Annotated in this window: 172 protein-coding genes, 3 tRNA genes and 3 pseudogenes (2 of these 178 running past the window's edge); 97 read left to right on the forward strand and 81 right to left on the reverse strand. The window is 53.6% G+C overall.

The features are described 5' to 3' along the window. Positions 1-1,089: the 5' portion of a 3-phosphoshikimate 1-carboxyvinyltransferase gene (locus C8275_RS04100; protein ID WP_106484200.1), read on the reverse strand. 144 nt of this gene lie to the left of the window's left edge; the window shows 1,089 of its 1,233 coding nt (coding positions 1-1,089); the start codon lies at positions 1,087-1,089; the stop codon falls past the left edge of the window. Positions 1,090-1,338: 249 nt separating this feature from the next. Between C8275_RS04100 and C8275_RS04105 the strand changes: the two genes are divergently transcribed. Next, positions 1,339-1,413, forward strand: a tRNA-Pro gene (locus C8275_RS04105). 24 nt (positions 1,414-1,437) lie between these two features. Further along, positions 1,438-1,647, forward strand: coding sequence for an SEL1-like repeat protein (locus tag C8275_RS14605; RefSeq protein WP_157948161.1), 210 nt, complete (start codon positions 1,438-1,440; stop codon positions 1,645-1,647). A gap of 9 nt (positions 1,648-1,656) precedes the next feature. Here C8275_RS14605 and C8275_RS04110 read toward each other — a convergent pair whose 3' ends face one another. Together C8275_RS04110 and C8275_RS04115 are read right to left on the reverse strand one after the other, a co-directional pair. Next, positions 1,657-2,904 carry an RNA-binding domain-containing protein gene (locus C8275_RS04110; RefSeq protein WP_106484201.1) on the reverse strand — a complete coding sequence of 416 codons (1,248 nt, stop codon included), beginning with the start codon at positions 2,902-2,904 and terminating at the stop codon, positions 1,657-1,659. A gap of 140 nt (positions 2,905-3,044) precedes the next feature. Further along, positions 3,045-3,458: a hypothetical protein gene (locus tag C8275_RS04115; protein WP_106484202.1), complete on the reverse strand. Its 414-nt coding sequence runs from the start codon at positions 3,456-3,458 to the stop codon at positions 3,045-3,047. On the opposite strand from C8275_RS04115, the gene C8275_RS04120 reads away from it, so the two are divergent. Beyond that, entirely contained in the window at positions 3,457-6,753 is a 3,297-nt protein-coding gene (locus tag C8275_RS04120; protein WP_106484203.1) for a UvrD-helicase domain-containing protein, read from the forward strand. The two genes, C8275_RS04115 and C8275_RS04120, sit on opposite strands and share 2 nt — an antisense overlap. 128 nt (positions 6,754-6,881) lie before the next feature. Here C8275_RS04120 and C8275_RS04125 read toward each other — a convergent pair whose 3' ends face one another. Beyond that, the gene (locus C8275_RS04125; protein ID WP_106484204.1) at positions 6,882-7,694 is read right to left on the reverse strand and encodes a glycosyltransferase family 2 protein; all 813 of its coding nucleotides are present in this window, start codon (positions 7,692-7,694) and stop codon (positions 6,882-6,884) included. 1,050 nt (positions 7,695-8,744) lie between these two features. On the opposite strand from C8275_RS04125, the gene C8275_RS04130 reads away from it, so the two are divergent. From C8275_RS04130 to C8275_RS04140, 3 genes are read left to right on the forward strand one after another with little or no spacing between them, the layout of a single operon-like run. Beyond that, complete coding sequence (locus C8275_RS04130) at positions 8,745-9,686, forward strand: CsgG/HfaB family protein (RefSeq protein ID WP_106484205.1); 942 nt, start codon at positions 8,745-8,747, stop codon at positions 9,684-9,686. After that, on the forward strand, positions 9,683-10,033 hold the full coding sequence (locus C8275_RS04135) for a DUF4810 domain-containing protein (RefSeq protein WP_022385602.1): 351 nt from the start codon (positions 9,683-9,685) through the stop codon (positions 10,031-10,033). Before C8275_RS04130 ends, C8275_RS04135 begins: the two co-directional genes overlap by 4 nt. Beyond that, the gene (locus C8275_RS04140) at positions 10,030-10,731 is read left to right on the forward strand and encodes a GNA1162 family protein (RefSeq protein WP_106484206.1); all 702 of its coding nucleotides are present in this window, start codon (positions 10,030-10,032) and stop codon (positions 10,729-10,731) included. Before C8275_RS04135 ends, C8275_RS04140 begins: the two co-directional genes overlap by 4 nt. A gap of 103 nt (positions 10,732-10,834) precedes the next feature. Here C8275_RS04140 and C8275_RS04145 read toward each other — a convergent pair whose 3' ends face one another. Next, the gene (locus tag C8275_RS04145) at positions 10,835-12,376 is read right to left on the reverse strand and encodes an alpha-N-arabinofuranosidase (protein ID WP_106484207.1); all 1,542 of its coding nucleotides are present in this window, start codon (positions 12,374-12,376) and stop codon (positions 10,835-10,837) included. Between the two features lie 314 nt (positions 12,377-12,690). On the opposite strand from C8275_RS04145, the gene C8275_RS04150 reads away from it, so the two are divergent. Both C8275_RS04150 and C8275_RS04155 read left to right on the forward strand, forming a co-directional pair. After that, positions 12,691-15,912, forward strand: a complete 3,222-nt coding sequence (locus C8275_RS04150) for a TonB-dependent receptor (RefSeq protein WP_199881858.1) — start codon at positions 12,691-12,693, stop codon at positions 15,910-15,912. A 45-nt stretch (positions 15,913-15,957) separates the two neighbouring features. Continuing rightward, complete coding sequence (locus C8275_RS04155; protein WP_106484208.1) at positions 15,958-17,376, forward strand: RagB/SusD family nutrient uptake outer membrane protein; 1,419 nt, start codon at positions 15,958-15,960, stop codon at positions 17,374-17,376. Between the two features lie 183 nt (positions 17,377-17,559). On the opposite strand, the gene C8275_RS04160 is transcribed toward C8275_RS04155, so the two are convergent. Beyond that, on the reverse strand, positions 17,560-18,885 hold the full coding sequence (locus C8275_RS04160; RefSeq protein WP_106484209.1) for an ATP-binding protein: 1,326 nt from the start codon (positions 18,883-18,885) through the stop codon (positions 17,560-17,562). A 622-nt stretch (positions 18,886-19,507) separates the two neighbouring features. Between C8275_RS04160 and C8275_RS04165 the strand changes: the two genes are divergently transcribed. The 7 genes from C8275_RS04165 (at position 19,508) to C8275_RS04190 (ending at position 28,354) form a co-directional block, all read left to right on the forward strand. Further along, on the forward strand, positions 19,508-20,791 hold the full coding sequence (locus C8275_RS04165) for a carboxypeptidase-like regulatory domain-containing protein (protein WP_255413982.1): 1,284 nt from the start codon (positions 19,508-19,510) through the stop codon (positions 20,789-20,791). Positions 20,792-20,886: 95 nt separating this feature from the next. Then, positions 20,887-22,407 (forward strand): IS1634 family transposase, encoded by a 1,521-nt coding sequence (locus tag C8275_RS04170; RefSeq protein ID WP_106484211.1) that lies wholly within the window; start codon positions 20,887-20,889, stop codon positions 22,405-22,407. After that, complete coding sequence (locus C8275_RS14610) at positions 22,404-22,574, forward strand: hypothetical protein (protein ID WP_157948128.1); 171 nt, start codon at positions 22,404-22,406, stop codon at positions 22,572-22,574. Before C8275_RS04170 ends, C8275_RS14610 begins: the two co-directional genes overlap by 4 nt. A gap of 39 nt (positions 22,575-22,613) precedes the next feature. Beyond that, on the forward strand, positions 22,614-24,350 hold the full coding sequence (locus tag C8275_RS04175) for a TonB-dependent receptor (RefSeq protein ID WP_234395703.1): 1,737 nt from the start codon (positions 22,614-22,616) through the stop codon (positions 24,348-24,350). A gap of 12 nt (positions 24,351-24,362) precedes the next feature. Continuing rightward, entirely contained in the window at positions 24,363-25,862 is a 1,500-nt protein-coding gene (locus tag C8275_RS04180) for a RagB/SusD family nutrient uptake outer membrane protein (protein ID WP_106484213.1), read from the forward strand. 13 nt (positions 25,863-25,875) lie between these two features. Next, on the forward strand, positions 25,876-26,718 hold the full coding sequence (locus tag C8275_RS04185) for a DUF4843 domain-containing protein (RefSeq protein ID WP_106484214.1): 843 nt from the start codon (positions 25,876-25,878) through the stop codon (positions 26,716-26,718). Positions 26,719-26,752: 34 nt separating this feature from the next. Continuing rightward, positions 26,753-28,354 carry a PKD-like family lipoprotein gene (locus C8275_RS04190; RefSeq protein WP_106484215.1) on the forward strand — a complete coding sequence of 534 codons (1,602 nt, stop codon included), beginning with the start codon at positions 26,753-26,755 and terminating at the stop codon, positions 28,352-28,354. Between the two features lie 351 nt (positions 28,355-28,705). On the opposite strand, the gene C8275_RS04195 is transcribed toward C8275_RS04190, so the two are convergent. After that, positions 28,706-32,731 carry a two-component regulator propeller domain-containing protein gene (locus C8275_RS04195; RefSeq protein ID WP_369861206.1) on the reverse strand — a complete coding sequence of 1,342 codons (4,026 nt, stop codon included), beginning with the start codon at positions 32,729-32,731 and terminating at the stop codon, positions 28,706-28,708. A 206-nt stretch (positions 32,732-32,937) separates the two neighbouring features. Between C8275_RS04195 and C8275_RS04200 the strand changes: the two genes are divergently transcribed. The 4 genes from C8275_RS04200 to C8275_RS04215 all read left to right on the forward strand — a co-directional run bounded on the left by C8275_RS04200 (position 32,938) and on the right by C8275_RS04215 (position 41,316). Further along, positions 32,938-34,098 (forward strand): glycoside hydrolase family 43 protein, encoded by a 1,161-nt coding sequence (locus C8275_RS04200; protein WP_106484217.1) that lies wholly within the window; start codon positions 32,938-32,940, stop codon positions 34,096-34,098. Positions 34,099-34,481: 383 nt separating this feature from the next. Next, positions 34,482-36,407, forward strand: a complete 1,926-nt coding sequence (locus C8275_RS04205; RefSeq protein ID WP_106484218.1) for a family 43 glycosylhydrolase — start codon at positions 34,482-34,484, stop codon at positions 36,405-36,407. 46 nt (positions 36,408-36,453) lie between these two features. Next, positions 36,454-38,934 carry an alpha-L-arabinofuranosidase C-terminal domain-containing protein gene (locus tag C8275_RS04210; RefSeq protein WP_106484219.1) on the forward strand — a complete coding sequence of 827 codons (2,481 nt, stop codon included), beginning with the start codon at positions 36,454-36,456 and terminating at the stop codon, positions 38,932-38,934. A gap of 51 nt (positions 38,935-38,985) precedes the next feature. Next, positions 38,986-41,316 (forward strand): beta-galactosidase, encoded by a 2,331-nt coding sequence (locus C8275_RS04215; protein ID WP_106484220.1) that lies wholly within the window; start codon positions 38,986-38,988, stop codon positions 41,314-41,316. A 121-nt stretch (positions 41,317-41,437) separates the two neighbouring features. On the opposite strand, the gene C8275_RS04220 is transcribed toward C8275_RS04215, so the two are convergent. From C8275_RS04220 to C8275_RS04230, 3 genes are all read right to left on the reverse strand, one after another. After that, positions 41,438-43,387: a glycoside hydrolase family 97 protein gene (locus C8275_RS04220; RefSeq protein ID WP_106484221.1), complete on the reverse strand. Its 1,950-nt coding sequence runs from the start codon at positions 43,385-43,387 to the stop codon at positions 41,438-41,440. Positions 43,388-43,598: 211 nt separating this feature from the next. After that, on the reverse strand, positions 43,599-45,659 hold the full coding sequence (locus tag C8275_RS04225) for a RagB/SusD family nutrient uptake outer membrane protein (RefSeq protein WP_106484222.1): 2,061 nt from the start codon (positions 45,657-45,659) through the stop codon (positions 43,599-43,601). A gap of 21 nt (positions 45,660-45,680) precedes the next feature. Beyond that, a complete protein-coding gene (locus tag C8275_RS04230) occupies positions 45,681-48,983 on the reverse strand; it encodes a SusC/RagA family TonB-linked outer membrane protein (protein ID WP_106484223.1) in 3,303 nt (1,100 codons plus the stop codon). Between the two features lie 449 nt (positions 48,984-49,432). Here C8275_RS04230 and C8275_RS04235 point away from each other — a divergent pair, with 449 nt between their 5' ends. After that, positions 49,433-50,104, forward strand: a complete 672-nt coding sequence (locus C8275_RS04235) for a hypothetical protein (protein WP_106484224.1) — start codon at positions 49,433-49,435, stop codon at positions 50,102-50,104. A gap of 82 nt (positions 50,105-50,186) precedes the next feature. Here C8275_RS04235 and C8275_RS04240 read toward each other — a convergent pair whose 3' ends face one another. From C8275_RS04240 to C8275_RS04265, 5 genes are all read right to left on the reverse strand, one after another. Then, positions 50,187-52,502 (reverse strand): DUF2264 domain-containing protein, encoded by a 2,316-nt coding sequence (locus C8275_RS04240; protein ID WP_106484225.1) that lies wholly within the window; start codon positions 52,500-52,502, stop codon positions 50,187-50,189. A gap of 66 nt (positions 52,503-52,568) precedes the next feature. Further along, positions 52,569-53,819: a DUF4861 domain-containing protein gene (locus C8275_RS04245; RefSeq protein WP_106484226.1), complete on the reverse strand. Its 1,251-nt coding sequence runs from the start codon at positions 53,817-53,819 to the stop codon at positions 52,569-52,571. Positions 53,820-55,601: 1,782 nt separating this feature from the next. Further along, positions 55,602-59,219 carry a hypothetical protein gene (locus tag C8275_RS04255; RefSeq protein ID WP_106484227.1) on the reverse strand — a complete coding sequence of 1,206 codons (3,618 nt, stop codon included), beginning with the start codon at positions 59,217-59,219 and terminating at the stop codon, positions 55,602-55,604. Positions 59,220-59,278: 59 nt separating this feature from the next. After that, positions 59,279-59,533 (reverse strand): AraC family transcriptional regulator, encoded by a 255-nt coding sequence (locus C8275_RS14800; RefSeq protein ID WP_234395704.1) that lies wholly within the window; start codon positions 59,531-59,533, stop codon positions 59,279-59,281. A 237-nt stretch (positions 59,534-59,770) separates the two neighbouring features. Further along, positions 59,771-60,136 (reverse strand): hypothetical protein, encoded by a 366-nt coding sequence (locus tag C8275_RS04265; RefSeq protein ID WP_106484229.1) that lies wholly within the window; start codon positions 60,134-60,136, stop codon positions 59,771-59,773. 155 nt (positions 60,137-60,291) lie between these two features. On the opposite strand from C8275_RS04265, the gene C8275_RS04270 reads away from it, so the two are divergent. After that, positions 60,292-60,924, forward strand: coding sequence for an outer membrane beta-barrel protein (locus C8275_RS04270; RefSeq protein WP_157948162.1), 633 nt, complete (start codon positions 60,292-60,294; stop codon positions 60,922-60,924). A 106-nt stretch (positions 60,925-61,030) separates the two neighbouring features. On the opposite strand, the gene pyrH is transcribed toward C8275_RS04270, so the two are convergent. The 3 genes and pseudogenes from pyrH to msrA all read right to left on the reverse strand — a co-directional run. Beyond that, positions 61,031-61,741, reverse strand: coding sequence for a UMP kinase (gene pyrH, locus C8275_RS04275; RefSeq protein ID WP_106484231.1), 711 nt, complete (start codon positions 61,739-61,741; stop codon positions 61,031-61,033). A gap of 124 nt (positions 61,742-61,865) precedes the next feature. Continuing rightward, entirely contained in the window at positions 61,866-63,164 is a 1,299-nt protein-coding gene (locus C8275_RS04280) for an MATE family efflux transporter (RefSeq protein WP_106484232.1), read from the reverse strand. A 40-nt stretch (positions 63,165-63,204) separates the two neighbouring features. Then, positions 63,205-63,681 (reverse strand): annotated as a pseudogene (gene msrA / locus C8275_RS04285) (peptide-methionine (S)-S-oxide reductase MsrA); the annotation flags it as partial. 196 nt (positions 63,682-63,877) lie between these two features. Here msrA and C8275_RS04290 point away from each other — a divergent pair. From C8275_RS04290 to C8275_RS04300, 4 genes are all read left to right on the forward strand, one after another. Further along, complete coding sequence (locus C8275_RS04290; protein ID WP_022385530.1) at positions 63,878-64,234, forward strand: GntR family transcriptional regulator; 357 nt, start codon at positions 63,878-63,880, stop codon at positions 64,232-64,234. 73 nt (positions 64,235-64,307) lie between these two features. After that, a complete protein-coding gene (dnaG, locus tag C8275_RS04295; RefSeq protein WP_106484234.1) occupies positions 64,308-66,386 on the forward strand; it encodes a DNA primase in 2,079 nt (692 codons plus the stop codon). Positions 66,387-66,630: 244 nt separating this feature from the next. Then, entirely contained in the window at positions 66,631-66,783 is a 153-nt protein-coding gene (locus C8275_RS14615; RefSeq protein ID WP_157948163.1) for a hypothetical protein, read from the forward strand. Between the two features lie 177 nt (positions 66,784-66,960). Next, positions 66,961-68,616 (forward strand): lipopolysaccharide assembly protein LapB, encoded by a 1,656-nt coding sequence (locus tag C8275_RS04300; RefSeq protein WP_157948164.1) that lies wholly within the window; start codon positions 66,961-66,963, stop codon positions 68,614-68,616. Between the two features lie 418 nt (positions 68,617-69,034). On the opposite strand, the gene trpS is transcribed toward C8275_RS04300, so the two are convergent. From trpS to C8275_RS04350, 10 genes are all read right to left on the reverse strand, one after another. Next, positions 69,035-70,123 carry a tryptophan--tRNA ligase gene (trpS, locus tag C8275_RS04305; protein WP_022385527.1) on the reverse strand — a complete coding sequence of 363 codons (1,089 nt, stop codon included), beginning with the start codon at positions 70,121-70,123 and terminating at the stop codon, positions 69,035-69,037. A 225-nt stretch (positions 70,124-70,348) separates the two neighbouring features. After that, positions 70,349-71,518, reverse strand: a complete 1,170-nt coding sequence (locus tag C8275_RS04310; RefSeq protein WP_106484236.1) for an OmpA family protein — start codon at positions 71,516-71,518, stop codon at positions 70,349-70,351. A gap of 399 nt (positions 71,519-71,917) precedes the next feature. After that, positions 71,918-73,837 (reverse strand): DNA mismatch repair endonuclease MutL, encoded by a 1,920-nt coding sequence (gene mutL / locus C8275_RS04315; protein WP_106484237.1) that lies wholly within the window; start codon positions 73,835-73,837, stop codon positions 71,918-71,920. Positions 73,838-73,846: 9 nt separating this feature from the next. Next, on the reverse strand, positions 73,847-74,089 hold the full coding sequence (locus tag C8275_RS14620; protein ID WP_157948165.1) for a hypothetical protein: 243 nt from the start codon (positions 74,087-74,089) through the stop codon (positions 73,847-73,849). A gap of 10 nt (positions 74,090-74,099) precedes the next feature. Next, on the reverse strand, positions 74,100-75,767 hold the full coding sequence (locus C8275_RS04320) for an OstA-like protein (protein ID WP_106484238.1): 1,668 nt from the start codon (positions 75,765-75,767) through the stop codon (positions 74,100-74,102). Positions 75,768-75,794: 27 nt separating this feature from the next. Beyond that, the gene (locus C8275_RS04325; protein WP_106484239.1) at positions 75,795-77,156 is read right to left on the reverse strand and encodes a peptidylprolyl isomerase; all 1,362 of its coding nucleotides are present in this window, start codon (positions 77,154-77,156) and stop codon (positions 75,795-75,797) included. Further along, complete coding sequence (locus C8275_RS04330) at positions 77,153-78,013, reverse strand: peptidyl-prolyl cis-trans isomerase (protein WP_106484240.1); 861 nt, start codon at positions 78,011-78,013, stop codon at positions 77,153-77,155. The genes C8275_RS04325 and C8275_RS04330 overlap by 4 nt, the downstream gene beginning before the upstream one ends. A gap of 46 nt (positions 78,014-78,059) precedes the next feature. Beyond that, positions 78,060-79,295, reverse strand: coding sequence for a hypothetical protein (locus C8275_RS04335; protein WP_157948166.1), 1,236 nt, complete (start codon positions 79,293-79,295; stop codon positions 78,060-78,062). Positions 79,296-79,302: 7 nt separating this feature from the next. Beyond that, positions 79,303-79,572 carry a helix-turn-helix transcriptional regulator gene (locus C8275_RS04340; RefSeq protein WP_106484242.1) on the reverse strand — a complete coding sequence of 90 codons (270 nt, stop codon included), beginning with the start codon at positions 79,570-79,572 and terminating at the stop codon, positions 79,303-79,305. A gap of 875 nt (positions 79,573-80,447) precedes the next feature. Beyond that, the gene (locus tag C8275_RS04350) at positions 80,448-81,839 is read right to left on the reverse strand and encodes an ATP-binding protein (protein WP_106484244.1); all 1,392 of its coding nucleotides are present in this window, start codon (positions 81,837-81,839) and stop codon (positions 80,448-80,450) included. A gap of 279 nt (positions 81,840-82,118) precedes the next feature. Here C8275_RS04350 and C8275_RS04355 point away from each other — a divergent pair, with 279 nt between their 5' ends. The 8 genes from C8275_RS04355 to C8275_RS04390 all read left to right on the forward strand — a co-directional run bounded on the left by C8275_RS04355 (position 82,119) and on the right by C8275_RS04390 (position 92,979). Continuing rightward, positions 82,119-82,694: a sigma-70 family RNA polymerase sigma factor gene (locus C8275_RS04355; RefSeq protein ID WP_157948167.1), complete on the forward strand. Its 576-nt coding sequence runs from the start codon at positions 82,119-82,121 to the stop codon at positions 82,692-82,694. A 58-nt stretch (positions 82,695-82,752) separates the two neighbouring features. After that, complete coding sequence (locus C8275_RS04360) at positions 82,753-83,178, forward strand: acetyltransferase (RefSeq protein ID WP_106484246.1); 426 nt, start codon at positions 82,753-82,755, stop codon at positions 83,176-83,178. Between the two features lie 484 nt (positions 83,179-83,662). After that, the gene (locus C8275_RS04365; protein ID WP_199881860.1) at positions 83,663-84,814 is read left to right on the forward strand and encodes a FecR family protein; all 1,152 of its coding nucleotides are present in this window, start codon (positions 83,663-83,665) and stop codon (positions 84,812-84,814) included. Between the two features lie 12 nt (positions 84,815-84,826). Next, positions 84,827-88,408 carry a SusC/RagA family TonB-linked outer membrane protein gene (locus tag C8275_RS04370; RefSeq protein ID WP_106484248.1) on the forward strand — a complete coding sequence of 1,194 codons (3,582 nt, stop codon included), beginning with the start codon at positions 84,827-84,829 and terminating at the stop codon, positions 88,406-88,408. Positions 88,409-88,420: 12 nt separating this feature from the next. Further along, the gene (locus tag C8275_RS04375) at positions 88,421-89,986 is read left to right on the forward strand and encodes a RagB/SusD family nutrient uptake outer membrane protein (RefSeq protein WP_106484249.1); all 1,566 of its coding nucleotides are present in this window, start codon (positions 88,421-88,423) and stop codon (positions 89,984-89,986) included. Positions 89,987-90,014: 28 nt separating this feature from the next. Beyond that, a complete protein-coding gene (locus C8275_RS04380) occupies positions 90,015-90,938 on the forward strand; it encodes a hypothetical protein (RefSeq protein ID WP_157948168.1) in 924 nt (307 codons plus the stop codon). Positions 90,939-90,961: 23 nt separating this feature from the next. After that, the gene (locus C8275_RS04385) at positions 90,962-91,663 is read left to right on the forward strand and encodes a fibrobacter succinogenes major paralogous domain-containing protein (protein WP_106484251.1); all 702 of its coding nucleotides are present in this window, start codon (positions 90,962-90,964) and stop codon (positions 91,661-91,663) included. Between the two features lie 86 nt (positions 91,664-91,749). Beyond that, on the forward strand, positions 91,750-92,979 hold the full coding sequence (locus C8275_RS04390; protein WP_106484252.1) for a TlpA disulfide reductase family protein: 1,230 nt from the start codon (positions 91,750-91,752) through the stop codon (positions 92,977-92,979). Positions 92,980-93,007: 28 nt separating this feature from the next. On the opposite strand, the gene C8275_RS04395 is transcribed toward C8275_RS04390, so the two are convergent. Both C8275_RS04395 and C8275_RS04400 read right to left on the reverse strand, forming a co-directional pair. Further along, positions 93,008-93,754, reverse strand: coding sequence for a biotin--[acetyl-CoA-carboxylase] ligase (locus C8275_RS04395; RefSeq protein WP_022385511.1), 747 nt, complete (start codon positions 93,752-93,754; stop codon positions 93,008-93,010). Between the two features lie 58 nt (positions 93,755-93,812). Then, complete coding sequence (locus C8275_RS04400; protein ID WP_022385510.1) at positions 93,813-94,178, reverse strand: YraN family protein; 366 nt, start codon at positions 94,176-94,178, stop codon at positions 93,813-93,815. 75 nt (positions 94,179-94,253) lie between these two features. Between C8275_RS04400 and C8275_RS04405 the strand changes: the two genes are divergently transcribed. Both C8275_RS04405 and C8275_RS04410 read left to right on the forward strand, forming a co-directional pair. Beyond that, positions 94,254-94,487, forward strand: coding sequence for a hypothetical protein (locus C8275_RS04405; RefSeq protein ID WP_022385509.1), 234 nt, complete (start codon positions 94,254-94,256; stop codon positions 94,485-94,487). Between the two features lie 2 nt (positions 94,488-94,489). Next, the gene (locus tag C8275_RS04410) at positions 94,490-94,924 is read left to right on the forward strand and encodes a nucleoside deaminase (RefSeq protein WP_106484253.1); all 435 of its coding nucleotides are present in this window, start codon (positions 94,490-94,492) and stop codon (positions 94,922-94,924) included. A 104-nt stretch (positions 94,925-95,028) separates the two neighbouring features. Here the strand turns inward: C8275_RS04410 and C8275_RS04415 are convergent, their stop codons facing one another. The 3 genes from C8275_RS04415 to dnaE form a co-directional block, all read right to left on the reverse strand. Further along, complete coding sequence (locus C8275_RS04415) at positions 95,029-95,361, reverse strand: hypothetical protein (protein ID WP_022385507.1); 333 nt, start codon at positions 95,359-95,361, stop codon at positions 95,029-95,031. 86 nt (positions 95,362-95,447) lie between these two features. Next, positions 95,448-95,762: a thioredoxin gene (gene trxA, locus C8275_RS04420; RefSeq protein WP_022385506.1), complete on the reverse strand. Its 315-nt coding sequence runs from the start codon at positions 95,760-95,762 to the stop codon at positions 95,448-95,450. 35 nt (positions 95,763-95,797) lie between these two features. Next, positions 95,798-99,595, reverse strand: coding sequence for a DNA polymerase III subunit alpha (gene dnaE, locus C8275_RS04425; protein WP_106484254.1), 3,798 nt, complete (start codon positions 99,593-99,595; stop codon positions 95,798-95,800). Between the two features lie 296 nt (positions 99,596-99,891). Between dnaE and C8275_RS04430 the strand changes: the two genes are divergently transcribed. The 3 genes from C8275_RS04430 (at position 99,892) to C8275_RS04440 (ending at position 101,702) form a co-directional block, all read left to right on the forward strand. Continuing rightward, complete coding sequence (locus C8275_RS04430; protein ID WP_106484255.1) at positions 99,892-100,578, forward strand: phosphatidylserine decarboxylase family protein; 687 nt, start codon at positions 99,892-99,894, stop codon at positions 100,576-100,578. A 50-nt stretch (positions 100,579-100,628) separates the two neighbouring features. Further along, positions 100,629-101,336 (forward strand): CDP-diacylglycerol--serine O-phosphatidyltransferase, encoded by a 708-nt coding sequence (pssA, locus tag C8275_RS04435; protein ID WP_106484256.1) that lies wholly within the window; start codon positions 100,629-100,631, stop codon positions 101,334-101,336. Positions 101,337-101,414: 78 nt separating this feature from the next. Further along, the gene (locus tag C8275_RS04440; RefSeq protein ID WP_106484257.1) at positions 101,415-101,702 is read left to right on the forward strand and encodes a DUF4834 family protein; all 288 of its coding nucleotides are present in this window, start codon (positions 101,415-101,417) and stop codon (positions 101,700-101,702) included. Positions 101,703-102,122: 420 nt separating this feature from the next. Here the strand turns inward: C8275_RS04440 and C8275_RS04445 are convergent, their stop codons facing one another. From C8275_RS04445 to C8275_RS04455, 3 genes are all read right to left on the reverse strand, one after another. Next, positions 102,123-103,685, reverse strand: a complete 1,563-nt coding sequence (locus C8275_RS04445) for a RagB/SusD family nutrient uptake outer membrane protein (RefSeq protein WP_106484258.1) — start codon at positions 103,683-103,685, stop codon at positions 102,123-102,125. Between the two features lie 15 nt (positions 103,686-103,700). Beyond that, positions 103,701-106,802 carry a TonB-dependent receptor gene (locus C8275_RS04450; protein WP_106484259.1) on the reverse strand — a complete coding sequence of 1,034 codons (3,102 nt, stop codon included), beginning with the start codon at positions 106,800-106,802 and terminating at the stop codon, positions 103,701-103,703. A gap of 628 nt (positions 106,803-107,430) precedes the next feature. Beyond that, positions 107,431-108,102 (reverse strand): outer membrane beta-barrel protein, encoded by a 672-nt coding sequence (locus tag C8275_RS04455; RefSeq protein WP_106484260.1) that lies wholly within the window; start codon positions 108,100-108,102, stop codon positions 107,431-107,433. Between the two features lie 171 nt (positions 108,103-108,273). Between C8275_RS04455 and C8275_RS14950 the strand changes: the two genes are divergently transcribed. After that, positions 108,274-108,564: a sigma factor gene (locus C8275_RS14950; protein ID WP_022385498.1), complete on the forward strand. Its 291-nt coding sequence runs from the start codon at positions 108,274-108,276 to the stop codon at positions 108,562-108,564. A 986-nt stretch (positions 108,565-109,550) separates the two neighbouring features. Next, positions 109,551-110,666 carry a peroxiredoxin gene (locus C8275_RS04465; protein ID WP_106484261.1) on the forward strand — a complete coding sequence of 372 codons (1,116 nt, stop codon included), beginning with the start codon at positions 109,551-109,553 and terminating at the stop codon, positions 110,664-110,666. Between the two features lie 90 nt (positions 110,667-110,756). On the opposite strand, the gene C8275_RS04470 is transcribed toward C8275_RS04465, so the two are convergent. The 16 genes from C8275_RS04470 to C8275_RS04545 all read right to left on the reverse strand — a co-directional run bounded on the left by C8275_RS04470 (position 110,757) and on the right by C8275_RS04545 (position 130,881). Further along, positions 110,757-112,076 (reverse strand): TolC family protein, encoded by a 1,320-nt coding sequence (locus C8275_RS04470; RefSeq protein WP_106484262.1) that lies wholly within the window; start codon positions 112,074-112,076, stop codon positions 110,757-110,759. After that, positions 112,073-115,108, reverse strand: a complete 3,036-nt coding sequence (locus C8275_RS04475; RefSeq protein WP_106484263.1) for an efflux RND transporter permease subunit — start codon at positions 115,106-115,108, stop codon at positions 112,073-112,075. The genes C8275_RS04470 and C8275_RS04475 overlap by 4 nt, the downstream gene beginning before the upstream one ends. A 12-nt stretch (positions 115,109-115,120) precedes the next feature. Beyond that, entirely contained in the window at positions 115,121-116,206 is a 1,086-nt protein-coding gene (locus tag C8275_RS04480; protein ID WP_106484264.1) for an efflux RND transporter periplasmic adaptor subunit, read from the reverse strand. A 273-nt stretch (positions 116,207-116,479) separates the two neighbouring features. Beyond that, complete coding sequence (gene rsgA, locus C8275_RS04485) at positions 116,480-117,412, reverse strand: ribosome small subunit-dependent GTPase A (protein WP_022385492.1); 933 nt, start codon at positions 117,410-117,412, stop codon at positions 116,480-116,482. A gap of 151 nt (positions 117,413-117,563) precedes the next feature. Beyond that, positions 117,564-118,124 carry a ribosome recycling factor gene (gene frr, locus C8275_RS04490; RefSeq protein WP_022385491.1) on the reverse strand — a complete coding sequence of 187 codons (561 nt, stop codon included), beginning with the start codon at positions 118,122-118,124 and terminating at the stop codon, positions 117,564-117,566. 92 nt (positions 118,125-118,216) lie between these two features. After that, a complete protein-coding gene (locus C8275_RS04495) occupies positions 118,217-118,990 on the reverse strand; it encodes a glycosyltransferase family 2 protein (protein ID WP_022385490.1) in 774 nt (257 codons plus the stop codon). A gap of 1 nt (position 118,991) precedes the next feature. After that, positions 118,992-120,248 (reverse strand): glycosyltransferase family 4 protein, encoded by a 1,257-nt coding sequence (locus C8275_RS04500; protein ID WP_106625722.1) that lies wholly within the window; start codon positions 120,246-120,248, stop codon positions 118,992-118,994. 176 nt (positions 120,249-120,424) lie between these two features. After that, a complete protein-coding gene (locus C8275_RS04505) occupies positions 120,425-121,339 on the reverse strand; it encodes a glycosyltransferase (RefSeq protein ID WP_022385488.1) in 915 nt (304 codons plus the stop codon). Between the two features lie 30 nt (positions 121,340-121,369). Further along, positions 121,370-122,494, reverse strand: coding sequence for a hypothetical protein (locus C8275_RS04510; RefSeq protein ID WP_106484265.1), 1,125 nt, complete (start codon positions 122,492-122,494; stop codon positions 121,370-121,372). A gap of 763 nt (positions 122,495-123,257) precedes the next feature. Then, positions 123,258-124,280, reverse strand: coding sequence for an AMP-binding protein (locus C8275_RS04515; RefSeq protein ID WP_106484266.1), 1,023 nt, complete (start codon positions 124,278-124,280; stop codon positions 123,258-123,260). Then, positions 124,265-125,347, reverse strand: coding sequence for an o-succinylbenzoate synthase (locus C8275_RS04520; protein WP_106484267.1), 1,083 nt, complete (start codon positions 125,345-125,347; stop codon positions 124,265-124,267). Before C8275_RS04520 ends, C8275_RS04515 begins: the two co-directional genes overlap by 16 nt. A gap of 4 nt (positions 125,348-125,351) precedes the next feature. Next, positions 125,352-126,173: a 1,4-dihydroxy-2-naphthoyl-CoA synthase gene (menB, locus tag C8275_RS04525; RefSeq protein WP_022385484.1), complete on the reverse strand. Its 822-nt coding sequence runs from the start codon at positions 126,171-126,173 to the stop codon at positions 125,352-125,354. Positions 126,174-126,207: 34 nt separating this feature from the next. After that, the gene (gene menD / locus C8275_RS04530; RefSeq protein ID WP_106484268.1) at positions 126,208-127,884 is read right to left on the reverse strand and encodes a 2-succinyl-5-enolpyruvyl-6-hydroxy-3-cyclohexene-1-carboxylic-acid synthase; all 1,677 of its coding nucleotides are present in this window, start codon (positions 127,882-127,884) and stop codon (positions 126,208-126,210) included. Positions 127,885-127,950: 66 nt separating this feature from the next. Continuing rightward, positions 127,951-129,051: an isochorismate synthase gene (locus C8275_RS04535; RefSeq protein ID WP_106484269.1), complete on the reverse strand. Its 1,101-nt coding sequence runs from the start codon at positions 129,049-129,051 to the stop codon at positions 127,951-127,953. Next, a complete protein-coding gene (locus tag C8275_RS04540) occupies positions 129,048-129,470 on the reverse strand; it encodes a PaaI family thioesterase (RefSeq protein ID WP_106484270.1) in 423 nt (140 codons plus the stop codon). Before C8275_RS04540 ends, C8275_RS04535 begins: the two co-directional genes overlap by 4 nt. An 88-nt stretch (positions 129,471-129,558) precedes the next feature. Beyond that, the gene (locus tag C8275_RS04545) at positions 129,559-130,881 is read right to left on the reverse strand and encodes a threonine/serine exporter ThrE family protein (protein ID WP_106484271.1); all 1,323 of its coding nucleotides are present in this window, start codon (positions 130,879-130,881) and stop codon (positions 129,559-129,561) included. Between the two features lie 264 nt (positions 130,882-131,145). Here C8275_RS04545 and C8275_RS04550 point away from each other — a divergent pair, with 264 nt between their 5' ends. The 6 genes and pseudogenes from C8275_RS04550 (at position 131,146) to C8275_RS04575 (ending at position 136,794) form a co-directional block, all read left to right on the forward strand. After that, positions 131,146-132,195 (forward strand): DUF4369 domain-containing protein, encoded by a 1,050-nt coding sequence (locus C8275_RS04550; RefSeq protein ID WP_106484272.1) that lies wholly within the window; start codon positions 131,146-131,148, stop codon positions 132,193-132,195. A gap of 85 nt (positions 132,196-132,280) precedes the next feature. Beyond that, a pseudogene (locus tag C8275_RS04555) lies at positions 132,281-132,940 on the forward strand (magnesium chelatase domain-containing protein); the annotation flags it as partial. Between the two features lie 62 nt (positions 132,941-133,002). Beyond that, a complete protein-coding gene (locus C8275_RS04560) occupies positions 133,003-134,943 on the forward strand; it encodes a recombinase family protein (protein ID WP_106484274.1) in 1,941 nt (646 codons plus the stop codon). Between the two features lie 242 nt (positions 134,944-135,185). Further along, a complete protein-coding gene (locus C8275_RS04565) occupies positions 135,186-135,938 on the forward strand; it encodes a hypothetical protein (protein ID WP_106484275.1) in 753 nt (250 codons plus the stop codon). 102 nt (positions 135,939-136,040) lie between these two features. Further along, the gene (locus C8275_RS04570) at positions 136,041-136,475 is read left to right on the forward strand and encodes a hypothetical protein (protein ID WP_106484276.1); all 435 of its coding nucleotides are present in this window, start codon (positions 136,041-136,043) and stop codon (positions 136,473-136,475) included. Further along, positions 136,462-136,794 carry an NUMOD3 domain-containing DNA-binding protein gene (locus C8275_RS04575; RefSeq protein WP_157948169.1) on the forward strand — a complete coding sequence of 111 codons (333 nt, stop codon included), beginning with the start codon at positions 136,462-136,464 and terminating at the stop codon, positions 136,792-136,794. The genes C8275_RS04570 and C8275_RS04575 overlap by 14 nt, the downstream gene beginning before the upstream one ends. A 74-nt stretch (positions 136,795-136,868) precedes the next feature. On the opposite strand, the gene C8275_RS04580 is transcribed toward C8275_RS04575, so the two are convergent. After that, positions 136,869-137,120 carry a hypothetical protein gene (locus C8275_RS04580; protein WP_106625723.1) on the reverse strand — a complete coding sequence of 84 codons (252 nt, stop codon included), beginning with the start codon at positions 137,118-137,120 and terminating at the stop codon, positions 136,869-136,871. Between the two features lie 158 nt (positions 137,121-137,278). Between C8275_RS04580 and C8275_RS04585 the strand changes: the two genes are divergently transcribed. From C8275_RS04585 to dcm, 5 genes are all read left to right on the forward strand, one after another. Further along, positions 137,279-137,614, forward strand: a complete 336-nt coding sequence (locus C8275_RS04585; RefSeq protein WP_106484278.1) for an SH3 beta-barrel fold-containing protein — start codon at positions 137,279-137,281, stop codon at positions 137,612-137,614. Between the two features lie 143 nt (positions 137,615-137,757). Next, complete coding sequence (locus C8275_RS04590) at positions 137,758-138,078, forward strand: hypothetical protein (RefSeq protein ID WP_106484279.1); 321 nt, start codon at positions 137,758-137,760, stop codon at positions 138,076-138,078. 110 nt (positions 138,079-138,188) lie between these two features. Further along, the gene (locus C8275_RS04595) at positions 138,189-138,779 is read left to right on the forward strand and encodes a tyrosine-type recombinase/integrase (RefSeq protein WP_106625724.1); all 591 of its coding nucleotides are present in this window, start codon (positions 138,189-138,191) and stop codon (positions 138,777-138,779) included. Positions 138,780-138,812: 33 nt separating this feature from the next. After that, positions 138,813-139,178 (forward strand): hypothetical protein, encoded by a 366-nt coding sequence (locus tag C8275_RS04600; protein ID WP_157948170.1) that lies wholly within the window; start codon positions 138,813-138,815, stop codon positions 139,176-139,178. Further along, the gene (gene dcm, locus C8275_RS04605; RefSeq protein WP_106484281.1) at positions 139,178-140,440 is read left to right on the forward strand and encodes a DNA (cytosine-5-)-methyltransferase; all 1,263 of its coding nucleotides are present in this window, start codon (positions 139,178-139,180) and stop codon (positions 140,438-140,440) included. Before C8275_RS04600 ends, dcm begins: the two co-directional genes overlap by 1 nt. A gap of 31 nt (positions 140,441-140,471) precedes the next feature. On the opposite strand, the gene C8275_RS04610 is transcribed toward dcm, so the two are convergent. Together C8275_RS04610 and C8275_RS04615 are read right to left on the reverse strand one after the other, a co-directional pair. Next, the gene (locus tag C8275_RS04610) at positions 140,472-141,107 is read right to left on the reverse strand and encodes a hypothetical protein (protein ID WP_106484282.1); all 636 of its coding nucleotides are present in this window, start codon (positions 141,105-141,107) and stop codon (positions 140,472-140,474) included. 3 nt (positions 141,108-141,110) lie between these two features. Beyond that, the gene (locus C8275_RS04615; RefSeq protein WP_106484283.1) at positions 141,111-141,869 is read right to left on the reverse strand and encodes a hypothetical protein; all 759 of its coding nucleotides are present in this window, start codon (positions 141,867-141,869) and stop codon (positions 141,111-141,113) included. Positions 141,870-142,119: 250 nt separating this feature from the next. Between C8275_RS04615 and C8275_RS04620 the strand changes: the two genes are divergently transcribed. The 3 genes and pseudogenes from C8275_RS04620 to C8275_RS04630 all read left to right on the forward strand — a co-directional run bounded on the left by C8275_RS04620 (position 142,120) and on the right by C8275_RS04630 (position 145,625). Next, on the forward strand, positions 142,120-143,280 hold the full coding sequence (locus tag C8275_RS04620) for a helix-turn-helix domain-containing protein (RefSeq protein WP_157948171.1): 1,161 nt from the start codon (positions 142,120-142,122) through the stop codon (positions 143,278-143,280). Positions 143,281-143,308: 28 nt separating this feature from the next. Further along, positions 143,309-144,202 (forward strand): annotated as a pseudogene (locus tag C8275_RS04625) (YifB family Mg chelatase-like AAA ATPase); the annotation flags it as partial. A 34-nt stretch (positions 144,203-144,236) separates the two neighbouring features. Then, entirely contained in the window at positions 144,237-145,625 is a 1,389-nt protein-coding gene (locus C8275_RS04630; RefSeq protein WP_106484286.1) for a glycoside hydrolase family 28 protein, read from the forward strand. A gap of 668 nt (positions 145,626-146,293) precedes the next feature. Here C8275_RS04630 and murI read toward each other — a convergent pair. The 8 genes from murI to ribD all read right to left on the reverse strand — a co-directional run bounded on the left by murI (position 146,294) and on the right by ribD (position 155,127). Then, positions 146,294-147,136, reverse strand: a complete 843-nt coding sequence (murI, locus tag C8275_RS04635) for a glutamate racemase (protein ID WP_106625725.1) — start codon at positions 147,134-147,136, stop codon at positions 146,294-146,296. A 22-nt stretch (positions 147,137-147,158) separates the two neighbouring features. Then, positions 147,159-147,713: an OmpH family outer membrane protein gene (locus C8275_RS04640; RefSeq protein ID WP_022385475.1), complete on the reverse strand. Its 555-nt coding sequence runs from the start codon at positions 147,711-147,713 to the stop codon at positions 147,159-147,161. A gap of 210 nt (positions 147,714-147,923) precedes the next feature. Then, a complete protein-coding gene (locus C8275_RS04645) occupies positions 147,924-148,424 on the reverse strand; it encodes an OmpH family outer membrane protein (RefSeq protein ID WP_022385474.1) in 501 nt (166 codons plus the stop codon). Between the two features lie 65 nt (positions 148,425-148,489). Next, the gene (locus C8275_RS04650; protein WP_022385473.1) at positions 148,490-149,005 is read right to left on the reverse strand and encodes an OmpH family outer membrane protein; all 516 of its coding nucleotides are present in this window, start codon (positions 149,003-149,005) and stop codon (positions 148,490-148,492) included. An 88-nt stretch (positions 149,006-149,093) separates the two neighbouring features. Beyond that, on the reverse strand, positions 149,094-151,673 hold the full coding sequence (locus C8275_RS04655) for an outer membrane protein assembly factor (RefSeq protein ID WP_106625727.1): 2,580 nt from the start codon (positions 151,671-151,673) through the stop codon (positions 149,094-149,096). An 87-nt stretch (positions 151,674-151,760) separates the two neighbouring features. Then, complete coding sequence (locus tag C8275_RS04660; protein ID WP_255413999.1) at positions 151,761-152,540, reverse strand: isoprenyl transferase; 780 nt, start codon at positions 152,538-152,540, stop codon at positions 151,761-151,763. 4 nt (positions 152,541-152,544) lie between these two features. Then, on the reverse strand, positions 152,545-153,948 hold the full coding sequence (locus C8275_RS04665; protein WP_157948172.1) for a DUF6242 domain-containing protein: 1,404 nt from the start codon (positions 153,946-153,948) through the stop codon (positions 152,545-152,547). A 114-nt stretch (positions 153,949-154,062) separates the two neighbouring features. Beyond that, a complete protein-coding gene (ribD, locus tag C8275_RS04670) occupies positions 154,063-155,127 on the reverse strand; it encodes a bifunctional diaminohydroxyphosphoribosylaminopyrimidine deaminase/5-amino-6-(5-phosphoribosylamino)uracil reductase RibD (RefSeq protein WP_106484288.1) in 1,065 nt (354 codons plus the stop codon). A 177-nt stretch (positions 155,128-155,304) separates the two neighbouring features. Here ribD and prmC point away from each other — a divergent pair, with 177 nt between their 5' ends. The 9 genes from prmC (at position 155,305) to C8275_RS04715 (ending at position 162,571) form a co-directional block, all read left to right on the forward strand. Then, positions 155,305-156,144, forward strand: a complete 840-nt coding sequence (gene prmC, locus C8275_RS04675; protein ID WP_106484289.1) for a peptide chain release factor N(5)-glutamine methyltransferase — start codon at positions 155,305-155,307, stop codon at positions 156,142-156,144. Then, positions 156,141-156,620, forward strand: a complete 480-nt coding sequence (locus C8275_RS04680; RefSeq protein ID WP_106484290.1) for a regulatory protein RecX — start codon at positions 156,141-156,143, stop codon at positions 156,618-156,620. The genes prmC and C8275_RS04680 overlap by 4 nt, the downstream gene beginning before the upstream one ends. Beyond that, a complete protein-coding gene (locus tag C8275_RS04685; protein WP_106484291.1) occupies positions 156,601-157,293 on the forward strand; it encodes a ComF family protein in 693 nt (230 codons plus the stop codon). Before C8275_RS04680 ends, C8275_RS04685 begins: the two co-directional genes overlap by 20 nt. A gap of 186 nt (positions 157,294-157,479) precedes the next feature. After that, positions 157,480-158,115, forward strand: coding sequence for an orotate phosphoribosyltransferase (gene pyrE / locus C8275_RS04690; protein ID WP_022385465.1), 636 nt, complete (start codon positions 157,480-157,482; stop codon positions 158,113-158,115). Positions 158,116-158,258: 143 nt separating this feature from the next. After that, on the forward strand, positions 158,259-158,675 hold the full coding sequence (locus tag C8275_RS04695; RefSeq protein WP_106484292.1) for an SRPBCC family protein: 417 nt from the start codon (positions 158,259-158,261) through the stop codon (positions 158,673-158,675). Between the two features lie 65 nt (positions 158,676-158,740). After that, positions 158,741-160,081, forward strand: a complete 1,341-nt coding sequence (gene argH / locus C8275_RS04700; RefSeq protein WP_106484293.1) for an argininosuccinate lyase — start codon at positions 158,741-158,743, stop codon at positions 160,079-160,081. Positions 160,082-160,816: 735 nt separating this feature from the next. After that, positions 160,817-160,889, forward strand: a tRNA-Gly gene (locus C8275_RS04705). Positions 160,890-160,898: 9 nt separating this feature from the next. Next, positions 160,899-160,983, forward strand: a tRNA-Leu gene (locus C8275_RS04710). A 625-nt stretch (positions 160,984-161,608) separates the two neighbouring features. After that, a complete protein-coding gene (locus tag C8275_RS04715; RefSeq protein WP_106484294.1) occupies positions 161,609-162,571 on the forward strand; it encodes a hypothetical protein in 963 nt (320 codons plus the stop codon). A gap of 101 nt (positions 162,572-162,672) precedes the next feature. Here the strand turns inward: C8275_RS04715 and hcp are convergent, their stop codons facing one another. Then, positions 162,673-164,331: a hydroxylamine reductase gene (gene hcp, locus C8275_RS04720; RefSeq protein WP_106484295.1), complete on the reverse strand. Its 1,659-nt coding sequence runs from the start codon at positions 164,329-164,331 to the stop codon at positions 162,673-162,675. A gap of 121 nt (positions 164,332-164,452) precedes the next feature. On the opposite strand from hcp, the gene C8275_RS04725 reads away from it, so the two are divergent. Beyond that, complete coding sequence (locus tag C8275_RS04725) at positions 164,453-165,082, forward strand: Crp/Fnr family transcriptional regulator (protein WP_106484296.1); 630 nt, start codon at positions 164,453-164,455, stop codon at positions 165,080-165,082. A 104-nt stretch (positions 165,083-165,186) separates the two neighbouring features. Here C8275_RS04725 and C8275_RS04730 read toward each other — a convergent pair whose 3' ends face one another. Beyond that, positions 165,187-166,017 carry an SGNH/GDSL hydrolase family protein gene (locus C8275_RS04730; protein ID WP_106484297.1) on the reverse strand — a complete coding sequence of 277 codons (831 nt, stop codon included), beginning with the start codon at positions 166,015-166,017 and terminating at the stop codon, positions 165,187-165,189. Between the two features lie 369 nt (positions 166,018-166,386). Here C8275_RS04730 and rplM point away from each other — a divergent pair, with 369 nt between their 5' ends. From rplM to C8275_RS04840, 21 genes are all read left to right on the forward strand, one after another. Then, the gene (rplM, locus tag C8275_RS04735; protein ID WP_022385710.1) at positions 166,387-166,848 is read left to right on the forward strand and encodes a 50S ribosomal protein L13; all 462 of its coding nucleotides are present in this window, start codon (positions 166,387-166,389) and stop codon (positions 166,846-166,848) included. 6 nt (positions 166,849-166,854) lie between these two features. Beyond that, complete coding sequence (gene rpsI / locus C8275_RS04740) at positions 166,855-167,241, forward strand: 30S ribosomal protein S9 (RefSeq protein WP_022385709.1); 387 nt, start codon at positions 166,855-166,857, stop codon at positions 167,239-167,241. A gap of 206 nt (positions 167,242-167,447) precedes the next feature. Further along, positions 167,448-168,278 (forward strand): 30S ribosomal protein S2, encoded by an 831-nt coding sequence (rpsB, locus tag C8275_RS04745; RefSeq protein WP_022385708.1) that lies wholly within the window; start codon positions 167,448-167,450, stop codon positions 168,276-168,278. Between the two features lie 161 nt (positions 168,279-168,439). Next, complete coding sequence (tsf, locus tag C8275_RS04750) at positions 168,440-169,270, forward strand: translation elongation factor Ts (protein WP_106484298.1); 831 nt, start codon at positions 168,440-168,442, stop codon at positions 169,268-169,270. A 496-nt stretch (positions 169,271-169,766) separates the two neighbouring features. After that, a complete protein-coding gene (gene ltrA / locus C8275_RS04755) occupies positions 169,767-171,173 on the forward strand; it encodes a group II intron reverse transcriptase/maturase (RefSeq protein WP_106484112.1) in 1,407 nt (468 codons plus the stop codon). A 479-nt stretch (positions 171,174-171,652) separates the two neighbouring features. After that, positions 171,653-172,912 (forward strand): DUF3575 domain-containing protein, encoded by a 1,260-nt coding sequence (locus C8275_RS04765; RefSeq protein ID WP_106484300.1) that lies wholly within the window; start codon positions 171,653-171,655, stop codon positions 172,910-172,912. Beyond that, entirely contained in the window at positions 172,909-173,823 is a 915-nt protein-coding gene (locus C8275_RS04770) for a DUF5119 domain-containing protein (RefSeq protein WP_106484301.1), read from the forward strand. The genes C8275_RS04765 and C8275_RS04770 overlap by 4 nt, the downstream gene beginning before the upstream one ends. 87 nt (positions 173,824-173,910) lie before the next feature. Further along, complete coding sequence (locus C8275_RS04775; RefSeq protein WP_106484302.1) at positions 173,911-175,035, forward strand: fimbrillin family protein; 1,125 nt, start codon at positions 173,911-173,913, stop codon at positions 175,033-175,035. 167 nt (positions 175,036-175,202) lie between these two features. After that, positions 175,203-178,007, forward strand: a complete 2,805-nt coding sequence (locus C8275_RS04780; protein ID WP_106484303.1) for a fimbrillin family protein — start codon at positions 175,203-175,205, stop codon at positions 178,005-178,007. Positions 178,008-178,873: 866 nt separating this feature from the next. Then, positions 178,874-179,815, forward strand: a complete 942-nt coding sequence (locus C8275_RS04785; RefSeq protein ID WP_234395705.1) for a glycoside hydrolase family 43 protein — start codon at positions 178,874-178,876, stop codon at positions 179,813-179,815. A gap of 49 nt (positions 179,816-179,864) precedes the next feature. After that, positions 179,865-183,221 carry a glycosyl hydrolase family 65 protein gene (locus tag C8275_RS04790; RefSeq protein ID WP_106484304.1) on the forward strand — a complete coding sequence of 1,119 codons (3,357 nt, stop codon included), beginning with the start codon at positions 179,865-179,867 and terminating at the stop codon, positions 183,219-183,221. 29 nt (positions 183,222-183,250) lie between these two features. Beyond that, positions 183,251-186,016, forward strand: a complete 2,766-nt coding sequence (locus C8275_RS04795) for an alpha-L-rhamnosidase (protein WP_106484305.1) — start codon at positions 183,251-183,253, stop codon at positions 186,014-186,016. 27 nt (positions 186,017-186,043) lie between these two features. Further along, a complete protein-coding gene (locus C8275_RS04800) occupies positions 186,044-187,999 on the forward strand; it encodes a DUF3826 domain-containing protein (RefSeq protein ID WP_106625729.1) in 1,956 nt (651 codons plus the stop codon). 60 nt (positions 188,000-188,059) lie between these two features. Continuing rightward, entirely contained in the window at positions 188,060-190,483 is a 2,424-nt protein-coding gene (locus C8275_RS04805; RefSeq protein WP_234395797.1) for a glycoside hydrolase N-terminal domain-containing protein, read from the forward strand. Between the two features lie 85 nt (positions 190,484-190,568). Beyond that, positions 190,569-191,987, forward strand: a complete 1,419-nt coding sequence (locus C8275_RS04810; RefSeq protein WP_369861207.1) for a glycoside hydrolase family 140 protein — start codon at positions 190,569-190,571, stop codon at positions 191,985-191,987. Positions 191,988-191,990: 3 nt separating this feature from the next. After that, a complete protein-coding gene (locus tag C8275_RS04815) occupies positions 191,991-195,842 on the forward strand; it encodes a family 78 glycoside hydrolase catalytic domain (RefSeq protein ID WP_106484308.1) in 3,852 nt (1,283 codons plus the stop codon). Between the two features lie 507 nt (positions 195,843-196,349). Next, positions 196,350-197,585 (forward strand): efflux RND transporter periplasmic adaptor subunit, encoded by a 1,236-nt coding sequence (locus C8275_RS04820; RefSeq protein WP_106484309.1) that lies wholly within the window; start codon positions 196,350-196,352, stop codon positions 197,583-197,585. 12 nt (positions 197,586-197,597) lie between these two features. Further along, positions 197,598-200,744 (forward strand): efflux RND transporter permease subunit, encoded by a 3,147-nt coding sequence (locus C8275_RS04825; protein WP_106484310.1) that lies wholly within the window; start codon positions 197,598-197,600, stop codon positions 200,742-200,744. 5 nt (positions 200,745-200,749) lie between these two features. Further along, on the forward strand, positions 200,750-202,129 hold the full coding sequence (locus tag C8275_RS04830) for an efflux transporter outer membrane subunit (RefSeq protein ID WP_106484311.1): 1,380 nt from the start codon (positions 200,750-200,752) through the stop codon (positions 202,127-202,129). Positions 202,130-202,212: 83 nt separating this feature from the next. Next, positions 202,213-203,022 carry a UDP-2,3-diacylglucosamine diphosphatase gene (locus C8275_RS04835; protein WP_106484312.1) on the forward strand — a complete coding sequence of 270 codons (810 nt, stop codon included), beginning with the start codon at positions 202,213-202,215 and terminating at the stop codon, positions 203,020-203,022. Continuing rightward, the gene (locus C8275_RS04840; RefSeq protein ID WP_106484313.1) at positions 203,019-204,140 is read left to right on the forward strand and encodes a glycosyltransferase family protein; all 1,122 of its coding nucleotides are present in this window, start codon (positions 203,019-203,021) and stop codon (positions 204,138-204,140) included. The genes C8275_RS04835 and C8275_RS04840 overlap by 4 nt, the downstream gene beginning before the upstream one ends. A 162-nt stretch (positions 204,141-204,302) precedes the next feature. On the opposite strand, the gene C8275_RS04845 is transcribed toward C8275_RS04840, so the two are convergent. From C8275_RS04845 to C8275_RS04885, 9 genes are all read right to left on the reverse strand, one after another. Continuing rightward, a complete protein-coding gene (locus C8275_RS04845) occupies positions 204,303-205,067 on the reverse strand; it encodes a UDP-2,3-diacylglucosamine diphosphatase (protein WP_106484314.1) in 765 nt (254 codons plus the stop codon). Positions 205,068-205,113: 46 nt separating this feature from the next. Further along, complete coding sequence (locus C8275_RS04850; protein WP_022385687.1) at positions 205,114-205,434, reverse strand: metal-sulfur cluster assembly factor; 321 nt, start codon at positions 205,432-205,434, stop codon at positions 205,114-205,116. A gap of 192 nt (positions 205,435-205,626) precedes the next feature. Next, on the reverse strand, positions 205,627-206,775 hold the full coding sequence (locus C8275_RS04855; RefSeq protein WP_106484315.1) for a hypothetical protein: 1,149 nt from the start codon (positions 206,773-206,775) through the stop codon (positions 205,627-205,629). 149 nt (positions 206,776-206,924) lie between these two features. After that, positions 206,925-207,377: a hypothetical protein gene (locus tag C8275_RS04860; protein WP_157948173.1), complete on the reverse strand. Its 453-nt coding sequence runs from the start codon at positions 207,375-207,377 to the stop codon at positions 206,925-206,927. 13 nt (positions 207,378-207,390) lie between these two features. Then, positions 207,391-207,624 carry a hypothetical protein gene (locus C8275_RS04865; RefSeq protein ID WP_106484317.1) on the reverse strand — a complete coding sequence of 78 codons (234 nt, stop codon included), beginning with the start codon at positions 207,622-207,624 and terminating at the stop codon, positions 207,391-207,393. Between the two features lie 170 nt (positions 207,625-207,794). Next, a complete protein-coding gene (locus C8275_RS04870) occupies positions 207,795-208,637 on the reverse strand; it encodes a S1 RNA-binding domain-containing protein (RefSeq protein ID WP_106484318.1) in 843 nt (280 codons plus the stop codon). 55 nt (positions 208,638-208,692) lie between these two features. Continuing rightward, positions 208,693-209,346 (reverse strand): ABC transporter ATP-binding protein, encoded by a 654-nt coding sequence (locus tag C8275_RS04875; RefSeq protein ID WP_022385682.1) that lies wholly within the window; start codon positions 209,344-209,346, stop codon positions 208,693-208,695. Then, positions 209,343-210,068, reverse strand: a complete 726-nt coding sequence (locus C8275_RS04880; RefSeq protein WP_106484319.1) for a ThiF family adenylyltransferase — start codon at positions 210,066-210,068, stop codon at positions 209,343-209,345. Before C8275_RS04880 ends, C8275_RS04875 begins: the two co-directional genes overlap by 4 nt. 2 nt (positions 210,069-210,070) lie before the next feature. Then, on the reverse strand, positions 210,071-212,203 hold the full coding sequence (locus tag C8275_RS04885; protein ID WP_022385680.1) for a cation:proton antiporter: 2,133 nt from the start codon (positions 212,201-212,203) through the stop codon (positions 210,071-210,073). Between the two features lie 205 nt (positions 212,204-212,408). Here C8275_RS04885 and C8275_RS04890 point away from each other — a divergent pair, with 205 nt between their 5' ends. Continuing rightward, positions 212,409-213,419: an aspartate-semialdehyde dehydrogenase gene (locus C8275_RS04890; protein WP_022385678.1), complete on the forward strand. Its 1,011-nt coding sequence runs from the start codon at positions 212,409-212,411 to the stop codon at positions 213,417-213,419. A 171-nt stretch (positions 213,420-213,590) separates the two neighbouring features. Here C8275_RS04890 and C8275_RS04895 read toward each other — a convergent pair whose 3' ends face one another. From C8275_RS04895 to xerD, 5 genes are all read right to left on the reverse strand, one after another. After that, a complete protein-coding gene (locus C8275_RS04895; protein ID WP_022385660.1) occupies positions 213,591-213,812 on the reverse strand; it encodes a DUF2795 domain-containing protein in 222 nt (73 codons plus the stop codon). 54 nt (positions 213,813-213,866) lie between these two features. Then, complete coding sequence (locus C8275_RS04900; protein WP_106484320.1) at positions 213,867-214,433, reverse strand: cob(I)yrinic acid a,c-diamide adenosyltransferase; 567 nt, start codon at positions 214,431-214,433, stop codon at positions 213,867-213,869. Between the two features lie 92 nt (positions 214,434-214,525). After that, positions 214,526-215,146 (reverse strand): hypothetical protein, encoded by a 621-nt coding sequence (locus C8275_RS04905; RefSeq protein ID WP_106484321.1) that lies wholly within the window; start codon positions 215,144-215,146, stop codon positions 214,526-214,528. 125 nt (positions 215,147-215,271) lie between these two features. Then, a complete protein-coding gene (locus C8275_RS04910) occupies positions 215,272-216,975 on the reverse strand; it encodes a lipopolysaccharide assembly protein LapB (RefSeq protein ID WP_022385657.1) in 1,704 nt (567 codons plus the stop codon). 400 nt (positions 216,976-217,375) lie between these two features. Beyond that, positions 217,376-218,335, reverse strand: coding sequence for a site-specific tyrosine recombinase XerD (xerD, locus tag C8275_RS04915; RefSeq protein ID WP_022385656.1), 960 nt, complete (start codon positions 218,333-218,335; stop codon positions 217,376-217,378). Positions 218,336-218,405: 70 nt separating this feature from the next. Between xerD and aroQ the strand changes: the two genes are divergently transcribed. The 5 genes from aroQ to C8275_RS04940 all read left to right on the forward strand — a co-directional run bounded on the left by aroQ (position 218,406) and on the right by C8275_RS04940 (position 222,658). Beyond that, positions 218,406-218,837, forward strand: a complete 432-nt coding sequence (aroQ, locus tag C8275_RS04920) for a type II 3-dehydroquinate dehydratase (RefSeq protein ID WP_106484322.1) — start codon at positions 218,406-218,408, stop codon at positions 218,835-218,837. 30 nt (positions 218,838-218,867) lie between these two features. Further along, entirely contained in the window at positions 218,868-220,340 is a 1,473-nt protein-coding gene (gene pyk, locus C8275_RS04925) for a pyruvate kinase (RefSeq protein WP_106484323.1), read from the forward strand. 17 nt (positions 220,341-220,357) lie between these two features. Next, complete coding sequence (locus C8275_RS04930; protein WP_106484324.1) at positions 220,358-220,990, forward strand: O-methyltransferase; 633 nt, start codon at positions 220,358-220,360, stop codon at positions 220,988-220,990. A 109-nt stretch (positions 220,991-221,099) separates the two neighbouring features. Beyond that, a complete protein-coding gene (gene rbfA, locus C8275_RS04935; RefSeq protein ID WP_022385652.1) occupies positions 221,100-221,435 on the forward strand; it encodes a 30S ribosome-binding factor RbfA in 336 nt (111 codons plus the stop codon). Continuing rightward, positions 221,432-222,658 (forward strand): FtsX-like permease family protein, encoded by a 1,227-nt coding sequence (locus tag C8275_RS04940; RefSeq protein WP_106484325.1) that lies wholly within the window; start codon positions 221,432-221,434, stop codon positions 222,656-222,658. Before rbfA ends, C8275_RS04940 begins: the two co-directional genes overlap by 4 nt. Before the next feature lie 22 nt (positions 222,659-222,680). Here C8275_RS04940 and C8275_RS04945 read toward each other — a convergent pair whose 3' ends face one another. Continuing rightward, positions 222,681-223,541 carry an esterase family protein gene (locus tag C8275_RS04945; RefSeq protein WP_106484326.1) on the reverse strand — a complete coding sequence of 287 codons (861 nt, stop codon included), beginning with the start codon at positions 223,539-223,541 and terminating at the stop codon, positions 222,681-222,683. Between the two features lie 329 nt (positions 223,542-223,870). Here C8275_RS04945 and C8275_RS04950 point away from each other — a divergent pair, with 329 nt between their 5' ends. From C8275_RS04950 to C8275_RS04975, 6 genes are all read left to right on the forward strand, one after another. After that, on the forward strand, positions 223,871-224,467 hold the full coding sequence (locus C8275_RS04950) for a porin family protein (protein ID WP_106484327.1): 597 nt from the start codon (positions 223,871-223,873) through the stop codon (positions 224,465-224,467). Between the two features lie 317 nt (positions 224,468-224,784). Further along, positions 224,785-225,588, forward strand: a complete 804-nt coding sequence (locus C8275_RS04955) for a glycosyltransferase family 2 protein (RefSeq protein WP_022385648.1) — start codon at positions 224,785-224,787, stop codon at positions 225,586-225,588. 34 nt (positions 225,589-225,622) lie between these two features. After that, a complete protein-coding gene (locus tag C8275_RS04960) occupies positions 225,623-226,417 on the forward strand; it encodes a glycosyltransferase family 2 protein (protein ID WP_234395706.1) in 795 nt (264 codons plus the stop codon). A gap of 50 nt (positions 226,418-226,467) precedes the next feature. Beyond that, positions 226,468-227,475 carry a glycosyltransferase family 2 protein gene (locus tag C8275_RS04965; RefSeq protein WP_106484329.1) on the forward strand — a complete coding sequence of 336 codons (1,008 nt, stop codon included), beginning with the start codon at positions 226,468-226,470 and terminating at the stop codon, positions 227,473-227,475. A gap of 8 nt (positions 227,476-227,483) precedes the next feature. Next, on the forward strand, positions 227,484-228,659 hold the full coding sequence (locus tag C8275_RS04970) for a glycosyltransferase (RefSeq protein ID WP_106484330.1): 1,176 nt from the start codon (positions 227,484-227,486) through the stop codon (positions 228,657-228,659). Between the two features lie 41 nt (positions 228,660-228,700). After that, positions 228,701-229,846 carry a glycosyltransferase family 1 protein gene (locus tag C8275_RS04975; protein WP_106484331.1) on the forward strand — a complete coding sequence of 382 codons (1,146 nt, stop codon included), beginning with the start codon at positions 228,701-228,703 and terminating at the stop codon, positions 229,844-229,846. Between the two features lie 101 nt (positions 229,847-229,947). Here C8275_RS04975 and C8275_RS04980 read toward each other — a convergent pair whose 3' ends face one another. Beyond that, positions 229,948-230,686, reverse strand: partial view of a glycosyltransferase family 2 protein gene (locus C8275_RS04980; protein ID WP_106484332.1) — the 3' portion only. Its footprint extends 98 nt past the window's final position; 739 of the gene's 837 nt are visible here — the last part of the coding sequence; the start codon falls outside the window, past its right edge; the stop codon is at positions 229,948-229,950.

Below are 230,686 nucleotides of genomic sequence, written 5' to 3' on the forward strand. Positions count from 1 at the left end.
TTCATACGTGTCGATGACGGGGCAGGGGTCAGCCGGCACCCGTTCTCCGTCCCAGGCGAGGACGGAGCCTTCTTCCTCTCGGACGGCATAGCCCAACTTACGCAGCTCGATGCGCAGGGCCTCCATGCGGTCGGTCTCCTTGATTTTCAAGCTTTGCAGTCCGCTGAAGCGGAAGGGCATCCCGAGCAGGGCACAAGTCACGACGAATGTCTGCGCCAGGTCGGGTTGGTTGGTGAAGTCATAGTCCATCCTTTCCAGCGCGCGGGGCATGCGACCGAGCACGGCACCTGCTCCGTTGAAGTCCGTCTTCACGCCCAAGGCTCCGAAGAGCTGCGCCACGGCACTGTCTCCCTGCGGACTGTCGGGCAGCAGTCCCGGCAGTTCCACCTGTGCCTCCCGGCTCAATGCCGCCATTTCGTACCAGTAGGAAGCTGCGCTCCAGTCGCTCTCCACGGTGTAGGGGCGTGTGCTGTAGGCATGTGCTTCCACACGGACGCTACGTCCGTCGGGCATCCATCGCACCTGTCCGCCGAAGTCGGTCATCAGACGGAGCGTCAGGTCGATGTAGGGACGCGAGATGATGTCGCCCGTCAGGTGGAGCGTCAGTCCTTCCGGAAGCGTGGCGCCAATCATCAGAAGGGCGGAGATGTATTGTGAGCTGACGTCTCCCGGCAGTGAGACCTCCGATGCCGTGAGCCTTCTTCCGTGTATCAATAAAGGTGGAAATCCTTCCGTCTGCGTATATTCAATGTCTGCCCCCAGGCTGCGCAAGGCATCAACCAGGATGCGGATGGGGCGTTGCTGCATGCGGGCAGTTCCCGTCAGGAGATGCTGTTCGTCCGGTTGTACTGCAAAGAAAGCCGTAAGGAAGCGCATGGCTGTCCCCGCTGCCCCGATGTCGACCACATCTCCGCGTGAACGCAGTCCGTCGACCATCACCCGTGTATCATCGCAGTCGGATAGATTGCCGATGTCCGCCTTTCCGCCAGCCAAAGCATCGAGGACAAGTGCCCGGTTGCAGATACTTTTCGAGGCAGGCAGGCTGATGCGGCAATTGATTTGTGAAGGAGCTGTAATTCTTAGTTGCATTTTAAATGAGTGGTTTACTAACTACATCTTTGCAAAAGTACGCATAAAAACCTTAGTTGCGTCAGCTTTCGGCGAAAAACCTCATTCTGTCATCGGAATCGCCCTTTCGGGTGACACTTGTACTTGCTTCCATCGCCTTTCCGGCCGTCTTCCTCTGTTGCCGTGTCAGAAAAAATGCCCTTCCCGATAAAAAAAGTCATGGAAAAGTTTGCATAACCAAAAAGAAGGCGTACCTTTGCATCCGCAATTCGGGGTGTAGCTCAGCCCGGTTAGAGTACGCGTCTGGGGGGCGTGTGGTCGCTGGTTCGAATCCAGTCACCCCGACTGGTAAAATGAAGGAGTTAAGTGATGAACTTAGCTCCTTTTTATTTTTATATACTGACGGATTACGGCTCAGTTTGTTTTTGGCTCAGTTTGGGCTCAGTTTGTTTTCCTGAAAAGGCATTTCATTATTATGAAGAAGCGGAAGATTATTACAATATGGGGCGAATGTATGAGCAAGGTGTCGGTACAAAGCAGGATTTGCAAAAGGCATTTGAATGTTATTCAAGTCTCTGATTTTGAATGTTAATTGCTTGCGTCTTGGCATAATAGTAATGATTTTCCTTTTTCGGTGGTATAATATTTCTGTAAACGACTGTTAGGCTTGTCAGGAACGGTCATTGCCAACAATCCTTCCTCAACCATAGGCTTTATGAATTTCTTCATAAATGTAGCTCTGTCTTTAAATCCAGCACAAACAATAATCTCACTGTTTGCCCGACCTTCTGTTGCGCAAAAAGACAGAATTGAATTAAGTATATTCCATTCTATACCTAATTTATCTTTAACTTGTTCCCGACTTATCGGTGACTTATCGGTGACTTGTCGGTGACTTGTTGGTATATTCTCCGCAAACTCAAACTCTTTAGGGTCACGATAGGTAATAGAAAAGATAAACTCCTCTCCACTATGTATCTCTATTTCAGAGTTTTCAAAATATAACGGAGCATATTTTCGAATATTTTTCTGTCCAGAACCAAGTTCTTCAGCCCATTTCATTTCACGGAACACCTTTGTTATTAGCGGATTCTTTGTACGGGTGCGCCAATCATTTATATCTATATCCCCTGTTTGGAAAGGTTTCGTACGATGCCACGGACAACAGTTCAGAATAGTCTGTTCCTTGCCAAATAAGAGAATAGCAGCCAACTTATATCCTTCTTTGTTTGTTCCCCGTTGTTTACCCCAAAACAGACTTTTCAGGAATTCTTCATTTGTCATGCTCAGCCACGGATGATTGGAGTTATGGATGGAAATGTGGCTACGCATAATTTTGAACGATTCTTCGTCCATATCTTCCAAGGTCACATCGGGAAACACCTCGTTTTCGGAAGATTCCTTTTCTTTTCGCATGAACATATTCTTAATCAGATAGGTATGCTTTGACACATCATTGTCCGCATCACCCCAACGGTCGAAGAAACGATTTTTGTATCTATGTACCTGTTCACTCTCTGGTACATTCAGATACAAGATAATCTTACCGTCTACCTCAGCCTGTTCCGGTGTGATTGGCATTGGAGGAAGAAATTGTTCAGGATTATTCAGCGTATTGATAATGCTTTTGGTCATATCTGTTACACATTTAGGGTTAATTCCCAATATTGCGCCATCATCATCTACTCCCAAAAAGATATACCCTCCCTCTGCATTCAAGAAAGAGCATACGGTTTCATACACAGATGCTGAAACCTGATCCGTACATTTCTTAAATTCTACTTGCTTATTCTCGCCATGCGAAAGTAAGTCCTTTATTTTATCTGTTGATAACATGCTATTTCGTTTATAATACTTTTATCGCTTCGTCTATTACACTACTGGCAAAACTATCCAAGTAAATGTTGGTCGTTTCTTCTTCCAATGATGAAATGCTAAAACCGCCCTTGCCAAATGGGTAAGTTGTTTCTGAGGTTTCACCATCTTGATTCCTTTACATTTCCTTTGTTTGAGTAGTGAAAGAATTCTTGTTCGAATTGATTTAGTGTCCAATCAACTTTATTAGCATCAAAATCTGCTATAATGCGAAGTATCTCTGATTTCTTTTGCGTTAACCATTCGTTGAGGTATATTCGGTCTGGATGTAATTTGGGGATACGTTTATCTGTGACAAACATTTCAAGTTTGTCATTCCATTGATGTGCCCCTGCATAAATGCTTAACGCCATCACCTTCCGTTTATTATTTTCCGGTAAATAATTTGTATAGTTGTATATTGTTTTTAATACCTGTTTTATTAGCTTTGCAACGATAAAGTAGATTGTATCATAGATATACAGTCCTTTTATTGCAACAGGTTTAAAAATCAAGACGGATAAATAATCGAGCATGAGTATATGGAATGTTTTACGGCGGATGATTACAGGCGGAAAGAGAAACTCTACCGCCAGGGAGGAGGTGCCGGAACATATACCACAGGAATACAAGGAGGTCTTGGCTTTCAATCGGACTTTTGATGCATTGATGACAGAAGAGCGTTTTATAGCTCGGAGCGATTATAAGGAGTTGGTTGAAGGGGCAGCCCACTTGTATCAGTTCTATGAGACATTGTCGTCTTCCAATGTACTGGATGATTTTATTCGTAAAAGTAAACTTGATTCATCGCAAATAGACCGTTTTCGTGAGACATATGCCGGGCTATATGATTTGACTAAGGAATCTCCTTTTGTGCAACAACACAATGAAGAATATGTCAAACGTCACCTGGTGTTGGAGAAAGACTATCTGGATACTATCCTGAAGGAATGCGATCCTGCAATTTTGCTGGATGAGGAACAGCGCAGGGTGCTTCTTTCTGAGGAAGATCACACGTTGGTGATTGCAGGAGCCGGGGCGGGCAAGACAACCACTGTAGCTGCCAAGGTAAAATATCTGGTAGACAAACGTGGAATAGAACCTTCCAAAATCCTGGTGATTTCATTCACCAATAAAGCTGTTGGAGAACTGCGTGAACGGATTAACGGCTGTTTGCACATCAATTGCCCCATTACTACATTCCATTCGGCCGGATATGCCATTTTGCGGAAGGGAGATTCTGAAGGCAAGCGTATTGTCGATGGAGGCTACATGTATGCTGTTATAAACAAGTATCTGAAGTCTGCCGTGATGAGCCGGGAAGATCTGGTGAAGAAACTGATTCTTTTTTTCGGGTCTTATTTTACTGCACCTTATGAGGGAGATGATTTGAACCGTTATTTTCGCTTTGTTTCCAAGGCTGATTTTTCGACGTTGAAAAGTAACTTGCATGAGTATGTGAGACAGATTGTGGACCGTAAGACTGAAAAAGTACAGACTCTTAACAATGAAATACTCCGTTCCATTGAAGAGGTTCGTATCGCTAACTGGCTCTATCTTCATCAGATTGACTATGAGTATGAACCGGTCTATCGCTATCGTGTCTTGGATGCCAGCAAGCCTTATACGCCGGATTTTCGGATAAAACAGGGTGACAAAGAATCTTATATTGAGCACTTTGGAATTACGGAGGATGGACGGAACAGCCGTTATACACCGGCGGAACTGGAGCGTTATAAAGCCCGGGTGAATGATAAAATCCGTTTGCACCGGAAACATAAGACCGATTTGATCTATACATTTTCTGCTTATCGGGATGGACGTTCTTTTCTGGAACACCTGGAGGAGCAATTGTTGGAACGGGGGTATGTCATAAATGAACGTCCGTTGAATGAGGTCTATAAGAAACTGGTAGACGCGGAAGAAAATAAGTATATTACCAAGTTTACTCTTTTGATTTGCCATTTTATCAGTAATTTCAAGACGCAAGGTTACAAGGCTGAGAAATTCGAAGCGTTCAAATCTTCCGTGAAGAATGTGCGTACAAGGCTGTTCCTGGATATTTGTAGCGTTTGTTTCCTGGAATATCAGAAGGCATTGAAAGAAAGCTGTAGTATTGATTTTGAAGATATGATCAATGAGTCGGCTGAACTGATTCGTAAGAAACAGGTGAATCAGGAACATTTGGACTTCAAATATATCATCGTTGATGAGTATCAGGATATCTCCAGACAACGTTACAACCTGATACGTGAGCTGTCAGCTTTGTGTAGTGCCAAGATTGTGGCAGTGGGAGATGACTGGCAGTCTATCTATGCCTTTAGCGGTTCTATTTTGCCGTTATTTACTCGGTTCTGCCAGGAAGTGGGTTATGGACAGGAATTGAAGATTACACGCACGTATCGAAATGCGCAAGAAGTGATAGACATTGCAGGTGCCTTTATCCAGCGGAATGAGAATCAGATAAAGAAAGCATTGATTTCTCCGAAACGTATTACGAATCCGGTAGTCATCCGTACATACAGTGAGAAATACTCCAGGCAGCAGGACGGAGGACGTTATTACAATCTGGGAATAGCCGTGAATGAGGCTATCAGTGATGTGATTGAGTATAATAAGGTTGAGGGAAAGTCACGTGTTGTTTCTATTCTGTTGATCGGACGTTATGGCTTTGATGCCGTCCATCTCTGTCGTTCAAAAGAGTTTAACTATGATGAGAAGTCCGGACGTGTGTATTCCTCACGTTATGGTTCACAGGTAAAGCTGCAATTCCTGACTGCGCATAGCTCTAAAGGATTGAGCGCGGACAATGTTATTATAATCAATGCAAAAGATGATGTTTACGGATTCCCCTCTAAGGTGGATGATGATCCGGTATTGAGCCTGGTAGTCGTCAATGACAATTCGTACACTTATGCGGAAGAGCGTCGCCTGTTCTATGTGGCACTGACCCGTACAAAAAATCGTGTCTTTATTGTGACACCTTCACAGCGTCCCTCGGAATTCATCAAAGAGCTGTTGAGCGATACGGCGCGTTATCCGAATGTCACCTTGAAAGGTGAATTGGCGTCTGCTGTGAATGACCCGTTGCCTATAGGAAACCGTTGCCCGATTTGTGGATATCCGATGCAGCTGCGTTGGAACAAGAACTATGGATTGAAACTGTGGATTTGTACCAACGAACAGGAACTGTGTGGCTTTATGACGAATGACATGAGAGGGGGAGAACTGGGCATTCAGAAATGTGATTGGTGTGAAGATGGGTATTTGGTTGTGAAACCAGCCAAACAGCATTTTATTCTGGGCTGTACGAACTATAAGGATGATAAGTCCGGATGCGGCCGGATGTTGGGATTGTCGCATTACAGGGCTTGGCTGCGGCATGATTTCGGCATTGAAGACCGTTCTGTCAATTGTCCTTCTTATTTCAAAAAGAAGCCCGTGGAGGATATGGACGAGGTGACTCCTCCGGAGATGATTCCGGTTAAGGCAAAGAAGACTGTTTCTTCCGGTTCTTTTGCCGGAGTGAATATGGTGGAATATACGCCAGGCAAGATCGATACTGTTGAATTCCGGGTCTTAACCAATGCGGAAGGTCAAATCATTACAGACATGGAACTCCTTAGACTTCTGTATGAGCTACGTATGCAGCTTGCACAAAAAGAAGGGATTGCAGCATCGAAGATTTTGCAGGATGCTGTGCTTGTACGCCTGGCGACGGACAAGCCGACTGACAGAGAGGAGTTCCTTCGCATTTATGGCATAGGTGATCGGAAGTATGAAGCGTACGGCGATGTTTTTTTAAGTGAAATCAAGTCCTATGTACATTAGTGCTTTCTATTCCTTTTTGACTTGGTGCCGTGGTATATCTTCTGTAAGTTCAAACTCTTTAGGCCCAAGATAGGTAATTCCCTGAATGTTTCCTGTCTCGAACTAAGCTCTTCGGTTCATTTCATTTTTTATAAATACTGCTCCACTCCCTGTGCACAGCGTATCGCATGCCGGGCGTTCAGCTCTTCCATGTGGCGGAAATTCTTCTCCCGGTTATACATGTACTTGTCCTCGTGCCAGAGGTGGTAGACGATGCCCGAGAACTTGAGGTACCGTTTCTGGCATCCGCTGTTCTGAAGACGGTTGCCCAAGTCAATATCCTCTCCGCCCCAGCCCTCGTAGAACTCGTCGTAGCCGTTGATGCGGATGAAATCTTCGCGGAAGAACGACATGTTGCAACCCAGTGCTGCCGACCTGTTCCTGCGGTATCGCGGAGCCAGGAAATGAGCCAGGAGAGGGCAGTGGATGGCATTCTCTGCCTTGCTCTCGATGCCCCGCGTCCAATAGTGGATGGACGGCACTACCCCGGAACGGCAGATGCGTTCCGTCAGCTCCCTGCCCAGGTTCACCCTTCCGCCTTTCACGTAGACTCCGTGAGCTGCTTCGCGGAGGTGGTCGGCGATAAACTCCGGATGCAGGAAAACATCCCCGTCCAGCTCGATGATGTAGTTGCCCGTGCTGCGTGCCACACACTTGTTGCGCATCATCGCCAGCCGGAAGCCCTTGTCTTCATGCCAGACATGAATCAGCGGGAAGGGAGCTTGCTGTTGCAATGCCTGAATCAGCTGTGCGGTCTCTTCCGTCGAGCCGTCATCGCCCACAAGGACCTCGTCGGGTAATACAGTCTGGCGGAACAGGCTCTGCAGACATACCTGCAGTGCATCACAGCGGTTGTAGGTGGAAACGATTACGGAAATTCTTCCCAAGTCTTTTTTCTCCATTGTCAGTTAAGGTTCGGTTATTAAATCGGTTCAAGTGTATGCAGCCGGTAGTCACGGGACGGATACGGGTCTCCTTCATCTTTTCATGATTCTTGACAAACTGAAGCTCTGAAAGCGGAATGTCCGAGCTATCCGGGCGATATACAGGACTAAATAACAAATTTTATCGGGCATATACAAGTGTGAAAACAAAAATATCTTCCGGCGGGTGCGCTTTTCTCCGACATCCCCTCAAGCAGGCGTTTCCGCATCCGGTGGAGAAGCCTGACGGAAAACTCCGGTGCGAACATCCGGTTTCTCTACCCTTGCTCTGAGAGTGACAAAATGTCAAACGAAGCCTTCCACACGGCCCTTCCTTGCATCCAAATACGGTTTGATGGATTTCCTGGCATTCTCAGGCGATTCGCAAAATGCATCTTGTTGCCGTATGGCTTATATTTGTCCCGTTGTGTCGGGCAAAATGTCCGCATTGTATCCTTTGTCTGTTTGGAGCTAGGTTTGATTACTCCTTTTATTACCTTCCGATTTGTTGACGCTGCTCACCTTCTGGAGAGCAAAACTCCAAAGTTTTGACTTCCATTTTCCAAAGATTTGACTTCCGGGCACGAAACAAACGTGTTTGGCAGGTGAAACTATATTGTTTGAGGCGTCAAACTATATTGTTTGGCTCGCGAAACAATATAGTTTCGGGCACGTTTTGCCTGTTTTTCGGAAATGGAATGTATAGTTTTCTAAAATCAAGGTCTTTATAGAGCTGTTTTGTTAGCGTTTGTTTGCATTCGCTCGCTAGATTATGCGAAGATTCAAAAGTATGCGTTAGCGGGAAGGAGTGTTTTTGCTGAATTTGTCAAGTGAAAAGGATATAAGTGCTGTCTTTTTGATAAAGGTAGTGCGTGCGGAGGATTTCTCTTCCCAGAAGGACGTTCGATGCCTGCCTGGCGTCCGTTAGAAATCCATGAAAGAAAAAACAGGTCCGCATTGAAAAATTTATAACTTTGTGGGACCATAGAGAGCTGAATCAACCAAGAATCAAACCAACGAAATGTGCGTATGAAAAGAAACATTCGACGGATGTGGGTGGCTGTGTTGGCACTGTTGTGCTGCACCGCGTATGCCCAACAAGAGGTAGAGGTGACTGGAGCGGACGGCGCTGCGGTCAGGACCGAGGGAAAGACCATCAAGAGGAAAGTGGCAATCGGGCGTTTTTCCAATGAGACGCAGTACGGAAAAGGCATCTTCTATGACAAGGAGAACGATCCCATGGGCAAGCAGGCACTCGACATCCTGTCTGCCAAGCTCGCCGCGTCGGGTAAATTCATCCTGCTGGAACGCAACGACCTCGATGTCCTGATGGCGGAGGCGGAGAAGGGAGGTGCCGAGCTGTCGACCATCGGAGCGGATTACCTCATCATCGGTTCCATCACGGAGTTCGGACGGAAGAACGTCGGCAAGGCGGGCGTCTTCACGCGCAGCAAGACACAGCGGGTGGAGGCAGCCGTCGCCATCCGTCTGGTGGAAGTGTCGACGGGACTGATTGTTTACTCCGATGAGGCGAAGGGGGAAGCGGAACTGACCACCAAGACGACCCTCGGTGTGGGTGGACGGGCAGACTATGACGCCACGTTGAGCGACAAGGCCATCTCCGAAGCCATCGGTCAGCTGGTGGAGAACATCATCGACAAGTGTACCGACAAGCCGTGGCGCACGTACTTCCTGAGCTATGACACGGACGCTGTCCTCATCGGCGGAGGGGCGAGCCAGGGCATCGCTGTCGGCGACACCTTTGCCGTCAAGCTGAAGGGCAAGCAGGTGAAGAACCCGCAGACGGGTATGCTCATCGAACTGCCCGGCAAGCAGGTGGGCACTGTGACGGTCACTGCTACGGCCGGCGACACGCCCGAGACGGAATATTCCTCCGTGGAAGTTCCTGCCGGGACGCCCATTGACCCGGCGCATCTGTCGGACTATTACATCGAGGAAGTGCAGCCATGAGAACGTTGCTCGCCCTTGTGTCGGGCATCATCCTGCTGTGCGGATGCTCCACCACGGAGACCTCGCTCTACTCGTGGTATGACTACGAGGGGGCGACCTACCGTTACAGCAAGAAGGCAACGCCCGAACTCCGCGACAAGCTGTTGCAGGAGTACCGTCGCATCATCGACCGTCAGCACGGTGTCCGTCGGACGGTGCCTCCCGGCATGTATGCCGAGTACGGGTTCCTGCTTTACCGGATGGGCTATCCCGAGGAGGGCATCCCCTACCTGAAAGAAGAAATCCGTCTCTATCCCGAGTCGGAGACTTACCTGTCACGTATCATCAAACAGTTGGAGAAGAAATGAGACTACATCTGTCCATCCTGCTGAGTGCAGGACTCATCCTGGCGGCGGTCACCTCCTGCGGCACCGTAGCGGAGACGGTCGTCACCCGCGGACAGCAATACCCGAAGCTGTATGCGGAGGCACCCGGTTCCATCGTCATCATGCCGCCCGTCAACCGGACGAATGCCGTGGAGGCGAAGGAGTATTTTTACACCACGCTCTACCGTCCGTTGTGCGAGAAGGGGTACTACGTCTTTTCCCCTTACCTGACGATGGAGCTGTTCCGTTCCGAGAGCGCCTATGATAGCGAGCTGTTTCTGGAGGGCAGCCTGAAGCGCTTCCGCGAAATCATCGGGGCAGACGCGGCGATGTTCACCGTCATCAAGGCGTGGGAGCGCGACAACCTGGGTGGTAAGCTGACGGCACGTGTGGAGTTCATCCTGCGTTCCACCACGAGTGGCGAGGTGCTCTACCGACGGGAAGGTAATCTGACGGTCGACACGGAGCTGTCAGCCGATGAGGACGACAGTCCGCTCGAAGTCCTGTTGGGCATGGCGGCAACGATGCTCACCACATCGCTGACTGACCAGGTCGTGGCAGGCAGACGTTGCACGGACGCCGTCCTGAGCGACATGCCGTTGGGCAAGTATTCCCCGGCATACGGTACCGACCGCGAGGTGAAGGCGGGAAAAAGCTATTTTGAGGCGACGGTGAAGTAATGTCCGTCGGCAGAAAGACTGACGCGGGTAACACAGCCTTCGGTGGAGGGTCGTGTTACCCGCGTCTGTTCACAGGGGCAGGAAGCTGTCGTGCGTCGGTGTCTTATTGCAGCTCCAGTGTCACGATGCTCTTGGCAGGCATGGTGAGCGTCAGGACACCCTTGCGGATTCGGGCATCCTTGAAGGGCCGGGGAACGACCGTTTCGGGCTTGTCGAACGAGTTGTAGTCGTTGATGTGGGTGGCGGTGAGTATTTCGCCGGTCACACCTTTCGCCTGTGCACCGTTGAGGCGGATGGTCAGTTCGCGGGCATTCTCGGTGTCGATGTTGGAGATGGAGAGATGGATTTTCCCGTTCTTGTCTTTCGAGGCGGTGGCACTGACGAGCGGCAGCGTGCGGTTGTCGCGCACCTGCATGGTGTCGCACTGGATGTCAACAGGGAGGTAGGTGGCGTCCTGGTGTACCTTGTACATCCGGAAGACATGGTAGGTCGGGGTGAGCACCATGCGTGGTCCGTCGGTGAGAATCATCGACTGGAGGACGTTGACCACCTGGGCGATGTTGCACATCTTCAGTCGTCGGGTATACTTGTGGAAGATGTCCAGCGAGAGCGAAGCCACGAAGGCGTCGCGCAGGGTGTTCTGCTGGAACAGGTGCCCCGGGATGGTGTTCGGCTCCACGTCCCACCAGGTGCCCCACTCGTCGAGCAGGAGGGCGACGTTGTTCTTCGGGTCCAGCTCGTCCATGATGGCGATGTGCTTCTTCAGCACGTCCTCAATCTCGCGGCATTTGCCCATCGTCCAGTAGTAGTCGTCGGGGGTGAACTGCGTGGCAGAGCCTTTGCTGCCCACCCATCCGGTGACGGTGTAGTAGTGCAGGGAGATGCCGTTCATCATCGAGCCGGCACGCTCCATGAGGACACGCGTCCACTTGTAGTCATAGTCGCTGGCTCCGCTGGCGACCTTGAAGAGCTGGTTCCCGTCGTAGTTGCGGCAGTACGTCGCATAGCGGCGGTAGAGGTCGGAGTAATATTCGGGATACATCGAGCCGCCGCATCCCCAGCTTTCGTTTCCCACACCGAGGTACTTCACCTTCCACGCCTTGTCGCGTCCGTTCTTGCGGCGCAGGTTCGCCATCGGCGAGTCTCCTTCGCTGGTCATGTATTCCACCCATTTGGCAAGTTCCTCGACGGTTCCGCTGCCGACGTTTCCGCTGACGTAAGGCTCGCAGCCGAGCATCTCGCAGAGGTTGAGGAACTCATGCGTACCGAAGGAGTTGTCTTCCACGGTGCCACCCCAATTGTTGTTCACCATCTTGGGGCGTTGGTCTCTGGGGCCGATGCCGTCCATCCAGTGATATTCGTCGGCGAAGCATCCTCCGGGCCAGCGCATGACAGGCACCTGCAACGCCTTCAGTGCATTGAACACGTCGGTGCGGTAGCCCTTGATGTTGGGGATGTCCGAGTTCTCGCCGACCCAGATACCTCCGTAGATGCAACTGCCGAGATGTTCGGCGAACTGTCCGTAAATCTCTTTGGGGATGATGTCCGTGCCCTTGTCAGCCTGCACGGTGAGGGTCGCTTCCTTCTGTGCCGACAGCGACAGGGTGGCTCCCAGCATCAGTGTTCCAAGTAGTAGTCTTTTCATAGGTAGTGTGGTTTATTGTAACATACAGCTACAAATGTACGCCAAAAAAGGCTAAACGGAGTACATCTGCCGGCTGTATATGTATGTTTACTTGCTTTTCTTGCCCCAGTAGGTCTTGCCGGTGTTGGCGTAGGCTGATGTTATCTGCATGTGAGGTGCAGGAAATCAGAAGAATAGTTTAAGTACTAAAAGTTAAAACAATACATTAACATTCTTATTTAACATTTAAGAAATGGGAATTTATAGCTTCTTTCTACCTTTGTGCATGAAATCATTTCCTTTTTACTAAACCTATTTATTAACAACCTGACCTTATGATGAAAAACAAGGCAAACAGTGAACGCTTCTTCAGCGTCACGAAAACTTCTTTTATCTGGGGAATTTCCAGTCTGTTGATAGCAGCTCCTCTTTCTGCCAAAGTGGCGTGGGGGGGGGTGAAAACGACTAATCCTCAGGAGGTTTTACAATCCAAGACCGTATCCGGTCAAGTGCTCGATGAGAAAGGCGAACCCATGATTGGCGTTTCCGTTTTGGTGAAGGGAACGAAAGTGGGCGTCATCACAGACATCGAGGGAAACTTCAAGCTCACAGCTCCGTCCGGAGCAACCGTCCTCCAATTAACTTATATGGGTTATAAACCCCAGAACGTGCGCATAGAGGCCGCACCGCTCATCATCCATATGCAACCGGAGGAACAGCAGCTTGATGAAGTTGTTGTGGTGGGCTACGGCAGCGTACGCAAACGCGACCTGACAGGCTCTGTAGCTTCTGTTGGGGCGGACAAGCTGAAAGAGCGTTCTTATGGCAATGCGCTGCAATCGATGGCTGGACAAGTGTCTGGTGTACAGATTACACAGACTCAGGGAGCACCGGGTATGGCTCCTACCATCAAGGTACGTGGTGCTTCTTCCATCAATGCCGGGACAGCTCCGCTTTATGTCATCGATGGTATCCCATTGGAGGACAATACCTCCTCTACAGGGAGCAACGGTACGTCTAAGAATATGACGTTCAATCGTAATCCTTTGAATAATATTAATCCCAACGATATAGAGTCTATAGAGATTCTGAAAGATGCTTCCTCTGCTGCCATTTATGGTTCCCGTGGAGCGAATGGCGTAGTCTTGATAACGACCAAGCAGGGTAAGGCGGGCAAAACAAGAGTAGAAGGTAACTATGAGTTTGGTATTACCAGAGTGAACCGCCGGGTAGATGTCATGGATGCCAAGCAGTGGATTGAGTTTGAAATAGCTGCCCGCAATAATACTTGGGCTACTATATTGAAGAAGAATCCGAATGCCAAGCGAGGCAATGATACGGCCATACCTGTTGAGTTCTCCGATCCGGAATGGCTGGAGCGCATAGGAAACGGTACTGACTGGGAGGATGTGCTGCTGCGAACCGCATTGACACACAATGCACAGATTTCGGCTTCAGGTGGTTCTGAAAAAACACAGTTTATGCTGTCGGCCGGCTATTTGAATCAAGAAGGAGTTGTGATTGAGAACGATTACAACCGTCTGTCATTACGCAGTAATGTGAATCATCAGTTTAATGAGCGGCTGAATGCGAGTGTCAAGATCGCTTTGACTCGTTCCAATGACTCTTCTTATGGAACCGCTGGAAAGTCGGATGCGGTCAGTCTGGCCTTGCAGAGCGACCCGATTTTTCCTTTGCGGGTAGAAACGGGTTCCCTTGGATTTAAAGACCCTCAGTCCATGTGGAACACTTTCGATAAATATGGCTTTCAACTATGGCATCCCTATTCCTTGACGCGCGAAATGTCTAAAAAGAAGACTACTGATATCGTTTTGCTCAACACGGCTATTGACTATAAGATTTTGGACGGGTTGAATTTTAAAACAGCTTTTAATGCGAATGTGGAGGACTCTCACTATAGTTCCTACTGGAATGATGGGCAGGATTATGGATATTCCATGTGGGTGGATGCTACAGCGGATTTCGTCACAATGCGTTCTACAAACTGGGTTTGGGAAAACACGCTCAATTACAATCAGACGATTCGTGCTGACCATAATCTGACTGGACTTTTGGGTTATACGATGCAAGAGCAGTCTATGGAATTCGGCAATATGACAGCTGGCTCTTTCCCCAATGACTTGGTGCATACATTGAATGCCGGAAAGGTGAAGAACGGCTCCACTTCGGCTACGGAGTGGGCATTGATCTCTTTCCTCGCACGTGCAACCTATTCCTACAAGGGGAAATACATGGCATCGGCAGCGTTGCGTGCTGACGGATGCTCGCGTTTCGGAGTCAATAATCGCTGGGGGTATTTCCCTTCCGTATCATTGGCTTGGCGTGTTTCGGAAGAGGAATTTATGCGTTCGCTGCCATGGTTGGACAATCTGAAACTGCGTGTCAGCTATGGAGAGACTGGAAATAACCAGATTCCTGATTACGGAGCCATCGGACTGCTCAGTTATAACTCGTATGTGGAGAATGGGGCTGTAAAGCAGGGTATCTATACCGGTACATTCCCTGACCCGGACCTGAAATGGGAAAAGACGGGGCAGGTGAATCTTGGTCTGGATGCCTCTCTGCTCAACAGCCGGATTAATTTGTCTCTTGACGTGTATTATTCCAAGACGCGTGACTTGTTGCTGGATGTCCCCATTCCGGTATTGACGGGCTTCCAGTCTCGTCTTACGAATATCGGAGAGTTGGAGAACCGTGGTGTGGAGTTCTCTCTCTCGACACACAATGTGGAGGGTGCTTTTACTTGGACTACGGACTTCAATATCTCAGCCAATCGCAATAAGGTTCTGAAGTTAGGAGCCAACGATGCTCCAATCCTGGTCAATACGAACGATGCTATCTCCAAAACGGAAGTCGGGCAACCCATCGGCAACTACTATGGTTATGTCTTCGACGGTGTATTGAGCTCTGCCAACATTGCCTCCGGACTGCCTGTATATCCCGGGAGTGAAGCTGGAGATCCCAAAGTGCGCGATGTGGATGAGAATGGTATCATTAATGCGGATGACCGCACCATTTTAGGTAACTATCAGCCTGACTTCACATGGGGACTCACAAACAACTTCAGTTATAAAGGAATTGAATTGTCAATCATGCTTACAGGATCGCAAGGTGGTGAAATAATGAACCAACAGTCGCGTTTCCTGAAGGAGTTTAACGGAAACCGGAATGCCTATGCCTATGTGAGCAACTTCTGGCGTTCGGATGAGGAACCGGGTGACGGACATATCTTCAAGCCCCGTGTGACGCAGAATACAGTACAGGCACAGAGCTCCAGCTATTGGGTGGAAGACGGTTCTTTTGTACGGATCAAGAACGTACGTTTGGGATACAACTTCCCCAAGGCTTGGCTCTCAAAGCTGAAAATCAACAACCTGAAGGCGTATCTGAATTTTGAGAATGTCTACGTCTTTTCAGACTACTCCAACTATGACCCTGAGGGCAGTACATTCCAGTCTGGGTATCGTGTGGGTTATGATTATGGTGCCTATCCGAATCCTTTTGCGGCAACGTTGGGAATTAGCTTAGGTTTCTGATATACACCAGTTTCTTCTCTTTTGAACCAATCTAGATATAGAATCATGAAAACAATAAATATTCTTTTGGCATCCTTCTCATTCGTGCTCATGAGCGGATGCGACAGTTTCCTGGACCGTCAACCCATCTCCAATGCATATGCAGATCAATTCTACCAGACGGAAAGTGACTTTCAAACAGCACTCACAGCTGCTTATCACACGCTGTATACTATCTACTCACCGGAGGGACTATCCTCTTTCTTCGGAGAGCTGATGTCGGATAATGCATGCAATGAGAGCACAGCTGGCAATGTGAAGGATTTTGAGGCCTTTGATACGCATGTGGGTATGGATGCAAATAGCACATTGGTATTGAACTATTGGAATCAGTACTATGAATCACTCTATGTCATCAACAATGTGTTGGAACGTAGTGAGGAGGCCTCTTTCTCGCATAAGGAGGCTTTGCAGGCGGAAGCGCGATTCCTTCGGGCACTCTATTATTTCAACATGACACGTGCCTGGGGAGACATTCCTTTAGTCTTGCACCCGGTCAGTGTGAAAGAGGCACTCAGGCAGGGACGTACCCCACAGGCACAGGTCTATGAGACCATTATCCAAGACCTGCAGTTCGGCATTGACAACTTGCCAGACAAGCAGCACGAGCGTTTTGCTGGTGCTGCAACTTCAGATGCAGCCTGTGCATTGTTGGGAAAAGTCTATCTGACGTTGAACAGGAAGGCGGAAGCAGCAGCTGTGTTGAACAAGCTGTATGGCAAATTTACGCTCTTACCTCATTATGAGGATCTTTGGGATTTGAACCATAAAAATAGTGCAGAGTCAATATTTGAGATTCAATATAAGGGGGGTGCAGGAAATCCCTATAGCTTGTATTGGTCCATGTTCACTCCTGTGGATAACCATGTCTTGACGGCGTGGGGTGGAGGTTTGAATCAGGTTACTGACGACCTTTGGAATGCCTATGAACAGGGGGACCCACGACGGGATATTACGATTCAGGATGGTTATTACAAGAAGAATGGTGACAAGGTGAATACACGTTTCACCATCAAGTGGAGGGATGCAGATGCAGAGAAGAACGGCTCTCGGGAAGCGGCAGATAACAATTTTATCGTCCTTCGTTATGCGGATGTACTTCTGATGCTCACGGAGGCTACCGGTGATGCTACATACTTGAATGAGGTACGGCAGAGAGTTGGTATGCCACTGTATGGGACTCCCGGATACCCGGCTGATCGCTATCCAACCGTTGCGTTGGCTTGTGAACATGAGAGGCAGGTAGAACTGGCAATGGAGTTTCATCGCTGGTTTGATCTGATACGGACGGGTAGAGCCATCGAGGTGCTCAAAAATAGTTCGAAACATGTCACGCTCACGCCGGGGCAACTTTTGTTGCCAATTCCTCTTGATGTCATTTCTCAGAATCCGGACGTGATGACTCAAAATGAAGCTTATCGTTAGATTTTCTGACAACCTGCAAGGAGAGCGCATGAGAGCTGTCTCCTTGCAGCTTCTCTTTTTCCGGACTTTGTCATTCAAAAGTCGATTTAATACGCGACATTTACTGAATGTCCTTGCTGCAGGCTGCATAGATAAGGATGTTTGCGACCCGCATTATGATTTATCTATCAATTTCTTACAGCCCTACATGTCTTCCATTGACAAAAGCCGGCTCTCTATCTCATACTTGAACAAGACTTTCTTCCGTAGTTCCTCTACTTTGTGTGCAAACAAATCCGGCTTGAAATTTTTGGATTGTCTTTTCACTTCTGCTACCAAAGCTTTTTTCTCTTCCGCATAGAGTCCGACAATATCTATTTCATCCTGGTCTTTGTTGTTCTTGCCTTGCCACCAGGAACCGATGTCTGCAAATTCCTTGCTCTCCATCATCTGTTGGCGGAAATACATTTCCAAAGCCAAGCCGGAGAATGTCGGGTAATCCTTTTTTATAATATCAGCCAAGCGCTCAAAATTCTGTATCTCTATGTAATTCTGATACTTGATGAAATACCGGAACCAGAAGCGTAAAAACAAATCTGATACTTCGTAGCGGACGGTTTGAGAACCCTCCTTTGAGAGTATGGGCCGTTTCTTCTTTACCAGATTATAATCCTCTTCCAACCTCTTCAATTGTCCGCCCAGGTTCATACCGCCCATCGCATTTTCCATTTCCGGCAGGGTATTCTTACCGTTGGAGATTGCGGACAAGATAGAAAAGTAATTGCCGTATTTTTTTCCGAGCTCTTGTATCAGCAAAGCCTGCCCTTCAGTGAGAAAGGATGAATCGGGTTGCAGCATGAAATCGACCATGCTTTCCATGTTGGTGCATCCATTGTCCATGAACTGCTCAATATATTTGGGAACACCGCCGGTAAAGGTATAGAGTGCCAACAAATCATCTTTCGTATAGTCAGCCTTGTGATCTGAGATGATTTCTTTTAATACGGAAGTCGTAAAAGGAGTTAACTTCATGATACTGTCAGCACGACCATACAGCGGCTCTTTCGAATCCCTGAAGATTTTATTCATAAGGGTATGGACCGAACCACTCACGATAAGATTGACGTGGCTCTGTTTCCTCAGTCGATCCCAAGTATCCTGCATCAAGCTGTAAATTTCTTGATTGATGTAGTAGAACTCCTGAAATTCATCAATAACCAGATTGTATTTCAGCCGTGTACCCAAATCCATTAAGAAGCGGAATATTTCTGCAAAGTTGATAAGTTCCGGTACATAAATATCCAGTGCCTGCCGGATTTCGGAAGTAAAGCGTAAACAGAGATCTGCCTCGTTGCTTCGGCTGACAAACAGATATACCGTAGGAGTACCCTCGCAGCTTTTGAATATAAGACTGGTCTTGCCGATACGCCGCCTACCGGTAAGTACAGTCATTTGGGAATGCACGGAAAAAGATACTTGGCGGACCTTGTCTAATGATTCCAATTCCTTTTCTCTATTGTAGAATTTCATATTCTTGCTTTTTTATATCCGTTGTATTGTGCAAAGTTTACCGTCGTAAAATTTACGGTGGTAAACTTTCAGCCGACAGCAAAGTTACTAATAAATCAGGAAATACAATATAATTCAGGCATTGCTCATCTGCAAACTTCATTGCCACCCCACTTTCCCACCCTAATATCCCACTCATGATAAATAAGTTTACATCTCCCTTCTCCTTGCTTCCAGGTAATCCTTGTCCCTATCGTTCGGTTTGAATCACTCTTCCGGATAGTATTGTTTGATTATTTATTTTTACTATATGTGTGGTATATGTCATTAAAATAACAACTTTTTTACTTATTTGATACAAATATTTTCATACATTTGCAAGGTGAAACGCTTCCGTTGTTCATTGCTGTGAGGGTAGGGAGACGGAGGCAGTGTACAAGTTCCCAAATATCCATAAATTTAAACCAACTCATTATGAGAGAGGACAGACACCTATGGAGGGCAATGAAGCGACCTTTGCTCTTTGCCTGCTATCTGTTTGCAGCACAGATGGTTGTTGCAAATTCCGTGGGAGGGGGGGGGTAATTTTGAAGGAGTAGAGACTCAGCAAAGTCCCCAACCTGGTAAACGAACCATTACCGGCGTGGTGCTTGACACACAAGGAGAACCGCTCCCCGGTGCCAGCATTTACGTGAAAGGAGACACTCGAAACGGTGTCACAGCCGACGCCAATGGACGATTTACGCTTGCCGTCCCGGCGAAAACCAAAGCCATCATTGTGTCGTTCGTCGGCATGGAGCAGCAGGAAGTGGTCCTGCTTGACCGGACGGATGAATACAGCGTCCGCCTGCAAAGCAGCACAACAATCGACGAGGTAGTCGTTACCGGTATCGTGACCAAGCGGAAAGATACCTTCACCGGTTCATCGGCTAGCTTCAGTGGCGAAGAACTGAAAGCCGTGGGCGTGCAGAATCCTCTGGCTAGCCTTCGCAGCCTCGACCCCTCCTTCAACCTGATGGAAAGTGACCTCTTCGGTTCAGACCCGAACCGTCTGCCGGACATCGAGATTCGCGGCAAGTCCAGCATCATGGGTATGCGCGACGAAGTGTCCGAGGACCCCAACCAACCGCTTTTTATCCTCGACGGTTTCGAGAGTACGCTGGAAACCATCTACAACCTTGACATCAACCGCATCGCTTCGATGACTATCTTGAAGGATGCCGCCTCCACCGCCATCTACGGTTCGAAGGCAGCCAACGGCGTAGTGGTTGTAGAGACCGTGCAGCCTCAACCCGGACAACTCCGCCTGAGCTACAACGGCTCCATGGACATCTCCTGGCCTGACCTGACGAGCTACAACCTGATGAATTCAAGGGAGAAACTGGAGTTTGAACGACTGGCGGGGAAATATGACGGTGGAACGGCTGATGAGTTGATTGAGAAGGATAATCTTTACCAAAAGCACCTGGCTGATATAGCGAGTGGGGTTGATACCTATTGGTTGTCGGAACCTTTGCGTACGGGTATTAACCATCGTCACCAATTATATGCAGATGGTGGAGCCGGTGGATTCATGTTTGGTATTGGTTTGAACTATAACGGGGTGACCGGTGTGATGAAAGGTTCGGACCGTGATGTGCTGGGAGCTAACATTGACTTGATTTACCGGGTAGGCAAATTGCAGTTTACCAATAAGTTTACTGCCCAACAGACTAAATATACCAATCCGATCGTTCCCTTTAGCGACTATGCTGAAGCCAGTCCCTATTACAAAAAATACAATGAGGATGGTGAAGTGGAGCGTTGGTTGTCCAATAATGATTATGAGCCGAATGTGGGCAATCCATTGTACAATGCTTCATTGAATAGTCGGGATGAGACGAAGGATTTCCAACTTTCTGATTATTTCCTGACTTTGACAGCTTGATATTTCAACAATTGTAACATTTTTAAAATCAGCCATTCCAGAAAATCTTCATGGTGACGCGGGTGACGCAAACCTAAAATGAGTACCTTTATGGCATGTTTGTACGCAAGAAAAAGAACCGTAGCGGCACTGTGAGCGTGGTTATCGCAGACAAGAGCAGTGGCAAGTTCAAGGAGCTTAAGACAATTGGAGTATCGTCTGCCCCCGACGAGATTGTTCGCCTTGAGGTCAAAGCGCGTCAATGGATAGACGAATATTCCGGTCAGATGACACTTGACTTTGACGAGAGCGCTCAGGCGCTCCAAGAAGCGAGAAATACCATTGCGCGCATCGAGAGGACGCTCCAGAACACGCCACAAGTTATCCTCGGCCACATATATGACAGAATTGGCTTTGGAGTAATCGGGGACAGCATTTTGCGCCATCTCGTCATCGCAAGGGTCTGTCATCCGCAGAGCAAGGTTGCCACAGCGTCGTATCTGAAGTCCTACTTCGACGAAGACGTTCGGTTACATAACATCTACCGCTATATGGACAAGCTGTATAATACGCAGCGCGAGAAGGTCCAGCGGATAAGCGTAGAGCACACGATGAGGATTCTCGGCGGACGGATTGGGGTCGTTTTCTACGATGTGACCACACTTTACTTCGAGTCCGCACCACAGCCGGACGATGTTCTTCGTCAGGCAGGCTTCTCAAAGGACGGCAAGATGGCAGAATCGCAGATAGTCCTCGGACTGCTGGTGAGCGAGGACGGCTACCCGATGTCCTACTCTATCTTCAACGGCAGCCAGTACGAGGGGCGCACAATGATTCCCGTAATCGATGACTTTGTCCAGCGCTTCAAGCTGACAGACTTCATCGTTGTGGCCGACTCGGGCCTTATGAACACAAAGAATGTGGAGCTGCTGGAATCCGCCGGCTACCGGTATATTATCGGGGCGAGAATCCGAAACGAGTCTCCAAAGATTAAAGACTGGATTCTTGCAATTGACAGGACGGACGGGAACATTATTGAATGTTGCAAGAATGATTGCCAGAGGCTGGTTGTGAGCTATTCAGATGCACGGGCAAAGAAAAACGCATGGAACCGCAACAAAGGCGTCGATAGACTCCGCAAGGCCTATGCGAAAGGTACTCTGACCAAGGACAACGTCAATAAGCGAGGCTACAACAAATTTCTCGATATCAGCAAGGACATAACCGTAAGTATCAATGAGGAAAAGATAGCAGAAGACAGTCTTTGGGATGGACTGAAGGGGTATATAACGAATACGACCCTGTCCGGGAAAGAGGTCATATCACAATACCATGGCCTTTGGATGGTTGAGAGGGCTTTCCGTATTGGCAAAGGGACGCTCGAGATGCGTCCAATGTTCCATTTTACGGAGAAACGTATCGAGGCCCATATCTGCATCTGCTTTGTAGCCTACAAGGTGTATAAGGAACTTGAACGGGTCATCAGAGAAGTCGGCATGAAGATGAGCGTTGACAAGGTTCTTGAAATCGCCAAGACAATAACGACGCTCAGAATAAGGCTGCCCAACGGCTCGGTATATACTGAGACTNNNNGGTGTATAAGGAACTTGAACGGGTCATCAGAGAAGTCGGCATGAAGATGAGCGTTGACAAGGTTCTTGAAATCGCCAAGACAATAACGACGCTCAGAATAAGGCTGCCCAACGGCTCGGTATATACTGAGACTCTATTCACAACACCACAGCAGGAGACCATCAAACCATTGTTGGAGGCATTAGATCAAGACAAAAATAAAGCAGGGTGACGCATTGTCAAAGTCAGGAATAATGATTATGAGCCGAATGTGGGCAATCCATTGTACAATGCTTCATTGAATAGTCGGGATGAGACGAAGGATTTCCAACTTTCTGATTATTTCATCGCCGAATATAATCCGGTGAAAGAGCTGAAATTGCGTGCTCGTTTCGGGCTGACCCAGCTTACTTCAGAAAACGAACTGTTTTACTCACCGGATGACACGCGTTTTGACGGCTATGATATCTTGCAAAAAGGTTCGTATGACTATACAGATACGAAAACCACGAAATATGAAGGAGAGTTTACAGCGATTTATGCCACGGTGTTAAGTGATAAACATCGCATCAATCTGGCTGTCGGTGGAAACATTTCTGAACAGAAATCAACGGTACAAGGCTATTCGGCACAAGGCTTCCCTTCCGGTGATTTTACTTATCCGTCATTTTCCAATGGTTATCCGGAAGGTGGAAGACCTACTTATACGGAATCGGTTAGCCGGGCTGTGAGCACTTATTTGACTGGAGGTTATGCGTATGATGACCGTTATCTGATGGATGTCAGTTATCGTCTTAACGGCTCTTCAGTATTCGGTTCTACGAAACAATTCATCAATACATGGTCTCTTGGTTTGGGATGGAATATTCACAACGAACATTTTATCAAGGACAATGTCTCTTGGATTAATTACCTGAAAATCCGTGGTTCTATCGGTAACCCTGGAAATCAGAACTTCGATTCGGCACTCTCTCTGACAACATTCCGCTACCTTTATACGTCCTATAACTATTTTGGCATGAGTTCGGTGCTTGAAACGTTGGGTAATCGGAATCTGGAATGGCAGACTACCTTGGACCGTAATATCGGTTTGGATATGACCCTCTTCAATGAACGCTTTAACTTGACGCTGGATTATTATTACAAGACCACTGACCCCTTGTTGATTGCCATAGGCTTGCCTAGCTCTTCGGGCGTGACCAGTTATAATACGAACTTCGGCAAACAGATTTCCAAGGGATTCACTGGAACTGCACAATACTATATCCTGCGCGACTTTGATAAACGTCTGACATGGTCATTGCGTGCCACAGTCCGTATGGAGTCGAGCAAGCTGGATGGAATCGGGAACACACTTGCCAGCATGAATGAATACAATCAGAGCCGTTCTACCGAGCGTTATTATGACGGTGCTGACCCCGATGATATCTGGGCAGTACGTTCTGCCGGTATAGACCCGGCTACCGGACGGGAGATTTTCATTACCAAGGACGGCAAGTACACGTACGATTTCTCGTATGATGATGAAGTGGTAGTCGGTAACACCCGTCCGAAAGCGGAAGGTACATTTGGCTCCAGCTTTGCTTACAAGGGCTTTACGGCAGGCTTGACTTTCCGCTATCGCGTTGGAGGAGACTCTTTCAATTCGGCTGTCTATGAGAAGGTGGAAAACATATCTTCCGATGATTTGATATACAATCAGGACAAGCGTGCGCTTTATGACCGCTGGCAGCAACCCGGAGATATTGCACCCTTCAAGAATATTGCCGATGCAGGTTCGACACCCATGTCTTCGCGTTTCGTACAAAAGGAGAACACATTGACACTGGAGTCGTTCCAGGTAGGTTATGAATTTGATCCGGATTTTGCTCGTAAATTGGGCATCAGTGGCTTGCGCCTGAATGCCTACATGAACGACATCTTCCGCATCAGCAGTATCAAGGAGGAACGTGGTACATCCTATCCGTTTGCACGCAGTGTGTCGTTTGCTTTATCATTCACCTTATAATAAACACGCGTTATGAAATATTACAAATATATCTTCCTGTCCCTTTTGATTTGTGTGGCAGGACTTTTTACGGCATGTTCCGACTGGCTTGACTACAGTCCCAAAGACAAGGAGACTGAAGAGCAGACGTTCGGCACGCGTCAGGGATTTTATACGGCTGTCAATGGTGTTTACAATCGTCTGATCAGTGATGTCATGTATGGCAAGAATCTGACGTGGGGTATGCTGGACATCCTGGCATTGCATTATCAGACTCCGGCTTCATTGGTTTATGAGGGCTTTTCTGCATCCGAATTGGCGAACTATAACTATTCCAACACCAATGTGGCAGACTTGATGGAAAGTATCTGGGATGAAGCTTATGCCACCATCTTGAATATAAATGTTATTCTGGATAATGCCGAGACCCATCGGGGCACCGTGTTGTCGGAGGAAGATTATAATCTGATTCGTGGTGACATGCTCGCTCTCCGGGCTTTCTTGCATTTTGATATGTTGCGCATGTTCGGTCCAGTTTATAGCCGGGACCCTGAACAGTTATGCATCCCCTATGCTGACAGTCGGGAGGCAAAGGTCTATGAACAATTGTCTGCGCGTAGCATCATCTACGACCACCTCTTGCCTGATTTGGAGGCAGCTGAAAATTGTTTGCATGAGTATGACCCCATTATTACCCAAGGACCGTTATCCACGACGGAAGAAGGGGCAGACAACTATACCCGTTATCGTCAGTTACGTCTGAACTATTATGCGACAATCCTGTTGAAAGCCCGTGTCTATCTGTGGGCAGGCGACCGTGCTGCTGCATTGGTAGAAGCTCGTAAACTGACGGACGACCCGCAAGTGCGTACTTATTTCCCCGCTGTCGATTCCGATGAATTGCTTAGCGGAAGCAACAGTACACCTGACCGCACGTTCTCTACGGAAATCCTTTTTGGGTTTTATGACAGCGGACGGGATAACATCTATACATCCTACTTTGAATCATCGTTGACAACCTCCAGCTTGTTGACACCTCGTTCGAATTTTGTACAGGAGAGCTTGTTTGGTACTACCTCGCTCTATGATTATCGTGCCCGTTCACAGTGGACCATGAGCGGAGAGTTGGCTTACTTGATTAAGTATAAAGGACTGGAGTTGACAGCGACTCAATTGGAAGACGGTACTTATCCGTTCTGGACCTACTTTATGCCGCTGATGCATCTGAGTGAGGCTTATTATATCGCTGCTGAATGTCTGCAGGAGACTGACCCGGATGCGGCGTTGGATTATATGAATGAAATTCTCGCAACGCGTGGTCGCCAGCAACTGGCATCAGGAAGCAACCTGCTCACTGAGATACAGAAAGAGTACATGCGCGAAACGTGGGGAGAAGGGCAGGCATTCTTCCTTTTCAAACGTCTTTACATGAACATCACAAGGGACTTTAATGGCAATTCCACTTCTTCGAAGACGGCTTCAGACAATAACTTTGTGATACCTCTGCCTGAAAGCGAATTAATCAACCGTTAACTCCGTATGCATTATGAAACATATTATTAGTTGTATAGCAAGCCTGTTGTTGCTTATGCTGTTGATCCCGGCATGTTCCGAGGAAGAAATCATGACCTTTGATGGACGGGTTGCAGGAATCTATCTGCAGCGTAACTCGTCATACACCATGGATGGGCAGGGAAACATTTCGTCTCAGAAATATGCTGACTCCACCAGTCTTTCGTTTGCTGACAGTACGGAAGAAGCAACGCGCATCATTACTCAGCTTACGGTGAAAATCATGGGTAATGTGGTAGATTATGACCGTCCGTTTACGCTGAAGGTCGATGAGCAGGCCAGTACGGCAGTGCGAGGTACAAACTTTGATTTCAATGAGAGCGACTGTGTCATTCCTGCCGGGGCTGCACAGACCTACGTTCCCATTACGATTTATCGTACGCCGGATTTGGCAGAAGACGAAAAGAAGCATTACATCGAGTTCTACTTGGAAGATAATGATTTCTTTACCGTTGAACTGGAACAGTATAAGGACATTGATGACTGGGCGGCTACAGGAGATACGTTGTGTGGTTCTCGCTATACGATTATCTTCAGCGAGATTTATACTGTTCCCTTCTATTACGAAATCTTTGGTCCCGATTACTTTGGTGATTGGTCTGTATCTAAGGAAAAGCTTATCAACTCTTTGATGGGATGGACGCATCAGGATTGGGATAACGGCACTGTCCAGCTCGGTGCTTTGGGGTACGCAGCTCAGCTGACACATAACCACTTGCAGGAAGCTGCAGACAGTGGCAATCCAATTTTGGACGATGACGGAAGTTACATGCAGCTGACTGGAAGCTATGAGGTGGATTATTCAGCTTATGAATGACGATAGTTATCAATGCATTAAAAAAGAATGAATTATGAAATACATAAATTTAGGTTTTATTTCATTGCTGCTCTTGTTTATCGCAGCGTCCTGCTCGGAAGACAAAGGCAACTACACCTACGAGGATGTGCCGGAAATCACCATAACCGGTGTGCAGGAGAGCTATGACCTGATGCGTGGCGTCGATTCGCTGGTCTTTACCCCGACCGTCACGTCGAGCACCGAGGGAGAAATCGCAGCGGATAATCCTAACTACGAATACGGTTGTCTGCTTCGTCCCACAAACGGAACATCCTTTGGAGAGAACGACGATTCCTATACGCATGACATGAATCCTGACAAGACGCAGGCCTTTACGTATGGGTTCTCAGAGATGGTGGGCAGCTATCAAGGTATTTACACCGTGACTGACAAACGCACCAATGTGACAGCTTATCATACGTTTAATATCAGCCTCCGTTCCAGTGTCTATGAAGGTTGGATGGTGCTTTGCAACGAAGGGGACGACAACCGGGTACGGTTGGACATGGTGTCGGTCATTTCCAGTGACCGCATCACTCCGGTGTATGATGTGTTGAATGAGTCCTTCCCCGAGCAACACAATGCGACTCAAATCATGTTTGACCACAACATGTATGCTACAACGGGAGATTACATCTACCTGATGACAGAGACAGGTTCTTATAAACTGGAGAAGACGGAATTGACAGCTGAGACGGCAGACAATGTGGAAGGTGGATTCCTGTGTGACCTGAATGGGGATGTTCCCATCCGGTTTGCGGCATGTGGATGCTGTCCTCCCGGTTCCAGTGGGCATTTCATGACAACCAAGAACGGAAATGTGTACATCAATACGTTGTCCGGTTCCGGTGCTGCCTATGAATACCTTGGAAATACCTCTACTGAGCTTGGTGATGCCGAATACCGCGTATCCCCCTATATCGGGGTAGGCATGGAACGTAACGGACTGACTTTCCAGCCGAATTCGACTGCTGCTCTGTTCTATGACATTGACAACAAGCGTTTCATGACATGGAACACGTCTGCCAATGACCAACTGTTGTCTGAGGTTCCGGAGGGAGGAGCGACCTTCATCCCGTTCAAGACCGGTCAGGACCTTGTCTACATGGAAGGTACCAGTTACAACCAGAATGTTGTGTTTGCCATCCTGGAAGATGAGGGAGGTGCCCGCTCTGTATTAGCTACCAATCTGACGGACAACCAGTATGTGCAGGAGAACTACTATGAGGATATTCAGGCTGAGAATTTCAACGTGGCTGAACATTTTGCCTTCCATTCCCAATATCCCTACATGTTCTATGCTTATGGTAATAAGGTCTATACTTACCAGCTTGGTACAGGGATAACTACGGATATTTCTCTGCCTGCAGGGGAGGAAATCACCATGTTGAAGATAGACTTGTGGAAGTGGTTGACGCCTTCATCCATTCCGGAAGACAAGGTTGCCGAACAGCACTATGTGCTCGTAGGCTCTTACAATCCGGCTACAGGAGGTGATAATGGAGGTATTCTCCGACGTTACCGTCTGAATAACTCGACCAACAGTCTGGAACTTGTTAACGAGTGGAGCGGATTTGCCAAGATTGTGGATGTCTGCTACCGCGAACGCTTCTGATAATCTGATTAAGCTCTCTTATGCAGGGGATGTGGCACCGTGTTCGGGTGCTGCATCCCCTGTTTCTCTTCCGTTGTCCGGACTTTCTCCCGGCAAACACTGTTGTCCCACGGATGGAACACGTGAGTTTGACTCACACAACACAAGAGTTTGACCTGACAAACTAATTAGTTTGACATACCTAAGTATTATACTTAGACCACCAAAGTATCATACTTAGGCTGCCTAAGTATAATACTTTGGTCCATCAAACTACTATGTTTGTCAGGTCAAACTCTTGTGTTTGTCCGGTCGAAGACTTGTGTTTGACCGAACAAACACAAATGATACGACAGGCTCTCCTCTTTTTTTTTACTTCTTCTTCATAAACTCACTCGGACTCATGCCATACTTCTCCTTGAACCGTTGGCGGAAGTAGGGGACACTGCTGAAGCCTGTCATGTCGGACACCTCGGTCACGGTGTATTCGCCGGACTCCAGGAGGGTAGCGGCATGCCTCATCTTGGCATCGCGCACCAGCTCGTTGACGGAGATGTTCATCAGTGCCTTCACCTTGCGATAGAGGGTGGAGTGGCTCATGCACATCTTGTCGGCAATGAACGCGATGTCCATGCGTTCCAGGCTCATGTTCTCCTCGATGACCCGGTTCACCTTTTCCAGGAAGTTGCGGTCGAGCTTGCTGAGTTTCCGCAGGGCATCCGTCTCTTCCTGTCCGGGTTCTTCCGTCTGTTGGCTGCCGATGAGGCGTGCCAGTCGGCGTCGGTTGTCGAGCAGGTTGTCAATGCGGCTGATGAGCAGTCCGGCGCTGAACGGCTTGCTCAGGTACGAGTCTGCCCCGGCGGCATAGCCTTCCTCCTTGTCGCGGGTACTGTCCTTTGCCGTGAGCAGGATGACGGGGATGTGGCTCGTCTGTACGTCCTCCTTCACGAGACGGCAGAGCGTCACGCCATCCATGACCGGCATCATGATGTCGCTCACGATGAGGTCGGGGATTTGCTGTTGCGCCGCGTCGAGTCCCTCTTGTCCGTCGGCTGCCGTCACGACGTTGTAGCGGTCGGCGAGGGAGCTGCGGATGTATTCACGGATGTCCGCGTTGTCTTCCACCACGAGCACGATGGGGCGGTTGTCGTCCGTCGTTTCCGGCTGTTCACCGGAAGCAGCTTCCGGGAGTACGGCGTCCGTCCGTGACTCCTTGTGCAGTGCGTCGGGATAGAAGTTGTCGGTGAGCAGGCTGACGGTGAAGGTGCTGCCTTCTCCCGGTGTGCTCTTCGCGTCGATGGTGCCCTGATGGAGGCTGACGAGCGACTTCACCAGCGCCAGTCCGATTCCCGTCCCCGAGGCGCGATGGGGACTGTCCTCCTGGTAGTAGCGTTCGAAGATGTGCGGCAGTGCTTCCGCGCTGATGCCGTGTCCCGTGTCGCTGATGCGGATGACGGTGTGGCGTGTGCCGTCCGTCGTCTCAGTGGCGATGCTCAGGCTGATGCTCCCCTGCGGTGTGTACTTGATGGCGTTGGAGAGGAGGTTGTCGAGGATGATGGTCATCACGTCGGGGTCGAAATAGAGGGTGGTGTCCGTCGGAGCGATGGAGAGGCGGAAGTCCACCCGGGCGTTGGAGTTCAGTTCCTTGTAGCGCAGCCCGATTTCCTGCACCAGCTTGCCCAGGTCGGCACGCTCCACGCAGAGTCGGCGGTTCTCCGTCTCGGTCTTGCGGAACTCCAGCAGCTGGTTGATGAGGTTGAGCAGGCGGACGGAACTGTCGCGTATGGCGCTGAGCTTATTCGCATGACCGGGCGAGAGCGTCTTGTCCTGGAGCAGGTCCTCCAGCGGACCGAGGATGAGTGTCAGCGGCGTACGCAGCTCGTGGGTCATGTTGGTGTAGAAGCGGAGGCGTTCATCGTTGAGCTTCCGGTCGTTCTCGTGCTGGTGACGTTCCAGCTTCAGCCGGTTCTCCAGTTCCAGCCGGTGCTTGTAGAAGCGCAGTGCCAGGTAGAGCAGCAGGCATCCCATTGCCAGATAGAACAGCTTCGCATATCCTGTGAGCCACAGCGGGGGCAGGATGCGGATGGATACGGATGTCTCGTCGGTGCTCCACGGCTGGTTGCGCAGCCGTGCCTTGACACGGAAGGTATAGGTCCCCGGAGGCAGGTTGCGGAACATGACGCGGTGGTCGTTCCCGTTCTCGAACCAGGCGGTGTGCAGTCCTTCCATGAGGTAGGCATACTCCACCTGCCGGCTGCGGGTGTAGTCCATCACGTTGAAGGCGATGTGGAACGTGTTCTCGTCGTGGGCGAGGCGGATGGTCTGTCCGTCGGCAAGCGGCAGGATGCGCTCCAGGTTCTTCATGTCGCCGGTGCTGCTGAAGCTCCTGACTTCCGTGATGACCACGGGGCTGAGCCGACGTGGACGGTCGATGTCCGTGGGGGAGAAGCTGCACACACCCCGTTGCGAGCCGAAGCAGAGTTGCCCGTTGCGGTCGGTGCAGACGGCGCCGTCCATGAAGTCACCCTTGGGCACACCTTCATCGGACGTGTAGTTCTCGAACTGTTGTTCCTTCCGGTTCCAACGGGAGATACCCCCGTTGGTGCTGAGCCAGATTTCCCCGTCACGGTCTTCGGCGAGGGCACGCACATGCACGTTCACCAGTCCCTGCTTGCCGCTGTACAGCCGGCAGTCTTTCGGACGGGAAGGGTCGGGCAGGCAGGAGATGCCGTTGCGTGTGGCTATCCAGATACCTCCCTGCCGGTCGACGAGACAGTCGTTGACGGCGTTTGAGCCCAGTCCGTTGGTCTCGTCGAGGGCACAAATGAGCTTGTATGCGGGGTTGAAGGCGACGATGCCCTTGCCGAAGGTACCGACCCAGAGGTTGCCTTTGCGGTCGCGCAGGATGCGGTTGACCATGCGGTCGGGCAGCTGGCGGGTGATGTCGTCGCGTCTTTCCAGCCTGCCGTTCCGGCAGATGTAGAGTCCGTTGAGGGTGGCGACCCAGATGGTCCCGTCAGCGTCCTCGTGGAAGTCGCGTACGTCGAGTGCCGGGTCGGGAGACGCGATGCGGGTGAGGCGTCGGGTCGCCGGGTCACAGGTGAGCACGCCGTCGTTGTAGAGTCCCAGCCAGAGCAGTCCCTTACGGTCCTTGTAGAGTGCGTTGACGTGGGTGTTGGGGCTGGCAAGTCCCGTCAGTTCCAGGGTGAAGGCTTCCCGTTCGCCGTCGAAGGCGACGAGCCGGTTCTCACAGCCTGCCCACAGCAGCGAGCGGTTGTCGACGGCGAGGCTCCACACCTGGTTGGCGCCGGATGCGTCGGTGGAGGAGCCCGTGGGGAGGAGGGTCCGGAAGATGGGACGTTCGTAGCTCAGGAAGTCGATGCCCTGACGGTAGTTGCCAATCCAGATGTTGCCGAACGAATCCTGGAAGAAGCAGCGCGCATTGGCGGAGGAGATGCCGTCCCGTTGTCCCGCTCCGATGTTGTCGAAGCGGACGTCTCCGGACGACAGGGCCTGTGGGTCGAGGATGCTGACGCCGCCCATCTGTGTACAGACCCACAGACGTCCGTCGTCCGCCTGTCCGATGTCATAGACATAGTTGGAAAGGAGGGAGTGGGGGTTGCCTTCCTCGTGTCGGAAGGTGGTGAAGGTGCCCTGCTCCGGGTGGAAGAGGGCGAGTCCGTTGTTGGTGCCGACCCATACCCGGTGGTCTCTGTCGATGAAGATGCAGTGGACGATGTTGCCCGGCAGGCTGTGCGGGTCGTCCTGGTGGGTGAAGCTCCGGCAGGTGCGTTGCTTCAGGTCGATGAGGCTCATGCCCTGTCCGTCGTGCCCCACATAGAGGTGTCCGTTGCCGTCATCCCGGCTGCACCAGGAAGTCCCTTCGAAGTGCGCGATGTCGCTCATCCGCCAGGGAGTGAACGTGTGGCTTTTCGGGTCGAAGTGTTCCACTCCGAGGTGGTAGTGGGTGACCCAGATGCCCCCGTCGGCAGCCCGTGAGAGGTCGGTCACATCGCTCGACAGGAGTCCGTTCTGCGAGTTGTAACGGGCGGTGAACTGTTGGCTGACACAGTCGTAGACACAGAGGCCGTGGCGCTGGGTACCGATATATACAGTACGCGTGGAGGGGTCGCAGTATACGGTGTTGAGCTCGTTGCTGCTCAGGGCGGAGTTCTGTGTGTTGTAGACCGTTACCTCCGTTCCGTCGAACTTGTTCAGTCCCGATTCGGTGGCTATCCAGATGAAACCCTGGTAGTCCTGGGCGATGTCTACCACATAGTTGCTCGACAAGCCATTGTCCACGTTGAGATGCCTGAACGGATGGGAACCTTGTCCCCGGAGGGGGCCCGTCAGGAAGGAGAGACACAGTGCGATAAAAGTGACAGTGAAGTGAGAGATTCGCATAGCGTTCCAGTTAGGTTACAAAAGATTGACTGTGCGCAAAGGTAGTCCAAAATCTTAAATTGCTCGCACGTAAGCACTGCAATTCTTGCACCGTGGGCACATTTGACCGATAACTGACACCTTTTTGCCGAAATAGTTGCGCCGTGCTTTGTCGGCTCCTTCCTAGTTTTGCATCCGGAAAACCCATCACTGGACCGAACATGAAACACTTCTTCTTCTACTACCTGTGTCTGGCATTCCTCCTGCAAGCCTGTGGCGTGCGGGGCGGGAACCACGAACCGATACGTCCCGGAAAGCTGTGGCTGGACGACCGGGGAGTACACATCAATGCACATGGCGGAGGGGTCCTCTACCATAAGGGGACTTATTACTGGTACGGAGAGTATAAGTCCGACTCGACGAGCAAGGCGCTGGTGGGCATCACCTGCTACTCCTCGTCGAACCTCACCGACTGGAAGAACGAAGGAATCGCCCTGTCTGTGGCAGACAACGACACGACAAGCGACATTGCCAAGGGGTGCATCATGGAACGCCCGAAGGTAATCTACAACGAGCGGACCGGGAAGTTTGTCATGTGGTTCCACCTGGAGCTGCGTGGACGGGGCTATGCGGCTGCACGTTCAGCGGTAGCCGTCAGTGACTCCCCAACAGGCCCCTTCCGCCACCTGCGCTCGATGCGTCCCGATGCCGGGCAGCTGCCTTTCGACATGACGGCGGAAGAACGTGCCGTGCTCGACACGCTCGATGCCGCCAAGTATGCCCGATGGTGGACGCCCGAGTGGCGCGAAGCCATCCGCAAGGGGCTCTTCGTGAAGCGCGACCTGGAAGGCGGACAGATGGCACGGGACATGCAGCTCTTTGTCGATGACGACGGCAAGGCCTATCACATCTTCTCGTCGGAAGACAACCTGACGCTCCACATCGCCGAGCTGAGCGACGACTACCTGAGTCATACCGGGAAATACGTCCGGGTAGCTCCCGGCGGACACAACGAGGCACCGGCACTGTTCAAGAAGGACGGTGTGTACTGGATGATCACGTCCGGCTGTACGGGGTGGGACCCCAACGAGGCACGTCTGTTCTCCGCTCCCTCCATCTGGGGACCGTGGACGCAGCTGCCCAATCCCTGTGTCGGTCCGAAGTCCGAAATCACCTTTGGCGGACAGAGCACCTTTGTCCTCCGGTTACCCGGAGCGGACGACCGCTTCATCTTCATGGCGGACATCTGGCGTCCGAAGCATCCGAGCGATGCCCGTTACATCTGGTTGCCCGTCCGTTTCAAGGAGGGAGTACCTTATGTGGAGTGGATGGACCAGTGGGATCTGGGCTTTTTCGACCGTCCGATTGTCGAACAGGAATAACGGATGCTCCCTGCGGGCAGACATGTGGGGAGCCCTCATATAATAATAGGTGAACGTTCGCCGCTTCCGTCGCTGTTGCCCGTGAACCGGTAAACCGACGACGGGTCCACTGACAAGTGGAGTGCAGGCGAAATGAGTAATAGGTAAAAGGAAATGATTGTTTAAAGGAGGTCAATGTACCGAGATGACTTTCTTGTTGAGAGAAGCTTCGCCGTGATGGCGAGGCTTTCCTTTTATCCGTACGGCGGCAGGAGGACGTTGAAAAGGGTCGTTTTGCCTGAATACCGTGGGACATTTGCCCGAATACCGTCGGTGTTATTCGCTGCGGATGCTGTATATTTGCACAAATCATCACTTATAAACGCAGTATAGAACGAATCGCTATGAAAAAAACACTTCTGACTGCCCTGCTGCTCGCCTGGCTGGTGCCGGGCATGATACGGGGCGGAAACAACCTCCAGGAGAAAGACTACGTCGCTTACCTGTTCACCTACTTCACGGGCAACCGTATGGCAGAAGAGTCCATCCACTTTGCCGTCAGCCTCGACGGCTACACCTACCGTGCGCTCAACGGCAACAAGCCCGTGCTTGACTCCCGCCTCATCAGTTCTACCGGCGGTGTGCGTGACCCGCACATCCTGCGTGCTGAAGACGGACGGACGTTCTACATGGTCGTCACCGACATGGTGTCGGGCAACGGCTGGTCGTCCAACCGCGCCATGGTCCTGCTGAAGTCCACTGACCTGGTGAACTGGACACACTCCGTCATCAACATCCAGAAGCGCTACAAGGGACAGGGCAACCTGCGCCGTGTGTGGGCGCCACAGACCATCTTCGACCGCGAAGCCGGCAAGTACATGGTCTACTGGTCCATGCTCCATGAAGGTGGACCGGACATCATCTACTACGCTTACGCCAACGACGACTTTACCGACCTTGTGGGCGACCCCAAGCCTCTCTTCCTCCCGAAGGACAAGAAACCGTGTATCGACGGTGACATCGTGTTCAAGGACGGAGTCTACCACCTGTTCTACAAGACCGAAGGACACGGCGACGGCATCAAGGTGGCGACGACCCGCTCGCTCACTTCAGGGCAGTGGACGGAGTCGCCCGACTACAAGCAGCAGACGCCTGAGGCAGTCGAGGGCGCCGGGACGTTCAAGCTCATCGGTCAGGACAAGTATATCCTGATGTACGACGTCTACAAGAAGGGAGCGTACCAGTTCACCGAAACCACGGACCTGCAACACTTCAAGGTCGTCGACCATGCCGTGGACATGGACTTCCATCCGCGTCACGGCACGGTGATTCCCATCACACGCGATGAGCTGATTCGTCTGACCGACAAGTGGGGCAAGCCCGAGGGGCTGGGTGAGATTCCCAACAACCCCGTACTCCCCGGTTTCCATGCCGACCCGGAAGTGCTCTATTCCCGCCAGACAGGCAAGTACTATATCTACTCCACGAGCGACGGCTATGCCGGATGGGGCGGCTGGTATTTTACCGCCTACTCGTCCGATGACCTCCGGACCTGGCAGCCCGAAGGGACGGTGCTCGACCTGCGCTCGCCGCAAGTGTCGTGGGCTAACGGCAACGCCTGGGCTCCCGCCATGGAGGAGAAGCTGATTGACGGCAAATACAAATACTTCTTCTATTACAGCGGCAACCCGACCGACAACTCAGGCAAGCAGATTGGTGTGGCTGTCGGCGACTCGCCCGTCGGTCCGTTCAAGGACCTGGGACATCCCATCGTCACGGAGTCACCTGCCGGACACGGGCAGCAGATTGACGTCGATGTCTTCACCGACCCGGCGTCGGGCAAGAGCTACCTGTACTGGGGCAACGGCTATATGGCAGGTGCCGAGCTGAACGACGACATGGTGTCTGTCAAGACGGAGACCATCACCGAGCTGACCCCTCGAGGAGGCACGCTGAAGACCTACGCCTACCGCGAAGCCCCTTACGTGTTCTTCTACCGCGGACGCTACTACTTCATGTGGTCGGTCGATGACACCGGTTCGCCCAACTACCACGTCGTCTACGGCACGTCGGACTCGCCCCTCGGTCCCATCCAGGTCGCCAAGGACCCCATCGTGACCATTCAGGACCCGGCACAGGAGATTTACGGTCCGGCTCACAATTCGGTAGTCCGCAACCCGCAGACCGGTGAGTGGTTCATCGTCTACCACCGCATCAATAAGGATTACCTTCCGAAGGAGAAGGGACCGGGCTTTCACCGCGAAGTCTGCATCGACCGGCTGGAGTTCAACGACGACGGTACCATCCGGCGTGTGAAACTGACGAAGTAGGAGAATTGTCAACTTGTCCCCTTGTTAACTCATAAACCACTCATCCATGAAAAAGCTAAAATGTGCGGCTGCCCTGGCAGCTTGCTGGTGTCTGTCTCCGCTGCAGGCACATGTCACGGAGACGACGAACGTCCCCGACTCGGTATCTTTGTTTTCCTATGCGACTCCCGGCGATGAAGGGCGTAGCGGACTGAAGTTCGCCTGGAGTCCCGACGGCAACCGCTGGTTCACGGTGGGCGACGGCTATGCCTTTGTCCGTAGCGACTACGGTGCCTGGGGTGCGGAGAAGCGGATGGTCCGCCCGCAGCTCTATCAGGAGCCCGGAGGCGGTGCATGGCACTGCGTGTGGCAGCTTAACGGAAGCGGCAAGGAGCTTGCCCATGCGGCTTCTCCCGACCTGCTGAGCTGGAAACGTCAGACTTACTTTACGCCCCAGCAACGCAAGGACCTCCCTGCTGCCAGCTGGAGAAGCGGACGACCGGAGCGTGTCACCCTCGACGGGGTGCAGCTGGAGGGCAGCGTGATGCGGGTAGCTTGGGCGGACGTGGAACGCCTGAACCGCCATGCTGCCTACCGTGCGTACATCGGACAACTGCACGATGAGCGTACCGAGCAGGACCCGCAACGCTTTGCCGGACTGAAGCCCGTCCATGTGAACCTGACGGTGGACGGCGGCAAGGCAAAGCACATCAGTGACAAGCTCATCGGGGTCTTCTTTGAGGACATCAACTACGGAGCCGACGGAGGACTCTATGCCGAACTGATTCAGAACCGTGACTTCGAGTACAGCGCGGCGGACCGCGGCGAGTGGAACGCTACCACGGCATGGAGCCTCGAAGGCAAGGGCACGGAATTGCGGATAGCTACCGATTCGCCCATCCATCCCAATAATCCCCACTACGCCGTGCTCGACGTGAAGCAGCCGGGTGCTTCGCTGTCAAACGGAGGATACGACGGCATCGTGCTGCGCAAGGGAGAGAAGTATGACTTCTCGTGGAGGACGCGCATGCTCGGCGGACGTCCGGGCAAAGTGAACGTCAGCCTGTGCACACCCGACGGACAGGTGCTGGCTGCCAAGTCCTTCCGCCTGAACGGCAAGGACTGGAAGAAGCTGGATGCCGTGTTCACACCGACAGCGGATGCCGATGCCGCCCGGCTGGTCATCACACCCGCCGAAGCCGGCACCTACGCCTTCGACATGGTGTCGCTCTTCCCGCGCAACACCTTCCGCGGACATAAGAACGGGTTGCGTGCCGACCTGGCACAGGCGATAGCCGACCTTCATCCGCGCTTCGTCCGCTTCCCCGGCGGATGCGTCGCACACGGCAACGGCATCGACAACATCTACCGCTGGAAGAACACCATCGGTCCGCTCGAAGCCCGCAAGCCAATGCGCAACCTCTGGGGCTACCACCAGACGATGGGACTGGGATACTACGAATACTTCCGCTTCTGCGAAGACATGGGAGCAGAGCCTTTGCCGGTGCTTGCTGCCGGAGTTCCCTGCCAGAACTCGGCGTGTCCGGAAGGGCATCTCCTGGGAGGCGGACAGCAGGGAGGCATCCCGATGGAAGAGATGGACGCATACGTGCAGGACATCCTGGACCTCATCGACTACGCCAATGCGGACCCGAAGCAGAACAAGTGGGCGAAGATGCGTGCCGAAGCCGGTCACCCTGCGCCCTTTAACCTGAAGTACATCGGTATTGGCAACGAAGACCTCATCACCGACGTGTTCGAGGAGCGTTTCACGATGATTTACGAAGCCATCCGGAAGCATCATCCTGAAATCACCGTCGTCGGGACCGTCGGACCTTTCTGGGAAGGAACGGACTATGAGGAGGGCTGGGACCTTGCCACCCGCCTGCAAGTCCCCATTGTCGACGAGCACTACTACAACACCCCGGGCTGGTTCATCAACAACCAGGACTTCTATGACCGTTACGACCGTTCGAAGTCGAAAGTATACCTGGGCGAATATGCCGCCCACCTGCCGGGACGTCCCAACAACATCGAGACCGCCCTGGCGGAGGCCCTCTACCTCACGTCGGTGGAACGCAACGGCGACGTGGTGACCATGACGTCCTATGCCCCTCTGCTGGCAAAGGAAGGACATACCCAGTGGAATCCCGACCTGATTTACTTCAACAACCGCGAGGTACACCCCACCGTGGGCTACTATGTGCAGCAGCTCTACGGACAGAACGCCGGAGATGCTTATCTGCCCGTCAGCATCCGGACCGACAGTCGGCGCAGCGATGTGAACAGACGCATTGCCGTCTCCGTGGTGAAGGACAGCCGCAGCGGTGACCTCATCGTGAAGCTGGTGAACCTCCTGCCCGTGGAAGTGCGGACGGACGTGAACCTCCAGGGAATTGAACAGGTGAAGCCGACTGCCACCAAGACCGTACTCACTGGTACGCCGACAGACCGGAAGGCACGTCCCGTGACCACTACGTTCGAGCCGGGCGGTACATCGTTCCCCTGCACGCTTCCTGCCTATTCCTTCACGGTCATCAGACTGTGACATCCCGGTCCCGACCCCTATTGATAACCCTAAAAAGAATATCCAAATCCAATGAAAAGACTGTTAGCTTTCGGACTTTCGCTCCTTCTCGCCTTCGGTGCTGCCAACGGCATCTTGGCGCAGGAACACGACAAGTTTGAAGTGGGGCAGGGCACCTTCCTGCTGAACGGCAAGCCGTTTGTAATCAAGGCGGCCGAGGTGCACTATCCCCGTATTCCTGAACCTTACTGGGAACACCGTATCGAAATGTGCAAGGCGTTGGGCATGAACACGCTCTGCCTCTATGTATTCTGGAATCTGCACGAGCCCAGCCCCGGGCAGTTCGACTTCTCGGGGAACAACGACATCGCCCGGTTCTGCCGGCTAGCGCAGAAGCACGGGATGTACGTCATCGTGCGTCCGGGACCCTACGTCTGTGCCGAATGGGAAATGGGCGGACTGCCCTGGTGGCTACTGAAGAAGGACGACGTACGCCTCCGCACCCTCGACCCCTACTACATGGAACGTGTGGGCATCTTCATGAAGGAGGTGGGCAGGCAGCTCGCTGACTTGCAGGTGAGCCGCGGCGGAAACATCATCATGGTACAAGTGGAGAACGAGTACGGGTCCTACGGGACGGACAAGCCCTATGTATCTGCCATCCGTGACCTGGTGCGTGCCTCCGGATTCACCGACGTCCCTCTCTTCCAGTGCGACTGGAGTTCCAACTTCACCAACAATGCGCTCGACGACCTGCTCTGGACCGTGAACTTCGGTACGGGTGCGAACATCGACGAACAGTTCCGCAAGCTGAAGTCGCTCCGTCCCGACACACCGCTCATGTGCAGCGAGTTCTGGAGCGGATGGTTTGACCACTGGGGACGCAAGCACGAGACGCGCGATGCTGCCACCATGGTCAGTGGCATCAAGGACATGCTCGACCGCGGCATCTCCTTCAGCCTCTACATGACACACGGAGGAACGACCTTCGGCTGGTGGGGTGGCGCAAACAACCCCGCCTATTCGGCGATGTGCAGCTCGTATGACTACGACGCGCCCATCAGCGAAGCCGGATGGACTACACGCAAGTACTTCAAGCTCCGTGACCTCTTGCAGTCCTACCTGCCTGCCGGTGAGACACTGTCCGAGCCTCCTGCACCCATCCCCGTCATAGAGGTGCCCGCCATCACCCGTTGGCAGGTTGCACCCCTCTTTGACAACCTGCCCGCTCCCAAGCAGACAGAGGACATCCGTCCGATGGAGCAGTTCGACCAGGGATGGGGCACCATCCTCTACCGCACGACGCTGAAGGACGACATCTCCGGCACGCTTCACATCGACGAGGTGCATGACTGGGCACAAGTCTTTGCCGACGGACGTCTGCTGGGACGGCTTGACCGTCGGCAGGGAGAGTTCACCCTTCCGCTGAAAGGTACCTTGAAGAAGGGCACCCGGCTGGACATCCTTGTCGAAGCGATGGGGCGTGTCAACTTCGACAAGTCCATCCATGACCGCAAGGGCATCACCCGGCGGGTGGAGGTGCTCAGCGGAGACACTGCCCGCGAGCTGAAGGGGTGGACCGTCTACAACTTGCCACCCTTTCATGACTTCGTCAGTCACAGGAACTACCGCCCCGGCAAGGCGGACGGGATGCCTGCCTATTACCGCGCCACGTTCAAGCTCGACCGTCCGGGAGATACCTTCCTCGACATGCGTACGTGGGGCAAGGGCATGGTCTGGGTCAACGGACACGCCTTGGGACGGTTCTGGGAAATCGGTCCGCAGCAGACGCTCTACATGCCCGGCTGCTGGCTGAAGAAGGGGGAGAATGAAATCATTGTCCTCGACCTCAAGGGACCTGCCGAGACCTGCGTTGCCGGACTGGCTACCCCCATCCTTGACCAGCTCCGTGTGAAGGCGCCCGAGACACACCGCAAGGACGGGCAGAACCTGAAGCTCGACGGCGAGACACCGGTACACACCGGGACGTTCGCTTCGGGCAACGGCTGGCAGGAGGTGAAGTTCGACCACCCTGTGGAGGGACGCTTCTTCTGCCTCGACGCCACGAGCAATTATGACGGAAGCAACATAGCCGCCATTGCCGAGCTGGATGTGCTGGGAGCCGACGGCAAGCCGCTCTCGCGCGAACACTGGACGGTGGTCTATGCCGACAGCGAGGAGACGCGCAGTGGCAACCGTACGGCTGACAAGGTGTACGACCTGCAGGAGAGTACCTTCTGGCAGACGGTGGACAACACCGCCTATCCTCATCAGCTGGTGATTGACCTGGGGCGCAACTGCCGGGTGACGGGCTTCCGCATGTTGCCCCGTGCCGAGGCAGGTGCTCCGGGACAAGTGAAGGACTACAGGATTTACGTGAAGGCAAAGGACTTCGCGTATTGAATTGACTATTAAATAACAGAGCCACGGAGGCGCGGAGGAATCAGCCGGATGCTGTTCCTTCTCTGCGACCTCCGTGGCTCTGTTGTTGTCTGTATCAGGTTGTCGGCGGATGCCGTTGTCCTTATTCGCCCGTCAGCACCATGCCGCCGTTGGGCTGGAGCGTTACACGGACGGCTTCGGGGTTCTTCACCGTCAGCTGTCCTTCCTCCAGGGCGAGAGACTTCCGGTTGTCGGTGTAGCTGTGCAGCTTCGTCCCCTTGTCGAACATCGGCAGACGGAGCTTCAGTTCGAGCGGTTCCTTTCCGGCATTGACGCCGGCGATGTACCAGCGGTCGCCGTGGCGACGTGCCAGCACACAGTAGCGTCCCGGGTAGCCGTCGATGAAGCGTGTCTCGTCCCACGTCGTGGGTACCTCCTTCATGTACTCGATGGCGGCAGCCGGTGCATCCGTCAGGTTGTTGGGTGCCAGGGCGAAGTTCTGGATGGGGTTCTGGAAGAGGACCGACGTGGCTAGTTGGAAGGCATCCGTGGTACGGCGTGTGCAGCCTCCGTCGTTCGTGCGGTTCAGTCGTCGGTTGAGCACCACACCGCCGAACTCCATGCAGCCCACGGTGTTGCGGATGAACGGGTGCAGGCAGGCGTTGAACGCCTCGTTGTCGTCGGAGCTTTGGTTGAAGACGAGGTTCTCCGAGGCAAGGACGGCTTCGCTGCCCACGTAGTTGGGGTACATCCGTTCCCAGCCGCGCGGCAGGGTACAACCGTGGAAGATGACCATCAGCCCGTAGTCGTCGGTATCGCTGAGGATGTCCTCATACAGCCGCATGGTCTCCTGCTTGTCGCCGCCGAAGAAGTCCACCTTGATGCCCTTCACACCCAGTGAGGCGAGCCACTTCATCTCCCGTTTGCGGACAATGGGGTCGTCCATGCAGTTCACCGGTCCCTGTTCGATGTCGTTCCAGTAGCCGCTGGAGCTGTACCACAGGAAGAGGCTGACCCCCTTGGTGCGTGCATAGGCTGCCAGGTCGGCGATGCGCTCGCGTCCGATGCGTGTGTCCCACCAGTTGTCCACCAGTGTGTACTCATAGCCCATGGCGGCGGCAAGGTCGATGTAGCGCACCTGGTCGTCATAGTTGATGCTGCCGTCCTGCCACAGTATCCAGCTCCACGTGCCGCGTCCGTAGCGGTAGGTATGTTCCGACGCATAGCGGGGTTCCACCACGTCCCAGGGGACAGTCGTCTCGACGATGGGTGCCAGGTCGTCGCCGACGGTCAGCGTCCGCCACGGTGTGTGTCCGGGGAGTGCCATGCCGGCAGTGGCAGTACCGTTGCCATTGTTCTCCTCGGGCATGGGGAACGCCACGGTGTAGAGTCCGTCGGGCGTGGCGTCGCTCAGGTGCGAGGCGCAGTAGCGACGGTCCACACCGGTCTCGCTGACGAGTGCCCAGTGGCTTCCGCTGACGTGGAAGAGCCCGGGGAAGGTGTAGCCGTGTCCGTATTGCGAGCGTTCGCTCATCGGGGCATCCGGCTTGTAGACCTCTTCGTAGCTGGGCTTCGTACGTTTCCAGCCTATCATGGCGTCGCTCTGCGGAGTCAGGAAGGTCGTGGTGCCCTCGGGAAAGTCAAAGCCGGTGGCTTCCCGTTCGATGACGATGCTTCCCGTCTCGCCGAAGCGCGGCAGTTCGTAGCGGAATGCCACGTCGTTGTTGCTCACGCGGAAGACCACGTCGAACGTACGTCCCGCTGCATCCTTCAGGCTGACGGCTAGTTCGTTTGCCCGATAGTGCACCTCGGACTGCTTGATGCGGTCCAGCCGGTAGGTCTCGTCGAGCGTCTTCCGTTCAGCTCCGGCAAAGGTCAGTCCCCGGGTAAAGTCGCCCACGTTAGCTACGAAGCCCAGTGGGGAGTCTTCCAGGATGGTTGCCGACTGATAGGTCACGCCGTAGACCGGCTTTCCTTCTTTCACTGCCACATCGACGCGCAGCCTGTTGTCGGGGCTGCTCACGGTAGCATCCTGTGCCCATGCTGCCAGTGGCAGGCACAGACCGATGAGGATAGATAGTGTTCTGTTCATGTATAAGGTTTTTAGTTTATGAGTCTGTTGATAGGGGGACGCACGTCCCCAGGCAGGTCTGCCTGTAGGTTTTCAGTTTAGGTTGCCCGAAGGTACGCACTTCCGTTGGAACGTCCAACTTGCCGTCTGATAATTTGTGGATAAAAGAGGAGGGTATACATTCCTCTTCGGGAACATATACCCTCAACACGTTTCTTGTATCACTTGTTCTTTACTTCGTGCTGTTCTCGTCGGCTACGGCTTCTTGCCAGGAAGTCCACATGGGAGCATTGGCATCATAGCCGTCGTAACCATAGTTTTGTGCCAATTCTCCTTTATTGTTCCCGACAATAGACCCGTTAGGGATGGGCCAGTACAGGTTGTGTTTATCCATCCGGTAGTTGAGAGCCGTGGCCTGACCGGAGGAGATGGTGTAGCCTCTGTTGTAGTAGGAGTAATGAATAACTCGCTGGTACCAGTAACTTCCTCCTTTGTCGTCGGTACCGCTCTGTTTATCCCAATTGCTAAGGTTGTAGGTGTTTCCCCATTCGTCGGCAATTCCGCTCAGGGCAAGGCAGTAGGACACGCGGACGAGTTCTGTGTGACGCCACTCTTCGAGGTAGAGTTCACGGGCACGTTCGTTCATGATGTCGCCGATGTTTACTTTCGTATAATATTGCGAGCATTGTGCGCGGTGACGCACGGTGTTGACATCCTCTGTTGCACCTGCCACATTGCCTTGATAAAGGCGTGCTTCGGCACGGAGCAGGTAGGTCTCAGCTGAACGGTAGAGATACCAATTGGCGTTGCTTCCTTTGGTTGCTCCATTGAACTGGTTCGCGCCCATGTTCTGTTCCGCACTCTCATCTTTGAGATAGACTTTGTAGAGTGGAAAGTCGAACCAGTCGCGGATGGTGTCATTACAAAGCAGGTCGCCTTGTTTTACGGTGTATTTGGGTGTGCCGTCGGCGTTGTACAGCAGATTCCCTTGTGCATCGCGTGCGGCGATGGTGGTGTCTGAGTAGAGCATTACGTTACGTCCGTTGTAGAGTCGGGAGGCTGTATTGTAGTATTTCAGGTCTTCCATGTTGACCCAGTTGCCCACTTCGGAGTTGTGACGCAGGTCTGCCCGGTCTTCCACTCCGTTGACCTTCCACAGTCCATGCTGTGCAAAATGGGTGAGTCGTATGGTAGCGATGCCTCTACCTAGCGCTCGTGTCCAGTCATACTGTTGATTATAACTTTTGTTGTTACGGGCGTAGTTGATCATGGCCTGGTTGCCGTCAGGCATCTTGAGGTTCTTGTCATTCCAGAATGGAACAAAAATGCGCATGGTGAGGAAGTCGGTGTGTGACTCATTCGAGTTGTTGGGCATCATCATGATGGTTTCAGTATTGGAGGCAAGCGCTTTGTTTTCCGGACGGTGCAAGTCCCAGATGACGTTGCGCGTGATGTGCCAGGTGTCCGGTTCCCCACTATTGGCAAATGAACCAAAGCTGTTGGTCATGAGCGGATATTGTCTGATGAGTGTGTCTGCCTGTGCTTCCGCCTTGGCCCACTGCCCTGTGGCTAGATAGCATTTGATGAGGAGCTGGCGGCAGGCGCCTTTATTCACCATACCGTAGTACTTCGTGTCTGCCTGTTCCGGTACCCATTGTACAGCCTTTTCCATATCCTGAGTAATCATTTGGAGTATGGCTTCCTTCTTGGTGGTGCGGTAGTTCTGTTTGGGTATCTCCAACAGTTTTGTGACCAAAGGCACGTTGCCGAACTGAAACACGAGGTTCAGGTAGCGGTAGGAGCGATGGAAGTAGGCGCGTCCCATATAGGCGTGCCGAGTGGTTTCGTCAAGTCCTTGAATGTTGTCCAAGTATGCAAGTACAGTGTTGGCATACTTGATGCCGTTGTAGCTCTGTCCCCAAAAGTAGGATATCTGGTTGTCGTCACCATTGCTGATACCGTTGGTAGGCGTTAATTTGTCGGCAAAGTTGTCGTAGCATCCCCAGCTCCCCGCGTCGGTTTTTCCGTAGAGGGCAAGATCGGAGAAGAGGTATTCCGTAGAGATGGGTACATTGATGTTGTTGGTCTCGAAGTCGGTCCAGTACAGGCGCAAGTGGCGGTCACACATTGCGAGAGCAGCTTGCAGTCCTGATTCGGAGGTAAAGGTTTTCTCCGGTTCATAGAACGACAGCGGGTCAGGTTCGAGGAAGCTGTCAGTACATCCAGCAGAAAGACATGCTCCGCTCAGCAGGAGCAATCCTTTCGAAAGTGTATGTTGAATAGATTGTTTCATTGTGTTTCGTGCGTTAAGGAGTTAGAAGGTAAGATTCAGTCCGAAAGTATATGTACGTGTAGCCAGTCCTCCGGTTTCGGGGTCTCCATATTCCCATGAGCCCCAGCACCCCAGGTTACGTACAGTGGCATAGAATTTTACACGTTCCATTTGCCAGGGGCGGGTGAGCCGTTGCGGCAGGGTATAGGCCAGTGAGAGATTGTCGAAACGTACAAACGAACGGTCGTAGAGTTTGGCGGGACTTCCGGCGCCGCTCGGTCCGGCAGCGTTGAGACGGGCATACTTGTTGGTTGGGTTCTCGGGCGTCCAGTATTCCTTCTTGAAAGTATTGAAGGTGTAGGTGACCAGTGAACCGTCATTGTCTCCGTTCAGATAGTTACCCGAAAGGCTTTTGTGCCCGAGGTGTGAGTAGAGGCTGAAGGAGAGGTCGAAGTTTTTCCATAGTGTGAAGTCATTGCGTAGCGAGAGGCGTACTTTTGGTGTGGTCTGTCCGAGGAATTGTTTGTCGTAATCGTTGAAGACGGGTGTACGGGTTCCATCGGAATTAACTTTGTCATCGAGCGTATAGGAGTTCTCCACTTTCGGATCGCCGGGACGTTGACCATACTTGGCGGCTTCTTCTACTTCGTCAGTTTGCCAGATACCCGTTACCTTGTACGCCCAGATGACGCCGATGGGCTGGTTGATGAACCATCCGTTTCCCTTGTCGTCCATTTCACGTTGTCCGATGACGTTACCTTCGTTGTCAGTGATGTTCTCCATTTCATAGTACAAGTGTTTGATGCGGTTCTTGTTCCAGGAGAGACTGAAGGAGGTGTTCCACTTGAAGTCTTCCCGATCGAAGTTGACGGAGCTGAGAGTGAGTTCCAAACCGCGGTTTTCCACTTCACCAAGATTGGTCGTGATGTTGCTGAATCCCGAGAAGTCGGGCAGACGCTGTTGCATGATCATGTCATGCGTAGTCATCAGGTAGCCTTCAATGCTTCCGGTGAGACGGTCGTCGAAGAAGCCGAAGTCGAATCCGATGTTATAAGCTTCTGTCTTTTCCCATTGCAGGTTCGGGTTGGCGAGTCGGTCTGCGCTCAGGTATTTCATGTCTTTCACATCTCCGTTTGCCGTAATGTATCCCATGGACGCTCCGGTCCCTGCTCCCAGGTTGGAGAGGGCAATGTATGGGTCAGCGAGTGAACGGTTGCCGTTCTTACCCCAGGATAGACGGAGTTTCCCGGTGCTCATGGGCGCCCAGTTGAAGAACTTCTCATTGGCGAAGTTCCATGCTACTGAGACAGAGGGGAAAGTTGCCCACGGATTGTTGGCACCAAATGCACAGTATCCGTCACGTCGGATGGTTGCAGTAATCATATACCGCTCGTCGTAGGAATAAAAGAGACGCCCCATATAGGCGGCTGCGGTCTCGTGGGTATCATTGGAAGAGAAGTTGCTCAGGTCCTTGGTCCCGTTGACAGTGTTGTGGAAACCCAATGCATCTGATGGCTGGATGCCTCTAGCCTCGATACGGTCCTGCCAGAAGCGGCGTTCCTCAGCTTCCTGCACGAGGGTGAGGATGACGTGATGCTTATCAGCAAAGGTATGGTCCCAAGTGAGTGTGTTGTTGAGCGACCAGTCGAAGCGTTTGCTTTGCTCGCGGTTGGCACCTTCAGTATCCGGGTTACTGTCCGGACGTTCTGCGGACGTGAAGTAGCGGTCGTAGAAGAACTGGTAACGTGGGGCTACGTTGAACTCATACTTGAGTCCGAAAGGAAGTGTAACTTTTGCATTGAAGATGGTGTTGAACACTGTGTACCCCTTCTCAAGGTCAATGTATTGACGTTCGAAGTAGTAGTTATAGCCACGCTTCACCTGGTCACCCATGGGGTATTGTGCATAAGAGCCGTCTTCATTGTAGCAGTTGGCATAGGGACTGTTGCGCAGCATGTTGTTGTCCCAGTAGTTGGTCCCGACGTTGACAGCGATGTCTCCGTCCGTACGGTCTTGAAAGTTGACGTTCGCACCGATTTCCAGCCAGTCGGTCACTTTGCCTGACACTTTCAGGTTGGCGCGCATGGCACTGTAGTCGTTGCCTACAATGGCTCCCTCGTTTTTCAGATAGCCGAAGGACATGTAGTAGTTCATCTTGTCACTTGCTCCAGAAATGCTGGCGTTATAGTCCTGATTGATGCCCGTACGGAAGGTCTTATCGTACCAGTCAAACGTCTTGCCATCTATGAAGTTCTGCAATACGGCGTCCTCCATGCCCAGGCGGCGTCCCCAGATGCTTCTGAGACTTTCACCTTCGGTATTGTTGGAATAGGCAGCCCACTGGTCTTGGGTGATGCCATAGGGAGCAAGCTTGTTGGGGTTATCGTAGTATCCCGGCTGTTTGGCATGGCTACCGGTCTGATAAGCTTCATAACGTCCTGTTTCAGGATTCACACCGTAGGTTGTGGTCTTGTGCCAGTCGGTGAGGTATTGTACGTAATCATCAGGGTTGAACACATCGCGATAATCACTCCGCGTGTTGATGCCTAGGGTGGCAGTCACATTAATGGTCGGTTTGCCTAATTTGCCTTTTTTCGTGGTGATGACGATGACACCGTTTGCACCTTTTGCACCATAAACGGCGGCTGCGGAGGCATCTTTCAGTACGTCAATTTGTCCGATATCCTGCGGGTTAATTTCAGACAGTTCACCATAGAACTGCATGCCGTCGAGGATGATGAGTGGGTCATTGTGTCCTCCGCTGGTGTAGATGGAACGTTGTCCACGCACCTGGAGCGAGCCTCCACCTTTAGCAGATGCATCATAGCCAACATTCAATCCCGGTGTACCGCGCATAACGTCCTGTACGGTCTTCGGTGCTTCGTTCGCCAACGCATCGGGACGTATCTGGATGACAGAACCTGTCAGGTCTTTCTTACGCATGGTGCCATAGCCGACTACTACAACTTCTTCCAAAGACTGACTGTCTTCTTGAAGCTGGACAATAACTTCCTTGCCGGGAACAGTCTCAATCTCCTGTGTTACATAGCCGATATAAGAGATTTCAAGGGTGACTTTACCCTCTCCCGGTACGCTGATTTTGAATCGTCCGTCGAGGTCCGTGATAGAGCCAGTGTTACTCCCTTTAACTCTGACACTGGCGCCAATGACAGGTTCTCCCTTGGCATCTTTTACAAGCCCTAGGACAGTATGTGTCTGTTGTTGGATTGTGTAGCTTTCGGTCGTGGATGCCTGTATCCCGAGTGGGAAGCTGCCCACGAATCCTGCGCAACACAGCAAGGCGAACAGATACCTTTTGTTGTTTGTTGATGGATTAGATTTCATTGTTGCTCGTATGTTTTAGATTCTAGCTCGTTTTATTCCGCTTTGTAACTTGAAGAGGAGGTATATTGGCTTACCTTCTGCTTGCAAACCTAGAGGCTTTTCTTTTAGAGAAGAGTGAAGAATCATGCAACAATGATGCAGAAATCATGCATTAACAGCGTTGCTGAAAAATTGAATGGAACATGCACAAAGAGTAACAGATGCTGATCGTAATGAACTGGTGCAGAAGTAGTCGGTACGGGGAACAAACTACTTTCAAAACCCTGTTGTAAAACATACGTTCTTATGAACCTATTTCCTGGAAAATCCTGATTTTGCGTACGTAAAAAACGATGTCTCTGCAAGGAGTGAATACCGTATGTGGCTTCTCGAAGGGAGAGGATTTACACATAGAACGGGACCAGGCGTCCGGTCAATTCAAAGAATCATCACTTATAAAATAGCACACGATGAAAAAACTTCAGTTGTTTCTGTTGGGATTGGTGGCTTGTTGCATGACGGCGGCTGCGCAATCCGGTTTTCCGCTTATTCCGGACTCGATGCGAATCAATTCGAGTGAAGTGGCGGGTAAGATTGGCGACTTTATCAATGTACGGACGCCGGAGCTGAAAGCTTACTTCCGTAGTCTGCGTCCCGTGGAAAAGGTTTATTGGGAATATATCTGTATCTATGACAGTATATTGACTGCCTGGAAGGATAGGCCGGAGAAGACCCGGCAAAGGGAAGAGGTCGAACCGTATCTCGTCAGCATTCAGAGCGAATATGGCATGCTCTCATACGGTGCCATGCTTTCCTATACCGACGAAATCCTGGCCAATCCGACCATACAAAGGCTGATTGAAGAGGCTCGTGAGTCTATCCGCAATGGGGCAAGTTCGAGCGCTGCCCTATGCGCCATGTTGGACAAGCTTCCCCGTTACAGGGACTGTTGGAAGGAAGGACCGCTTAGCAGGCAACAGCGCAGGCTGCTTGCTGAAAACAGTGCCCTGCACAACGCGCTGAATGCATTGACCGCCCGCGATTTTGACAGCTTGTTTCTTGAACGGGAAGGGTGGGCGAATGTGCGCGACACGACGACCTGTGTAATCAAAGTGCATAAAACATCGAAACGGAGACATTGAGCCTGTGTGTCCTGCAAGAGCGGGATGCAGACTCGGTGTCTCCGTTTCAGTGCATGTATGTCAGGGCTGAAAGAGCCGGACGTCAGAACAAGTCCGACGTGCGGATGTCATCGTGCCAGACGTGGTCTTTCGGGAAAGGCTTTCCACCCCAGGCACGGCGGGAAGTCCATTCCTGCGGAGCGTCCGTCCAGAACGGATGGGCGGCGGGAAGTCCCAGGGGAAGGAACGACAGCGAGGTCATGTAGAGGCTGCCGTTGTTCGTGTACCAGTCGGCAACGTCCGGCTGACGTCCGTTGAAGCCGATGGTGAGGAAACCGCCCTCGTTGAAGTTCTGTTTCCCGTCGAACATGCGGTGCATCACGGCGGTGAGCGCACAACGCACCTGCGACGGAGTCACCCCGGCAGGCAGTTCGTCATACCATGCCATGAGTGCCAGGGGCTGCATGGCTGCCATGCGGTAGGGGATGGAACGTCCGAAGACGGGGAAGGTCCCTTCCGGAGAGATGAAACGTTCGAGGATGAGGCTGTACTTCTGTGCCCGTTTCAGGGCGCGGTCGTAGTACTTGTCATAGGCGATACGTGTGTGGCTGCGGGCATCCTTCATCGCCTGGAGCGTTTCAAGGTACATGGGGTGGAACACGTAGCTGCTGTAATAGTCGAACACGAACGAGGGACCGTCGGAGTACCAGCCGTCGCCGGTGTACCACTCCTCCACCTTGCGGATGGCGGAGTTGACGCGGTAGGCATCATAGGGGGCGCCTGCCTTGGCTAGGAAGCTCTCGATGGTCGAGGAGAAGAGCAGCCAGTTGGTGTACGGCGGGTCGATGCGGCGCATCTGGGTGAACTCCGTGATGTAGCGCTGTTTGGTCGTCTCGTCGAGCGGCACCCACAAGGCGTCGTAGGCACGCAGGAAGCTCTCGGCAACGTAGGCGGCATCCACCAGCGGCTGGCCTTCGTTGCGCCACAGGAGGTAGTCGGGGCTGTCTGGGTCCACGGCTTGGGCATAGCTCTTCAGGGCAAGCTCGCGCAGCTCACGGCGCATCTTCCCCTCGTCGGTGTTGTCGTCGGGGAGGGAGAGCCAGGGGGCAATGCCTGCCATGAGCCGTCCGAAGCACTCCATGTAGGTGACGCGCTTGTCCCGTCCGTCCCACGTGGGGCTGACTTCCACCAGCATGTTCTTTTGCAGTTCACCTTTTGCCAGGTTGCTCAGCACGGGATACGCCATGTCGTAGGCGAGCTTGCACCAGTAGGCGCGGTCAGTCTGACGCGGCGCCTCAAGGTAGCGCACATATTCGCAGGCTGCCAGGAGGAAGGCACCTGTGCCGAAGTTTGCCGTCGAGTGGGCGTCGACCACCTGTCCCGGGATTGCCTTCTCGCCGATGGGCTGTACGTAACCCACCGAACCGTCCTTCTGGAGGGCTGTCTCAGAGAGGTACTTCCATGCCTTCCCGATGACGGGGCGGAAGGTCGCTTCGTCGAGGTAACCGTTGTTGACGCCCCAGAGCATGCCGTAGGTGAAGAATGCCGTTCCGCTGGTCTCCGGTCCGGGGGCATGTGCGGGGTCCATCATGCTGCGTGTCCAGTAGCCTTCCGGTTGCTGGAGACGGGCGACGGCGGCAGCCATGTCACGGAACTTCTGTACGAAGAAGTCGCGGTGGCGGTAGTCCGTGGGGAGGTCCTGCAGCACCTTGGCAAGTCCGGCGAGCACCCATCCGTCGCCACGTGCCCAGAAGTCCTTCTTGCCGTTCGTGCTCTTGTGACGGGGGTAGACATACTTCGCATCGCGGTAGTACAGGTGCTCGTCCGCATCGAACATGATGCTGTCGGAGTAGGTCAGGTACTCATGGAGCTTGTCGAGGTAGCGCCTGTTGTGCGTCACCTTGTAGAGCTTCGTCATGACGGGCATCACCATGTAGAGTCCGTCGCTCCACCACCAGTAGTCGCGGCGCGGCGTGCTCATCTCATACTCCATCACTTCGCGTGCCCGGCGTATCTTGCGGTCGTCGGGGGCGAGGTTGTAGAGGTCAACGTACGTCTGGAAGCACACCTGCCAGTCGCCGAAGAGCACATGGTCGTCGGTCTCCCCGTAGGTGAGCTTCCACCGGGAGCGGTCGTTGCTGCGTGCCCCCATCCAGCGGTTGTGGGCTGCCCAGGCTTCGGAGTACACACGGAAGTCCTCGTTGCCGGTCAGGAAGTAGGCTTCCATGTTGCCGGTGTGGTAGGCAGCGTTGTCCCAGAAGGCATTTGTCTCGGGCTTGTGTTCCGCCTGCCAGTGCCGGTTGACCCGTTCGATGAGCTGCCGCACCTTGGCAGCTTCATCGGGTTTGGCGGAAAGGGTGGCAGCCGGAAGCAGGAACAGCAGGCAGGCTGCAAGGGTCTTGAAAAGGGTCTTGTTCATATCAATGGTTCGGTTGGTGTTTCCGTGGACGGACAGACAGGTCCTCCTCTCCGGTCTGCGGAAGGCTCAGTTTACTTTCACTATCAGCGGACTGCGCAGGCGTTGTGCGAAGCTCTTCAGGTAAGCTTCCCACGTCGGCATGTCAGGCACGTCCGCCTTGCTCCATCCGCTGCCCCAATAATAAAGGTAAGGCGTACCCGGATGGTAGGTACTGATGCCCAGGACATGTCCCAGCGCACCGGAGTGCTCCTGCCGTTCGTCGGCGTTGAAGAGCCGTACGTCTGCATCGTTCATGGGTTGCGGAGTGACGGCGCCGATGAAGAGGATGCCGTTGTCGCCCGCAGCATTGTCCGTGAAGTCGGCATAGGCGATGTAGCCCTGTTCCGCATCGGCGGAATAGCCCTCGGGGTTCTCGGCATGGAGCACGATGCCGGCAGCCACAGGCGTGTCAGCGGACAGGTTCTCGTAGGTCACCTCCGTGCGGTTGAGGTAGGACCCTGCATCGAGCGAGATGAGGCGTGTCTCGACCACATTGCCGTCCGCGTTGACCGTCAGCGGATGGAAGACGAGGCGGGCGGTGAAGCGCAACGGACCGTTGTCGAGCACCTCACACTCCTTGTAGCAGGAGGGGTAGACAATCCCCGAGTCTGTCAGCAGGGCTGCCGTTCCACCGCCGAGGGTGGCACCGACGCCGTAGCAGTCCATGCCGTTGCCGTGGTCCACATGGTAGGAGATGGAGTCGCGCAGGCGGTCTGCCTTCGCCTTCTGTCCAGCCTTGTCGAGCGCATGGACCTCGTCCCATGCAGCCTGGTCGGTCTCCAGGGCATAGCGTTGTTCCAGCACCGGTGTGGCAACCGACTTGGTGAAGATGTCGTAGCCGAAAGCCTTCTCGCCCCGGGCTTGCAGAGCAGGACCGTAGGCACGGTAACCCGCCTTGTCGTTTTCCCAGGCAAGGTCGTCGAGGCGTTCGGGATATTTCCTGCCGACGCTTGTGGCGGGCACATTGTCGGCGATGCCCGTGCGGATGATGTAGACTTTTGACGACTTGCCGTCGACGCTTGCAGGGAAGATGAGCTTCCCGTCGTAGGTCACTTGCGAGGGAACCGGTTCTCCGGTGCCTTCGCTGACGAGGTAGCTCTCACCGTCTGCCGGATGGAGCTTGTGGAGTTCCTCCAGAGGTATTTCGACCATTTCGCCCTGCCGTCCGTCAGGCAGGGTGTTGGTGATGGTTACAAACGAACGGGGCGTGATGGAACAGCCCGACAGGCATGCAGCGGCGATGAGAGCCGTCAGTGTGTGAGTAAAAGGTTTGGTCATGGTTATGTTTGTTTATAAGTGGACGGATGGACCGCACGGACGGGTGGACAAGGACCGCCTGCTTGCCGGGAAGGTCCGGTTCACAAGGGGAGGCTCGTCGGCAACCCATACGGGAGCAAACCCATCAACACGGCGACAAGTTGGCGGGCGGCAAGCGTGCAGGTATTAACCCCAATGAATTTCTTTCCATAGTCTGCTGGCTTGTCGGCTCGTCAACCTGTCGGCTGAGTGTTGATGCATATCATTTGCTGGTGAGGCAAATTTAGGCTAAATATCGGATTTTCGGGCATTGTAAATCGTGCAAAAGGGGTTGCTATCTCTTCATTTTCGCTTTCCGGGGCTGAAAAAAGGCAGTGCGGGGCTGTAGGCTCTGCCGAAGCGATGGGGCGCGGGTGTCGCCCTTCCCTGTTTCCTGTGGCGGAAGTCAAAAAGATGCCGTTCGGACCCGTTTGCTTGACAGATTTGCGTCAGATGCCCTTTCCGGCTAACTCGTATTTTGCGCATTTCCGTCAAATCAGCAAGCAAGTGTGAAGACGTGTGAATGAAAACGTCCGAAAATGCCTCTGAATTTAGAAAACTATACGTTTGATTTTCGAAATCCTTACATTTTAACGCTCAAACAATGTTGTTTCACGCATCAAACACTTGTGTTTGGCAAGTCAAACAATATTGTTTCACCTCCCAAACAATATTGTTTCATCCGCGGAAGTCAAATCTTTGGAGAGTGAAAGGCAAAAATCTGAAGTTTCACTCTCTGGAAGGAAGGGACGTCAACTAATCAGAAGGTAATAAATGGAACGGTAAAACAGAGTCATGAACAGAAGAAGGATGCAATCGGACGACTTTCATCCGTCACGGTGGGATGAAAATCTCCCGTCAGGCGACAATGTGTATTTTGCGAATCGCCCGAGAAGGGCCTCGGAATCCACGAAACTGTATTTTGGTGCGAGGAAGGGGCGTGTGGAGAGCTTCGTTTGACATTTTGTCAATAGGCAGCCACAGAATGCAGGATGCGGAACCGTTCGTTCCGGGAATTATAAGAAAAAAGATTACTTATGCAGGATGCGTTGAGAGCCTCCTGTTACAGCTGGTCGCGCGTATAGATTGTTTAGATATTTATAATGTATATATATTGTCATAGCTACCCCTATGAAATTCCAATAGTTTAAAAATATGATGATTAACGGTTCTGTTTTTTGAAAAAAGTGTTGCTTGGTGTGAAGCGGTTGTTTACTTTTGCCTCGTAAATCACATTTGCGATAAAAGAGTGTAATATGGATGCTATAGTACAAGGTAGAGAAGGAAAAAGTTTTCCTTTTACTCCTACCAAGCTGTCAGGAAACCCACGGACGGAGCTTTATCAGAAGGTCCTTAAGTATCTGGATGTCCACAAGGTATATCTGGATCGCGAACTTTCGTTGTCGAAGTTCAGTTCAATAGTGGGCACGTCTATGAACCTTGTTTAGTCACCTGTTTCCGCACATTTGAATAGAATTTACATACGTCAATGGCTGCACTGCTGATGTTTAGCGTGCAGCCATTGACATATAAGGCATTTACCTCCGTCGCTTCATCCCATTTCCCCGGTCCGGATTTTTGTGCAATTTTATGTTTTAGGACAGCTATTTCGTCGTAAAAGCAGTTCATTCTTCTTCAAAGTTGGTCACCGGCTGGTCACCGGGTTTGTGGCTGGAGGACAAGAAGGATAAAAAGAAGGGCACATTCTCGTTTGTGAGATGTGCCCTCCAACAGATTGCCTAATTACTTAGAATTTAAAGTGAATTAGTTTGCTTGAGTTCTACCTACTGTACCGTTTACCCAAACAACAAACTCTTCTTGGCTCCATTTGTGTTTGATCTTTACCGGTATCTTGATATCGAAGTTCACCACAGTTGCAGTGTTGTTGGTGTACGTCAACTTGTCGAAGTGTTTCTCAGCAATATCTCTCATGGTAGAGCCTATAGCGGGAACACCAGCAGCAGTATTAACAACATAACCATCGTCTACTCGCGCATAGTCTCCAAGTGTATCATTCCAACGATAAACTTTGAATTCTACGTCGTTAGTAACTTCTTTCAAGGGTCTCCATTGACCATCGGCACTGTTCATATTAGTCAAGATCTCTTGCGGATCAACTGAAATGTCAGATACCTCATAGTAATGATAGTAATCCAAGTAGTCAGCGAAGTGACGGACTCTGAAATCATAGAAGTCAATCAGGTCAGCCAGGTATACCTCAGTCTCAGGTTCACCGCCATCGTATGCATCTACGAAGTGAACTTCGTCTTTAGGTTGTGCATAAACAGGCTTCAAGAACTCTACATCAAATGTATTATCAGCGGTAGGTAAGAAGGCACCACACTCTCTGTTAAATGCAGCTACACCAATATTGACATCCAATGTATTCTTCAACAGAGTTTCAGCTTTGCTAAGATCGCCATCCCAAGATTCAGGAACGTTCAAGAGATCTTTGGCTACAGCGTTGTTCATCAGCTCCAACCATACACCGTGATCTCTTACATGAGAATTGTGAGGATTATAGTTCAGCTTAGCAATAGGAGTACCATTGGCAGTCAGAATTTGGTTCTTGAATTCGTAAGGTTCTGCATCCGTAAACAACATTACATCGTTATTGGCAGTTGTGTTGGCAACGCCCAAAGTGTAAGATGTATTGCTTACGCCTTTGACTGTTCTGTTGTTGTTGGCAAGTGAGAAGTAGTAGTAATAAACCAGACTGTCATTCTGGAAAGAAGTAAAGTTGCTTTCCTTGTTCCAGTCGTAAACTACATTCCATGTATCTTCCGGTTGGATGATAAACTTCGGTGCATTTTCATTGACTGCAAAGCATACATCACCGGGACCGTTAGAGATATTCCAGCTACTGCCCATAGTACCGTTGCCAGAGTGTCCGATTGTGTTCTTTTCGAAACGGCTGTCCAAAGCTACATAGAAGTCACAGCTGGCTGCTTTCATGTCAGTGATTGTAGCAGGTACATCTACATTGGCGTGGATAGCACGCATGTTCTTATAGTCACCGGCAGAAGTTTCTGACATGCTATTGTCTGCATACCAGTAAGTTGAGAGTTTATTTCTCAAGACAGCCTTCGGATACTTCAATGTGATTTCGATCGGTAAATAGATAGGCTTCTTGGCCGTACCCGTGTTACCCAGACCCTTGTTAGGTTCATACTTCACATATCTTGTGATAGTAACAACAGGATAACCTTCATTTTTAGCCAATGCCACAAAGTCTGCACGGTCGATAGTCCATGAGAGAACATCAGTTGTTTCAGCACCGTAGTTGGCAATTTCGTGGATTGTACCAATAGCAGGAACTTGCGTATAGGTCGGATAGCCATACATATCTTCGCCGCCAGGAACAAATTGTATTACTTCATGGTTTTCATCAGCAACGATGTGGTAGTTCGCATCAAAGGTCTCTTTTGAAGATTCAGCAGTAGCTTCCAGCAACTTGGTTTCGATAGCATGCCATGTAATCTTCTTGGTTTGGTCTCCACAACGATAGAAGAAGTCGCCCAAGTTGAATTTCTCAGCAGCAACTGGTGTTTCAGGAGCGATAATTTTGAACTTGATGAAGCCGGCTTCTACAACCTCTCCATTTTCTGTATTCTTGATAGAAACACGAATCAACGGAGTACGTCCTACAGAAGCAATCGCTTTTCCAATCTTGGTTGAGTCAATCTTGCAGTCGAGCAGGTCAGTATCACTGTTGCTATCTACACCGCATGCAGCGATAGATGTGTAAGCTTCACCGGCTTCATTGGTCTTTGTTACCAATACACAGTGGTTCTGTGACTGTTCGGTCGCGTTAGAACCAATAGTGAAAGGAACTTTTTCGAACGCAAATTCCATGCCATGAGCTTTCAGAGAATCTTCATTCCAAGTATAGATGCTTTTTGCGGCATTCCATGAACGTCTTGAGTTTGCTGTTACGTGTATACGAACCAATTCATTCAAATTGATACCGTTGGCATCACTGTAAGCTAATTCAACTGTTGCAGATTGCTCGGCTGCGTCTTTAGCTTTATCATATAAGTGGGCGCCACCACCAATGGGATTGGAGTGGGTACTTGCCGAACCTACCGGATGATCAGTATCAAACTCCTTTTCTGTAATGATGTGATTGCTGGAAGTGTTGTAAGCCAAAGCTTCGATAGCAATCTGTGAAGCATATACAGAAGAATAAGTGGAGGTGATAACTTCAGTTCTTTGTTCATCCAAAGGAACTTGGATGGCGAGGTCTGTAATCTTGGAGTCATCCTTCCGTGCAGGATAGAAATAGGACTCGTTAGTACGGTCTTCTTCTTGTGTCTTTACTAACTGACCTTCCATCTTGATGCCGACTTGCATCTTTCCGTCTCTTACATCTTTGAACCAAACAGCCATCGGATTGGATGCGGCAGCTCTGGTTTGGATAAAGTCACGGTCATCAGAAGTTACACCTAAGTTCTCCTGTGAAAATTCGCTGATGATAGCAGTAGTCGGGTTCATGTGATACTCCTTGCAGTAAGTCGGATTCACAAATCCCCAATTCTCGCTTACGACAGCTTCATCTTTAATGGTGTAAGGTTGAGCCAGTTCTGCATAGCCTTCACCGGTGACAACTTGATGTACAGTCATCATACCGGTCTTTTCAGAACCATCAAACGTTACAGGATGATAAGGAATATATGCATATTCCATTGCATTTTGTCCATCCAGAACCAATTCAGGCTGGAATACCAATGCTTTCAAATCACCTCTTAACGAGATAACCAAATCGCCTTCATAGCCTTCTACGTTGCGCAATGTCAGGACATCGTTATCCCAAATAGCAATTACGCCTTCAGTCTTGATAGAGGCAGTCCATTGGATGTTGGTGTTTTCTTTTGTTTCTGAACCGTCAGCTGCAACATTGACTTTGATCCAATATCCGTTTTCATCCCCTTCTGTTCCAGGATAGTAATAAACAGAAGAGGTTGATTGCCCGGGAGTACCTGGTTCTCCAGGTTCACCTTGTTCACCCTTTTCTCCGGGATCACCTTTATCTCCCTTTTCGCCGCGCGAAGGCTTTTGAGTGTCTACGCCATCAATAAACCAATTACCATTTGGTCCGATTTCAACGACGCTGCCGTCTTCGCCGTCAACGCCATTGGTCAGTTCAAAGGTATTGCCGTTGCTCAATGTGAGACGAACTCCATTGGAAGTGGCGGTCACATCGGTCAGGATGGCACCTTTTTGAATTTGTGACTGAAGTTCAGACGCGAGACTCTCAACGGCTTCGAGACCTGCGCGAAGCTCGTCAATGTCGTCATCGTAGTCTTTACATGACGTCACCACTCCTGCTGAGAGCAAGGCTGCACTGAACAGGAGCGTACTCATTAACTTTTTGTTCATCATACTAAAACTTTAAATTTAAAGATTAATAATAACTTTAATTGTTTTATTCTCTTTTCTTTCTATTGTTCTTCACAACCCTTCCGACAGATGTTCATGAAGCGGTTGGGGGTGATGCCCTCACAGCGTTTAAAGGAAGCGTAGAAGGTGCTCTTGGAGGCGAACCCGCACACGAAGGGGATGTCTTTCAGCCGACAGATGCCGCGACGCAACACCTCTTTGGCGTATTGCACACGGTACCAGTTGATTAACGACTTCAAATTGCAGCCAAACATCTCGTTCACGGTGTTCGACAGATAGGTAGTATTCGTGCCCACTATTGAACATGCCTGGATAAGCGGAAGTAAATCAGAAAATAAACGGAAGATGATGAAAAGGAGGTGACCGGACAGTGACGGCGTCGGTTGAAAAAACAGGACGAGTGTCTGAAGGGGAAGGGTGAAGGGGAAAGGAGTGAGGCAGGAAGGCGGAGGCAAACCGATAAAAAACTCCCCTCCGCAAAGTCGTCGTGCTTTGCGGAGGGGAGCGGTTGCCTCAGAGCGAGGGTGAGTTTCCTATTCCTTGTCCAGGATGAGCTGCTCGTCGCCGATGCGGAGCGTCATGTAGGCATTGTTGATGGTGCCGCTCATCTCGAAGCTGCCCGACCAGGCACGGAAGGTACCGTCGGACTCGTTGTAGGTGTATTGCATCGTTTCGCGCGAGGACTCTTCGCCGTTCTCGGCACGGACAATGTAAGTCAGGTTGGTACGGCTGACGATGATAATCTGGTTGTACATGCTCCCGGAATCCTTGCCGGTCCAGGTGGTGTTTACCAGCGCGTCGGCTGTCGGGGTGGAATAATCCTCTTCGCCGCAGGAGGCGAGGTGCAGGCACACCAGCAGGGTGAGCAGGGTGCCGGCAATCAGTTTCCATGTTTTCATACGTGTTGTTGGTTGGTCTATGATGGCGCAAAGGTAATGCTTTTGTGGAAATGCAGTCTTTCTGACGCGGAAATAGTCGGCGCGTCCGATTATTTATCTCTGGGAATATGGTTATATTTGTGGCAAATTGGTACGATGACAAACAGTACAGACCTATGAAGAAATTGATTGGCTTCCTCGTTGCCTTAGTCTGCATGACCGCTTCCGTGGCACAGGAAGGAAACTGGCGCATCAGTGTCCTGGGCGGTTATGAGAACTTCCCCGGCAATCCCTATACCGAGAACGGTTACCGCCTGGGTGGAGAGGTGCGCTACTACCCTTCGAACCGGATTTATATCCTGGCGGATTTTCATGCAGGTTTTAACCAGGGGCATGGAATGGGGACTTATCCTTCTTCGATGGAGAAACCGGGTGAGGGACGGCTCGACTGGAAAATACGGGAACTGAGCGGTGACTACGGCGTCGGGTGGGAGTTCGTACAGACACGCCGTTCGGCACTGTTCCTGCAAGGGACGTTGGGCGTGAACGTACGCAAGACTTACCTGCCGCAGACCTATTGGGAGGAAGGCTACGTCCCCGACACCCGTGAGAAGGACAGGACAGTCCGTACGGCATTGGGCTTTGCATTGGGCTATGATTACCACCTGAGTCCGCACTGGGTGGTCGGTGTGGACTATAGCGGCTACTTCCACTGGAAAATACTGGACCGGATTGCCAGCCTGTGGCTCATCTCCGAACCCTCGTGTCTCCAGCATTCGGTGAATGTCCGTCTCGGATGGGAGTTCTGAGAGCCCCTGATAGCGGCAGAGGCACAAAGGCACAACCGGTATGAGGGAGAATCCCCCGTACGTTGTGTCTTTGTGCCTCTGTATCTCTGTGTGCGGCGTGCAGGCGTCAGTTGTGCACCAGGGTGCCGATAGCCTCGCCGGCAATGACCTTCTTCAGGTTGCCCACGGTGTCCATGTCGAAGACGATGATGGGGAGGTTGTTCTCCTTGCACATGCAGGTGGCGGTGAGGTCCATCACGCGCAGGTTGCGCTTCAGCACTTCGTCATAGGTGATGTCGGCAAACTTCGTGGCTGTCGGGTCTTTCTCCGGGTCGGCGGTATAGATGCCGTCAACGCGCGTACCCTTGAGCATGACATCCGCTTCAATCTCGATGCCGCGCAATGACGAACCTGTGTCGGTGGTGAAGAAGGGGTTGCCCGTCCCGGCAGACATGATGACCACTTCGCCCTGTTCCATGCACTCGATGGCCTTCCACTTGCTGTAGAACTCGCCGATGGGTTCCATGCGGACGGCAGTCAGCACGCGTGCCTTGACGCCTACGGCTCCCAGTGCCGAGCTGAGTCCCAGACTGTTGATGACCGTGGCGAGCATGCCCATCTGGTCGCCCTTCACGCGGTCGAAGCCTTTCGAGGCACCACTCAGTCCGCGGAAGATGTTTCCGCCACCGATGACGATGCCGATTTGTACGCCCATGTCGTGTATTTCCTTAATCTGTGCGGCATATTCGCCCAACCGTTTCTCGTCGATGCCGTATTGTTTTTCGCCCATGAGGCTTTCCCCGCTCAGCTTGAGCAGGATGCGTTTATATTTTGCCATATTCAAGTAAGGTGTTTATGATGTTTCCGGCAAAGGTAAAGATAATATGAGTATCCGCAAAGGTCCGTCCTTACATTCCTCCCCGTCAACCTGTTCCCCGTTCTCTTGTGCTTTTGACGGACGCTTATCCGCCTCGTCCGAACACCAGCTTCCGCCCCAGCCATGCCTGCATCACGCCGCGCATGCCCAGGTAGACCAGGAAGGCAAGCCACAGGGCGTGGTTGCCCCAGCGGTCGGCTCCGAGCCAGTAGATGAGGAAGAAACAGGCCGACGCCACGAAGATGGATTGCAGCATCCAGCGGGTCGAGGTGGTACCGATGAAGAGTCCGTCGAGCAGGAAGGCGGAGAAGCTGACGAAGGGGATGGCAAGCGTCCAATAGTGATAGTCCGCCGAGGCAGTGATGACCTCAGTCTCGTCGGTAAGCAGACCCAGGAACGACTGTCCGCCTGCCACGTAGAGCAGGGTGAACAGGGCTGCCACGCCCGTGCCCCAGGCAAACAGCCGACGCACCGTCTGCCGGAATGCCGGGTGGTTGCCTGCGCCGTAGTACCGTCCGCCCAACGCCTCGCCGGCATAGGCGAAACCGTCCATCACATAGGAGAAGAGGGTGAAGAGCTGCATCAGCAGGGTGTTGACGGCCAGGATGATGTCTCCCTGACGTGCCCCGGTGGAGGTGAAGAACACCGTGGTCGCCACGAGGCAGAGCGTACGCAGGAAGATGTCACGGTTCACACCGAAGAAGCGCATCATGGCACGTCGGTTGGCAAAGTCGCGCCAGTGCCAGCGTCGGCGTAACGAGCCGTAGTAGCGCAGCCACAGCCACACAGCCATGCCGGTCCCGGCATACTGGGCGATGAGGGTTCCAAGTGCCACGCCGTCGACCTTCATGCCGAAGAGGAAGACGAAGCTCAGGCTGGCGGCAATGTTGACCAGGTTCTGTGTGATGGCGATGTACATGGGGAAGCGGGAGTTCTGCATCCCGATGAACCAGCCCGAGAAGCTGTAGAGTGCCAGGACGGCGGGTGCTCCCCAGATGCAGATGTTGAAGTAGAGGGTGGCGCTCTCCTGTACGGCAGGCGATGCATCGATGAACTGGAACGCCATCCAGCGGAGGGGGGCTTGCAGCAGGAGCAGGGCAAAGGCAATGAGCAGTCCCACACCGGTGGAGCGGAGCAGGAGACGGGTCACCTCGTTGAGGTCGCGGCTGCCGAATGCCTGCGAGGTCATTCCGCTCGTCCCCATGCGCAGGAAGCCGAATATCCAGTAAATCATGTTGAACAGCATGCCTCCCACGGCAATGGCACCGATGTAGACCGGGGAGCCCAGGTGTCCGACGATGGTCACGTCGACCAGCCCGAGCAGCGGGACGGTGATGTTCGAGATGATGGAGGGGATGGCAATGTCGAGTATCTTCTTGTTCATAAGCAATGCGGTTGTCGGGGGAAGGCAGTCCGCTTCCCGTTCAGAATCGTTTCACATAGCGGTGGCAGTCCGGCAGTTCGCCGTTCTTCTCGAAATAGTCCTGGTGGTAGTCTTCCGCCGGCCAGAAGATGGTTGCGGGCGTCAGACGGGTGACGACGGTCAGTCCCTTGTCGCGCAGGCAGGCGATGAGGCGCTCGGCAATGGCTTTCTGACGTTCGTCGGCATAGAAGATTTCCGAGCGGTATTGCGGACCGATGTCATAGCCCTGTCCGTCCGTCTGGCACGGGTCGTGAATCTCGAAGAAGCGTTTGGCAAGCGTCTCATAGTCCACCTTCGACGGGTCGAAGACGATGCGCACCGCCTCGGCATGCCCCGTGGTGTGCGACTTCACTTCCCCGTAGGTGGGGAAATCCACATGTCCGCCCGTATAGCCGGACTCGATGGAAAGGATGCCGGGCAGCTGTTTCATATAGTATTCCACGCCCCAAAAACATCCGCCTGCGAAGATGGCGGTCTCGGTCATTGTTGTGTCTGGTTTCATAAGCTGTAGGTTTTAGTCGGATGATACACACAAAAATTCGTCGGGCAAAATTAGTGCTTTTATGCATGCCCCGGTGTCATTCTGTCCCTGAAAAGCGAGGCTGATTTGTCCTTTTGTCCGGAAATGTGTAATTTCGCGAGCTTAATCAAAACAAACCCGCCTAAACCCAGTCATGGTATTTAAGGAAAACAAACCCATATACAAGCAAATCGCCGACCGCATTTGCGATGAGATTCTCACGATGGAATATCGGGACGAGAGCCGTATTCCTTCCGTACGCGAACATGCTGCCACGCTCGATGTCAATGTGAACACCATTGTGCGTGCCTACGACTATTTGCTGGAGCTGGATATCCTCTACACGCGTCCCGGACTCGGCTTTTTCGTCAAGCCGGGTGCCAAGCACAAGGTGCTTGCCTTGCGCAAGGCGCAGTTCCTGGGCGATGAGCTGCCCGAGTTCCTCGCCCGCCTCACCCAGCTGGACATCCCCATCGAAGAGATTGTGGAAATCTACCGGAGCATGAAATAGCCGAAGAATGCGGCGTGAAGGGTGACCACTTTCTCCATTTAATTCGTAAATTCGCGCAACGAATCAAGTTCACATGATAGACCAAGCAACCATAGACAGAATCATGGACGCCGCACAGATTGTCGACGTGGTGTCGGAATTTGTCACCCTGCGCAAGCGGGGCGTGAACTACGTCGGGCTGTGTCCGTTCCATAGCGAGAAGACACCTTCCTTCAGCGTGTCTCCCTCGAAAGGCGTGTGCAAGTGCTTCAGTTGCGGAAAGGGAGGCAACGTGGTGCACTTCATCATGGAGCACGAACAGCTCTCCTACTACGAAGCGCTGAAGTGGCTGGCACACAAGTACAACATCGAGGTGAAGGAGCGCGAGCTGACCGATGAGGAGAAACACGCGCAAAGCATCCGCGAGAGCATGTTCGTGGTCAACGAATATGCCCGCGACTATTTCCAGAACATCCTCCGCAGCCATGTGGAGGGGCAGACGGTCGGAATGACCTATTTCCGCCAACGCGGCTTCCGCGACGACATCATCACCAAGTTCCAGCTGGGCTATTGCCTGAACCAGCACGATGCATTTGCCCGGGAAGCTACCCTGAAGGGCTACCGTCCGGAGTACCTCGTGAAGACGGGACTGTGCTATGCCCGCGACGACGGTTCCCTGCGCGACCGCTTCTGGGGACGGGTCATCTTCCCGGTCCACACCCTGTCGGGGAAGGTCGTGGCCTTCGGCGGACGTGTCCTCAAGACCGATGCCAAGACGGCGAAGTATGTCAATTCGCCCGAGTCGGAAATCTATCACAAGAGCAATGAGCTCTACGGCATCTACTTTGCCAAGCAGTCCATCGTCAAGCAGGACCGTTGCTTCCTGGTGGAGGGATACACCGATGTCATCTCGATGCACCAGTCGGGCATCGAGAATGTGGTTGCTTCCTCGGGTACGTCCCTCACTCCGGGACAGATACGCCTCATCCACCGCTTCACGAACAACATCACCGTGCTCTATGACGGCGACATGGCAGGCATCAAGGCTTCCTTGCGCGGCATCGACATGCTGCTGGAGGAGGGAATGAACATCAAGGTGGTGCTGTTGCCTGACGGGGACGACCCCGACAGCTTTGCCCGCAAGCACAATGCCACGGACTATCAGGCATACATCAATGCCCACGAGGTGGACTTCATCCGTTTCAAGGCCAATCTGCTGCTCGACGATGCCGGCAATGACCCCATCAAGCGTGCCGGACTCATCACCGATATCGTACGCAGCATCTCGGTCATCCCCGATGCCATCGTGCGCTCCGTATATATCAAGGAATGCAGCCAGCTGCTGCAGGTGGAGGAGAAGCTGCTCATTGCTGAAGTGGGCAAACTGAAGGAAGCGCAGCTGGAGAAGGAATACAAGGCGCAACGCAACGCACAGATACAGGCACAACGTGCTGCCGGCGAACAGGGGGCGTCGCCTTCCGCTGAAGGAACTGCTGCCCCTGAAGGTGAACCGGGTGAGGCGGCTCCGGCAATCCCTGCACCGGGTGAACCCGTTGTCCCCTCTCCGGTGCCCGACACGTATGAATCTTACATCCCGCAGGACAATCCCGAAAGCCGGAAGTTCTATCCGTTGGAGAAACTCATCATGGAGCTGCTGGTTCGCTATGGAGAGCGGGTGATGTGTGTGACCACCGACGAGGAGGGGAACGAAGCCCCCCTGACGGTCACCGAGTTCATTGCCGGGAATCTGCAGATTGACGATTTGCAGTTCCATAATCCGTTGCACCGGCAGATGCTTGCCGAGGCTGTCAGTCATATCCATGACGAAGGCTTCCGTGCCGAACACTATTTCGGGACACATCCCAACCCCGACATCAGCCGCTATGCGGTGAACCTTGCCAATGAACGTTACACGCTGAGCAAGTATCATACGAAAAGCCAGAAAATCGTCACGGACGAGGAACGGCTTTACGAACTGGTTCCCCATGTGATGACCGACTTCAAGCATGCCATCGTGGAGGAGGAACTGAAGCATACCCAACAAGCTCTGCTCGACCCGGAGAACATGCACGACGAGAGCCGGTACCTGTCCATCATGAAGCACTACAAGGATCTGTCCGAGGTACAGCGTATCATGGCAAAGCGACTCGGTGACCGGGTGCTGAACGTCTGATTTGTACATCTGTCCGTGCCGGTCAGCCTGCTCAAATTCCGTGAGTTCAGCACTCCTTTGTCAGCTAAATCCCTTGTGAACAGAGCCGTTGAACGGGCACGATGTGAAAGTTAAGGGGTTATAAAGAATATCATAAGAACCAAATGTACATCGAAAAAGGACGGATTGTCTTCTTTTATTCCCTAGCTTTGCAATAGACAACAAACAGCGGTCTGTTAGACAACTGCTGTACAACCTGGGAAACATGACTCAACGCTTTCTGTACATCTCTTCAGAGCCTGCGAACCGTGACAGCGTCGTCGGTTTTACCTGTCAGATGCTCCTGAACATACGCAATGCGCTCTCGCCCAATGGCAGCAGCCCTTGCCGATGTGAGGTCCGGAAGCGTATGGCGTGAAGCCAGGTCAGGATTCCCTGTCCCCCGACTGTCTTTCTAGGACTTTCAAGTCTCACCATATAGCCAATGCACATTGGCCCCCTCCATCGCTCCCCGGACTGTGTCCGGCATCTGACTGTGAACCGTTCCTTTCAACAGAGGGAGCACTACACCCGCTTAACATTTTAACGAGAAGACATGAATTTGAAGAAACAATTCTTATTGATAAGTCTCATCCTGCTGACCTGGGCATGTGACTCAGGAAATTCCATACACTACCAACCCGCTTTGCTGCAACTGGAAGATTCGCTGGAGCAGACACCCCAGAAGACCCTGCATGCACTCTGGCTGATGGATACGACCGCCTTCCGTCCGGAAGACCGGCAGCTCTATCACTACATCGCTTACAAGGGCGCCATGCTTCTGCCCGATGAGAAGAACCCGAAGCCTGAGGAGCTGAAGGCGTCCATCGGCTATTTCAGGGAGAAGGGGGACTCTGCCCGGCTTTATCAGCTCTACTACTACCTGGGACAGGTCTATACCGGGCGTTTTGCCTGGTTGCGTGCGAGCAACAGTTTTGCAGAAGCACGCAAGTATGCCGGACAGAATCCTCGTCGCGTGTTCCAGGCAAAGTTGGGAGAGGCTTACGTCTACCGCTTCAAGATGATGTATAAGGAAGAGGAGACCTGTCTGGAGCAGGCCCTGCAGATTGCCCGTTCCTTGTCAGACCGGAACCTGAAGGACCGTGCCCGATACGAACTGTCGGTTCTTTATCTGCGTCAGAAGAGGTATGCAGATGCGAACCGTGTACTCTCGCAGGTGGTCAGCCGTCCGGAAGGGGAGCAACCGGCCTTGTTCCGTGCCTCGTGCTTCCGCGAGTTGGGAAGGAGCTTTCTCCGGATGGGGCAACCCGATTCGGCGCTGGTCTGCCTGGGAGAAGCCCTGTGTCTGGACAACAGTCGGGGGCAACGTCAGGAGTGCAGTGTGCTTAGAGGCGAGTCGTTCCTCCGTCTGCATCGCTTTGATGAGGCGGAAGAGACCCTGATGGACAGCATCAATCTTCAGGACCATAAGCATAAGGCGGCTGTCTACCGTACCATGTCTCAGCTGATGCAGGAGAAGGGGGACTTCAAGAGGGCATCCTACTACCTGGAGCAGAGCCTCCTTTACCGTGATTCTCTGGACTATGACAACCACGAGGAGTATATGGGCAACCTGAATGCGTTCCAGGAGCACGACCACCAGCAACGTCAGCTGGCACAGGCGGAGGAGGCATACACCCGGCGTACGTCTCGTTTTTATCAGGCCATCAATGTCTTTGGGCTGTTTGTCCTTGTGTCTTTGCTGCTGTTTATACGGACCTACCGGAAGAAAAAGAAGATTCAGGAACAGCTGTACGAGGAACATAACAGCCGTCTGGACCTCATGGCACGCCAGCAGGCTGCCGAACTGAAGCTGTTGCAGGAAAAGAAGGAAAAGGAGGCGATGGAGATTGAGAAGCTGAACCAGAGCATCAATTTCTACAAGCGTCTGAACACGCTCACCATCCCGATTCTGATGAAGACGCAGAATGCCCAGGGTGCCATCCATCTGGAGGAAGAGGAGTGGGACATCATCGTGAAGAACACGGATGCCTGTTTCGATGGCTTTACCACACGGCTGAAGAAACGCTTCCCGGATCTGACGCTTGACGAGATAAGGTTTGCCTGCCTGCTGAAGATGGAATTTTCCATCCACATGCTCTCCAATATCTACCACATTGCCAAGCCCAGTATCTCGCGGAAAAAGATGCGCCTGAAGGAAAAGATGGGCATTGAGGATATGAATCTCGATGACTTTATCCAACAGTTCTGATGGACGAAAATTGGGGATTGAAACCTCTACAAAAGAGAAATCAGCCGTATTTGTACATCATGGTAATTTGATAAATAACTGTTAATCATAGGAATGATGTGTTTCACTTGTACATCATAAATTTATCCGTCGCATGTATATTCCATGTATTTTTGCTGTCGAGAGAAAGGGAAGATGATTGCCCGGACACGAAACATCCGTACAATCTCCTTCCTGTGACATACTAGAGGAGAGAGAGGAGTTGGGCCGATATTGTTCCCCACAGATATCGGAAGGAGGAGAGCCGGGAAACTCTCCTCCATTACTCCTCTTTAAAATAAGAAGCCATCCGCGCTTTGCCGTTCCCTTTGCAAGGGCAGGACAAAGCCGGATGGCTTTTCGTTTTCAGGACTTCAGGTATTGGGATTCGTCCGGACCCTTATTCGCCTTTGAAGCGGCGTGCCTGTTCGTTGATGAAGTCGATGTCGTTGAAGTAGTCTATCTTCATGGCGCGACGTACCTCGCTCAATGTCTGTGCAGCCACTTCGCGTGCACGCAGGCTTCCTTCTTTCAGGATGCGGTAGACTTCGGGAATGTCCTGTTCAAATTCCTTGCGGCGGGCACAAATCGGATTCAGCAGTTCATCCAGGATGGCATTCAGGAATTTCTTGACCTTCACGTCGCCCAGTCCGCCACGCTGGTAGTGGGCTTTCAGTTCGTCGAGATTGGGATATTCAGGCAGATAACGCTCGAAGTGTTCAGGACGACAGAAGGCATCGAGGTAAGTGAACACGGTGTTTCCCTCCACCTTGCCCGGGTCACTCACCTTGAGGTGTGTGGGGTCCGTGTACATGCTGCGTACCTTTTCCTGGAGCACTTTCCCGGAGTCGGACAGATAGATGCAGTTGCCCAGGGATTTGCTCATCTTGGCTTTTCCATCCGTGCCCGGCAGGCGCATGCACACCTGATTCTCCGGCAGCAGAATCTGCGGTTCCACCAAAGTCTCACCATACACATAGTTGAAACGCTTTACAATCTCACGGGTCTGTTCCAACATCGGTTCCTGGTCTTCGCCAGCCGGTACGGTTGTAGCCTTGAAGGCGGCGATGTCGGCAGCCTGGCTGATGGGATAGCAGAAGAAGCCTACCGGTATGCTGGTTTCAAAGTTGCGCATTTGTATCTCAGTCTTCACTGTCGGGTTACGTTGCAGGCGTGATACGGTAACCAGGTTCATGAAGTAGGTGGTCAGTTCTGCCAGCTCGGGTATCTGCGACTGGATGAACAGAGTCACCTTGTTGGGGTCTAATCCGCAAGCCAGGTAGTCAAGAGCCACTTCAATGATGTTCTGACGTACCTTCTCAGGATTGTCTGCATTGTCGGTCAAAGCCTGTGCATCGGCAATGAATACAAACATCTTCTCATAGTCGCCACATTCCTGCAATTCAACACGGCGTTTCAATGAGCCGACGTAGTGTCCCAAGTGCAGTCTTCCGGTCGGGCGGTCACCGGTCAGTATGATTTTTCCCATAATACTATAATGTGATTCAGTTGTATTAATTCAATGATGCTGTTCGCCACGGTATACACGGCGAGCAAAGATACAGAAAAAGCGGACATTATCCGCTCCCCCTTTCTCCTTTTCTTTATTCCTTGTCCGTGCCGTACGCGGCGTTCGGACAGGTGCAAAATAAAAAAAGCCTCTCGCCCGAGAGCAAGAGGCTTTTATCAATTAGTAAGTCTTAATCTTCAGCGATTATTTCACAACGTCAACAATTACACGACGGTTGTAAGAGTTGGGTTTCAAGGTAGCTACACCACCCAAGCCTTCAACAACGAGGTTGTCGCGGCTTACGCCCAATTTAACCAACTCGTCAGCAACGCGGTTTGCACGCTTCTCACTCAACTTCTGGTTGAATGCGGCGCTACCTGTTGCGCTGTCGGCATAACCGGTAACTTTCAGCTTGATGTTGCTGTCAGCTTTCACTGCATCAGCCAATACCTGCAAGTTCACGATTTCTTTTCTGGAAGCGATTTGAGAAGAACCGATGTTGAAGAAGATAGAGCGCGGAGCACCTACGTATTCCTTACGATAGTCGGTCTTGATTACTTCCTTCGGCTTCTTGGCCAATTCTTCTTTCAGACGAGCGTTTTCGTTCTGTTGAGCTGCCAATGCAGAGTTCAATGCATCGAGCTGGCTTGCGTTCAATGCCATCAAGGCATCTACGTCAACAGCCTTGCGGAAGCCTGTGGTCTTGCCCAAGTTCACGGTCAAACCAACCGAAGCGGTGAATACCTTGTCGGCACCTCTCCAGATCTTGTTGCCGCTGGCTTTGTAACCGATGCCGTCGAAGCTCTTCGGTGCTGCCAATGCAGAGAGTTCGAAGTTCACGCTGAGGCGCTTGTTCAAACGGAAGGTGTTCAGGATACCTACGTTGGCACCCATCATGTAGTTGTTCTGAGAGCAGTTACGGATTACTCCAGCACCCAGGTAGGGGATGAAGTTCCATACGCGGTTCTCGTTGTAGCCGAAAATCATGTTGCTCAGGTTGAACAATACATCGCCGTGCAGGTTCCAATAGTCAAAGTCGATGTTGTCGGGTGACCATACACCACCGTTTACCTGGACACCTTTCACGCCGTCGAATTTGGCGCGGATACCCAAGCCCGGAGTAAACCACTTACCAACAGCTACATTGAAACCAAACTTGCCACGATCATTGAAGGGATTCTTGGAGATACCTTCTTCCTGGCTTGAATAGAACGCATTGTAATTCACACCAGCGCTGATAAACCAGTTGCTCCAGAAGGAGTTGGTTTCTACGCTTTTCTCTTTCACAGGGACATCAGTCACTGTGTAAGTCTCCTGTGCTATCGCTGCAGAAGACAAACTGGCTACTGCCAGTGCAAGCATCAACTTTTTCATAATTATGTTATTTATGAATTACTATTATTTGTCTTAAATATTAAATTTCGTACCGTTCAAACTCTTCTATTAGAACTGGCTACTACATGCAAAGATACACAAATTATACTTAACATTAGTCTATGAAGGCAATTATTTTATGCCTCCGATGGCAAGTTATTACTTAATAGGCTCATTTTCTAGCAATTTATAGGAAAGGCTTTTTTGAGGGAAGTGCCTTTTTGCTTAGGCTTCAACGGGTTGAAGCTGTATATTGGCCAGGACGTGCTTTCCTATTGTTCGTTTTATCCTTTCCTGGCGGGTTTGAAGTGTCAGTTTCTATGTTCAAATGCATGCGCTTAACTTGTAAAATATATTTTATGCACCTCATGCCTTTGTCCGGAGAGATTCCGGTCTGTCTCAGAACAAGGCATCAATGTCATCGCCCGGAATGACGGACAGGATGGTTTTCCCGTCCGGAGTATAGTTGGGTGTCTGACAGGAGAACAGGGCGTCTACCAGTCCGTCCATCTCCTCGTTGCTCAGCACTTGTCCCGGCACGATGGCGGCGGCTTTTGCCATGACGAGGGCGAGGGCATGATGGACTTCCTCCTTGACGCCACATCCTTTCTCCATGGCTGTATGGACCAGGTCGTGCAGGAGGGTTGCGGGGACAATGCCTTCAATGTCGGCAGGTACTCCGTTGATGGCATAGCTTCCTCCACCCAGGTTGGAAAGGTCGAAGCCGATGGCGGAGAGATCGTCGAGGATGCTTTCCAGGATGACTGCTTCGGACGCGGGGAATTGCACCACTTCCGGGAAAAGGATACCTTGTGAGGTCCCTTGGTGTTTGACTATCTGGGCAAGGTAACGGTCGTAGAGCACCCGGATGTGGGCACGGGTCTGCTCGATGAGCATCAGTCCGGATTTGACCGAGGTGAGGATGTAGCGTCCCTTGAACTGGTAGTGCTGGGCGGCACGTTCTGCACCGGCTCCGGCAGCGGAGGATTCTCCGGCTGTGGCGAGCAGATGGGTGGCAGGTTCCGTCGGTGTGGCTTCCGGAGTCTCGGAAGGTACCGATTCGGGGAGGTCGGGTTTCAGTGCTCCCTGGTAGAGACTTTCCCAATTGTCGGGCACGGACGGTTCGTCAAAGTTGGGTACATAGGTGGACGCCGACCTGCCGCCGGAGCTGCTGTTTCCTGTTCCCGGAACATACGAAGTTTCTTCGCTCGTTTCAAACGGGTTGTAGCTGGGGTTATAGGTCATGCGGGGTGCTTCGGCATAGCCGGACGTATCGAAGACCGGGATGTCCGGCATGTCTTCCGTGTCGAAGTCGATGGTCGGGATGGCATTGAACTTGCCCAATGACTCCTTGACGGCGGCAGCGAGTATCTGCCAGATGGCCTGCTCGTTCTCGAACTTGATTTCGGTCTTCGTCGGGTGGATGTTCACGTCGATGTTTGCCGGGTCAATCTCGAAATAGATGAAGTAGGATATCTGTTCGCCGGCAGGGATGAGGTTCTCGTAGGCATCCATCACGGCTTTATGGAAGTAGGGATGGCGCATGTAGCGTCCGTTGACGAAGAAGTATTGGTGTGAGCCTTTCTTTCGCGAAGATTCCGGTTTGCCTACATAGCCGCTGATTTTGACCATGGATGTCTCGACGTTCAGGTTGAGCAACTGCTGGTTGAGCTTCTTCCCGAACACCTCGATCAGCCGTTGGCGGAGGGGGGAGACGGGCAGGTTGAACAGCTCAGACTCGTTGTGATGGAGGGTGAACGCCACGTCGGGATGTACCAGGACGATACGTTCGAACTCGTTCAGGATGTTGCTCAGCTCTGTCTGGTTGGACTTGAGAAACTTGCGGCGTGCGGGCACGTTGAAGAACAGGTTGTTCACCGTGAAGTTGCATCCCCGGGCACACGACACCGGTTCCTGGTTCTGGAGCTTCGAACCGGCTATGGCTATCAGCGTCCCCAGTTCGTCGGTTTCTCTGCGCGTTTTCAGTTCGACTTGCGCCACCGCAGCGATGGAGGCAAGCGCTTCTCCACGGAAGCCCATGGTGTGCAAGGCGAACAGGTCGGCTGCCTCGCGTATCTTGGAGGTGGCGTGGCGTTCAAAGGAGAGGCGGGCGTCCGTCTCTGACATGCCTTTCCCGTCGTCGATGACCTGGATGGCGGTTTTCCCGGCGTCGGTTATCAACACATGGATGTTCTTGGCTTCGGCATCGATGGCATTTTCCACGAGTTCCTTCACCACCGAAGCGGGGCGTTGGATTACTTCGCCGGCGGCTATCTGGTTGGCAACGGAATCGGGTAATACACGAATTATATCACTCATAGATGTAGCTTATAGAATAGTCTGACTTCCATTTAACAGGTAATAGAGCAGTCCTGCCAGCAATGCCAGCAGGACGAGTCGCACGAGCAGCGGGTTGCGGCGGGATGGGGTGCGCCGGTGCCAGCGTTTCCGGAACAGCCGTTCCTTGTCGCCTGCTTCCCTTCCCGGAGTTGCGCGGCGGGAGGAAGACCTACCATAATATATATAGGTATGGTGGAATCCCCGGGGGCGGCGTGTCTGAAAGAGTCCCATCGTGAACCGGCTATTTCTTCAGCAACCCTTTCAGCGTGGGCAGAGGCGGTTTGCGTTGGACGCTCTTCTTCAGCTCCTGTCCGGCTTTCTTGCCGCGCCAGCGGAACACATCGTCTTTGTTGAGCGGACGGATGTAGTCAAACCAGGCGAACGAGGGCAGGTAGAGCTTGTCTTCAGGAATCTGAAGCATCGGGTACATCACGCCGTCCGTCTGTGTGGTCATCTTGATTTTCTGTACCTTGCGTTGCAGCAGGTAGACATTCATCAGGCTGGATTCGGCAGTGATGTAGCCGATGAGCGTACTGTCTTTTCCGTCGACAGGGAAGTAGCCCAGGCGCACATTGCCGATGACATCGACCTGACGAAGGTCTCCGCCGGTAAAGTAGGCCTTGATTTCCTTTCCGCTCACCTGGTTGTAGTGTACCGAGTCCATCTGTTCGATGGACATGGCCTGATTGATGATGTGTGCCCAGTCGATGGTACTGTCATTCATGTAGGCACGGATTTCCTCTCCGAAGAGTTGTTGTTTGCCGTTCCACACAATGGGGTCGTGGTACATCGTCATGCAGGAGTCCTGTGAGTTGAAGACCAGCGAGTCGCAGACGCCCTGCAGGTCGCTCTTGTAGATGCGCACCTTGTGGTAGACGAATGTCTTCCGGTAGACGGAGTCGGTGTTCATGTTGTAGGTGATGAGCCGCAGCGTGTCGCCGTGCATGTAGAGGCTGTCGTTGTTCTGCGAATAGTTGATGGCAAGTGCGCTGTCGGTCACCAGGGCATTCCCCTTCAGCTCGTCGTAGAAGCCGTATTCACCGGTCAGGAGGTTCTTGTTCTCGGTGTCGGTCATGACCACGTTGCGGAATGCCTCGCCATACCCCTTGTTCCGGTTGTAGAACAGGCTGTCGCCCACCAGCTGACGTTGCTGGTTGGTGAGTACCGACCGTTGCAGCAGGATGGCCTCACCGCTTGTGGTGTTGTAGAAGCCCAGCTCGGAATAGATGTGGTTCTGGTCACTTACGATGTCCGAGGGGCCTACGATGTTGGCTATCTTGGTCTGTGAGTTGTAGCGCAGGGTGTCCGAGGTGAGGGTGAACTTCGGGTTGACGAGCTTGACGTCATAGTTGAACACGGCATTCTTCGTGGCGGGGCTGTACTCGCCCCAGTCGGACGTCAGGATGTTCTCTTCGTCGGTGAGCGTACCGCCTTCGAAGAAATAGCCCAGGTTGAACACCCGGTCGTAGTTCAGGCTGTCGGTTGTCAGGATGGTGTTCCGGTTCTGCATCTTCACGTTCTCACGGAGCATGGCTATCTGCGAATTGCCGTCATAGTAGAGCCAGTCACCATAGATGAACAGCGTGTCGCCCTGCTGCATCTTGATGTTTCCGAACGCTTCAAAGGAGTTGCGGGCTTCATAGAAGTAGGCCGAGTCGCAGTCCATGTAGGCACTGTCGTGGCGGAAACGTACGTTGCCGACCAGGATTTGTGCGTCGGGGTTCTGCTCCTTGTTGAACCGGAGGATGTCGGAGTGCAGCAGGTAGACCTTGGTCTTCTGTGGCTCCTTTTTCTGCTTGCCGTTCGTCGGGCGCACCTGCGCCGCACAAATGCCAAACAGGCACAGAATACCAAACAGTAATATTCTGTGCCCGCCTAGAATGTTTCTACGCTTTTCAGTATCAAACATATAATGTCAGTTCCTTTTCCTGTTGTTTTAGTGAATCCATCCGGGGTACTGGAAGTCGCAGTTCTTCCACCGGTCGTTGATGCGGACGTACGTGGTCCGTTGTTTCTCGGCAATCCACTTCTGGAGCTTCTCGTTCTGGAGCTTTTCCAGTACGACGGACTTGAGTCGCTGGTAGTCCTCGGTGATGGTTGCCTTGTGCCCGGGGATGCGTGTCTTCAGCTTGACGATGGCACACTTCTCCTTGCCGTTCTTGGCATCAATCATGGTGAAGGCGTTCGAGATTTCGCCGATGTTCATCTTGTCCACCACGACGGCAATCTCCTGCGGGAGTTGTCCCATCTCAAACCGGGAAGTTCCCAGCTGTGAGTTCGGCATCAGACCGTTGTTGTTCTTCGAGTCCTTGTCGTCCGAGAGATAGAGGGCGGCACTCTCGAAGGTGAACTTCTCGCTGCGGATGTCGTTGGCGATGGAGTCGAGGTGGGCGAGCGAGGCGGTGAGGTCCTTTTCTGACACCTGCGGCTTGAGCAGGATGTGGCGTACCTTGATGCGGTCGCCGCGCTTCTCGACAAGCTGGATGATGTGGAAGCCGTATTCCGTCTCCACGACCTTCGACACCTTCTTGGGGTCGGTCAGGTTGAAGGCGACGGCTGCAAACTCCGGCACGAGCTGTCCGCGTCCCATGAAGTCCATCTCTCCTCCCTGACGGGCCGAGCCCGGGTCTTCGGAGTACAGACGGGCCAAGGTGGAGAACTGTGTCTCGCCGGAGTTTACCCGTTCGGTGAAGTCACGCAGACGGGCTTTCACACGGTCAATCTCTTCCTGGGGAATCTTCGGCTGCTGGGTGATGATCTGCACCTCTACCTGAGTCGGGATATAGGGGATGCTGTCTTGCGGAAGCTGGCTGAAGTAGCGGCGTACCTGTGCGGGAGTCACCTTGATGTCGCCCACGATCTGGCGTTTCATCTTGTCGGCAATCATCTCGTTGCGCACGTCCTCGCGCCATTTTTCACGGATTTGGGTGGAGGTCATGTTCATGTACTCCTCGAACTTCTCCTTCGAGCCCACTTGCTGGATGTAGTAGTTCATGCGTTGGTCGACCATGGACAACACTTCGGTGTCGGACACTTCCACACTGTCGAGGACCGCCTGATGGAGGAACAGCTTCTGCACCGCCATCTGTTCGGGGATGACACAGTAGGGGTCCTTGTCAAACTTGATGCCTTGGTATTGTGCTTGCAGGCGGGCTTGCTCGACGTCGGACTTCAGGATGGCCTCATCGCCGACAACCCACACCACTTCGTCAATGATATTGTCCTGTGCATAAGTGGCGGTGCCCAGCGTCCAGGCACACAAGAGCAACAGGAGCTTGCTAGTAAACAGTCTTCTCATTGGTCTTTGTTATAATAATACTTAATTTCATCGTTATCAACAGCCCGTTGGTAGAGGTCGGTCCTTACCTTGCGCATGAAGTCGGCTTGCCGGAGGGTGCCCAAGGCGCTTTTCACCTCGTCGCGTGCAGCTTCGAAGGGTTTCACTTCTCCCCGTTGCAGCAGCTCGTCCACGTGCAGGAAGTAGTAGTATGCCGTGTCCTTCAGCTCCACGTCGCGGTTGCGCCGCAAGTAGCTCTCGGCATCCTTGAACTTCTGCGGAAGTTTGCCGAGTATGGCGGATGCCGGCATCCAGCGGTCGTAGAAGTACTGATAGTCGGCGGCATGTCCCAGGCTGTATTTCTCCAGGTGGTCGATGGACTTTTCGTCCTTCTGCCGGTACCAGCGGCGGATGCGGCTGAGGTCCTTTGCCGTCAGGGGAACCTTGATGAAAAGCCCCTTCAGCAGGGTTTCGTCCGTCTTGAACAGCGTCCGGTTCTTCTCGTAGAAGTCGCGCAGGTCTGCTTCCGACAGTTCGTCCGTCAGTTCCTGTGCCACCAGGTTCTGCTGGTAGCTGTGCATGATGAGCGAACGGCGGTAGCTCTGCACCAGTTCCTCGATGCGCTCCATGTCGGGGACGTTGCTTTCAGCCTTTTCATAGAGCAGCCGGTCTTCCACCCAGTTGCGCAAGTAGTTGTCCATGAACGTGGTGCTGTCCTTTTTCGACAGTCCTACGGGCATGAGCGGCTTCACATCCTCGGCGTACAGGAAGTTCCCGTCGACTTCCACCAGCGGTGTCTTGCCGCGGTGGTCGGTCGGACTGCCACAGGCTGCCAGCACAACCGCCAGGCCGAGAAGCGGGTATCCTCTTTTTTTCATACTGCCACGAAGATGCAAAAACAGTGAACGAAGATACAGCTTTAATCTATATAGCATCGTGACTCTTAACTGTTTTTAAAACCTCTTGGTTTATTTCAACCTTAAACTTCTTTGCCCACTTTTCTTCTTCTTTGGCGAGCATGCCCGCCTTGTAGTCACGTTCCAGGAGTGCGTAGACGTCCTTGTAGGATTCCGGCTTCCGCTTGAGCACCTTGCCCAGCACCTGCACGTAGGGATAGTCGGGCGAAGGGGTGAACTCCCCCTGTCCGAAGAAGAGCTTGTCGACCGATGCGTTGGTCCCGATCTGGAATAGTCCTTCTTCCACCTTCAGCCATTGCGAGCCGCCCACCTCGTCGAACCGACGGATGGCGTCGGTCCACTCCTCTTCGGGAAAGCCGTCGAGGTAGGTCAGGAGTCGTTCCAGACGTTCCTTGTCATTGGCTTGCAGGATGATGCCCTTGAAGTGGGGCAACTTCCAGCGGTAGTGTTTCTTGTGTTTCTTGTAGTAGTGTTTCAGCCGCTCGTCGTCGGTTTGCAGCAGTTCGTCTTCCACCATGCCGGCAAGCAGTCCGTCGTGGTATTCGCGGAGGAGGTATTGCTTGTCGGTCTCCCGGACCCTCGGCGCAGCCTCTTCTTCCGGAATCTCTTCTTCCGTCAGCCGTCCGATGAGATGCACGCCGGCAGCCGAGAGGAAGGGGCGGGAGGTCTCGTCGGGCTTCAGCAGACGCAGCCGTGTCAGCAGCTCGTTGGGCAGCTGGTAAGGCTTGACGCAGACGATTTCCGCCTGCCATCCGGTGGGGAGATGTCCGGCGTTCTGTTCAATCCAGCTTGCCAGTTCCCCTGCCGACGGCATGGCAGCCGACACCGAGTCGAGCTTTGCCACCCATGCTCTGGTGCCACTGTAGGAGACCGACTGGGGGATGCGCAGGCAGACGTGTGCAATCCATCGTCCGTCCGTGTCCGGTGCTTCGGGAGAGACGGAAGCCTGTTGCTGACGGTTGAGTTTCTGCAACCGCAGCTTGCAGTTCTCGAACTGCTGACGGAAGAGTCGTGTCGTGTCCAGTCCTTCCGTCTGTGCCTGGCAGACTCTCCACTTCAGGCGGACGAAGCGCCGCAGGAAATCCGACGGAGGCAGGGCGCCGGCATTCTTGCGATAAGCATACAGGAACTCGCTCCGCGACACCGGCAGGTGTCCTACTCTCATCAGCAGTGTGTCGCTCTGTGCCGATGCGCAGAGGCTTGCCAGCATCAGCCCTCCCCAAAGGAATATTCGTTTTATCATGTTGTAATCATTTATTAACGCTTATCAAAGTCTCTCCGAAGAAAGAAGAAAGCAATGAAAGGGTCTTTATCGTGAAATTATGTTGGCCGCTTAACCATTTGGTCACTTCACTTGGCCGTTTGCCTAATGCCTGTGCAAACTCTACTTTGGATAAGCCACGTTCTGTCATCAGTTCATAAATACGATTGGATATGGCAAACTCCAAGGACACCTCTTGCTGAATAGTCGGGGAGGTGCTTGCCAACATTTCATCGAAAGAAGTCTTTATCGTTTTCATAGGTCAAAAGTATTTGCAGTTTCTATTGTATGGAATAGATGGTGCAGTTTTCGGTGGCCTTTACCCGTCTTGATTCAGCGTTACCCATCTTCTTGGTTTTTCGGCACAAAGATATTGTTAGTATTTTCCTTATAAATGAAATAGGGTGCCTTTTTATGCTAATTTAGCTTTCGCAAGCTCAAGTTGCAATGCCCGAAATCTGACATCCGTTTTTGGACTTCGGTGTAAGGATGGCAGACGCGGAACGCAAGTCATCACCGTTTTTTTGCGAAACTTCGTCCACATGAATGGATGTTTCCTGCAAATGTAGTACCTTTACCGCCGACGCACGAAAAGGCGATTCAACCCTTCAAACATCCTCGGAGAACTACATTCATGAACCTGTCCGGAAACCATGCAGACCCTGACAAGGAAGTCGACCTGACCGACATCCGTATCTTCAAGCAGCAGTATGAAGCGAACTTCCGCCGCTTGAAGTANCATCACCGTTTTTTTGCGAAACTTCGTCCACATGAATGGATGTTTCCTGCAAATGTAGTACCTTTACCGCCGACGCACGAAAAGGCGATTCAACCCTTCAAACATCCTCGGAGAACTACATTCATGAACCTGTCCGGAAACCATGCAGACCCTGACAAGGAAGTCGACCTGACCGACATCCGTATCTTCAAGCAGCAGTATGAAGCGAACTTCCGCCGCTTGAAGTATTTCGGCATGCAATACATTCCGGACGAGGAGGTCGTGGCGGACCTCATCCAGGATGTATGGCTCCGCATCTATCCTGTTGTGGGTGTTTAAAATGCTTATCATAAGCCTGCCGGAGACGTTGACGGGAGCTGTCTTGCCACCTCAAATGCGGCAAACGGATGTGGAGGTTAAATGGTAGTCAACAAACTCAAATCTATGTCAGGAATAATCACGTCCGCAAGCTTATCCTCAACAAGGAATCCCATATAAAGCGGAATGGTGAGTATATCCCCCTCACGACTTACATTATATTGCCCCAACTTGATTGCATGCTTGATATGATACACGTTCTTGTTCTTCAAAACCGTAGTCATGCTTTTAGCCTTTCCCGACTTTGCCTTGACTTCAAGGATAACGCATTCACCCTTGAATCTCACCAGAAAATCCAGTTCAAGCCCACTATTCTTATGGAAGTAATATAGCTTCTGCCCGGACTTGCATAGGAAATCAGCCATCAGATTCTCAAAGATAGCACCTTTGTATCCAAGAAGATTACCTTTCAAAATGTCTGCTTGGGTACCATAGTCTAGCATTGCCGTAAGAATGCCAATGTCAGTGGTATATACCTTGAAGCACTCTTTGATGGAATTACCCTCTAACGGGAGTTCCGTAATCTGTGTATTATAACATCTACGAACTATCCCGGCATCCTCTAACCATTGAATGCTTCCGATATATTGCGAAGACCTTCCGCCTTTCCTGACGATGGAATACTGGAATTTCTTGTTCTCTTTAGCCAATTGAGTAGGAATAGATTCAAAACATTCACGGATATGAGGCTTGTCAGCATCGTCCGCATATTTAACCATGTCCTCTTCGTATTCGGCAATAAGATTACGCTGCGTCTTATATATAAGTTCAATATTCTTTGTTTCAAGAAAGCAGTTCACCACCTCCGGCAGACCTCCGACAATGGTATATCTATACAGCAACTCCATCATTGCCTTGTGAATCCCGGTGGGAACAACCGTTTCATTCTCAAAGCATGATTTGACTGTATCAATGACTGCCTCATTGATACCATTTGCCCATAGGAATTCCTCAAAGTCCAACGGATACATGTCGATCATGGTTTCATATCCGACAGGAACAGAATCCGAACCCTCCTCTTCGTTCTTATTCTTGCTTTTGCCGTAGCCTTTCACTCCCAACAGAGAACCGGTAGCAATAACATCGAAACGACCGTCTATATGAAATGACTTTAAGGCTGTCCTTGCTTCCTTGCACTCTTGAATCTCATCAAGGATAATGCAGGTTTTCCCTTCAATGAAACGACTGCCTTGAATCAAAGCGGAGAGATTGAGAATAATGGTGTTGACATCTATATTGCCCGTAAAGGCAGACTTCTTGTCTGGCTCAAGTATGAAGTTCATATAGACTACACTCTCATAATTCTCTTTTGCGAATTTCTGGACAATGTATGTTTTTCCACATTGGCGGATACCTTTTATTACAAGAGGCTTTCTGTTCTCAGACTCTTTCCACTGAGCTAAATATGTTTCTATTTTCCTTTTGAGCATGGCGTAATCATATCCTTATCCATAGCAAAGCTACACTTTTTCCAGCGAATAACGTTCCATGCAACACACTTTTTTGAACGAATAAATCATTGCGCCTACATTTTTTCAAGCCAATCATGCACTTTCGTGCAAGTTATCCAAATCACAAAGCCAAGGCATCACCGTTTTTTTGCGAAACTTCGTCCACATGAATGGATGTTTCCTGCAAATGTAGTACCTTTACCGCCGACGCACGAAAAGGCGATTCAACCCTTCAAACATCCTCGGAGAACTACATTCATGAACCTGTCCGGAAACCATGCAGACCCTGACAAGGAAGTCGACCTGACCGACATCCGTATCTTCAAGCAGCAGTATGAAGCGAACTTCCGTCGCTTGAAGTATTTCGGCATGCAATACATTCCGGACGAGGAGGTTGTGGCGGACCTCATCCAGGATGTATGGCTCCGCATCTGGGAACGTCAGGAGGTCTTTCCCAACCTCGTCGCTTTCCGTGCCTACTTGTCCCAGTCGCTCTATCATGCCATCTTGAACCACCTGAAGCATGCCCGTGTCGAGACCGAATATGCAGGACAAGCCGTTTCCCGGGAGCCGCAGGAAGAGGAGGTCACCATCCGGATGATTAAGGCGGAAGTCTATCAGATGGTCAATGCCGCCTTCGATGACCTGCCGACGGCATGCCGCCAGGTCTATGCCGCCAGCCTGTCCGGCAAGACGCAGCGGGAGATTGCCGAAGAGTTTCACATCACCATCAACACCGTAAAGAAGCACATCAACAATGCCAACCACCAGTTGCGACGCAGGCTCAAGGACGCCTTGCTGGCGGTCTGCCACCTGTTGGCGCGTCCGGCATGACGGATGCCTTTGGAAATGTCCCGCCTGATGCTTATTTTTGTATCCCCAAAAAGAACTTATGATTCGCCGTATTGAGCCTACAGACTATCCCCGCTTGCTGGAAATATGGGAGAGCGCGGTGCGCTCCACGCACGAGTTCCTTCGCGAAGAGGACTTCCGCTACTACAAGGAGCAGGTCCCTGCCTATTTCCCACAGGTCACGCTGGTCGGCTTCGAACAGGACGCCCGACTGACGGGGTTTATCGGCACAGCCGACGGGAACATCGAGATGCTGTTTGTCGAGAATGCTTCCCGTGGACAGGGAATCGGCCGTCAGCTGGTACGTCACGCCATCGAGGTGTTGCAGGCGACGCGGGTCGACGTGAACGAAGCCAACACTGCCGCCCTCGGATTCTATGAGCGCATGGGATTCCGCGTCGTGTCCCGTTCTGAACGGGACGGGGAGGGGAAACCCTATCCACTCCTGCACATGCAGCTGGGCTAGGAAGTTCCGGACTTTTCCCCATGCCCGTTCGTTCCCTCAGCTCGTTTTTTCTCCCTTTTCGGGCTGTCAAGGTCCGCTTTTCCGCCCTCTCATTCCGCCCTTATGCGCAAGACGGCACGACCCTCTTGCGCATCTCCTTCGTGCCTTTTCCCGCAACTGGTTGTCACACCCTGCGTAACGCCTCTTTTCCTCTAGCTCATCTCACTCCTGTCCCTTTGAGCATGACGTCACCGGTGAGATGAGCATCTCGGCAAAACGAGAAGCGCATCTCACGACGGTGGGATGCGCAAGCCGTCGGTGCCGTCTTGCGGAAGCTTCTCCGGGGGGACGGGCAAGCCGGTAGGTCGGGCTTGCGGAAGGGAAAACCAGCCCTTCGCTTCATCCGGACTTGCAAAAAAAAATCACATCAGGTATTACACCAAGCAGGAGTTGGGTTGTTTCTTAGGGTATAAATTCAAAGATTATGGTTAAAACAGCATACCCTATGGACACAAACAAACTCGAACGGGTGAAACAGCTCGTCATGAAACAGCTGACGGGGACCCTCACCGAACCGGAACAGGAGGAGTTGAGGAGGCTGACGGACAGTGATGCGGACTGCCGACGGTTGGCGGACGAATTGCTCGCGCCCGACTTCCTGGCCGCAGCGGTGCTCGACGAGAACACGGCGTGGCAGGAACGGACGTGGCAGGGACTCTATCGCCGTATGGGCGTCCGAGGCGGTGTGTTGTCCCGCCTCTACCGGCGCAGATACCGGCTCGCAGCGGCTGCCGCCATCCTGATATTGGTCTTCGGTGCGTGGGCAGGCTGGTATCTCCGGACGGGCGAGGAGAGTCCCATCGGTCCGGGCACAACGCTGGCTGAAATCTCCTGGCCCGACGGACAGAAGTCTGTCCGTACCGACGACTTGCTGAGCGGGACGTTCGCTTCCGCCGACCTCACCGGAGCTCCGTCAGGAGACAAAGAGCTGTCGCCCGACCTCTATACGCGTGTCGTCGTTCCACAAGGCAGTGAGTACAAGGTGCGCCTGGACGACGGGACGGACATCCATCTCGATGCCGAATCCTCCCTGGCCGTGCCGACCGGTTTCTCGGCACACAACCGTCACATCAACCTTTCGGGCGAAGCCTATCTGGAGGTCAGCAAGGATTCGCTCCACCCCTTCACCATCCATACGGAAAAGGCGGACCTCCTGGTACGGGGAACGAAACTGAACATCCGTTGCCGGGAGGACGAGCCTTGTCTGGAGGTTGTCCTCGAAAGCGGACGGCTGGATGTACGTTCCCCGCGGGAGGAGGTGTCACTGCCCGTCGGGCACAAGGCGGTTGTCGATGCGGCGGGAGGCATACGCATCCTGCCCGCGGATGTCTATGCGGCTACGGCATGGCATCACGGACGCTTCGTGTTCGACAACCGTCCGTTGGACTACATCATGAGAGAGATGGAGCGCTGGTATGATGTGCATGCCTCGTTCAGCAGCGACAAGGTCAGACAGATGCGCTTTACGCTGGACCTTGACCGTTACGACACGTTCAACCGCTTTGTCGAGGTGGTCAGCCTGATTGGGGAGGCAGACATCACGCTGAAGAAGAATCAGGTACTCATTTCTGAAAAAAGACATACATTGAAACACTAACCACAATACATTATGAGAGAAAAACGCAAACTAGCACGGTTGCTGTTTGCCTCCATCCTGCTGTCGGGTTCGTCGGTGGTGATGGCACAGACAGACAAACCGGTGACCGTCCGGCTGAAACAGGCTTCCATCCGGGAACTGTTCGTGGAAATCAAGAAGCAGGTGCAGGTGAACTTCATGTACAGCAACAATGCCGTGGAAGGACTGCAGAAGAAGGACTACAACTTTACCGATGCTTCGCTGGACAAGATTCTCAGCCATTGCCTTGCGGGGAGCGGACTGACTTACGAGATTGCCGATGACAACCGTACGGTGGTCATCCGGCGCAAGCAGGATGAGGGAAAGACGGCTACTGGAAAGGTGGTCGACCGTGAAGGAGAGCCGCTGGCAGGTGTCTCTGTCAAGCAGGAAGGGGCTTCCCAGGCAACCGTCACGGGCATTGACGGTTCGTTCAGACTTCCGCTGGCCGAGACCCGGGACGGGAAGCAGCCCCGGCTCACCGTGTCATTCATTGGCATGAAGACACAGCATCTCACCTGGAAGGGACGTCCGCTGAACATCTACCTGGAGGATGACTCGCAGAACCTCGACGAGGTGGTCGTGACCGGCTACCAGGTCATCAACAAGCGGGCATTGACGAGTGCCGTGACCACGGTCAAGGCGGAAGACATCATCCGTCCCGACTACACCTCCATCGACCAGATGCTCGAAGGGCAGGTCACTGACCTGATGTTCATGAGCAACTCCGGCGAGGCAGGGGTGGCGCCGAAGATACGTATCCGCGGAACCTCGTCCATCATCGGTAACCGTGAACCGCTGTGGGTGGTCGATGGCATCGTGGTGCAGGATGCCGTGCAGATAGCCCCTGAAGAGCTCAATGACCCCGACTTTGTCAACCGCATCGGTAATGCCATTGCCGGACTGAACCCGCAGGATATCGAACGGCTGGACGTGCTGAAGGACGCTTCCGCTACCGCCCTGTATGGCTCGAAGGCTGCCAATGGTGTCATCGTCATCACCACCAAGCGCGGACGGGTGGGCAAGCCGGAGATACGCTATACCAACTCGCTCAACTACAAGCTGCGTCCGCGTTACTCGGACCGCTCGGTGGATGTGATGAACTCGAAGGAGCGCATCCAGTTCTCCCGGGAACTGTATAACTCGGGCTATGTCTACAGCACCAACATCTCCCCGGTGGGGTATGAAGGGCAGCTCATGCAGCTCTACAAGCACCAGATAAGTTACGACGAGTTCGCGAGCAATGTCTCACGGCTGGAGACGCTGAACACCGACTGGTTTGACCTGCTGACGCATGACAGCTTCTCCCAGCAGCACACGATGAGCGTCAACGGAGGCTCGGATGCCGGGCGCTACTATGCCTCCATCGGTTATGCGGACACCGACGATGTGGTGAAGAACACATCGGACAAGCGTTACACCGCCGCGCTGAATCTCGATGCGAACCTGACGTCGTGGCTCGACGCCTCGTTCAACATGAAGGGGAACATCACCCGGCGTTCCTATCCGCAGAGCTCCCTGTCTCCGGTGGAGCATGCCTACACGGCGAGCCGTGCCATCCCGGCTTTCGATGCGGACGGGGAGTATGCCTACTACAAGAAGATGGTGACCTCGTCAGAGGGGTACGACTACAATATCCTGAATGAGCTGGAGAACAGCGGAGTCGGGCAGGAGGGAAGCTCCTTCCAGCTGGATGCCAACTTCCGCTTCAAGTTCAATGACTGGCTGTCGGCGAATGCCATCGCTTCCTATTCGGCACAGAACACCACCATCGAGAGTTACTGGGGCGACCGGACGAATCATGTGGCGGAGTTGCGTGGAAGTGAGTACGGCACGGTGGCTCCCTCCACGAGTACCCTGCCGCAGGGAGGCGAGCTGAACACTCAGAACTCCCGCCAGAAAAGCTGGACCGTGCGTCTGCAGCTGGACTGGAACAAGTACTTCGGTGACGGGGAGAAGCATAACTTCAACGGAGTGGTGGGCTACGAAGCCAGTTCCACACGTTATAAGATGAACGATTATACGGCGAGGGGCTACTATCCGGACCGCGGGCTGTCGTTCGTCAACAACATCAACCTGAGCGAGTATCCGTCCTATGGCAGCTGGTTGGCGTCGAACGTTCCTCACCTGACGGATAACCTGAACAACATCATCTCGGCCTATGCCTCCTTCACCTACAGCTGGAATCAGATGGTCTATCTGAACCTCAACGGACGCATCGACGGCTCGAACCAGTTCGGCGACCAGAGCAACGACAAGCTTCTGCCCATCTGGTCGGTGTCCGCCTCCTTCAACTTCGGGCAGCTGGACTTCATGCGCGACCTCGACTGGATAGACTACCTCACGGTGAAGAGCTCCTACGGTTTCCAGGGAAACATGCTCACCTCCGAGTCGCCCGTGCTGACCATCACGAAGAATCCGCTTCATCCTTACTATAATGAGTTCACGGCGTCGGCAAACGGGAATCCCAATCCGAACCTGAAGTGGGAGAAGACCAACTCCTACAACATCGGTCTGGAGGCTTCCTTCTTCGACAGCCGGCTGCAGATGGAGGCGTCGGTCTATTTCAAGCGGACCAAGGATGCCTTCATGAGCAAGACAATCTCTACGGTCAACGGCTACGGCTCGTATACGGTAAACCGGGGCAACATCTCCAATGACGGATACAGTGTCGACCTCACCGTCAGCCCCATCATGAACCGGGACTGGCGATGGTCGGTGACGACCTCGTTTTCGCGTACGTTCAATGAGATCACCTCTTCACCCGATGGCGAATCTTATGAGCTGAGCGACTTCCTGAACGGCACGGCAGTGGTCAAGGGGGAGTCCATCGGGACGTTCTACTCGTACCGTTACCTGGGACTGAGCCCGGTCGACGGCGGCCCGATGTTCGATGACTGGGAAGACCACTATGAGGACCTCATCGGCTTGAGCAAGTATGACACCTATACCCGTGTACTCAAGGCGACCGGTTCACGCGAGCCGACCATGCAGGGCGGACTGAGCACGACCCTGCGCTGGAAGAACCTGCGGTTCTCGGCCATGTTCTCCTACAGCCTGGGTGCCAGTACCCGTCTGTTCGGGATGTACGGTTCGGCATCGGGCAATGCATACGACGCCGCTGAAATCCGTCCGGAGAACAACATGAGCCGCGATTATCTCGACCGCTGGCAGCATCCCGGTGACGAACGGCATACGGACATCCCCGCCATCATCGGGGAGGCCGACGGCAACTATTTCAAGTACAGCGGGCACTGGTCGGGACGGTTGGAATATGATGGTCAGGCGGTGCAGCCCATAGCCGACAGCTACTGGGACATGTATGACTACAGCGACCTGCGTGTGGTGAGCGCCAACTACCTGAAGTGTGGCAACATCAGCCTTTCCTATGTCTTCCCGGACGAGTGGATGCAGCCTTACGGCATCAGCCGTCTGGAGCTGACGGCCTCGGGCAGCAATCTCTTTACCATTGCCGACAAGGACCTGAAGGGGCAGACCCCGACGCAAGGTGGCTTCACGACCATCCAACTTTCAGACCGTCCGAGCTTCTCGCTCGGTTTAAGTGTAACCTTCTAAAATGACCGATGTATGAAAACAATGATAAGAACCTCGCTCCTTCTGCTGGCAGGCATGTTCGCCGGCTCGTCCTGCTCGGATTTCCTGGAGGAGTATTCACAAGACAAGGCACAAGTGGAGAGCTGGGAGGACCTCAACGAACTTCTTCTGGGGGATGGTTACCTGCAACCCTGCCGCTTCGTGTCGGATGACGACGGCAGCTTTACTGTCAGCGAAATACACAGTAATCTTGACATCCTGCACTTCATGAGCGATGAACTGAAGGAGAATCCTGACAACGAAAACGACCTTTTGAGTTACCGCTCCGACAAGTTTGCCTTCTACACCTGGCAGCAGGATACGGGCGTAGACCAGGACCTGCGCTATGTGGGCGGTGACGAAGCCTACTGGAACATGCTCTATGAGAAAATCAACACCTGCAACATGGTGTTGGCGCTCATCGACGAGCAGCCGGCTTCCCGGGAAGATGATGTGGCAGGCAGGGAACGGGTAAAGGGAGAGGCGTACTTCCTGCGTGCTGCCTACTACTTCCTGCTTGCCAACCTGTATGCACAGCCCTACCATCCGCAGACGGCTGCCTCCACGCCGGGAGTCCCCATCAAACTCTCCGAATACGTGGAGGACCGCGAGTTCACACGCGAACCGCTGACTACCGTTTACCGACAGATACTGGCAGACCTCGAACAGGCGGAAGCCTGCCTGCAGGGCAAAGAGCGTGTGTCGGTCTATCATGCCGACCTGACCGCCACCCTCCTGTTGCGCAGCCGTGTGTACCTGTACATGCAGGACTGGGAAGCCGCAGCCCGCGAGGCACGGCGGGTGCTCGAACTGCAGGACGGCCTGCTCGACCTCCACTCCCTGACTCCGGGCACGGATGTCGTTTACCGTGATTCGCCCGAGACCATCTTCTCCATGGGCGGCTACATGATTTCCGTCGCCTTTGCCGACTGGCGCGGGATGTTCGACAACTACATGCCTGCCTACTTCATTTCCGATGAGATGATGGAGCTGTTCCAGCGGGGAGACCTGCGTACCAACCTCTTCATTGGTGCCAGCGAGAACTTCCGTCAGTCTCCCGTCTTCCTGAAGGTCAATGGACAGCAACGTGCGTGGGGCAACTACAGCGAGGTGTCCGACTGCTTCCTGCTGCGTACCCCCGAGGCTTACCTGACCTTGGCGGAGGCTTCGGCCTGTGCCGGCGATGAGGCTGAGGCACGGCGCGTCCTGGAGACTTTCCTTGAAACCCGTATGGAGACTGCTCCGAGCATCACCCAGACCGGAAGCGAACTGGTCGGACTCATCCGCGACGAGCGTGCCCGTGAGTTTCTGCTGGAGGGCCATCGCTGGTTTGACTTGCGGCGTTACACCGTGTGCCAACCCTACCCGTGGAGCAAGACCATCGAGCACGGACATGTGTATTATGACTCTTACTACCCGTTGCGCTGCGACTACTACCGGCTTGAAACCAATGACCCTGCCTATACGTTGCCCATCCCGCGGAAGGTGCTGGAGTTCCAGGTGTCGCTGGGAGACAACGAGCGTCCGGCACGCAAGCCTGCACGCAGCGAGAATTATTAAGTCCAAGTTATTCATTCATCTGTAGACTATGAAACATTTGACACATTATTATATAGGTATGTTGCTTGCCGGAGCTCTCGGGTTCCTGGCAGCCTGCTCTTCCGACGAGGAGCTGCTGACGCCCAGCGGCGAGGACACCAACTTCTTCCTTCCGAAGGAGGATGACCACAGCGCCGAGGCGGAATTGCGCCGTGACTTCTTTGACGAGACCGGAGTCTATCTCTTCTTCAACGACACGCTTCGTCATGACCTCAATGGTACGGATGTCAACGGGGCCCCTGTCTATGCCACTGAAGTGCTGAACTTCCGTTACAGCCTGACGGGCTACAACAACGCAGCCTATGCCTTCGGCTATTATCAGACGCAGGAGGAAAAGGCGGCAGCGGCTGAGATGATTAAAGCCGACTTCCTCCCTCACCTCTCGCAGAACCTGCTGCCTTACTCAATCCTGCTGGTCAATGGCATCCGGGAGAACTCTTACGGTTCTACGTGGGAGGACCTGAGTTACAAATCGAACATCTATTGCATGGCTATCGACACAAAGGACGTGCTGCACCTGGATGAGGAGGAACGTCGGGAGATGGCTCTGGCGGTGCTGACCAATCTGGTTGATGATGGCATCAGTGACTTGAACTGGGATGATTACCAGGGTCCCTTCTACGACCTGATTCCGGCGGAGGTCTCCGACAGTTACCTGGGCGACCTCATTCTCGGATGGGACCGTACGCAGATGGAAGCCCTCTACGAGCTGGGATTCATCAGTTATTCGGAAGACTGGTATGACGAGTTCTACTATGATACTCCTCCGTATTCTGATTGGGATGACTTCTTTGAACTGGTGATGAACACTCCTTGGGAAGAGATTGAAGCGCAGTATGGAGCCTACAGCCTCCTCATGCAGCGGATGGAGTTGGTCAGACAGGCGATTCTGGCTACGGGATATAAGTTCTAACTTTTACAATTCACGAGTACACTATGAAACAATGGCTGATAAGTCTGCTTGCCGCACTGGTCCTGGTGGCTTGCAGCGATGATGACAACAGACTGACGGTTGAGCCGACAGCACATGGGACTGTGACCGACAACCAGGGGAACACCTATGGATGGGTACGTATCGGAGATCAGGAATGGACGACGGAAAATGCCCGGAATGGTTCCCGGGTGTGGAACGTGGAATACTATGTGCCTGACTACGGCTGGTATGAAACCATTTCCTTCGACGCTGACACCACTGACTATTTCAATGAGTACGGCAACCTCCTGAGCTATGAGGAAGCACTGGCATCCGCCCCCGAGGGTTGGCGTCTGCCTACCGATGACGACTGGAAGAAGCTGGAACGTGCGATGGGCATGGGAGGAGAGGTTGACCGGACGGGATGGCGGGGGAGCATCGCCTCCCTGCTGACGCGCTCCGACCAGGGCGCAGAACTGGGACTGAAACTCGGAGGCTCGGTGCTCTACAGCAGCGAGACATACGGAGTGGGATGCCTGTTGAAGTACGATGGGGAGGCAGGATACTACTGGACCTCTACCGTGGATGAGAGCAAGCCGGGAGGCGACGGCTACCGGATGGTGTTCTTCCGCAAACTGGTCAGCGGACAGGAAGGGGTGGAACGTCAGAGTGGCAACAACTCCAACAAGTACATGTCCGTCCGCTGGGTACGTGATGTCCGATAAACATTGAATTAGAAATGGTTTTAACTATCAGAACTCCATGAAACAACTAGTCTTGTTTTCGAATACCTGCAAAACCACATGAAGCCATGAACAGAAATAGATTTGTGTCTGTCCTCTCCGGTTGTCTGCTGACGATGGGAAGTGCACTGGGACAGGGAACTCCGGGATTTGTGCTTGACGGGCATGTCCCCGGACTGGAAGACGGTACGACCGTCCGTCTGGTAAACTTGGAGAAAGACGGCAGCAGGGGAGAACCACTGGGAGAGACAACAGCACGTGACGGACGTTTCACCTTCCGTGGCAGTGTCGTATCTCCCACACTCTGCCGGGTAGAGATTCTGCGGACGGAGACTTACGAGGACGGCTCCTCGTATGAGACGGAGACGGACACCCGTCTGATGCTGGAGAATGTCCACGTTGCAATGGAAGCCGTTCATCTCGACAGCCTCCCGCTGACGTATGAGTTCGGGCATTCTCCGTTGGAGAAGGAGCGTAATGCGACGGTCAGCGGTGGACGTGCCCAACAGGAATACCTCGCTTACCGGAAGGCTCTGCACGCTGCCGAGCTGGTCGCCTGGCAGATGGAACGCCGGTATGCGGACCTTCAGTTCTCCCGTCAGGAGAGGAGGAATGCAGACTCCCTTTCATACTACAAGCAGCGTTCCCAAGAGGCTGCCGGCAAGGTGAAAGAGCTGACCGATGCGTTTATCCGCAGCCATCCCGAGGCGTCCATCTCGGTGTATCTGGTCGGGCGGAAGCTGACGGAACCTTTCAGTCTGACGGCTGACGAACTGGACCGTTGGCTCGATTGTGTGAAGGGTACTTGCGACACGGTGCGTCTGGCACACGTCCGTCAGCAGGCAGAGGCATACCGGGAATACGTTGCCGGACAGCCGTTGAAGGACTTTGCGCTTCTCGATACCGGGAGGCAGCCGACAACTCTTGCTGCCGTCCGTAAACCGGGTGTCTATACATTGGTCGACTTCTGGGCGTCGTGGTGCGGTCCGTGTCGTGCGTCGATTCCGCATCTGAAACAGCTCCATGCAGCACAACCTGTTGCACTCGACATCATCAGTGTGTCCGTTGACCGCAAGGAGGCGGACTGGCAACGTGCCATGAAGGAGGAGCAGATGCCCTGGCGTCAGTTTACCGTCACGCCTGAGGTGTCGAAACAACTGTCCGAGCTGTATCAGCTGACGGGGATTCCTTTCCTGCTTTTGCTTGACCCGGACGGGAACATCCGGGTCGGTACGCACAGTCCCGATGTCGTGGAGCGTATGCTGATGCAGGAGGCAAGTGAGGAGACTGCCTTGTAATCGAGAAACCGCCGTATTGCAGGTCTTCTTACAACACAAACTCCACTTCTTTGAAGGCATAGGGGCGCAGACGGCCTTCCGTGTCTTCAAGGATGATGAGACCACTGTCCTCCACATGATGGAGGCGGGCATTGAATACTCCGTCGGCATCCCGGTAAGGATGGAAGTCGCGCCGGCGGAACAACGCCTTGCGGTAGTGTTCGCGGATGGTTTCCACCTCGCCACGCTCCAGCATGCGGTAGTAGGATTCGAAATGTTTCAGGATGCGTTCCAGCACATGCTTGCGCTTGCAGTGTATTCCGCAGACCTGGAGCAGTGATACTGGATTGGGTGCGCCGCCTTTGAACTCCGTTTGATTGATGTTCAAACCGACCCCGATGATGCTGCGGGCAATGTGTGTGCCCGAGAGGTCGTTCTCGATGAGGATGCCGCCAATCTTCTTGTCGCGCCAGTAGATGTCGTTGGGCCACTTGATGCTGAAGCGACGGATGTAGTGCCGGAAGACATCGAGCACGCTGAGTGAGATGATTTGCGACAGCAGGAATTGCTGTTGGGCGTGCAGGAACGTCGGATGGCACGACAGGCTGAAGAGCAGGTTCTTCCCCCGCGCCGATTCCCAGGAGTTGCCGCGTTGTCCCTTGCCGCCGGTCTGATATTCGGCGGAGATTACGAGGAACTCTTTGCCTGGACTGTGTTCATGGTTGCGGATGGCGTTGTTGGTCGAGTCGGTCTCGTCGACACGTATGATTTCGAAGTGGTCAAGGTAGTGTTTCATATGCGGTTCTCATTTTGCGTGTGAGTTTCTGGGGGGATGGAATAGCCGACGGACGGGCTTATTCCAAGGGAGGATAGAAGGCATCCTCGATGTGCTCAATGCTGTGGCTGGCAGCATTGCCGGTGACGGCAATCACATCGAAACGTACCGGCATGTCCAGGTTGAACCGCCTCAGGTAGGCGTCCGTAGCCCATACGATGCTGCGTACCTTCCGTTCGTCGATGGCTTCATAGGGGTCGCCGAAGCTGCCGTTCCGTCGGGTCTTTACCTCGACGACGACCAGCGTCCCGTCCTGCACGGCGATGATGTCGAGCTCGTGACGTCCGGCACGCCAGTTGCGGTGGCGGATGTAGTATCCTTTTGACAGGAGGAAATCTGCTGCAAGGTCTTCTCCGGCTTGTCCCAGCAGGTTGTGTTCAGCCATAGTTGTTGTCTTTTTTGCAAATTTACTCTTTTTATCTTTCGTTATTTACTCAGAGCAACTAAATTTGCAGGTAGTATGAGCAAAGAAGTCAAAAAACGGGTAAAAGTAGCTCCGACCGAACCGAAACGTACGCGCCGCCTGGTGTGTCTGGTGAGCGAGGATGAGGCAGCCATCGTCGACCGTTACTTGCATAGATACAAGATAACGAACAAGGGACGCTGGATGCGCGAGACCATGCTTGCCTTCATCTGCCGTGCGATGGAGGATGACTACCCGACTTTGTTCAACGAACATGATATGCGACGCTGACTATGCCCGATGATTCCTATTACATGAGACAGGCGCTGGCGGAAGCCCGTCTGGCGGCAGACTGTGGCGAGGTGCCGGTGGGTGCCGTCGTGGTGTGCCGCGACCGCATCATTGCCCGTGCACATAACCTCACCGAGACACTGACCGATGTCACGGCTCATGCCGAGATGCAGGCCATCACTGCAGCCGCTCATACCTTGGGTGGCAAATACCTCAACGATTGTACGCTTTATGTCACCGTGGAGCCCTGTCCCATGTGTGCCGGGGCCTTGGGCTGGTCGCAGCTGGGGCGTCTGGTCTATGGCGCAGCCGACGACAAACGGGGCTATCACCTGTATGCTCCTGCCGTGCTCCATCCCAAGACGGTGGTGGTGAGCGGCGTGCTTGCCGATGAGGCGCGGACGCTGATGCAGGAGTTCTTCCGGAAAAGAAGATAGGAAAACAAACAGGACAGAAGCAGAAGAGGTCATCGGACCTTCCTTCTGCTTCTGTCCTGTTTGTCGTATTTCGTCTTGCTGCCTTGTGTCGGAAAGGCTTTTCCTCAGTCCACTTGTCCGAGTGAATTGCCGAACTCCATCTCGCCTTGCACGACGAAGAGGATGTCCTCGGGGTCATATTCACCCATCTGGTCCTTCTTGGCCTCCTTCACGATGTAGTCTACGATGGCATCCTGGTCGATTTCGATGTAGCCGTCGCTGTCGGGCTCCACATCCAGGCATCCGCTGGAAGCATAGTAATCCACGATGAGGTCCAGGAAATAGTAGAGTTCGTCGTCGGTGAACTTCTCTTTCAGGTCCTGCGGCAGGTAGTTCTTAATGAACTCCACGGTCTTTTCATCGTCCAGGTCTTCCTGCAAAAATTCATCTGTTGCCATATCGGTGCTCTTTATCGGTTAAAAAATATCCGCTTTCCTCCCCTTGTGCGGAAGGGGACGAAAGCGGATCATATTCCATCTTTCAATCAGAGAATAGCCTTGAGCTTATCCTCGAATACGGACTTCGGAGCGGCGCCAACCTGCTTGTCCACTACTTCACCGTTCTTAAAGAACAGTACCGTCGGGATGTTGCGCACACCGAACTTTCCTGTCAGAGCGTCGTTGGAGTCAACGTCGCACTTACCAATGATTGCCTGTCCTTCATATTCTTGAGCCAAAGCTTCAATCTCCGGAGCAATCTTCTTACAGGGACCACACCATGTAGCCCAAAAATCTACTACGAGCGGCTTGCCTGAGGCCAGCAGTTCGTCAAAGTTCGCGTCAGTAATTTGAAGTGCCATAATTTTCTGTATTTAATGAATTCGTCGCAAAGGTATTAATTAATTTTGAATTCCAACTCCGGACGGCTCTTTATGTAAGTGATGAGGTCACGCTTAACAGATATTTTAACTTTATTGGCTTTCATCGTGACATGCATCTTGTTGTCCCTGTCGACCACGCGGAAGTGCAGCTCGGCGTTGCCGGGATTCTTCTGCACGAGCGTGGAGATGTCGGTTATCAGCTCTTTGTCAAGAGACGAGAGCGGAGTTGTGATGGTGATTTTGTCTATCAGGTTCTCCTTCACATCGGGCAACAGCTCGATGGAGCCTATCTTCAGGTCCAGTTCGTTGGGGTTCCACTGACGGGGAAGGCACTTCGCCCGTATATAGAGGAAATAGCCTTCGCGCAGGTAGTTGCACCACGTGAGCCAGTCGTTGCCGAAGAAGGGGATTTCGCCGGAGCCGGAGTAGTCCTCCAGCTTCACGATGCCGAAGGGCTTGTCGTTCCGCGTACGCCCTTCCCGGACGTTGGTCACGATGCCGCCCATCGTCAGTTCCCGGTTGACCAGGGCCGACTTGTCGGCAAGGTCGGACATGTGGGTGTTGCAGACGTTCTCCAGGATGATGGCGTAGTCGTCCAGCGGGTGGGCGGAGAGGTAGATGCCCACCAGTTCCCGTTCACGGTTCAGACGGTCGAGCGAGTTCCACGGTTCGAAAGGCGGAATTTCGGGCTTGGCAATCTCCACCTGGTTCTCGCCGCCGAAGAGGGAGTTGATGGCTGCGGCTTTGTCTACCTGATATTTTGCCCCGTAGCGGATGAGCAGTTCGGTGAACGTTTCGCCTTTGGCATTGGCGGCAAAGAACATCTCCCGCTTCACGCCGGGCAGGGAGTCAAAGCCGCCCGCCAGTGCCAGGTTCTCGACGTTCTTACGGTTGCACGCCAGGAGGTTGACCCGCTGCACGAAGTCGAAGATGCTCGTGAAAGGACCGTTCTTCGTGCGTTCGTCGATGATTGCCTGCACGGCATTCTCGCCGACTCCCTTCACGGCTCCCAGTCCGAAACGGATGTCTCCCCGTCGGTTGACAGAGAACTTCATGATACTCTCGTTCACGTCCGGTCCCAGCACCTGTACGCCCATCACCTTGCACTCGTCCATCAGCTTGGTGATTTCATCGATGCGCGAGATGTTGCGGCTCAAGTTGGCAGCCATGTACTGGGGAGGATAGTGCGCCTTGAGGTAAGCCGTCTGGTAAGCCACCCAGGAGTAGCAGGTCGCGTGTGACTTGTTGAACGCATACGAAGCGAACTTCTCCCAGTCGCCCCAGATTTTCTCCAGAATCTTCGGGTCGTGTCCGTTCTTCTTTCCACCCTCGATGAACTTGGGCTTCATGTGGTCCAGCTTGTCGCGCAGCTTCTTTCCCATCGCCTTACGCAGGGCGTCACTCTCACCACGGGTGAAGTCCGCCAGCAGACGGGAGAGCAGCATGACCTGCTCCTGATAGACCGTGATGCCGTAGGTGTCCTTCAGATACTTCTCCATGACGGGGATGTCGTATTCGATGGGCTTGCGTCCGTGTTTGCGGTCGATGAAGTCGGGGATGTAGTCCATCGGTCCCGGACGGTAAAGGGCGTTCATGGCGATGAGGTCCTCGAACGTGGACGGCTGGAGCTCGCGCAGGTACTTCTGCATGCCCGGCGACTCGAACTGGAACGTACCGATGGTGCGTCCTTCGCTGTACAGTTTATAGGTGGCGGCATCGTTGATGTCGATGGAGTCGATGTCTATCTCCAGTCCCAGACTCAGGCGGATGTTCTCGATGGCCTCCTTGATGATGGAGAGTGTCTTCAGTCCGAGGAAGTCCATCTTGATCAGTCCGGTGTCTTCGATGACCGAGCCTTCGTACTGTGTCACCAGGATTTTCTCTCCGGTGTCCTTGTCGTCGGCCGTACTCACGGGCACCCAGTCGGTGATGTCGTCACGGCAGATGATGGTGCCGCAGGCATGTACGCCGGTATTGCGGACGTTGCCTTCCAGCATCCGGGCATACTTGATGGTGTCGCGCAGGACGGGGTCGGTCGATGCCTCCGCCTCCTGCAGCTCCGGGACATATTCGATGGCATTCGCCAGGTTGACCTTCTTGTCGGGTATCTTGTCGGGGACGAGCTTGCAGAGGTAGTTCGAGGTGGCTAGCGGAAGCTTCTGCACCCGTGCCACATCCTTGATGGCAAGTTTGGTTGCCATGGTGCCGTAGGTGATGATGTGTGCCACCTTCTCCTGTCCGTACTTCTCGGTGACCCAGCGGAGCACGTCGCCCCGTCCGTCGTCATCGAAGTCCACGTCGATATCCGGGAGGGAGATACGGTCGGGGTTGAGGAAACGCTCGAACAGCAGGTCGTACTGGATGGGGTCAATCTTCGTAATCCCCAGGCAGTAGGCAACCGCCGAACCGGCAGCCGAACCACGTCCCGGACCGACCGAGACGCCCAGCTTCTCACGCGCAGCGGCAATGAAGTCCTGCACGATGAGGAAGTAGCCCGGGAAACCCATCGTCTTCATGATGTGAAGTTCGAAGAGCAGTCGCTCGCGCACCTCGTCGGACAACGGGTCGCCGTACCGCTTCTTGGCTCCGTCGAAGGTCAGCTTCGTCAGGTAGTCGGCTTCCAGCTTGATGCGGTAGAGCTTGTCGTATCCGCCCAGCTTCTCTATTTTCGCCCGGGCATCGTCCTCACTCATCACGACTTCCCCGTGTTCGTTGCGGGTGAACTCGTTGAAGAGGTCTTCCTCGGTGTATTTCCTGCGGTATTCCTCCTCCGTCCCGAAGTCCTCGGGAATGGCAAAGGTCGGCATGATGGGCGCATGGTCGATGGAGTAGAACTCCACCTGGTCGCAGATGCTGACCGTGTTCTCCATGGCTTCGGGCACGTCGGCAAAGATGGCGTTCATCTCCGCCTTGGTCTTGAACCACTCCTGCTTGGAGTACATCATGCGGTTCGGGTCGTCGAGGTCCTTGCCCGTGCTCAGGCAGATGAGCCGGTCGTGCGCCTCGGCATTCTCCTCGTCGACAAAGTGGACATCGTTGGTGCAGACGAGCTTCACCCCGTACTTCTTGCTGTATTCCTTCAGGTGCTTGTTCACTTCGAGCTGAAGCGGATAGGCTTCGTGGTTGGCACGGGGGACGGTTGCCTTGTGCAGCTGCAGCTCCAGGTAATAGTCATCCCCGAAGACACGCTTGTACCACTGCACGGTCTCTTCCGCCTCCGCAAACTGTCCGGCGCGTATCTTGCGGGGCACCTCGCCACCCAGGCAGGCGGTGCAGACAATCAGTCCTTCGTGGTATTTCTCCAGTTCGACCCGGTCGGTACGCGGACGCATGTAGTAGCCCTCGGTCCAGGCTTTGGAGACGAGCTTGATGAGGTTGTGGTATCCCTTGTTGTTCTTTGCCAGCACCACGAGGTGATAGCCGCTCTGGTCGGGCTTCCCTTCCTTGTCGAAGAGCCGGCGGCGTGCCACATACATTTCGCAGCCGATGATGGGCTTGAAGAGCTTGCCTTCCAGCTCGGTCACCTTTGCCTTGCAGGCAGCCACTTCTTCCGCCGGATTGTCTGCGGTCTCCTTGCCGCTCTCCAAGGCAGCGATGCGCTTCTTGAGTCCCTTGATTTCGTCTTTGACTTTTCCGTTCTTCTTGTTGACGTAGTTGTAGAACTCCTTCACGCCGAACATATTGCCGTGGTCGGTCAGTGCCATTCCCTTCATGCCGTCCGCCATCGCCTTGTCTACCAGACGCTGGATGCTCGCCTGACCGTCGAGGATGGAGTATTGACTGTGCACGTGCAAATGAACAAAATCATGCATGTTGATGTGAGTTTATTGAGGTTTCTTGTATGTTTATCGGGTTATGAATCGCTTCCGAGGGGATAAAGGTAGCGCTGTTTCGGGGAATCCCCAAGCATCGTTTGCCAACTTTAGCGGATTATAACAGATGGACCGGCACATGCCCCGGTTATCAACTCGTCACAAGAATGAGAAATAGCGGACATTCTTCAACAATATATGGTCCTTTTGCTTGCAGTATTCTCAAAATAGCTCTACTTTTGCAGAATAACCGCTAGCTATGTGGAAAATAAGAACCAAGCTACCTTTTTGGAATCATGAATAAATTAAAGAAGCTAAAGAAAATAAGACTTCATAGAGAAGGGACGCACATTCTCGTCCTCAGTTTCATCCTATTGGCGGGCATCAATGCTTTGCTGTTCTTCTTGGTCGACTCCAAAGCTCCCTTCAGTATCGTGGCGTTCCTCAGTCTCTGCCTTTATCTCTCCATGGTGAATTTCTTCCGTTGTCCCATCCGGCTCTTCGGACAAGAGACCGAAAAGATAGTTGTGGCGCCTGCCGACGGACGCATCGTCGTCGCGGAGGAGGTGGACGAACACGAATACTTCCATGACCGCCGTCTGATGATTTCCATCTTCATGGGCATCACCAACGTACACGCCAACTGGTATCCGGTGGACGGCGTGGTGAAGAGGGTGAGCCACCAGAGCGGCAATTTCCACAAGGCTTTCCTCCCCAAGGCAAGTACGGAAAACGAACGTTCGACAGTGGTCATCGAGACCCCAGAGGGCATCGAGGTCATGGCACGTCAGATTGCCGGAGCCGTGGCGCGACGCATCGTGACCTACGCCAGCGAAGGCGAAGAGTGCTACATCGACGAGCACATGGGCTTCATCAAGTTCGGCTCGCGTGTCGACGTCTACCTGCCCGTAGGCTCCGAGGTCTGTGTCAAGATGGGTCAGAAGACCGTGGGCAACCAGACCGTCCTTGCCCGACTCAAATGAGGACCGGCAACCCCTTGCCGCCCCACCAACCGCTTAGTTACTGAAAGCTTATGCCAAACTGCATTACCCGTTCCATTCCCAATCTGGTGACCTGCTGCAACCTGTTCTCGGGTTGTATTGCCACCGTCATGGCATATGAGATGCGCTATGAGCTGGCGCTCCTGTTCATCGTCATGGCTGCCGTCTTCGATTTCTTCGACGGCATGCTCGCCCGGCTGCTCAATGCCCGTTCCCCCATCGGGAAGGACATCGATTCACTGGCCGACGACATCAGCTTCGGTCTGGCCCCTGCCATGATAGCCTTTTCACTCTTCAAGGAAGTCCCTTACCCCGCTTTCCTCGAAGGTGTCGCCGAGTGGATGCCCTACACCGCCTTCCTCATCGCCGTCTTCTCGGCGCTGCGCCTGGCGAAGTTCAATGTCGACACCCGTCAGACGACCTCCTTCATCGGCATGCCGACCCCTGCCAACGCGCTCTTTTGGGCATCGCTCGCCGCCGGGGCACATCCGTTCCTGATTTCCGACATGTTCAATGCCCTGTGGCTTTTTGTCCTGGTGTGTCTGTTCTCCGGACTGCTGGTTGCCGAACTGCCGATGTTCTCACTGAAGTTCAAGAACCTGTCATGGGCTGACAATCAAACACAATATATCTTTCTCGGGGTGTGCATCCCGCTGATTGCTTTCCTGGGTATCAGCAGCTTTGCAGCCATCATCGTGTGGTACGTGTTCCTCTCGCTGGTCACCCGACGCAAGGCGTGAGTCCGCGTGGCACGGAAGTTGTAGTCTGTTTGATATACAAACCCGTCGCTCAACCCCGACCGAACAAACTTATCATCTATGGGATGTCTACTTTCTATACCTATTATATTACTGTTCCTTGTAATATTCTTCAGTTCCGCCCTCCTGCGCATCGTGCAGGCACTCCTTGGCGGCTCTTCCCGTACCAACCGACAGACGCGTGCGCAGTCGCAGACGGCTTCCGCTCATGAAGCGGAAGAAGAGACCTACTACGACAGCGACAGCGGCACTGCCTATCGCCGCCGGCACACCAACGGTCCGCGCCGCAAGATTTTTGCCCCCGACGAGGGCGAATACGTCGACTTCGAGGAAATCCGGGAAGACTGACCCCTTGCATTCCCTTCGCCATCCGTTATGGATGTTGCCCTTCTTTTGCCCGACAATGACTCTTGTTGCCGGGCTCTTTTGTATCCCTTCCGCTTCCCCTTTTCTGCTGCATTTGATTCGCTTTGGATTCCCACGGCGTGAGACTGTTATTCCCACGGCGTGGAACTGTGATTCCCACGGCGTGGAACCGTGAGTCCCAGGCCGTGGAACTGCGAGTCCCAGGCCGTGGAACTGTGAGTCCCAAGCCGTGGAACTGCGAGTCCCAAGCTGAAGGATATTTTCCGGGACGCTCATCAGGGAAGATGGATGCAGCGCAGAAGGTTGATTACCGGTGCGTTAGCATACAGAAAGCCCTCTTCCCGACTGTCGCAGCCGGAAAGAGGGCAATGGGTATAATCGAAGTTATAGAGAGTGCTCAGGTCATCGGTAAAGCTCCGACTTGGGATACTTGGAATACAAGTCCGGGTTCTGAAGTTCCTCCTTCTCGGGAATGCGGAAGAGGTAGTAGATGCTGTTCTTCACGAACGCGGTCCCGTCGGGCAGGTTCAGGCGCGAGTGACCGGCATTGGTCATGATGGGCTCCTGCTTGTCGTCATACATCGGATTACCGTTGGCGTCGTGCTGCTGCACCATGCATTGCTCACGTTCCACCGATTGCTGGTTGCGGATGATGTCCGTCAGTGAGAAACCCTCACCCCACAGCTCGCGGCGACGCTCCAGCCAGATTTCCTTCAGCAAGTCTTCTCCCGTGGCGGTCACTGCCGCAGCGGTATAGCCGTCTTTCATGCGGTGCTGACGGAAGGACTGCAGGAGTTGCTGCGCCTCGGACTCTTTTCCGGCGAGGTGGGCAGCCGCCTCCATCTTGATGAGATGGATTTCAGACGTACGCATCAGCAGGATGTCTGCCAGCATGTTGTCGAGGTCCTTGAAGCGGAACTTCGTGCACAGCATCTTGTACTCCTGACCCTGCTGCGTGTAGCCCAGGTAGTACATGTCCTTCCGGTAATCGCCCTCGGCGAACTGGTTGTTCACGAAATTCGGGTCGGCACACAGGCTGGTGTAGTAGGCACCTTCCGTTGTCGTATCCTTGAAGTAGAACGTGTACGCGGGGTCATTGTCGTCCAGCGTACAGGAGAGGCTCCAGATCCACTCCTTGTTGGTATAGTTGTTGAAGCCCTCGTTGAACTCGTCCTCGGTCATGATGTAGTCGTTGATGGCAAGCGCCTTGGAGGCATAGTCGTAAGCGTCCTGCCAACGGGCTGCATAGAGGCTTGTGCGTGCCAGCAGACCCAGGGTCGTCAGATGGTCAATCTTGTATTGGTCGGTTGCCACGCTGCCATGCGAATAGTTCTCGGGAATCAAGTCCAGCGCGTCTTTCAGGTCTGTCAGTGCACGGTCATAGACTTCGGACACGCTGGATGCCGGGATACCTTTCAGGGCAGAGTCGTAGGTGCTGGGCTCCAGCCAGATGGGCACGCACACCGCGTCCGGGTCTTTCTCGATGGAGAAGGAGTAGTGCGACGCCAGCATCATGTACATGTAGCCCCGGGTGGCGAGTGCCTGTCCCTTGATGAGGCTTTTCTCGGACGCATCGCCTTCGATGTCGTCGATGTGGGCAATGACGTTGTTGCAGTTGTTGATGGCGGTGTACATCAGGTCCCACATCACGCCGTTGTACTCACCGCGCGAATAGCCGTTCGTCAGGCTGTAGCTGGCGGAGAAACCGTAGCTTGCCGCACGCACCACGTCGGAGCCTCCGAAGTCATCGTTGATGAGGATGGAGTTCAAGCCCAGGGAGGCGTAGGTGGAACCGGAGGTGAACACGTAGTTCCACGTTCCTGCCAGCACGGCTTTGGCATTGTCGAGATTCTTGAATACCGCGTTGGTCTCCAACGAGGTGGTGGGGGTGGTGTCCAGGTCGCAAGCCACCAGGGAGCAGGACGCAAGGACCCCCATGCATATGTTTTTCAAACTTACTCTCATAGTCTTCTTCTTCTTTTAGAGTTTCACATTAATACCGAACGAAAGGGTCTTCATGGCAGGATAGCGCCAGTAGGTCACGCCGCCCAATGCCTGTTCCGGGTCGAGCCCCTGCTGCTTGGAGAAGGTCAGGAGGTTCTCTCCCTGCACATAGATGCTCACATCCTTCAGCATCGCGGGCTGAATCCACTTCTTCGGCAGGTTGTAGTTCAGCGTGACGGTCTTCAGGCGCAGGTAGCTTCCGTCGACCAGCCAACGGGTACTTGCCGAGGTGAAGTAGCTCGTCTGGTCATACTCCAGACGGGGTACGTCGGTCTGTGTATTCTCGGGAGTCCAGCGGTTGAGCAGGTCCTTGCTCATGGTGCTGCCGTTGGCACCGCTCACGCCCATCAGGCTTGCCTTGTCGCGGTTGTAGATTTTGTTGCCGATGGAGTAGGCAAACGCCATCGAGAGCGACAGGTCGCGCCACGTGAGGTCGGACTGGAAACCGCCGCTCACCTTCGGCAGGGCATTGCCCACCTTCACCTTGTCCTGCGACGTCAGCGAACCGTAGTTGGTCGTCTTCACCCGTTCGCCGGTCTCGGTGTCGGTCATGTACCACTGTGCATCGCCCGTCTCAGGGTCTACGCCTGCCCACTCGTACATCCAGAAGTCGTAGAGCGAGCCTCCCTTGACCCACTTCTTCGTGCCGCTCCACATCACGTCGGTGGGGATGCTGACAATCTCGTTCTTATAGGTCGTCGCGTTGACCGACAGACGCCAGGTCCAGTCGCGTGTCAGGATGGGGGTGCCTCCGAGGGTGAACTCCCAACCATAGTTTCTCACCTTGCCGATGTTGTCGTCGATGCTGGAGAAGCCTGACGAGGGCACCAGGTCACGGGCGAACAGAAGGTCCTTCGACGTCCGCTGGAACCACTCGACGGTACCGAAGAGGCGGTTGCTCCAGAGGCTGAAGTCCAGACCGATGTTGGCGTTCAGGTTCGTCTCCCACGACAGTTCGGGGGTGTCAAGCCGCGAGGTCGTCAGTGCCGTCTCTCCCAGGAAGCTGCCGATGCTGTAGAGCGCCTGGTAGGCATAGTAACCCACGTTGTCGTTGCCCTGTGCACCGTAGCTGGCACGGAGGGTCAGGTCTGAGAGCCACGAGCCGGCAGCCTCTTCCACGAACGCCTCGCGTCCGATTTTCCACGAACCGCCGAACGACCAGAAGGCTCCCCAGCGGTTGTCCGGATGGAAGCGCGACGAACCGTCGGCACGCATCGACACCGAAGCGAAGTATTTCTGTGCGTAGTTGTATTCTGCCTGTCCGAAGTAGCTCAACAGCTTGTACTGGTCGCTGTTGCCCGAGAATCCCGTCAGTGTGGACGCCACGTCAGGCTCGAAATACCCGTCGGTGATGACGTTCGAGCGGCTTCCGCCGAAGTTCGACGTGTTGTACTCATAGTATTCCTGACCAGCCATCAGGCGGACGTTGTGCACCTCGCCGAACGTATGTTCCCAGTTGACCACGTTGTTGAAGGTCATGCCTGTCGTGCGGGTGTTGCGCTTGCTGACCGAACCGGTCACAGGCTCCTTGCCGTAAGTCGGGTTGGCATAGTCGTGTGTGAAGCGGCTGTTGTAGTCGATGTTGAGCGACATCTTGTAGGTCAGTCCCTCGATGGGTGTCACCTGGAGGTAGCCGCGCACCGAGGCGGCATCGCGCTTGATTTCGTTTTTGTCATAGAGCATCGACTGCGCCTGGTTGTATCCGGCATACGAGCCGTGACGGTACTTGCCGTAGTCATAGACGCGCTGTCCGTTCTCGTCGAGCACATAGGCACCGGTCTCCGGGTCGCGCTCATAGACGGGGTAGAACGAGGGAATGCTGCGTGCGGCGAGTACGACGTTGCCCAGCGAGGAGTCATCGGACTTCGGGAAGTCCTGTATGGAGTGTGTCAGACCGACGTTCACGCCCACCTGCAACCATTTCGTCAGGTCCGAGGTGATGTTGGCGCGCAGCGTGTAACGCTTGAAGCCTGAACCGATGTAGGCTCCCTGGTTGTCCATGTATCCCAGGGAGAAGTAATATTGTGAGTTCTCGCTACCTCCCGACACCCGGGCACTCAGGTCTGTATAGTGGGCATCCTGCGAAAGCGCATCCTCCCAGCTGTCGTTCCACAACAGACGTGCCCCCTCGACGAGCTTGCCGTCCGTGCCGATGGGTTGCGGGTAGGCTGTTCCGTAAGGATTGATTCCGATATAGTTGAGTATCAGGTTCTGGGTGGCATAAGTGGCAGCCGCCTCAGCCGTGTCGGGATTCTTCAGACTCATACGCATGTTGCGGATGGCCTCCCACTCGAGCATGAAGTATTGTTCGGTGCTCACCTGTTCGTAGTCTTTTACGGCGCGGTCGGAGAAACCATATTTGGCTGAAATCTCGATGCTGGGAGCCGACTTCTTCGAACCCTGCTTCGTGGTAATCATCACCACACCGTTGGCGGCGCGGGAACCGTAAAGCGAAGCCGCAGCGGCATCCTTCAGCACCGTGATGGAGGCGATATCCTGATTGGAGATGGACGAGAGGGCGCCGTCATAGGGCACACCGTCGACCACATAGAGGGGTGTCGTGGAGGCATTCACCGAACCCACGCCACGAATCAGGATGGTGGCGTCCTCGCCCGGCTGTCCGCTGGCAGAGAACGACTGCAGACCTGCCACCGAGCCTTGCAATGCCTGTGACACGCTTGCTACCTGTGAATTGGCAATGATTTTCTTGTCGACAACACCAGCCGACCCCGTAAAGGTCGATTTCTTCGCCGTACCATAAGGGACGGCAATGACCACTTCGTCCAAGTCGGTTGTTTTCTCTCTCAGTTCCACGTTGATGGGGCCGTTTCCCTTGACGGGCACTTCCACGGTCTCATAACCGATGAATGAGAATACCAGTACACTTCCGGCATCCGCCTTGATGGTAAAATCACCGTCGAGCGATGTGATCGTACCTCCTGCGGTCCCCTTCACGGAAACTGTCACGCCAGGCATTTCCAGGCCGTTCGCCGTGACCTTTCCTTTCACCGTCATGTTCTGTGCATACGCTGCTCCTCCGAGCAACAGCGCACACGCCAATAAAGAAAGTTTTCTCATGCGATTAATACATTAAATGATACAAATCTTTTTACCTTAAGAGTTCTTCAAGTTCATCCTAAAGTCTCGTCAAATTTAGTTTCCGTCTGCAAAGGAAATGAAACAAACGTATACTTACAACAAGAAATCGGAATTTCCTCGTACTTTAACATTTGCATCCATAAGTTTTAACCCGCAAAAATGGATTAATTTACAATCAATATACAATCTGTACTATCATTTTGAAAGATATGTTCCTAATGACAGATAGGCAAGTGAATCGGGTTATTTGGTGTTCAACGGGCATGTGAACGTTTCTTAATGGTATCTTGGAGCGTTTCTTCGTTTAAACTCCTGTATTTAATAAAGTTTATGCTTTGCAAGAATATGTTTTACGTTATGGTTTTAGGATGTTGAGATTTTGTGGTGAGAGCCAGGGAAGGGAAGAGGGTTATTAGAATGGCGTTTGAATGGGATTTGAACAAAGAAAATCCTCCTTGCAGGAGGGGACACTCGTCTGCAAGGAGGATATTCTTTTTAGAAGGAAACAAGCAGTTTACCGCTCGCGATAAAGCACGTCGCGAATCTTGCCGAATCCTGTATATTCGCTGAGCAATGTCAGTGTGCCGGTAGTCTGGTTGAACTTGTTTTACCAAACATACCCCACAGACAGGCTGAAGGCGCTGCTTTTCAGGTTATATTGGGGTTGCAGACTCTTCAAGCCATGCGTGTAGCTTGCAGATACCGAATAATGTCGGGCAAAACGGAAGTCAATCCCGCATTCTGCACCATAGTCCCAACGTTTGAAAGCGTCTATATGATGGTAATCCTGGTCATAATCCGTTGTCGAATGCCATTTTTGGGACAAACCGTCAGCAGATACGACATCTCCCTTGAGTGATGCGACTGCATATCTTCCGAACAGGCCGATGGAGGGTATGATTGAGAAGTTATGCCCCATGTTGAGTTCATATCCGACCTTAATGGGGAGTTCAAAAGAAAGTGTTTGGGTATTCACTTCCTTGAACTCCGTAATTTGTGCCGATGTCGCTCCCACGTACGGACTCATTACGGAGAATTTTCCACCATATTGCGAGAGGTTGAGTCCGGAAAGGAGCAGCAGATGTGAAGTCAGACGGTAGAATATGTCACCTCCTATCTCTGCTCCCGCTTTTGCCGACTCATCATAGATGCGGTAAGCATCTCCACCCTGATAGCCGGAAACATTCATACCCACATGAACTCCATAGTTGAATCGCTGACCGAATGTTGCAACTACGGAAGTAAGTAGTAAAACGAACAACAGAATACGCTTTTTCATACTTGATACTATTTTTGTTTAAATCACTGTCCTTAAGACGCCGTCTCCCCCGGAAACCCTTACTCAAGAAGGAGGAAAAATGAGCTGAAGAAGAATTTTCTACTTTTTCCTGATAAGGAGTAGGAGTTTTTGGGCTCTTTTTCGTCATACTAATAAAACCTGGAAGCGCAAATGTTTAAAACATCCGAATTAGAGGAGTTGTTCAAGGAGAATTACGATGCGTTGTGTATGTTTTCAATGCATTATGTGGAAGGCTTTGAGGCTGCGGAGGACATTGTCATGGACAGCTTTTCGAAGTTGTATGAGAAGGTGTCTGCCGGAGAAAAGATAGTATCCCCCAAGCTGTATCTTTATCAGATGACCAAGAATGCCAGTATAGACTACGTCCGCAAAAAGTTGAATTTGAGTCCTATAGTTTGGAGAGTGCCGTCCGGATGCTTGAAGCCACGTTGGATGTCATAATAAGCAAGGAATGAAAAAGGGGATGTTCGCTGTTCTGTTTTTATGCATGGCATTGGCGGCATCGGCTCAGAAGTCTACCATCCATGATGTGTTGTTGCAGATTCAGAGAGCGTACAAGGTACATTTCGCTAGTCCTCACGACGCAAACAGGCAAACGGTCCTTGACGTGCAGTAATATCAAAACAGAGTTTTCGCTGTCCGTGGAGGTTGGGGATGTGTGGCGGGATATCATTTGGCTGTCAGGTGAAGCTTGGAGTCTTTGGGATTTTGACATTCTGTCATTCCTCGACAAAGTGTCAAACGAAGCCTCTCTATTTTGCCTTCAAACGGAGCGGAGGACGAGTCGGTGGATTTTTTTGCATTCTCAGGCGATTCGCAAAATACATCTTGCTGCCGTATGTACTCATGCCATCTCATAACGGAAGGAAATGCGTCTGGATGAAACCATAAAGCAACAGAACCGGGGAGCACGCTGTGCATTCTCATACCTTCCGTTTTTACGCCTCCGGGAACAAACCAGGAGTGAATGACTCTGAATTTGTGTTTCGAAAGTGTAAAACAAGTGTTTTGTCTTCCGAAGATTTGACATCGACGGATGAAACAATATTGTTTGACGCACCAAACACAAGTGTTTCACTTCCCAAACAATATTGTTTGACGAGTGAAACAATATTGTTTCACAGTATAATTATTCGTTTTTGCCCCGGATTTGGAATAAGTATGCACACACTTCCGTATGAATATTCCTAAAATAATCTACTTTGCGCGATTTCTTCAAAGTATGCGTTAGCCGGGAACGGTGTTTTGCCTTGTTTTGTCAAGTAGAACCCTTGTTTTGCTGGCATTGTGTCATTCCGTGCGGTCTTTCCGGTGAGTGGAATCTGTGGACGGAAGATATGAAAGAATCTGACAGAAGAATGGGAAGGAATGTTGGTTTTCTGCGGAATATTTTGTTACTTGCGTGCCAAAGATAATCAGGAAACAGCATGAAAAACGTACTTTGCTTTTTACTTGCCGGGGCAGGGCTGATGGCCTGTCAGTCGGCGGATGAGTTTATTGTGTCGGGAGAGTTCCCGGAGCCCTTTTCCGGGTCGGTTTATCTGACGTATGTGCAGCCGGACAGCGGATTAGTGAAGCTGGATTCGGTGGCACTGGAGGGGGATACGGAGTTCCGTTTCAAGCGTCGGCTGGACAACCCCGACACGTACCGGATTGTGACTGCTCCCGGGAAATATGACGGGGAGTTCATAGCCGAAGGCGGAAGCCAGTTCCGATTGAGCTTTGGCAATGAGCTGCATGAAGTGTCGGTGGAGGTGCAGAAAGGGGGCAAGGAGCAGCAGCTCTATGCTGACTATGCCATGAGCCTTGGAGACTTGTGTGAGCGGGAGCTCCAGCTCAACCGGGCGTACAGCGAGGCTTCGGAACAGGGTCCGAAGGGCATCTCGAAGCTCGACTCGCTGCAACAGCTGTTGAGCGCCGTGTTCACGGAGCGTGAGCAGGCGACGCGGGAGTTCATCCTGCAGCACCCGACGACGTATGTGGCTTGCCGACTTGCCGGCGAGCTGCTGATATACACCTATCCCGAACTGGAGGAAATCTACAGCCGGATAGACACGGTCACATTTGCCCGGACGCGCAGCTTCCGGGACTTCTACGGGAAATATGCGGACGCCCGCTCGCGTTGGTTGGTCGGACGCCCGGCTCCTGAGTTTGTGACCCGTACGCTTGACGGACGGGAGGTGAAGCTCTCCGATATGCGGGGCAAGTATGTGCTGCTGGACTTCTGGGCAAGCTGGTGCCGTCCGTGTCGCAAGCGTGCGGCTGAGCTAAAGGCGGTCTACGACCAGTTGCAGGCACGCGGCATCACCGTCTGTGGTGTGAGCATGGACCAGGACCGCACGCAGTGGAAGACTGCCACGCAGGAGGATGGCATCGTGTGGACCAACACGGGCGAGGGGCTTCCCTTCCGCGATAATGCCATTGCTGCCGCCTACAAGGTGGAACAGCTGCCGACGATGTTCCTTGTCGACCCGGAGGGTGTCATCGTGAAGCAGAACCCGGAAGTTGCTGAACTGCTGGCCATGCCTGTGGTGAAGGAATAAGGGGAGAACCTGCAAAGACGCCGGGACACGGGGGAGTAGTTCCCTTCCGTGTCCCGGCGTCTTTGTGTCTGTATGGGTGTGCTGCGTGCCTTACTTCAGGTATTCGAGAATCTTCCCGCTAATCTGGAGCAGGGAGATTTCGCACACCTTGATGTCGTACTGTACGGAGAGGATGCGCTCCTCGGCATCGAGCAGACTCTGCTGGGCTTCGCGCACCTCAATGCCCGAGAGGTCACCTTCCATGTAACGGGTGATGGCGATGTCGTGGTTGTCGCGGGCGGTGATGAGGTTCTGACGTTCTAGGTTGAGCAGGTTGAGGTTGTTCTGGTACGCCTGCCACATGTTCATCAGGTCGGCACGGAGGCTCTGCTCCAGTTGCTGGCGTGCCAGTTGGGAGTTCTCGATTTCCAGGCGTGCATTGCGGAACTCACGTCGCCGGTTGCCGTCGAAGAGGTTGAACCCGAGAGTCAGTCCGGCGTTGAAGCCCAGGTTGCCGCTCTTGCGTGTGGGCGACGAGGAGTCGTACTTGTTGAACGTATAGCCGTAGCCGGTGTTCAGGCGCAGGTACGGATAGTCGCGCGAGCGCACCTTCTTGTAGTCCAGCTGGGCGATGTTGACGTTCTGGTTGGCCTGGAGCAGGGAGGCGTTGGTTGCCAGCGTCGCTTCCCACAGCTCGTCGAAGTGGAGGTTGGCGTTGATGTCGATGAGCGAGTCGCGGATGATGAAGAACTCGTCGACGTCCGGCACCGCCATCAGTTCGTTGAGGCGGATGCGCGAGGTGTGCAGGGTCTCCTGTTGCTTGATGTACTGGGCGCTGTCGGCGTTGAAGTCGACGAGTGCCTGCTGGTAGTCGAGTCGGGAGCCGCTGCCCACTATGTGGCGTGTCTCGGCGACACGTACACGCTCCTTGGAGAGCGACACGGCATAGAGGAAGTTCTTCAGGCGGATTTTCTGCTGGATGAAGTTGTAGTACTCCGACGCGATGTTCGCCACCATGTCTTCGATGGCGATGCGCGTGTTCGTTTCACCCTGACGCTTGAGTTCACGCAGACGCTTGTAGTCGGCAGTCATGCTGAAGCCGTCGAAGAGGGTCCAGTTGAGGTTCAGCCCCACGTCGGCGCTCTGGTTGAACGTCGAGGGGTCCTTGGTCGTGGTGCCTGTGGCACGGTCGGTGGTGCTGCTCTTGTCGGCATTGCCCACGTATCCGGCCGAGAAGTCGAGTGTAGGCAGCAGTCCGGCGTTCGCCCAGGTGGCGTTGTTGTCGCTTATTTGTTCGTTGTTGTGGGCGATGCGCAGGTCATAGTTGTTTTGCAGTCCCAGTTCCAGGCAGTAGCGCAGGTTGTAGAACTTCTGCGCCTGTACGCCGGTGAGCAGGCACAGTGCTAGGAGGAAAAGGCAGGTACGTTTCATGCTTTCAGTTGTTGTTTGATGCGGTTGGTTGACACATAGCTATACACGGCAGGCACGATGTACATGGTCAGGAAGGTCGACACGAGCATGCCTCCCACCACGGTGATACCCATGGCGATGCGCTGGTTGCAGCCTTCACCCGATGCAAAAGCCATCGGAATCAGACCCAGGATGGTTGCCGCGCTGGTCATGAGGATGGGACGCAGACGCTGGAGCGAGGCGTCGTGGATGGCCTGCATCTTGTCTTCTCCCGCTGCCTGCTTCTGGTTGGCGAACTCCACGATGAGGATACCGTTCTTCGCCACCAGTCCGATGAGCATGATGATGCCGATTTGGCTGAACACGTTCATCGTGATGTCGTTGAAGTACATGAAGATGAGTGCTCCCGTGATGGCGAGCGGCACGGTAATCATGATGACGAGCGGGTCCTTGAAGCTCTCGAACTGTGCTGCCAGGATGAGGTAGATGAGCACGATGGCGAGCAGGAAGGCGAACATCAGGCTCGATGCACTCTCGCTGTATTCCTTCGATTCTCCCGAGAGGGCCGTGCGGAAGGTGTCGTCGAGCGTCTCTTTGGCAATCTTGTCCATCTCTTCCAGTCCTTCGCCGATGGTCTTCCCTTCAGCCAGTCCGGCAGAGATGGTGGCGGACACGAAGCGGTTGTAGCGGTAGAGCTTCGGCGGGGCGATGCCGTTCTCCAGCTCGATGATGTTGTCGAGCTGCACCATGTCTCCGTTGTCGCTGCGGACGTAGATGGCTTTCAGGTCGGCGGGCTTGTTGCGTTGCTGACGGTTGATTTCGCCAAGGATTTCATACTGCTTCCCGTTCATGTAGAAGTATCCCATGCGCTGGCCGCTGAGTCCGTATTGCAGTGTCTGAGCAATGTTGCGGGTGCTCACGCCCATGATGCTCGCCTTGTCGCGGTTGATGTTGACGCGCGCCTCGGGCTTGCTGAACTTCAGGTCGACGTCCGCCATCTGGAAGGTTGGGTTGCTGTAGACTTTCGCCATGAATTCGGGCAGTACCTTTTCCAGCTTCTCCAGGTTGGTCGCCTGCAGGACGTACTGGATGGGCATGCCGCCTCGCCGTCCACCGAACGAGGAGTTCTGCTGTACGAAGGAGCGTCCCATGGTCTTCTTGCTGACGGCACGGGAGAGCTTCTCTGCCATCTCCATCTGGGTATAGTCACGCTCCTGCATGTCCTTCAGGGTGATTTGCACGCTGCCGCTTCCGCTCGATACACGTGCCGTCACGTACTCGGCATCGGGGACGAGCGAGTCGACGAGCTGGTTGATGTCCTCCGTGTAGTCGCGGATGAACTCATAGGTGATGCCCTCGGCACCGCGTGTGTTGATGTTGATTTGCGAACGGTCTTCCAGCGGAGCCATCTCGGCAGGGATGGTGTTCCACAGGACATAGATGATGCCCAGGGCTGCCGCGATGATGGGGAAGGCAATCCACCGCCGGCGGAGCAGTGCCTTCAGCGAACGGCTGTAGAGGTTGTTCATGCCCGTGAAGAAAGGCTCGGTCTTGCGGTAGAACCAGTTCTTCTTCTCCTGACGCTTGAGCAACTTGGTCGACAGCATCGGCGTGACGGTCAGTGCCGCAAAGGCAGAGATGAGCACGCTGCCCGACACCACGAAGCTGAACTCCCGGAAGAGTCGTCCGGTGGTTCCCTCCATGAAGACGATGGGGAAGAACACGGCGACCAGTGTGATGGTGGTCGAGATGACCGCAAAGAAGATTTCCTTGGAACCCTCGATACCCGCCTCCAGCGGGGCCATGCCCTGTTCGATGCGGATGTAGATGTTCTCCGTCATTACGATGGCATCGTCGACCACCAGACCGACGGCAAGCACGATGGCAAGCATCGAGAGCACGTTGATGGAGAAGCCCGCGACGTACATCACGAAGAAGGCGCCCACGAGCGAGACGGGAATCACGATGCAGGGAATCAGCGTCACGCGCCAGTCGCGCAGGAAGAGGAAGATGATGACAATCACGAGTACGAAGGCCTCATAGACCGTGCTCTTCACCTCGTTAATGGAGGCGCGGATGAAGCGCGTGTTGTCGAAACCGTAGTTGTACTTGATGTCTTCGGGCAGGTCCTTCTGCATGGTCTGCATGCGCTGGTAGACGGCGTCGGCGATGTCGATGTGGTTGGCACCCGGTTGCGGGATGACGACCACGCCGACCATGGGTACGCCGTTCATCTTCATGTAGCTCTTCTGGTCGGCAGGACCCAGCTCGGCACGTCCGATGTCGCTGAAGCGGACAATCTGGTTGTTCTCTTCTTTCAGGATCAGGTTGTTGAACTCATCGGCGGTGTGCATGAGTCCCATGGTCCGGATGGTCAGCTCGGTCGTGTTTCCCTCGATACTTCCGGAGGGCAGCTCGACGTTCTCCTGGTCGACGGCAGCCTTTACGTCGGAAGGGGTGATGCCGTAGCCTGCCATCTTCACCGGGTCGAGCCAGAGGCGCATGGAGTAGCGTTTCTCACCCCAGATGCTCACGCTGCTGACGTCGGGGATGGTCTGCAACTGCTCCTTCACTGTCAGGTCGGCAATCTCGCTCAGCTCCAGCAACGACCGCTTGTCACTCTGGAGGGCGACCATCAGGATGGGCTGTGCGTCGGCGTCCGCCTTCGACACCGTCGGAGGGTCACAGTCGTCGGGCAGGTAACGTTGGGCACGAGAAACCTTGTCGCGCACGTCGTTGGCAGCCGTCTCCAGGTCAACGGACAATTCAAATTCGATGGTGATGCGGCTCTGTCCCTGCTGGCTCACGCTCGACAATGAGCGGATGCCGGGGATACCGTTGATGTTCTGCTCCAGCGGTTCGGTGATCTGGTTCTCGATGACGTCGGCGTTTGCACCGGCATAAGAACAGCTCACGGAGATGATGGGGTTGTCCACCGACGGATATTCACGCACGCCCAGGTAGGTGTAGCCGATCAGACCAAACAGGATGATGATGATGGTGAGCACCGTCGCCAGCACCGGACGGCGGATACTTAGTTCGGATATGTTCATAGGCGCGGTGTGTTAATCGATGTGGTCCAGTGTGACAGGCAGTCCGGTGCGCAGCTGGAGTGTTCCTGAGGTGATGATGGTGTCGCCCATCTGCAGTCCGCGTACCACTTGCACTTCGGCGTCGGTGCGCAGTCCGGTGGTGATTTCCACGGGTTGGGCCAGTCCGCTCTTGTAGAGGTAGACCTTGTCCTTGCCCATTTCCGGCACGATGGCTTCGGTCGGGATGGCGATGGCATCCTTGATTTCAGCCTTGTGCAGGTGGATGCTGGCATAGCGTCCCGGCAGCAGACTGCCGTCATGGTTGGGGTAGATGGCGCGTACGGTGAGCTGGTGCATCTCCTTGTCGAGCGACGATTCCACGGCGTAGACCTTTGCCTTATAGGACTGGATATCGTTCTGACCGAAGTTGAAGTTCAGGTTCAGTCCCTTCTTCATGTCACTGGCATAAGCTTCGGGCACGGCAAACTCGACCTTCAGCGGAGAGGTCTTGGTCAGTTTTGCCACGATGGTGGTGGGGGATGCATACGTTCCCACGCTCACTTGGCGCAGACCGATGATGCCGTCGAACGGGGCACGCAGCTCCGTCAGGGCGATTTCCTCTTTGACGATGTTGATTTCGGCATTCAGGGTAGCAAGGTCGGTACGTACCTGTTCGTAGGCTTCCTGGCTGACGGCGTCACGCTTGAGTAGTGCCTGCTGGCGGTACACCCGGTCCTCGGCGAGCTTCACCTGTGCCTGGAGGCGTTGGAGTTCGGCTTGCAGCTGCCGGTCGTTTACCTTGGCAAGGATTTGTCCCTTCTTGACGGCGGAGCCTTCCATGAAGTTGATTTCGACAATCTTTCCCGACGTCTCGAAGGAGAGGTCCACCTCTTCATCGGGGAGGAGCGTACCGATGACGGTGATTTCGTCGGTCATGGACTCCGGCTTGATAATCTTGCCGTTGACGTTGAGTATCTTTTTGTTGCTAGCTTGTTGCGCCGGTGAGTTGTCGGCGGCTTCCAGTTCTTCATTGAGCTTCGGACGCTGGGAATAAATGCCCCAGCCGATGAGTCCCAAGCCGATGAATGTGACAAGTCCCCACTTTATCTTTTTATTCATGGCATAATAGTTTGTGTTTGTAATATTCTCAGTTTCGTTCTAAGGGTTGAGTGGCGCGTGGAACGGATTCTCCGGGTAGAGTCCTTCCCCGTCGGGCGTGTAACCACTCAACATACAGGCGATTGTGTCTCTCTGTTTACATGCGGTCCGTCTCCGGTATCTTCCCGGTTTCGTCCGCATACGCCCTTGCATGGTTAGACTTTTTCAACGTGTCAGGGTTTAATGCTTCGTGTACTAAAGGTGTGTGTCCTCTCTCTTGCCGGCCGAACGGGACTAGTAGGCGGCGCGGTACTTGCCCTCGTGTTCGTCTTCGAGTATGTTCAGGTAGGACAGGTAGCGCGACTCGCTGATGAGGTGCTCCTCCACCGCTTTCCTCACGGCGCAGCCCGGTTCGTGCACATGGGTACAGTTGCCATACTTGCACTGTGCGGAGTATTGGAAGATTTCCTTGAAGTAGTGTCCCACTTCCTCCTGGCTCATGTCGAACGTGCCGAAGCCCTTGATGCCCGGGGTGTCGATGAGGTATCCTTCTTCGCCAATCTCGAACATCTCGGAGAAGGTCGTCGTGTGCATGCCCTTGTTGTGGTATTCCGATATTTCCCCCGTCCGCGCCTGGAAGTCGGGGTGGATGGCATTGATGAGTGTCGACTTGCCGACGCCCGAGTTCCCCGAGAAGAGCGTGACGCGGTGGTCGAGCAGGGAACGGATTTCGTCGATGCCTTCGCCACGGACGGCGGACACCTTGTAACAGGGATAGCCGATGTACTCATAGAGGTTCACCAGTCCGTCGAGGTAGCGCAACTCGTCGTCGTTGTAGCGGTCCACCTTGTTGAAGATGAGGCTGACGGGGACGCGGTAGGCTTCCGCCGTGGCAAGGAAGCGGTCGATGAAGATGGTTGATGTCTCGGGGTAGTTCACCGTGACCACCAGGAAACACTGGTCGAGGTTCGCGGCGATGATGTGCGATTGCTTGGAGAGGTTGGAGGAGCGGCGGACGATGTAGTTCTTCCGGTCGTCGATGGAGGTGATGAAGGCAGTGCCCTCGTTGTTGAGCACGATGTCCACGCGGTCGCCCACGGCGACGGGGTTGGTGCTCCGGATGCCTTTCAGCCGGAAGTTCCCTTTGATTTTGCAGTCTATCAGCCGGCCGTCGTCCGTCTTGACCTGGTACCAGCTGCCTGTGTTTCTAATAACGAGTCCGTGCACGTGTTCTAGCGGAATAGGAGGAGGAGAGCGTCGGCAGAAAACGACGCAGACCGCCGCAGATGTCTCTCACCTTACGGGTCGTAGGGACCCGTAGGGAACGTCTGCGCCGGTCTGCGTGTTCGTTTTCAAAAGCGGACAGCTTTCGGGATGGTTATACAGTCATGATTTCTTTGTCCTTGGCAGCGAGCATCTCGTCGATCTGCTTGATGTACTTGTCGTGCACCTTCTGCAGCTTGGCCTCGGAGTTCTTCTGCTCGTCTTCAGGCATACCGTCCTTCACGGCCTTCTTCAACGCGTCGATGGCATCGCGGCGGGCGTTGCGCACGCTGACCTTTGCGGTCTCACCTTCGCCCTTGCACTGCTTGGCGAGCTGCTTGCGGCGTTCCTCGGTCAGAGGCGGAATGCCGATGCGGATGATTTCGCCGTTGTTTTCGGGCATGATGCCGAGCTCGGAGTCGATGATGGCTTTCTCGATGACGCGGAACATGCTCTTGTCCCACGGTTTGATGGCTATGCTGCGTGCATCGGGAGTCGTCACTGCAGCCACGTTGTTGATGGGGACCATGCTTCCGTAGGAGTCCACGCGGATGCCGTCGAGCAGGCGGACGTCGGCCCTGCCGGCACGGATGTGTACAAGCGCGTCCTCGAGGTACATGACAGCCATGTCCATTTTCTCCTGTGCTTGTTCCAGGATTGCTTTCGAATCAGTCATAGAAGTCTATACGATTAATGTTTTGTCAATTGAGTTCGTGCAACAAAAGTAGTACAAAAGAATTTAACATGCAACGCTTGCTGCAGATTTTCCTACGCCTGCACTCTTTTCGGATGCGTCAGCGTGCGGAGTGCGAACCACAGGTGGCGCATCACGGTCGGGACGGTGCCGTAGTGGCGGCACATGATGTGGAAGCGTTCGATGAGCGAGGCGCGGTGGTTGCGCGTGGTGAGTCCCTCGTCGAGGTAGTCCACCAGTGTCAGGTGGGTGTTATGCAGGTACCGGGCTTGCTTCATGACGCGGATGCACCAGTCGAAGTCCGCCGAGAAGCGGTAGCGCAGGTCATAATGCGGGGCGATGGCACGGCGGGCGAAGAAGGCCTGGTGGCACACGAGCATGCCGTGCCGGAAGCTCTTCCACGTGAGGTGCTCGGGAGGGGTCAGGCGGCGCATCCGCAGGAAATGGCCCTCACTGTCGACCAGCGCCGTGTCGCCGTAGAGGACGTCGGGGGGACACGGTGCCTCATGGCTGGCAGCCACCGAGTGGACCATGCCCAGCAGGGTGTCGTCCTCGTGGAGGCAGTCGCCTGCGTTCAGGAAACACACGTAGTCGCCCGTGGCAAGGGACAGCCCTTTGTTCATGGCATCATAGAGCCCCTGGTCCGGTTCGCTCACCACGGTGTGTATGTGGTCACGGTAACGCTCGATGATGCGCATCGTGTTGTCCGTCGAGGCGCCGTCGATGAGGATATACTCCACATTCTTGTACGTCTGTGTGATGATGCTCTGGATGGTGTCCTCCAACACCGCTCCGGCATTGTAGGTAACGGTGATGAGGGAGAACTTTGGATGAAAGTGGGTGTGCATGTCAGTGTTCGAGGGCTTGGTTGTAGATGTTGATATACTGGCGGGCGACAGCCTGCTCGGAGTAGCTCGAAACCGCCTTCCGCCGTGCCTCCTCGCTCAGCTCATTGCCCGGTTCGGAGAGCACCCAGTGGATGCCGTTTGCCAGGTCGGAGGCGGAGCGGTATTCCGCCACATAGCCGTTGTGCAGGTGGTCGATCATCTGCGGGATGCCGCCCACGTTGAAGCCCACGCAGGGGATGCCGCATGCCATCGCCTCGACGATGGTGTTGGGCAGGTTGTCCTGCAGCGAGGGGGTGACGTAGAGGTCGACGGCGTTGTAGATGTCCACCAGGCGGTGCTCGTCGGTGACGTAGTCCATGTTGTAGCACGTGAAGGGGAGGAGGGCGGCGCTCTCTTCCGCCTGTTTGCCCATGAGGACCACGCCGGCACGGCTTTCCAGCTCCGGATGGTCGCGGAGGAGGAGGTGGCACGCCTCGATGAGGTAGTCCACACCCTTGCGCTTGTCGGTGGTCTTCATCGAGCCGAAGAGGATGAGCTTGCGGTCGGCGGGCAACCCCAGCTTCCGGCGCACCGCCTGCTTGTCCTGCGGATGGTAGAGCTGGGTGTTGATGGCGTTGGGGATGTTCGTGACGTGCTTGCCTTGCAGCAGGAGGCTCTTCCGCGCCAGTCCTTCCAGCCAGCGGCTGCATGCCACAAAGCGGATGTTGCTCTCCGCCATCCACTGCGCCTTCTGCCGGAACACCTTCCAGGCAAGGTCGTGGGCACGCCCCTTCCCGTAGAGCTTGGGACAGTGGGAGCAGCCGGTCTCATAGCGTGCGCAGTCGTCGGCATAGTGGCAGATGCCCGTGAAGGGCCACATGTCGTGCATTGTCCACACGACGGGTTTGCCCGAAGCGGTTATCTTGCGGAGTTGCTTGAGCGAGAGCATGCCCTGGTTCACCCAGTGCAGGTGGATGATGTCCGCCTGCTTGAATTCCGGCAGTTCCGTGACGTCGATGCCCGTGTTGGCGATGTCCACCTCGAACAGGTTGTGCCGCTTGAAGCGGTTGGCTTTCCAGATGACGAGGCGTTCCCAGATGAAGCGCCACATGTTGAGCCACGAGGGGGGCAGCTCCACGACATCCGCGGCGTCGGTCTGCCTGTCGCGCACGAGCATCTGTACCTGTACGCCGCTGTTCTTCAATGCTTCCATCAGGCGACGTGCCGCAATCGCCGCACCGCCCGTCTTTTCCGAGGTGTTGATGATAAGTACTCTCATAGGAATCCGCAACCTTATTGTCGTGCAAAGGTAGGTAATATTTTTGAGTTCTTCCGCCGCGGGGACGGGTTAGTTGACGGAGGGCAGGCGTCGTCCGCCGGTCTGTCGTCCGGGTTGTGGGACGCCTCGTGGGGCAGGCACACCGACGGGAGGTGCCGCGGGACGGGTGCGTCCGTTCACGCTCCGAAGTCTCCGCGCAGGGTGCGCTTGATGCGTCGCAGAGCTTTGGCGAAGAAGGAGTTGGTGCGGGCGTAATAGCGGACGTACGCCCGGCGGGCAGCCGCGTTCTCCTCGATGGGGCTGATGCGGACTACGGGCAAGCGGTCCGGATAGAGCGTGGTAGCATAGAGTCCGCCCCCGCCGCAATGGGTCCCGCTGCCGTCGAAGCCCTCGTTCTGCACGAGGGAGCGTCCGACGTTGAGCGAGAGGATGCCCTTGAGGAAGAGGCTGGCGTTCCAGCGGATGGCCCATGAGTTGTTCTTCCCCTCAATCTGCCGGCGGAGCATCCGCGTGTAGCCGTACTTGCCGTCGAAGTCGAACGTACGGTCGAGCTTGCGGTCGAGCAGCTCGTCGAGCAGGGCGCGGCCGTCGGGGTTGAAATGTTTCCACGCGCGTGCCCACGTTGCCCAGCCCCAGCTGCCTGTCCAGCGGATGAGGAAGGTGTCGGGGAGCGACGGGTCGCGGGTGAAGTCGCACGCCTGGATGTGCCCCACACGGGGTTCGTCGGCATACATCTCCAGGGCGTCGTTCATGAACGTGAGGAAGTAGGGGGCGGTCACCAGGTCGTCCTCCAGCACGATGACCCGTCCGAAGCGGTTCACCTGGGTCGTCACGCCGTCGATGATGTTGCGTGCCAGTCCCCAGTTCTCGTCGCGCTCGATGAGGGTCACGCTGCGGAAGCCCCCGATGTGCCGGATGTAGGCGCGTACCTCGTCCACGGCAGGGCGGGCGTCGGCGTCCCGGGCGGCGTCGGCGTAGATGAAGAGGTCGCTTTCGCCTGCCAGCACGTTGGCTTGCAGGGCTTCCACCGTGCGGCGCAGATGCGTCGGGCGGTTGTAGACAAAGAGCAGGATGGGGGCGTACATGGGCATGGTCTTGTTTTTCGGGTGATGGGTTGCGTGTCAGAAGTGCAGTCCCTTGATGAAGGCAAGGTGGTCGAGCACCCGGCTCACGGCGTTGTAGGGAGCGGGGCGGTTCCGTCGGCGTTTGTCCTTCAGGCAGTTTGCCAGCGACTTCAGCGGAAGGTGGAAGAAGAGGCGCGTCAGGTTCTGCCGTTGCTCGTCCAGCAGACGGGCGTATTCCGCCGGGTCAGTCTCCAGCCGGCGCACCAGGGCGACGGCCTCGTCCATCGTCTTGACGTTGCAGGCGTCGGTAATCAGTTCCTTGTGAATCACCTCGTCGCGGTTCATGATGGCGAGCGTACCCAGCGAGATGGCCTCGGCGACGGAATTACCGCGGATGGTGCGTCCACCCATCTTGATGAAGTACTTGGCGTCGTAGATGCTCTCCAGGTTCTCGGCGATGAGCTGGCGGTGGAGGAGGACCTCCTGTCCCGCCTCTTCGACGAGCGGACGGAAGTGTTCGGGGACGCGCGTCACGGGACGTTCCCGGGTGGAGTTGATTTCCATGAACACACCCCGGCTCTTCGAGGGGCGTCCCAGCTTGGCGGCGAGGAGTCGCTCCAGGGTGTCTCCGCTGACGAAGGTGTAGGGGAAGTCCACCGCGCCGCACCGTTCCGCCACGATGCCACGTGCCAGCTGGTTGAGGGTGACGTCGTAGCCGAAGCGTGCCGTCCGTGTCGCCATGTTCGCCTCGCCTATCATGTAGGCGAAGAGCGTGTGCGGATACTGCCGGATGAGGCGTGTGGGCAGGCTGACGTTGATGGAGATGACGATGTCATACGCTCCCCAGTCGACGGCGTAGCAGCTCACGGCAAAGTCGCCGTTGGCATGCGGACTGCCCGGGCGCTTGAACTCCTGTCCGGGGAGCTTGTCGAGCGTCTGTGTCTTGAGCAGGTAAAGGTGCTTGGCAAGGTGCGGGATGACCTTGCGATAGATTTGTGTCTCCCACTGCGGTTCTTCGTGGACGATGTAGAAGTCGGCATCCAGTTCCGCCATCAGTCCGATGGGGCCGACCCGTCCCTGCGAGGAGAAGAGTATGTTGCCCGCGTCCTTTTCCGAGGTGGGACAGACGTAGAGGTCCTGGTACACCTCTTGCTTCACGAGCGCGATTTTTGGAGTAGTCATGGGATGTCTTTGTTTTGCCGCTGCAAAGATAAGGATTCGATTGACAATGGACAACGTATTAATTGACAATTGACAATTGACAATTGACAATTGCCCTGCGGTGTGGGGACGTGTCCGTCAGGCGATGAATGTCCATTATCAATTGTCAATTGTCAATTGATTCTGTTCATTTTGTCACAATGACGCCGTTTCCCCGGTTTTAACATCACAATTTCCCGATTTGCCGTTTTCGACTAACGCACAAATCCGCAAATTTGTCCCAATTAGAAAAATGCGCGTTAAATATTTTAAGATACGTCCGTCGGAACGCATCAAAATAAACAGCTCTTCACACAATTATACTCTTTCTAACGCGAAAAAAGCATCTTCCGCACCCATTTTTACGCTCGAAAGCACCTGTGACTGCTTTCGTACGGACGCGTCCGCACCACCGTACCGACGTGTCCGCACCGTCGTAGTCGTTCGTCCGTACGAAAACAGGGACCTGTCTGCATTTTTTAGCGCACAAGGGAGTATGATTCCGCAGGTGTGAAATTGCGCCCGTCCGTGTGAAAAGACCGACGGAAGGGAATGAAGGGAGGGGAGATGATGGCAGAAGGAAAGGAAACAGAGGAAAAGACTGACATGTTGAAAAATGCAAATCGCCCGAGAAGGGCCTTCCCGGTCACCAATCCGTATTTTGGCGCAAGGAAGCCTCTTCTCAGGCGATTCGTTTGACATTTTGACAAATTGATACCGCGCTCCCGGACGACGGAGGGGAGGGTTACCCCTTGGCAAGCCGACGCGCCAGCTCCTTCACTTCCGCCCGGCTGACCTTGCCGCTGCCCGTCTGCGGAATGGAGGCGACGCGGTAGCAGTGCTTCGGGCACCAGTACGGAGGGAGCACGTCGCGGCAGCCTTGCAGGAGGTCCGGCTGTTCGGAGGGCGCCGCGTAGAGCAGGGTGACGGCTTCGCCCAGTCGGGCGTCAGGGACGGCAGTGACGGCAAAGGGGAAGGGCAGGATGGGGGCAAGCCGGGCTTCCGCCTGTTCGATTTGCACCTTCACGCCGCCCGTGTTGATGGTGTTGTCGGCACGGCCGAGGATGCGGAACTGTCCCCGCTCGTTCAGCTCGGCGATGTCGTTGGTCTCCAGCGTCTGCGGGTTGACGGCTGGAGCGTCGATGACCAGGGTGCCGCGTTCCGACAGGCGGATGCGGACGGAGTCGAACGGCGTGTACCACTCCGAGGCTTCCTCCCCGTTGAGGCGGCGCAGGGCGATGTGCGAGAGCGTCTCCGTCATGCCGTAGGTGCTCCACACGGCGTGGGGGAAGTCCCTCAGGGCACGTGCCAGGGAGTCGTCCACCGCGCCGCCACCGATGATGAGGTGCTTCACCCGGCGCAGCAGTTCCCGTTCGCGCGGCACCTGCAGGGAGTTGTAGACCTGCATGGGAATCATGGCGGCAAACACGGGGGCTTCGTCCACATCGGCGAGCGGATGCCCGGACGGCTGGACGGTCACGAGCCGGAGTCCCCACACGAGGGAGCGGACCACGACCATCTTCCCGGCAATGTATTGCAGGGGCATGCACAGCAGGGCGGTGTCGCCCCGTTGCAGTCCGAGGAACGAGCAGGTCAACCGGGCGCTTGCTTCCATGCGGCACTTCTCGACCTGCATGTGCTTGGGCGTCCCCGTGGAGCCGGAAGTCTGCACGCCGACGGTCGGACGGCGGTCGTGCCACTCGTCGAGGAAGGCTTGCAGGGCGGCGTGGATGTCGGGACGGGCGGAAGGGGTCACCGGTTGAACCATAGCTTCTCTCCTTTCATCGTGAGCGGACTGTCGATGTTGTCCGTGAAGAGCAGCCCCGTGCCCAGTCCCTGCGGCATGGTGGGGTGCTGTGTGGCGCACCATTGGGCAATGGCGTTGAGCCCGACGTTCGACTCCAGTGCGGAGGTTACCCAGTAGCGGATGCCGCGTTCGGCAGCGAGGCGCATCCACTCTTCCGCTCCTGCCAGTCCGCCGTGGAGCGAGGGCTTGAGGATGAGGTACGCGGGGCGGATGCGGTCGAGCAGTTCCGCCTTGCGGCGGGGGGCGTTCACACCGATGAGCTCCTCATCGAGCGCAATGGGCAGGGGAGACGTGCGGCAGAGGCGTGCCATCTCGTCCCACTGTCCGGCGCGTATGGGCTGCTCGATGGAGTGCAGCGTGAAGGCGGCGAGACGCTCCAGCTTCTCCGGGGCGTCGGCAGGCGTGAAGGCTCCGTTGGCATCCACGCGCAGCTCGATTTCGTCGGGGGAGAAGTGGCGTCGGATGAAGTCGAGCAACGCCAGTTCGCGCTCGAAGTCGATGGCGCCTATCTTCAGCTTGATGCAGCGGAAGCCCGTCCGCATCTTCTCCTCGATGCGTGCATACATCTCGTCGAACGTGCCCATCCAGATGAGTCCGTTGGTGACGATGCCCTCCTCCCCGCGGGCAAAGGGGCTGTCCCACAGACGCCATCCCCCTCCGGCACGGAGGTTGCGCAGGGCAGTCTCCAGTCCGAAGCGGATGGAGGGATAGTCGCGCAGGAGGTCGTCGGGCAGCTGTCCGTCGGCTTCCGTCAGCCGGCAGGCGCGTCGCAGGGTCTCCTCATAGTCCGGGACGTCGTCGCAGCTCAGTCCCGGGAGCGGTGCACACTCGCCCCAGCCACAGTCCGCCTGTCCGTGCGGCGAGCGCAGCAGGTCGAGCAGTTCCGCCTCGCCGGGGCGTGCGTTCCCGTCCGGACGGGTGGCACGGACGTACCACACCTTCCGCGTGGTGAGCACACCGCGCGAGGTCCCTGCCGGCTGCTTGAAGTGGAGCCGGTAGGGAAGGATATCCAGTTGCAGGTCCGTCATCGCGTCAGGGGAGTTTGGGATACTTGCTCCAGTCCGGTTTGCGTTTCTCCAGGAAGGCTTTGCCACCCTCCTGTGCCTCGTCGGTCATGTAGTAGAGCATGGTGGCATCTCCGGCGAGCTCCTGTATGCCCGCCTGTCCGTCCAGTTCGGCATTGAGTCCCGCTTTTATCATGCGCAAGGCGAGCGGGCTGTGCTGCATCATGGTCTCCGCCCACTCCACGACCTCGTCTTCGAGCCGGTCGAAGGGTACGACCTTGTTGACCAGTCCCATGTCGAGTGCCTCCTGCGCGGAGTACTGGCGGCAGAGGAACCATATCTCCCTGGCCTTCTTCTGCCCGACGATGCGTGCCAGGTAGGACGAGCCGAACCCGGCGTCAAAGCTTCCCACGCGCGGTCCGGTCTGTCCGAAGATGGCGTTCTCGGAAGCGATGGTGAGGTCGCAGACGACGTGCAGGACGTGACCGCCCCCGATGGCGTAGCCGTTGACCATGGCGATGACGGGCTTCGGCAGCGAGCGTATCTGCTTCTGCACGTCGAGCACGTTCAGGCGGGGCACACCGTCAGGTCCCACGTAGCCTCCGTGTCCCTTGACGTGCATGTCGCCGCCGCTGCAGAAGGCCTTGTCGCCGGCGCCGGTGAGCACGACGACGTTGATGTCCCGGCACTCGCGGCAGTAGAGCAGCGCGTCGCTGATTTCCGACGTGGTGACGGGGGTGAAGGCGTTGCGGTAACGCGGACGGTTGATGGTGATTTTGGCAATGCCGTTGTAGAAGTCGAACAGGATGTCGTTATACTCCTTGATCGTAATCCATTCTCTTTTTTCCATGCTAGGTATGTTTTGATGTGTTCTTGTCAGGTTGTCAGTCGCGTCTCAGCGAATGATAGTATGCTTTCAGCTGGCGGATGTCCTCCTCCCTGTCGGTGAAGACCTCGAGCAGGCGGGGGCAGTCGCTTTCGGGAGCGGTGAAGTCTGCCCATGCCCGGTCCAGCTCGTGTGCGTTGCGGACGGGTTGGTAGGCGAAGCCGCGTTCCTCCGCCCATCCGCGTGCCGTGGTACGGTGCGAGGCGGTCACCAGGTTGTGCGCCTGGGTGGAGAGCGACAGTCCGGGGAGTGACTGGAAGATTTCGCCGCCGCCGTTGTTGAGCAGCAGGATGCGCACGTTGGGACGGATGTGGCGGTTCCACAGGGCGTTCATGTCGTAGAAGAAGCTGAGGTCCCCGATCAGGATGTAGTTGAGGTCCTCCGAGGCGGCTGCATAGCCGATGGCGGTGGAGAGCGACCCCTCGATGCCGTTCACGCCCCGGTTGCAGCGCACGGTGATCCGCTGTCCGACGGGGAACAGCTGGGCGTAGCGCACGGTGGAGCTGTTGGCAAGGTGGACGGTGACGTGTCCTTCGGTGTGCCGGGCGAGCCGTTCGAGCAGTCCGGTGACGGCGCCCATCTCGGAGTAGCCGAATGCCGGCAACGGGTGTGTCAGGCTGCGTCGCCTCCATTCCTCCACGTAGGCGGACCCGGTCACACCGGGCTGTGGCAGCAGGGGGACCAGCTGACGGAAGAAGTCGGCAGGTTCCATCTCAAACACCGCACTCAGCCGGCAGAAGACGTCGGGCGTATCCCCGTCGGGGGAGATGTGCCAGTGTATCACTTCCGGCAGTCGGCGAATCCACTGTTTCAACCGTTTTGAGACAATGTGCCCACCGTAGGTGATGACCAGCTGGGGCGCGAGCACCTCCCGTTCCTCCGCCGTGGCGGCATAGAGCAGGGCGTCGGCGTGCGGGGTGGCAAAGGTCTTCAGCGAGCCGTTGCAGAGGTTTTCCGTCACGCCGACGAAGCCTTCGGCACAGGCTTCAGGCAGCACGAAGTCCGCTTCCGGGGCAGACTGCCCGCCGATGAGCATCCGTCGGGGGCAGGCAGCGAGGGTGGCTGCGAGGTGGTCGCGGAGGTTCGGGTCCTCCATGCCGGTGTAGCGGCGGATGACCCGTTCGGTCGGCAGTTCCGTGACGGAGAAGTCGAAGAAAGGTTCGGAGATGGGGATGTTGATGTGTACGGGCCCCTTCACGTGGTGGTCGAGTGCGAGCAGGGCCTCGTTGATGAGTCGGTTGCAGTGCCATGCCTCCTCCTGGCTCCGCACTTCGGGCAGGTTCACCGAACGGCGCACCAGTGACCCGAAGACATTGGGCTGGGGTAGTGTCTGTCCGTCCATCTGCCCGATCCAGGCAGCCGGACGGTCGGCAGAGAGCACGAGCAGCGGCACTTGCTGGTAGTAAGCCTCGGACACGGCAGGGTGCAGGTTGAGCAGTGCCGAGCCGGATGTACAGCATACGGCAGCCGGCTGTCCGTTTTCCAGGGCAAGTCCCAAGGCAAAGAATCCCGCACTGCGCTCGTCGGTCACGGCGTAGCAGTCGAAGTCGGTGCAGGAGGTGAAGGTCTGTGTCAGGGGGATGTTGCGGCTCCCCGGCGCAATGACGATGCGTCGGATGCCGTGTGCACGCAGGAGTGCTGCCAGTTGCAGCACGCTTTTCTTATCGCTATACATTATTATATGATTAGGTGACGAGGTTTGGGTTGACGTGTGGACGGGGAGGGCGTCCTTCTCTCCCGGTCAGTTGAAGACCGTCCGTCCGATGGTGGCGAGCTTGTGCTCGGTCTCTTTCCACTCGGAGTCCACGTCCGACGAGGCGAGGATGCCCCCTCCGGCATACAGGACGACCGTGCGCCCCTGTATCTCCATGCAGCGCAGGTTGACGTAGAGCTGCGTGTCGCCCTTCGGGTCCAGCCAGCCCACGAAGCCGGCATAGTAACGTCGGTCGACGCCTTCCTGTCCGGCAATGAAGCGGTACGCCTCTTCCTTGGGCAGCCCACAGACGGCAGGGGTGGGGTGCAGGTCGGCGAGCAGGTTCCCGATGGCACGCGGTTCCGGCAGGGGGAAGCGGAAGTCGGTCTTCAGGTGGACCAGCTCTCCCGCCCTGGCGGTATAGGGCCCTTCTTCTCGGGCTTCCAGGCCGTGGGCGGACAGGCACGTGCGGATGTACTCGCTCACGTACTCCTGTTCACGGCGGTTCTTCTCGTCCCAGTCGGTAGGCTCCACGCCGTCGGTCACAGGCATCGTGCCGGCGAGGGAGACGGTGTGCCCTTCACCCTTCTGCACGGACAGGAGTATCTCCGGGGTGCAACCCATCCACAGACCGCTGACCGGCGTGTAGCAGACGTAGTTCATCACCCGCGGATAGCGTTGGCAGGCGTCCATGAACGTCCGTCCGATGGAGAAGCCCTCCGGGAGCTCCCGCGTCTGCTGACGGGAGAGGACGAGCTTGCGCAACGTCCCGCCGTGCAGTGCGTCATGGAACTGACGGAACGCCCGTTCGTAGCGTGCCCGGCTGTCGGACGGGAGGTCCGCCGGTCTGCCTCCGGGATGTGAAGGCAGCTCGTCGGTCCGGATACGCTGTATCTTCTCCGCACCGTGCACGACGTGTTCGGGGCGGATGAGCAGCAACGGGCAGTCGTCGCCCGGATGGAAAGGGGCGAGGACAAACCCTTGCAGGTCGTTCAGGTCTTCGATGTGGGGAATGATGTAGGGTACGGCGTCCTCCTGCCACACCAGGTGCAGCTCCTCCTGCCAGGGCAGGCGGTAGAGGGCGAAACACACGCCGCGTCCGGTGAGTGTGTCGATCAGGGATGTGAGGAGCGGTTCGTCAGTGTTCATACGCGGACGTTTGCAATGAAATTGACGACCCGGATGCTGGATACCAGCTTGCCGGTGGTTTCCGACGTGATTGCCACGTCCCAGATATGCGTGGAGCGGCCGATGTGCAGCGGGGTGGCGACCCCGACGACGCGTTCTCCCATACGGGCGACAGCGATGTGGTTGGCGCTGACCTGTATGCCGAAGGCAGCGGTGTGCGTTCCCAGGATTCCGTAGGAACCGTAGCCCGCCAGGGTCTCGGCGAGTGCGAGGGAGGCTCCCCCGTTGAGTATGCCGGGCGGACGGCTGGTGTTCCGGTCCACGGGCATGGTGGCGCGTACGGTGTTGTCGTCAGTGGGGCAAAGGGTGATGCCCATCATGCCTGCCATGGAGTTCTCCAGCTCCTCTTGCAGGTGCTTGATATCTTCTTGTGTAAACATAGGCTTGAGGTTTGATGCGCAAAGTTAGTCTTTTCCCCCGACAAGCGGATGGTTTTCCACCCCGAATCTGCGTACGCACCGCTGCGACTCACCACTCGATGAACTTCCCGCGTTTCCGGCGTTCCGCAAGGATGACAGCCAGACGCTGGCTCTTCGACTTGGCGATGTACTTGCGCAGGAAGATGTTCGGGATGGCCACACCCAGGGAGATGCACAGGATGATGAGTGCGGAGTTGATGCCGTTCGCCATCGCATGGGTCACCTCGCCGATGACGCCGTGCATGTTGATGAGTCCCAGCAGACCGCGGTACATCAGCACGCCCGGCACCATGGGGATGACCGACGGGATGGTCAGCACGTGGTTGGGCACGTGGAACCAGTGGACGGCCTTGAGCGCGATGAGGCTCACCACAAGCGCACCCGTGAACGAGCCGATGACCGGTCCGTAACCCAGCTCGAAGTTGACGAAGTTGCGCGTGCAGACAGCGATGATGCCTCCGATGGCAACCACCCAGAGCAGGCGGCGCTGTACGTTGAAGATGGTGGAGAAGCCCATGGCGGCTATCGCTGCCGCGATGGCATAGACGTAGTAGGGGTCATGGGGCGTCATGCTCAGCTCGCTGAACTTGTCGCTGATGGTGATGTCCTTCATGACCAGCAGACGCATGGCGAACACGATGCCGAAGGCCATGGCACCCATCATCATGGCGGTGTTGGCAGCGCGGGTGATGCCCACGAGCAGGTAGTTGTCAATCATGTCGTCCACGAAGTTGATGAGGGGGACGCCCGGCACGATGAACAGCGCACAGGCAAGCAGCGGATGGTAAGGGGTCGACGACAGGTCGGTGAACGAGGTGGCATAAGCCAGGCACGTGGAGACGAACGCCGCGATGCCGATGCTCATGTACACGTTCACGCCGAAGTCAATGCACCGCGCCCGGACGCGGAATCCGATGAAGGCGCACAGCGACGCAAAGAGGAACGCAATCCAGTCGCAGCCGAAGAGCTTGCAGAAGCCGCCGCAGGCAAATCCCGCGCAGATGGCGACCAGGTAAGGCTTGTAGTTCCGCGGCTTCCGGCGTATCTGTTCCAGCTCCTGCTCGTAACGGTCGAGCGTGTAGTCCTCTTCGATGGCACGCCACGAGAGCTTGCTGACCTCCGAGATGGCAGACATGTTGATGCCGTGCTTCTCGCACTTCTGGAACTTGGTGTACGAGTATTGGTCATCGCTCACATTCACCTGGAGCATGGTGTAGCTCACGTCGATGTGGAGCTTCTCTTCCGGGATGCCCAGATAGGCAGCCACGCGTTTCATGTTGCGTACGATGCGGTTGGTGTCGGCGGCGCTCTCTACGAGCAGTTGGCCGGTGCGCAGCAGGAGGTCGACTCGCCGCCCTATGGTAGCGCTCATACTCTCCCGAGAATCTTCGTTTGTCGTCATACCGATATTGCTTTATTACTATAAGGGGTTATAGGTTATCCTGTGACCATGTCTTTCACTAAAGGCGTGCAAAAGTAATAAAAAACGGGGTACCACGGGAGCCGGATTGTCCCTTTTTTGTCGCACGGAGGTTTCCCCGACGCCTTCCGTCCGCCCCTTTGGGTGAAGAAAGTGGACGCAGCATGGTGCTCGTCCGTGTTAAAAGCCTTACCTTTGTCCTGAAAAGCTTACACTATGATGAGAACTTCCTGCATAATCCTGACACTCCTGCTGGCGCTGGCTGCCTGCAGGGACAACAGCCGCACGTTCACCCTGAAGGGGACGCTCAAGGGCATCCCGGAGGGAAAGGCGCTGGTTATCCTCCCCGACACGGCGCACAGCCGCATCGACACCATTGTCATCAAGGACGGACAATTCACCTACGAGCTGCAGACCGACACGACGGCACAGCTCACCCTGGTCTTCCCCGGAGGACGCTTCTGCACGGTCTTCGCCGACCGCGGGACGGAGACGGAGCTGACCGCCGACACCGCCTGCTGGGACTCGCTCTCCCTGCGCGGAGGAGTGGAGAATGACGCCCTCCAGCACTTCACCGACTCCCTGCGTGCCTGTCCGCCGGACAGTATCCGGCACGCCGTGAAGGAGTACGTCCGCAAGCATCCCTTTTCGCCCGTAGGCGCCCATCTGCTTAATGTCTACTACGCACAGACCGATACGCCCGACTATGCCGGCATCGAGGAGGTCATCAAGCTCATGAGCGGCAAGTTGCAGGACAACCCCATCGTACAGGACCTGCGGCTGCACCTGGACGACGTCATCCAGGCAGACACGGGCAAGTACATCGCAAGCTTCCGCATCAAGGACAAGTATGACAAGTTCGTCAACGCCTATCAGTACGGAGGCGACTTCCTGGTCGTCACCTTCTGGGCAGGCTGGCAGCCGGGGGGACTGGAACTCCAGAAGGAAATCCTCGCCCTGAAGAAAGCCAAGGACAAGAAGAAGGAGAAGGTGACCTTCATCAACGTCTCGCTCGAGACCGACAAACGGCGCTGGAAGGACCTGCAGGAGAACGACTCCCTGCCCGACGTGCAGGCATGCGACTTCGAAGGGTGGGAAGGCGACATGGTGAAACGCTTCGGTGTGACCGACCTGCCGCAGATGATCCTGCTCACCCCGCAACGGCGCGTCGCCCTGCGCTCGGCACGGCTCGACGAGGTGAAGGCGGAGCTCGACACTCTGCTCGTCCGTGAAAAAGAGCGGGAAAAGAAGAACAGGCAGCGCTGACCCTGCCGGTGCCCCGCCCGCTCCACGGACGGATGGCGCCCCTGCCTGTCCCTATGGTTGTGTGTATCCTTAAAAACGAAATATCATGTTAGTGAAACTCTTCGCGGCGGCTGTCCAGGGCATCGATGCCATCCCGGTGACCATCGAGGTGAACAGCTCCCGCGGCATCAGGTTCTTCCTGGTGGGCTTGCCTGACTCGGCGGTGAAGGAAAGCCACGAACGCATCATGTCCGCCCTCCAGGTCAACGGTTATCATTTTCCCGCCCATCAGATAGTCATCAACATGGCACCCGCCGACATCCGTAAGGAAGGGTCGGCATACGACCTCCCCATGGCGCTGGGTATCCTGGCGTCGGTAGGCCTCGTCCGGGAAGAACGCCTCCCGAACTTCCTGATTATGGGCGAGCTGAGTCTCGACGGCAGCCTGCAACCCATCAAGGGAGCCCTCCCCATCGCCATCAAGGCGCGTGAGCTGGGTTATGAGGGTATCATCGTGCCCCGGCAGAACGCCCGCGAGGCGGCAGTGGTCAACAAACTCAAGGTCTACGGCGTGGAGAACCTGCACGAGGTGGTGGACTTCTTCAACGGACGGCAGGACCTGGTACCCACCGAAGTCAATACGAGGGAGGAGTTCTACCGCGAGCAGACCGAGTTCGAACTGGACTTTGCCGACGTCAAGGGGCAGGAGAGCGTCAAGCGCGCCTTCGAGGTGGCGGCAGCCGGTGGGCACAACCTCATAATATTATAGTACAGAAATACAACCATAAGAAAAAGATTCAGTATATTTGCCAAAAAGCAAATAATAATATGGAATCTGAGTTATATAACTTTGGTACAGACGCAATAATCATTACAAGAGTGTCTACACCCCAACAAGTTTTGAATCCCGAATGTTCACCCCAATTGAGCGACCTTCAAAAATACGCAGAATTATATGGCTTTACAAGGCTAAAAACTTTTGGAACAACAGAAAGTGGTTTTTTACGTGAAGATTCTAAGGTCGGCTGGAATCTAGTAACTGATTTTATATCTAAAAATCCAACATTTCGAACAATCATTGTGACAGAGATAAGTCGTCTAGGCCGCAATGATGAGATTCTCATGCACATTAAAAATTATTTGATTGAGAATAAAATTCAACTAATCATTAAAGACATAAATTTTGAATTGTTCAATAGATTTGGAACAATAGACCAGGGTAAAGATATTATATTTGGACTATATGCTTCAATGGCTGCTGCCGAAATGCGTACAAAATTAGAGAGGTTTAAGCGAGCTAGAAAAGAGTATAGAAAATTAGGTTATTCAATTGGAGGAAAGAGATTATTTGGTTATGAACGCATTTGTGATGGTAAACTAGGGAAAAAAAATACATATATACCAAACCCAAAAGAGACTGATGAAATTAATACTATATATAATTGGTATCTGAATGGAATAGATGGAGATTTAACAATAACATCTATAGCGAGAATAGCCTATGAATCCAAGGCAAGAGGATTCAGCAAGTATTTGCACTCAAGAAGAAATGTAAACAAATGCTTGAAGGAAAGTGCATATATAGGATATAAAGTAACACATAATCGAATTAAAAATCCCCAATATTGGAATTATAAGGATGAAACAGCTCCTAAATACATTCTTGCTAATTCGTATGAATGTAGTTATCCTCAAATTATTAGTGATACTTTATTTAATGATGTACAAAAGAAGTTATCTACTGAAAGCACTCATTTTAAAGTATCGAATAATATACTTGTAGACAAATCCAGAAAGCACACAACAATACTAGCTAAAATCTTACGATGCCCAGTATGTGGTAACTTTTTTATTGCAGATTATAGGATTAAAGATAATTACATTAAACATACATATCGATGTAGTAGCGCAAAAGGTAAACTGTTTAGGAAATGTAATAATACTCAGACTATATCAATGGTAATGTTGGATTCTGCAACATGGGCATTTATTAAAGAAAAGGTGGAAGTTATTACTTCACACATGAATCATGCCAAACAACAGATAGATATAGAAAGTATTGAGTCCGAGATTGAAAGGCTGAACGCTGATATTAAAACATTTGATGAAAGAATTGATGCTGAAAATATTATATTCAGAACAACAATTAAATCTTCAAAGAACAAGGATAAAGTAATCACTGAATATGAAAGGAATATTCGTAAGATTGAAAACGAACGTAAGAACCTTGAAAGGGTAATACAAGGAAAAGAACACTCATTACAGATTGCACTAGAAGCAAGTCAATCTAAAACGAATATAGATGAAATAGTTAGAGCCAATTTAGATAAAATAGAGAACGACAAAAAAGAAATGTATAAATACGTGCATCTCCTTATCAAATCTGTATATCCCATACATTCCGACAAAAGATACACAGTCCTTTCAATAACATCTTTCAATAACATTGATGAGGTATTTGACTATCAATATGATAAAACAGATATTCCTTTAATAAAAGGCAAAAAGCACGATAATACTTATTATATATGTTTAGACAAAAAAGATAGTAATAGAATAAAAGGGAGATTGATAACAGATAATCTTATTATTTTTAACATTGAGACTAAGGATTTTATTTTAGGTGAATCTCATTATTCTATAGAAGATATATTTAATATTGATTTAAATGAAGGTGACCCAACGAAATTCCATGAACTACAAAGAAGTGTTGAGGCTCTTCAATATAAAAAGCTAACTTTTTATGATGAAGATAATACTGTTATTTAGGTAACTTCTATCAACAAATAATGAAGTAGCTCCTTATACTTCATAGAACGGTTCAGCATGAAAAATTCTGGAAAAATTTTCTCCTACATTATTACACAATTTGGTTTTCTGATATTTTTTAGGTATATTTGAACTACAAGATAGATAATAAGAATTAAAAAAAACGGAAAGATAGTACGTTTATCCTCAGTTGAGGAAATGTACTATCTTTTTTTATTTAGTAATTTAATAATCAAAATATTATGGAAAAAGTAGAATACCAATTTACACAGGTACCAACGAAATTAATGATACTGTTGGACGTTAATTGTAGGAGTATGTTGTTTACCCTTTGTCAGCTAGCTAGCCATTATACCAAAGATGGTGGCAGATTCTTCCGCACTAATGCAGATTTAGCATTAGAAAGCAGATTAAGCCAAAAGCTCGTTATAGCAACACTAGATACGCTATATACTCATGGAATAGTGGAGATATGGAGTGTTGGCAAGGGAAAAGGAAAACATGCTAATTACTTTAAGTTGAATCTTGAAAGAATAAAGGAGTTTGAACGTCTAAAAATGGATGAATTGAAAAATCCCGAATTACAACTTCCAATGGTTGATTATCGTGCTAAGGGGTATTCACCAAGTTATTTAAAAAAGAATACTCAAAATGTTTCCCAAGAAATTCCCAATGATTTCCCTAGAATTTCCCAAATTACCAACAATATAAATAATATAGAAAATATAGATAATGAAGAAAATAAAAAGAATATAGATAATAAAGAAGGTATAAATAATAAAGAGAATAAAAGGAAATTTGAAGTAAATTGTATTATGGAAATTGATAATAAGGATAAGGCTAAATTGTTATTTAATAATGATGAGTTCAATTATATTATTGGTAAATTGATAGATAAAGGACTTTCAAGAGATGAAATTATGGATGAATTGAAAATTAATAATCCCAAGTGCTATGATTACTTCAATAGAGCCTCATCCCAATTATCATCTTGATTTTTTTCTTTCTTTTTCTATACTTTACTTATTCTGTAGATATTTATTATTAGAAGTTACAATAAAGTTACTTCGATAATAAATTAAGTAATAGAATAAAGTATGAATACTAATATACTCCAAGATGTAAAGAGAAAGATAGAAGAACTTCAAGAACTTATAAAAAGGTTAGAACAGCCTCATCAAACAAAACTAGACTATGTAGACTTGTCAGAGGGTGGCAATGAAGATAAACTAGCTAGAATAACGGAACAGATAGCTCAATACGATATAAACATACTCCCAACGTCAAAGGATTCACAATTAGTCAGGTGTGCCATAGTCAATGAACTAGCAGATAGAGGAATGAAGTATTGGCATGTGATTAGGTCAATGGCTGATAATTATGATGAGGCTGACCAAACAAAGAAATATGTATATCTGATGAGTAGAAAAGATACTATTAGGCTCAACTTTGGAGTGATAGTAAACCGATATAAAGCAGCAATAGACAAGTATAATAGAGACATAAACATAGATGACGATGGAAACAACTAAACAATCAGTAAATCGAAGCGGAAACCTTAATCCAATGTTTGGGAAGCGTCAATCATTGGAGACAAAACAAAAAATCAGTGACAGTCAGCGAAAACGATATGCAGCTATCCGAAAGGCAATTAGAGAGCAGGACATGTTACAATTTGCAAAGGCAGATGATGAAGCTAGAAAAGAGCTTATACATCAACTGTTGGACAAAAATAACATATCCTTCGACAACATTCAACAAGCCGTTAACTTCGTTGCTTTTCTACTTGAAAAAGAGAGAGTTGAAGCTATTATAAAAGAGGAAATCAATAAACTGTTAGCCAGAGATTAACACGGGTAGTACAATGCAAAATTATAAATTCTGCATAACTAATTGATTATCAGTATAGGAAAACGGTTTGTCAATTATTCTGATTCTTGTTTTTTTCTGCCTCTAGTTGATGGTTTGGTATATAACTTTCCCTTTCTGATAATGCACTTACTATTTTTATATAGCTGAGGGTCATTATCAGATAGTTTAGAAAAGTAATTATTCAAAGAAGCCTTGCTGATTCCCAGTTCCTCTGCCGTATGTTTATCATATAGAGAAGATGGAGAGCCGTAGTATTCGTGTACTTCATTAATTTCCAAATGGATAATCGTTCTATATTCTTCCATATCTATATTTTTTACAAAGTTACTAGAAATGTTATCTATATTCAAATAGAATCATATTTTTAACTTGGTTTAACGTTAAGTATGATTCTATTTCAAATAGAATCATTATCTTTGTAATGTGATAATAAAAACGAGTAATAACAATAAAACTTAAAGATATGAAAGCAATTCAATTCAACAGTTCAAATGTAGTAGCAACAGCAGTTAAGTGTATGGCACATGATATGGATGAGGCTACATCAGTAAGTAAGGGTATGATGGCAGAAACCTTAAAAAAACGTATGATGCGAGGCGAGGTCGTAAGATTCTGTTATCAAAAACTTAATGGCGAAATTAGATTTGCTGTTGGAACATTACAGAGTGATGCAGTAAAGGCAAATGTAAATGGTAATGGTATTCCCAAACGGCTTTACGGTATGTTTGTATATTTGGACTTGCAAAAGATGGAATGGAGAGGATTCAAACAAGAGCGGTTAATTGGAATTGTTGATTAATAGGTGGGGTAATCCCACCTATTTTTGTTATTACATTATTCTATTTTAAATATAATCATATTTTTAACTGGGTTTAACAGTAAATATTATTCTAATTAAAATAGAATCACTATCTTTGTACTGTAATCAAAAAGCAAGAAGATATGAACACTACAGAGATAATAAATAAAGCACTGAAAGTATTAAATAGTCAAGATTGGTATTGGTATATGTCGGATTACCAAGTAAGCGAAATGAAAGATAAGGCTTACAGTTCGATGCGTTACTTCGTTGAATTGATTTCTGCAATAAGTGATTCAACAATCAGAAAAGCTATGAGAGAGTTATGGATGGCTACATATAATTATAAGAGCTTAAGCTCACCAATGAGTTCTCCGACTGATAAAGAAGTTCAAGAATACAACAATACAAAAGCAGAATTGATGGCTGTTATCCTTCCATCAAGATATAATATAGCAGCTTAACAATATTCACTTCTTTAGAAAAGTGGTTATAGCTTGATAATCAGCAGCCTCTTAAAATGAGAGGCTGCAATATATTCACTAAAATATTAATCAATATAAAACTGAATGTTATGAGCGTAAAAAATAGTACAACTGTAGCGGATTATATAGAATGGGATAAGGCGGTTAATTTAGTACATAGATTATTCAATGATGGTGAATATCGTATGTCATTGCTTATTGGGTGTGGTATCTTCTTTGGATTGCGAATAAGTGATATTCTTCAATTGACTTGGGAAATGCTTCTATCTGACAAGTCTTTTGAACTGATTGAGAAGAAAACAAAGAAGCATAGAGAGATTAGAATCAATTCTAACTTTCAGAAGCATGCACAAAAGTGCTATGATGCTCTATGTATAACAGATATGTCGCAAAAGTGCTTTATAAGCCGTAAGAATAGCGTTTATAGCATTCAGAGAATCAATGTATTATTAAAAGGCATCAAGGTTAAATACGGCTTAAAGTCGGTCAAAAATTTTAGTTCTCATTCCCTCAGAAAAACATTTGGACGCCATGTTTATGAGAAGGCTGATTCTAACGGAGAAATGGCTTTAGTTATGCTCTCAGAGCTATTTAATCATTCAAATATAGCAATAACCAAACGCTATCTTGGATTAAGGAAAGAAGAAATATTGCACTGTTATGACTTATTAGAGTTTTGATAAAAAGACGTATATTTGCAAAATGAAAAAAATATGAAGATAAAAGAGATAGACCCATTTGAAAAACAAAATATATTCCATAATCGTATGATTAAGGATTACAAGGACGGAAAAATACCACATTCTTCCGTCTTTGCGTCATATTTTAAATGGAAAATGGGTGAATGTAGTCATTCTGAAATCACTAGGGAAATGGCTCTTAAAATGATGAATGAAGTATCTACATTACTTGATGAATATTATGAAAAGCATCCAAAGGCATACGAGAATATGGATGCTTATATTAATGAAGACCCTTGGCAACAATATAAAGGATTTGGAAAAGATAAATACGTTGTATCTTATCTTGAAGCTGTTGAGGGAGAGCTTTACAATATAATAGAAATACTTAATAATTAATGGAAAAGATAAATGTTATAGAGCTATTTGCTGGCGTCGGAGGATTTAGAATAGGGCTTGATAGAGCAAATTCAAAATTTTTTAAAACAATATGGAGTAATCAATTTGAGCCTTCCACAAAAATTCAACATGCTTCACGAACTTATGTAGCACGTTTTGGAGAAGAAGGTCATGTTAATGAAGATATAGCAAAAGTGCTAACCAAAGATATTCCAGACCATGATATGCTTGTTGGTGGTTTCCCTTGCCAAGATTATTCCGTAGCACGTACATTAAGCCAAGCTGCAGGACTTGAAGGTAAAAAAGGTGTATTATGGTGGGAAATACACAGGATTATTAAAGAGAAAGGAAATAATAGCCCCAATATCTTATTTCTTGAAAATGTTGATAGGCTAATTCTTTCACCTGCGAAACAAAGAGGACGGGATTTTGCAATAATTCTTCAATCTCTATCCGATTTGGGATATATCGTAGAGTGGAGAATTATAAATGCAGCTGATTATGGAATGCCACAAAGAAGAAGAAGAACATATATTCTTGCATACAAAAAGAATACAGTAATAGCTAATAGTATTCAAGACCCAACAGAATGGATTTTTCACGATGGTATTTTTGCAACAGCTTTTCCTGTTAAAGATTATGATTGTACATTTCCATTATATCCAACACATCTAAAACTCAATAAGGATAAAGATTTGGCTGATTTAAGTTCTGAGTTTAACAAGAGCAATAAGGCAAAACCTTTTGAAAATTGTGGATTAATGATTGAGGGAGAATATTATACTTACAAAACAATTCCTAATTATATTGGCAATTCGACAGTCTTAGGAGATATAATAGCTAAAGGTGAAGATAGAAAATATTTAACAGATGATTTTTATATCAATAAAGAAGACTTGCCCAAATGGGAATACTTGAAAGGAGCAAAACATGAAGAGCGAAAAACAAGGGATGGAAGAATTTTCTATTATAATGAGGGAGGTATGACGTTTCCTGATGCCCTAGATAAGCCTTCGAGAACTATAATTACTTCGGAAGGAGGAAAAACCCCTTCAAGATTTAAACACGTTATAAAAGACCCTATTAATGGTAGATTGAGACGTTTAATTCCTCTTGAGTTGGAAAGACTTAATATGTTTCCTGATAATCATACAATAGGTGAAAATGACACCAAAAGAGCTTTCTTTATGGGAAATGCCTTAGTTTGTGGAATTATTACAAAAGTTGGAATAGAATTATATAATAGACTCAAGGAAAAATAAGGCATTGGGGATTATCCCCAATGCCAGTTTCTTATACCTCAATAATTCCACTTATAGTTGCTAGTTCTAAGAGCACTTTTTTTCTTAACACAATGTTAATCGGTGATTCTGCAAGATTGGTACTATGAAAAAACCAAAAATCCTTTCCTTCTGATTTATCATGTTGACCTTTCTGATTTTTAGCTCTTATCTCAGCATCCTTCTTTTTTAGTTCTTCTACAGAATAGCCATGCGATGCTAAATAATCAAGTATACTACCTCTACTAACTAGGGCATATTCTATCTTTTTTATATCTTCTGACTTTATATTCCAATCAGAATCTGATTTATGTATCCACTGAAATAAATAATATTCAGTTACCTTTTCTTTGTCTGTAAGCCAGCCTTCAATAATCTTGCCATCTGACGCAATAAAGGATAATTCCAAAGAAAAAGTTGGTAGTGGCTTATTAATATACTGAGTCTGAGCCTTTTCATCTACAATAACATTATTAAGCCCCTTTGTGGGAATTGATATTATAATATCAGACCCATGTAATTGACTATCAATATCGTCTGTTCTATTACTTTGTGTAAATATTTTTTGAGAGTATAAATGTTTATCAAGAAATTTAGCGATTTCCCTTTCAACATTCATGTCCCTACCTCTTAATACTGATTTTGCCATACTTTATCTAATTTTAAGCCAAGGGAAAGCCTCTTTTGCAACACTTTGAGGGATTGCAGAGACTCCAATTGGCGGTCTTGAAAACTGAGAACATAATTTCGCAATAGAACCAACACCCATAAAAATAGATATTATATGAGCATAGGTTAACATATTATTTTGTCTGCCAATACCCGAATGTACATCATAACCTAAAGTATCATACTTTACATCTTCATTCCAAGCAATTGCTTCCATATAATGTAAATATGCTTCAATGCTTATCCCATCATATATAGGTATAACCGCATTAAGATAGTTAATAGCCTCTTGTGGTGGGCAATAAGTTAGTATTCCATTAATTTCTTTATGGTCTATAAGAAAAGCATTTCTATACATTAAGCATCCTAATACTTCTAAAGCTTTATCATCTATCTTACTAACATCTTGAAAGAAATGAAAAATATGGTCAAAGCTAGAGTCAAATTCACGCATTTCTCCATCAATGCACACAAAAGGTCGCATGTCATTGGGATTATTCCCTTTTGTTCCATTTTTCCAACTGATGGTATTAACATAATATTCTTTTCCAAATTTACCTACTCCAACTTTACATCTACCATCAATAGATTCCCACATTAAGTGATAATCATAAGTATCTTTAACAGTCTTTCCACTTAGACTTTTTCCATATTTGATTAACCATTCCTTTTTTGAACGCACTAAAGCCTTAAAAGCTTTATTACGAATAATTTTATCTTCAATAGCCAAACTCTCCATCATAAAATATGTGTATATTATTATTGGCTGTAAATATGGCCATAATTTTCGGGATAACCTAGTAATTATTCACTAATATTCAAAAGTGAATATTGGAATATGAGTTTAAATAGCTGATAATAAATTATTTACATAGAAAATTTAATATATAGCGCAAAATGGATATTCACTTTTATCTGTTTTGCGCTATTTTTGTATATTCAAGTTGATTAAAAATTCATATATTTACATCCATATTGATTTTTATATCACTATGAGAGAAATAGACAATATAAAGAGAATTATGGATGAGGCTCGTATGAGCCAAAGAGAACTGTCACAAAGAAGCGGTATAGCTCATGAAACAATATCCAAAATCCTAAATGGGAAATATCCCCTTAGCCATAAGTTATTTGTCAAGATTGCTGATGGTTTGAACGTTCCTATATCTGAATTAATGGAAGATGCTATAACTCCTATCACTGTTGATGTACAAGGCTATGTTGAGTATGATAATCAGATAATCAAAATTAAGTCCCTTCGTCAGCTACAAAAGTTGGTTCATCAAATTGAACACGAGACTAGCATACTGCCGAGAGAAGTGAAGGAAATTAAAGTTCAAAATGAGATGAATCGAAAGTTGATTAAAAATTCAATAAAAAACAATGATTATGAATTTTATATCAATGACTTTGAACTGATTCAATCACATGATGCAACGAAAGTGGACTGTTGGGCCTTCAAGGCTGCATCCGACAGCAAGGACGGTATAATACTAAATTTGGGGAATCAATGTTCTGGTTATCCGTTTCAGTTAAACGGACATGTGTTTTTTACGTCTGAAAGTGCATACTTGTGCGGTCAATTTTCTAATAATACAGAAGAGCACAAACGCATTCAGTATCAGTTAATGTCTGAGAAAAATGGCTATACTGCAAAGAAGAGGGTCAAGAATGCTAACAAGGAAACAATTAGAGCCGATTGGGATTCATTCAGAGTTGATTGGATGTTATATGTTATATGGATGAAATGTCAAAATAAAGATTTTGCGGAAAAATTAAAATCACTTCCTCCTAGTGCCGTCATCATTGAAAACAGCACAACAGTTCATGAGGGGACAAGTTCGATATGGGGTTGCAAAAATGTTGAGCTTGAAGAAGCAAGGAAGAAGGTAGAACGTTATACATATTTACAGTATATGAAGAAGGTACGAAGCGGAAAAATTAAGATGAACAGTCAAGAACTAGATGCACTTATTCAATCAGAGAGGGATAAGATTCAATATATTGGGACTTATTCAGACGGGAAAAATTATATGGGTAAAATACTGAAAATCTGTCAATTAGCATTATTAAATAACACAAAACCTCGTATTAATTATGACTTGTTACGGTCAAAGAGAATATATCTATTAGGTGAATTATTGACTTTCTAACAGGAGTTGTATAATTGCACATATTTAAATCATGATTGGTGCGCCTGGCAGTGGCAAGTCGATGATGGCAAAGCGGCTCCCGTCCATCCTTCCGCCACTGACCCTGGCGGAGAGCCTGGAGACGACGAAGATACACTCGGTGGCAGGCAAGCTCGGCAGCCGGACGGCACTCATCGCCCGCCGTCCCTTCCGCTCGCCCCACCACTCCATCTCGTCGGTCGCACTCATCGGCGGCGGACAGAACCCGCAACCCGGCGAGATAAGCCTGGCGCACAACGGGGTGCTCTTTGCCGACGAACTGCCGGAGTTCAGCCGGAGCGTGCTGGAGGTGCTGCGCCAGCCGCTGGAGGACCGTAAAATCACCATCTCGCGCGCCCGCTACAGTGTGGAGTTCCCGTGCAGCTTCATGTTTGTCGCCTCGATGAATCCCTGCCCGTGCGGCTACTACAACCATCCGACGCGTCAGTGCGTCTGCTCGCCGGGACAGGTGGCACGCTACCTCAACCGCATCTCCGGTCCGCTGCTCGACCGCATCGACATCCAGGTGGAGATTGTCCCGGTGGCGTTCGAACAGATGAGCGACTCCCGGCGCGGGGAGCGCAGCGCCGACATCCGTCAGCGGGTGATACGCGCCCGGCAGATACAGGAGGAACGGTACCGCGAATACCCCGGCATCCACTGCAACGCACAGATGACGTCGGCGTTGCTCGCGGAGTATGCCCAGCCCGACGCGAAGAGTCTCTCCCTGCTCAAGCAGGCGATGGAACGGCTCAATCTCTCGGCACGTGCCTACGACCGCATCCTGAAGGTGGCACGCACCATTGCCGACCTGGAGGGGGCGCCCGTCATCGGGGTCCCGCACATCGCCGAGGCCATCAGCTACCGCAGCCTCGACCGTGGTACCTGGGGGACAGGGCTCTGATGCACTGAACGAACACACTTTAAAAACAAATACTATGAAACTGACCCTGAAACTGATTCTTTGTTGCGCGGGGCTGCTGTCGGCAGCCTCGGCATTCGCCCAAGGGCGGACGTATGAACCTGTCGCCGTGGAAGCACCCTTCCCCATGGACTCGGTGACGCTGTGCCACTTTCCCGACCGCGACTTTGTCATCACGCGCTACGGCGCCCGGCAGGGTGGTGAGACCCTGAATACACGCGCCTTTGCCCGTGCCGTCGATGCCTGCCACCGTGCGGGAGGCGGACGGGTGGTCGTCCCGGCTGGCGAGTGGCTCACGGGCCCCATCCACCTGAAGAGCAACGTCAACCTGCACCTGGAGGAAGGGGCGGTGGTGCGCTTCACGGACAACCCGGACGATTACCTCCCGGCGGTGATGACCTCGTGGGAGGGACTGGAGTGCTACAACTACTCGCCGCTGGTCTATGCCTACGGGTGCGAGAACATCGCCATCACCGGGAGCGGCACGCTGGCTCCGCGGATGGACACCTGGCGCGTCTGGTTCAAACGTCCGCAGGCACACCTGAACGCGCTGGCACAGCTCTACGCCATGGCTTCGACCGACGTCCCGGTGGAGGACCGCCAGATGGCGCGTGGCGAGAACCACCTGCGTCCGCACCTCATCCACTTCAACCGTTGCAACCACGTCCTGCTCGACGGATTCAAGATACGCCAAAGCCCGTTCTGGACCATCCACCTCTACCTGTGCAACAGCGGCGTCGTGCGCAACCTCGACGTGCAGGCGCATGGGCACAATAACGACGGGATAGACTTCGAGATGAGCCGCAACTTCCTCGTGGAGCGCTGCACCTTTGACCAGGGTGACGATGCCGTCGTCATCAAGTCGGGGCGCAACCGGGATGCGTGGAGGCTGAATACGCCGAGCGAGAACATCGTGGTCCGCCACTGTGCCATCCGCAAGGGACACGTCCTGCTGGGCATCGGCAGCGAGATGTCGGGCGGAGTGCGGAATGTCTACATGCACGACTGCACCGTGCCCGAGTCGGTGCACCGCCTGTTTTTCCTGAAGACGAATCATCGCCGCGGGGGCTTCATCGAGAACATCTACCTGGAGAACATCGAGGCAGGCGACATGCTGCGCGTGTTTGAAATAGACACCGACGTGCTCTACCAGTGGAAGGACCTCGTGCCGACCTACGAACGGAAGCTGACGAGCATCCGCGGCATCCACATCCGGAACGTGCATTGCCAGTCGGCAGATGCCATCTACGAGCTGAAGGGGGAAGCCGAGGAACCCATCCGCGAGGTCTTTGTGGACAATGTCCGTGTCGACACCGTACGTCAGTTTGTCAACCGCATCCACCACGTGGAGGGTTTGCACGAGAACGGTGTGAGCTATGGCATCCTGCAGGGCGCAGGCAAGTAGTCCGTGCCGGGGAACTTCTCCTGTGATACGATGGGGCGGCCGGTGGGTCGCCCCTCTTTTTTCGGTAGGGTTGATTTGTCGTTTTGTTCTTGTTTTGCTGATTTTCCTTTCCTTTTTTCCTGATTCGGCATTTTCAGCTGACGCGTACTTTCGCATTTTTCTCCCTTCCAGCGCGGAGCTGGATACATATTTTAAGATACGGACGTCCGGACGAGGCTCTATTTTTCTTCCGTTAACATAAAAACGAGAGCGCGGCACCCTTCTCACCACGCTGTTACCCCCCTTTTCACGTTCGTACGGACGCGTCCGCACCACCGTACCGACGTGTCCGCACGGTCGTAGTCGTTCGTCCGTACGAAAATGAGGGCTTGTTTTGTCTGTTTTCTTTACCTGTTTTCATTTTCAGACGGAAGTGGGCCTCTGTTTCCTGTCTATCGTTCTGACGTTGGTACAGATGAAGTCATGACGCTTTGGCGGGAAATTCATGTGTGGATGGGAAGAAATGAAAGAAACGGAGGGAGAAGGACGACAAAGTGTATTTTGCGAATCGCCCGAGAATGCCCTCGGAATCCACCGCCTCGTCCACGGGGGCGAAAGCGGGGCAAATAGAGGGGTTTCGTTTGACAGAATGTAAGTCGGGCGGATGATTGACACTTTGTCAGCGTCGGTCATTCCAGCTCGATGCTTGCCACGTCAATGGGGCAGTCGAGGAAGATGGATGCGGACTCGCGGAACTTCTCCACGGACTCGGTGGTGAAGAAGCGGCAGGTGCCCCGGCGGGTGCAACGGGCGTCCATCTCGGGATGGCGGTGCAGGTAGTCACGGAGGCTCTCAGCCACGTAGTCGCCTTGTGGAATGACGGCGATATGGGACGGGGTGAAGGCGCGTATCTTGTGGTAGAGCAGGGGATAGTGGGTGCAGCCCAGGATGATGGCGTCGATGTCCGGGTCCTTGGCGAGCAGCCGGTCGATGTGCTGGCGGACGAAGTAGTCGGCGCCGGGCTTGTCGAACTCGTTGTTTTCTACCAGGGGGACCCAGAGGGGGCATGCCTCTCCCGTGACGGTGATGTCGGGGTGCAGCTTCCGGATTTCGAGCACGTAGGACTCTGACTTGATGGTGCCCGCCGTGGCGAGCACACCGACGTGGCGCGTCCGTGTGAGCGCGCCGATGCGTTCGGCAGTGGGGCGGATGACGCCGAGCACGCGCCGCGAGGGGTCGATGTGGGGAAGGTCGTTCTGCTGGATGCTGCGGAGTGCCTTGGCGGAGGCGGTGTTGCAGGCGAGGATGACGAGGTGGCAACCCATCTCGAAGAGGCGGTTGACCGCCTGGAGTGTGAACTCGTAGACAATCTCGAAGGAGCGTGTCCCGTAAGGAGTGCGGGCGTTGTCGCCTAAATAAACATAGTCGTATGCGGGCAGGTGCTCCCGGATACGACTTAGGATGGTCAACCCGCCATAGCCGGAGTCGAACACTCCGATGGCTCCCGGGCGGGTTGGTAGGGCGGTATTCATCATGTGTGTCTGCGGTGCGTGGTTAGTTGGCTGTCTGCGCAGGGGCAGGGGTGGTGTTCGTGGCAGGGAGGATGCCGAGTTCCGTTTCGACGTCGGCGGTAATGTCGATGCCTACAGCCGGGTTGATGAAGAGGTAGTTACGTTCTTCGGTGTTGAGCACGTAGTCGAGGTTGTACTTCAGTGCCACGCGTGCGATGGCGTCATTGAGCTCGATGGTGAGGGGTGCGAGCATCTTGTCGCGTGCGGTCTTGAGGGTGGCGCGTATCTCGTTCTTGAAGGCGATGCTCTTCTCCATGAGCTCTTGCAGCTCCTTGTGCCGTTTCACCATGATGTTCTGGGGGAAGTCTTTCTGTTCCTGGAGGAACTCGGCGTACTTGCGGTTGAACTCGTCCTCCGAGCGCTGTATCTCTGCGTCGTATTTGCCTTCGAGACCGGCGAGCTGTGCGGTCGCTTCAGCGTACTGGGGGTGTGCCTTGAGGACTTCGGAGTAGTTCAGATAGCCGAATCGGGCTTGTGTCTGCGCCCATACTCCCAGGGGGAGCAGGCACAGCGCTATCCATATCAAGCGTCTTACCATAATAGAATTGCTGTTTAAGTTTTTAATCACACGTTTGTTTATCACTCTTGCAAAGGTACGTGTATCGGATGAATAATCAAAGGATGAGGGGGCAGATTCTCAGTCCGGGCGAGGGATGGGGCAGGCTGTGGCGGTCAGTGGCAAAAGAAAAGGCACGGAGCAATGGGGTTGCTTCCGTGCCTTGGATATGGTTGTTCGCGTGTCTGCGGCTTATTTGAGTCCGAGCTTGGCTTTCACTTGTGCGCTGACGTCGGTGCTCAGCGTCTCGTTGATGAAGGGGATTCCGGCTGTCTGGTCGAAGATGTAGATGAAGCCTCCGGCCTTTCCGACTTCCTGAATGGCTGTTTCAATCTTCTTGCTGATTTCAGCCATCTTCTCCTGGGTAGCCTTTTGCATGTTCTGGTTACTCTCCTGTGCATACTGCTGGAGGCGTGCGTAGAGGTCCTGGAGCTCGCTTTCTCTTCTTTGACGGATGTTTTGCGGGAGTGAGTCACGCTGTTTGTCGTACTCGGAACTCTTCTTGGCGAGTTCGTCCTGCATGATTTTCATTTCGCCTTCATATTGTTTCTGGAGCTCTTGCAGTTCAGTTTGTGCCTTGGTGTATTCCGGCATTGCCTGCATGATGGGCAGGGGGTTGATGTGACCGAATTTCTGTGCAAGTGCACTCATAGGGATGACAATGATTGCCAATAGGATGATTCTTTTCAACATAGCTTTGTTTATTAGAATAATGAGTTAGTATTGATAGTTCTGTTTAACGGCGCAAAGTTAGGCATTTAATTGGAATAACCTAGTATAGAGAGCACTTCATCGCTAATGTCGATGGCCGGTGAGGCAAAAATGATGGCATGGTCCGAGGCGCGGTCCAGGACGAGGGAGAGTCCTCGCCGGAGCGAGATGGTTTTGACGGTCTCGTAGATGCTGTCATTGATGGGTTGCAGCAGTTGCTGCTGTTTCTGTGCCAGGGTTCCCTGGGGACCGAAGTATTGCTGGCGCAGTTCGGCTGCCTGCTTTTCTTTGGCGACGATGGCGTTCTCGCGTTGTGTGCGCTGGGCGGCGGTCAGCTTGTCGGCTTCCTGTTGGTAAGCCTCGTAGAGCTTCTTTGCTTCCTGGCTGATGGCCTCCACTTCGTTCTGGTATTTTTTCGAATCGGCATCCATCTGAGCCATAGCCTGTTCGTATGCCGGGATGTGTTGCAGGATGTATTCCATATCAATCAAGGCAAACTTCTGTGCCTGTGCGCTGAGTGCCAGGAGGCATCCCGCGATGAGTAAGAAAACAGACTTTTTCATGTGGTTTGAGTATTAAGTGGTTGTTGGGACGGGGCAGGCAGCCGGGCGTCGCTGGTGGCGGCTGTCGGTCTGCCTGCTTCCGTTTGTCTTAGAATTCTTGTCCGATAATGAAGTGGAACTGGCTTCCGCCGTAGTTGCTACGTCCGAAGACTTTGTCGAAACCGTATCCCCAGTCGATACCCATCAGACCGATCATCGGGAGGAAGATACGTACGCCGACACCTGCGGAACGTTTCATATTGAAGGGGTTGAACTTCTTCACGTCGGTCCAGGCATTACCGCCTTCAGCGAAGGCGAGGGCGTAAATCTGAGTAGAGGCTTCGAGCATCACGGGGTAGCGGAGTTCGAGGGTCATGCGCGAGTAGGCATAGCCTTCGTAGCCGTAGGGGGTCAACGAACCGTTCTCGTAACCGCGGAGTCCGATGGTCTCGGTAGCGTAGGTGCTGGAGTAGCCGGTCATACCGTCACCACCCATGTAGAAGGTCTCGAAGGGTGACTTCTTGTATTTGTCATAGTGGCCGAGCAATCCGAACTCGACACGTGTCATGAGTACGGGGCACTTGTTGGCGCTGCTCAGTGCGGTGAAGGTACGTGCCTTGAACTTCCACTTGTGGTATTCCACCCACTTGTACTTCTTCTGCATGTCGTCTTGGTAGTTCTCCGAACTGGGGGAGGTAGCAAGCTTGGAGTAGTCGGTCTTGTCAAACCAGGAGTAGGGCGGGGTGAAGTTCACCGAGAACGAGAATTCCGAACCGGTACGGGGGAAGATCGGGTTGTCGATGGAGCTTCGCGAGAGTGTCAGTCCGAGGCTGATGTTGTTGCACTTACCGTTGGAGATGAGGAAGTACTGCCAGTCCTTCAGCACATAACGCTGATAAGCGAGCTCGGCGGTGAGCACGAAGTAGTCGTCGGGCCACTTCAGACGTTTACCCCATCCGAGCGATACACCGTAGAGCTGTACCGATTCGTCCGGGTCGTAGTATGCGTCGTAGCCATAGTAGGCGGAGTTGTAGCTTCCGTAGCCATACATATAGCTCATGTAGTTGTTGTAGTAGTCGGTGTAGTAGCTGTCGTTCACGTCCGTCTGCCGCGAATAGAATGCCGTGACAGAGAACTGGTTCGGTCGTTTGCCTCCAAACCAGGGGTCGAAGAACGAGAGGCTGTATGACTGGTAGTAGCTACCGTTGGTCTGTCCGCTGATGGTGAGGGTTTGACCGTCGCCTTGCGGGAGGAAGCCCCGTTTGTTTTCATTCTTCGAGAAGAGGTTTGCCATGGAGAAGTTGGTGAACTTCAGACTCAGCTTACCGATGACTCCGGTCTGTCCCCATCCGGCAGAGAACTCAATCTGGTCGTTTGCCTTTGATTCGAGGACGTAGTTGATGTCGACCGTTCCGTTCTCGACATCCGGTTCCACTCTCGGGTCGATGGTTTCGGGGTTGAAGTGTCCCATCTGTGCCAGTTCTCGGTAGGAACGTTCGAGGTTGGACTTGCTGAAGAGGTCGCCGGGTCGTGTACGCAGTTCCCGTCGTACCACGTCTTCATAGAGTCGGTCGTTTCCGGTGATGCGTACGCGATTGATGGAAGCCTGAGGTCCCTCCACGATGCGCATTTCCAGGTCGATGGAGTCGTTGTCGACGTTCACTTCCACGGGGTCGAGGTTGAAGAAGACGTAACCGTTGTTGTAGTAGAGGTTGCCGATGGCGTCTTCATCGTCCTGCGTACGTTCCTTGAGCATCTTCTGGTTGTAGACGTCGCCTCGCTTCATGCCGAGTATGGAACTGAGCACGTCGGTCGGGTAGACGGTGTTGCCCACCCAGTTGATGTTACGCAGGTAGTACTTTTGTCCTTCATCGATTTTGATGTGGATGTCGACGGTGCGGTCGTCAAAGTTGCTCACGCTGTCCCACACGATGGTTGCGTCGCGGTAACCCAGCTCGTTGTACTTGCTGATGATGTTCTCCTTGTCGGCTTCGTAGTTGTCTTCGATGAACTTCTTGGTCTTGAAGAGGTTGATGAGCTTGCCCTTTTCGTTGGTCTTCTTCATCGTCCGCTTGATCTTCTTCTCGGACAGTGCGACGTTGCCTTCAATGGTTATCTGGTGTACCTTAACCTTCTCTTTCTTGTCGATGTTGATGTCGACGATCACCTGGTTGGTCTTGTTGGGGTCGTCGCGTTGGTTGATGATGATTTCTGCATTCTTGAATCCCTTGTCGTCGAAGTAACGTTTTGCCAGCAGCTTGGCGCGGTCGATGATGTTGGGGGTTACCTGTCCGCCTTTCATCATGCCGAGGCTGGCTTCCAGGTCTTCGCGTTCCGACTTCTTCACGCCGTGGTAGGTGATGTCGGAGATACGCGGACGTTGCACCAGGGCAATGTTGAGGTATATCTTGTTGCCGATGATGCTGTCTGCCTCAATCTTGGCTTGTGAGAACAAACCGTGGTTCCAGTAGCGTTTCACCGCCTGGGTCACTTCATCGCCCGGCACCGTGATGGTCTGTCCGACTGACAGTCCCGACAGTCCTATCAGGACATAATCTTCGTAGCCTTCGCCGCCAGTCACGCGGATGCCCCCGATTTCATATTGCTTGGGTGTACCCGAGTAGAGGATCAAGGGCTTCTTGACCTTGTCTTGGTTTGCTTCTTGTGCGTAGAGCTGTCCCGGCACCATGGTGAGCCCGGCAAGGAACAACGCACTGAATGTTGTCTTAAACACGGAATTATGAATTGAGAATCTGTTCATCATTGCTGGTTATCATTATTCATTGACCACTTGTTCGCTTGTCTTGCCGAAGCGCCGCTCTCGCTGTTGGTAGTCGTAGAGCGCTTTGTAGAACTCTTCTTCGTTGAAGTCCGGCCAATAGGTATCACAAAAGTACAGTTCGGAGTAGGCACATTGCCACAGGAGGTAGTTGCTGAGACGCAGTTCGCCTCCGGTGCGGATGAGCAAGTCCGGGTCGGGCATGAAGTGGGTGGTCAGATGGTGTGCTATCAAGTCTTCGTCTATGTCATCGACGTCCAGCTTTCCCGCCTTCACCTCAGTGGCAATCAGCCGTGTGGCGCGTGTCAGTTCCCATTTCGAAGAGTAGCTCAGGGCGATGACCATCGTCATGCGGGTGTTGCCTGCGGTATGCTCTATGCATTGTTCCAGCCGCGTACGTACAGCTTCAGGCAGCCGCTCCATGTCGCCGATGACACGGAAGGCGATGTTGTTCTTCATGAATATCTCTTCTTCGATGGAGTCGAGCAGGAGGGTCATCAGGGCAGCCACTTCCTCAGCGGGGCGGTTCCAGTTCTCGGTGGAGAAGGTGTAGAGAGTGAGGTATTTCACTCCGGCTTCCGCAGCTACCTGTGTGATGTTGCGGACCGTCTCCACACCTGCCTGGTGTCCATAGCTCCGGTGTTGGTTGCGTTGCTTGGCCCATCGTCCGTTCCCATCCATGATGATGGCGACGTGGACCGGGATTCTGCTTTTGTCGATTTGTTCTTTATATGACATAGTATCTTCGTTTCTGTCGGTTTGAAGCCTACACCTTATTTAATTAAAAGCCCAGGCGGTTGATTCTGCCGCGCCACACTTCCGTCTGTCCGTTGGTCTGTGCCGACTGGCTCCAGAAGACCCAGATGAAGTTGTGCTCGTCCACCACGTAGGAGAAAGATGCCGTACGGTTGAGGAATTCTTTCGGCAGCATCACCTTCTCTGTCTGCGGATGCCAGCTGATGCCACCGTCCATGGATTCATAGAGATACTGGAAGGGGACAAGGCGTACCGGAGGAGTCTGTGTGCTGGGGATATCATAGCTTCCACCGAAGGCATAGAGCTTGCCGTCATAGGCAAATGCTGCGAGGTTCTTCAGCTTCGGACAGCCATAGGTGTTGTTGGTGGCTTGTGGATAGTGGGACCATGCCGGTTCGTTGGACAGCTTGGCCCATACGGTGGCAGTGGTGTCGTTGGCAAGGGAGGCGTCGCGTGTACCGACTACGACCAGACGTTCCAGCGATGTGTTGCTGTCCGGTGTGGTGACCGCGTATGACAGGTTTTGTGTCGGGAAGTAGGTGTTGGCAGTGCCGGTCGCGCTGACTTGTGTCCCGTCAGCCGAGACGGATACCAGTTCATTGCCGGACAATGCATAGAGCTCACCCAGCTTGGGAGAGGCGGCAAACAGCTTGTCGAAGGTCCGCTCGGTGTTGGCAGCCGTCCAGGTCACGCCGTCATCGGAGAGGTAGAGCTTGTTGTCTGCCAGGATGTAGAGCTGTCCGTCCAAAGTCGTTACCGACGTGTAGTCGGCAGTTCCCGGTAAGGAGACATTCTGCCATCCGCTCCAGGAAGTGCCGTTGGCGGATGAGGTGACCTGCAGGCTTTCTCCGCGTTGGGCGAATATGTACAGCTTGCCCGGGGTACAGACTGCCTTATGGACTGCATTTTCCGGGATGGACAGGCTGGTGTCCGTCAGTCGGGTCCATTGCAGCGAGTCCGGGTCTTGCTGGTGCACGCGGACTTCTATCTGATATTGGCGGATGCTGCCGTTGAGGGCATAGGCCTTGAAGGTTAGCGGACGGGTGAAGTCGATGGAGTCGGTGTCCGTCCACAGGGTATCTTTGTCATTCTTCAGGTAAGTCACATAGTAGCCGTAGTACGAGAGGCTGGTGGTCAGCTTGTCCACCTTGGTGCCTACAGGCAGTGAGTCGCTGTTGAATATCCGTCCGTTCTGCTGGTCAATGGAAAACTTATAGGAGGAGGCAGGCACTGTGTAATAGATGGTAGAGTCCTTTTTGCCGTCCTTGGTCTTGATGGTGTCTGTCATGGTGATGTCCCCGACGGAGAACGCCGTGATGGCTGCATCCGGAGTCAGTTCGTACTCCGTGGTGTTGCTGTCCAGACAGGAAGTGAAAGCGAAGGTTATCGCCAATAGCCCTATAAGTAGATATAAAGAGTTCTTTCTCATTGAAATGATAATTGATTACAAGCTGCAAAAATAGAAACAATTTCCACTACTATACTAACAAGGTGAGTAGTTTTATACAAAATTATAGATAAAACTTCCTAATTTGTCTACACCTCAGCACATTTCATCGACGGACCATTCGGCACGGCGGAAATAGTGCAAATAGTCCGATTGAAAGCGCGTTATGCCACGGAAACAGGCGGATGTACCCATATCGGGAGCCGGTACACCCTGCCCCAGGATATGGGAGGTACGTTCGATGAAAACCTCGTCCCATAAACCGGCATCGATGAAGCTTTGCAACAATTCGCGTCCGCCCTCCACCAGCAGCGACTGGATGTTGCGTTGGTACAGGAAGTCCATCATCTGTGGGAGGATGTCGCGGCTGAAATCGAGTGTCACAGACTCTGTCCCCGGATGCAGACGGGTGGTTTGTCCGGTGAACACCACCGTCGGTGTACTGCCGTCGAACAGCCGCAAATCATCCGGAAGGCTGCCTTCACGGTCAATGACAAGCCGCAGCGGATTCTCGCCGTGCCAATGTCGGACCGTCAGACTGGGATTGTCAAGCAGAGCCGTGCGCCGTCCCACCAGGATGGCTTTGCAGCAGGCACGTTGCCGGTGGACCAGCATCTGGGTTTCGGGAGAAGAGAGCACGACCGGACTGCCCTCCGTGCGTTCAAGGTCGATGAAGCCGTCTGCCGACTGTGCCCATTTCAGGACAATGTAGGGACGCCGTTCGCTGTGGAACGTGATGAAGCGGCGTATCAGGTTGCGGCATTCACGCTCCAGGACGCCCACACGGACCTCGACTCCCGCATCGCGCAGCTTCCGGATGCCGCGTCCCGACACTTGGGAAAAGGGGTCCACACAACCCACGACAACACGGGGAATGCCTTTTTCGATGAGCATGTCGGCGCAGGGAGGTGTCTTGCCATAGTGTGAGCAAGGCTCCAGGCTGACATAGATGGTGGAGCGTTTCAACAGTTCCGTTTGGGTCACGGAACGCACGGCATTCACTTCGGCGTGTGCCTGTCCGCACCGGCGGTGATAACCCTCGCCGATAATCTTCCCGTCGCACACGATGACGGCGCCTACCATCGGATTGGGGGCTGCCCCCATGACTCCGTTGCGTGCCAGCTGTATGCAGCGGCGCATGTACTTTTCGTCTTCGTCCATAATGTGATGTTGTTTGACTTGCGCGGACTCAGGCGGCAAACCGACGAGCTGACAAGACCTGTCCCGGAAAGAAACGATGTCCCCGGGACTACCTGTCGGCTGAATCCTCGTCAGTGGAATAAAACCACGCCGCCGTGTGATGCTTTTCGCGCTAAACTTTCTACTTTTGCAGACAGTATGAAGCAAGCAATCTCTTACCTCAAGCAACAGTTGTCGGGCATATATCCGCCCGGAGAAATACAGGCTGTCGCCTACCTGATGCTGGAAAAGCTGTTCCGTGTGACCAGGCTGGACGTCTGCATGGGCAAAGATAGGACTTTATCGGCAGACGAACGTCTCGCGTGGGTAAAGATTACGGAACGTTTACAGAAGGAGGAACCCATACAATATATTTTAGGGGAAGCCGACTTCTGCGGACGGACGTTCCGTGTCACTCCCGCTACGCTGATTCCCCGTCCGGAAACTGCCGAGCTGGTGCAATGGATAGGTGCCGACGCTGAAAAGAGGCAGGTGCGTTCCATCCTGGATGTGGGGACAGGCAGCGGCTGCATCCTTCTGACACTGGCGGCCATCCTTCCCGGAGTGAAGGCAGAGGGCTGGGACATCTCCGAAGAGGCACTGTGTGTCGCACGGGAGAACAGCCGGAAGCTGGGGGTGGAGGCGACCTTCCGTCGGCAGGACATACTGGCACCGTCGCTCCCTGACAGGCAGGTGGATGTCCTGGTGAGCAATCCGCCTTACGTCACCGAGTCTGAGAAGGCGGAGATGGAACGTAATGTGCTGCTATGGGAGCCTTCCACCGCACTGTTTGTCCCCGATGACGACCCGCTGCGTTTCTACCGTGCCGTGGCAGGCTATGCCCGTCGGGCATTGAATCCCGGTGGAGCGCTCTATTTTGAAATCAACCGTGCATACGGTCCGGAGACGGTCCGCCTGTTGCAGGAAGCGGGCTTCCCGTCCGTCGAGCTGCGGAAGGACCTATCGGGCAATGACCGTATGGTAAAAGCTAGCCTATGAAAGAACTGACTGAAGAAGAAGCACTCTATAAAGCCGCGGCATATTGCTCGTCGGCAGAACATTGCCGCTCGGAGGTGATTGCCAGGCTGACGGCATGGGGTATGGATGACGGGGCACAGCAGCGCATCCTGGAACGTCTCGTGAAGGAACGCTACATTGACGAGGCGCGCTATGCCCGTTTCTACATCCACGACAAGTCCCGGTTTGACAAGTGGGGACGCAACAAGATTGCGCAGGGGCTGAAGTTGAAGAAGGTCCCGTCGGCAGTCTATGCCGGACTCCTCGACGAGCTCGACGAAGAAGAGTACCTCGACGGACTTCGCACGCTGCTTGCCGCCAAACGCAAGCACGTGAAGGCACGTACCGATTATGAACGCAACGGCAAGCTCATCCGCTTCGCCCTCGGACGGGGGTATGAGATGGATGCCATCCGCCGTTGCCTGCCGGAGGCCGACGATGATGAATTTATGGATTGAAACCCTGCTCGACTGGATTTATCCCCGTCGGTGCCTGATGTGCGGACGTCTCCTGACCGTCGAGGAGAGGCACATCTGCCTGCCCTGCCTGATGGACCTTCCCCGCACGACCTTTCACCTGCATCCCGAAAACCTCATGGAGGAACGTTTCCGGGGTATCTTTCCCCTGGAACGTACCGCTGCCCTGTTCCTTTACGAGAAGGGGGCTGCGGTGTGCAACATCATCTACAGTCTGAAGTACCATGACCAGCCGGACATCGGGGTGTTCTTCGGACGGCTGCTGGCATGGGATATCCTTGATTCAGGCTTCTTTGAAGGCATCGACTGCATCATACCCGTTCCGCTGGCACCCGGACGCTTGCGGGAGCGAGGCTACAATCAGGCTGCCATGATTGCCCGCGGTGTGTCGTCGAAGACCGGAATACCGGTGTTGGAGACCCACCTGGTGCGTACGCGTGAAAACCCGACACAGACCCGGCAGAGTGTCCGCGGACGTTTTGAAAATGCTGAACGTTTGTTCGAGGTGAGACACCCCGAAGAACTGGCAGGGAAGCACGTCCTGCTGGTGGACGATGTCGTCACCACCGGAGCCACCATCCGTGCCTGTGCAGATGCCCTGATGGCGTGTCCTGACATACGTTTCAGCGTTCTTTCGCTGGGATGCACCTACTAGCCGTGCCGGGCATCCGTCCGGTACAGAACCTCTGCCTGCTCTCCATTTTGACTTTTTTGAACATCTTGCCAACTCGTATCGACGCTTAATTTTTGTAAAAACAAAGCGGCAAATGGTTGTCCTTCAAACATCATCTGCTATATTTGCGCGTTATATCACCAAAAACTATACACATATAAATCGATTATGGAGACATTGGAAAGACTTTTCGCCGAGAAATTATTGAAGGTTAAGGCCATCAAGCTGCAGCCGGCCAATCCGTTCACCTGGGCTTCGGGTTGGAAATCGCCTATCTATTGTGACAATCGCAAAACGTTGTCTTATCCCTCGTTACGTAATTTCGTGAAGATTGAAATCTCACGTCTTATTTTGGAAAAGTTTGGCCAAGTGGATGCCATTGCCGGTGTGGCTACCGGAGCCATTCCCCAAGGCGCATTGGTTGCCGACGAATTGAACCTGCCGTTTGTGTACGTCCGTTCGAAACCGAAGGACCACGGACTGGAAAACCTCATTGAGGGTGAGCTTCGTCCGGGAATGAAAGTCGTTGTAATCGAAGACCTGGTGTCTACCGGTGGCAGCAGCCTGAAAGCAGTGGAAGCACTGCGTCAGAACGGCTGTGAAGTGATTGGCATGGTGGCTTCGTTCACCTATGGTTTCCAGGTTGCTGTGGAGGCATTCAAGGCTGCCAATGTGAAGCTGTTGACGCTGACCAACTATGAGGCAGTATTGAAAGTGGCGCTGGACACTGACTACATTGCCGAAGAGGACATCGAGGTGTTGCAGGCATGGCGGAAAGATCCGGCTAACTGGAACGTAAAGTAAACGCAGATTGAATGATAGTGTGAAGAGAACAATCCGGGACATGACTCTGTGCCCTCCGGGTCGTTCTCTTTTGTTTTATGGTGGACAAGTCGGATTGTCCGCTCATCCCCTTTTTTATTCCTAAATCTTTAAAACAGACAAATATGACTCAATTTGAAAGTGGAATCAAGATGATTCCTTACAGCCAGGAGCAGGTGTATGCCAAGCTCTCCGACCTGAACCATCTGGAAGCTGTCAAAGACCGCATTCCTGCCGACAAGATAGAAGACCTCCGGTTTGATGCCGACTCGGTGAGCTTCAATGTGTCCCCCGTAGGACGTCTGTCGCTCCGTATTGTCGACCGTGAACCGTTGAAGACCATCAAGTTTGAGGCGGAAAATTCGCCCATCCCCTTCAACCTGTGGATTCAGCTGCTGCCTGTCACTGAGACCGAATGCAAGATGAAGCTCACCATCAAGGCAGAAATCAACATGTTCCTCAAGGGCATGGTGTCCAAACCCATGCAGGACGGACTGGAGAAGCTTGCCGAGATGCTGGCTATCATCCCGTACAACGGCTGACGACGCCTTGCCGACTGTCAAGTTGAGCTTGTGCGAAACTTATAACCCTTTACTTTTTCACGAACATGAAACTCTGGGAGAAAAATTTCGAAATGAACAAGGAGATCGAACGCTTCACCGTGGGGCGCGATCGGGAGCTGGACCTTTATCTGGCAAAGTATGACGTCATCGGTTCGATGGCACACATCACCATGCTCGAAAGCATCGGTCTGCTGACTGCCGAAGAGCTGGACCTGCTGCTGCATGAGCTGCGGCGCATCTATGAACTGGCGGAACGCGGCGAGTTTGTCATAGAGGAAGGCATTGAGGATGTACATTCGCAGGTGGAACTGATGCTGACACGTCGGTTGGGCGATGTAGGCAAGAAGATTCACAGCGGACGTTCGCGGAACGACCAGGTGCTGCTCGACCTGAAGCTGTTCACACGTGACCGTCTGAAGGAAATTGCCCGGCTGACCGAACGCCTTTTCCACACGTTGCAGAAGCAGAGCGAGACCTACAAGGAGGTGCTTATGCCCGGCTACACCCATCTGCAGATAGCCATGCCCTCGTCGTTCGGTCTCTGGTTCGGTGCGTACGCCGAGAGCCTGGTGGACGACATGCTCTTCCTGCATGCAGCCTTCCGGATGTGCAACCGTAATCCGTTGGGTTCCGCTGCGGGCTACGGCTCTTCCTTCCCCCTCAACCGTACGCTGACCACCCGCCTGTTGGGCTTTGAAAGCCTGAACTACAATGTGGTCTATGCGCAGATGGGACGTGGCAAGATGGAGCGTAACGTGGCGTTTGCCCTGGCAACGATTGCCGGAACGCTCTCCAAGCTCGCCTATGATGCCTGTCTGTTCAACAGCCAGAATTTCGGCTTTGTGAAGCTCCCCAACGAGTGTACGACCGGGTCGAGCATCATGCCGCACAAGAAGAACCCCGACGTGTTTGAGCTGACGCGTGCCAAATGCAATAAAATCCAGGCACTTCCCCAGCAAATCATGATGATAGCCAACAACCTCCCTTCCGGTTACTTCCGCGACTTGCAAATCATCAAGGAAGTGTTCCTCCCCGCCTTCGACGAGCTGAAGGACTGTCTGCTGATGGTGGACTACATCGTGGAGCGCATGGAGGTGAACCGCCACATCCTCGACGACGACCGCTATGCCCCCATCTTCAGTGTGGAGAAAGTCAACCGGTTGGCAGCCTCGGGCGTGCCGTTCCGCGACGCCTACAAGCAGGTAGGACTCGAAATCGAGGCCGGCAAGTTCACGACGGACAAGCAGGTACATCATACCCATGAAGGCAGCATCGGCAACCTCTGTACCGAGGAGATTGCCCTGCAGATGCAGGCTGTCGTCGACCAGTTCCATTTCGAACAAATCGAACAAGCCGAAGAAGCCTTGTTGCGTACCGGCGAATGAGCCGGACCTGCATGACTGCTGTCTTGACAAAGTGTCAAAACGTCAAACGAATCGCTCCAGAATGCCCGTTTTCAGCCCCAAGGACGAGTTGAAACGCAAAGAAGGCATTCTGGAGCGATTTGCTAAATGCACATTGTTGTCGTTTCGTTCTTTTTCCCTTCTTCCTGGCGGATAATTGTCCTTTTCCTCATTCATCCTGTTTTCAACCGACGGTTTTTACCCCTCAAAACAATAGTTCCCGATTGAGTGCCTTCCCGTACAAACTGGAGGTGAATGAAGCGAAACAAATCTTTCAATTTTATAAAATAAGCGTTTCGCACGTCAAACAAATGTGTTTCGCCGATGAAACAATATTGTTTGAGACACCAAACACAAGTGTTTGACACGTGAAACAATATTGTTTGGCTGCATAAGTATGCGCTTTGGGGACTTAAACGGAATAATCATGCAAGCCAAATCGCATGAATATTCTTAAAATAACCTGCTTTGGTCGATTTTTCAAAAAGACGCGTTAGCTGGAAACGGCAAAAGTGCTGATTCTGTCAAGCAGAAGTCCTGTTTTCGTGTCATTCTGTTCCGACGGTCATCCTTTCTTTCCCTTCCTTTCCGCTCCCTGCCGAACAGTCCGCGAGGCGGAAAAATGTAGCGGCGACTTTTGTGAAATCCAAAAAAACATATACCTTTGCAACCGCATCTGAAACGGACGATGCACTTTTCATGATTGTACATATTCTTGCGGAAATAGCTCAGTTGGTAGAGCACAACCTTGCCAAGGTTGGGGTCGCGAGTTCGAGTCTCGTTTTCCGCTCTGAAGGATGCTCGAATGGTGGAATCGGTAGACACGAGGGACTTAAAATCCCTTGGCCATTGCGGCTGTGCGGGTTCAAGTCCCGCTTCGAGTACGAAGAAAGCCTCTTAATCGATTGATTGGGAGGCTGTTTTATTTCCCTGCATTTCTCCTTCCGGTCCGTTGGTGCTGTTTTCAGAAACTTGAAGCTAATGGGACGTTTACCAATAAAATTGCGGATATTTGCAGTTTTAATCTGAGTATGGAGCGTCTTTTCCCAAAAATGCCTATCTTTGCTCGCGTATACATAAGTTGTGTGCAGACATATTGAAAGAAAGTGCATTTTCACTTTGTTCCATTGACGTGAACTTCGACAACTCACAAGTAAGAACGGAATGATGTGGGAAAGACGCTCTCTTTGTATGCGTATATTCGTGCCCTTACGGGTATATCATACAGAGCGAGGTATTTATTCTCCTTATCTATCTTACAGGAAGTCGAAGTCCTACGTCAAGGGTAAGGTTCGGAATGAAGGCCTCGCTTTCCTTTTTTATGTTCCCTTCCTACAGAAACGAATCCGACAACATGCATCGCAGGGCCCTAGATGCTACAAACAAAGCATGATGATAAAAAAGAAACCTTGCCATTGAACTCACATCATTCGACTCGGGATGTCACAGCGAGTCTCAGGAGAAAGACCCATTTATCAAAAGTAATAACCAATAGTAAACCTCAAAATTATGAAAAAGTATTTTTATCCGCTCATGGTGGCTCTGATGGCCATTGTGTCTTGCACGTTCGTTTCCTGTAGTGATGATGACAACAGTCCGACTGGTAATGATGTCGGTCCGAGTGTCATTGAGATAAACGGAACCAAACGTAACATTTCGATGCTTGCTTCCCTGAAAGGAGTCTGGAATGCAGCATCGGAGTCGGGGGAATTCACAATCCCTGTGGATGTGGAGAAGGAGGGAAGTGTCGTGGTTGACTACTATTCTTTCCGGTTTGAGAGTGAAACCAGTCTCAAGGTCGGGGACGATGTTGCTAAAATGAATCTGGGCTTGACTTTATTGTTGGCCAATACGGACGACCCCGCTTGGGGCAGTGGCTACACCTATACTTCGGGTAAAGCGGTTGTCACTGAAACAAATCCGGACGAGAACAGGCTTACTCTCCGGTTTGAGAACCTTCGCATGAGCAGAGAGGGACGCACGTACAGTCTTGACGGAACCGTTACCTTGCCTTTCCTTAACAACGAAGGCAACAAGCCTGCAGACAGTAACCGCGTGTCCTTGACGGTGAACGGCAAGACCTATGTGGAACCTACCGGAGATATTGGTACATTTTCCGAATTTGGAGGTCACACTGTAGTTCAGATTGAGATCGAAGTGGCACCGAAGGAGACTGCCGGAGTGCAGTACTATCCGTTTTTCAGCATCCTTTTCCGTGCCGATCACTTCTTCCCGTATATGGTAAGCAAGGGGTATACGCTCACTCTTCATGACGACACCTGGATTGGCTACATCCCTGCAAAGGGAGAAATTACCAACTACACTCGCTACGTCAGTGGAAAAATAATCTTCCAAGGTTTTTCGAATGGCATTGTAACCCTCCAGCTGGATAACGTCACGTTTGCTGATAAGAATAACCAGTCGAATGTCATCACGCTGAACGGGACCTTGGACTTTGAATACAGCGTCTGATAAAAAATCTCTGACAATAAAAGTTGCGGCGCCACCGACGAATCACTCGCCGGCTGGCGCCGCTAAGAGAGTCTTTAGGGACTATATAGAATGTGAATCGATTAGGCTCCCAGACCGAAGAGTTCGAGGTCGCTTTCCACTTCACCGATACCACCGATGCCGAAGTTCTCGACCAGCACCTTGGCTACGCCCGGAGACAGGAAGGCAGGGAGTGTAGGACCGAGGTGGATGTTCTTCACACCGAGGCTCAGCAGAGCGAGCAGTACGATGACCGCCTTCTGCTCATACCATGCGATGTTGTAGGTGATGGGCAGGTCGTTGACGTCGGCAAGCTGGAAGATTTCCTTGAGCTTGAGGGCGATGACTGCGAGCGAGTAGGAGTCATTGCACTGTCCGGCGTCAAGCACGCGGGGGATGCCGTTGATGTCGCCCAAGCCCAGCTTGTTGTAGCGATACTTGGCACATCCAGCAGTGAGGATAACCGTATCCTTCGGCAGACGGCGTGCAAACTCCGTGTAGTACTCGCGGCTCTTCATGCGTCCGTCACAACCACCCATCACGATGAAGCGGCGGATGGCTCCACTCTTCACAGCTTCCACGACAGGCTCTGCCAGGGCAACCACCTGGTTGTGGGCGAAACCACCCAGGATTTCTCCGTGCTCGATTTCCGTCGGCGGCTGACATTGCTTGGCGAGGGCGATGATTTCGCTGAAGTCCTTGCGTCCGTCAGGTCCGGTCGGGATATGCTTGAAGCCGGGATAACCGGTGGAGTTGGCAGTGAACACGCGGTCCTTGTAGTTGGCGTTGGGCAGGGGCGGCACGATGCAGTTGGTCGTGAAGAGAATCGGTCCGTTGAAGGTGCTGAACTCTTCGCGTTGTTTCCACCAGGCGTTGCCATAGTTGCCCACGAAGTGCTCATACTTCTTGAAGGCGGGATAGTAGTGACCCGGGAGCATCTCGCTGTGTGTGTAGACATCGACACCCTGGTCCTTGGTCTGCTCCAGCAGGTCCTCCAGGTCGCGCAGGTCGTGACCGCTGATGAGGATTCCCGGACGGTTGCGTACGCCGATGTTCACCCGTGTCATCTCGGGTTGTCCGTAACGGGAGGTGTTGGCCGTGTCGAGCAGCGCCATGGTCTTCACGCCGAATTCACCGGTCTTCATCACGAGGTCGATCAGCTCGTTGACCGCCGGCTTGCTGGTGGCGATGGTTGCCAGTGCATGCTGCATGAACTCATGGATGGACTCGTCGTCATGGTCAAGACGCATCGCATGTTCCAGATAGGCTGCCATACCCTTCAATCCGTAGACCACCAGCTCCTTCAGCGAGCGGCTGTCTGCATCCGTTTCGCGCAGTACGCCTACCGTAGCTGCTTTCTCTGCATAGTCCTCGCGGCTGCCGTTCCACGTCAGTTCGTCGACAGCCGGGAGGGATACACCCAGGCTTCTGGCTTCCTCGATGAGGTTGTTGCGCAACACCAGTCCGCGGTCCACGCGTCCGAGGATGCTCTCCACATCGAAGTTGGCGTTGGTAATGGTTGAGAACAAGGCATCCACCACGAAGTTGTTCGCTTCCGGTCTTACCTTGTGGCCCGACTTGCGCAGGGCGTCGGTGACTACTGATACACCCCGTACGACGAAGAGCAACAGGTCCATTGATGTTGCCGTACGACTGTCTTTTCCACATACACCTTTCACGGTGCATCCCGTTCCACGGGCTGCTTCCTGGCATTGGAAGCAAAACATAGCATTTTCTGTCATGGTTTTGTCTTTTTAGGCGCTGCAACTGCGCGGTTTTTCTTATTTTTGTGCTGCAAAGATGCTGATTCCTGTCGGCTGAAGTTGTAACGTATGTGACACGAACCCTTAAAGATTGTAAATCATGAACATGACCCAAGTGCTGGAACATCCGCTTTTTGACGGAATCCGGGAGAGTGAACTGAAGGCATTGCTGGAGATGCCGGGCAATGCGGTGCGCCGTTATCAAACAGGAGATTTCATCGCCTTGCAGGGAGACCCCTGTCGGGCACTATACATACTGGCTGAAGGGGATGCCCTGGCGCAGATGGTTAGTCCGGAAGGCAAGCAGCTGACCATTGACCACCTGAAGGCGGTTGAGCTGTTGGCACCGGCTTTCCTCTTCGCGTCCGAGAACCGTTTCCCTGTCAATCTGGAGGCGCAGGAGGCGTGCGAGGTAATTGCCGTCGGTCGGGACAATTTCCTGGAGGCGATGCACGGAAACCCACGGCTGATGCAGAATTTCCTTCAGGTCATTTCCGAACGCAGCCTGTTCCTGAGCCGCAAGCTCAACGAGTTTGCCTTGCAAGGACTGAAAGAGCGGTTGCTCAACTACCTGAAGCTGAACGGGACCATCCGCAATCAGAAGGAGGTAGCCTACATCCTGGGAGTAGCGCGTCCGTCGTTGGCACGTGCACTCTCCGAACTGGTTGCTGAAGGACGTGTCGTGGCAAGTGGGAAAGAATTCAAGGTCGTCGGGATGCACCGCGGCTGAAGGAGCGGATACAGAAACGCCCGGATACAGAGGCTTGTGCCGGCATGGTTGCCGTGCATGCTTCCTCTGTATCCGGGTGTTCCGTTGCCTTGTACCTGACGCTTCTAGAAGGACGCAGGCAATGCCAGCAGCTGGTACATCAGTGTCAGTGCCATGCGGCGATGCCCTTCGGCATTGGGATGCAGACGGTCCGTGTCCCGGGTGTGGAAATAGGGAGCATGTGCATCATTCATCGGGTAGAGTCCGCTCAGGCTGTTCAGGTCGATGACCGGCACTGCCCACACATTGGCAGTCTCTTTTACTGCCGACACGTAGGAGTCGACATACAGCCCCAGTTTGTTGGGGAACGCCTCTTCCGGCTGGATGTTCTCGTTGCTGAAGCGTGCCGCTCCGCGATGGATGGGAGTCAGCACGATGATTTGTTGGGTGGGGAAGTTGGTCTTCAGGTAATCCATGACGCGGTTGATGCGTCCACGGAAAGTCGCGCCGTTTGTTTGCGGAATGCGGCGTGCACGAGTCTCCGTCCCTCCACCCTTGACGACGGTTTCCGTCTGGGCATAGTCATACCATTCGCCCAAGGGCACTCCGGCATTGTAGTCATTGGTCCCTGCGAAGATGAGGATGGCATCGACCGCTTTTCCTTCGGCTTTCAGGCGTTCAGCCTGACGCAGCACACCATCCCACTGGTTGCCGTTCTTGGCATACACCTGTGGGTCGATGCCCAACCATTCTGCAAGATACTCCCAGTAGCACTTGGTGGTTCCCACACGGACGGAATCGGTGATGGAGTCGCCCAGGAAGGCCACCCGTTTCCCTTTCCACTGGTTGGCAGTCGCTTGTACCGGCTCATCGGACACCGGTTGTGAAGATGCCGGGAATGCCGGCAGAGCTGTCAGCAGGGCCGACAGCAGACAGACAGATAGTTTCATGTGCATCGTATATTTAAGTATTAAGTGTCATGTGTGATGACAGGCAAAAGTAGCCAATTCGGTTGAGAGTCATTCCTCCCGGACTGATATTTTCGCTGGAGGCACAGAAGCGAAATGATACTTGTTCCGGTCTGCGGGGGCTCTTCTGTGGAGTGTCTCTTTGGTTCACTATAAACTCATTAGCTAATCTTTGGCAGTAAAAAAAGAAAGATGATTTGTTTGCAGATTAATGGAAAAACCGTACCTTTGCAAGCCGATTATTATCTAGACGCTCTAAAAGTTTAGAATTAAGCGTGTTAATAGCCCGGTAAGAGGGTGGTTAGCGCTGCAAAAGAAAAAGTTTTTTAGTAGTTAACATTTAAAAAATTATTAAGAGTGGATACTTTAAGTTACAAGACCATTTCTGCAAACAAAGAGACTGTGACCAAAGAATGGGTCGTAGTTGATGCCACCGATCAGGTGCTCGGTCGCCTCGGTGCAAAAGTTGCGAAACTGTTGAGAGGAAAGTATAAACCCAACTTTACCCCTCACGTAGACTGCGGTGACAACGTGATCATCATCAACGCAGACAAAGTGAAATTGACCGGAAACAAATGGAACGACCGCATTTATCTGAACTTCACCGGCTATCCCGGCGGACAAAGAGAGATTACTCCGGCTCGTTTGATGGCTCGTCCCAACGGTGAGGACAAATTGCTCCGCCGTGTTGTGAAGGGCATGCTTCCGAAGAACCGTCTGGGTGCCAAATTGCTGGGCAACCTGTACATCTATGCCGGCAGCGAGCACAAGCACGAGGCTCAGAACCCGAAATCAATCGATATCAACTTACTTAAATAATAAAGAATGGAAGTAGTAAACGCATTAGGCAGACGTAAAAGCGCGATCGCTCGCGTGTTCGTTAGCGAAGGTACAGGAAAGATTACTATTAACAAGCGCGACCTTGCACAGTACTTTCCATCAACTATTCTTCAGTATGTCGTAAAGCAACCGTTGAACAAGCTGGGTGTTGCTGAAAAATATGATATTAAGGTTAATCTTTGCGGTGGTGGTTTCACCGGACAGTCTCAGGCTCTCCGTCTGGCCATTGCACGTGCACTGGTTAAAATCAATCCGGACGATAAGAAAGCGCTGCGCAGCGAAGGCTTCATGACACGCGATGCCCGTGAGGTTGAACGTAAGAAACCGGGACGTCCGAAGGCACGTAGAAGATTCCAGTTCAGTAAACGTTGATTTGAGTTCATAAGTTTTTTGGTTTATAAGTTTGTAAGTGGTGCTTCCGTGAGGAAGTCGCTTAGAACTCAAGGAACTTAAAAACTCAAGAACTTAGCGACTTGAAACTTCGTTTAGTATCTAAACTGTCGGGACTCCCGAAAGATGGACTACCCGGTGGTTGGTGAAAACAAAAAAGAATGTAAACGATTTAAAGAATAAACACAATGTCAAGAGTAACATTTGATACTTTATTGGAAGCAGGTTGCCACTTTGGTCACTTGAAAAGAAAGTGGAACCCCGCAATGGCTCCGTATATCTTCATGGAACGCAATGGTATTCACATCATTGACCTCCATAAAACAGTAGCTAAGGTTGATGAAGCAGCCGAGGCTCTGAAGCAAATCGCTAAATCAGGAAAGAAAATCCTGTTTGTTGCTACTAAGAAACAAGCTAAGCAAGTCGTAGCCGACAAGGCTGCGTCTATAAACATGCCTTACGTAATCGAGCGTTGGCCGGGTGGTATGTTGACGAACTTCCCGACTATCCGTAAGGCTGTGAAGAAGATGGCTACCATCGACAAACTGACAAGCGATGGTACTTACTCCAACCTCTCCAAGAGAGAAATCCTCCAGATCTCCCGTCAACGTGCCAAGTTGGACAAGAACCTCGGTTCCATTGCTGACCTGACCCGTCTGCCGTCTGCCTTGTTCGTGGTTGACGTCATGAAGGAAAACATTGCCGTACGTGAGGCCAACCGTCTGGGTATCCCCGTATTTGCAATCGTTGATACGAACTCAAACCCCAACAACGTGGATTTCGTAATCCCGGCTAACGACGATGCCAACAAGTCTATCGAGGTTATCCTCGACGCTTGCTGCGGTGCCATCGCTGAAGGTCTGGAAGAAAGAAAAGCCGAGAAAGTTGACATGGAAGCTGCCGGCGAAGCTCCGAAGACCAGAAAGAAAGGTGCTTCCAAGGCTCGTCTCGACAAATCAACCGAAGAGGCTATCAATGCAAGTAAAGCTGCTGCTTTCATTAAAGAAGACGAAGCTTAATCCTCTGATTGAAGCAACTACATAGGTAAGAGTTGAAAGTTGAGAGTTGAGAGTTGAGATGTGTTTCCGTCCCTGTACTTTCACCTTCAGCCTTCAACTCTTATCCTTTTTTATAAAACTCCCTTTTGAATATTCATTAACCCAATAAAAAGAAGAAAACTATGGCTGTAAGTATGGCTGATATTACCAAGCTCCGCAAAATGACCGGAGCCGGTATGATGGATTGCAAGAACGCTTTGACCGAAGCTGAAGGCGATTTCGACAAGGCAATGAAGATTATCCGTGAAAAAGGACAGGCCGTAGCTGCCAAGCGTTCTGACCGTGAAGCGTCTGAAGGCTGTGTGCTGGCTAAGGTTGCCGACGGATTCGGTGCAATCATCGCTTTGAAATGTGAAACCGACTTTGTGGCTAAGAACGAAGACTTCGTGAAGCTGACCAACGATATCCTGGATGCTGCCATCGCACACAAGTGCAAGACCTTGGACGAGGTGAAGGCACTCCCCTTGGGCGACACAACTGTGGCTCAGGCTGTGACCGACCGCAGCGGCATCACCGGCGAGAAGATGGAACTGGATGGCTACATGACCATCGAGGCTCCTGTCATCGCCGTTTACAACCACCAGAACAAGAACTTCCTCTGCACCATGGTTGCCTTGAACAAGGCTGTGGAAGGTGCTGACCGCATCGGTCACGAAGTGGCTATGCAGGTGGCTGCCATGAACCCGCTTGCCATCAGCGAGGCAGATGTTCCTGCTGACGTATTGGCTAAAGAGAAGGAAATCGCTGCTGACAAGGCTCGCCAGGAAGGCAAACCCGAGAACATGATCGAGAAGATTGCCATGGGCCGCATCGGCAAGTTCTACAAGGAGGTTTGCTTGCTCAAGCAAGAGTACATCCAGGACGCCAAGATGACAGTTGCCGACTTCTTGAAGGCTGCTGACAAGGACTTGACCGTGACTGCATTCAAACGCTTCACATTGCGTGCTGAATAATCCGCACACAGCGGACCCCGTCAATTCTAAGAAGGGCTGCATCTCCCAACCGCGGGATGCAGCCCTTTTCATAGTACGCTCGGCATGAGTGTTGTCTAACGGGTGCAAGTCCCGAGTAAGCCCTAATAGCGGGAATTACATAGCCCCAGGCAAGGGTGTTCATCGCGAGGTGAAATCTGAAGGAAGCCGTCGGCAAACATCTGGCCTAACGAACAGAAACTTCATACAAGGCATATGACCGTGGGTAAGATTGCTAAACAAATCGAAGCCCTATAGCTATTCGGAACGGTCGGCGTAGATGAAGTAGGTATAAGATGGAAAGACAACGCCCTTATCCGAGGAGGTCTCACGGACACTTCGAATAGTTTTTTTTACGAAAGAAGTGGAGTAAAGCTTGTCGTGAGAAGTCAGCAGACGCCATAGTAGTGCAGCTGTCGATAGAGTTGCATGAAGGGCAGAACCTAACAATTAAACGATAGTAATTGAAACATACCATATGAAGGACAGAATGCAGAAAACATTATCACGTTTTAATGGCTGCCCTCAAAGGAATAGGTCGGAAACCGAAAGATATGGGGGAGTGCAGACCTTTATGTGGATGTGTGAAGACAACATCGTGGAAGTACCATTCGACAAGGAACACCTTTTCGAGCAAATTCTCAGTCCGTCAAATCTCAACAGAGCCTACAAAACAGTGGTGAGAAACAAGGGATGTGGTGGTATCGACAAGATGTCGTGCGAGCAATTGCTCCCATGGCTCCTGACCAATAGGGAAATGCTCCTTAGTTCCTTGATGGACGGCTCTTACCGTCCGAACCCGGTAAGAAGGGTAGAAATCCCCAAAGACAATGGCAAGATGCGCCTTTTAGGTATCCCCACCGTGATAGACCGATTGGTGCAACAAGCCATAAACCAAGTGTTGACTCCCATCTATGAGAACCAATTCTCCAAGACAAGCTACGGCTTCCGTCCGAGAAGAGGATGCCATGACGCACTACGTGAAGCGCAGAGGATAATCAATGAAGGCTACGTATATGTTGTAGACCTTGACCTTGAACTCTTCTTCGACACGGTGTGCCACAGCAAGCTCATAGAAATCCTCAGCCGTACCATAAAAGACGGCAGAGTGGTCAGTCTTATACATAAGTATCTCCGTAGCGGTGTAATGAATAAAGGCTTGTTTGAAGCGAGCGAGGAAGGAACTCCCCAAGGAGGTCCGCTAAGTCCCTTGTTGAGCAACATTATGCTCAATGAACTGGACAAAGAGCTGGAACTCAGAGGCCTCCCTTTTGTGCGCTATGCGGATGACTCGATGATATTCTGCAGGTCCCGAAGGGCAGCAATGCGAGTGAAGGAGAGCATAACCCGATTTATAGAGAACAATCTATATCTCAAAGTCAACCAGGAGAAGACCGTAGTGTCGTATGTGCGCGGAGTGAAATATCTCGGCTATTCCTTTAATGTAATGAAAGGTAAATGCCAACTTACGGTACACCCGACATCCAAAGCCAAGATGAAGTCAAGACTAAAAGAACTGACAAGTCGCAGCAATGGATGGGGATATTCCAAGAGAAAGCAAAAGCTCAAAGAATACATAAGAGGATGGGTCGGCTATTATCATCTTGCCAATATGAAACGTCTTCTACTTACCACTGACGAATGGTTAAGGCGTAGAATACGTATGTGTATATGGAAAGCATGGAAGAAAGTCAAGACAAAAGTGGCAAACCTCATTAGATGCGGTATCGATAAGTACAAGGCATATGAATGGGGTAATACTCGCAAGGGCTGCTGGCGCATAGCAGACAGCCACATAATGCACAGGGCAATCACAAATGAGAACTTGCGCAAAGCAGGGTATGCTACTTTAATGGGTGAATATCTCGAATGGTACCCAAAATAGGANTGGGGTAATACTCGCAAGGGCTGCTGGCGCATAGCAGACAGCCACATAATGCACAGGGCAATCACAAATGAGAACTTGCGCAAAGCAGGGTATGCTACTTTAATGGGTGAATATCTCGAATGGTACCCAAAATAGGAACCGCCGTATGCGGAACCGCATGTACGGTGGTGTGAGAGGACGGAAAACGAAAGTAGGAAGAAAACTACGTCGTTTTCCTCCTACTCGATCATACGGGGAGATGGGAAGGCACCTACAGGCTTCTTCGGTCTGGGGGTGCCTTTCTTCGTTTATGGGGCAGCCTTCGGCGGAACGGCTCTCCTCTCTTCCTTCCTCAGATATTTTCCGCAAACACATCAGGACTTTTCTTCGTACCTTTTCCTCTTGAACTTCCGCACTTTGCAGTGCTAAGGAAGGAGACCGGCTGGATGTTTCGCCGACGTTCTCCTTCGTCTGTCAAATGAAAAGGTCGAAACGATATGAGGATACATTCACTTAAGGTCCTTCTGTGGGCAGGGATGCTGTCGCTCTGCGGAACGGCTGCTGCCCGGGTACAGGTACAGAACGATACATTGGACCTCCGCATTTACTACCGTCAGGGCGACGCGCGGCTTGATGAGGACTACCGGCAGAACGGAGCACATCTCTCGTCGGTACTCGATGCACTGCGTCGGTTGGCTGACGGTTCCCCGGATGCCGTCCGGAGGCTGGAGATTGTCTCTGGTGCTTCGCCGGAAGGACGGGCTGACTTCAACCTGCACTTGTCCCGTCGCCGTACGAACGCGCTGGGGGACTATCTGCGTACACGGGTACCCCACAGCCTCTTCAGTCGGATGGACACCCGTTCGCTGGGCGTCGACTGGGACGGATTGGAACGCCTCGTCGAACAGTCGGACATGCCCCACCGTGACACGGTGCTTCACATCCTGCGCCACACTCCCGAGTGGGTGTTGACCAACGGGGTGGTGACCGATAGCCGGAAGAGGCAGTTGGGCATGCTGGCTGGAGGCAGCCCCTGGCGCTACATGGAACAGCACTTCTTCCCGAACCTGCGTTGCTCCCACCTGAGGGTCTACACCGACGGTCCGTTGCAGGCTGCGACGGACGGGGCGGCAATTCCCTGTCCCGTGCAGGACACGATTTATATCGAGCGCGAGCGCGTCCGTACGCTGGTCGAACGGGACACCTCCTACGTCTATTCACTCTACATGGCGGTGAAGACCAATCTGCTCTACGATGCCTTGCTGGTGCCGAACCTGGCGCTGGAGTTCTATCTCGGCAATCGCTGGTCACTCTCGGGCGGCTGGATGTATGCCTGGTGGAAGGACGACACGCGTCATCGCTATTGGCGGATTTACGGCGGCGAACTGGAGTTGCGGCGCTACTTCGGCAGGAAGGCGGAAGAGAAGCCTTTCACCGGACATCACCTCGGCATTTACCTTCAGGGACTGACCTACGACTTCGAGTGGGGTGGCGAGGGATACCTCAGTCACTGGACCTACGGCGCCGGCATCAGCTATGGCTACTCGTTGCCTGTGGCGCGCCGCTTCAACCTGGACTTCGGGTTGGGCGTGGGCTATCTGGGTGGTACTTACGACACGTATATCCCCACGGAGACCTGTTATGCCTGGCAACGCCGGTCGCGCCGTCACTGGTTTGGACCGACGAAGGCGGAAATCACGCTCGTCTGGCTCCTGGGACGGAACAACTATAATATAAGGAAAGGAGGCAGACGATGAAGAGAAACCTGTACATCCTGCTGACCCTGTTCGCCGTGCTGCTTGCCGGCTGTGAACACAAGGACTTCTGCTGCCGCTGCCTGCAGGCGGACGATGTGGAGGTGGTGTTCGACTGGAGCCGTTCGCCCGATGCGGACCCGGCGTCCATGAAGGTCTACTTCTTCCCTGAAGGCGGGGGAGAGGCGCTTGTCTACGAGTTCGCCGACATTCACGGAGGCAGCATCCGGCTGCCCGCCGGCAACTACCGCGCCGTGTGTGTCAACAGCGACACGGAATTCCTGCATTACGAACACACTGACCGCTTCGACTCCATCCGTGCCTTTACCGGCGGAGGCGTGTCGGGGCAGTTGCCGGGGACGGACGGCGAAGAGTTCCGCAACGCCCCCGACCGGATATGGACCGACCGGCTCGAGACATTCACCATCGGACACAGCCCGGACCAGCGGCGTGTCATCTTCCGCCCCGCTCCCTCGGTCTGCCGGTACACCGTGGAGATACGCAATGTCTCCAACCTCGGTTACCTCGGCAGTACGGGTAGCCTCCGCGGTTCGCTGACGGGCTTGTCCGACGGACTTCTGCTTGGCACCGGCGAGCCGTCGGGCCATCCGGTGACCCTCCCCTTTGAGGCGACACACGACGGGAAGTCCACCATCACGGCAGATTTCCTGACCTTCGGTCCTCCCGCCGGAGCGACGGGAAAACACCTGTTGCGCATCTACGTGCAGCTGCCTGACGGCAAGAAGGTCTACTACACGTTCGACGTCACCGACCAGGTGCGCCACGCCCCCGACCCGCGCAACGTCCACATCGTGCTCGACGGGCTGACACTGCCCAAGCCCCTGGCAAACGGGAGCGGCTTCCGTCCGACTGTCGACGACTGGCAGGAGGTCGAGGTGCCTCTGCGCATGTGAGGCGGCGGATGAGGCTGCCCGTCGGCAGGACCGTTACCGCCCCGGCACATACACTTGTCCATGTTTTATCTATTTAATGTATAACTTATGAAAGCGAAATTCTTGTTCATGACTTTGAGCGTCGCCGCACTGGCATCCTGCTCAAACGACGAAACACTCGACACGAACCGGAGCGCCATCTCCTTCCGTTCGCTCGTGGAAGGCATGACCCGCGGCACCTCGGTGACCGTAGCCAACCTGGACCAGTTCAAGGTGACTGCCGTGGGCAACGGAAAAGTCTATATGGACAAAGTCGCCGTCAACGGCTCGGAAAGCGGAGCCAAGTGGGCGACCGAAGGAACCTACTACTGGCCCGCCTTCCAGCTGAACTTCTACGGCTATGCACCGGCTGACGCACAGGGCGTGACGCTCAACGAGACCACTCGGACGATTGCCGACTTCACGCCCGCACAGAAGGTCGAGGAACAGAAGGACCTGGTCATCGCCTGTAACACCGGAACGAAGGAGTCCAATCAGGAGACCGGTGTGCCCATGAACTTCCGCCATGCCTTGTCGCAGGTGGTTGTCAAGGCCAAGTGCCCCGCCGAGAACATGAAGGTGGAGGTCATCGGCATCAAGGTGGCAAACGTGGCAGGCAAGGGAACATTCACCTTCCCCGCGGACGTGACCACCGGCAAAGACACCAGGCAGCTGGACTTCAGCCTGTGGAGCGGACTGGGCGATGCCACCGCAGCCTACATGAAGCGCGGCGATGCCCCCGTCACCCTGACCAGGGACGCACAGGACATCACCTTCGCCGACCGCTTCATCCTCGTCCCGCAGCAGCTCACCGCATGGGCAGGGAACAACGAGGACAAGGGAACCTATCTCTCCGTACTCTGCCGTATCTCGAACGTCAGCGGGGACAACGTCACCCAGCTTTACCCGTCAGAAGAAGGCAAGTACGGCTTCTCGGCAGTGGCGATTGACACCAAGTGGGAACCGGGCAAGCGGTATGTCTACACCCTGGAGTTCTTTGGCCAGAATGGCGGCGGAGGAAAGTACGACCCGGACCCCACCAACCCGGACCCGGACCCCGATAAGGACAAGGACATCGACAAGGACCCGGAACCGGACAAGGAGGGCGGTGACCCGATTCTCGACAAGCCCATCTTCTTCACCGTCACGGTGGACGACTGGGTAGAACAGCCTGCCATCGACTTGCAGATGTAACACCTGACTTCTATTCATCTATTAGAAATTGTAGAGCCGGACAGGAGGGGAGGAGCGATGTTCTCCTGCTCCTCCTGTCGTTGTATGGAGACGTGCCGACGCGGACCGGATGGGACGCCGAGGCACACCCTCCCGGCTTATCCCGAACACAAACAACCAATGCAAGCATGAAGATTGATCAACTATCCTGCCGTTCCGTCATCCTGACGCTCCTGCTGGGTGCCGTCGGGCTGTCCGCCTGTGTGGACGAGCGCGAGCGGTCAGTCTCTCCGTCCGCAGCCATCGCCTTTGCGCCGGAGATGCAGCCGGCTGACTCGGCAGCCACACGCGCCCTGTCGTCCGTCGGCCTGCCTGCCGACACCGTGGTCCCCCTGCACACCTCGTCGGGCAGACCTCTCTACCTGCACACTCTCTATGCCGACACCATTGCGTCCGCTTCCCTGACCGACGGACAGGACACCCCGGCGCCGGTCCGTGCCCTGCCGGTCGGTACGGACAACTTCTACGACACCTTCGGTGTGTCGGCATACGCCTACACCGGCGACTGGAGCGACGACTGCACGCCCAACTACATGTACGACGTGGCAGTCGCCCCGTCCGGCAAAGTCTGGGCTTCCGCCAACACCTACTACTGGCCCGGCAGCACCTGCCGCCTGCGCTTCTTCGCCTATGCACCCCGCGGGAACGATGCCTACGCCTTCTCCGGTGCGGACGCCGCGGGAGCGCCGACCCTGCGCTGTGTCATCCCTGCCGAAGCCGGCGAACAGAAGGACCTGCTGGTCGCCTCGACCGACGGCTTGCCGGGCGACTACCACCAGGCAGTCCCGCTGACGTTCCGCCATGCCCTGACCGCCGTGCGCTTCGTCTGTGGCGACGACATGCGTCCGGGCACCATCCGGCGCATCACCCTGAAGGAGGTCTGTACGTCCGGCGTCTATGACCTTGGCGCGGCACAGTGGTCGTCGGTGGACAACCCCTCGGCTTTCGTTCAGGAGCTTGACACGCCGACGGAAGGGACGGCCGACGTGCCCCTCACCACCGGACCGCAGACCTTCATGATGCTGCCGCAGACCCTGCCTGCCGGAGCGAAAATCGAGATTCTCTTCAACGACGGCACCGAGGACCACCTGCTGACAGCCTCCATCGGCGGCACCCTGTGGCCCATGGGGAAGACCGTTACTTACCGCATCTCCACCACGTCCATCAACTGGGTGTACACGCTGGAGGCGAAGGGTCCGCGGGTCTATTCCTTCCGGGGCGAATACGATGAATACGTCGTGACGAGCTACCGCACGCATGTGGTGACCGGGCAGCAGGAACCTGTCGCCTGGAGCGAAACCTATTCGCTGGACGGCGGAAAGAGCTGGACCGACGTGCCTCCCCGCTGGACAAACGGCTTTGTCGGGTCGGGGGAAGGCAGCACGAAGCCCCGGTCCTACTCGCTGTATGTCCGGGAACAGGCGCCCGTCATCCACAACGGGGCGGCGGAGAAGCTGATGAACACACCGCCCAGGGGAACGGCGGACCGTCCGTGGAACCTCTCGAACCGGACGGGTGCCGACGCGGTGGAGAACACGGCGAACTGCTACGTCATCAACGGACCGGGGCACTACTGCTTCCCCCTTGTCTACGGCAACGCCATCCGCAACGGAGCCGACAACCCGGCAGCCTACAGTTCCACCAGCACCAACCCCTACGTGCTCAAGCAGTTCGTCAACTACATCAATTACCCCATCACCAAGCCCTACATCGACGAGGGCTATGCCTACCCGTTGACTTCGGCGGAAATCCTGTGGCAGGACGAACCGGGGCTGGTGACGGACGTCCGCTACCACGCCGAGCCGGGGCGGGGCACCATCTCGTTTGCCGTCCCCCGGGAGACCATCAAGGAGGGGAATGCGGTCATTGTGCTGAAGGACGAACGCGGGCAGGTCATCTGGTCGTGGCACATCTGGGTGACTTCTGCCGACGTGGAGCAGACCATCCGCGTGAAGGCGTTCCATGCAAAGGAAGCATACGTGCGTGTCTTCGAGTTCATGCCGGTCAACCTCGGCTGGTGCGGGATGGCCGAAGTGGAGTACCCCGGGCGGGAGTGCCTGGTGAAGTTCACGGCAGGCGAGCTGTCTCGGGTCATCACGGTCCGTCAGGAGGAGTACACCTACCACTACGCCGGCTGCGGCACCTACTACCAGTGGGGGCGCAAGGAGCCGTTCCCCGGCTCCGGCTTCAATGCCTGGCAGGAGAAGAACCTCTACGACGGTGCCGACAGGCTCATCGTGAGCAGCTATCCCGGGAAAGGATACGCTACGGAATACTACCTGACTGCCTGGTCAGCCGGCGCTGTGAGCCTCTACAACGGCATCCGGAATCCGATGTACCTGAACCGGACGTCCGGCAACACCTTCTACAACTTGTGGAACGCCATCAATGACGCGCCTACCTGGTACCACGCAGCCTACGGTCCGGGCGTGATTTACGGTCACCGGGAGGGGGGATACCCCACCTATGTCATAAACCCGATGGAGAGCGACAACCGGGTTGTCAAGACCGTCTACGACCCGTCGCCCCCGGGCTTCCATGTGCCGCCCGTCACGGCATTCACCCGCTGTGCGGTCCTGAAGGAGGGACCGCCCGTCATGGCAGATGCCAACGGCACGTGGGACGACACGCAGAAAGGCTTCCGCTTCTACTGCGACGAGACGAAGTCCGGCACGGTCTTCCTGCCTGCACAGGGCATGAGGACCTATGTGAACGGAAAGGTCGTCGACTATGCCAAGTTCGGATATTACTGGACAGCGGGCAATGCCTACCGCGACCATAAGCCGGGCCCGGCGCCCGCTCCACCTGCCGATGCGCCCTCCTGCGGACATACGATGATGTTCCGGGGGGATGTCAAGGTGGTCGACCCTTTCACCTGTTCCGGACATGCGTATGCGTTGCCGGTCCGTGCCGTGAGGGAGGAAGTGAATTGACAAAGTGACGCCATCCGGCGGATTTCTCTGTCATAATTCCCCGATTGGGCATTTTCAGCTGACGCGTACTTTGACAGTTTCATCTCTTCTAGCGAAAAATTAGATACATATTTTAAGATACGACCGTCGGAATGGGTCGGTATTTTCATCCTGTTAACACAAAAACGGAGGTGCGAAGCCTTTCCCGGCACGGTGTGAACCCGTTTTCACCGTCGTACGGACAGGTCCGCACCACCGTACCGACCCATCCGCACCGTCGTGGCGACGCGTCCGTACGAAAAGAGGCCTCTGTTTTGTCGGGATTCTTTACCTGTTTTCATTTTTAGACGGACGAGGCGTTCTGTTTCTCATCTGTTATATTGACGCCTGTCCGGATGGCTTGCTGACTTTTAAGCGGAAAATTCGCGTCAGTATGGAACGAAAAGACAGGATAACGAGGAAAGGAGCGACAGGATGTATTTTGCGAATCGCCCGAGAAGGCGCTTTCTGCTCACCAACTCGCAGTTGGGTGCAAGGAAGGCCCTTCTCGGGCGATTCGTTTGACATTTTGACAAATTGTCATCCGCCCGTTCCGCTGTCTGCCGGGCACACTCTGCACCCCTGCCGGACCTCCTTCCGGGGGAGAGAGTGGGGCTGGCGTGCGGAGAGACGGACGCGCGGTTTCCCTGCCGGCGTCCGCCTTTCCCGCCGGGAGCAGGAGGAGCGGGAGCGCCCGTCTCGTTGCGGCTCTGAAAGAAACTTAAAAGATGCGTTGAATGTTAAACCTTGGGGCGTTCCCGGAGTCGTATGTGCGTACATGAATGTCATCTTTTGTGTATCTTTGTCAACCTGGAGTAATGAACCAACTTAAAACATTCCATCTGAATATGAAAACACTGACCAAGGTCGGAGTGGCACTCTCCGCGCTGCTCTCGCTGGGTGCATGCAGCCAACCCGCAAACGAAGCTCCCCAGGATTACTATATGTTTACTTCTTTCCATGAACCTGCCAACGAGGGACTGCGCTTCCTCTACAGTGCGGACGGCATCCACTGGGACAGTGTGCCGGGGACCTGGCTCAAGCCGGAGCTGGGCGACAGCATCCTGCGCGACCCGTCCATCATTGTGGGCAAGGACAGTACCTTCCACCTGGTGTGGACGCTCTCCTGGCGCGGCAACACGGGCTTCGGCTATGCACGCTCGAAGGACCTCGTGCACTGGAGCGACCAGCGGCGGATTCCTGCGATGGACTCCGTGCCGTCGACGGTCAACGTGTGGGCGCCCGAGTGGTTCTATGACGACGTGAACGACTGCTACATGGTCATCTACTCGTCGTGTGTCCCCGAACGGAAGTTCGACCTGGGCGTGGAGGAAGAGAACAACAACCACCGCCTCTACTACGTCACCACCCGGGACTTCGAGACCTTCTCCGCTCCCGAGCTGCTCTACGACCCGGGCTTCAGCTGCATCGACGCCACGCTGGTGAAACGGGGCGAGCAGGACTACGTGATGGTGCTCAAGGACAACACCCGTCCGAACCGCAACCTGAAGGTGGCGTTCGCCAAGCGCCCCACGGGACCCTACACCGCCGCATCGTCGCCCTTCACCGGATTCCTGGTGGAAGGTCCCTCGGTGGAGAAGCTGGGCGACGACTACCTCATCTACTTTGACGACTACCAGAACCACATTTACGGAGCGGTGAAGACGCGCGACTTTGCCGACTTCACCCCGATGACCGACAGTGTGAGCATCCCCAAGGGGCACAAGCACGGCACCATCTTCCGCGCCCCCGAAGCCGTGGTGAAAGGCCTGCTCGACCAGGCGAAGTGAACGGATACTCCCCGAATGCAACGACTGAAAAAACAATCCTATATTACCTATGAACTATTCGAACAAACTTGTGATGACGTTTGCGGCTGCCCTGTTCTCCGTGGGCAGCCTGACAGCTCAGGAGCTGATCCATTACACCGGCACCGAGCTATCCGACCCGAACGCGCATGACGGAAGGCTGTCGCCCGTGGTGGGTGTGCACAACATACAGACCATGCGTGCCAACCGCGAGAAGCCGTCCGCCTCGAACGGCAATGGCTGGACGTACAACCACCAGCCGATGATGGCGTACTGGAACGGACGCTTCTACATGCACTACCTGTCCGACCCGGTCGACGAGCATGTGCCGCCCTCGGTCACCTTCCTCCAGACTTCCGCCGACGGCTATACCTGGACCGACCCCGTGGAGCTGTTCCCTGCCTATGAGGTGCCCGAAGGGTTCCGCAAGCCCGACCTGCCTTATGTGGCAGAGAAGGGGACGAAGGCCATCATGCACCAGCGCGTGGGCTTCTACGTCTCCAAGTCGGGCAAGCTGATAGCCATGGGCAACTACGGCATCTGCCTGCACAAGAAGGAGGACGACCCGAACGACGGCAACGGCATCGGCCGTGTCGTGCGCGAAATCAAGGCGGACGGCTCGTTCGGACCCATCTATTTCATCTATCTGAACCACGACTTCAACCCGGAGAAGGGCGGCAAGTACAAGGCTGCCTACCCCTTCTATACGAAAGCCAAGGACAAGGCGTTCCGACAGGCATGTGAGGAAATCCTTGCCAATCCGCTCTACCGCATGCAGTGGGTGGAGGAGGCGGACCGCGACGAACCGCTCATCCCGCTCAACAAGGCGTACAAGGCCTTCAACTGGTACACCTTGCCCGACGGCAAGATTGCCGCGCTGTGGAAGCATGCGCTGACCTCGGTCAGTGCGGACGGCGGCAACACCTGGTCGCAACCCGTGCTCCGTGCGAAGGGCTTTGTGAACAGCAACGCCAAGATTTGGGGACAGCGGCTGAGCGACGGCACGTACGCCACCATCTACAACCCGGCGGAGTACCGCTGGCCGCTTGCCATCTCGCTGAGCCGTGACGGACTGGAGTACACCACGCTCAACCTCGTCTACGGCGATGTGCCCGCCATGCGCTATGCAGGCAACTACAAGTCCTTCGGTCCGCAGTATGCACGCGGCATCCAGGAGGGCAACGGCACGCCGCCCGACGGAGACTTGTGGGTGAGCTTCAGCGTAGGCAAGGAGGACATGTGGGTCACCCACATCCCCGTTCCGGTGCAGACAGTGGCGGCTTCACACGCCGATGAGGACTTTGCCGACTACAGGAAACTGGCGGACCTCGACATGTGGAACCTCAATTCGTACGTCTGGGCACCGGTGTCGCTGGAAGAGAAAGCCGGCAAGACGTGGCTCACCCTGCGCGACAAGGACCCCTTTGCCGCAGCGATGGCGGAGCGCAAGATTCCCGCCACGAAGAACCTGACCGTCTCGTTCGACCTGATGGCGGACCAGAACAACGCGGGCGAGCTGGAGATTGAGTTCCTCGATGAGGACGGGGTCGCCTGCGCTCGCATCGACCTGACGAAGGAAGGCATCATGCGTTCCAAGGGAGGAGCGCGTTACGGGACGGTGTGCAACTACGAGCCGGGCAAGGTCTACCATATCCGCATGGACCTCTCGGTGGAGAACCGCAGCTCCGTCCTGACGCTGAACAACGGCGAGAAGAAGGTGACCCGGATGTTCTTTGCCCCGGTGCACAGCATCGAGCGCATCAAGTTCCGTACGGGCGCACGCACGAGCTTCCCCACACCCGACACCTGGGCCGACCAGTTCGAGGACATGCCCAATCCGGGCGCCGAGGAGCCGCAGGCAACCTTCCGCATTGCCAACTTCAAGACGGTGTCGAACGACGTGGACGGGCAGGCTGCCCTGCTGAAGTTCGACAACTTCAAGCACTACGTGGACTACTTCAACACGATGGAGGACGAGAACATCGTCCAGGCAATCCCCAACGCACAGGCTGCCGAGTGGATGCGGGCGAACGTCCCCCTGTTCGAGTGTCCTCAGAAGAACTTTGAGGAGATGTTCTACTACCGTTGGTGGACCCTCCGCAAGCACATCAAGAACACCCCGGCGGGATACGGCATGACGGAGTTCCTCGTGCAACGCTCCTACGCCGACAAGTATAATCTCATCGCGTGCGCCATCGGCCACCACATCCATGAGAGCCGCTGGCTGCGCGACCCCCAGTACCTGGACCAGATACTCCACACGTGGTACCGCGGCAATGAAGGCGGCGCCATGAAGAAGATGAACAAGTTCAGCTCCTGGAACCCCGCCGCCGTCTACGAGCGTTACCTCGTGGATGCCGACCGGGACTACATGCTCGACCTCTATCGCGACCTCGATGCCGAGTACAAGCGTTGGGAGAGCACCAACCGCCTCAAGAGCGGACTCTACTGGCAGGGCGACGTGCAGGACGGCATGGAGGAGAGCATCAGCGGCGGTCGCAAGAAGCAGTATGCCCGTCCGACCATCAACAGCTACATGTACGGCAACGCCCTGGCGCTCTCGAAGATGGCAGCCATGAAGGGCGATGACGCCGCCTCGAAGCTCTATGCCGCCAAGGCGGACACGCTCAAGCACCTCATCGAGACGCAGCTGTGGAACGAGGAGCAGCAGTTCTTCGAGACCCGCCGTCCCGATTCGCTCGCCAACGTGCGCGAGGCCATCGGCTACATCCCCTGGTACTTCAACCTCCCCAATGACAACCAGCAGAAGTATGAAGTCGCCTGGTTGCAACTCACCGACGAGAAGGGCTTCTCCGCTCCCTTCGGTCTGACCACCGCCGAGCGCCGCCACCCGGAGTTCCGCACCCGAGGCGTGGGACGTTGCGAGTGGGACGGTGCCATCTGGCCCTTCGCTACTTCGCAGACGCTCACCGGGCTGGCGAACTACCTGAACAGCACCGAGACCCCCGTGGTGACCGACAGTGTCTTCTTCCGTCAGATGGAACTGTACGTGGAGTCGCAGTACCGCCGCGGACGTCCGTACATCGGCGAGTACCTTGACGAGACCAACGGGCAGTGGCTCATGGGCGACCGCGAGCGCAGCCGCTACTACAACCACTCGACGTTCAATGACCTGGTGATTACAGGACTTGTCGGTCTGCGTCCGCGTGCCGACCGCACCCTCGAGGTGCATCCCCTCGTCCCGGCGGACAAGTGGGACTGGTTCTGCCTGGACAATGTGCTCTACCACGGACGCAACCTGACCATCCTCTGGGACAAGAACGGCGACCGCTACCACCTGGGCAAGGGACTGCGTGTGCTGGTCGACGGCAAGGAGGTGGGACATGCCGACACCCTGGGACGCCTCGTCTGTCCCGACGTCCTTTGAACGATGAGTAACCGAATAACACAAGACGAATGAACAGGAAACGAACTGCATTCCTCGGAATGCTCGCATGGCTTGCAGCAACAACGCTGCAAGCCATTGACGTAACCCGCATCACGTGCGAGACTGCCGAACGTCCGCTGGCACTGTCCGCCTCCACGCCCCGCTTCGGGTGGCAGCTGGAGGGCGAGGCCGGCACGATGCAGTCTGCCTATGCCGTCGAGGTCTATACCCGTCAGGGAGACAGCCGGACCGTGGTGTGGGAGAGTGGAAAGACCGCCTCGGACCAGAGTCAGTGGGTGCCCTACGGCGGGACGTCGCTCCGCCCCATGGAGCGTTATTTCTGGAGGGTACGCGTGTGGGACGAGCAGGACCGTCCGTCGGCATGGAGCCGGGAGGGCGAGTTCCGTCTGGCACCCCGTGCGGACTTCTTCGATGCCCGTTGGATTGGCGCCATCACGAATCAGGACGCCTGCTTCCCGGAAGGACGCATCTACGAAGGTGCCCGCCTGAAGAAGGCGAAGGCTGCCTGGGACGCTGTCGACTCGCTGGCGTGGCGCAGCATCTGCCTGCGGAAGGACTTCACGGCATCCCGCCGGGTGGCAAGCGCCACGGCCTACGTCTGCGGACTGGGGCACTACGAGCTGACGCTCAACGGGACGAAGGTGGGCGACGGTGAGTTCACCCCGCTCATCAGCGACTACGACAAGACCGTCTACTACAATACCTACGACGTGACCGACCTCGTGAAGCCGGGAGCGAACGCCGCCGGTGTCCTCCTGGGCAACGGTTTCTACAATGTCATGGGAGGCGGACGTTACCGCAAGCTCCAGGTAGCCTTCGGCGCGCCGACCCTGCTCTTCCAGCTGGTGATTGACTACGCCGACGGCACGCGCGAGGTGGTGAAGTCCGGTGCGGACTGGAAGTACGCTCTCAGCCCCATCACCTTCAACACCCTCTACGGCGGCGAAGACTACGATGCCCGTCTGGAGCAGCCCGGGTGGGACTGCCCCGGATTCGACGACGCAGCGTGGAAACCCGTCGTGCTGCAGGAGGCGCCCCGGGGAGCATTGCGCCCCCAACAGGCACCGCCCGTGAAAATCATGGAACGCTATGACGTGCAGCGGACGCACAAGCTCACCCCTGCCGAGGTCGACTCCGCCTGCGTGTCGACCAAGCGCACCGTGGACCCGTCGGCACTGATGTTCGACATGGGTCAGAACCTGGCGGGCTTCCCCGAGATTACCGTGCAGGGCAAGCGCGGCCAGCAGGTGACCATCCTCGTCGGCGAAGCACTGACGCCGGAGCATGCCGTCAACCAGCGGCAGACCGGGCGGCAGTACTACTACACCTACACCCTCAAGGGCGACGGGGTGGAGACCTGGCACCCGCGTTTCACCTACTACGGCTTCCGCTACATCCAGGTCGAGGGAGCGGTAATGAAAGGGCAGAAGAATCCCCGCAAGCTCCCCGTCATCCGGAAGATACAGTCGTGCTTCGTCTACAACTCCGCCTCGCAGACCGGACACTTCGAGTGCTCCAACCCCATCTTCACCGCGGCACACCGCCTCATCGACCGTGCCGTGCGCAGCAACATGCAGGGCGTGTTCACCGACTGTCCGCACCGTGAGAAGCTCGGTTGGCTGGAGGAAGTGCACCTCAATGGTCCGGGCCTGCTCTACAACTACGACCTGACCACCTTCGGGCGGAAGGTCATCCGCGACGTGGCGGACTCCCAGCAGCCCGACGGCATGGTGCCGACCACGGCTCCGCGTTACGTCATCTTCGAAGGCCCGGGCATGGACCCCTTTGCCGAGTCCCCCGAGTGGGCAAGCACGCTCATCCTCTTCCCTTTCATGTACTACGAGGCATACGGCGACGACTCGCTCATCCGCGAGTACTATCCCTTCATGCGTCGCTACGTGGACTACCTGACGTCCCGTGCCGACGGCCACATCGTCGACTTCGGACTGGGCGACTGGTACGACTATGACGGCATCCACAAGGCAGGCTTCTCGCGCAACACCTCGATAGCCATCGTTGCCACGGCACATTACTACATGGACCTCTGCAAGCTCGTCGAGGCGGCACGTATGGTGGGCAATGCCTACGACGCGGCGACCTACGGAGCCTTGGCTGACGAGGTGAAGCAGGCATTCAACGCCCGTTTCTTCCACGCAGACACCAACCAGTACGATACCGGCAGCCAGTGTGCCAACGCCCTGGCACTCTTCATGGACGTGGTGCCTGCCGACCGTCGGCAGGCGGTGCTCGACAACCTGGTGAAGGACATCCGTGCCCGTGGCACACGCCTCACTACCGGCGACGTGGGCAACCGCTACCTCTTCCGCGTCCTGGCGGACAACGGGCTAAACGACCTGATGTACGCCATGCACAACCACGAGGAGGCGCCCGGCTACGGCTTCCAATTGAAGTTCGGCGCCACGACGCTCACCGAGCAGTGGGACCCTCGGCAAGGCTCGTCCTGGAACCACTTCATGATGGGACAGATCGAGGAGTGGTTCTACCGCTCGCTGGCGGGCATTCTCCCCGCATCGGACAAGCCCGGCTGCCAGCATCTGATTATCCGTCCGCAAGCCGTGGGCGACCTGAAGGAAGTGAAGGCCTCCTGCCACACCCTCTACGGCGAGGTCTCCGTGGAGTGGACCCGCAAGGACGGTAACTTCAGCCTCCGTGTCAGTGTCCCCGTGAACTGTACGGCGGACGTCTACCTGCCCGGCGACACCGCTCCGCGCACCGTGAAGAGCGGTACCCATACCTTGACGAAAGCTATCTGAGAACCTTTGATACATACTATGCTGACAATGAAGAAACAACTGACACTCACATTGCTCGCCTGCGCGGCGCTCTCCGCACAGGCACAAAACACGTTTGAAGGGAAGTTCACCCGTCCGCTGGGTGAAGTCCTGGAGGAAATCTCCACGCGCTTCAACGTCCGTCTCGCCTACGACATCGACACCGTGGGCAAGACACTGCCGTATGCCGACTTCCGCATCCGCCCCTATTCGGTGGAGGAGTCGCTCACCAACGTACTCGCCCCGTTCGACTATAAGTTCGTCAAGCAGAGCGACACGCGCTACAAGCTGAAACGCTATGAATATGCCCGGCGCACCGATGCCGACGGAGAGAAGCTGCTGAACTACCTCTGCACGCTCTACACCGACAAGGCAAGCTTCGAGCAACGCAAGGCCGTGCTGAAAAAGGAGGTGCGCGAACGCCTCCAGATAGACAAGTACCTCGCCCAGCGCACCGGCAGCGAACCCATCCTGTCGAAGGTGCGCAAGTACGACGGGTACACCGTGCAGAACTTTGCCCTGGAGACCTTGCCCGGACTGTATGTCTGCGGCTCCATCTACACGCCGAAGGGCAAGGGCAAGCATGCCCTCATCATTTGCCCGAACGGCCACTTCGGCAACGGGCGTTACCGCGAGGACCAGCAGCAGCGCATGGGGACATTGGCACGCATGGGCGCCATCTGTGTCGACTACGACCTGTTCGGCTGGGGAGAATCTGCGCTCCAGGTGTCTTCAGTGGGACATAACACCAGCATCGCCCACATCATCCAGGCGATGAACGGCATCTCCATCCTGGACTACATGATGACCCGCGAGGACGTCGACATCACCCGTGTGGGAGTCAACGGCGGTTCGGGTGGCGGCACGCAGACGGTGTTGCTCTCCGTGCTCGACGACCGCTACACGGCAGCCTGTCCGGTGGTAAGCCTGGCTTCCCACTTCGACGGCGGTTGCCCCTGCGAGAGCGGCATGCCCGTGACACTGGCAGGCGGAGGCACCTGCAATGCCGAGCTGGGCGCCCTCTTCGCTCCGAAGCCCATGTGCGTGGTGTCCGACGGAAAGGACTGGACCGCCAGCACGCCGGGGCTGGAGTTCCCCTACCTGCAGAAGGTCTACGGCTTCTACGGCGCTGCCGACAAGGTGACCAACGTCCACCTGCCCAAGGAAGGGCACGACTTCGGTCCGAACAAGCGCAATGCGGTCTATGACTTCTTCGCCGACGTGTTCCGCCTCGACAAGAGCAAGCTGGACGAGAGCAAGGTGACCATTGAGCCGTTTGAGAACCTCTACAGCTTCGGCAAGAAAGGCGAGAAGATGCCCGAGAACGCCATCCGCTCGGTCAACGACCTGGGCAAGTTCTTCGGGCAGGATGCCGTGCGCGCCGCTGCTGCCGACGAGTCGGTGCTGAAGAAGTCGCAGGAAATCATCGCCGCCCTCAACCTCACCGACGAGAAGGCTGCCAACCTGGCCACGACAGCGGTCTATAACCACCGCCGTGCCGTGCGCGACTGGCACAACACGCATCCCTACACCATCATCCCCGAAGTGGACCAGGCGACGGGCCGCAAGCTCAGCAAGGTAGAGCGTGAGATGATGGCGGACAAGAGCATTCCGGAGTCCGTGCACGCCCGGCTGCTGAAAGACCTGAACCGCGTCCTGACGCCGGAGCAGGTAGAGCAGGTCTTCGACGGATACACCGTCGGGAAGGTGGCGTTCACCATGAAGGGCTACTATGCCATCGTTCCCGACCTGACCGACGAAGAGGCGCGCGTCATCGAAGGCTACCTGAAGCAGGCACGCGAGGAGGCGCTGGAGTGCAAGAGCATGAAGGCCATCTCACAGGTGTTCGAGGTCTACAAGAGCAAGTGCGAGCAGTACCTCAACAGCAACGGACGCAACTGGCGTCAGCTCTTCAAGGACTATGTGAACAAGCGTAATGCCGAGAAGAAAGCCAAGAAGAACTAGGCAGACTCGTTATTCATCCTCCCTTAAACAACCGATACTATGACGATAAAGAAACTGTTAATGACCGCCGCATGGGGGCTGACGCTTCTCCCTCTGCAGGCACAGGAGTACAAGCTGTGGTACGACCAGCCGGCGCATGTCTGGACGGAAGCCCTTCCGTTGGGTAACGGACGTCTGGGCGCGATGCTCTACGGCAACCCCGCAGCCGAGCAGCTCCAGCTCAACGAAGAGACCATCTGGGCAGGACGCCCGAACAACAACCCCAGTCCCGAAGCGCGGGAGTGGTTGCCCAAGATACGCGAGCTCGTGCTGGCGGGGAAGTACAAGGAGGCACAGGACCTGTGCACGGCACATGTCAAGTCGAAGACCAATCAGGGCATGCCTTACCAGCCCTTCGGCGACTTGCGGTTGAACTTCCCCGGACACACCCGCTACACCAACTACTATCGCGAGCTGAGCCTGGACTCCGCCCGTGCTGTGGTGCGCTACGAGGTCGACGGGGTACGCTTCCAACGCGAGACGTTCACTTCGTTTCCCGACCAGGTTGTCATCACCCGTGTGACGGCAAGCCAGCCCGGGAGGGTGACGTTCAATGCGACCATGACCAGTCCGCACCAGGACGTCATCATTACCTCCGAGGGCAATGACATCACGCTGGAAGGAGTCTCTTCGCTCCACGAGGCGCTCAAGGGCAAGGTGCAGTTCCAGGGACGCACGACCGTGAAGACCCGGGGTGGCGTGGTGACCAACCGCGACGGAGTCCTGACGGTGGAGCATGCCGATGAGGCTATCATCTACACGTCCATCGGGACGAACTTCAACAACTACAAGGACATCACGGGAGACTACATCGCCCGTGCCAAGGACTACCTGGCGAAGGCTGTCGGCAAGGACTATGCCGATGCCAAGGACCGTCATGTGAAATACTACGAGCAGTTCCAGAACCGTACTTCTCTCCATCTGGGCGAAGACCGTTATGCCGACGTCCCGACGGACAAGCGGGTGGAGAACTTCAAGCAGACCAACGACGCCTTCCTCGTGGCGACCTACTTCAAGTTCGGGCGCTACCTGCTCATCTGCTCTTCGCAGCCCGGCGGACAGCCTGCCAACCTGCAAGGCATCTGGAACGACAAGCTCTTCCCCTCGTGGGACAGCAAGTATACCTGCAACATCAACCTGGAAATGAACTACTGGCCGGCGGAAGTCACCAATCTGACCGACCTCAACGAGCCCCTCTTCCGCCTCATCCGCGAGGTGAGCGAGACCGGCAAGGAGAGTGCGCAGGTGATGTACGGCTCCGACGGCTGGGTGCTCCATCACAACACCGACATCTGGCGCGTGACGGGTGCCATCGACAATTCTCCTTCGGGCATGTGGGCTTCGGGCGGCGCATGGCTGTGCCAGCATCTGTGGCAACACTACCTCTACACCGGGGACGAGGAGTTCCTGCGCAAGGCTTATCCCATCCTGAAGGGGGCTGCCCTCTTCTTCGACCAGGTGATGATTAAGGAACCGACCCATGGCTGGCTGGTGATGTGTCCGAGCAATTCGCCCGAGAACACCCATGCCGGGAGCGACAACAAGGCTACGACGGCAGCCGGCTGTACGATGGACAACCAGCTGGTGTTCGACTTGTGGCACGCCGTCATCCGTTCGTCGGAGATTCTAGGTGAGGACGCCGACTATGCCGCCCACCTGAAGAGCCGCCTGACCGAGCTGCCCCCGATGCAGGTGGGCCGTTGGGGACAGTTGCAGGAGTGGATGTTCGACTGGGACAACCCCGACGACCAGCATCGCCACGTGTCACATCTCTACGGACTTTTCCCCAGCAACCAGATTTCTCCTTACCGCACGCCGGAGCTGTTCGATGCGGCACGTACGTCGCTCATCCACCGGGGAGACCCCTCGACGGGATGGAGCATGGGGTGGAAGGTCTGCCTTTGGGCACGTCTGCTCGACGGTGACCATGCCTACAAGCTCATCACCGACCAGCTGACGCTCGTGCGCAACGAGAAGAAGAAGGGTGGTACGTATCCGAACCTCTTTGATGCGCATCCGCCTTTCCAGATTGACGGCAACTTCGGTTGTACCGCCGGTATCGTCGAGATGCTGATGCAGAGCTACGACGGCTTCATCTACCTGTTGCCCGCCCTGCCTTCCGTGTGGAAAGAAGGAGAGGTGAAGGGACTGGTGGCACGCGGAGGCTTCGAGCTGGACATTACCTGGAAAGAAGGCAAGGTGAGCCGTCTGGTGGTGAAGTCGCGCTTGGGAGGCAACTGCCGCCTGCGTTCGCTCAACCGCCTCTCGGGCAAGGGCCTCTCGAAGGGAAGAGGGGAGAATGACAATCCGCTCTATGCCGTCGACCCGGTCGCCGCACCTCTTATTAACAAGGAGGCGAAGCTTAATCCCGTGGAGCTGAAGAAGACCTACCTCTACGACTTGAAGACCGAGCCGGGCGGAGAGTACGTCCTCCTTGGAAAGTGAACGGACGGGAAAGCCCCCGCTGACAAGCAATCAATAATCACTTAACACACATACAAACACTATGAAAAAGATTTCAATCTTGACGATGCTCTTCCTCTTCGTTGCAGGAAGTCTGTTCGCCGAAGACGAACCCCAAGTGTATCTGCCGTGGCAGAACGGCAAGCTCCAAGTGTCCGACAACGGACGCTACCTGCAGCACGAGAACGGTACGCCCTTCTTCTGGATGGGAGAGACCGGATGGTTGCTCCCCGAGAAGCTGAACCGTGACGAGGCTGCCTATTACCTGACCAAGTGCCGTGAGGCTGGTTACAACGTCGTGCAGGTGCAGACGGTCAACGCCGTGCCTGCCATGAACTTCTACGGGCAGTATTCCTTCCCCGACGGATTCAACTTCAAGGACATCAACAAGAAGGGCGTCTATGGCTACTGGGACCACATGGACTACATCATCAAGACGGCCGAGCAGAACGGCATCTACATCGGCATGGTCTGCATCTGGGGCGGACTGGTGAAAGCCGGGCTGATGAACGAGAAGGAGGCGGAAGCCTACGGTAAGTTCCTTGCCGAGCGTTACAAGGACTCGCCCAACATCATCTGGTTCATCGGTGGCGACATTCGCGGCGATGTGAAGACCGAGGTGTGGGAGACCCTTGCCCGTACCATCAAGTCCATTGACAAGAATCACCTGATGACCTTCCACCCCTTCGGACGCACCAGCTCCATCTACTGGTTCCATGATGCCGACTGGTTGGACTTCAACATGTTCCAGAGCGGACACCGTCGTTATGACCAGACCCGTGGAGACGGCGACAACACGGCTGAGGCAGCTGTGGCTGAAGACAACTGGCGCTATGTGGAGGCTGCGCTTGCCAAGACTCCTGCCAAGCCCGTCATCGACGGAGAACCCAGCTACGAAGAGATTCCGCAGGGACTGCATGACCCCAGCGAACCCTGGTGGAAAGCACCCGACGTCCGCCGTTACGCCTATTGGTCGGTATTCGCCGGTTCGTTCGGACACACCTACGGGCACAACTCCATCATGCAGATGGTGAAGCCTGCCACCAACGGCGGTTACGGTGCTACCAAGACCTGGTATGATGCCTTGAAGGACCCCGGCTTCAACCAGATGAAGCATGTGAAGAACCTCATGCTTTCGTTCCCCTTCTTCGAGCGCGTGCCCGACCAGAGCGTCATCTCCGGAGAGAACGGCTTCCGCTATGACCGCGCCATTGCCACCCGTGGCAACGACTACCTCCTGGTCTACACTTACACCAACCGTCCGATGGACATCGACCTGAGCAAAATCAGTGGTGCGAAGAAGAACGTGTGGTGGTACAGCCCCGTGGACGGCTCGCTGGAATATGTCGGTGAGTTCGACAGCAAGGTGCAGCACTTCAACTACGACGGTGCCTACGGAGCCGCCAACGACCATGTGCTCATTGCCGTGGACGCTGCCAAGGACTACATTCACAAGGACTGGACGAAACTTCCGACAAAGAACTAAGTTATGAGAACCAACAGATACAAAGCCCTTCTGGTCGCTTTCCTGCTGGCTGTAGGCATGCAGGCGGGAGTCAAGACTACCCGCCTGCTCACCGAGGGGCAGACTTCGCCGCTGAGCATCGAGAGTGAGCGTCCGCGCCTGAGCTGGGTCATCGAGTCGGATGCCCAGGGCGTGATGCAGCAAGGCTACCACATCCTGGTGGCAAGCTCGCTCGAGAAGCTGGCAGCCGGTGAAGGCGACCTGTGGGATTCGGGACGGGTGGACTCCGACCAATCCCTCTATGTACCTTACGGAGGCAAGCCGCTGACGAGCAACCAGCGTTGCTTCTGGAAGGTGAAGGTCTACACCACAAATGGTGAAACGGAATGGAGCGAACCGGCTTCATGGGGCATGGGACTGCTGGGAGAGACCCACTGGTCCGGCCGTTGGATAGGCTGGGATGCACCCTTTGCCTGGGACAAGGAGGTGACACACAGTCGGCTGAGCGCACGCTATCTCCGCACGGAGTTCAAGGCGAAAGCCGGCATCAAGCGTGCCACCCTGCACATCTCCGGTCTGGGGCTTTACGAACTGTTCATCAACGGCAGGCAGGTGGGCGACCAGGTGTTGGCTCCCGCACCGACGGATTACCGGCGTACGGTGCTCTACAACTCGTTCGACGTGACCTCTATGCTGGCCGCCGACAACGCCATCGGCGTGGTCCTGGGCAACGGACGTCACTACACCATGCGCCAGAACTACAAGCCTTACAAGATTGTGCAGTTCGGCTATCCCAAGATGAGGCTGAACCTCATCATCGAGTATGCCGACGGGACGAAACAGACCGTGAGCAGCAACGAGAAGGACTGGAAGCTGACCGGCGACGGTCCCATCCGCAGCAACAACGAATACGACGGTGAGGAGTACGACGCCCGCAAGGAGCTGGGCGCATGGACGACTGTCGGCTATGACGACAGCCAGTGGCTGACCGCACAGCGTGTGGCTCTTCCCTACGGAAGCCTGCATGGCGCACAGTCGCCCAACATGAAGGTGATGGACCGGTTGAAGGCAGTGTCCATCAAGCAGTACGGCGACCGCTACATCGTCGACTTCGGACAGAACCTTTCCGGTTGGGTGCGCATGAAGGTGCGTGGCGGAGCGGAGGGAGACACCATCCGTCTGCGTTATGCCGAGCTGCTGACGGCTGACGGCAAACAGCTCAACGTGGCTGGCTTCCGCGATGCACAAAGCACCGATACCTACATCTGCAACGGACGCGAGAACGGACGCGAATGGTCGCCCCGCTTCACTTCACACGGTTTCCGCTACATCGAGGTGACCGGCTACAAGCAGCCCCGTCTGGAAGACTTCACCGCCGAGCTGATTTACGACGAGATGGAGAACACGGGCACCTTCGAGTGCTCCAATCCGCTGTTCAACCAGATTTTCCGCAACGCCTGGTGGGGCATCGCCTCCAACTACAAGGGCATGCCCGTCGACTGTCCGCAGCGCAACGAACGGCAGCCCTGGCTGGGAGACCGCACGATGACCTCCTGGAGCGAGAGCTACCTCTTCGGTAACCACCTACTCTATGCCAAGTGGATGAAGGACATCTGCGACTCGCAGCGTGAAGACGGCAGTCTGCCCGACATGTCCCCGGCCTACTATAACTATTACACCGACGACATCACGTGGCCCGTGGCATTGCCCGTCATCTGCGACATGCTCTACGAACAGTACGGGGACATCCGCCCCATTGCCGACAGCTATGCCGTGATGGTGAAGTGGATGGCTTACATGAAGAAGGAATACGTCAATGAGAAAGGCTTGCTGGGCAAGTACAAGTTCGGAGACTGGTGCATGCCGCCCGAGGCTCCGGAGCTCATCCACAGCAACGACCCTGCCCGTCAGACTGACAAGGGTCTCATCGTGACGGCCTATTACTACAAGACCTTGTCTCTGATGGCGAAGTTCTCCCGTCTGCTGGGTCACGAAGCCGAGGCACAGGCATACGAGAAGGAGGGCGCTCTCGTACGGACCAGTTTCAACGAGGCTTACCTCACGGTGAAGAAGGGCACTTCGCCTGCACCGGGACACTGGCTCTATCCGGACAGCATCTTCTACGGCAACAATACGGTGACGGCAAACGTCCTGCCGCTTGCGTTTGGCATGGTGCCCGACGAGTACCGCGGGGAGGTGGAGAAGAACATCATCACCCGCATCAATGCCGACAAGGAGCATGTGAGCTGGGGCATCATCGGCGGTTCGTGGATTATGCGCGAGCTGAGCCGCATGGGACGTGGCGACGTGGCGTATGTCGTCAACAACCAGAAGACGTACCCGAGCTTCGGTTACATGCTGGCGAACGGGGCGACCACAATCTGGGAGCTCTGGAACGGAGACAAGGCAAGCCCGAAGATGAACAGCGCCAACCACGTGATGCAGCTCGGCGACCTGCTGATGTGGTACTATGCGGACCTGGCAGGCATCGCTCCGGCAAAGCCCGGCTACAAGGAGATACGCATGGCACCCGACTTCTCCATCGAGGAGCTGGACGCCGTGAATGCGTCTTACCGGACACCCTACGGTACCGTCGTCAGCCGGTGGAAGAAAGACCTGATGCACCTCACGTGGGACATTACCGTTCCCTGCAACACCACGGCATGGGTCTATCTGCCTACGCACGATGCACAGGCTGTCGTATCGGACGGGGTGACTTACGTCCGCAACGAAGGCAACCGCTCCGTGTGGCGTGTCGGACCGGGTGTGCATCACCTGAACGTCCGCATCGACCCGACGCTGGGCAAAGACAAGCAGGGGATTGTGGAGACGCAGTTCCTCTATGAGTCGGCACCTTTCCCGCAGGCACACTCGGCAAGCATCGCCGAAACACCGCAGGGCGACCTCGTGGCAACCTACTTCGGCGGAACGAAGGAGCGCAACCCGGATGTCTGCATCTGGGTGAGCCGGAAGCCGAAGGGAGCTGCAGAGTGGACCGCCCCCGTACAGGTGGCAGACGGCATCATCAGTGCCACCGAGCGGAAAGCCTGCTGGAACCCCGTCCTCTTCCAGATGCCCGGCAAGAAGGGCGAGCTGCTCTTGTTCTATAAGGTAGGCAAGAACGTGGCTGACTGGAAGGCTTACATCATCCGTTCCAAAGACGGAGGAAAGACCTGGAGCAAACCTGAAGCCATGCCGGAAGGTTTCCTCGGCCCGTCGAAGAACAAGCCTGAATATGTGGACGGACGCATCATCTGCCCGAGCAGTACCGAAGGGTCAGGCGGATGGCGCATCCACTTCGAGATTTCCGACGACGGCGGCCACACCTGGCGCAAGGTCGGTCCGGTGGAAGCCGAACTGTCCGTCCCGACGCAGTTCCGCAAGCCGGGAGCAGCCAATACCGACGACATGGAAGCCGGTGAAGCCATCGAGGGAGAAGGCGCGAAGCCTGTCTACTGCATCCAGCCGAGCATCCTCCGTCACAAGGACGGCCGTCTGCAGGTGGTCTGCCGGACGCGCAACGCCAAGATAGCCACCAGCTGGAGCAGCGACAACGGAGAGACGTGGAGCAAAGTGACCCTGCTCGACATCGAGAGCAATAACTCCGGCATCGACGCCGTGACGCTGAAAGACGGACGTCACGTGATGGTCTACAACAACTTCGAGACTATTCCCGGTACGCCGAAGGGCGCCCGCACGCCGCTGAGTGTCGCCCTGTCGGACGACGGCATCCATTGGCAGCACGTCATCACGCTCGAAGACAGTCCCGTGAGTCAGTATTCTTACCCGGCTGTCATCCAAGGGAAGGACGGCAAGGTGCACGTGGTCTACACCTGGCGCCGCCAACGCATCAAGTACGCGGCATTGGAACTCTGAGACGCCGCATGAACAAGGACACAGGAGGGTGTATCGCAACGAAGCGATGCACCCTCTTTGCATATATAGTCGGGTAAACACAGGCCTTCAACCGGGTAAACACAAGGGCTTGACTTGATACGCATAAGGGCTTGGCATACCAAAGTATCATACTTTGGTCTGTCAAACTACTATGTTTGTCAGGTCAAACTCATGTGTTTGTCAGGTCAAACACGTATGTTTCGTCCGTCGGACAATTATGTTTACCGGGAGAAAGGCAGAATAATGCAGGCTGTCTCCTGTGTACTTGTGGAATATTTCTACAATTATCTCATCCAATATTCCACACATCATGGCGGCGCATGAAGATTGTGCTCATGAAGTCTCCAAGAAATGCTTGTTGGATAAGTTTGGCATGTGAATTGCATATTTTTATAGGATAACACTCCTTTGCATGAATGGAAAAGGACTATCTTTGTAAACATTGTGTGAATACATGCAACTAATATATAAATCAACACCTGTGGTATGAGACGATTTCTAAGAAGTAAAGAACTAAACATCTCTAGGAGGAAAATTACCTACACTTTTGTAGCATTGGTCGTGTTGGCTGTAGCCATCTGGGTACTGACTCATCGTACGACTGCCGAGCCGGACGTGCCGGTGGTGGCAACCGTGCCTGTAGCGCAGGAGGATGTGAACATCTACGGGGAATACGTGGGGCGCATCCGGGCGCAACAGTTCGTGGAGATACGTGCCCGTGTGGAAGGCTTCCTGGAAGAGATGCTCTTTGAGGAAGGAACCTATGTAGCAAAGAATCAGGTCCTGTTTGTCATCAACCAGGAGCAATACCGTGCCAAGGCGGACAAGGCACGTGCGCAGCTTAAGAAAGACGAGGCGCAGGAACGGAAGGCACAGCGGGACCTGGAGCGTATCCGTCCGCTGTATGCACAGAACGCCGCCAGCCAGCTGGACCTGGACAATGCCGTGGCTGCCTATGAGAGTGCCGTGGCGTCGGTGGCAATGAGTGAGGCCGACCTCTTCCAGGCGGAGCAGGAGCTGGGATACACCATCGTCCGTTCCCCCATCTCAGGCAACATCAGTGAGAGACTGGTCGACCTGGGGACGTTGGTAGGGACAGGCGGGAAGTCGCTCCTGGCAACCATCGTAAAGAGCGACACGGTGTTGGTGGATTTCAGCATGACCGCACTCGACTACCTCAAGAGCCGCGAGCGGAACGTCAATCTCGGACAGAAGGACTCCACCCGCTCCTGGCAACCCTATATCACCGTAACGTTGGCGGACAACACCGAATACCCTTACCGCGGTCTCGTGGACTTTGCCGAGCCGCAGGTAGACCCGCACACGGGGACCTTCTCCGTGCGTGCCGAGATGCCCAATCCCGAGCGGGTGCTGTTGCCGGGACAGTTCACGAAGGTCCGTCTGTTGCTGGACGTCATAGAGGATGCCCTCGTCGTACCACAGAAGGCTGTCATCATCGAGAAGGGCGGTGCCTATATCTATGTCGTGCGTAAGGATTCCGTGGCGGAGCGCCGCTTTGTGGAGCTGGGACCGGAACAGGGCAATTTCGTTGTCGTGGAACGCGGACTGGCTGCCGGCGAGCAGATTGTCGCCGAAGGATACCACAAGCTGACGCCGGGCATCAAGGTGCATGTGGACAACAGCAACCTGACTCTGCCTGCCGACAGCATACCGGCACCGGCTGTGGCAGCTCCCGACTCCCTCTCACAACCTAACGCCTAAATCTCCGTCCGTATGAAAGTGAATTTCTTCATAGACCGTCCCATCTTCTCGGCGGTCATCTCGATTGTGATTGTCATTGTGGGCATCATCGGACTGACGATGCTCCCCATAGACCAATATCCGCAGATTACCCCTCCGGTGGTGAAAATCAGTGCGTCTTATCCCGGGGCGAGCGCGACGACTGTCTCACAGGCTGTGGCGACTCCCATTGAACAGGAGTTGAACGGTACGCCGGGGATGCTCTATATGGAGTCGACCAGCTCCAACTCCGGAGGCTTTTCGGCTACGGTTACCTTCGACATCTCTGCCGACCCCGACTTGTCGGCAGTGGAGATACAGAACCGTCTGAAGCTGGCAGAGTCGCGTCTGCCTGCCGAAGTCATCCAGAACGGAATCTCGGTGGAGAAGCAGGCTGCCAGTCAGCTGATGACCATCTGTCTGACGTCGACCGACCCGAAGTTCGACGAAATCTACCTGAGCAACTTCGCCACCATCAACGTGCTTGACCTCCTGCGGCGCATCCCCGGTGTGGGACGTGTGTCGAACATCGGCAGCCGTTACTACGCCATGCAGATATGGGTGCAGCCGGACAAGATGGCGAACTTCGGACTGACCGTGCAGGACTTGCAGAACGCGTTGAAGGACCAGAACCGCGAGTCGGCTGCCGGTGTCCTGGGACAGCAGCCGGTGACGGGGGTGGACGTGACCATTCCGATTACCACCCAGGGACGTCTCTCGACCGTCAGTCAGTTTGAAGACATCGTGGTGCGGGCAAATCCGGACGGGTCCATCATCCGTCTGCGCGACGTGGCGCGGGTCTCCCTGGAAGCCTCCTCCTATAATACGGAGAGTGGCATCAACGGGGGCAATGCTGCCGTGCTGGGTGTCTACATGCTGCCCGGAGCCAATGCCATGGAGGTGGCGGAGAACGTGAAGAAGGCGATGGAGGACATCAGCCGGAACTTCCCCGAAGGGCTGACCTACGAGATTCCCTTTGACATGACCACCTACATCTCCGAGTCCATCCACGAAGTCTACAAGACGTTGTTCGAGGCATTGTTCCTGGTGATTGTCGTCGTGTTCCTCTCCTTGCAGAGCTGGCGTGCTACACTCATCCCGGTGGTGGCTGTGCCCATCTCGCTCATCGGAACATTCGGCTTCATGCTCATCTTCGGTTTCTCGCTGAACATCCTGACGCTGCTCGGGTTGATTCTCGCCATCGGTATCGTGGTCGACGACGCCATTGTTGTGGTCGAGAACGTGGAGCGCATCATGGAGGAAGAGAGGCTGGGTGCCTACGAGGCGACCAAGAAAGCCATGGACGGACTGACGGGCGCACTGATTGCCACGTCGCTGGTGCTGGCTGCCGTCTTTGTGCCTGTCAGCTTCCTGCCGGGCATCACGGGACAGCTCTATCGTCAGTTCACGGTCACCATTGTCGTGTCGGTGCTCATCTCGACCATTGTGGCGCTGACGCTGAGTCCGGTCATGTGCTCGCTCATCCTGAAGCCTGGCTCCGGAAAGAAGAAGAACATCGTCTTCCGTTACATCAACTACTGGTTGCGGAAGGGCAACACGAAATACATTGCGGTCATAACCCGGCTCATCGCCCATCCCCGTCGGGTGATGAGTGTCTTCGGTATGGTGCTGATTGCCATCCTGCTCCTGCACCGGTTCATCCCTACGAGCTTCCTCCCGACGGAGGACCAGGGCTACTTCAAGGTTGAGCTGGAGTTGCCCGAGGGGGCAACGCTGGAGCGGACACGCATCGTGACCGAACGCGCCATCGACTACCTGATGATGCAGCCCGAAGTGGAGTATGTGCAGAACGTGACGGGCACCAGTCCGCGGGTCGGAAGCAACCAGGGACGCAGCGAGCTGACCGTCATCCTGAAACCCTGGAAGGAGCGCGACAACACGACCATTGACGGCGTCATGGAACGGGTGCGCAAGGAGCTGAGCCGTTATCCGGAGAGCAAGGTCTACCTGTCCACGCCTCCGGTGATTCCCGGACTGGGTAGCTCCGGCGGTTTCGAGATGCAGCTGGAGGCACGCGGCGATGCCACGTTCGACAACCTGGTGCAGGCGGTGGACACCTTATTATACTATGCCGCACAGCGCAAGGAGCTGACGGGGCTGTCGTCCTCGCTGCAGGCGGAGATTCCCCAGCTCTATTTCGATGTCGACCGTGACCGGGTGAAGTTTGCCGGCGTCCCCTTGTCCGATGTCTTCTCCACGATGAAGGCATATACGGGGTCGGTCTATGTGAACGACTTCAACATGTTCAACCGCATCTACCGTGTCTACATACAGGCGGAAGCCTCGTACCGCGGGCACAAGGACAACCTGAACCTCTTCTTCGTGCGGGGTACCGACGGAGCGATGATTCCGCTGACCGCTCTGGGTACGGCGTCCTACACGACCGGACCGGGCAGCATCAAGCGCTTCAACATGTTTACCACCTCCATCATCCGGGGAGGGGCTGCCGAAGGCTACAGCTCCGGACAGGCAATGGAAATCATGGAGGAGATAGCCCGCGAACATCTGCCCGACAACATCGGTGTGGAGTGGAGCGGCCTGTCCTATCAGGAGAAGCAGGCAGGCGGACAGACGGGACTCGTGCTGGCACTGGTGTTCCTGTTCGTCTTTCTCTTCCTCGCCGCGCTCTATGAGAGCTGGATGATTCCTGCCGCCGTGCTCCTCTCGCTGCCTGTGGCGGCGTTGGGTGCCTACCTGGGAGTGTGGGCATGCGGACTGGAGAACGATGTCTACTTCCAGATCGGACTGGTGATGCTCGTCGGTCTTGCAGCCAAGAACGCCATTCTCATCGTGGAGTTTGCCAAGGAGCAGGTCGACCGCGGTGTCAGTACGCTGGAAGCAGCCCTCCATGCGTCGCAGATGCGTTTCCGCCCCATCCTGATGACCTCCCTCGCCTTCATCCTCGGCATGCTGCCGATGGTCATTGCTTCCGGTCCGGGAGCGGCGAGCCGGCAAGCCATCGGTACGGGTGTGTTCTTCGGCATGATTTGTGCCGTCATCTTCGGCATCATCCTCGTGCCTTTCTTCTTCGTATACATCTACAAGGCGAAAGGGAAGCTGAAGGGGAAGCTGGCAGACCGCCGTGCCGGCAAGGAGACTGTAAACGAATCGTTAAAGTAACCATCATGAAGCGTCTTATGAAGCATATCCTCACATACATACTGTTCTTGGGCGTGTGTCTGACCTCGTGCCAGCTCGGCAAGCACTACACGCGCCCCGATTTGCACCTGCCCGAGCGGCTCGACAGCACGGCGACGGACACGATGTCCATTGCCGACTTCCGCTGGTGGGAGATTTACACCGACACCACCCTCCAGACACTCATCCGCCAGACCCTGGAGCATAACAAAGACATGCTGACGGCGGCGGCACGCCTGAAGGAGATGGCTGCCCAGAAGCGCATCGCCTATGCCAACCTCTTTCCCGAAGTGAAGGGGCAGCTGTATACGGACAAGGAAGCCGAGAACTACGGGGGCGACAGCTATGAGTCTGTCCCGGAGTATTCCGCCAAGTTCATTGCCTCCTGGGAGCTGGACTTGTGGGGCAACCTGCGTTGGGCGAAGGACCGGAGCATGGCACAGTTCCTGCAGGCGGTGGAGAACCAGCGTGCCCTTCGGATGACACTGGTGGCACAGGTGGCGCAGGCGTACTTCGAGCTGGTGGCACTCGACAACGAGCTTGCCATTGTGAAGCAGACCTTGCGTGCCCGTCAGGAGAGCGTCCACCTGGCAGAGCTGCGCTTCAACGGCGGACTCACGTCGGAGACTGCCTACCAGCAGGCACAGGTGGAACTGGCGCGGACGGCGACGCTCGTGCCTGACCTGGAGCGTGCCATCGCGCTGAAGGAGAACGATATCAGCTTCCTCGCCGGGCGTTATCCCTCGACGGTGGAACGCTCGCACCATCCGCAGGACATCCGCCTGCCCGAGACGTTGCCTGCCGGACTGCCGTCGTCGTTGCTGGAGAGACGGCCGGACGTCCGTGCTGCCGAGGAGGCACTGATTGCTGCCAATGCCGAGGTGGGCATTGCCTACACCAACCTCTTCCCGCGCATCACGCTGACTGCCCATTACGGATTGGAGAGCGAGGAGTTCCGGGACTTCCTGCATTCGCCCTACCACTTTCTGAGTGCCAACCTGCTGACGCCGCTCTTTGCCATGGGCAAGAACCGCGCGGCGCTCAAAGCGAAGAAGGCTGCCTGCGAACAGGCGGCTTACCAGTATGAGAAGGCTGTCCTCTCGGCATTCAAGGATGCCCGCAATGCCATCGTGGAGTTCAATAAGATTCAGGACATCTACGATGCCCAGCTGGAGCTGGAACAGGCAGCACGCAAGAGCATCGACCTGACCCGCACGCAGTATCTCAATGGATACATCAGTTACCTTGACATGCTTGATGCCCAGCGTACCTATCTCGACGCACAGATTGCCCTGAGCAACGCCGTCCGCGACAAGCAGATTGCCCTCGTCCAGCTCTACAAGGCATTGGGTGGCGGATGGGAATGAGCCGGAAATGTAACCCGTCCTACATCCTGTCGTAACAGGGAGTGTCTACCTTCGTGCAGTGAACAAAGGCAGACACATCCATGATGTATTTACGCAGACATTACCGCACCGTTGTCCTCTCGGACATTCACCTGGGAACTTCCCACTCCAAAGTCGAGGAGGTCAGCCGTTTCCTGAGCAGCATCGACTGCGAACGGCTCATCCTCAACGGCGACATCATCGACGGCTGGCACATCCGCAAGAACGGGACGCGCCGCTGGCAACCCGCACATACCCGCTTCTTCAAGATTCTCATGAAGATGATGGAGAACTGCGGGACCGAAATCATTTACGTCCGTGGAAACCACGACGACTTTCTCGACGCCCTGGCACCGATGGACTTTGCCAACCTGCACCTGGTGAAGGAATACACCTTCGACGGCGCCAACGGCAAACGTTACTTCGTCACTCACGGCGATATCTTCGACCGTGTGACCACCCGCATGAAATGGCTGGCACAGCTGGGCGACATGGGTTACACCTTCCTGCTGTGGTTCAACGGCATCTACAACCGCTACCGTGCCTACCGGGGAAAGCCCTACTACTCCCTGTCGCAACGCGTGAAGCAGAAGGTCAAGACCGCCGTGTCCTACATCTCCGACTTCGAACATACACTGGCAGAGTTCGCCCGTTCGCGCAAGTGCGACGGCATCATCTGCGGACACATACACCATCCCGAGAATACTTTCTACGGACAGACCCACTATCTCAACTCCGGCGATTGGGTAGAAACGATGTCGGCTCTTACCGAAAGCAAAGAGGGCGACTGGAACATCGTCTACTACGCCGAAGTTGAGTTTGAAAACGGGGCATCCGACCTGAATCTTGTACCCACCATCGCACCCGCCTCATGAAATACCTGTTCATTGTCCAGGGCGAGGGCAGGGGACACCTGACCCAAGCCATCGCGCTCGAAGAAATCCTGCGCAACAGCGGCCACGAGGTGGTCGAAGTCCTTGTCGGCAAAAGCCGCTCCCGACGTCTTCCGTCCTTCTTCAGCCGCCACATCCATGCTCCCGTCCACCGTTTCGAGAGCCCCAATTTCCTACCGACGGCTTCCAACAAGCGTAACCGGCTGGGACGCAGCGTTGCCTACAACGTGGCACGTCTGCCCGTCTACCTGCGCAGCATGCGTTTTATCCGCGAGCATATCGTCCGTAGTGGTGCGGACATGGTCATCAACTTCTACGAGCTGCTGACGGGGCTTACCTATGCGCTCTACCCTATCCGGACACCGCAAATCTGCATCGGACACCAGTACCTCTTCCTGCACAAGGACTTCCATCTGCCCTGGAAGAATGCACCGCGACTGTGGTTGCTGAACTTCTTCACCCGTCTGACCTGTGTGGGTGCACGGAAGAAGCTGGCACTCTCGTTCCGTCCGATGGAGGAGGATGCGCACGGAGGCATCCGTGTGGTCCCGCCCCTCTTGAGGAAAGAAGTATTGCGGAGTGAATCTGTACCAGGCGACTACGTGCACGGCTACATGGTCAATTCCGGTTTTGCCGAGAGTGTCACTGCATGGCATGCCGCGCATCCGGAGGTGCCGCTCCGCTTCTTTTGGGACAAGAAGGGAGAGACGGACGTACGTCGTGTCGACTCCACCCTGAGCTTCTATCCTCTCGACGACACCGAGTTCCTCCGTCAGATGAGCGGTTGCCGCGCCTATGCCAGCACGGCAGGCTTTGAATCCATCTGCGAGGCAATGTTCCTGGGCAAGCCTGTCCTGATGGTGCCCGCACACATCGAGCAGGACTGCAACGCCTTCGATGCCGCTTCCAATGGCGCCGGTATCGTGGCGGACCGCTTCGAGCTGGACCGTCTGCTCGACTTTGCCGACCGCTATGAGCCCGATCCCTCGTTCCGCATCTGGGTGGAGAGTGCTCCCTACATCATCCGCCATGCGCTTGACCCCGATGTATACAGACGTCCGTCCGCCGACCACATGTACATGGTGGAGGAGTTTACATAATATGGAAATGGGGGATTCCCCTGGTGTTGTCCGATTAAACGCAAATGTTAAGAGGGTGCATCGCTCAAATTACGATACACCCTCTTGTTGGCATCGGTACGTCCGTCCGTGAAGGAGTGCTGATGAATGAAAGCTGATGGAAATGTGTACAGTGTCTACCGGTTACAGCCTCGTTTCCCCTTCCACGTAGTTCTCCAGGAAAATGTGCTCCCCGTCGTAGACCGCGTAGGTGAAGGTGGTAATCCAGTCGCCTAGGATGAGGACACGTGTGTTGCGGTTCAGCATCAGGTCCAGCTCGATGTGCCGGTGTCCGTAGATGAAGAAGTTGATGTCGGGATGGAGCTTGAGGTACTCTTTGGAATAGAGCACGAGGTGTTCGCGGTCTTCACCCATGTAGTCGGGCTCCTTGCCGCCTGCACGCTTCATGCGGCTGTGTTTCGCCCAGGTCAGACCGAGTTCAACGCTCCAGCGTGGGTGCAGGGCAGAGAAGAGGCACTGCAGGGTGTGGCTGTGGAAGAGCGTGCGGAGCAGCTTGAACTTCTTGTCCGGATCTCCCAGCCCGTCTCCGTGGGCAAGGTAGAACAGTTTCCCGTAAATCTCACAGGTGAGAGGGGCGCGATGGAGCACCACGCCGCACTCTTTCTCCAGATAATCTCCGCACCACAGGTCATGGTTGCCCGTGAAGTAGTGCACCTCTACGCCACGGTCCGTCAGTTCCGACAGTTTCCCGAGGAAGCGCGTATAGCCCTTGGGGACTACTGTCTTGAACTCATACCAGAAGTCGAACATGTCTCCCAGCAGGTAGACGGCAGCTGCCTTGTCTTTGATTTGGTCGAGGAAATTCACCAGCCGGCGTTCCTGCGTGCGGCTGTGGGCGATGGCACGCGAGCCGAGGTGTGCGTCTGAAAGGAAATAGATGTTCTTCATAACCGGGCAATGTTTAGAGGTGAGGTGAATGTGTACACGGCGGTTGTTACAGGAAGCCCAGCTCCAACTTGGCTTCCTCGCTCATCATGTCCTTGTTCCATTCCGGTTCAAAGACGAGGTTGATGGTGGCGCTCTTCACGCCTTCCACCGACTCCACCTTCATCCGGACGTCCTCCATGATGAAGTCCGCGGCGGGGCAGTTGGGGGCAGTGAGTGTCATGTCAATCAGTGTGGTGCCGTCGTCCTGCACGTCGACTTTGTATACCAGTCCCAGGTCGTAGATGTTCACCGGAATTTCCGGGTCATAGACGGTCCTGAGCATCTTGATGATATTTTCTTCAATGGCTAGTTTGTTGTTTGCATCCATAGTGTCACAGTTTATACTGCAAATGTAAGCGATAATTTCGAAATCCGTGGCTTCTTCTCCCGAAAGTTGAGTGTGGACAGGCCTGTACCTGTCATGAGGATATGAAAAAAGGCACAGGGCAGTTCCTCTTTTCGTGTAGGGGAGATGCTCTGTGCCTGAAAGGCTGGTGCGGCAGCTCGCGGACGGTTGTAATCAGACACGGAAGGTGTTCCGTTCTGCAGCCTGACGGTCTCTTCCCGGTCGTTCACTCGGACGTGGACGGTTGGTGGGTCGGACAGCCGGGCGTTCGTTTCGTGAGGGGCGTACGGCAGGACGTTCGGGTCTCGACGGACGTTCGTTGCGGCTCGGCATCACGTTGGGACGTTGTGGACGTTCCACCCGTGAAGGTCGTTCGTTCTTATCGGGTCTCTGCGGACGCTCGATGCGTGAGGGACGGACAGCGGGTCTGTCGTTACGGTCAGGTCTGGACGGGCGTTCGATACTGACGGGTCTTGACGGTCGTTCATCGCGTGAAGGTCTGATGTTCGGACGGTCGTTGTTGTTGGGTCTTGACGGTCGTTCATCCCGTGAGGGCCTGATGTTCGGACGGTCGTTGTGACCGGGTCTTGACGGACGCTCGACTTGTGAGGGCCTTCGTCCCGGACGGTCATTGTAGCCGGGTCTTGTCGGCCGGTTCTCATGCGGCGGACGGATACCGGGGCGGTCAGGGCGATGACCGATGCCAGGGCGATGGTCGACGATGGGGCGTGGCGGACGTCCGGCAATGCCGGGACCGAAGTCATGCCGCCGGTAGTAGTCGTAATGGGAGTGTCGGGTCGGACGTGCCCAGATGCCCGTATAGCGTGGGTGGTGATAACGGTTGCAGTAGTATCCGTGTGCGAAGTGTGCCCGGCTATGGATGCCCACATAGGTCAGAAAGTTCAGCGGAGCAGCAAAATAGAAGAACGTCGGGTCGTCATATACCGCATAGATGCGCAGGCGGCAGCTGCGGTCGTTGACGTACAGCGGACGGTAGAAGTAGTCGCGGTTCATGAAGCGTTCGAACTGGCTGCGGGTGAGCACATAGCTCAGGTCGTCGTTGCGCAGGTCGAGATTCTGGTAGTATTCGTCGATGGCATAGCTGTATCCGGCAGCGAGGTCGTCGGCAACGTAGCGTATCCGGTCGAAGAAGTCAAAGTTGATTTCGTAGACGTCGGTGATTTGCATGCTGCTCAGTCGCAGTTCATACGCCATGCGGTCGGTCATGAAGCGCGCACTGTTGCGCACCTCCGTCGTGCTCAGCATGGCAAAGCTTGCCACGGTGCACAGGCAGAAAGCCACCATCAGGACGATTCTCTTCATACATTTCATAGCTTTTATGTTTAGAGTTTGACATCAGTTGTTGGTTCTGTGGGCAAAGATAGGCGTAGGGATTTCCCCGTCCAACAGTTTTTCCCTATAATCCCGTAGGGAAATCCCTTTTGCTCCTTTGGCATCCCGGACTTCCAGCTTCAAGGTTCCTGCAAGAGCTGATTGCCCCGGGCAGGCATCAGGCGTCCGTTGTTCAGTCTCACCATCCCGTTTGCCGGTACGCCCCACATAAAGTTACCTTCAGGGGTACGGAAGTATCCAGCCTGTATGGTGGAGTCGTTCCTCAGTCCCTTTTTCCAGGGTGAGTCATCGAGGTAGGAGTCGAAGCTGTTGACCTTCCCGTCGACAAACGTGATGCAATAGACAGATGGTCTGGTGGAACCTGCACTGTTCCGATATTCCCATTCTTCCCGGTTACCATCGAAGCGGCGGTAGTCCGGTTTCCCCAGCAGGCTGATGATTTCAGTCTCACTCATGCCGCTGCGGATGTCCATCAGGTGTTTGTGAAGCGTCCCAAAGCTGTAAGAGGGAGGTATGCAGCTGCCGAGGAGAAGGCCGCATGCCAGAAAAAGGAGTACAATCGTTTTTTTCATAGTTAATGGATGTTTAGTCGATGTTCAAGTGGATGCCTATCCCCGGAGTGTCCATGCCGAAGCGGTATGGCGGACGGTCCGGTCCTTTGTGTGGACGGGACGGACGGGGCTTTTTCGGATGAGGACGGTATGCGTGTGGAGGCGGTCCGACAGGTTCATCATACAGGCCCAGGTACGTGTGCGGCATGCAGGAGGAGAGGAGTCCGCCCAGGCATGCGATAAGGAGTAAGTGTAAATAGCGTTTCATAAGGCAAGTGCTTTTTAGGTTTATCTCTACCGCAAAGGTATGCGGAGGAAATCACACTTGCACGGGGATTTTTCCTATCGTTGGGTAGGAAAGTCCCTATAAATGCAGATGCTCCTTCCGGTGCCACACGCGCAGCATGCACACCGGAAGGAGCATTCATTGTCCGTATGTCAATCGTCTATCGAAGCGCGCAGACCGTCTTCCTCGATGAGGATGAGCCGTTTCCGGTACAGTTCGCCGACAGCCTTCTTGAAGGTCTTCTTGCTCACGCCGAAGGTCGCATAAATCTCTTCCGCGGGACTCTTGTCGTTGAAGGGGGTGAAGCCACCGTTGCGGTCGATATACGCCAGCAGCGTGTTGGCAAAGTCGTCCACCTTGCGGGCGCCTCCCCGTTGCAGCTCCAGATCAATCTTCCCGTCAGGGCGTACCTGCTTGACGTATGCCTCCAGCTTCATGCCCGGTTCCAGCGTGCGGAACACCTCGTTGGCATAGAGCAGTCCGCTGAAGCGGTTGTCCACAATTGCCTTGTATCCCAGCTCCGTCCGTTGCCAGATGAGGAGGTCCACCGGGTCGCCTGCCTTGTAGGGCGGCTTGTCTTTGGACAGGTAACGTTCCACTTTGGCGGATGCCATGATGCGGAAGCTGTCTTCGTCGATGTGTACGTGGACGACGTAGCGCCGCCCCTTCTGCATCTTCATCTTCTGTTCGCGGAAGGGGACGAAGAGGTCCTTCATCAGTCCCCAGTTGAGGAATGCTCCGTATTCATTGGTCCATGCCACTTCCAGGCAGGCGAAGTCGCCCACCTGTGCATACGGGGTCTGTGTGGTTGCCACGAGGCGCTCTTCGTTGTCGAGGTAGATGAATACGTTGAGCAGGTCGCCCGGCTTGCATCCGTCAGGGACATAACGTGCGGGGAGCAGGATTTCGCCGTCGTCGTCTCCGTCGAGGTAGACACCGAAGTCCACTTCCTTGACGACGGGCAACTGATTATATTTTCCTAATTGTACGTGCATTTGGTAAGGATGTTAGGTGATTCATTACTTGTGTTTCGTCTTGCGGGTGCGACGCTCATCCGACGACCCGTCCGTCCTGCAGGTGGATGGTGCGGTCGGTGAGGGAGGACAGCGTCTCGTCGTGCGTCACGATGACAAATGTCTGTCCGAAGGTGTCGCGCAGGTGGAAGAAGAGCTGGTGCAGCTCCGCCTTGTTCTGCGTGTCGAGGCTGCCCGAAGGCTCGTCGGCAAGCACCACGTCCGGATGATTGACCAGGGCGCGTGCCACGGCCACCCGCTGTTTCTCTCCACCCGAGAGCTCGTTGGGCTTGTGCGACGCACGCTCCTCCAGCCCCATGAAGCGGAGTAGTTCGCGGGCACGGGTCTCCGCCTCTTTCTGTCCCTTCCCGGCGATGTAGGCAGGGATGAGTATGTTCTCCATCGCCGTGAATTCAGGCAGCAGTTGGTGGAACTGGAAGACGAAGCCGATGTGCAGGTTGCGAAAGCGTGCCAGTTCCTTCTCCTTCAGTCGTCCCACGTCGATGCCGTCGATGGCGACCGTGCCTTCGTCGGGTTTGTCGAGTGTGCCCATGATTTGCAGCAGGGTGGTCTTTCCCGCCCCGCTCGGTCCCACGATACTCACAATCTCGTTGCGTCCGATGTCGAGGTCGATGCCCTTCAACACCTGGAGCGAGCCGAAGCTCTTGGTGATTCCTCGGAGTTCTATCATAGATGTTCGATTACGTATTGTGCCAGGTAACAGCCGAAGACGGCAGGCATGTAGCTCACCGTTCCGGCAGTCGATTTCTTGTTTTGTTCGTTGTCGATGAGGAGCACGGCGTGCGGGTCTGCCTGTTCGGTGCTGAACACCACGGGCAGCTTCCGTTTCGGTCCCATCTTCTGGAGGCGTTTGCGCACCGCCTTGCTCAGTCCGCAGTGGTACGTCTCCCACAGGTCGGCAAAGCGCACCTTCGTCAGGTCACGTTTGGCTCCAGCACCCATGCTCGACACGATGGGGATGCGCCGTTGCCATGCCTCACTGATGAGGTGGCACTTCGGGCTGATGGTGTCGATGGCGTCGACGATGAAGTCGAAGCGGGCACTGTCGAGCAGTTCGGGGATGCTCCCGTCCTTCAGGTATTCGGCACGGACGGTCAGTTCCAGCTCCGGGTTAATGTCGCGGAAGCGTTCCGCCAGGATGTCGACTTTCGGTTTCCCCAGCGTGGAGTGCAGGGCAGGCAGCTGGCGGTTGATGTTCGACGGTTGTACGGTGTCGGCATCCACCAGCGTCAGGTGTCCCACGCCGGCACGGCAGAGCATTTCCGCCGCATAGGCGCCCACTCCACCCGTCCCGACGATGAGCACGTGGGAGCGGCGCAAGTGTGTCAGGCGTTCTTCACCCAGCAGCAGAGCTGTGCGTTCCAGCCAGGAAGGGGTATGTGTCAGTTCCATTGTTACGATTCGGATTTAAACCATTTGTAGAGATACTTGCTCACCGTCTCGTATGCCTTCGAGTCCACCGTCTGGTGTGGTTCGGAGAAGCTGACGAGGTCCTGCGGGTCGCCCAGCTGGTCGGGGTAGATGACCATCAGGCTGTTGTTCGCAAAGTAGCGTGAGATTTGCAGGGGCAGCTTTTCGAACGACGGTTGGTAGGAGATGGAGCCTTTGCGGGCGGACACCACGACGAACAGGTGGTCGTAGTTCACCTGCCCGGTGAGCAGCAGCAGGTCTTCCCAGTCGTCCAGCTCCGTATATTCGGCGTTGGCATTCTGTTGTTCCACCAGGTGGCGGAGGAACCCCAGGGTCTGAGGGGTGGCGAAGAAGTGGACACGGCAGCCCAGTGTCTTGCTCAGACGGCAGACCTGTCCCACCCATTTCGGGAAGCCTACTTCGTATTCCGCCTGCATGGGCACGGCCACGACGATGCGGCGGAGTGTATTGGCAGGCATGAGTAGCTTCATGATCATCACCTCGCGGTGGGTACCCTTCAGCAGACTCTCCGTGAGGTTACCGAAGAAAGAGTCCATGATGTTTGTCTTGCGGTGCAACCCGATGACGAGATCGGTGATGGCATGCTCCTTGGCTGCATGGATGATGCCCTGTGCCACGTTGATGTCGTAGCGCAGCACGGTCTGTATGTCCGTACCGGCCGCTGAGGCAATCCGGGATGTCTGCTCCAGGTCTTTCCGTGCCTTGAGTTCCTTCGCTTCGGATGCCGTGCTGTCGTTGACCACGCTCAGAGCAACCAGCCCTTTGTTCTGCTTGGGATTCCGTATCATGAGTGCGATGTCCATCAGTCCCTGGATGGTCTCCGGGTTGTAGATGGAGATCAGGATACGCTCGTCGCGCTTCTCTTTCTCGTCCGTCACTTGCCCCTCATGTTCTTCGGTAACCAGACAACGGGCCGCATTCTCGGTGATGAACGCACTCACCGTGCAGCTGACGATGATGAGCAGAATGGCACCGTTGAACACATCCTCATTGAGGAGGCGGCTCCCGTCGGGCAGGATAATGTTGTAGCCCACCGTGACGGCAGCCAGTGTCGCTGCAGCACGTGCATTGCTGAGGCCGTACATGAGCCGGCGCTCCACCTTGCGCATGCGGAATATCTTCTGTGTGGCCCATGCCGCCAGCCATTTTCCCACCAGGGACACGGCGACCATGATACCTGCCACCTTCAGTGCATACAGGTGATTGAAGAGGGAGGTGACGTTGATGAGCATGCCGATGCCGATGAGGAAGTAAGGGATGAACAGGGCGTTGCCTACGAACTCCAGGTGGTTCATCAGCGGCGAGACGTGGGGGATGAGGCGGTTCAGCAACAAGCCCACCAGGAAGGCGCCCAGGATACCCTCCATGCCAATGAAGGCCATGACTCCGGCTCCCAGGAATACCATGGAAAGGACGAAGATGTATTGCAGGACGGGGTCGCTGTAGCGTCGGAAGAACCACCTTGCCACACGGGGGAAGAGGAAGGTGATGACAATGGCGGCCACGATGAATTTCAGTATCAGCCATACCCAGAACAGGTTGGGCGTGTTCTCCCGGAACGAACCGGCGGTGATGGCGAGCACGAGCAGCGTCAGGGTGTCGGTGATTGCCGTACCGCCCACAGCAATACCCACGGCGCGTTGTTTGGAGAGTCCGTACCGGATGGCGATGGGGTAGGTGACCAGCGTATGGCTGGCGTAAAGACAGGCGAGCAGGATGCCGGACATCAGCCCGTATTCCAGCAGCGTCAGGTTGGCCCAGACGCCGATGCACAGTGGAAAGAGGAAGGCGAGCACTCCCAGGACGGTCGCCTTCACACGGATGCTCTTGAAGTCCTCCATGTTCATCTCCAGACCGGCAAGGAACATGATGTAGAACAGCCCGACTTCGCCGAACAGTTCAAAACTGCTGTCGCGTTCCAGAATGTGGAAACCATGTTCGCCGATGAGGGCACCTGCCAGAATCATGCCGATGATGTGAGGCACATGCAGGCGCTCCAGAATGATGGGAGCCAGCAGGATGATGACCAGCACAAGGAAGAAGATCCACGTGGGGTCAGTGATGGGGAAATATCCGGCGTTCAAGAGAGTCAACATAGCTAATCTGTCCGTGAATTCTTGCGCAAAATAAATAAAAAGAATCCAATTTATACCGCCGTATCTGCCAAAATGTTATACTTTTGCACCCGATAAAAGAGATATTTATCCGAAATTACGCTTCCGGTTGACGAGTTGACAAGCAGACAGGTCAAACCGGACCCATTACTAACTTTATTCACTAACTAAGACAGATTCAAGAACGATGAAAGTAGCTATTGTTGGCGCGAGTGGAGCCGTAGGTCAAGAGTTCCTCCGCGTACTCGAAGAGAGAAATTTCCCAATCGATGAATTGGTATTGTTCGGTTCTTCCCGCAGTGCAGGCACGAAATATGCCTTTCGCGGTAAAGAGTATGAAGTAAAACTTCTTCAACATAACGATGACTTCAAGGGAGTGGATATCGCTTTCACCTCAGCCGGAGCCGGCACGTCGAAGGAATATGCTGAGACCATCACGAAGTATGGTGCGGTGATGATTGACAATTCGAGTGCCTTCCGCATGGATGAGGATGTGCCTCTGGTTGTGCCCGAGGTGAATGCGGAAGATGCGCTGGTACGTCCGCGCGGCATCATCGCCAACCCCAACTGTACGACCATCCAGATGGTGGTAGCCCTGAAGGCCATCGAGAAACTTTCACACATCAAACGCGTGCATGTGGCGACCTATCAGGCTGCCAGCGGCGCAGGTGCCGCTGCCATGGCGGAGTTGCACGAGCAGTATCGCCAGATTCTTGCCGGTGAACCTGTCACGGTGGAGAAGTTTGCTTATCAGCTTGCCTACAACGTCATCCCGCAGATTGATGTCTTCATGGACAATGGATATACGAAGGAGGAGATGAAGATGTTCAACGAGACACGCAAGATCATGCACTCCGACGTGAAGACCAGCGCCACCTGTGTACGTGTGCCTGCCCTCCGTTCTCACTCCGAGAGCATCTGGGTGGAGACTGAACGTCCGATTTCCGTTGAGGAAGCTCGCAAGGCATTTGCCGAAGGAGAAGGCCTGGTGCTGATGGACGAACCCGAGAAGAAGGTTTACCCCATGCCGCTCTTCCTTGCCGGTAAAGACCCTGTTTACGTGGGACGTATCCGCAAGGATCTGACCGACGAGAACGGACTCACCTTCTGGATTGTGGGCGACCAGATTAAGAAGGGTGCTGCCCTGAATGCCGTACAGATTGCCGAATACCTCATCAAGGTGGGGAATTTGAAATAGGAACATTCTGAAAAGAATAGAGAAAAAGCCAACTAATTCGCAATGCTTTAAGGCTGAATTAGTTGGCTTTTTGTATCTTTAGGTTTTGAAGGGCCATAAAACACAGCGAGATAAACAAATGAGCTTTGTTTATCTCGCTGGAATTTCCTTGTTTAATCTATTGGAAGGAGTTTAGTACTCGTCCTCGTTGAAGAAAAAGTCTTCTTTGCTTGGATAGTCGGGCCAAATATCTTCAATGCTTTCATATATTTCGCCTTCGTCTTCCATTTCCTGCAAATTCTCAATTACCTCAAGAGGTGCTCCCGAGCGCATCGCATAATCAATCAACTCATCTTTTGTCGCCGGCCAAGGAGCATCTTCCAATTTAGATGCCAATTCTAGTGTCCAATACATAGCTATCTTTTTTAATAGAGTTCGTAATGCGGCGCAAAAATATAATAAATATTATCACTCACAAGATTTTTGCCAAATAATTTCATGTCCTCCTGTTAAATTGTTCAATTTGCGGGAGAAGACAAATAAGTAATCTGACAGACGGTTGATGTAGGCCGTCAATAACGGGTCTACTTCAACTCCGGACTCTATCAGGGCTAGGATGCGGCGTTCTGCACGACGGCATACCGTGCGGCAGACATGCGCGACGGCTGCCCCTTGTGAACCTCCGGGAAGGATGAAAGCTTGTAAGGCAGGCAATCCGTCTTCCGCTGCATCGATGGCATGTTCCATCTTTTCTACGTCGGCTTCACGCACCACACACTGGGGATGCACCTCCTTCTGTTCCTGATCGGTCGCCAGGTAAGAACCTACGGCAAAGAGTTTGTGTTGAACCGATAGCAGGAATTTGCGGTCGGCTTCATCGGTCACGTAGGTCACCAGTAGACCGATGTTTGAATTGAGTTCGTCGACTGTGCCATAAGCTTCCAGACGCGGATGCGTCTTTGACACCCTGATTCCTCCCACGAGACTGGTCGTTCCTTTGTCGCCGGTCTTCGTATACACCATGCTTTTCTTCATATTTCTTTTATTTTTTGACAGAAGTTGTGCCAAAGCCTAAATTCTGTCAGTTTATTGATTTTTCAGCTCTCATACAGTGAACGCAGATGCCTTCAGCAATAGGTTATCCGGTAGTTGCGACGTGGATGATTGCGGTCAAAAAATACCAGCCCGATGTCGTAGAGGTCTACTGTGAATCCGGTGCGTTCGTCACGCTCTACCGCTTTCCACCACATCCGTCGGTCTTTATCTGCATGGATGGATGGAATGATGAAAACCGAATGTTCTCCGGTAAGTGGCAAAGCTGCCTCAAATGCTTCCCTGAAAGCGTTGGTGCTGGAAATGAACAGAAAGTCCAGTTGCCGGCTGTCCCCCAAAGTCTGTTCCAACTCCTCGGTTGAGAACCCATGATCGTCGGGTATATTCCTGCAAACAGCATTCTTCCGTGCCAGAGACATGCTTTTCAAGCTCCTCCCGTCACTGTTTCCTGCTTCGATGATGCTGTCGGGAAGGAAGCGGTTGACCAGACGGAAGAGCAGCCGGTTGATTTTGAATGAACCGGAAGAGTATGGAGACTCACCGGGCAGTTGACCGATGGCTTCGTATGCGTAATAGGGGAGCCGTTCACGGAATACGTCGGTCAGCAATGCATATATATAAGGTGAATGAACGCCAAAACCCAGGCTTTGGCGCAAGCGGCAGACAGAAGCGAATATTTTGCGTAAGGATGTCATGATGTTTCTTTTACCGGAAGCACGGACAGATAAAAAGTCGCCTTGCCCGGTTCGCAAACATAACAAAAAAAGCGTTGTACCGCAACGGGCACAACGCTTTTCTTTATCGAATGTCAAACAATGACTTATTTCACGATGCTTTGGAACTCAGAGTTGGTTACATATTTAGCAAACTCAAGGTCAGTTGCAGCTTTCTTTGCCAAAGATGCATCTTTTGAAACGGCAGTCTTCAGGTTGCTGATTACCATGGCTGCATTGTTGGTGCGTGCACCGAGGATAGCCGACAGGTAAGCTGTGTAGGCGTCGGGGTTCTTCACACCTTCAAGTGTAGACTTGGCACGGTTGTAATCCTTTGTCAGGATTTGAGCCAATGCAGCACTGTTGGTCTTCACGTCGCCGAATGAAGTTACGGCTCTGTCATATTGACCGGCAGCAATGTAGTAGTTACCGAAAGCTTCGTCGAGACCGGCAGCACCGGCAGCCTTGCCAAGATAAGTCTCAGCGGCAGCCTTGTCACCCTTGATCAAGGAGATCAAGCCGAGGTTGGCGTTGGCTTCAGCAGCAGAAGCGTTCTTTTGGAGAGCGGTCTTGAAGTAGTTTTCAGCTTCATCAAACTTACCAGCCTGGTAAGCCAGCTCACCCAAGTTGTTGTAAGCACGGTAGTCTGCAGGGAAACGGTCGGTTGTAGTCTTGTAGATAGCTTCTTTTTCAGCAGCGCTGTCTACCAATGTGGCAGCATAGAGAAGCTCCTCTACGCTGAGTACTTGCGGTTCGCTCTTGAACGCAGCCAGGATTTCATCATCTGAACGGCCAATCAATTGGTAGTTCAAGGTCAGGCGTGCACGACGCAATTGCGGGAGGATCTCATCAGCCAGGTTCTTGAATACAGAAGAGATGTTCTTGATTTCAGCCTCGCGTTGTTCGGGGTCTTGATACATGGAGAGCACGCGCAAGATAAGGTCCTTATCCTGGATGTTTGATTTGGAAACCAATTCCTGGAAGCCTTCCCAGTCTTGTGCGGTGTATTTGGCGTCAACATTGGTTTCAATCTTTTCTTTCTTCAACTGTTTGTTGAGGTAGTTCTCGGTGTTCTTCTGACGTTGAGCAGCCAGTTTGTCGTTCAGTTCCAGACCACCATCAGGTGAAGCATAAGCAGAGATTTCGATGTTTTCCATCAATTTGCCCTTTTGGTCTTCCTTGACGTTCTTCAGCATTTCGTTGAAAGCTTTCAGAGAGTCGGACTTCAACTCGCTGGCACGCAGGTTGGCCTGTTGGATCAAGAACATGATGTTGGCATTCTTGGCTTGTTTGATGACACGTTGGAAAGCGTCTTCACCGTTGGTCGTGTTGGCGTTTGCCAAAGTGTTCTTCACCAGTTCGGAAGTTGCAATCACACCGTCAGCGATTTTCACTGCCGGGATGGTCACGGTCTTTTTGCCTACTTTGGCATCAAACTCCAGATAGAGTTCCGATTTAGCCATTTCAGGCACATAGTCGAAAGAAGTCTGCATGGTGTAGTTTCCACCGGCTTTGTAGTAAATGGTCTGGTCGTTGCCTTTTACTTTCTCACCTTGGAAGGTGGCAGGTTGTCCTTTGGCTTCACCACCATCCCAGCGGAGTACCGGAGTTACTGTTACGACAGCTTTTTTCTTAAAATACTTTTCGGGGAATTTACCATTGATGGTCACATCCACTTTACCTCCGACAGCCTCTAGTACTTGAGGAGTCGTCGTGAAATAGTCAGATGACAATTCACCCATTTTGCCGCTACATGAAGAGAGCGCAAAAACCAATACCATTAGAAATGGCAAATAGAGTTTTTTAATCATAACACGTTAAACTTAGTTATTTAGATAATAGTCTTACATAAAGTAGTGCAAAGATATAAAATCCGTGTTCGATAGAACAAAAGGGACTTAATTTTTTTACTTCAATCTTTATTTTGTGGTATAAGGAATCTTAAAATGCGTCTTTTTTCCTTTAGTTTATGTTCAAAGCGGCTTGATGTCGTCACTTTTAGGGTACTTTGGAGAAAACTGAAGTCCGGTATTTGGAGGTCTCAAAGGAGTCTTTTCGCCTGATTTTTACTGACGGCAATAGCTCCCATTTGTTTTGAAGGCTCTGGTTTTGTTCGCCTTTTTTACAATCTCCGGTCTGTCTGTTCCCGAAGTCTCCGGTGATGGCGGAGGTTCTGTTGTTTGTCCGGGGATTTTCTTGGGCGAAAGTATGTCAGGGGTGTTCGTTTTCATCGTTGTTCTTTCGGAGGTTACGGGGGTGATGCTCAAGGATTGCTTCGCGAAGCATGCTGCGGTCGATGTGCGTGTAGATTTCCGTAGTGCCTATGGATTCGTGTCCCAGCATCATTTGGATGGCACGCAAGTTGGCTCCACCTTCCAGCAGATGGGTGGCGAAAGAATGGCGGAAGGTATGGGGGCTGACCGTCTTATGTATGCCTGCCTCTTCCACCAGCAGCTTGATGAAGTGAAATACTGTGATGCGGGAAAGCTTTGTGCCACGGCGGAAACTCAGGAAGACAAAGTCTTCGTGTCCGGGCTTGATATTGTCCATTGCCGAACGTTGTTCCAGGTAGAGTTGCAGCTCATTGATGGCCCGTTGGGAAATGGGAACCAGACGCTGCTTGCTCCCCTTTCCTTCCACGCGCAGAAAGCCTTCGTCGAAATAGAGGTCTGAAAGGCGGAGAGAGCAGACTTCCGAGACCCGGAGCCCGCAGCTGTAGAGTGTCTCGATGAGGGCACGGTCGCGCTGGCCTTCCGTCTTTGACAAGTCGATGGCGCCCTGGATGCGATCAATCTCTTCCACCGTCAGCACGTCGGGCAGGTGCATGCCCAGTTGGGGGGATTCGAGCAAGGTGGTCGGGTCATCGTCTATGTAGTCTTCCAGAACGAGGAAACGGTAGAAGGAGCGGATGCCTGAGAGGATGCGTGCCTGTGAACGTGGATGGATGCCGATGTCTTTCAGTCCGGCAGCAAAATGATGGAGGTCTTCGAGGGTGACGTCGAACACATGGATATCTTCTAAAGTCAGATAGGACAGGAGCTTGTCCAAGTCGGTCAGATAGGCTTCTATGGTGTTTGCCGACAATGATTTTTCAAGTTGCAGATACTGTTTATATTTCCTAATGAGGAGGTTGTTTTGCTCCTTCTTATCGATTTTTTCCTTGCATTCCATTTCTTTTTCCTAACTTTGTACCCAAATTTTCTTCTGCAAAAATAGAACAAAACTCCAAAGTAGACAGGCAATGAAAATACAAATTATCAACGGCCCTAACATAAATTTATTGGGCAAACGCGAGCCTTCCATCTACGGCGCGGTTTCGTTTGATACTTATTTGGAACAACTACGCCAACGCTACCCCGACATCGAGTTGGACTATTACCAATCGAATGTGGAAGGGGAACTCATCAACAAACTTCATGAAACGGGTTTCGATTATGACGGTATTGTGCTCAATGCCGGCGCTTATACCCATACATCGATTGCATTGCAGGACGCCATTCGCGCCATTACGGCACCGGTGGTGGAGGTACATATATCTAATGTACACCGTCGGGAAGAGTTCCGCCACAAGTCGATGATATCCTGTGCTTGCCTCGGAGTCATCTGTGGCTTCGGGCTCAATTCTTACCGGCTTGCCATTGAGGCGTTGCTGGATTCCTGCCCGACAAAATGAATCTATAAAAACGAGATATACGAAAAACCTATGATGCTAAAAAAGACCAAAATCGTAGCGTCAATTTCCGATTTGCGCTGCGAGGAAGATTTTATCAGAGACTTGTTTAACGCCGGCATGAATGTCGTCCGTATGAATACGGCACATGCCAGCCGCGAAGGATTCGAAAAGCTGATTGCCAATGTGCGGAAGGTTTCGAACCGAATCGCCATATTGATGGATACCAAAGGCCCGGAAGTGCGTACGACCGACCTTGCCGGGGGAGAACCCATTGCCTTTACAACGGGTGACCGGGTGAAAGTGACCGGTAATCCGGGCAAGGAGACGAACCGTGAATGTATCTCCGTGTCCTATACTAACTTCGTGCATGACTTGAATGTCGGAGAGACCATCCTGATTGACGATGGTGACTTGGAACTTTCGGTGATTGCAAAGGACGAAGCTGCCAATGAGCTGACTTGCGAGGTGAAGAATGAGGCAACCTTGGGCAACCACAAGAGTGTCAATGTTCCCGGTGTCCGCATCAACCTGCCTTCGCTCACGGAGAAGGACCGCAACAACATCCTCTATGCCATCGAGAAAGATATAGACTTCATTGCTCACTCTTTTGTGCGCAACAAGCAGGATGTGCTCGATATCCGCAAGATTCTGCACGAGCACAACAGCCGCATCAAAATCATTGCCAAAATCGAGAATCAGGAAGGTGTGGACAACATCGACGAAATCATCGAGGTGGCTGACGGTATCATGGTGGCACGTGGCGACCTGGGTATCGAGGTTCCGCAAGAACGCATACCGGGTATCCAGCGTGTATTGATCCGGAAGTGTGTCATGGCACGCAAACCGGTCATCGTCGCTACCCAGATGCTTCATACGATGATCAAGAATCCGCGTCCGACCCGTGCTGAAGTGACGGACATTGCCAATGCCATCTATTATCGTACGGATGCCTTGATGCTGAGCGGAGAGACTGCCTATGGCAAATATCCGGTGGAAGCGGTGAAGACCATGGCGAAGATTGCCGCACAGGCTGAAATAGACAAACTCTCGGAGAACGATATCCCCATTCCACTTGAAGATAACTGCGATGTGACCGAGTTCCTCGCCAAGCAGGCTGTCAAGGCTACGGAAAAAATGAACATCGGTGCCATCATCACCGACAGTTTCAGTGGATATACGGCACGCAACCTGGCTGCCTTCCGTGGTAAGAACCCGGTGCTTGCCATCTGCTACAATGAGAAGACCATGCGCCACCTGGCATTGTCCTACGGAGTGGAGGCCATCTACATGCCGGAACAGCCCAACGGACAGGCATACTATTTTGCCGCGTTGCACAAGCTGTTGCAGGATGGTGTCATCCGTGAAAATGAGATGGTGGCTTACCTTAGCGGTGGCAAGCAGGGCACTCATACCTCTTACCTGGAAATCAACCAGGTGGGTGACGTGCTGAAGTATGCCGAGGACGACGAATACATCCTTCCGAACCGGAACAGATATCTGTAAAGTAAATCCTGAGACTTATGGATGAATCCATTGAACGCTATATCCTGGACCACATTGACGACGAAGGTGACTATCTGCGTGCACTCTACCGGGACACGCACGTGAAGCTGCTCCGTCCGCGTATGGCTTCCGGGCATTTGCAGGGACGCATGCTCAAGATGTTCGTGCGCATGATACGTCCGCGACAGATTATCGAGATAGGGACGTACAGCGGCTATTCCGCACTTTGTCTGGCCGAAGGGCTGGAGGAAGGCGGAATGGTGCATACGTTCGAAATCAACGATGAGCAGGAGGATTTCACCCGTCCGTGGCTGGAAGGTTCACCGTATGCCGACAGGATCAAGTTCCATATAGGCGATGCGCTGGAACTGGTGCCACGCCTGGACCTGCATTGTGACATGGCGTTCATGGACGGTAACAAACGCAACTACATCGACTACTATGAGATGTTGTTGCCTCGGCTCCCTTCCGGTGGATATATTCTGGCTGACAATACCCTGTGGGACGGGCATGTGCTGGAACAGGCACAACCGTCAGACCGTCAGACCATCGGTATACAGGCGTTCAATGACCTGGTCGCTGTCGACAACCGGGTGGAGAAGGTGATTCTTCCATTGCGGGACGGGCTGACCATCATCCGTAAAAAATGAATATCACAGTTGACAAGTGGACGAGTCTACAAACGGGATAAGGCTTTTCTGTCAGTGAAAGGATTATCGGCTTGTCTGCTTGCCAACTGATTTAAATACCTTAGTATATATGGAAACAACCAGACAGAACAAAATCGCGCGCTTGCTTCAGAAGGAGTTGAGCGACATCTTCCAGAAACAGACCCAGGCGATGGGAGGCGTGCTGGTGTCGGTGAGCGTCGTACGCATCAGTCCTGACATGAGTGTGGCACGTGCTTACCTGAGCATCTTCCCTTCGGACCGCGGACAGGAAATTCTGGACAATATCAATGCTCACGCCAAAGCCATCCGCTTCGAACTGGGCAACCGTGTCCGCCATCAGCTGCGCATCATTCCTGAATTGCGCTTCTTCATCGATGATTCATTGGATTACCTGGAGAAGATTGATGAGCTGTTGAAAGAATGAATCTGCCCTTTTACATTGCGAAGAGGTATCTCTTCTCAAAGAAGTCGCACCATGCCATCAACATCATTTCCGGCATTTCCGTCTGTGGTGTAGCACTTGCCACATTGGCACTGGTGTGCACCCTGTCGGTGTTCAACGGATTTCAGGAACTGGTGGCAGGTTTCTTCACCTCGTTCGACCCGGAGCTGAAAATCACGGTCAAGGAGGGCAAGGTGTTCGATTCGCAGGATGAGCGGCTTGCCCGTGTCAAGGCATTGCCCGATGTAGACGTGTTCACCTGTACCTTGGAGGAGAATGCCATGGTGCAGTATAAAAACAAGCAGGCGATGGTGACACTGAAGGGGGTGGAAGACAACTTTGAGCAGCTGGTCGCCATCGACAGTATTCTGTACGGTCGGGGGAAGTTCATGCTCCATGATGAAGTGGCGGATTACGGGATTCCTGGCATTCAGCTGACTTCGGTCTTGGGCTCCGGCCTTGCTTTCGTCGACCCGTTGGAGGTCTATGCTCCCAAACGGAACGCCAAGGTCAATCTGGCGAACCCGTCGGCTAGTTTCAACCGTTCCTATCTCTATTCACCCGGAGTGGCTTTCATTGTCAACCAGCAGAAATACGACGATGCCTACATCCTGGTGTCACTCGATTTTGCGCGGCGTCTCTTCGACTATACCACAGAGGTGTCTGCCGTGGAACTGAAGTTGCGTCCGGGCAGTTCGACTGGAAAAGTCAAAGAGGAAATCAGTCGCATCCTGGGGGATGGCTTCGTGGTGGCAGACCGCTATGAGCAGCAGGCCGACGTATTCCGTATTATGGAGATAGAGAAGCTGATTTCCTACCTCTTCCTGACCTTCATCCTGATGATTGCCTGCTTCAATGTGATTGGCTCACTCTCCATGCTGATTATCGACAAGAAGCGGGATGTCGCTACCCTGCGCAACCTGGGAGCGAGCGATCACCTGATTGTGCGTATCTTCCTCTTTGAAGGACGCATGATTTCGCTTATCGGTGCGGTCATCGGTATCGTTCTCGGACTGGCTCTCTGCTACATCCAACAGCGTTTCGGACTGCTCACTCTGGGGGGCTCGACCGACAATTTCGTCGTGGATGCCTATCCGGTCAGCGTGCATGCTTCCGATGTCTTGCTGGTGTTTGTTACCGTGGTCGTTGTCGGCTTTCTTTCAGTCTGGTATCCGGTGCGTTACCTCAGCCGGCGTCTGCTTTGAGAGGGGATGTCGTATTGGGCGTTTATGAATCCTGTGGCAGGCACTGTGTGAAGTAGGTCAGTGCCAGGTCCAGCGAACCGTGCCAATAGTTCCAGTCATGACCTCCTGACCTGACGCGCATCTGGTAGCCGATGCCTTGCCGGCGGAAAGCCTTGACCAGGTCCATGTTCCCTTCCAGGGTGAAATCCTGGTCTCCACAATCCACAAACCATCGGACGGTCTTCCATGCCTGTACCTGTTGCGAGGAGGCGTTCTCTATCGTCCGGATTGGATTATGGTCCTCCACCACCTGTTGCCGCCATTCTGCTGACGGGTCGTTTTTCAGGAATTCGAGAGGTTGGCGTCGGAGGTATCCGCTCATGTCGAACACCATGCTGAACAGTTCGGGGTGATGCAGCCCATAGGCTACGGCAGCCCCACCTCCCATGGAGAAACCAGCCACGCCGCGGTGATTGCGGTCGGCTTTTACCCGATAAGTGCGCTCGATGTAGGGAATAAGTTCCCGGAAAAAGTAGTCTTCATAGGTCCAATGAGGCGCATTGAACCAAATCATGTTGTCCTTGCAGGCTTCCGGACAGACAATAATCATTTCCTCCATTTCTTTCCGTGCCACCAGGCTGTCCACGACGGCCTGCAACCGTCCGTTCTCTTCCCATTCCGTGTGGTGGCACCCTCCGCCATGCAGCAGGTAGAGCACCGGATAGGTCCGTTCCTTTTGGAAATCATAACTTGCCGGGAGGCAGACGGAGTATTCCCGTTCCGTAATTCCCTGCAACAACTTGCAGGGCATCACCCGACGTTCAATCCGACATCCTGCCGACAAATTGACGGTCAGCAGGAAGGCTGTCAGAAAAGCCAGAAACAATTTGGATGAGCAATTCATAGATGTTGAGAGATTCATGCCGCAAATGTAACAGGAAGTTTTGGATTCTCCATTTATTTCCCGGTGAAGAGTGATTCTTTTGGATGGTAAATTCTTGTTGTTTCGTTTCCTTCGTATGTTGTAATCCTGTAATGCTTGATAAGCTTACAGCTCCGATATAGAAAAGGATTGTTCTATAGCATAATATTGATTTTTTACCAAAATATACAGTATCGGATGTAAGGAATATGGAAAATTGATATACCTTTGTAACCATCAATCTTCCGATGTCTGTCTGAACTGTTAGCTGTCATGTCGGCCGATTGTCTGAATCGTAAAAACAGAATATTATGAAGAAGTTTTGGAGTATCCTGCTGATTGTGGCCGCACTTTGTGTGGCAGTTCCTTCACACGCCCAGTTCCAATGGGGTGTGCGCGGTGGTGTAAGCTTGGCGAAAGCATCCTTTAAAGGTGGCAATCTGAAATCAGACAATTTCACAGGTTTCTTTATCGGCCCGACGGCAGAGTTCACCATTCCCCTGGTGGGACTGGGCATTGACGGTTCCTTGCTCTATTCGCAGACCGGACTGAAGGGAGATGATGAAACGATGAAGCGCCGTTCGTTTGAAATTCCCATCAACCTGAAGTATAACATCGGCTTGGGCAGCATGTTGGGCGTCTATATCGCGGCTGGTCCCCAATTTGGTTTTGGACTGAACGACGATGAAGTTCAGATGGAGGATGGCGGCAAGTTTGCTTTCAAGAACTCCAACCTGAGTCTGAATCTCGGAGCCGGTCTTAAGATTCTCCGCCATCTGCAGGCCGGTGTCATCTATAACATCCCGTTAGGCAAGACCGCCGAATATGAGGGTGTCTTGCAGGCCGGCGAAGATGCTTTGTCCGCAAAATTGAAAACTTGGCAGATTTCCGTTGCCTATATGTTCTGATGCATCGTAGGCCCAGGTGCACTTGAGAGATTGTCGGGAGGACTTTGTCTCAAGTGCATTTTTAACATTTGATGATGCAGTGTTTTTCTCTATTATACATTTATTGCATATAAAGACATGTACCCCTCAGCTGTCAAACTGCTCATTTTTAGCAGTAGCAAGACCGCTGGAGTGAAAAAACGGACTTGAATCAGTCCGGGTCTTTATATTATATGTATCTTTGTGCACTTTTCAACAGGTCCTTCTGCTGAAAGAGTGTATGAAAAGTGTGAGATACTAACGGATACATCAATTGTTTTTTATTAGAAAAATATTCTATGTTTGTTTCGGTACTAATCTCTACGTATAACTGGAAAGATGCGCTGGCTCTTTGTGTCCGTAGTGTATTCCGTCAGACAGTCAAGCCTGCCGAGATTGTCATTGCGGACGACGGTTCGCGCGACGATACGCGTGAGATGATCGAAGAGCTGCGCCAGGAAACAGACATACCCATTGTTCATGTGTGGCACGAGGACCGAGGCTTCCGCAAGACGGAAATCCTCAACAAGGCCATCATGAAAGTCTCTCATCCTTACATCATACAGATTGACGGCGATGTCGTACTCGACAAGCATTTCATAGCCGACCATCTGGAGCTGGCCGAGAAAGACTACTTTGTCTGCGGTAGCCGTGTCGGTGTCGATCCCCATCAGACGGAACGTTTCTTCAAGACGAAGGGTAAGTTCCGCCCCTACTTTTTTCAGCTGACGTTCATGTATATGCTCAACTCCTTCCGTTCCAAGTGGGTACGCCGTTACCTGGAGAAACGCTATTTCCCGAAGAACATCAAGCGCCTGCGTGGGTGCAACATGGCATTCTGGAAAGAGGACCTCCTGAAGGTCAACGGTTACAACGAGGACCTCACCATGTGGGGACAGGAAGATACTGAAATAGCCTACCGCCTGATATTTGCCGGAGTGAAGAAAAAGTTCCTCAAGGCAGGCGGGGTGGAGTATCACCTCTATCACAAGCCCGCCTCCCGTGCCAACCTGGAGTTCCATAACCGGGTGCTCGACGAGGTCATTGCCGAGCATCGTTCCTGGTGTGAGAATGGGATTGTGAAAGGGAAGAAGGAGAGATGATGCGGACGAATCGAAGAAACTCAAAATGGAATGTATGCAGCTTAGCACATCCTTGATTATATCTACCTACAATTGGCCGGAAGCGCTTTCTCTTTGTCTGGAGAGTGTGCTGCATCAGACCGTGCTTCCCGACGAGGTGATCATTGCTGACGACGGTTCGCGTGATGACACACGTCGGTTGATCGAGGCATTCCGCCAACGGTGTCCCGTGCCGCTGCTTCATGTCTGGCATGAAGACGACGGTTTCCGCAAGACACAAATCATGAACCAGGCCTTTCTGCAAGTTTCTCATCCTTATATCATTCAGATTGACGGTGACATCATCCTGAACCGTCATTTTGTGGAAGACCATCTCCATTTTGCACGGGAAGGAAGTTTTGTCACAGGCAGCCGGGTTGTCATTGGCAAAGAGCTGACCCAACGCCTGCTCAGGACACATCGGTGGAGATTTTCGCTGTTCACTCCCGGACTTCACAACCGCCTGAATGGTTTGCGGCTTCCGTTTCTGACAAAGAGCCAGGAGAACTACCGGCAACATGACACACTCTATGTGCGGGGCTGTAATATGGCCTTTTGGCGAAAGGACATTTTTGCAGTCAATGGCTATGATGAGGCCATTACCGGATGGGGACGTGAAGACAATGAACTCGCCGAGCGGCTGATCAATTCCGGTATTCGCAAACGCGTCATCAAATTTTCCGCCATTGCTTTTCATCTTTACCATGAATGGCGGTCACGCGGAAGCGTGGAGCGTAATGATGAAATCCTCCACTCGACCATGACGCAGAAACGAACACGTTGCGAACGGGGAATTGACGGGCATACTTGAGCTGAAAACAAACACTAAACTATTCTAATCTAATTCTCTAAATCCATCCTATGAATACAGGAGACAACACATCTTATCCGTTAGTTACAATTGTTACCATTACCCGGAATCTGCTTAGGGAGAAACGTGAAGCATATGCCAAGGAATGCATCGAAAGTGTGCACCGCCAGCGTTATCCTTCCATTGAGCATTTGGTGATTGACGGTGCGTCGGACGACGGTACGCTTGAATTTTTGCAGCCTTATGTGGAAAAAGGATACATAAAGGTATACTCAGAACCGGATAAGGGTATTTATGATGCCATGAACAAGGGATTGGCAAAAGCAAAAGGGAAGTATGTGAATTTCCTGAATACCGATGATTTCTTTCACAATCCGTTGGCTGTTCGTCTGAGTGTGGAACAATTGGAGAAGGAGGGCGCAGACTACTCTTTTGGGAATGCGGTCTTGAAATATCCGGATGGAAAAGAAGTGGTATGGACCGGCGATTTATCCCGTTTGCCGTGGGCGTCCCATTATTGCCACCAGACGATGTTTGTCCGTACGGAACTGTTGCGTAGTCTGGGTGGATTTAATCTGGACTATAAGGTTTCGGCAGATACGGAAATAATGATTCATCTGTGTGCCCTGGATACCCGTTTCGTGGTGGTGAATGATGAGTTGGTGACTTATCGGGTCGGAGGGTATTCCTCACAATGCCAGCATCAGTCGCGCATCGACCATTCAACCGCTTTTTATCTGTATATAGGACAGCATGTAGGGTTGAGCCAACATGATTGTTTCTTGCTTTGGGACAGACGCTTTTTCGAAGAACTGGCTCCTGACGCACAGTTGGATCTGATATGCAGGGTTCCTGCCCGGTACGGGCAACATGCCTTGATTGAAGAGTACGTCCGGCGTATGCAGGTGCGTCAGCATTCGGACAAGCGGTATTACCTGTTCGGCTTTCTTCCCGTTTTGAAAAGCCGCATGAGAGGCAACAAGACCAAGTATTATCTGTTCGGTGTGCTGCCGTTGTGGAAAGTCAAGGAAGCAGGTTGTCCTGTATTTGCGAAATAATAGATGCCATGATGAAGAAAATCTTATTTGTTTATCCGCACAACTTCCTGGAGCATACTATGGGTACAAATACCCGTATTCGTGCATTGGCACGGGAATTATGCCGGATGGGATACACGATTGACCTGTATGCGTTAAGCAACTTTGTGTCCCGGTATGATGGATTTGCGGCATTGAATAAAGAAGAGTCACTGGTGGACAAGCTTTATCTGTATGATTATGCTGAAGTCCGCCGGTATTCCAAACGGAAGAGACGCCTTAACAGGTTGTTGGGACGCCATCGTCAAGAGATGCTGGACAATTGGGTAACTCCCGGTATGGTGGAGCAATTCAATGAGATAGTGTCTGCCGGAGATTATACGCATATTGTCATGTTTTATGCTTATACGGCCGATTTGCTTCTACCGGAAAATTATCGGGGACATGAAGGCGTCTGCAAGATTTATTTCATGGAGGACCTTTTGTCCGTAGGAGCCTATGTATCCGGACAAAGTAGTGCGATCGGGAGTTTGCTTGATGATGAAATGAAGCGTATATCCGTTTTTGACCGCATTGCCTGCATTTCGTACGATGAGAAAATATGGATCGAGAAGCTGATGAAAGGTCGGCATCACGTAGACTTTCTTCCTCATATTGTGGAGCGTAAGGTGGTGGAGACATCGGAACCGGATACGTTGAAGCACCCTCGTGTGGTGTTTGTGGGGTATGACAATCCTTATAACATAGAGGGGATGAAGTGGTTTCTGCAGGAGGTATATCCCAGCCTGTCGCCAGAAGTGGAACTGACCGTGGTCGGCAAGGTCAACAGACATCTTCATGTTGAGTACCCGAATCTGCATCAAATAGATTATGTTCCCGATTTGGATGAGATGTATCGGCATACGGATATCATCATCTGTCCCTTGTTGAATGGAACCGGGATGAAAATCAAGGTCGTTGAGGCGATGAGTTATGGCATACCTGTGGTCTGTACGTCAAGGGGAGTTGACGGTTTGCCGGATAAAACGCGCAATGGCTGTCTGGTGGCCGATGAGGCAGCTGCATTTGCCGGACATATCAACCGGCTGGTGTGTGATACGGCCTTCTATAAGCAGTGTCAGCAACAGGTAAAAGACTATTTCTCGACAACATTGGATTGGAGCAGGCATAAAGATACATTGCTCCATCTGTTCCGGGAAGAATGAAGCCTTTTTGAAGATAACCAACACTAAACTAGTTTATAATTATGCATAGACTATTCTATTCTTTGTTTTTGAGGAATGAGCATAAGCCGCATGTGCTCTATGATTATCAGGCTTTCCAGATGCAGCGGTTTGGAGGAATATCCCGTTATTTCTGTGAAATCATCCGCCGGCTGCACCTCAGTTATGACATTGCGATACGCTATACCATCAATTACTACCTGACGACCTGGAACCTGGGGAAGCACCGTGTGCCGATCTTCCGTTTCCTCTACAAGCATTATGGTGAGTGGTGCAAACACAAGAACTACCGTCTGTCAATCCGTTCCCTGAGAGAGCAGACCAACTATGTCTTTCATCCTACTTATTATGACCCTTATTTTCTCAAATACATTGGGAAGGCACCTTATGTCATAACGGTGCATGACATGATTCATGAACGCTTTGCTGACTGTATTCCGGATGCCGAGCGGTACATCCAGGAGAAGAAAGAGGTTATCACCCGCGCTTCCCGCATCATTGCCATTAGTGAGAATACCAAGAAGGATATTGTGGAGCTGTTGCATATAGCCCCGGAGAAGATTGACGTCATTTATCACAGTACCAGCATGAAGCCGCATACCGGTAGATTCAATCTGAAATTGCCTGAACATTTCGTCCTGTATGTAGGGGAACGCTCCTTGTACAAGAACTTCTGGCGTTTCATGAAGGCATTTGTCAAACTGCGTGAGGTATATCCTGATTTATATGTGGTGTGTACCGGTCGCAGGTTTGATGCCCAGGAAAGGGCTGCCATCGAAGAGTTGGGCTTGGGGGAATGGCTTCTCTGTCTTAAGGCTTCCGACAAGGAGTTGGGCGAACTATATGCTCGTGCCCTCTGTTTTGTTTATCCGTCCTTGTATGAGGGTTTTGGTATACCTATACTGGAGGCTTACGCCTGTCAGTGTCCGGTAGTTCTCAGCAATACAAGCTGTTTCCCGGAGATTGCAGGAGAGGCCGGTTGCTATTTTGACCCCTATTCTGAGGATTCGATGTTTGAGGCAATTCGCTCCGTATTGGACAGTCCGCAAAAGCGTGAGGAACTGGTGCGTCTGGGCAATGAACGGTTGAAACTGTTCTCATGGGACAAGGCAGCTGAGGCTACGGAGGCTGTCTATCGGAAAGTGCTGGAAGAATACCAACGGAAATGAGCCTCACAATGTGAGGATGTTGAAAACTGTCTATCTGATTCCCGGTAGGAATATACGTGCAAATCGTCTGTTCCTACTGGGAATCATGGCATTTAGCCGGTTCAGGACGATTTGCGGCATGCCTTCCAGATATCTTTCCACATGAATTTGAAGGCATTCCTTAGCAGCTTGATGTCCCGTTGGATGGGAGGCAGGGACAGGGCTTTCTGTATTTTCTTTTCCAGCTTTTCATCAAACAGGTAGTAGGCGTCATGATTGCATATCTCTGCCTGTACGCGGGGAGGGAGCAGGGCATCGATGACTTCTTTTCTTTCTGCGTCGTTCAGGCGCGCACTCTTCTCATTGCTCGATATGCCTCCCAGGTAAAAGGTGGAAATCACGATGTCAAGCGGAACGTAGGAACGGTTGTGCAGCACCCATTCCTGCAGAAAGTATTCCCAGTCAGACACGATTTTGTGTTGCTCGTTGTATGGACGTTCTTTCAGAAGAGCGGAACGTGTGAAGGTGGCTTGATGCATGATGGAGTCTTCCAGGAGGAAGCGGACTGACATTTGTTGAGGGGTCTTTCGCAGGGTTGATTTTCCGTTGCGGTTCAGCATGGAGTGTCCGACATAGAAATCTTCTCCTTTTAATAAGGGAAGGGCTTCTGCCAGTACCCCGTCATTGTAGAGCTCATCTCCCGAATTCAAGAACAAGACATATTCTCCACCGGCGATGCGTATTCCTTTGTTCATGGCGTTATAGATTCCCTTGTCGGGTTCGCTTATCCATTGGCTGACGCCGGCCAGTCCTTCGATATATTCTTTGCAGCCATCCGTGGAGCCACCGTCGATGATAATG

Origin of the sequence: Bacteroides sp. Marseille-P3684 (genome assembly GCF_900291465.1) — a bacterium.
Classification (GTDB): domain Bacteria; phylum Bacteroidota; class Bacteroidia; order Bacteroidales; family Bacteroidaceae; genus Phocaeicola_A.

Bases quoted from the DNA above. Each gene is read 5' to 3' on its own strand.
- C8275_RS14605 (WP_157948161.1), top strand. From the start codon at position 1,438: ATGAACTTAGCTCCTTTTTATTTTTATATACTGACGGATTACGGCTCA.
- C8275_RS04110 (WP_106484201.1), bottom strand. From the start codon at position 2,904: ATGTTATCAACAGATAAAATAAAGGACTTACTTTCGCATGGCGAGAAT.
- C8275_RS04120 (WP_106484203.1), top strand. From the start codon at position 3,457: ATGAGTATATGGAATGTTTTACGGCGGATGATTACAGGCGGAAAGAGA.
- C8275_RS04115 (WP_106484202.1), bottom strand. From the start codon at position 3,458: ATGCTCGATTATTTATCCGTCTTGATTTTTAAACCTGTTGCAATAAAA.
- C8275_RS04125 (WP_106484204.1), bottom strand. From the start codon at position 7,694: ATGGAGAAAAAAGACTTGGGAAGAATTTCCGTAATCGTTTCCACCTAC.
- C8275_RS04130 (WP_106484205.1), top strand. From the start codon at position 8,745: ATGAAAAGAAACATTCGACGGATGTGGGTGGCTGTGTTGGCACTGTTG.
- C8275_RS04135 (WP_022385602.1), top strand. From the start codon at position 9,683: ATGAGAACGTTGCTCGCCCTTGTGTCGGGCATCATCCTGCTGTGCGGA.
- C8275_RS04140 (WP_106484206.1), top strand. From the start codon at position 10,030: ATGAGACTACATCTGTCCATCCTGCTGAGTGCAGGACTCATCCTGGCG.
- C8275_RS04145 (WP_106484207.1), bottom strand. From the start codon at position 12,376: ATGAAAAGACTACTACTTGGAACACTGATGCTGGGAGCCACCCTGTCG.
- C8275_RS04150 (WP_199881858.1), top strand. From the start codon at position 12,691: ATGATGAAAAACAAGGCAAACAGTGAACGCTTCTTCAGCGTCACGAAA.
- C8275_RS04155 (WP_106484208.1), top strand. From the start codon at position 15,958: ATGAAAACAATAAATATTCTTTTGGCATCCTTCTCATTCGTGCTCATG.
- C8275_RS04160 (WP_106484209.1), bottom strand. From the start codon at position 18,885: ATGAAATTCTACAATAGAGAAAAGGAATTGGAATCATTAGACAAGGTC.
- C8275_RS14610 (WP_157948128.1), top strand. From the start codon at position 22,404: ATGAAGATGAGCGTTGACAAGGTTCTTGAAATCGCCAAGACAATAACG.
- C8275_RS04180 (WP_106484213.1), top strand. From the start codon at position 24,363: ATGAAATATTACAAATATATCTTCCTGTCCCTTTTGATTTGTGTGGCA.
- C8275_RS04185 (WP_106484214.1), top strand. From the start codon at position 25,876: ATGAAACATATTATTAGTTGTATAGCAAGCCTGTTGTTGCTTATGCTG.
- C8275_RS04190 (WP_106484215.1), top strand. From the start codon at position 26,753: ATGAAATACATAAATTTAGGTTTTATTTCATTGCTGCTCTTGTTTATC.
- C8275_RS04200 (WP_106484217.1), top strand. From the start codon at position 32,938: ATGAAACACTTCTTCTTCTACTACCTGTGTCTGGCATTCCTCCTGCAA.
- C8275_RS04205 (WP_106484218.1), top strand. From the start codon at position 34,482: ATGAAAAAAACACTTCTGACTGCCCTGCTGCTCGCCTGGCTGGTGCCG.
- C8275_RS04210 (WP_106484219.1), top strand. From the start codon at position 36,454: ATGAAAAAGCTAAAATGTGCGGCTGCCCTGGCAGCTTGCTGGTGTCTG.
- C8275_RS04215 (WP_106484220.1), top strand. From the start codon at position 38,986: ATGAAAAGACTGTTAGCTTTCGGACTTTCGCTCCTTCTCGCCTTCGGT.
- C8275_RS04220 (WP_106484221.1), bottom strand. From the start codon at position 43,387: ATGAACAGAACACTATCTATCCTCATCGGTCTGTGCCTGCCACTGGCA.
- C8275_RS04225 (WP_106484222.1), bottom strand. From the start codon at position 45,659: ATGAAACAATCTATTCAACATACACTTTCGAAAGGATTGCTCCTGCTG.
- C8275_RS04230 (WP_106484223.1), bottom strand. From the start codon at position 48,983: ATGAAATCTAATCCATCAACAAACAACAAAAGGTATCTGTTCGCCTTG.
- C8275_RS04235 (WP_106484224.1), top strand. From the start codon at position 49,433: ATGAAAAAACTTCAGTTGTTTCTGTTGGGATTGGTGGCTTGTTGCATG.
- C8275_RS04240 (WP_106484225.1), bottom strand. From the start codon at position 52,502: ATGAACAAGACCCTTTTCAAGACCCTTGCAGCCTGCCTGCTGTTCCTG.
- C8275_RS04245 (WP_106484226.1), bottom strand. From the start codon at position 53,819: ATGACCAAACCTTTTACTCACACACTGACGGCTCTCATCGCCGCTGCA.
- C8275_RS04255 (WP_106484227.1), bottom strand. From the start codon at position 59,219: ATGATGAACAAAAAGTTAATGAGTACGCTCCTGTTCAGTGCAGCCTTG.
- C8275_RS04265 (WP_106484229.1), bottom strand. From the start codon at position 60,136: ATGAAAACATGGAAACTGATTGCCGGCACCCTGCTCACCCTGCTGGTG.
- C8275_RS04270 (WP_157948162.1), top strand. From the start codon at position 60,292: ATGAAGAAATTGATTGGCTTCCTCGTTGCCTTAGTCTGCATGACCGCT.
- pyrH (WP_106484231.1), bottom strand. From the start codon at position 61,741: ATGGCAAAATATAAACGCATCCTGCTCAAGCTGAGCGGGGAAAGCCTC.
- C8275_RS04280 (WP_106484232.1), bottom strand. From the start codon at position 63,164: ATGAACAAGAAGATACTCGACATTGCCATCCCCTCCATCATCTCGAAC.
- C8275_RS04290 (WP_022385530.1), top strand. From the start codon at position 63,878: ATGGTATTTAAGGAAAACAAACCCATATACAAGCAAATCGCCGACCGC.
- dnaG (WP_106484234.1), top strand. From the start codon at position 64,308: ATGATAGACCAAGCAACCATAGACAGAATCATGGACGCCGCACAGATT.
- C8275_RS14615 (WP_157948163.1), top strand. From the start codon at position 66,631: ATGACTCAACGCTTTCTGTACATCTCTTCAGAGCCTGCGAACCGTGAC.
- C8275_RS04300 (WP_157948164.1), top strand. From the start codon at position 66,961: ATGAATTTGAAGAAACAATTCTTATTGATAAGTCTCATCCTGCTGACC.
- trpS (WP_022385527.1), bottom strand. From the start codon at position 70,123: ATGGGAAAAATCATACTGACCGGTGACCGCCCGACCGGAAGACTGCAC.
- C8275_RS04310 (WP_106484236.1), bottom strand. From the start codon at position 71,518: ATGAAAAAGTTGATGCTTGCACTGGCAGTAGCCAGTTTGTCTTCTGCA.
- mutL (WP_106484237.1), bottom strand. From the start codon at position 73,837: ATGAGTGATATAATTCGTGTATTACCCGATTCCGTTGCCAACCAGATA.
- C8275_RS14620 (WP_157948165.1), bottom strand. From the start codon at position 74,089: ATGGGACTCTTTCAGACACGCCGCCCCCGGGGATTCCACCATACCTAT.
- C8275_RS04320 (WP_106484238.1), bottom strand. From the start codon at position 75,767: ATGTTTGATACTGAAAAGCGTAGAAACATTCTAGGCGGGCACAGAATA.
- C8275_RS04325 (WP_106484239.1), bottom strand. From the start codon at position 77,156: ATGAGAAGACTGTTTACTAGCAAGCTCCTGTTGCTCTTGTGTGCCTGG.
- C8275_RS04330 (WP_106484240.1), bottom strand. From the start codon at position 78,013: ATGAAAAAAAGAGGATACCCGCTTCTCGGCCTGGCGGTTGTGCTGGCA.
- C8275_RS04335 (WP_157948166.1), bottom strand. From the start codon at position 79,295: ATGATAAAACGAATATTCCTTTGGGGAGGGCTGATGCTGGCAAGCCTC.
- C8275_RS04340 (WP_106484242.1), bottom strand. From the start codon at position 79,572: ATGAAAACGATAAAGACTTCTTTCGATGAAATGTTGGCAAGCACCTCC.
- C8275_RS04350 (WP_106484244.1), bottom strand. From the start codon at position 81,839: ATGCTCAAAAGGAAAATAGAAACATATTTAGCTCAGTGGAAAGAGTCT.
- C8275_RS04355 (WP_157948167.1), top strand. From the start codon at position 82,119: ATGAACCTGTCCGGAAACCATGCAGACCCTGACAAGGAAGTCGACCTG.
- C8275_RS04360 (WP_106484246.1), top strand. From the start codon at position 82,753: ATGATTCGCCGTATTGAGCCTACAGACTATCCCCGCTTGCTGGAAATA.
- C8275_RS04365 (WP_199881860.1), top strand. From the start codon at position 83,663: ATGGACACAAACAAACTCGAACGGGTGAAACAGCTCGTCATGAAACAG.
- C8275_RS04370 (WP_106484248.1), top strand. From the start codon at position 84,827: ATGAGAGAAAAACGCAAACTAGCACGGTTGCTGTTTGCCTCCATCCTG.
- C8275_RS04375 (WP_106484249.1), top strand. From the start codon at position 88,421: ATGAAAACAATGATAAGAACCTCGCTCCTTCTGCTGGCAGGCATGTTC.
- C8275_RS04380 (WP_157948168.1), top strand. From the start codon at position 90,015: ATGAAACATTTGACACATTATTATATAGGTATGTTGCTTGCCGGAGCT.
- C8275_RS04385 (WP_106484251.1), top strand. From the start codon at position 90,962: ATGAAACAATGGCTGATAAGTCTGCTTGCCGCACTGGTCCTGGTGGCT.
- C8275_RS04390 (WP_106484252.1), top strand. From the start codon at position 91,750: ATGAACAGAAATAGATTTGTGTCTGTCCTCTCCGGTTGTCTGCTGACG.
- C8275_RS04395 (WP_022385511.1), bottom strand. From the start codon at position 93,754: ATGAAACACTACCTTGACCACTTCGAAATCATACGTGTCGACGAGACC.
- C8275_RS04400 (WP_022385510.1), bottom strand. From the start codon at position 94,178: ATGGCTGAACACAACCTGCTGGGACAAGCCGGAGAAGACCTTGCAGCA.
- C8275_RS04405 (WP_022385509.1), top strand. From the start codon at position 94,254: ATGAGCAAAGAAGTCAAAAAACGGGTAAAAGTAGCTCCGACCGAACCG.
- C8275_RS04410 (WP_106484253.1), top strand. From the start codon at position 94,490: ATGCCCGATGATTCCTATTACATGAGACAGGCGCTGGCGGAAGCCCGT.
- C8275_RS04415 (WP_022385507.1), bottom strand. From the start codon at position 95,361: ATGGCAACAGATGAATTTTTGCAGGAAGACCTGGACGATGAAAAGACC.
- trxA (WP_022385506.1), bottom strand. From the start codon at position 95,762: ATGGCACTTCAAATTACTGACGCGAACTTTGACGAACTGCTGGCCTCA.
- dnaE (WP_106484254.1), bottom strand. From the start codon at position 99,595: ATGCATGATTTTGTTCATTTGCACGTGCACAGTCAATACTCCATCCTC.
- C8275_RS04430 (WP_106484255.1), top strand. From the start codon at position 99,892: ATGAATAAATTAAAGAAGCTAAAGAAAATAAGACTTCATAGAGAAGGG.
- pssA (WP_106484256.1), top strand. From the start codon at position 100,629: ATGCCAAACTGCATTACCCGTTCCATTCCCAATCTGGTGACCTGCTGC.
- C8275_RS04440 (WP_106484257.1), top strand. From the start codon at position 101,415: ATGGGATGTCTACTTTCTATACCTATTATATTACTGTTCCTTGTAATA.
- C8275_RS04445 (WP_106484258.1), bottom strand. From the start codon at position 103,685: ATGAGAGTAAGTTTGAAAAACATATGCATGGGGGTCCTTGCGTCCTGC.
- C8275_RS04450 (WP_106484259.1), bottom strand. From the start codon at position 106,802: ATGAGAAAACTTTCTTTATTGGCGTGTGCGCTGTTGCTCGGAGGAGCA.
- C8275_RS04455 (WP_106484260.1), bottom strand. From the start codon at position 108,102: ATGAAAAAGCGTATTCTGTTGTTCGTTTTACTACTTACTTCCGTAGTT.
- C8275_RS14950 (WP_022385498.1), top strand. From the start codon at position 108,274: ATGTTTAAAACATCCGAATTAGAGGAGTTGTTCAAGGAGAATTACGAT.
- C8275_RS04465 (WP_106484261.1), top strand. From the start codon at position 109,551: ATGAAAAACGTACTTTGCTTTTTACTTGCCGGGGCAGGGCTGATGGCC.
- C8275_RS04470 (WP_106484262.1), bottom strand. From the start codon at position 112,076: ATGAAACGTACCTGCCTTTTCCTCCTAGCACTGTGCCTGCTCACCGGC.
- C8275_RS04475 (WP_106484263.1), bottom strand. From the start codon at position 115,108: ATGAACATATCCGAACTAAGTATCCGCCGTCCGGTGCTGGCGACGGTG.
- C8275_RS04480 (WP_106484264.1), bottom strand. From the start codon at position 116,206: ATGAATAAAAAGATAAAGTGGGGACTTGTCACATTCATCGGCTTGGGA.
- frr (WP_022385491.1), bottom strand. From the start codon at position 118,124: ATGACTGATTCGAAAGCAATCCTGGAACAAGCACAGGAGAAAATGGAC.
- C8275_RS04495 (WP_022385490.1), bottom strand. From the start codon at position 118,990: ATGCACACCCACTTTCATCCAAAGTTCTCCCTCATCACCGTTACCTAC.
- C8275_RS04500 (WP_106625722.1), bottom strand. From the start codon at position 120,248: ATGAGAGTACTTATCATCAACACCTCGGAAAAGACGGGCGGTGCGGCG.
- C8275_RS04505 (WP_022385488.1), bottom strand. From the start codon at position 121,339: ATGCCCATGTACGCCCCCATCCTGCTCTTTGTCTACAACCGCCCGACG.
- C8275_RS04510 (WP_106484265.1), bottom strand. From the start codon at position 122,494: ATGACTACTCCAAAAATCGCGCTCGTGAAGCAAGAGGTGTACCAGGAC.
- C8275_RS04515 (WP_106484266.1), bottom strand. From the start codon at position 124,280: ATGGTTCAACCGGTGACCCCTTCCGCCCGTCCCGACATCCACGCCGCC.
- C8275_RS04520 (WP_106484267.1), bottom strand. From the start codon at position 125,347: ATGACGGACCTGCAACTGGATATCCTTCCCTACCGGCTCCACTTCAAG.
- menB (WP_022385484.1), bottom strand. From the start codon at position 126,173: ATGGAAAAAAGAGAATGGATTACGATCAAGGAGTATAACGACATCCTG.
- menD (WP_106484268.1), bottom strand. From the start codon at position 127,884: ATGTATAGCGATAAGAAAAGCGTGCTGCAACTGGCAGCACTCCTGCGT.
- C8275_RS04535 (WP_106484269.1), bottom strand. From the start codon at position 129,051: ATGAACACTGACGAACCGCTCCTCACATCCCTGATCGACACACTCACC.
- C8275_RS04540 (WP_106484270.1), bottom strand. From the start codon at position 129,470: ATGTTTACACAAGAAGATATCAAGCACCTGCAAGAGGAGCTGGAGAAC.
- C8275_RS04545 (WP_106484271.1), bottom strand. From the start codon at position 130,881: ATGAGCGCTACCATAGGGCGGCGAGTCGACCTCCTGCTGCGCACCGGC.
- C8275_RS04550 (WP_106484272.1), top strand. From the start codon at position 131,146: ATGATGAGAACTTCCTGCATAATCCTGACACTCCTGCTGGCGCTGGCT.
- C8275_RS04560 (WP_106484274.1), top strand. From the start codon at position 133,003: ATGGAATCTGAGTTATATAACTTTGGTACAGACGCAATAATCATTACA.
- C8275_RS04565 (WP_106484275.1), top strand. From the start codon at position 135,186: ATGGAAAAAGTAGAATACCAATTTACACAGGTACCAACGAAATTAATG.
- C8275_RS04570 (WP_106484276.1), top strand. From the start codon at position 136,041: ATGAATACTAATATACTCCAAGATGTAAAGAGAAAGATAGAAGAACTT.
- C8275_RS04575 (WP_157948169.1), top strand. From the start codon at position 136,462: ATGGAAACAACTAAACAATCAGTAAATCGAAGCGGAAACCTTAATCCA.
- C8275_RS04580 (WP_106625723.1), bottom strand. From the start codon at position 137,120: ATGGAAGAATATAGAACGATTATCCATTTGGAAATTAATGAAGTACAC.
- C8275_RS04585 (WP_106484278.1), top strand. From the start codon at position 137,279: ATGAAAGCAATTCAATTCAACAGTTCAAATGTAGTAGCAACAGCAGTT.
- C8275_RS04590 (WP_106484279.1), top strand. From the start codon at position 137,758: ATGAACACTACAGAGATAATAAATAAAGCACTGAAAGTATTAAATAGT.
- C8275_RS04595 (WP_106625724.1), top strand. From the start codon at position 138,189: ATGAGCGTAAAAAATAGTACAACTGTAGCGGATTATATAGAATGGGAT.
- C8275_RS04600 (WP_157948170.1), top strand. From the start codon at position 138,813: ATGAAGATAAAAGAGATAGACCCATTTGAAAAACAAAATATATTCCAT.
- dcm (WP_106484281.1), top strand. From the start codon at position 139,178: ATGGAAAAGATAAATGTTATAGAGCTATTTGCTGGCGTCGGAGGATTT.
- C8275_RS04610 (WP_106484282.1), bottom strand. From the start codon at position 141,107: ATGGCAAAATCAGTATTAAGAGGTAGGGACATGAATGTTGAAAGGGAA.
- C8275_RS04615 (WP_106484283.1), bottom strand. From the start codon at position 141,869: ATGATGGAGAGTTTGGCTATTGAAGATAAAATTATTCGTAATAAAGCT.
- C8275_RS04620 (WP_157948171.1), top strand. From the start codon at position 142,120: ATGAGAGAAATAGACAATATAAAGAGAATTATGGATGAGGCTCGTATG.
- C8275_RS04630 (WP_106484286.1), top strand. From the start codon at position 144,237: ATGAAACTGACCCTGAAACTGATTCTTTGTTGCGCGGGGCTGCTGTCG.
- murI (WP_106625725.1), bottom strand. From the start codon at position 147,136: ATGAATACCGCCCTACCAACCCGCCCGGGAGCCATCGGAGTGTTCGAC.
- C8275_RS04640 (WP_022385475.1), bottom strand. From the start codon at position 147,713: ATGGTAAGACGCTTGATATGGATAGCGCTGTGCCTGCTCCCCCTGGGA.
- C8275_RS04645 (WP_022385474.1), bottom strand. From the start codon at position 148,424: ATGTTGAAAAGAATCATCCTATTGGCAATCATTGTCATCCCTATGAGT.
- C8275_RS04650 (WP_022385473.1), bottom strand. From the start codon at position 149,005: ATGAAAAAGTCTGTTTTCTTACTCATCGCGGGATGCCTCCTGGCACTC.
- C8275_RS04655 (WP_106625727.1), bottom strand. From the start codon at position 151,673: ATGGTGCCGGGACAGCTCTACGCACAAGAAGCAAACCAAGACAAGGTC.
- C8275_RS04665 (WP_157948172.1), bottom strand. From the start codon at position 153,948: ATGAGAAAGAACTCTTTATATCTACTTATAGGGCTATTGGCGATAACC.
- ribD (WP_106484288.1), bottom strand. From the start codon at position 155,127: ATGGACGAAGACGAAAAGTACATGCGCCGCTGCATACAGCTGGCACGC.
- prmC (WP_106484289.1), top strand. From the start codon at position 155,305: ATGAAGCAAGCAATCTCTTACCTCAAGCAACAGTTGTCGGGCATATAT.
- C8275_RS04680 (WP_106484290.1), top strand. From the start codon at position 156,141: ATGAAAGAACTGACTGAAGAAGAAGCACTCTATAAAGCCGCGGCATAT.
- C8275_RS04685 (WP_106484291.1), top strand. From the start codon at position 156,601: ATGATGAATTTATGGATTGAAACCCTGCTCGACTGGATTTATCCCCGT.
- pyrE (WP_022385465.1), top strand. From the start codon at position 157,480: ATGGAGACATTGGAAAGACTTTTCGCCGAGAAATTATTGAAGGTTAAG.
- C8275_RS04695 (WP_106484292.1), top strand. From the start codon at position 158,259: ATGACTCAATTTGAAAGTGGAATCAAGATGATTCCTTACAGCCAGGAG.
- argH (WP_106484293.1), top strand. From the start codon at position 158,741: ATGAAACTCTGGGAGAAAAATTTCGAAATGAACAAGGAGATCGAACGC.
- C8275_RS04715 (WP_106484294.1), top strand. From the start codon at position 161,609: ATGAAAAAGTATTTTTATCCGCTCATGGTGGCTCTGATGGCCATTGTG.
- hcp (WP_106484295.1), bottom strand. From the start codon at position 164,331: ATGACAGAAAATGCTATGTTTTGCTTCCAATGCCAGGAAGCAGCCCGT.
- C8275_RS04725 (WP_106484296.1), top strand. From the start codon at position 164,453: ATGAACATGACCCAAGTGCTGGAACATCCGCTTTTTGACGGAATCCGG.
- C8275_RS04730 (WP_106484297.1), bottom strand. From the start codon at position 166,017: ATGCACATGAAACTATCTGTCTGTCTGCTGTCGGCCCTGCTGACAGCT.
- rpsI (WP_022385709.1), top strand. From the start codon at position 166,855: ATGGAAGTAGTAAACGCATTAGGCAGACGTAAAAGCGCGATCGCTCGC.
- rpsB (WP_022385708.1), top strand. From the start codon at position 167,448: ATGTCAAGAGTAACATTTGATACTTTATTGGAAGCAGGTTGCCACTTT.
- tsf (WP_106484298.1), top strand. From the start codon at position 168,440: ATGGCTGTAAGTATGGCTGATATTACCAAGCTCCGCAAAATGACCGGA.
- ltrA (WP_106484112.1), top strand. From the start codon at position 169,767: ATGAAGGACAGAATGCAGAAAACATTATCACGTTTTAATGGCTGCCCT.
- C8275_RS04765 (WP_106484300.1), top strand. From the start codon at position 171,653: ATGAGGATACATTCACTTAAGGTCCTTCTGTGGGCAGGGATGCTGTCG.
- C8275_RS04770 (WP_106484301.1), top strand. From the start codon at position 172,909: ATGAAGAGAAACCTGTACATCCTGCTGACCCTGTTCGCCGTGCTGCTT.
- C8275_RS04775 (WP_106484302.1), top strand. From the start codon at position 173,911: ATGAAAGCGAAATTCTTGTTCATGACTTTGAGCGTCGCCGCACTGGCA.
- C8275_RS04780 (WP_106484303.1), top strand. From the start codon at position 175,203: ATGAAGATTGATCAACTATCCTGCCGTTCCGTCATCCTGACGCTCCTG.
- C8275_RS04785 (WP_234395705.1), top strand. From the start codon at position 178,874: ATGAAAACACTGACCAAGGTCGGAGTGGCACTCTCCGCGCTGCTCTCG.
- C8275_RS04790 (WP_106484304.1), top strand. From the start codon at position 179,865: ATGAACTATTCGAACAAACTTGTGATGACGTTTGCGGCTGCCCTGTTC.
- C8275_RS04795 (WP_106484305.1), top strand. From the start codon at position 183,251: ATGAACAGGAAACGAACTGCATTCCTCGGAATGCTCGCATGGCTTGCA.
- C8275_RS04800 (WP_106625729.1), top strand. From the start codon at position 186,044: ATGAAGAAACAACTGACACTCACATTGCTCGCCTGCGCGGCGCTCTCC.
- C8275_RS04805 (WP_234395797.1), top strand. From the start codon at position 188,060: ATGACCGCCGCATGGGGGCTGACGCTTCTCCCTCTGCAGGCACAGGAG.
- C8275_RS04810 (WP_369861207.1), top strand. From the start codon at position 190,569: ATGCTCTTCCTCTTCGTTGCAGGAAGTCTGTTCGCCGAAGACGAACCC.
- C8275_RS04815 (WP_106484308.1), top strand. From the start codon at position 191,991: ATGAGAACCAACAGATACAAAGCCCTTCTGGTCGCTTTCCTGCTGGCT.
- C8275_RS04820 (WP_106484309.1), top strand. From the start codon at position 196,350: ATGAGACGATTTCTAAGAAGTAAAGAACTAAACATCTCTAGGAGGAAA.
- C8275_RS04825 (WP_106484310.1), top strand. From the start codon at position 197,598: ATGAAAGTGAATTTCTTCATAGACCGTCCCATCTTCTCGGCGGTCATC.
- C8275_RS04830 (WP_106484311.1), top strand. From the start codon at position 200,750: ATGAAGCGTCTTATGAAGCATATCCTCACATACATACTGTTCTTGGGC.
- C8275_RS04835 (WP_106484312.1), top strand. From the start codon at position 202,213: ATGTATTTACGCAGACATTACCGCACCGTTGTCCTCTCGGACATTCAC.
- C8275_RS04840 (WP_106484313.1), top strand. From the start codon at position 203,019: ATGAAATACCTGTTCATTGTCCAGGGCGAGGGCAGGGGACACCTGACC.
- C8275_RS04845 (WP_106484314.1), bottom strand. From the start codon at position 205,067: ATGAAGAACATCTATTTCCTTTCAGACGCACACCTCGGCTCGCGTGCC.
- C8275_RS04850 (WP_022385687.1), bottom strand. From the start codon at position 205,434: ATGGATGCAAACAACAAACTAGCCATTGAAGAAAATATCATCAAGATG.
- C8275_RS04855 (WP_106484315.1), bottom strand. From the start codon at position 206,775: ATGAAGAGAATCGTCCTGATGGTGGCTTTCTGCCTGTGCACCGTGGCA.
- C8275_RS04860 (WP_157948173.1), bottom strand. From the start codon at position 207,377: ATGAAAAAAACGATTGTACTCCTTTTTCTGGCATGCGGCCTTCTCCTC.
- C8275_RS04865 (WP_106484317.1), bottom strand. From the start codon at position 207,624: ATGAAACGCTATTTACACTTACTCCTTATCGCATGCCTGGGCGGACTC.
- C8275_RS04870 (WP_106484318.1), bottom strand. From the start codon at position 208,637: ATGCACGTACAATTAGGAAAATATAATCAGTTGCCCGTCGTCAAGGAA.
- C8275_RS04875 (WP_022385682.1), bottom strand. From the start codon at position 209,346: ATGATAGAACTCCGAGGAATCACCAAGAGCTTCGGCTCGCTCCAGGTG.
- C8275_RS04880 (WP_106484319.1), bottom strand. From the start codon at position 210,068: ATGGAACTGACACATACCCCTTCCTGGCTGGAACGCACAGCTCTGCTG.
- C8275_RS04885 (WP_022385680.1), bottom strand. From the start codon at position 212,203: ATGTTGACTCTCTTGAACGCCGGATATTTCCCCATCACTGACCCCACG.
- C8275_RS04890 (WP_022385678.1), top strand. From the start codon at position 212,409: ATGAAAGTAGCTATTGTTGGCGCGAGTGGAGCCGTAGGTCAAGAGTTC.
- C8275_RS04895 (WP_022385660.1), bottom strand. From the start codon at position 213,812: ATGTATTGGACACTAGAATTGGCATCTAAATTGGAAGATGCTCCTTGG.
- C8275_RS04900 (WP_106484320.1), bottom strand. From the start codon at position 214,433: ATGAAGAAAAGCATGGTGTATACGAAGACCGGCGACAAAGGAACGACC.
- C8275_RS04905 (WP_106484321.1), bottom strand. From the start codon at position 215,146: ATGACATCCTTACGCAAAATATTCGCTTCTGTCTGCCGCTTGCGCCAA.
- C8275_RS04910 (WP_022385657.1), bottom strand. From the start codon at position 216,975: ATGATTAAAAAACTCTATTTGCCATTTCTAATGGTATTGGTTTTTGCG.
- xerD (WP_022385656.1), bottom strand. From the start codon at position 218,335: ATGGAATGCAAGGAAAAAATCGATAAGAAGGAGCAAAACAACCTCCTC.
- aroQ (WP_106484322.1), top strand. From the start codon at position 218,406: ATGAAAATACAAATTATCAACGGCCCTAACATAAATTTATTGGGCAAA.
- pyk (WP_106484323.1), top strand. From the start codon at position 218,868: ATGATGCTAAAAAAGACCAAAATCGTAGCGTCAATTTCCGATTTGCGC.
- C8275_RS04930 (WP_106484324.1), top strand. From the start codon at position 220,358: ATGGATGAATCCATTGAACGCTATATCCTGGACCACATTGACGACGAA.
- rbfA (WP_022385652.1), top strand. From the start codon at position 221,100: ATGGAAACAACCAGACAGAACAAAATCGCGCGCTTGCTTCAGAAGGAG.
- C8275_RS04940 (WP_106484325.1), top strand. From the start codon at position 221,432: ATGAATCTGCCCTTTTACATTGCGAAGAGGTATCTCTTCTCAAAGAAG.
- C8275_RS04945 (WP_106484326.1), bottom strand. From the start codon at position 223,541: ATGAATTGCTCATCCAAATTGTTTCTGGCTTTTCTGACAGCCTTCCTG.
- C8275_RS04950 (WP_106484327.1), top strand. From the start codon at position 223,871: ATGAAGAAGTTTTGGAGTATCCTGCTGATTGTGGCCGCACTTTGTGTG.
- C8275_RS04955 (WP_022385648.1), top strand. From the start codon at position 224,785: ATGTTTGTTTCGGTACTAATCTCTACGTATAACTGGAAAGATGCGCTG.
- C8275_RS04960 (WP_234395706.1), top strand. From the start codon at position 225,623: ATGCAGCTTAGCACATCCTTGATTATATCTACCTACAATTGGCCGGAA.
- C8275_RS04965 (WP_106484329.1), top strand. From the start codon at position 226,468: ATGAATACAGGAGACAACACATCTTATCCGTTAGTTACAATTGTTACC.
- C8275_RS04970 (WP_106484330.1), top strand. From the start codon at position 227,484: ATGATGAAGAAAATCTTATTTGTTTATCCGCACAACTTCCTGGAGCAT.
- C8275_RS04975 (WP_106484331.1), top strand. From the start codon at position 228,701: ATGCATAGACTATTCTATTCTTTGTTTTTGAGGAATGAGCATAAGCCG.